This window comes from Staphylococcus simulans (genome assembly GCF_025561465.1).
In the GTDB taxonomy this organism is placed as follows: Bacteria; Bacillota; Bacilli; order Staphylococcales; family Staphylococcaceae; genus Staphylococcus; species Staphylococcus simulans.
The window spans coordinates 2,018,501-2,249,186 of the sequence record NZ_CP095100.1 but is presented as its reverse complement, the minus strand read 5'-3'; the positions used below and the strand labels follow the sequence as shown (position 1 = coordinate 2,249,186).

Annotated in this window: 217 protein-coding genes, 1 tRNA gene, 1 other RNA gene, 1 pseudogene and 1 riboswitch (2 of these 221 cut by a window edge); of the genes and pseudogenes, 165 read left to right on the top strand and 55 right to left on the bottom strand. The window is 35.5% G+C overall.

Features of this window, described 5'->3' with window-relative positions:
• The 4 genes from MUA87_RS10570 to MUA87_RS10555 all read left to right on the top strand — a co-directional run.
• Positions 1–692 carry the 3' portion of an ABC-F family ATP-binding cassette domain-containing protein gene (locus tag MUA87_RS10570; protein ID WP_394372013.1) on the top strand. Its footprint begins 1,117 nt before the window's first position, so only the last 692 of its 1,809 coding nucleotides appear in the window; its start codon lies off the left edge, out of view; the stop codon is at positions 690–692.
• A gap of 74 nt (positions 693–766) precedes the next feature.
• Positions 767–2,545: a DNA helicase RecQ gene (gene recQ / locus MUA87_RS10565; RefSeq protein ID WP_262550759.1), complete on the top strand. Its 1,779-nt coding sequence runs from the start codon at positions 767–769 to the stop codon at positions 2,543–2,545.
• A 97-nt stretch (positions 2,546–2,642) separates the two neighbouring features.
• Entirely contained in the window at positions 2,643–3,599 is a 957-nt protein-coding gene (locus MUA87_RS10560) for an ABC transporter ATP-binding protein (RefSeq protein WP_002481514.1), read from the top strand.
• Positions 3,596–5,110, top strand: coding sequence for an ABC transporter permease/substrate-binding protein (locus MUA87_RS10555; protein ID WP_057510199.1), 1,515 nt, complete (start codon positions 3,596–3,598; stop codon positions 5,108–5,110). Before MUA87_RS10560 ends, MUA87_RS10555 begins: the two co-directional genes overlap by 4 nt.
• Positions 5,111–5,232: 122 nt before the next feature.
• Here MUA87_RS10555 and bioA read toward each other — a convergent pair whose 3' ends face one another.
• The 3 genes from bioA to MUA87_RS10540 are packed head-to-tail and all read right to left on the bottom strand — an operon-like array spanning position 5,233 to position 7,788.
• Complete coding sequence (bioA, locus tag MUA87_RS10550) at positions 5,233–6,576, bottom strand: adenosylmethionine--8-amino-7-oxononanoate transaminase (RefSeq protein WP_023015393.1); 1,344 nt, start codon at positions 6,574–6,576, stop codon at positions 5,233–5,235.
• Positions 6,573–7,244 (bottom strand): dethiobiotin synthase, encoded by a 672-nt coding sequence (bioD, locus tag MUA87_RS10545; protein WP_023015392.1) that lies wholly within the window; start codon positions 7,242–7,244, stop codon positions 6,573–6,575. Before bioD ends, bioA begins: the two co-directional genes overlap by 4 nt.
• Complete coding sequence (locus MUA87_RS10540; RefSeq protein ID WP_023015391.1) at positions 7,225–7,788, bottom strand: biotin transporter BioY; 564 nt, start codon at positions 7,786–7,788, stop codon at positions 7,225–7,227. The genes bioD and MUA87_RS10540 overlap by 20 nt, the downstream gene beginning before the upstream one ends.
• A gap of 274 nt (positions 7,789–8,062) precedes the next feature.
• Between MUA87_RS10540 and hisC the strand changes: the two genes are divergently transcribed.
• Positions 8,063–9,127, top strand: a complete 1,065-nt coding sequence (hisC, locus tag MUA87_RS10535; protein ID WP_262550752.1) for a histidinol-phosphate transaminase — start codon at positions 8,063–8,065, stop codon at positions 9,125–9,127.
• A 141-nt stretch (positions 9,128–9,268) separates the two neighbouring features.
• Positions 9,269–9,805: a 5' nucleotidase, NT5C type gene (locus MUA87_RS10530; RefSeq protein WP_002481517.1), complete on the top strand. Its 537-nt coding sequence runs from the start codon at positions 9,269–9,271 to the stop codon at positions 9,803–9,805.
• 126 nt (positions 9,806–9,931) lie between these two features.
• On the opposite strand, the gene MUA87_RS10525 is transcribed toward MUA87_RS10530, so the two are convergent.
• The 4 genes from MUA87_RS10525 to MUA87_RS10510 all read right to left on the bottom strand — a co-directional run bounded on the left by MUA87_RS10525 (position 9,932) and on the right by MUA87_RS10510 (position 14,828).
• A complete protein-coding gene (locus MUA87_RS10525) occupies positions 9,932–11,434 on the bottom strand; it encodes a peptide MFS transporter (RefSeq protein ID WP_002481518.1) in 1,503 nt (500 codons plus the stop codon).
• Positions 11,435–11,728: 294 nt separating this feature from the next.
• Complete coding sequence (locus MUA87_RS10520; RefSeq protein ID WP_002481519.1) at positions 11,729–13,252, bottom strand: peptide MFS transporter; 1,524 nt, start codon at positions 13,250–13,252, stop codon at positions 11,729–11,731.
• Positions 13,253–13,434: 182 nt separating this feature from the next.
• Complete coding sequence (gene queF, locus MUA87_RS10515) at positions 13,435–13,938, bottom strand: preQ(1) synthase (protein WP_002481520.1); 504 nt, start codon at positions 13,936–13,938, stop codon at positions 13,435–13,437.
• A gap of 2 nt (positions 13,939–13,940) precedes the next feature.
• Complete coding sequence (locus MUA87_RS10510) at positions 13,941–14,828, bottom strand: DMT family transporter (RefSeq protein WP_002481521.1); 888 nt, start codon at positions 14,826–14,828, stop codon at positions 13,941–13,943.
• Between the two features lie 884 nt (positions 14,829–15,712).
• On the opposite strand from MUA87_RS10510, the gene nrdI reads away from it, so the two are divergent.
• From nrdI to MUA87_RS10475, 7 genes are all read left to right on the top strand, one after another.
• Positions 15,713–16,114, top strand: coding sequence for a class Ib ribonucleoside-diphosphate reductase assembly flavoprotein NrdI (nrdI, locus tag MUA87_RS10505; RefSeq protein ID WP_023015387.1), 402 nt, complete (start codon positions 15,713–15,715; stop codon positions 16,112–16,114).
• Positions 16,077–18,182, top strand: a complete 2,106-nt coding sequence (nrdE, locus tag MUA87_RS10500) for a class 1b ribonucleoside-diphosphate reductase subunit alpha (RefSeq protein ID WP_023015386.1) — start codon at positions 16,077–16,079, stop codon at positions 18,180–18,182. The genes nrdI and nrdE overlap by 38 nt, the downstream gene beginning before the upstream one ends.
• Before the next feature lie 112 nt (positions 18,183–18,294).
• Positions 18,295–19,269: a class 1b ribonucleoside-diphosphate reductase subunit beta gene (gene nrdF / locus MUA87_RS10495; RefSeq protein WP_002481524.1), complete on the top strand. Its 975-nt coding sequence runs from the start codon at positions 18,295–18,297 to the stop codon at positions 19,267–19,269.
• 317 nt (positions 19,270–19,586) lie between these two features.
• Complete coding sequence (locus tag MUA87_RS10490; RefSeq protein WP_262551400.1) at positions 19,587–20,543, top strand: ABC transporter permease; 957 nt, start codon at positions 19,587–19,589, stop codon at positions 20,541–20,543.
• The gene (locus MUA87_RS10485) at positions 20,533–21,492 is read left to right on the top strand and encodes an iron chelate uptake ABC transporter family permease subunit (protein ID WP_002481526.1); all 960 of its coding nucleotides are present in this window, start codon (positions 20,533–20,535) and stop codon (positions 21,490–21,492) included. The genes MUA87_RS10490 and MUA87_RS10485 overlap by 11 nt, the downstream gene beginning before the upstream one ends.
• Positions 21,492–22,250: an iron ABC transporter ATP-binding protein gene (locus MUA87_RS10480; protein WP_002481527.1), complete on the top strand. Its 759-nt coding sequence runs from the start codon at positions 21,492–21,494 to the stop codon at positions 22,248–22,250. Before MUA87_RS10485 ends, MUA87_RS10480 begins: the two co-directional genes overlap by 1 nt.
• A gap of 85 nt (positions 22,251–22,335) precedes the next feature.
• Entirely contained in the window at positions 22,336–23,364 is a 1,029-nt protein-coding gene (locus tag MUA87_RS10475) for a ferrated catecholamine ABC transporter substrate-binding lipoprotein SstD (RefSeq protein ID WP_002481528.1), read from the top strand.
• Between the two features lie 114 nt (positions 23,365–23,478).
• Here MUA87_RS10475 and MUA87_RS10470 read toward each other — a convergent pair whose 3' ends face one another.
• From MUA87_RS10470 to MUA87_RS10460, 3 genes are all read right to left on the bottom strand, one after another.
• Entirely contained in the window at positions 23,479–23,805 is a 327-nt protein-coding gene (locus tag MUA87_RS10470) for a CHY zinc finger protein (protein ID WP_107587317.1), read from the bottom strand.
• Complete coding sequence (gene murB, locus MUA87_RS10465) at positions 23,798–24,721, bottom strand: UDP-N-acetylmuramate dehydrogenase (RefSeq protein WP_023015383.1); 924 nt, start codon at positions 24,719–24,721, stop codon at positions 23,798–23,800. The genes MUA87_RS10470 and murB overlap by 8 nt, the downstream gene beginning before the upstream one ends.
• Before the next feature lie 76 nt (positions 24,722–24,797).
• Positions 24,798–25,325, bottom strand: coding sequence for a GrpB family protein (locus MUA87_RS10460; RefSeq protein ID WP_057510206.1), 528 nt, complete (start codon positions 25,323–25,325; stop codon positions 24,798–24,800).
• Positions 25,326–25,432: 107 nt separating this feature from the next.
• On the opposite strand from MUA87_RS10460, the gene MUA87_RS10455 reads away from it, so the two are divergent.
• The 3 genes from MUA87_RS10455 (at position 25,433) to MUA87_RS10445 (ending at position 28,161) form a co-directional block, all read left to right on the top strand.
• A complete protein-coding gene (locus MUA87_RS10455; RefSeq protein WP_002481531.1) occupies positions 25,433–26,335 on the top strand; it encodes an EMYY motif lipoprotein in 903 nt (300 codons plus the stop codon).
• A gap of 133 nt (positions 26,336–26,468) precedes the next feature.
• Entirely contained in the window at positions 26,469–26,789 is a 321-nt protein-coding gene (gene ytxJ / locus MUA87_RS10450; RefSeq protein WP_002481532.1) for a bacillithiol system redox-active protein YtxJ, read from the top strand.
• A gap of 232 nt (positions 26,790–27,021) precedes the next feature.
• On the top strand, positions 27,022–28,161 hold the full coding sequence (locus tag MUA87_RS10445) for a glycerate kinase (protein WP_002481533.1): 1,140 nt from the start codon (positions 27,022–27,024) through the stop codon (positions 28,159–28,161).
• A gap of 117 nt (positions 28,162–28,278) precedes the next feature.
• Here the strand turns inward: MUA87_RS10445 and pepT are convergent, their stop codons facing one another.
• The 4 genes from pepT to gdpS form a co-directional block, all read right to left on the bottom strand.
• On the bottom strand, positions 28,279–29,508 hold the full coding sequence (pepT, locus tag MUA87_RS10440; protein ID WP_262550749.1) for a peptidase T: 1,230 nt from the start codon (positions 29,506–29,508) through the stop codon (positions 28,279–28,281).
• Between the two features lie 14 nt (positions 29,509–29,522).
• Positions 29,523–30,017 carry a threonine/serine exporter family protein gene (locus MUA87_RS10435; RefSeq protein WP_031262607.1) on the bottom strand — a complete coding sequence of 165 codons (495 nt, stop codon included), beginning with the start codon at positions 30,015–30,017 and terminating at the stop codon, positions 29,523–29,525.
• Positions 30,018–30,038: 21 nt separating this feature from the next.
• Positions 30,039–30,803: a threonine/serine exporter family protein gene (locus MUA87_RS10430; protein ID WP_002481536.1), complete on the bottom strand. Its 765-nt coding sequence runs from the start codon at positions 30,801–30,803 to the stop codon at positions 30,039–30,041.
• A 163-nt stretch (positions 30,804–30,966) separates the two neighbouring features.
• A complete protein-coding gene (gene gdpS / locus MUA87_RS10425; protein WP_023015380.1) occupies positions 30,967–32,031 on the bottom strand; it encodes a GGDEF domain-containing protein GdpS in 1,065 nt (354 codons plus the stop codon).
• Between the two features lie 243 nt (positions 32,032–32,274).
• On the opposite strand from gdpS, the gene MUA87_RS10420 reads away from it, so the two are divergent.
• Positions 32,275–33,336: a glycosyltransferase family 4 protein gene (locus MUA87_RS10420; protein WP_002481538.1), complete on the top strand. Its 1,062-nt coding sequence runs from the start codon at positions 32,275–32,277 to the stop codon at positions 33,334–33,336.
• A 66-nt stretch (positions 33,337–33,402) separates the two neighbouring features.
• Here the strand turns inward: MUA87_RS10420 and MUA87_RS10415 are convergent, their stop codons facing one another.
• Positions 33,403–34,044: a YigZ family protein gene (locus tag MUA87_RS10415; protein ID WP_002481539.1), complete on the bottom strand. Its 642-nt coding sequence runs from the start codon at positions 34,042–34,044 to the stop codon at positions 33,403–33,405.
• A gap of 157 nt (positions 34,045–34,201) precedes the next feature.
• On the opposite strand from MUA87_RS10415, the gene fakB1 reads away from it, so the two are divergent.
• The 19 genes from fakB1 (at position 34,202) to whiA (ending at position 57,600) form a co-directional block, all read left to right on the top strand.
• Positions 34,202–35,098: a fatty acid kinase binding subunit FakB1 gene (fakB1, locus tag MUA87_RS10410; RefSeq protein ID WP_002481540.1), complete on the top strand. Its 897-nt coding sequence runs from the start codon at positions 34,202–34,204 to the stop codon at positions 35,096–35,098.
• A gap of 88 nt (positions 35,099–35,186) precedes the next feature.
• Complete coding sequence (locus MUA87_RS10405) at positions 35,187–36,494, top strand: DEAD/DEAH box helicase family protein (RefSeq protein WP_262551399.1); 1,308 nt, start codon at positions 35,187–35,189, stop codon at positions 36,492–36,494.
• Positions 36,481–37,161 (top strand): ComF family protein, encoded by a 681-nt coding sequence (locus tag MUA87_RS10400; RefSeq protein WP_262550747.1) that lies wholly within the window; start codon positions 36,481–36,483, stop codon positions 37,159–37,161. Before MUA87_RS10405 ends, MUA87_RS10400 begins: the two co-directional genes overlap by 14 nt.
• Positions 37,162–37,232: 71 nt before the next feature.
• Complete coding sequence (gene hpf / locus MUA87_RS10395) at positions 37,233–37,796, top strand: ribosome hibernation-promoting factor, HPF/YfiA family (protein ID WP_002481543.1); 564 nt, start codon at positions 37,233–37,235, stop codon at positions 37,794–37,796.
• A gap of 337 nt (positions 37,797–38,133) precedes the next feature.
• Positions 38,134–40,662 carry a preprotein translocase subunit SecA gene (gene secA / locus MUA87_RS10390; RefSeq protein WP_023015375.1) on the top strand — a complete coding sequence of 843 codons (2,529 nt, stop codon included), beginning with the start codon at positions 38,134–38,136 and terminating at the stop codon, positions 40,660–40,662.
• 157 nt (positions 40,663–40,819) lie between these two features.
• Positions 40,820–41,936, top strand: a protein-coding gene (prfB, locus tag MUA87_RS10385; protein ID WP_096754524.1) for a peptide chain release factor 2 whose coding sequence is annotated in 2 segments (ribosomal slippage) — positions 40,820–40,891 and positions 40,893–41,936 — 1,116 coding nt in all. Because the reading frame shifts where the segments join, the coding sequence is not laid out codon by codon here.
• Between the two features lie 328 nt (positions 41,937–42,264).
• Positions 42,265–43,200, top strand: coding sequence for a COG3942 and LysM peptidoglycan-binding domain-containing protein (locus MUA87_RS10380; RefSeq protein ID WP_002481546.1), 936 nt, complete (start codon positions 42,265–42,267; stop codon positions 43,198–43,200).
• Between the two features lie 328 nt (positions 43,201–43,528).
• Positions 43,529–44,170 (top strand): YfbR-like 5'-deoxynucleotidase, encoded by a 642-nt coding sequence (locus tag MUA87_RS10375; protein WP_002481547.1) that lies wholly within the window; start codon positions 43,529–43,531, stop codon positions 44,168–44,170.
• Positions 44,171–44,176: 6 nt separating this feature from the next.
• Positions 44,177–44,419, top strand: coding sequence for a CsbA family protein (locus tag MUA87_RS10370; RefSeq protein WP_023015372.1), 243 nt, complete (start codon positions 44,177–44,179; stop codon positions 44,417–44,419).
• A gap of 329 nt (positions 44,420–44,748) precedes the next feature.
• A complete protein-coding gene (gene uvrB, locus MUA87_RS10365) occupies positions 44,749–46,731 on the top strand; it encodes an excinuclease ABC subunit UvrB (RefSeq protein ID WP_002481549.1) in 1,983 nt (660 codons plus the stop codon).
• A gap of 10 nt (positions 46,732–46,741) precedes the next feature.
• Positions 46,742–49,591: an excinuclease ABC subunit UvrA gene (gene uvrA / locus MUA87_RS10360; protein ID WP_002481550.1), complete on the top strand. Its 2,850-nt coding sequence runs from the start codon at positions 46,742–46,744 to the stop codon at positions 49,589–49,591.
• Between the two features lie 188 nt (positions 49,592–49,779).
• Positions 49,780–50,712: an HPr(Ser) kinase/phosphatase gene (gene hprK, locus MUA87_RS10355; protein ID WP_002481551.1), complete on the top strand. Its 933-nt coding sequence runs from the start codon at positions 49,780–49,782 to the stop codon at positions 50,710–50,712.
• A gap of 5 nt (positions 50,713–50,717) precedes the next feature.
• Positions 50,718–51,545, top strand: a complete 828-nt coding sequence (lgt, locus tag MUA87_RS10350; protein ID WP_023015369.1) for a prolipoprotein diacylglyceryl transferase — start codon at positions 50,718–50,720, stop codon at positions 51,543–51,545.
• An 11-nt stretch (positions 51,546–51,556) separates the two neighbouring features.
• On the top strand, positions 51,557–52,039 hold the full coding sequence (locus MUA87_RS10345) for an acyltransferase (RefSeq protein WP_057510215.1): 483 nt from the start codon (positions 51,557–51,559) through the stop codon (positions 52,037–52,039).
• Between the two features lie 20 nt (positions 52,040–52,059).
• Positions 52,060–53,499, top strand: coding sequence for a tetratricopeptide repeat protein (locus MUA87_RS10340; RefSeq protein WP_002481554.1), 1,440 nt, complete (start codon positions 52,060–52,062; stop codon positions 53,497–53,499).
• Between the two features lie 106 nt (positions 53,500–53,605).
• A complete protein-coding gene (gene trxB, locus MUA87_RS10335) occupies positions 53,606–54,562 on the top strand; it encodes a thioredoxin-disulfide reductase (RefSeq protein ID WP_023015366.1) in 957 nt (318 codons plus the stop codon).
• 166 nt (positions 54,563–54,728) lie between these two features.
• Positions 54,729–55,652, top strand: coding sequence for an RNase adapter RapZ (gene rapZ, locus MUA87_RS10330; protein WP_002481556.1), 924 nt, complete (start codon positions 54,729–54,731; stop codon positions 55,650–55,652).
• A complete protein-coding gene (locus tag MUA87_RS10325; protein ID WP_002481557.1) occupies positions 55,639–56,637 on the top strand; it encodes a gluconeogenesis factor YvcK family protein in 999 nt (332 codons plus the stop codon). The genes rapZ and MUA87_RS10325 overlap by 14 nt, the downstream gene beginning before the upstream one ends.
• An 18-nt stretch (positions 56,638–56,655) precedes the next feature.
• Positions 56,656–57,600 (top strand): DNA-binding protein WhiA, encoded by a 945-nt coding sequence (gene whiA, locus MUA87_RS10320; protein ID WP_002481558.1) that lies wholly within the window; start codon positions 56,656–56,658, stop codon positions 57,598–57,600.
• 54 nt (positions 57,601–57,654) lie between these two features.
• Here the strand turns inward: whiA and MUA87_RS10315 are convergent, their stop codons facing one another.
• The 4 genes from MUA87_RS10315 to MUA87_RS10300 form a co-directional block, all read right to left on the bottom strand.
• On the bottom strand, positions 57,655–58,839 hold the full coding sequence (locus MUA87_RS10315; RefSeq protein WP_057510217.1) for an MFS transporter: 1,185 nt from the start codon (positions 58,837–58,839) through the stop codon (positions 57,655–57,657).
• A 255-nt stretch (positions 58,840–59,094) separates the two neighbouring features.
• Positions 59,095–60,408 carry a branched-chain amino acid transport system II carrier protein gene (gene brnQ / locus MUA87_RS10310; RefSeq protein ID WP_002481560.1) on the bottom strand — a complete coding sequence of 438 codons (1,314 nt, stop codon included), beginning with the start codon at positions 60,406–60,408 and terminating at the stop codon, positions 59,095–59,097.
• A 936-nt stretch (positions 60,409–61,344) separates the two neighbouring features.
• Positions 61,345–62,403 (bottom strand): site-specific integrase, encoded by a 1,059-nt coding sequence (locus tag MUA87_RS10305; RefSeq protein WP_262550745.1) that lies wholly within the window; start codon positions 62,401–62,403, stop codon positions 61,345–61,347.
• A gap of 8 nt (positions 62,404–62,411) precedes the next feature.
• The gene (locus MUA87_RS10300; protein ID WP_107548233.1) at positions 62,412–62,939 is read right to left on the bottom strand and encodes a helix-turn-helix domain-containing protein; all 528 of its coding nucleotides are present in this window, start codon (positions 62,937–62,939) and stop codon (positions 62,412–62,414) included.
• A gap of 198 nt (positions 62,940–63,137) precedes the next feature.
• On the opposite strand from MUA87_RS10300, the gene MUA87_RS10295 reads away from it, so the two are divergent.
• The 12 genes from MUA87_RS10295 to MUA87_RS10240 all read left to right on the top strand — a co-directional run bounded on the left by MUA87_RS10295 (position 63,138) and on the right by MUA87_RS10240 (position 72,429).
• Complete coding sequence (locus MUA87_RS10295) at positions 63,138–63,356, top strand: helix-turn-helix transcriptional regulator (RefSeq protein WP_105966446.1); 219 nt, start codon at positions 63,138–63,140, stop codon at positions 63,354–63,356.
• Between the two features lie 3 nt (positions 63,357–63,359).
• Positions 63,360–63,983, top strand: coding sequence for a BRO-N domain-containing protein (locus MUA87_RS10290; protein WP_105966447.1), 624 nt, complete (start codon positions 63,360–63,362; stop codon positions 63,981–63,983).
• A gap of 13 nt (positions 63,984–63,996) precedes the next feature.
• Positions 63,997–64,242 (top strand): DUF771 domain-containing protein, encoded by a 246-nt coding sequence (locus MUA87_RS10285; RefSeq protein WP_070626020.1) that lies wholly within the window; start codon positions 63,997–63,999, stop codon positions 64,240–64,242.
• Positions 64,243–64,258: 16 nt separating this feature from the next.
• Positions 64,259–64,462, top strand: coding sequence for a pathogenicity island protein (locus tag MUA87_RS10280; RefSeq protein WP_262550740.1), 204 nt, complete (start codon positions 64,259–64,261; stop codon positions 64,460–64,462).
• Positions 64,463–64,464: 2 nt separating this feature from the next.
• On the top strand, positions 64,465–64,674 hold the full coding sequence (tscA, locus tag MUA87_RS10275; protein WP_060804143.1) for a type II toxin-antitoxin system antitoxin TscA: 210 nt from the start codon (positions 64,465–64,467) through the stop codon (positions 64,672–64,674).
• A 1-nt stretch (position 64,675) separates the two neighbouring features.
• On the top strand, positions 64,676–64,948 hold the full coding sequence (locus MUA87_RS10270; RefSeq protein WP_262550738.1) for a hypothetical protein: 273 nt from the start codon (positions 64,676–64,678) through the stop codon (positions 64,946–64,948).
• Complete coding sequence (tscT, locus tag MUA87_RS10265; RefSeq protein ID WP_262550736.1) at positions 64,948–65,223, top strand: type II toxin-antitoxin system toxin TscT; 276 nt, start codon at positions 64,948–64,950, stop codon at positions 65,221–65,223. Before MUA87_RS10270 ends, tscT begins: the two co-directional genes overlap by 1 nt.
• Before the next feature lie 82 nt (positions 65,224–65,305).
• Positions 65,306–66,163 carry a primase alpha helix C-terminal domain-containing protein gene (locus tag MUA87_RS10260; RefSeq protein ID WP_262550734.1) on the top strand — a complete coding sequence of 286 codons (858 nt, stop codon included), beginning with the start codon at positions 65,306–65,308 and terminating at the stop codon, positions 66,161–66,163.
• 4 nt (positions 66,164–66,167) lie between these two features.
• Positions 66,168–67,823 carry a DUF927 domain-containing protein gene (locus MUA87_RS10255; RefSeq protein WP_262550732.1) on the top strand — a complete coding sequence of 552 codons (1,656 nt, stop codon included), beginning with the start codon at positions 66,168–66,170 and terminating at the stop codon, positions 67,821–67,823.
• A gap of 912 nt (positions 67,824–68,735) precedes the next feature.
• On the top strand, positions 68,736–68,942 hold the full coding sequence (locus tag MUA87_RS10250) for a hypothetical protein (protein WP_262550730.1): 207 nt from the start codon (positions 68,736–68,738) through the stop codon (positions 68,940–68,942).
• Positions 68,929–69,987: a phage capsid protein gene (locus tag MUA87_RS10245; protein WP_262550729.1), complete on the top strand. Its 1,059-nt coding sequence runs from the start codon at positions 68,929–68,931 to the stop codon at positions 69,985–69,987. Before MUA87_RS10250 ends, MUA87_RS10245 begins: the two co-directional genes overlap by 14 nt.
• A 549-nt stretch (positions 69,988–70,536) precedes the next feature.
• The gene (locus MUA87_RS10240) at positions 70,537–72,429 is read left to right on the top strand and encodes an SNIPE associated domain-containing protein (RefSeq protein ID WP_262550727.1); all 1,893 of its coding nucleotides are present in this window, start codon (positions 70,537–70,539) and stop codon (positions 72,427–72,429) included.
• 1,099 nt (positions 72,430–73,528) lie between these two features.
• Here MUA87_RS10240 and MUA87_RS10235 read toward each other — a convergent pair.
• The gene (locus MUA87_RS10235; RefSeq protein WP_262550725.1) at positions 73,529–74,239 is read right to left on the bottom strand and encodes a DUF3800 domain-containing protein; all 711 of its coding nucleotides are present in this window, start codon (positions 74,237–74,239) and stop codon (positions 73,529–73,531) included.
• Between the two features lie 549 nt (positions 74,240–74,788).
• Between MUA87_RS10235 and MUA87_RS10230 the strand changes: the two genes are divergently transcribed.
• Positions 74,789–74,962 (top strand): VraH family peptide resistance protein, encoded by a 174-nt coding sequence (locus MUA87_RS10230; protein WP_142397730.1) that lies wholly within the window; start codon positions 74,789–74,791, stop codon positions 74,960–74,962.
• Between the two features lie 749 nt (positions 74,963–75,711).
• Here MUA87_RS10230 and MUA87_RS10225 read toward each other — a convergent pair.
• Positions 75,712–75,783: transfer RNA gene (locus MUA87_RS10225), tRNA-Arg, on the bottom strand.
• A gap of 148 nt (positions 75,784–75,931) precedes the next feature.
• On the opposite strand from MUA87_RS10225, the gene clpP reads away from it, so the two are divergent.
• Positions 75,932–76,516 (top strand): ATP-dependent Clp endopeptidase proteolytic subunit ClpP, encoded by a 585-nt coding sequence (gene clpP, locus MUA87_RS10220; RefSeq protein ID WP_002481561.1) that lies wholly within the window; start codon positions 75,932–75,934, stop codon positions 76,514–76,516.
• Between the two features lie 350 nt (positions 76,517–76,866).
• Here clpP and MUA87_RS10215 read toward each other — a convergent pair whose 3' ends face one another.
• Positions 76,867–77,769 carry a TIGR01777 family oxidoreductase gene (locus tag MUA87_RS10215; protein WP_002481562.1) on the bottom strand — a complete coding sequence of 301 codons (903 nt, stop codon included), beginning with the start codon at positions 77,767–77,769 and terminating at the stop codon, positions 76,867–76,869.
• A gap of 583 nt (positions 77,770–78,352) precedes the next feature.
• Between MUA87_RS10215 and MUA87_RS10210 the strand changes: the two genes are divergently transcribed.
• Positions 78,353–79,147 (top strand): hypothetical protein, encoded by a 795-nt coding sequence (locus MUA87_RS10210; protein ID WP_262550720.1) that lies wholly within the window; start codon positions 78,353–78,355, stop codon positions 79,145–79,147.
• Positions 79,148–79,191: 44 nt separating this feature from the next.
• Here MUA87_RS10210 and MUA87_RS10205 read toward each other — a convergent pair whose 3' ends face one another.
• Positions 79,192–79,416, bottom strand: coding sequence for a hypothetical protein (locus MUA87_RS10205; RefSeq protein ID WP_002481564.1), 225 nt, complete (start codon positions 79,414–79,416; stop codon positions 79,192–79,194).
• Between the two features lie 303 nt (positions 79,417–79,719).
• Here MUA87_RS10205 and MUA87_RS10200 point away from each other — a divergent pair, with 303 nt between their 5' ends.
• The 12 genes from MUA87_RS10200 (at position 79,720) to ssrA (ending at position 92,247) form a co-directional block, all read left to right on the top strand.
• Positions 79,720–80,745: a sugar-binding transcriptional regulator gene (locus tag MUA87_RS10200; protein WP_002481565.1), complete on the top strand. Its 1,026-nt coding sequence runs from the start codon at positions 79,720–79,722 to the stop codon at positions 80,743–80,745.
• A 53-nt stretch (positions 80,746–80,798) separates the two neighbouring features.
• Positions 80,799–81,806 (top strand): type I glyceraldehyde-3-phosphate dehydrogenase, encoded by a 1,008-nt coding sequence (gene gap / locus MUA87_RS10195; RefSeq protein WP_002481566.1) that lies wholly within the window; start codon positions 80,799–80,801, stop codon positions 81,804–81,806.
• A gap of 266 nt (positions 81,807–82,072) precedes the next feature.
• Positions 82,073–83,263: a phosphoglycerate kinase gene (locus MUA87_RS10190; protein WP_002481567.1), complete on the top strand. Its 1,191-nt coding sequence runs from the start codon at positions 82,073–82,075 to the stop codon at positions 83,261–83,263.
• Positions 83,264–83,302: 39 nt separating this feature from the next.
• Positions 83,303–84,064 (top strand): triose-phosphate isomerase, encoded by a 762-nt coding sequence (gene tpiA / locus MUA87_RS10185; RefSeq protein WP_262550718.1) that lies wholly within the window; start codon positions 83,303–83,305, stop codon positions 84,062–84,064.
• A gap of 1 nt (position 84,065) precedes the next feature.
• Positions 84,066–85,583 (top strand): 2,3-bisphosphoglycerate-independent phosphoglycerate mutase, encoded by a 1,518-nt coding sequence (gpmI, locus tag MUA87_RS10180; protein WP_002481569.1) that lies wholly within the window; start codon positions 84,066–84,068, stop codon positions 85,581–85,583.
• Positions 85,584–85,676: 93 nt separating this feature from the next.
• On the top strand, positions 85,677–86,981 hold the full coding sequence (gene eno, locus MUA87_RS10175) for a surface-displayed alpha-enolase (protein WP_002481570.1): 1,305 nt from the start codon (positions 85,677–85,679) through the stop codon (positions 86,979–86,981).
• A gap of 192 nt (positions 86,982–87,173) precedes the next feature.
• Positions 87,174–87,641 (top strand): hypothetical protein, encoded by a 468-nt coding sequence (locus MUA87_RS10170; protein ID WP_002481571.1) that lies wholly within the window; start codon positions 87,174–87,176, stop codon positions 87,639–87,641.
• A gap of 88 nt (positions 87,642–87,729) precedes the next feature.
• Positions 87,730–87,966 (top strand): preprotein translocase subunit SecG, encoded by a 237-nt coding sequence (gene secG / locus MUA87_RS10165; RefSeq protein ID WP_002481572.1) that lies wholly within the window; start codon positions 87,730–87,732, stop codon positions 87,964–87,966.
• Between the two features lie 93 nt (positions 87,967–88,059).
• Positions 88,060–88,800: an alpha/beta hydrolase gene (locus MUA87_RS10160; RefSeq protein ID WP_023015362.1), complete on the top strand. Its 741-nt coding sequence runs from the start codon at positions 88,060–88,062 to the stop codon at positions 88,798–88,800.
• Positions 88,801–88,843: 43 nt separating this feature from the next.
• Positions 88,844–91,207, top strand: coding sequence for a ribonuclease R (gene rnr / locus MUA87_RS10155; protein ID WP_262550716.1), 2,364 nt, complete (start codon positions 88,844–88,846; stop codon positions 91,205–91,207).
• 63 nt (positions 91,208–91,270) lie between these two features.
• On the top strand, positions 91,271–91,741 hold the full coding sequence (gene smpB, locus MUA87_RS10150; protein WP_002481575.1) for an SsrA-binding protein SmpB: 471 nt from the start codon (positions 91,271–91,273) through the stop codon (positions 91,739–91,741).
• A 145-nt stretch (positions 91,742–91,886) separates the two neighbouring features.
• Positions 91,887–92,247: a transfer-messenger RNA gene (gene ssrA, locus MUA87_RS10145) on the top strand.
• Positions 92,248–92,352: 105 nt separating this feature from the next.
• Here the strand turns inward: ssrA and MUA87_RS10140 are convergent.
• Positions 92,353–93,042, bottom strand: coding sequence for a DUF4352 domain-containing protein (locus MUA87_RS10140; RefSeq protein ID WP_262550712.1), 690 nt, complete (start codon positions 93,040–93,042; stop codon positions 92,353–92,355).
• A 443-nt stretch (positions 93,043–93,485) separates the two neighbouring features.
• Here MUA87_RS10140 and MUA87_RS10135 point away from each other — a divergent pair, with 443 nt between their 5' ends.
• On the top strand, positions 93,486–94,094 hold the full coding sequence (locus MUA87_RS10135; protein ID WP_262550711.1) for a flavin reductase family protein: 609 nt from the start codon (positions 93,486–93,488) through the stop codon (positions 94,092–94,094).
• Positions 94,095–94,162: 68 nt separating this feature from the next.
• On the opposite strand, the gene MUA87_RS10130 is transcribed toward MUA87_RS10135, so the two are convergent.
• Positions 94,163–94,975: an oxidoreductase gene (locus MUA87_RS10130; RefSeq protein ID WP_023015359.1), complete on the bottom strand. Its 813-nt coding sequence runs from the start codon at positions 94,973–94,975 to the stop codon at positions 94,163–94,165.
• Positions 94,976–95,337: 362 nt separating this feature from the next.
• Here MUA87_RS10130 and MUA87_RS10125 point away from each other — a divergent pair, with 362 nt between their 5' ends.
• A complete protein-coding gene (locus tag MUA87_RS10125) occupies positions 95,338–95,541 on the top strand; it encodes a cold-shock protein (protein ID WP_002481579.1) in 204 nt (67 codons plus the stop codon).
• A gap of 74 nt (positions 95,542–95,615) precedes the next feature.
• On the opposite strand, the gene MUA87_RS10120 is transcribed toward MUA87_RS10125, so the two are convergent.
• The gene (locus tag MUA87_RS10120) at positions 95,616–96,371 is read right to left on the bottom strand and encodes a hypothetical protein (RefSeq protein WP_262550709.1); all 756 of its coding nucleotides are present in this window, start codon (positions 96,369–96,371) and stop codon (positions 95,616–95,618) included.
• A gap of 117 nt (positions 96,372–96,488) precedes the next feature.
• A complete protein-coding gene (locus MUA87_RS10115) occupies positions 96,489–97,793 on the bottom strand; it encodes a TrkH family potassium uptake protein (protein WP_262550707.1) in 1,305 nt (434 codons plus the stop codon).
• A 217-nt stretch (positions 97,794–98,010) separates the two neighbouring features.
• Here MUA87_RS10115 and MUA87_RS10110 point away from each other — a divergent pair, with 217 nt between their 5' ends.
• The 3 genes from MUA87_RS10110 to MUA87_RS10100 all read left to right on the top strand — a co-directional run bounded on the left by MUA87_RS10110 (position 98,011) and on the right by MUA87_RS10100 (position 100,118).
• Positions 98,011–98,592 carry a LemA family protein gene (locus MUA87_RS10110; protein WP_002481583.1) on the top strand — a complete coding sequence of 194 codons (582 nt, stop codon included), beginning with the start codon at positions 98,011–98,013 and terminating at the stop codon, positions 98,590–98,592.
• Complete coding sequence (locus tag MUA87_RS10105; RefSeq protein WP_107547989.1) at positions 98,589–99,446, top strand: TPM domain-containing protein; 858 nt, start codon at positions 98,589–98,591, stop codon at positions 99,444–99,446. Before MUA87_RS10110 ends, MUA87_RS10105 begins: the two co-directional genes overlap by 4 nt.
• Before the next feature lie 468 nt (positions 99,447–99,914).
• Positions 99,915–100,118, top strand: coding sequence for a sterile alpha motif-like domain-containing protein (locus tag MUA87_RS10100; RefSeq protein ID WP_023015356.1), 204 nt, complete (start codon positions 99,915–99,917; stop codon positions 100,116–100,118).
• Between the two features lie 225 nt (positions 100,119–100,343).
• On the opposite strand, the gene MUA87_RS10095 is transcribed toward MUA87_RS10100, so the two are convergent.
• Positions 100,344–100,859, bottom strand: a complete 516-nt coding sequence (locus tag MUA87_RS10095; protein ID WP_262550705.1) for a GNAT family N-acetyltransferase — start codon at positions 100,857–100,859, stop codon at positions 100,344–100,346.
• A 407-nt stretch (positions 100,860–101,266) separates the two neighbouring features.
• Between MUA87_RS10095 and aroD the strand changes: the two genes are divergently transcribed.
• Positions 101,267–101,992, top strand: a complete 726-nt coding sequence (gene aroD, locus MUA87_RS10090) for a type I 3-dehydroquinate dehydratase (protein WP_023015354.1) — start codon at positions 101,267–101,269, stop codon at positions 101,990–101,992.
• Between the two features lie 73 nt (positions 101,993–102,065).
• A complete protein-coding gene (locus MUA87_RS10085) occupies positions 102,066–102,608 on the top strand; it encodes a nitroreductase family protein (protein ID WP_002481587.1) in 543 nt (180 codons plus the stop codon).
• Positions 102,609–102,676: 68 nt separating this feature from the next.
• On the opposite strand, the gene MUA87_RS10080 is transcribed toward MUA87_RS10085, so the two are convergent.
• Entirely contained in the window at positions 102,677–102,997 is a 321-nt protein-coding gene (locus tag MUA87_RS10080) for a thioredoxin family protein (protein WP_262550703.1), read from the bottom strand.
• A gap of 142 nt (positions 102,998–103,139) precedes the next feature.
• Between MUA87_RS10080 and MUA87_RS10075 the strand changes: the two genes are divergently transcribed.
• The 12 genes from MUA87_RS10075 (at position 103,140) to sufB (ending at position 113,793) form a co-directional block, all read left to right on the top strand.
• Entirely contained in the window at positions 103,140–103,496 is a 357-nt protein-coding gene (locus tag MUA87_RS10075; protein ID WP_002481589.1) for an arsenate reductase family protein, read from the top strand.
• Positions 103,497–103,650: 154 nt separating this feature from the next.
• Positions 103,651–104,031: a glycine cleavage system protein GcvH gene (gene gcvH, locus MUA87_RS10070; RefSeq protein ID WP_002481590.1), complete on the top strand. Its 381-nt coding sequence runs from the start codon at positions 103,651–103,653 to the stop codon at positions 104,029–104,031.
• A gap of 291 nt (positions 104,032–104,322) precedes the next feature.
• The gene (locus tag MUA87_RS10065) at positions 104,323–104,685 is read left to right on the top strand and encodes a toprim domain-containing protein (RefSeq protein ID WP_002481591.1); all 363 of its coding nucleotides are present in this window, start codon (positions 104,323–104,325) and stop codon (positions 104,683–104,685) included.
• Positions 104,682–104,978 carry a thioredoxin family protein gene (locus MUA87_RS10060; RefSeq protein ID WP_002481592.1) on the top strand — a complete coding sequence of 99 codons (297 nt, stop codon included), beginning with the start codon at positions 104,682–104,684 and terminating at the stop codon, positions 104,976–104,978. The genes MUA87_RS10065 and MUA87_RS10060 overlap by 4 nt, the downstream gene beginning before the upstream one ends.
• A gap of 53 nt (positions 104,979–105,031) precedes the next feature.
• Positions 105,032–105,140, top strand: a riboswitch (SAM riboswitch).
• Positions 105,141–105,240: 100 nt separating this feature from the next.
• Positions 105,241–106,266 (top strand): methionine ABC transporter ATP-binding protein, encoded by a 1,026-nt coding sequence (locus MUA87_RS10055; protein WP_262550701.1) that lies wholly within the window; start codon positions 105,241–105,243, stop codon positions 106,264–106,266.
• Positions 106,259–106,954: a methionine ABC transporter permease gene (locus tag MUA87_RS10050; RefSeq protein ID WP_262550700.1), complete on the top strand. Its 696-nt coding sequence runs from the start codon at positions 106,259–106,261 to the stop codon at positions 106,952–106,954. The genes MUA87_RS10055 and MUA87_RS10050 overlap by 8 nt, the downstream gene beginning before the upstream one ends.
• A gap of 24 nt (positions 106,955–106,978) precedes the next feature.
• On the top strand, positions 106,979–107,806 hold the full coding sequence (locus tag MUA87_RS10045; RefSeq protein WP_002481595.1) for a MetQ/NlpA family ABC transporter substrate-binding protein: 828 nt from the start codon (positions 106,979–106,981) through the stop codon (positions 107,804–107,806).
• Between the two features lie 359 nt (positions 107,807–108,165).
• Complete coding sequence (gene sufC, locus MUA87_RS10040; protein ID WP_002481612.1) at positions 108,166–108,924, top strand: Fe-S cluster assembly ATPase SufC; 759 nt, start codon at positions 108,166–108,168, stop codon at positions 108,922–108,924.
• Between the two features lie 65 nt (positions 108,925–108,989).
• A complete protein-coding gene (gene sufD, locus MUA87_RS10035; RefSeq protein ID WP_107540062.1) occupies positions 108,990–110,297 on the top strand; it encodes a Fe-S cluster assembly protein SufD in 1,308 nt (435 codons plus the stop codon).
• Between the two features lie 189 nt (positions 110,298–110,486).
• Positions 110,487–111,737, top strand: coding sequence for a cysteine desulfurase (locus MUA87_RS10030; RefSeq protein WP_176745483.1), 1,251 nt, complete (start codon positions 110,487–110,489; stop codon positions 111,735–111,737).
• On the top strand, positions 111,727–112,197 hold the full coding sequence (sufU, locus tag MUA87_RS10025) for a Fe-S cluster assembly sulfur transfer protein SufU (RefSeq protein WP_023015332.1): 471 nt from the start codon (positions 111,727–111,729) through the stop codon (positions 112,195–112,197). The genes MUA87_RS10030 and sufU overlap by 11 nt, the downstream gene beginning before the upstream one ends.
• Positions 112,198–112,395: 198 nt before the next feature.
• Positions 112,396–113,793: a Fe-S cluster assembly protein SufB gene (gene sufB, locus MUA87_RS10020; RefSeq protein WP_002481616.1), complete on the top strand. Its 1,398-nt coding sequence runs from the start codon at positions 112,396–112,398 to the stop codon at positions 113,791–113,793.
• A 67-nt stretch (positions 113,794–113,860) separates the two neighbouring features.
• Here sufB and MUA87_RS10015 read toward each other — a convergent pair whose 3' ends face one another.
• The 3 genes from MUA87_RS10015 to MUA87_RS10005 form a co-directional block, all read right to left on the bottom strand.
• Positions 113,861–114,910 carry a site-specific integrase gene (locus MUA87_RS10015; RefSeq protein ID WP_096754537.1) on the bottom strand — a complete coding sequence of 350 codons (1,050 nt, stop codon included), beginning with the start codon at positions 114,908–114,910 and terminating at the stop codon, positions 113,861–113,863.
• An 87-nt stretch (positions 114,911–114,997) separates the two neighbouring features.
• Complete coding sequence (locus MUA87_RS10010) at positions 114,998–115,231, bottom strand: hypothetical protein (protein WP_096754538.1); 234 nt, start codon at positions 115,229–115,231, stop codon at positions 114,998–115,000.
• A gap of 13 nt (positions 115,232–115,244) precedes the next feature.
• On the bottom strand, positions 115,245–115,397 hold the full coding sequence (locus MUA87_RS10005) for a hypothetical protein (RefSeq protein ID WP_156423344.1): 153 nt from the start codon (positions 115,395–115,397) through the stop codon (positions 115,245–115,247).
• A 109-nt stretch (positions 115,398–115,506) separates the two neighbouring features.
• On the opposite strand from MUA87_RS10005, the gene MUA87_RS10000 reads away from it, so the two are divergent.
• The gene (locus MUA87_RS10000; RefSeq protein WP_060804170.1) at positions 115,507–116,085 is read left to right on the top strand and encodes a hypothetical protein; all 579 of its coding nucleotides are present in this window, start codon (positions 115,507–115,509) and stop codon (positions 116,083–116,085) included.
• Here MUA87_RS10000 and MUA87_RS09995 read toward each other — a convergent pair.
• The 5 genes from MUA87_RS09995 to MUA87_RS09975 all read right to left on the bottom strand — a co-directional run bounded on the left by MUA87_RS09995 (position 116,082) and on the right by MUA87_RS09975 (position 118,345).
• Positions 116,082–116,276, bottom strand: a complete 195-nt coding sequence (locus MUA87_RS09995; protein ID WP_096754540.1) for a hypothetical protein — start codon at positions 116,274–116,276, stop codon at positions 116,082–116,084. The genes MUA87_RS10000 and MUA87_RS09995 overlap by 4 nt on opposite strands.
• 328 nt (positions 116,277–116,604) lie before the next feature.
• Positions 116,605–116,757: a hypothetical protein gene (locus MUA87_RS09990; protein WP_023015327.1), complete on the bottom strand. Its 153-nt coding sequence runs from the start codon at positions 116,755–116,757 to the stop codon at positions 116,605–116,607.
• Positions 116,758–116,896: 139 nt separating this feature from the next.
• Positions 116,897–117,520 (bottom strand): DUF4352 domain-containing protein, encoded by a 624-nt coding sequence (locus MUA87_RS09985; RefSeq protein ID WP_233666562.1) that lies wholly within the window; start codon positions 117,518–117,520, stop codon positions 116,897–116,899.
• A 4-nt stretch (positions 117,521–117,524) separates the two neighbouring features.
• On the bottom strand, positions 117,525–117,998 hold the full coding sequence (locus tag MUA87_RS09980) for an ImmA/IrrE family metallo-endopeptidase (protein WP_105978170.1): 474 nt from the start codon (positions 117,996–117,998) through the stop codon (positions 117,525–117,527).
• 14 nt (positions 117,999–118,012) lie between these two features.
• Entirely contained in the window at positions 118,013–118,345 is a 333-nt protein-coding gene (locus MUA87_RS09975; protein ID WP_105976067.1) for a helix-turn-helix domain-containing protein, read from the bottom strand.
• Positions 118,346–118,520: 175 nt separating this feature from the next.
• On the opposite strand from MUA87_RS09975, the gene MUA87_RS09970 reads away from it, so the two are divergent.
• From MUA87_RS09970 to MUA87_RS09960, 3 genes are read left to right on the top strand one after another with little or no spacing between them, the layout of a single operon-like run.
• Positions 118,521–118,766: a helix-turn-helix domain-containing protein gene (locus tag MUA87_RS09970; RefSeq protein WP_105978171.1), complete on the top strand. Its 246-nt coding sequence runs from the start codon at positions 118,521–118,523 to the stop codon at positions 118,764–118,766.
• A 14-nt stretch (positions 118,767–118,780) separates the two neighbouring features.
• Positions 118,781–119,545: a phage antirepressor KilAC domain-containing protein gene (locus MUA87_RS09965; protein ID WP_262550687.1), complete on the top strand. Its 765-nt coding sequence runs from the start codon at positions 118,781–118,783 to the stop codon at positions 119,543–119,545.
• A 15-nt stretch (positions 119,546–119,560) separates the two neighbouring features.
• Positions 119,561–119,794, top strand: a complete 234-nt coding sequence (locus MUA87_RS09960; RefSeq protein ID WP_030058915.1) for a Thoeris anti-defense Tad2 family protein — start codon at positions 119,561–119,563, stop codon at positions 119,792–119,794.
• Here the strand turns inward: MUA87_RS09960 and MUA87_RS09955 are convergent.
• Together MUA87_RS09955 and MUA87_RS09950 are read right to left on the bottom strand one after the other, a co-directional pair.
• Complete coding sequence (locus MUA87_RS09955) at positions 119,780–120,118, bottom strand: hypothetical protein (protein ID WP_058714326.1); 339 nt, start codon at positions 120,116–120,118, stop codon at positions 119,780–119,782. The two genes, MUA87_RS09960 and MUA87_RS09955, sit on opposite strands and share 15 nt — an antisense overlap.
• Before the next feature lie 139 nt (positions 120,119–120,257).
• Positions 120,258–120,482, bottom strand: a complete 225-nt coding sequence (locus MUA87_RS09950; protein WP_105978173.1) for a hypothetical protein — start codon at positions 120,480–120,482, stop codon at positions 120,258–120,260.
• Positions 120,483–120,539: 57 nt separating this feature from the next.
• Between MUA87_RS09950 and MUA87_RS09945 the strand changes: the two genes are divergently transcribed.
• Positions 120,540–120,677: a hypothetical protein gene (locus MUA87_RS09945; RefSeq protein ID WP_158257837.1), complete on the top strand. Its 138-nt coding sequence runs from the start codon at positions 120,540–120,542 to the stop codon at positions 120,675–120,677.
• Between the two features lie 21 nt (positions 120,678–120,698).
• Here MUA87_RS09945 and MUA87_RS09940 read toward each other — a convergent pair whose 3' ends face one another.
• Entirely contained in the window at positions 120,699–120,926 is a 228-nt protein-coding gene (locus tag MUA87_RS09940; RefSeq protein WP_023015315.1) for a hypothetical protein, read from the bottom strand.
• Between the two features lie 54 nt (positions 120,927–120,980).
• Here MUA87_RS09940 and MUA87_RS09935 point away from each other — a divergent pair, with 54 nt between their 5' ends.
• The 41 genes and pseudogenes from MUA87_RS09935 to MUA87_RS09735 all read left to right on the top strand — a co-directional run bounded on the left by MUA87_RS09935 (position 120,981) and on the right by MUA87_RS09735 (position 153,239).
• Positions 120,981–121,199: a hypothetical protein gene (locus MUA87_RS09935; protein ID WP_105978174.1), complete on the top strand. Its 219-nt coding sequence runs from the start codon at positions 120,981–120,983 to the stop codon at positions 121,197–121,199.
• Positions 121,200–121,214: 15 nt separating this feature from the next.
• Positions 121,215–121,430, top strand: coding sequence for a hypothetical protein (locus MUA87_RS09930; RefSeq protein WP_105978175.1), 216 nt, complete (start codon positions 121,215–121,217; stop codon positions 121,428–121,430).
• A gap of 98 nt (positions 121,431–121,528) precedes the next feature.
• Positions 121,529–121,795 carry a DUF1108 family protein gene (locus MUA87_RS09925; protein ID WP_105978176.1) on the top strand — a complete coding sequence of 89 codons (267 nt, stop codon included), beginning with the start codon at positions 121,529–121,531 and terminating at the stop codon, positions 121,793–121,795.
• Between the two features lie 2 nt (positions 121,796–121,797).
• On the top strand, positions 121,798–123,750 hold the full coding sequence (locus tag MUA87_RS09920) for an ATP-binding protein (protein ID WP_105978177.1): 1,953 nt from the start codon (positions 121,798–121,800) through the stop codon (positions 123,748–123,750).
• Complete coding sequence (locus MUA87_RS09915; RefSeq protein ID WP_158257413.1) at positions 123,747–123,917, top strand: hypothetical protein; 171 nt, start codon at positions 123,747–123,749, stop codon at positions 123,915–123,917. The genes MUA87_RS09920 and MUA87_RS09915 overlap by 4 nt, the downstream gene beginning before the upstream one ends.
• Positions 123,918–124,071: 154 nt before the next feature.
• Positions 124,072–124,974 carry a RecT family recombinase gene (locus tag MUA87_RS09910; protein WP_105978178.1) on the top strand — a complete coding sequence of 301 codons (903 nt, stop codon included), beginning with the start codon at positions 124,072–124,074 and terminating at the stop codon, positions 124,972–124,974.
• A gap of 68 nt (positions 124,975–125,042) precedes the next feature.
• Positions 125,043–125,672 (top strand): MBL fold metallo-hydrolase, encoded by a 630-nt coding sequence (locus MUA87_RS09905; RefSeq protein ID WP_105978179.1) that lies wholly within the window; start codon positions 125,043–125,045, stop codon positions 125,670–125,672.
• Positions 125,673–126,158: a single-stranded DNA-binding protein gene (locus tag MUA87_RS09900; RefSeq protein ID WP_105978180.1), complete on the top strand. Its 486-nt coding sequence runs from the start codon at positions 125,673–125,675 to the stop codon at positions 126,156–126,158.
• Between the two features lie 13 nt (positions 126,159–126,171).
• Positions 126,172–127,089: a DnaD domain-containing protein gene (locus tag MUA87_RS09895; protein ID WP_105988763.1), complete on the top strand. Its 918-nt coding sequence runs from the start codon at positions 126,172–126,174 to the stop codon at positions 127,087–127,089.
• A 15-nt stretch (positions 127,090–127,104) separates the two neighbouring features.
• Positions 127,105–127,341 (top strand): hypothetical protein, encoded by a 237-nt coding sequence (locus tag MUA87_RS09890; protein WP_105978182.1) that lies wholly within the window; start codon positions 127,105–127,107, stop codon positions 127,339–127,341.
• Complete coding sequence (locus MUA87_RS09885) at positions 127,322–127,522, top strand: hypothetical protein (RefSeq protein WP_105978183.1); 201 nt, start codon at positions 127,322–127,324, stop codon at positions 127,520–127,522. The genes MUA87_RS09890 and MUA87_RS09885 overlap by 20 nt, the downstream gene beginning before the upstream one ends.
• A gap of 158 nt (positions 127,523–127,680) precedes the next feature.
• Positions 127,681–127,923 (top strand): hypothetical protein, encoded by a 243-nt coding sequence (locus MUA87_RS09880; protein ID WP_262550680.1) that lies wholly within the window; start codon positions 127,681–127,683, stop codon positions 127,921–127,923.
• Positions 127,916–128,092, top strand: coding sequence for a transcriptional activator RinB (rinB, locus tag MUA87_RS09875; RefSeq protein WP_105978185.1), 177 nt, complete (start codon positions 127,916–127,918; stop codon positions 128,090–128,092). The genes MUA87_RS09880 and rinB overlap by 8 nt, the downstream gene beginning before the upstream one ends.
• Entirely contained in the window at positions 128,093–128,254 is a 162-nt protein-coding gene (locus tag MUA87_RS09870; RefSeq protein ID WP_158257376.1) for a hypothetical protein, read from the top strand.
• Positions 128,251–128,850 carry a hypothetical protein gene (locus MUA87_RS09865; RefSeq protein WP_182477681.1) on the top strand — a complete coding sequence of 200 codons (600 nt, stop codon included), beginning with the start codon at positions 128,251–128,253 and terminating at the stop codon, positions 128,848–128,850. The genes MUA87_RS09870 and MUA87_RS09865 overlap by 4 nt, the downstream gene beginning before the upstream one ends.
• Positions 128,851–128,994: 144 nt before the next feature.
• Positions 128,995–129,180 (top strand): hypothetical protein, encoded by a 186-nt coding sequence (locus MUA87_RS09860; RefSeq protein WP_105978186.1) that lies wholly within the window; start codon positions 128,995–128,997, stop codon positions 129,178–129,180.
• An 80-nt stretch (positions 129,181–129,260) separates the two neighbouring features.
• Entirely contained in the window at positions 129,261–129,659 is a 399-nt protein-coding gene (locus tag MUA87_RS09855; protein WP_105978187.1) for a hypothetical protein, read from the top strand.
• A 169-nt stretch (positions 129,660–129,828) separates the two neighbouring features.
• Positions 129,829–130,212: a hypothetical protein gene (locus MUA87_RS09850; protein ID WP_070684441.1), complete on the top strand. Its 384-nt coding sequence runs from the start codon at positions 129,829–129,831 to the stop codon at positions 130,210–130,212.
• A gap of 5 nt (positions 130,213–130,217) precedes the next feature.
• Positions 130,218–130,583, top strand: coding sequence for an HNH endonuclease (locus MUA87_RS12815; RefSeq protein WP_031262787.1), 366 nt, complete (start codon positions 130,218–130,220; stop codon positions 130,581–130,583).
• Positions 130,584–130,675: 92 nt separating this feature from the next.
• Positions 130,676–131,149, top strand: coding sequence for a phage terminase small subunit P27 family (locus tag MUA87_RS09840; protein WP_070463402.1), 474 nt, complete (start codon positions 130,676–130,678; stop codon positions 131,147–131,149).
• Positions 131,146–132,849 (top strand): terminase large subunit, encoded by a 1,704-nt coding sequence (locus MUA87_RS09835; protein WP_107540070.1) that lies wholly within the window; start codon positions 131,146–131,148, stop codon positions 132,847–132,849. Before MUA87_RS09840 ends, MUA87_RS09835 begins: the two co-directional genes overlap by 4 nt.
• Positions 132,850–132,887: 38 nt before the next feature.
• A complete protein-coding gene (locus MUA87_RS09830) occupies positions 132,888–133,058 on the top strand; it encodes a hypothetical protein (protein WP_226956288.1) in 171 nt (56 codons plus the stop codon).
• 4 nt (positions 133,059–133,062) lie between these two features.
• A complete protein-coding gene (locus MUA87_RS09825) occupies positions 133,063–134,319 on the top strand; it encodes a phage portal protein (RefSeq protein WP_070864596.1) in 1,257 nt (418 codons plus the stop codon).
• The gene (locus tag MUA87_RS09820) at positions 134,312–134,887 is read left to right on the top strand and encodes an HK97 family phage prohead protease (RefSeq protein ID WP_107540071.1); all 576 of its coding nucleotides are present in this window, start codon (positions 134,312–134,314) and stop codon (positions 134,885–134,887) included. The genes MUA87_RS09825 and MUA87_RS09820 overlap by 8 nt, the downstream gene beginning before the upstream one ends.
• Positions 134,888–134,980: 93 nt before the next feature.
• Positions 134,981–136,219, top strand: coding sequence for a phage major capsid protein (locus tag MUA87_RS09815; RefSeq protein WP_107543492.1), 1,239 nt, complete (start codon positions 134,981–134,983; stop codon positions 136,217–136,219).
• Between the two features lie 13 nt (positions 136,220–136,232).
• The gene (locus MUA87_RS09810) at positions 136,233–136,388 is read left to right on the top strand and encodes a hypothetical protein (RefSeq protein ID WP_023016041.1); all 156 of its coding nucleotides are present in this window, start codon (positions 136,233–136,235) and stop codon (positions 136,386–136,388) included.
• A gap of 9 nt (positions 136,389–136,397) precedes the next feature.
• Positions 136,398–136,688, top strand: a complete 291-nt coding sequence (locus MUA87_RS09805; RefSeq protein ID WP_107543493.1) for a head-tail connector protein — start codon at positions 136,398–136,400, stop codon at positions 136,686–136,688.
• Positions 136,669–137,001 carry a head-tail adaptor protein gene (locus tag MUA87_RS09800; protein ID WP_107540074.1) on the top strand — a complete coding sequence of 111 codons (333 nt, stop codon included), beginning with the start codon at positions 136,669–136,671 and terminating at the stop codon, positions 136,999–137,001. The genes MUA87_RS09805 and MUA87_RS09800 overlap by 20 nt, the downstream gene beginning before the upstream one ends.
• Positions 137,001–137,378: an HK97-gp10 family putative phage morphogenesis protein gene (locus MUA87_RS09795; RefSeq protein WP_060804534.1), complete on the top strand. Its 378-nt coding sequence runs from the start codon at positions 137,001–137,003 to the stop codon at positions 137,376–137,378. Before MUA87_RS09800 ends, MUA87_RS09795 begins: the two co-directional genes overlap by 1 nt.
• A complete protein-coding gene (locus MUA87_RS09790; RefSeq protein WP_107540076.1) occupies positions 137,375–137,737 on the top strand; it encodes a DUF806 family protein in 363 nt (120 codons plus the stop codon). Before MUA87_RS09795 ends, MUA87_RS09790 begins: the two co-directional genes overlap by 4 nt.
• Before the next feature lie 11 nt (positions 137,738–137,748).
• A pseudogene (locus tag MUA87_RS09785) lies at positions 137,749–138,435 on the top strand (major tail protein); the annotation flags it as partial.
• Between the two features lie 95 nt (positions 138,436–138,530).
• On the top strand, positions 138,531–138,977 hold the full coding sequence (gpG, locus tag MUA87_RS09780; protein WP_107540078.1) for a phage tail assembly chaperone G: 447 nt from the start codon (positions 138,531–138,533) through the stop codon (positions 138,975–138,977).
• A 59-nt stretch (positions 138,978–139,036) separates the two neighbouring features.
• Positions 139,037–139,159 (top strand): phage tail assembly chaperone GT, encoded by a 123-nt coding sequence (gene gpGT, locus MUA87_RS09775; protein ID WP_105978203.1) that lies wholly within the window; start codon positions 139,037–139,039, stop codon positions 139,157–139,159.
• 17 nt (positions 139,160–139,176) lie between these two features.
• Positions 139,177–144,183 (top strand): phage tail tape measure protein, encoded by a 5,007-nt coding sequence (locus MUA87_RS09770; RefSeq protein ID WP_262550668.1) that lies wholly within the window; start codon positions 139,177–139,179, stop codon positions 144,181–144,183.
• Between the two features lies 1 nt (position 144,184).
• Positions 144,185–145,678 carry a phage distal tail protein gene (locus MUA87_RS09765; RefSeq protein ID WP_107540080.1) on the top strand — a complete coding sequence of 498 codons (1,494 nt, stop codon included), beginning with the start codon at positions 144,185–144,187 and terminating at the stop codon, positions 145,676–145,678.
• Positions 145,679–145,693: 15 nt separating this feature from the next.
• On the top strand, positions 145,694–150,565 hold the full coding sequence (locus tag MUA87_RS12880; RefSeq protein ID WP_107543496.1) for a phage tail spike protein: 4,872 nt from the start codon (positions 145,694–145,696) through the stop codon (positions 150,563–150,565).
• Positions 150,552–150,719, top strand: coding sequence for a hypothetical protein (locus MUA87_RS09755; protein WP_023016030.1), 168 nt, complete (start codon positions 150,552–150,554; stop codon positions 150,717–150,719). Before MUA87_RS12880 ends, MUA87_RS09755 begins: the two co-directional genes overlap by 14 nt.
• Positions 150,720–150,761: 42 nt before the next feature.
• Entirely contained in the window at positions 150,762–151,064 is a 303-nt protein-coding gene (locus MUA87_RS09750; protein ID WP_023016029.1) for a hypothetical protein, read from the top strand.
• Positions 151,065–151,079: 15 nt separating this feature from the next.
• Positions 151,080–151,379: a DUF2951 family protein gene (locus MUA87_RS09745; protein WP_023016028.1), complete on the top strand. Its 300-nt coding sequence runs from the start codon at positions 151,080–151,082 to the stop codon at positions 151,377–151,379.
• A 138-nt stretch (positions 151,380–151,517) separates the two neighbouring features.
• Entirely contained in the window at positions 151,518–151,766 is a 249-nt protein-coding gene (locus tag MUA87_RS09740; protein ID WP_057510988.1) for a phage holin, read from the top strand.
• Positions 151,767–153,239 carry a peptidoglycan DD-metalloendopeptidase family protein gene (locus MUA87_RS09735; RefSeq protein WP_105978190.1) on the top strand — a complete coding sequence of 491 codons (1,473 nt, stop codon included), beginning with the start codon at positions 151,767–151,769 and terminating at the stop codon, positions 153,237–153,239.
• Positions 153,240–156,514: 3,275 nt separating this feature from the next.
• Here MUA87_RS09735 and MUA87_RS12875 read toward each other — a convergent pair.
• The gene (locus MUA87_RS12875; protein WP_371099752.1) at positions 156,515–156,889 is read right to left on the bottom strand and encodes a DUF1828 domain-containing protein; all 375 of its coding nucleotides are present in this window, start codon (positions 156,887–156,889) and stop codon (positions 156,515–156,517) included.
• 279 nt (positions 156,890–157,168) lie between these two features.
• Here MUA87_RS12875 and MUA87_RS09725 point away from each other — a divergent pair, with 279 nt between their 5' ends.
• The 7 genes from MUA87_RS09725 to MUA87_RS09695 all read left to right on the top strand — a co-directional run bounded on the left by MUA87_RS09725 (position 157,169) and on the right by MUA87_RS09695 (position 164,008).
• Entirely contained in the window at positions 157,169–158,209 is a 1,041-nt protein-coding gene (locus MUA87_RS09725) for a hemolysin family protein (RefSeq protein ID WP_002481618.1), read from the top strand.
• A gap of 13 nt (positions 158,210–158,222) precedes the next feature.
• Positions 158,223–159,293: an NAD(P)H-dependent flavin oxidoreductase gene (locus MUA87_RS09720; RefSeq protein WP_023016024.1), complete on the top strand. Its 1,071-nt coding sequence runs from the start codon at positions 158,223–158,225 to the stop codon at positions 159,291–159,293.
• A gap of 120 nt (positions 159,294–159,413) precedes the next feature.
• Positions 159,414–160,262 carry a DUF72 domain-containing protein gene (locus MUA87_RS09715; protein WP_057510735.1) on the top strand — a complete coding sequence of 283 codons (849 nt, stop codon included), beginning with the start codon at positions 159,414–159,416 and terminating at the stop codon, positions 160,260–160,262.
• An 11-nt stretch (positions 160,263–160,273) separates the two neighbouring features.
• Complete coding sequence (locus tag MUA87_RS09710) at positions 160,274–161,098, top strand: sulfite exporter TauE/SafE family protein (RefSeq protein ID WP_002481621.1); 825 nt, start codon at positions 160,274–160,276, stop codon at positions 161,096–161,098.
• A 14-nt stretch (positions 161,099–161,112) separates the two neighbouring features.
• Positions 161,113–162,432, top strand: coding sequence for a bifunctional metallophosphatase/5'-nucleotidase (locus MUA87_RS09705; protein WP_105978192.1), 1,320 nt, complete (start codon positions 161,113–161,115; stop codon positions 162,430–162,432).
• Between the two features lie 82 nt (positions 162,433–162,514).
• Positions 162,515–163,444, top strand: coding sequence for a lipoyl synthase (gene lipA, locus MUA87_RS09700; RefSeq protein ID WP_002481623.1), 930 nt, complete (start codon positions 162,515–162,517; stop codon positions 163,442–163,444).
• Between the two features lie 174 nt (positions 163,445–163,618).
• A complete protein-coding gene (locus tag MUA87_RS09695; RefSeq protein WP_060804870.1) occupies positions 163,619–164,008 on the top strand; it encodes a YutD family protein in 390 nt (129 codons plus the stop codon).
• Positions 164,009–164,063: 55 nt separating this feature from the next.
• Here the strand turns inward: MUA87_RS09695 and MUA87_RS09690 are convergent, their stop codons facing one another.
• The gene (locus tag MUA87_RS09690; RefSeq protein ID WP_262550656.1) at positions 164,064–164,357 is read right to left on the bottom strand and encodes a DUF3055 domain-containing protein; all 294 of its coding nucleotides are present in this window, start codon (positions 164,355–164,357) and stop codon (positions 164,064–164,066) included.
• 103 nt (positions 164,358–164,460) lie between these two features.
• Between MUA87_RS09690 and hepT the strand changes: the two genes are divergently transcribed.
• The 9 genes from hepT to MUA87_RS09645 all read left to right on the top strand — a co-directional run bounded on the left by hepT (position 164,461) and on the right by MUA87_RS09645 (position 172,226).
• Positions 164,461–164,895 carry a type VII toxin-antitoxin system HepT family RNase toxin gene (gene hepT, locus MUA87_RS09685; RefSeq protein ID WP_023016020.1) on the top strand — a complete coding sequence of 145 codons (435 nt, stop codon included), beginning with the start codon at positions 164,461–164,463 and terminating at the stop codon, positions 164,893–164,895.
• Positions 164,896–165,675 carry a TIGR01457 family HAD-type hydrolase gene (locus MUA87_RS09680; RefSeq protein ID WP_023016019.1) on the top strand — a complete coding sequence of 260 codons (780 nt, stop codon included), beginning with the start codon at positions 164,896–164,898 and terminating at the stop codon, positions 165,673–165,675. It begins immediately after the preceding gene.
• 8 nt (positions 165,676–165,683) lie between these two features.
• Positions 165,684–166,649, top strand: coding sequence for a 2-hydroxyacid dehydrogenase (locus MUA87_RS09675; RefSeq protein ID WP_023016018.1), 966 nt, complete (start codon positions 165,684–165,686; stop codon positions 166,647–166,649).
• A 425-nt stretch (positions 166,650–167,074) separates the two neighbouring features.
• Positions 167,075–167,227, top strand: coding sequence for a teichoic acid D-Ala incorporation-associated protein DltX (locus MUA87_RS09670; RefSeq protein ID WP_002481629.1), 153 nt, complete (start codon positions 167,075–167,077; stop codon positions 167,225–167,227).
• 16 nt (positions 167,228–167,243) lie between these two features.
• The gene (gene dltA, locus MUA87_RS09665; protein ID WP_070848745.1) at positions 167,244–168,698 is read left to right on the top strand and encodes a D-alanine--poly(phosphoribitol) ligase subunit DltA; all 1,455 of its coding nucleotides are present in this window, start codon (positions 167,244–167,246) and stop codon (positions 168,696–168,698) included.
• Positions 168,695–169,909, top strand: coding sequence for a D-alanyl-lipoteichoic acid biosynthesis protein DltB (gene dltB / locus MUA87_RS09660; RefSeq protein WP_023016016.1), 1,215 nt, complete (start codon positions 168,695–168,697; stop codon positions 169,907–169,909). Before dltA ends, dltB begins: the two co-directional genes overlap by 4 nt.
• Before the next feature lie 21 nt (positions 169,910–169,930).
• Positions 169,931–170,167: a D-alanine--poly(phosphoribitol) ligase subunit 2 gene (gene dltC / locus MUA87_RS09655; RefSeq protein ID WP_002481632.1), complete on the top strand. Its 237-nt coding sequence runs from the start codon at positions 169,931–169,933 to the stop codon at positions 170,165–170,167.
• Positions 170,164–171,318, top strand: a complete 1,155-nt coding sequence (gene dltD, locus MUA87_RS09650) for a D-alanyl-lipoteichoic acid biosynthesis protein DltD (protein WP_023016015.1) — start codon at positions 170,164–170,166, stop codon at positions 171,316–171,318. Before dltC ends, dltD begins: the two co-directional genes overlap by 4 nt.
• A 152-nt stretch (positions 171,319–171,470) precedes the next feature.
• The gene (locus tag MUA87_RS09645; protein ID WP_262550653.1) at positions 171,471–172,226 is read left to right on the top strand and encodes a MerR family transcriptional regulator; all 756 of its coding nucleotides are present in this window, start codon (positions 171,471–171,473) and stop codon (positions 172,224–172,226) included.
• Positions 172,227–172,287: 61 nt separating this feature from the next.
• Here MUA87_RS09645 and MUA87_RS09640 read toward each other — a convergent pair whose 3' ends face one another.
• The gene (locus tag MUA87_RS09640; protein ID WP_002481635.1) at positions 172,288–172,530 is read right to left on the bottom strand and encodes a NifU family protein; all 243 of its coding nucleotides are present in this window, start codon (positions 172,528–172,530) and stop codon (positions 172,288–172,290) included.
• 92 nt (positions 172,531–172,622) lie between these two features.
• Between MUA87_RS09640 and MUA87_RS09635 the strand changes: the two genes are divergently transcribed.
• Positions 172,623–172,946, top strand: a complete 324-nt coding sequence (locus tag MUA87_RS09635; RefSeq protein ID WP_002481636.1) for a YuzD family protein — start codon at positions 172,623–172,625, stop codon at positions 172,944–172,946.
• Between the two features lie 98 nt (positions 172,947–173,044).
• On the opposite strand, the gene MUA87_RS09630 is transcribed toward MUA87_RS09635, so the two are convergent.
• On the bottom strand, positions 173,045–174,109 hold the full coding sequence (locus MUA87_RS09630) for an NAD(P)/FAD-dependent oxidoreductase (protein ID WP_002481842.1): 1,065 nt from the start codon (positions 174,107–174,109) through the stop codon (positions 173,045–173,047).
• Positions 174,110–174,353: 244 nt separating this feature from the next.
• Between MUA87_RS09630 and MUA87_RS09625 the strand changes: the two genes are divergently transcribed.
• From MUA87_RS09625 to MUA87_RS09600, 6 genes are all read left to right on the top strand, one after another.
• The gene (locus tag MUA87_RS09625; protein ID WP_002481843.1) at positions 174,354–174,590 is read left to right on the top strand and encodes a YuzB family protein; all 237 of its coding nucleotides are present in this window, start codon (positions 174,354–174,356) and stop codon (positions 174,588–174,590) included.
• Between the two features lie 42 nt (positions 174,591–174,632).
• Positions 174,633–174,992 (top strand): HesB/IscA family protein, encoded by a 360-nt coding sequence (locus tag MUA87_RS09620; protein WP_002481844.1) that lies wholly within the window; start codon positions 174,633–174,635, stop codon positions 174,990–174,992.
• A 294-nt stretch (positions 174,993–175,286) separates the two neighbouring features.
• Entirely contained in the window at positions 175,287–176,492 is a 1,206-nt protein-coding gene (locus MUA87_RS09615; protein ID WP_002481845.1) for an NAD(P)/FAD-dependent oxidoreductase, read from the top strand.
• A 125-nt stretch (positions 176,493–176,617) separates the two neighbouring features.
• On the top strand, positions 176,618–178,102 hold the full coding sequence (locus tag MUA87_RS09610) for a leucyl aminopeptidase family protein (protein WP_262550651.1): 1,485 nt from the start codon (positions 176,618–176,620) through the stop codon (positions 178,100–178,102).
• Between the two features lie 159 nt (positions 178,103–178,261).
• The gene (locus tag MUA87_RS09605) at positions 178,262–179,575 is read left to right on the top strand and encodes a Na+/H+ antiporter family protein (RefSeq protein ID WP_057510771.1); all 1,314 of its coding nucleotides are present in this window, start codon (positions 178,262–178,264) and stop codon (positions 179,573–179,575) included.
• 29 nt (positions 179,576–179,604) lie between these two features.
• The gene (locus MUA87_RS09600; RefSeq protein WP_057510773.1) at positions 179,605–179,979 is read left to right on the top strand and encodes a PaaI family thioesterase; all 375 of its coding nucleotides are present in this window, start codon (positions 179,605–179,607) and stop codon (positions 179,977–179,979) included.
• Between the two features lie 155 nt (positions 179,980–180,134).
• Here MUA87_RS09600 and MUA87_RS09595 read toward each other — a convergent pair whose 3' ends face one another.
• The 9 genes from MUA87_RS09595 to kapB all read right to left on the bottom strand — a co-directional run bounded on the left by MUA87_RS09595 (position 180,135) and on the right by kapB (position 187,713).
• Positions 180,135–181,283 carry an NAD(P)-binding domain-containing protein gene (locus MUA87_RS09595; protein ID WP_023016012.1) on the bottom strand — a complete coding sequence of 383 codons (1,149 nt, stop codon included), beginning with the start codon at positions 181,281–181,283 and terminating at the stop codon, positions 180,135–180,137.
• A 134-nt stretch (positions 181,284–181,417) separates the two neighbouring features.
• Entirely contained in the window at positions 181,418–181,789 is a 372-nt protein-coding gene (locus MUA87_RS09590) for a Na+/H+ antiporter subunit G1 (RefSeq protein ID WP_002481850.1), read from the bottom strand.
• Positions 181,767–182,063: a Na(+)/H(+) antiporter subunit F1 gene (locus MUA87_RS09585; protein WP_002481851.1), complete on the bottom strand. Its 297-nt coding sequence runs from the start codon at positions 182,061–182,063 to the stop codon at positions 181,767–181,769. The genes MUA87_RS09590 and MUA87_RS09585 overlap by 23 nt, the downstream gene beginning before the upstream one ends.
• Positions 182,063–182,542 (bottom strand): Na+/H+ antiporter subunit E, encoded by a 480-nt coding sequence (locus MUA87_RS09580; RefSeq protein WP_002481852.1) that lies wholly within the window; start codon positions 182,540–182,542, stop codon positions 182,063–182,065. Before MUA87_RS09580 ends, MUA87_RS09585 begins: the two co-directional genes overlap by 1 nt.
• Position 182,543: 1 nt before the next feature.
• Positions 182,544–184,040, bottom strand: a complete 1,497-nt coding sequence (locus MUA87_RS09575; RefSeq protein WP_031262781.1) for a Na+/H+ antiporter subunit D — start codon at positions 184,038–184,040, stop codon at positions 182,544–182,546.
• Positions 184,027–184,377 (bottom strand): Na+/H+ antiporter Mnh1 subunit C, encoded by a 351-nt coding sequence (gene mnhC1 / locus MUA87_RS09570; protein WP_002481854.1) that lies wholly within the window; start codon positions 184,375–184,377, stop codon positions 184,027–184,029. The genes MUA87_RS09575 and mnhC1 overlap by 14 nt, the downstream gene beginning before the upstream one ends.
• The gene (locus tag MUA87_RS09565; protein ID WP_002481855.1) at positions 184,377–184,805 is read right to left on the bottom strand and encodes a Na(+)/H(+) antiporter subunit B; all 429 of its coding nucleotides are present in this window, start codon (positions 184,803–184,805) and stop codon (positions 184,377–184,379) included. Before MUA87_RS09565 ends, mnhC1 begins: the two co-directional genes overlap by 1 nt.
• Entirely contained in the window at positions 184,786–187,203 is a 2,418-nt protein-coding gene (locus MUA87_RS09560; RefSeq protein WP_262550647.1) for a Na+/H+ antiporter subunit A, read from the bottom strand. The genes MUA87_RS09565 and MUA87_RS09560 overlap by 20 nt, the downstream gene beginning before the upstream one ends.
• A gap of 126 nt (positions 187,204–187,329) precedes the next feature.
• Positions 187,330–187,713, bottom strand: coding sequence for a sporulation phosphorelay system protein KapB (gene kapB / locus MUA87_RS09555; protein ID WP_002481857.1), 384 nt, complete (start codon positions 187,711–187,713; stop codon positions 187,330–187,332).
• 72 nt (positions 187,714–187,785) lie between these two features.
• On the opposite strand from kapB, the gene MUA87_RS09550 reads away from it, so the two are divergent.
• The 9 genes from MUA87_RS09550 (at position 187,786) to MUA87_RS09510 (ending at position 222,687) form a co-directional block, all read left to right on the top strand.
• Positions 187,786–188,382, top strand: coding sequence for a peptidylprolyl isomerase (locus tag MUA87_RS09550; protein ID WP_002481858.1), 597 nt, complete (start codon positions 187,786–187,788; stop codon positions 188,380–188,382).
• A gap of 92 nt (positions 188,383–188,474) precedes the next feature.
• On the top strand, positions 188,475–188,732 hold the full coding sequence (locus tag MUA87_RS09545) for a DUF1871 family protein (RefSeq protein ID WP_002481859.1): 258 nt from the start codon (positions 188,475–188,477) through the stop codon (positions 188,730–188,732).
• Between the two features lie 387 nt (positions 188,733–189,119).
• Positions 189,120–205,223, top strand: coding sequence for a lectin-like domain-containing protein (locus tag MUA87_RS09540; RefSeq protein ID WP_262550646.1), 16,104 nt, complete (start codon positions 189,120–189,122; stop codon positions 205,221–205,223).
• Positions 205,224–205,694: 471 nt separating this feature from the next.
• Positions 205,695–216,233 carry a lectin-like domain-containing protein gene (locus tag MUA87_RS09535; RefSeq protein WP_262550644.1) on the top strand — a complete coding sequence of 3,513 codons (10,539 nt, stop codon included), beginning with the start codon at positions 205,695–205,697 and terminating at the stop codon, positions 216,231–216,233.
• Positions 216,234–216,477: 244 nt separating this feature from the next.
• Positions 216,478–216,864 carry a S1 domain-containing post-transcriptional regulator Ygs gene (gene ygs, locus MUA87_RS09530; RefSeq protein ID WP_002481862.1) on the top strand — a complete coding sequence of 129 codons (387 nt, stop codon included), beginning with the start codon at positions 216,478–216,480 and terminating at the stop codon, positions 216,862–216,864.
• Between the two features lie 153 nt (positions 216,865–217,017).
• On the top strand, positions 217,018–218,145 hold the full coding sequence (locus MUA87_RS09525) for an NADH-dependent flavin oxidoreductase (RefSeq protein ID WP_262550643.1): 1,128 nt from the start codon (positions 217,018–217,020) through the stop codon (positions 218,143–218,145).
• A 262-nt stretch (positions 218,146–218,407) separates the two neighbouring features.
• Positions 218,408–219,952, top strand: coding sequence for an L-glutamate gamma-semialdehyde dehydrogenase (gene pruA, locus MUA87_RS09520; protein WP_002481864.1), 1,545 nt, complete (start codon positions 218,408–218,410; stop codon positions 219,950–219,952).
• A gap of 190 nt (positions 219,953–220,142) precedes the next feature.
• Positions 220,143–221,333 (top strand): ornithine--oxo-acid transaminase, encoded by a 1,191-nt coding sequence (locus tag MUA87_RS09515; RefSeq protein WP_262550641.1) that lies wholly within the window; start codon positions 220,143–220,145, stop codon positions 221,331–221,333.
• Between the two features lie 109 nt (positions 221,334–221,442).
• Positions 221,443–222,687 (top strand): Glu/Leu/Phe/Val family dehydrogenase, encoded by a 1,245-nt coding sequence (locus tag MUA87_RS09510; RefSeq protein WP_002481866.1) that lies wholly within the window; start codon positions 221,443–221,445, stop codon positions 222,685–222,687.
• A gap of 131 nt (positions 222,688–222,818) precedes the next feature.
• Here MUA87_RS09510 and argH read toward each other — a convergent pair whose 3' ends face one another.
• Together argH and MUA87_RS09500 are read right to left on the bottom strand one after the other, a co-directional pair.
• Positions 222,819–224,192: an argininosuccinate lyase gene (gene argH / locus MUA87_RS09505; protein ID WP_023015792.1), complete on the bottom strand. Its 1,374-nt coding sequence runs from the start codon at positions 224,190–224,192 to the stop codon at positions 222,819–222,821.
• Positions 224,185–225,387: an argininosuccinate synthase gene (locus MUA87_RS09500; RefSeq protein WP_002481868.1), complete on the bottom strand. Its 1,203-nt coding sequence runs from the start codon at positions 225,385–225,387 to the stop codon at positions 224,185–224,187. The genes argH and MUA87_RS09500 overlap by 8 nt, the downstream gene beginning before the upstream one ends.
• 333 nt (positions 225,388–225,720) lie before the next feature.
• Here MUA87_RS09500 and MUA87_RS09495 point away from each other — a divergent pair, with 333 nt between their 5' ends.
• From MUA87_RS09495 to addB, 5 genes are all read left to right on the top strand, one after another.
• Complete coding sequence (locus MUA87_RS09495) at positions 225,721–227,052, top strand: glucose-6-phosphate isomerase (RefSeq protein WP_002481869.1); 1,332 nt, start codon at positions 225,721–225,723, stop codon at positions 227,050–227,052.
• Between the two features lie 127 nt (positions 227,053–227,179).
• Positions 227,180–227,743 (top strand): TVP38/TMEM64 family protein, encoded by a 564-nt coding sequence (locus tag MUA87_RS09490; protein ID WP_262550640.1) that lies wholly within the window; start codon positions 227,180–227,182, stop codon positions 227,741–227,743.
• Positions 227,744–227,758: 15 nt separating this feature from the next.
• Positions 227,759–228,283: a signal peptidase I gene (gene lepB, locus MUA87_RS09485; protein WP_023015794.1), complete on the top strand. Its 525-nt coding sequence runs from the start codon at positions 227,759–227,761 to the stop codon at positions 228,281–228,283.
• Between the two features lie 16 nt (positions 228,284–228,299).
• The gene (lepB, locus tag MUA87_RS09480) at positions 228,300–228,866 is read left to right on the top strand and encodes a signal peptidase I (RefSeq protein WP_002481872.1); all 567 of its coding nucleotides are present in this window, start codon (positions 228,300–228,302) and stop codon (positions 228,864–228,866) included.
• 138 nt (positions 228,867–229,004) lie between these two features.
• Positions 229,005–230,686, top strand: partial view of a helicase-exonuclease AddAB subunit AddB gene (addB, locus tag MUA87_RS09475; RefSeq protein WP_262550637.1) — the 5' portion only. Its footprint extends 1,789 nt past the window's final position; the window shows 1,682 of its 3,471 coding nt (coding positions 1–1,682); it begins with the start codon at positions 229,005–229,007; the stop codon falls past the right edge of the window.

Genomic DNA, 230,686 nt, shown 5'->3' with positions numbered 1-230,686 from the left:
GAGAACTGAAAATCGGCCAAACAGTCAAAACAGCTTACTTTAAACAAACGGATGAACGTTTAGATAGAGATATCCGTGTGATAGATTTCTTAAGAGAAGAAAGTGAAGTTGCGAAAGAAAAAGATGGTACGACGGTGTCAGTAACACAATTGTTAGAGCGTTTCTTATTCCCAAGTGCTACACACGGTAAAAAAGTATATAAACTTTCCGGTGGCGAACAAAAACGCTTGTATTTACTAAGATTATTGGTTCATCAACCGAATGTATTGTTGCTTGATGAGCCGACAAATGACTTAGATACTGAAACGCTAACTATTCTTGAGGACTATATCGCAACTTTCGGCGGCACAGTTATTACTGTCAGCCATGATCGCTATTTCTTAAATAAAGTTGCACAGGAATATTGGTATGTGCATGACGGTCAAATTGAGCGTGTTATTGGAAGCTTTGAAGACTATGAAGCTTATAAGCAAGAACAAGAGAAACAACAAGCAGTTGCTAAAGCTCAACCAAAAGTTCAAAAAGAAAGACAACGTAAGGGATTGTCTTATAAAGAAAAACGTGAATACGATACGATTATGGAACGTATTGAAGAGACTGAAGCGCGTCTAGAAGTGATTGAACAAGAGATGGTAGACGCAAGTGATGATTATGCGAAAATTCAAGAACTGAATACTGAAAAGAAGCATTAGAATCACAATATGAAGAAGACATGACACGATGGAGCGAATTAGAAGAATTAAAAGAACAATAAGGGGTCAATTTTATGGAAACGACATTATCGCATTATTTTGGATATAAAGATTTCCGTCCAGGACAAAGGGAGATTATTTCCAAAATACTAGACAAAAAGAATGTGGTAGGGGTATTACCTACTGGCGGCGGTAAATCATTATGTTATCAAGTGCCTGGACTGATAATGGGCGGCGTGACAATTGTGATCAGCCCATTAATTTCATTAATGAAAGACCAAGTCGATCAATTAAAAGCGATGGGCATTAACGCTGCATTTTTAAACAGCAGCTTATCGCAAAAAGAACAACGAGCGATTGAAGAAGATTTACGTCAAGGTAAGATTCAATTCTTATACGCGGCGCCTGAACGTTTTGAGAATCGTCAATTTATGCAGTTGCTATTCGGATTAGATATTCACTTAGTTGCTTTTGATGAAGCACACTGTATTTCTAAGTGGGGACATGATTTCAGACCAAGTTACCAACAAGTCATTGATAAAGTCCTTTGCTTGCCGCAGGACTTTGCGATTGCTGCTTTAACCGCAACAGCTACTGTTGAAGTACAAAAAGATATTATGGAACGCCTGCATATCTCAGGTGCGAACCGAGTAAAAACAAGTATCAAACGTCCTAATTTAGTCTTTAAAGTCAATCCGACATATCAGAGGCAAAAATTTGTGATGGATTATGTAAAGGCACACAAACAACAAGCAGGGATTATTTATTGTTCAACAAGAAAACAAGTTGAAGAACTTCAACAAGTATTTGAAGATCAAAATATCAGCAGTGCCATTTATCATGCAGGTTTAACGAATAAAGAGCGTGATGAAGCACAAAATGATTTTGTCTTTGATCGCATTAAAGTTGTAATTGCGACGAATGCGTTTGGTATGGGGATTGATAAATCTAACGTGAGATATGTCATTCATTACAATATGCCAGGAGATTTAGAATCTTATTATCAAGAAGCTGGACGTGCAGGACGTGATGGCTTAACAAGTGAATGTATCTTACTGTTTAGTGAACGTGATATTAATCTGCATCAATTCTTTATTTCATCTTCTAAGGGTGATGATGACTATAAAGAAAAAATGGGCGAGAAGCTCAATAAGATGATTCAATATACCAAAACAAAAAAGTGTCTAGAAGCTACATTGGTTCATTATTTCGAGCCAAATGAAAAATTAGAAGAATGTGGCCGCTGCAGTAATTGTCGTAATGAAAATAAAACGTATGATATGACGAATGAAGCGAAGAAAATCATCAGTTGTGTGGTGCGTATGGGTCAACAAGAGACTTATGGTGTGATTATTCAAGTGCTGAGAGGCGAGTTGTCTGATTACATCAAGTATAACCAATATGACAAATTATCAACTTTCGGTATTATGAAAGAGTATACGACATCAGAATGTAGTCATTTAATTGATGAATTGCGCTTCAAAGGCTTCTTAAACGAAAATGATGAGGTTTTAACTTGTGATAAAAAGGTTAAGCAAATACTAAGTGAGGATTTAAAAATTTATACTGTACCATTCAAGAAAAAATCTCGTGAAAAAGTCAATATCAATACTATTGAAGGTGTCGATAGAGCATTGTTTGACGCATTAGTACAAGTCAGACAAGAACTCAGCGAGAAATTAAATGTAGCACCGATTAGCATTTTTACTGATTTTACACTTGAAGAATTCGCCAAACGTAAACCTGAATCTAAACAGGAAATGATTGCGATTGACGGTGTCGGTAGTTATAAATTGAAACATTACTGTCCTCAATTTATTGAAACGATTCATAATTATAAAGCGCAAGTTTAATAGATTTAAATACAGAACAGCAAGTTTCACTGTGCTAACGATAGTGTGAGCTTGCTGTTCTTTTTTAAAATAGAAATAGAATGTGGGTGACCTATGCATGATTGAGTTAAAAAACGTTTCGAAGCAATACGGTAATAAAATGGCTGTCGAAGATGTCAGTTTTAACATTGAAGAAGGTGAGTTCTTCGTTTTAATTGGTCCTTCCGGCAGTGGTAAAACAACAACATTAAAGATGATTAACAGATTGATCCCCTTAACGAAAGGCTATATTTATTTCAAAGGTAAACCAATCAGTGATTTTCCTGTTTATGAAATGCGTTGGGATATGGGGTATGTCCTTCAACAAATCGCGTTATTTCCGCATATGACGGTTAAGGAAAACATTGCGCAAGTACCGCAAATGAAAGGTTGGGACAAAGCTAAGATAGACAAGCGTATTGATGAGTTGCTTGAGATGGTGAATCTAGATCCTGATACATATCGCGATCGCAAACCAGATGAATTATCAGGCGGACAACGTCAACGTGTCGGTGTTGTACGTGCATTAGCTGCAGATCCGCCAGTGATTTTAATGGACGAACCATTTAGTGCCTTAGATCCAATCAGTCGTACGAATTTACAAGAAGATTTGATTGAGCTGCAAGCTAAAATCAGAAAAACCATTGTCTTTGTGACACATGATATTAATGAAGCGATGAAATTAGCAGATCGCATTTGTTTATTTAATGATGGACGTGTAGAACAAATCGATACACCTGATGGCTTTATGCAACATCCTAAGAATGATTTTGTGAGACAGTTTATTAATCAATATGACCATGCGGATACGTCTCACTTAACGCTTGAAAAACTTCTGCAAGGCAAACAACTTAAAACAGTTGATACACCAAATGATTTACCGGTGTTGTTGCCAGATACACCTTTAAACAAGGTATATGAAGATTTAACACACTATCCTAGTGTCGTAATTAAACAACATGATCAACACCATCTCTTAACACGAGAAGATGTCTTTAAGTTTTTAGCTCAAAGTAAGAGAGGTGACGTATCATGAATGCATTCTTTCAAACATTCTCAGAGCGAAAAGGGGAATTGCTGAGCACGCTGTTAGAACATATGCAAATTTCCTTTATCGCATTGTTAATTGCTTGTTTAATCGGAGTACCGCTTGGTATCTTACTGACGAAAACAAAGCATTTTTCTGAAGCGGTCATCAACGTTGCCGCTGTGATGCAGACGATTCCTTCACTAGCTTTATTAGGACTAATGATTCCATTGTTTGGTATTGGAACAGTGCCAGCGATTATTGCATTAGTTGTATATGCGTTACTGCCAATTCTACGCAATACATATACTGGTATTAAGGAAGTTGATCCGTCTCTTGTTGAAGCAGCGAAAGGTATCGGAATGAAACCTGGACGTCGTTTGACGAAAGTTGAGTTGCCGATTGCGATGCCGATTATTATGGCAGGTATTCGTACTGCAATGGTGTTAATCATTGGTACTGCAACACTTGCAGCATTAATCGGTGCAGGCGGCCTGGGTGATTTAATCCTATTAGGTATCGACCGTAACAACAGTTCGTTAATTTTATTAGGTGCGATTCCAGCTGCTATTTTGGCGATTGTCTTTGACTTAGCCTTACGTTTCTTGCAGAAACTATCATATAAGAAATTGTTGATTACTTTAGGCACTATCGTGTTAGTTGTAGCACTTGTCATTGTTATCCCAATGTTAGGCGGCAAAGGCGATAAAATCACGATTGCCGGCAAGCTTGGTTCAGAACCATCAATCATTACGAATATGTATAAGATTTTAATCGAAGAAGAAACAGACAACACAGTGGATGTTAAAGATGGCATGGGTAAAACATCATTCTTATTCAATGCTTTAAAATCTGGCGATATTGATGGCTATTTAGAATTTACAGGAACAGTTTTAGGTGAATTAACTAAAGAACCACTGAAATCCAAAGAAGAAGCTAAAGTGTACGAACAGGCAAAACAAAGTCTAGAGAAAAAAGAAAACATGACGATGTTGAAACCGATGAAATACAACAACACTTACACATTAGCTGTGAAGCGTGACTTTGCGAAGAAACACGGATTGAAAACAATTGGTGATTTACAAAAAGTTGAAGATGATATCAAACCTGGTTTCACTTTAGAATTTAACGACCGTCCTGACGGTTATAAAGCCATTTCTAAAGCATATGATTTAAACTTTAATAAAGTTCGTACAATGGAACCGAAATTACGTTATCAAGCTGTTGAAAAAGGTGACATCAATTTAATTGATGCTTATTCAACAGATGCAGAGTTGAAACAATACGATATGGTCATTTTAGAAGATGACAAACACGTCTTCCCGCCATATCAAGGTGCACCGATGTTTAAAGAGAAATATCTCAAAGAACATCCTGAAATCATTAAACCGCTCAATAAATTAGCAGGTAAAATCACTGATGAAGAAATGCAAGAAATGAACTACAAAGTCACAGTGAAAGATGAAGATCCGTATCATGTGGCGAAAGAGTATTTAGAGAAACACAATTTAGTTAAGTAATATGAATAAGAAAGTCTGGGTATTTTAACTCAGGCTTTCTTTTTTTAGTGGGAATAAAATACTCCCACTATCTAATGGTGAGAGTATAAATTGATAAAACTGTATTTAATTGCTGCATATACCTACATTACTTGATTGAGTGCATTTTTGAATATGTCTATCATCTTTTTAATCTCATGTTCGCTCATATTTAATACAGGGACAAAAGTAATAACATTTTCTAAATTGCGAATCATCAACCCGTTATCTTTACAAGTTTGAATAATACGTTCTACAGTCGGAATGGCTAATGGTTCAACTGGTTGATCAGGGTTCACGAGTTCCACACCATACATTAAGCCGTATCCTCGTACATTTCCGACATAAGAGAGAACATTTAGAGCTTCTAACTCTTGGTTCAACAAGGCAGAAGTAACTTTTATATGGTCAATGAGTTTAGTTTCTTCAAATAATTTCAAATTAGCAATAGCTGCAGCACACGTCACTTGATTTCCAGTATATGTGTGTCCGTGAAAGAATGTTTTTTTGCCATGACTATTACTTAGAAATGCATCGTAAATAGCTTGTGAAGTCAATGTTGCGGCAAGTGGAAGATAACCGCCAGTTATCCCTTTTGCTAGACACATAATATCTGGATTGACGTCTGCACGTTCACAAGCAAACATAGTTCCTGTACGTCCAAAGCCGGTTGCAACTTCATCTACAATTAATAAAATATTGTACTCGCGACATAATTTTTCAACTTCTTTTAAAAATTGAACAGGTTGTGCATATAAACCAGTTGCTCCTTGAATTAAAGGTTCTACGATAAAACCACAAATTTCGTCTTGTTGCTGTTCTAAAATATGACGAATTTCTTTAGTGATACTTTCTACCAGTTCAGACTCAGTATCATAGTCTGATTTAAATAAAGATGGACAGCCGACTTGTATATTTTCAAAAATTAAATCTTTGAATATTGCATGAAAGGTATCAATACCACCTACGCTGACTGCACCAATAGTATCTCCATGATAACTATTTTTTAGTGTTAAGAACTTCTTCTTTGAAGCATACTTTTCAGCATCGATGTTTTTCCAATACTGATAAGCCATCTTTATCGCAATTTCCACTGAAGCACTGCCTGTATCTGAATAGAATACTTTACGTAAATTACTTGGTGTTATTTCAACTAGACGTTTTGCTAGTTCGATAGATGGTACATTAGAGGAACCAAGTAATGTTGAGTGCGCAATTTTCCCAAGCTGTTCCGTAATAGCGCGGTTTAACTTTTCGTTGTTATGTCCATGTACGTTGACCCATAAAGAAGCGTAACCATCTAGATAGGGTTTACCATCTATATCGTATAAATAACTGCCGTTTCCACGTTCAATAATAATTTGTTCTGATTCTGAATATACGCCCATTTGTGTAAAGGGATGCCAAACATAATCATGGTCTTCTTGGAAAAGTGTTTTTTTATTCATGTGTCTACTCCTTCTATCAATGATTGTATTAACGTTTTGGGTATATCTGTTGCTGTTGCGTTCTCTTTTAAAGTGTAAATGTCACGATTTAAATAATGTTCTAAGGTTGTGTGGTTATCTTGTGAAATCATATCTTCTGCAAAACGATTCATGACTAAAATGTTATCTGATAATTGATGTTGTTCTAAATAGTATTGATGCATAATGATGTCGCTTATTGCACCAAGTTTAGATGGAACAATACTCAAGACTTGATCAGCAGTATCTTTGATTAAATCTTCTGTCATATAAAAATAATGTTCATCTTCATAAATTGGAACACCTAAGCCTCCAGCCCCTTCAATTAAAAGCACATCGTATTTTTGGTTCAAATCATTGGCTTTATTGATGACTGCTTCTCGCTTCAATTTTTGCTTTATTTCCAATTTAAATCCAAGATGTGGTGATACAGCTTCATGAAAGGTATACATTGACGTCTCATCATAAGATAAGCCACTTATATTCAGATAAGCCTCTAAATCAGGGTAAACGCCGTTAGCTTGTTCCTCCGTTTGAAACGGTTTGAAAATACCGACATTATATCCAGCTTTTGTTAAAGCTTGATAAAGCAATAATGTCACATAAGTTTTTCCCACATCAGTACCTGTACTAGTGATGAAGAGTTTCAAATCGTCCGCTTCCTTTCATAACTTTTTCTAATCTAAGAATTAAAATTGCTGAAACACCGCTCAAAATAATATCGCCAGGGCCGCTAAGCAGGACGATACCGGTAAAAATATGATTGATTGTGATAGGAGTATGCGCCACAAAGTTCATAATCAAATAAAAATATATACATCCAAATATGTAGATGACGACTGTTCCTACAATATTAATGATAAAGATATTAGAAATACTTGTTTTTTCTGAGCGTTCTTTAAACCATGCCATGATCCATGCTGCAATGACAAAGCCGATTAAAAATCCAAATGTAGGTTTCAACACATAAAAGAGTCCTCCGCCACTAGCGAAAACCGGTAAACCTAAAAGTCCCATAATGACATAAAGTGCTTGGCTCCAAAAAGCGACTTTAACACTGAATAGATGTGCCACTATAAAGACGGTCACTATTTGCAACGAAAAGGGAATAGGACCTAGTGTAAAATGCAGCATACTCGAAATAATGGTTAAAGCAGTAAAAAGACTGATAAGAACGAGTTCTCTTGTGTTCATGATGTTCACCTCCAAAATTATAATAGTACTTAACACTTTAAATGTAAACTATAAATATATTTAAGTTAACATTTAAAACCTGGTGCTATTTTTAAGGAGTAAAAGAATAATATCAACACTGGGAGACGTCTAGAAATATTCAAGATATTAATATACTATGAACCCTTGATATAATGAGGTTTACAAGGACAAAGAAATCCACTATAATTGATAAATATAATTATCAGTAAATTCAAAATTATTAGAAGGCAAAATATGGGAGGCAGATGTATCTATGAAAGAACAAATTAAACAGCTCTCAGCGTATCAACCAGGCTTATCACCAAGAGCGTTAAAAGAAGAATTCGGTTTAGACATTGAATTACATAAACTAGCATCAAATGAAAACTTATATGGTCCTTCACCTAAAGCGAAAGAAGCGATTAAAGCGCATGTAGATGAAGTGTTGTATTATCCTGAAACAGGTGTACCGACATTACGCAAGGAAATTGCGAAAGGGTTAGGTATTGATGAGAATCGTATTTTATTTGGAGCTGGCTTAGATGAGGTTATCTTAATGATTTCTCGTGCGGTATTAACGCCTGGAGATAAGATTGTGACGAGCCAAGCGACATTTGGTCAGTATTATCATAATGCGATTGTGGAAGCGGCAGAGGTCGTGCAAGTACCTTTAAAATCTAATGGTCAATTCGATTTAGATGGTATTTTAGAAGCGATTGATGAAGACACTGCATTAGTATGGATTTGTAATCCAAATAACCCGACAGGCACATATGTGACACATGATGATTTAGAAGCGTTCTTAGAAAAAGTGCCAAGTCATATTCCAGTTTTAGTTGATGAAGCATACTTTGAATTTGTGACTGCGGAAGATTTCCCAGATACATTAAAGTTACAAGAACGTTTTCCAAATGCGTTCTTAATGCGTACGTTCTCTAAAGCATATGGTCTAGCAGGTCTAAGAGTCGGTTATATCATTGCGACTGAAGAAGCAATTCATAACTATAATATTATTCGTCCACCGTTTAACGTAGGGCGCTTATCAGAATATGCGGCAGTCGCAGCATATCAAGATCAAGATTACTTAAAAGACATTCAACAAAAAAATGCTGAGGAACGTGCAAAATTCTTTGAAATTCCAGAAAGCAAATATTTCTTTGACAGCCAAACGAACTTTGTCTTTGTGAATACGAAACGTCCGCATGACTTATATAAAGCGTTATTAAAAGTCGGATGTATTACGCGTGAGTTCCCAATTGGTGTACGTATTACCATTGGCTTCCCAGAACAAAATGATAAAATGATCGAAGTGCTTAAAGACTTTGATTTTGAAGCATAATCGATAACAAAACAAGTATCAACATAATTCCGTGTTGATACTTGTTTTTACTTTACATATTTTCAAATCAGACTTCACAACTCTATAAAATAAATATGCTATACTCGAAGAGAAGAAAAGGAAAGGAAGTTGCTATCAGTAATGAAGAGAGAATCAATAGCGATTGATATGGATGAAGTTTTAGCGGATACAATCAAAGCATTGATTGAAGAAGTGAATAAACGCACAGATTTAGGTATTAAAGAGGCGTTATTAGATGGAAATAAACTACGTCACTTTATGCCTGAACATGAAGGGGTACTTGATGAAGTATTAAAACAACCAGGATTCTTTAAGAATTTAGAAGTTATTAAAGATTCACAAGAAGTGGTGAAGAAGTTAGCTGAACACTATGATATTTATATTGCAACAGCCGCAATGGATGTGCCGACTTCATTCCATGAAAAATATGAATGGTTAAGAGTACACTTCCCATTCTTAGATCCGCAACAATTTGTCTTCTGCGGTAGAAAGAATATTGTCAAAGCAGATTATTTAATCGATGACAATCCAAGACAACTTGCACGCTTTACAGGGAAACCAGTGATGTATACAGCACAACATAACATCCACAATAAAGACTTCGATCGTGTCAATAACTGGAAAGAAGTTGAACAATATTTCTTAGGAAATAAATAAGCAAATTTTACAGACGGGGTCGCCCGTCTTTTTCTTATTCTACATTTATAGTTGAATTAAGTAATGACATAAAAAAAGAAACATCAAACCACTATTTTGAATAGCATTTGATGATTCTTTTATGTGTTAACGTATGCCGCGCATACCTTTAATAATCTTTGGTACAAACATAAATGCGATTAAGCCGATAACTACTGCTAGAACTCCTAGGAATAAGAAGTAGTTTTGATAGCCTAACGGTTCGATTAATTTAACAAGTGTTCCGTTAATGGCTTGTGCAGTAGCGTTTGTTAATAACCATAAGCTCATCATTTGAGAGTTGAAAGCTTTTGGTGCTAATTTTACTGCGGCACTGCTGCCTGTTGGTGATAAGCAAAGCTCACCGACTACGCAAATGATGTATGACAGAATGACCCAGTTTACGGATACTGTGCTGCCGCCAGAAGTCATCATGACTACCGCCACTAAGATGTATGAAATACCTGCTAACCAAGCACCCCAAATAAATTTAGTCGCAAGGCTTGGTTGACGATCTCCCATTTTCTTCCAAACATAAGACAATACTGGCGCAAATAATACAATGAATAATGGGTTGATTGATTGGAAGTATGTTTTACCAAAATCAGTTGTCCAACCGAATAAATTCAATTTCATATCTGTGCCTGTAAATGCGTAGATATTTAAAACGTTAGAACCTTGTTCCTGGATAGACCAGAAAATTACCCCGATAATGAATAACGGAATAAATGAAATAACACGTGAGCGTTCATCATCTGTAACTTCTTTACTTCTGATCATAGTTGTAAAGTAAGAGACTGGTAAGGCAATACCTAAGATTAAGACAGTTGTGCTGACTAAGTTGAATGATAATGTACCTGTTAAACCAGTGATGATTAATACAAGTGCGATGACTACGACTACAATACCTGTAATCATTGAATAACGTTTTTTTTCAACTGCGTTCAATGGGTTTGTCGGCGCTGAACCAACGTTACCTAAGTTACGTCTGTTGAATAAAAGATAAATAACCAATGCGAGTGTCATACCGATTGCTGCGATTAAGAAACCTTGGTGGAACATATGACCTTTAGAGAATTGGTCTAAAATTAATGGTGCAGCAAGGGCACCCATGTTTACGGACATGTAGAAAATAACAAACCCTGAATCGATACGTTTATCGTTTTCAGGATACAAGCGACCTACAATATTAGAGATATTCGGTTTCATAAGTCCTGAACCTACGATGATAAAGAACATTGAAATGAATAGTCCTGTTTGTGCTAACGGCAAGCTTAAGAAAACATGACCGATAATAATTAAAATAGCACCATACATTGTCGCTCTGCGTGTACCTGTGATTCTATCTGCGACCCAGCCGCCAAGTACACTGGTCATAAAGATCAGTGACCCATATACTGACATGACTGACTGTGCAGTCGTTTTATCCATGCCTAATCCGCCATCTTTAATAGCGAAGAACATGTAAAAGATTAAGAGTGCACGCATTCCGTAATAGCTGAATCTCTCCCAAAATTCTACGAAGAAGAGGACTCCTAATCCTTTTGGATGTCCAAAGAACCCTTTCTGTGGTATTTCTTGGACATGCTTTTGATGTAAATTGTTCTGCAAACTAACCCCGACCTTTCTATCCTATAACGGAGTGGATTATATTCGATTCTACTATGTAAAAAAGAGAGTTTCAATAATTTTCTAAAAATAAAAATATTAACAATTTTCTGAAAAGAATAAGATATAAAACATGATTAATCAAGCTTAATTAGAAGAAAAGGCGTAATTTGAGAAGATTTTAACTAAAGAAGGTATGCAGATTGAAATATGGCAAAAAAGTGAAAGTGAAAAATTGACCATAGAAAAAGTCTGAAACCTCTGAGAGATTTCAGACTAAATTTGTTCGATTTTGTATTAGTGAATACCTTTCATTGCACGACGTACAAATGGTGAAATAATCACAAGCAATACCCCGATAGCTAGTGTCAGTAAACCAGAGTATAAGAAGTATTGACCTGAATCCATTTTAGCGTATACAACAACTAGCTGTGCATTCAGACCTTGTGCAGTCGCATTACTTAACATCCATAAGCTCATCATTTGTGCTGTAAAGGCATATGGCGCAAGTTTTGTCGTAGTAGCTAGACCGACAGGTGAGATACATAACTCACCGATTGTGATTAATAAGAAGCTTAAGACTAACCAGATAGGGTGAATCAGTTCTCCAGGTGCTAATCCGCCAGCTAAAGGAACGACCATGATTAAATATGAAACCCCACCGATGATGGCACCTAATGCGAATTTAATGACAGTAGGTGGGTTGTGTTTGCCGAGTTTGACCCATAACATCGCAAAGAGTGGTGCTAACGCTACGATAAAGATAGGGTTCAATGATTGGAACCAAGCAGCTGGAATATCGAAATGAATCGCGCCGCCTGTTAATTTAGCTAAGCTTAATTCTGTTTTCTTATCTGCAAAGTTTGCCAAGATTGTAGAACCTTGCTCTTGGATCATCCAGAAAGCTACAGAAGTGATGTATAACGGTACATAACTGCCGACACGAGATTTTTCTTCTGGTGTCACTTTCTTGCTGACAAGCATGTAAACTACAATGTAAATTGGTAAAGCAATTCCGATAAATGTAACTAATAAACTGAAGTTTTCAATTGTTAATGCATTGAATGACTTTAAAACGATTAAATAAATGGCAAACGCTGCGACGATTGCTAAAGCAATTAAAGAGAATTTCTTAGTATCTTCTTTAGTTAATGGATTATGTACAGATAACCCTGCTAAATTTAAATACTTTTTACGTTTAGACCAGTAAACAACTAAACCGATAAACATCCCGACAGCTGCTGTTGCAAAACCAGCATGGAAACCAACACGTGTTTGTAAGTAACCAGTTAAAATAGGTGAAATTAAAGCACCTAAGTTAATCCCCATGTAGAAAATAGTGAAGGCTGCATCAACGCGGTTGTCATTTTTATCGTATAATTCGCCGACTGTTGTAGAAATGTTTGGTTTTAACAAACCTGTCCCGATAATCAAGAGTAATAAAGCAATCATAACGGCGGTTAGGCTGCCCGGTAAACTTAAAATAATATGACCGAACATAATGAGAATACCGCCGAAGAACACAGCGTGTTGTGTTCCTGTGATACGGTCAGCAATCCAGCCCCCGATAACCCCAGACATATAGATTAACGTTCCGTATAAAGCAACAATCTGCATGGCTACAGACTCATCTAATCCGAATCCGCCTTTAGCCACAGAATAATACAGGTAGTAAACTAAAATAGCTTTCATACCATAGTAACTGAATCTCTCCCAAAACTCAGTAAAGAATAAGGTGCTTAATCCCTTCGGATGACCAAAGAAACCAGTTCGTGGTGTGCTTTGAATAACTTCTTCGCGTGTATATTGTTTCTTGTTCATAAATTTCCCCCTAAGAATGACTTAAAATAATTTTAAGCTATTAAAAGTGTATATACAAGAAAATTCTGAAAATTAATGAAGCTACCTTTTACATTTTTTGTAATAAAAAGTTATGTATCCGCTTCCCACAAAATAAAAAACAACCCGAATTTAATCAGGTTGTTCTTCAAATAAATCTGCAATTATCTATTATCTATCGTTTCTGGATATAAATCGTGATTCATCATGCGATATTCAGCCATTTTTTCATACTTAGAATCAGGACGGCCATAGTTTGTATAAGGGTCGATAGAAATACCGCCGCGTGGCGTGAATTTACCCCAAACTTCAATATAATGCGGATCCATTAATTCAATTAAGTCATTCATAATAATATTCATACAATCTTCGTGGAAATCACCATGATTTCTAAAACTGAATAAATAAAGTTTCAATGATTTAGATTCTACCATTTTGATATTCGGAATATATGAAATGTAGATAGTAGCGAAATCTGGTTGGCCTGTAATCGGACATAATGATGTAAATTCAGGGCAATTGAATTTTACAAAGTAGTCGCGTCCTTGATGTTTATTATCGAAAGACTCTAACACATCTGGACGATAATTAAAGTCATATTGGTTATTTTGATTACCAAGCAATGTAAGATCTTCTAAATCTTCTTTGCTTCTGCCTTGTTGTGACATATTTATTTTCCTCCTCTATGAGACGATTGTACTGGTTTTCTGCTTTGTCTGCGTGCTTTTTCGAACATATAGTAGCTGGCACTGATAATAATGACATAACCTAGTGTAGCATATAAATCCGGTGATTCTCCGAAAATGATGATACCCATTAATGCTGTAAAGATAATGGAAGCATACGTAAAGATTGAAATGTCTTTTGCAGGTGCAAAACTATATGCGAGTGTAATTCCGATTTGACCGACAGCAGCTGATAAGCCGGCACCTACTAAATAAATCATTTGTAGGCCTGACATCGGTACATACGTAAAGATAACGAATGGAATTAAAGCAATAATTGAGAAGAAAGAGAAGTAAAAGACAATCGTATAAGGTGCTTCTCTTGTACTTAATGCACGTACACAAGTATAAGCTGATGCGGCGAAGATACCTGAGAATAATCCGACGATAGCTGGAATCATTTCTGAAGAGAATTGCGGTTGTACAACAAATAACATACCGACAATTGCGACTAACATCGCTGTAATTTGATATTTACGGATTTTCTCATGCAAGAAAATCATACTGAGTAAAATCGTCCAGAAAGGATTAAGCTTCATCAATGTATCTGCGTCACTTAACAGCATATGGTCTATAGCGTAAATGTTGAATAAGACACCGATTAAACCAAGGGTTGAACGTGCAATTAATAAGGGCTGACTGCTTAATTTACCAAACATGGGTTGTTTGTATTTATATAAGAAATACAGTGGGATGAGCATTGCGACTAAGTTTCTAGCGAGTGACTTCTGGAAGACGGGTAAATCACCAGCAAGTCTGAAAAATAGGGACATAAAGCTGAATCCTATAGCTGAAACAAGTATCGCAATGATTCCTTTTATTTTTGGATCCATATACTTTCCTCAACTTTCCTCAAAACTTAACGTATATCATCTTAGCATATATAGAAATAAGTGCCTATATAGACTTGCTAAAGAAAATGAACATGGTATACTATAAACCGAACGTACGTTCTATCTATTGGATTAAATGACACGTCACTAACTGAAAGGAATGATTATTTTGTGTTTATGAATAAATTGTGTTAAGCCTTTCATGACGCAAATCAGCGAAATCTTGTGATAACAAGCGGTACACAAATTCTCAAAAAATCAAGAGCAAAATTACAATTATTTATTTTAAAATGATTTTTGGAAAAATTTAAGAACGCCAAGCATAGAGATGACGCTACTTTCATCAATTTTGACAAATTTAAAGAAAATTTTAGCGGGTGAATCTCTTTGAAATTATAATAGGTGTTCGGTATAATGAATCACATAATATAGTATTGAAGAACGGAACCTAACACTATATATTGTGGTCGAGTCCAAAAATAAGAAAATTATATTTCACTATTTTAAGGCAATTTCACACAGAATTTGCAAGATGAACAGATTGGTTAGGGGTTTAACCAATATGTTCTGTATAGTTGAGAAATCGTGTTCAAAGTTGTGATGACAAGTCATGTCTAAGCAAATAGAAATATGAGTAATTGTACTTATTTGGACAAGAGTATTGTGAAGGAATACTCGGTTAACTGATTACCAACACAATATGTAGTGGCAGGGAGCAATGCATTTAACATATCGAAATAAACTAAAACATGCAGCAGTCACAACTTCTTTTTAGAAACAGCAATACCAGTACGGCAGCCTGGCATGTTTTTTAATTATGAATAATATGTGCATGACGCTATGTGACGATTAAGCGCGTTCTTTGTAAGAAAGCGGGTGATTCAATGAAGGTAGTATATTTTTCATTTACTGGTAACGTGAGACGATTTGTTGCAAGAACTGAATTTGAGGACACTTTAGAGATTACAAATGATAACTGCGCGGATGTGCGCTTGGATGAGCCTTATGTATTGGTCACTAGTACAATCGGCTTTGGAGAAGTGCCAGATGTTGTCAAAACATTTTTAAGTCATAACGGAAACATGATCAGAGCAGTGGTTGGCAGTGGTAACCGTAACTGGGGTCAAAACTTTGCGAAAGCCAGCGAGACCATTTCTCGAGAATATCTCGTTCCGCTATTAATGAAATTTGAAGTACAAGGTACAAAGAAAGACGTAGAAGAGTTTAAAGATAAGGTGGGGCATTTATATGAAGACTATGAACGAAAAGCAATACAATCATATTGAGTTAAATAATGAGGTTACAAAGCGTAAAGAAAATGGTTTCTTCAGCTTAGAAAAAGACCAAGAAGCGCTAGAAGTTTATTTAGAAGAAATCAAAGATCATACGATTTATTTCGATTCAGAAATCGAACGTTTGCACTATCTTGTAGATAATGATTTCTATGTAGATGTATTCCAAACATATAGTGAAGAAGACTTAAAAGAAATTACTGAATATGCACGCAGTATTCCATTTACATTTGCGAGCTATATGTCAGCAAGTAAATTCTTTAAAGATTATGCATTAAAAACAAACGATAAAAAACAATATTTAGAAGACTATACACAACACGTGACTATTGTCGCACTTTATTTAGCAGATGGTGACAAAGCGCAAGCAAAACAATTTATTTCATCTATGATTGAACAACGTTACCAACCTGCAACACCAACATTCTTAAACGCAGGCCGTGCCCGTAGAGGTGAGCTTGTATCATGTTTCTTATTAGAAGTAGATGACAGCTTAAATTCTATCAACTTTATTGATTCAACAGCGAAACAATTAAGTAAAATCGGCGGCGGTGTCGCAATCAACTTATCTAAACTTCGTGCACGTGGTGAAGCAATCAAAGGAATCAAAGGTGTCGCAAAAGGTGTCTTACCTGTAGCAAAATCACTTGAAGGCGGCTTCAGTTACGCAGACCAATTAGGTCAAAGACCAGGTGCTGGTGCTGTTTACCTAAACATCTTCCACTATGATGTTGAAGAATTCTTAGATACGAAAAAAGTAAACGCAGATGAAGACCTTCGTCTAGCAACAATTTCTACAGGTTTAATCGTACCTGCTAAATTCTTTGAACTTGCAAAAGAAGGTAAAGACTTCTACATGTTCGCACCACACACAGTTTACAATGAATACGGTGTAACATTAGATGATATCGATCTTGATAAATACTATGATGAAATGGTCGAAAATCCGAATGTCTTAAAACGTAAAAAAGATGCACGTGAAATGTTAAATACAATTGCTCAAACACAATTACAATCAGGTTATCCTTATTTAATGTTTAAAGATAACGCAAACAAAGTACATGCCAACTCAAACATTGGACAAATCAAAATGAGTAACTTATGTACTGAAATCTTCCAATTACAAGAAACATCTATTATCAATGACTATGGTGTGGAAGATGAAATCAAACGTGACATTTCATGTAACTTAGGTTCATTAAACATTGTCAATGTGATGGAATCAGGTAAATTCAGAGATTCTGTACACACAGGTATGGATGCTTTAACAGTTGTAAGTGACGAAGCAAACATCCAAAACGCACCAGGTGTACGTAAAGCAAACAGTGAATTGCACTCTGTTGGTTTAGGTGTTATGAACTTGCATGGTTACCTTGCGAAGAACCAAATCGGTTATGAATCTGAAGAAGCAAAAGACTTCGCAAATGTGTTCTTCATGATGATGAACTATTACTCAATCGAGCGTTCAATGCAAATTGCGAAAGAACGCGGCGAAGCTTATAAAGAATTCGAGAAATCAGATTATGCGAGCGGTAAATACTTTGAAAAGTATACAGAAGCGGATATCGTGCCTGAATACGAAAAAGTTAAACCTTTATTTGAAGGTTTAGAAATCCCTACTGCAGAAGATTGGAAAGCTTTAGCAGAAGATGTTAAGCAATATGGTTTATATCATGCTTATCGTCTTGCGATTGCGCCAACACAAAGTATTTCTTACGTGCAAAACGCAACAAGTTCAGTAATGCCGATTGTTGACCAAATCGAACGTCGTACGTATGGCAACGCAGAAACATTCTATCCAATGCCATTCTTATCACCACAAACAATGTGGTACTACAAATCAGCATTCAATACAGATCAAATGCGTTTAATTGATTTAGTAGCAACAATTCAACAACACGTTGACCAAGGTATCTCAACAATCCTTTACGTTAACTCAGAAATCTCTACACGTGAATTAGCACGTTTATATGTCTATGCACATCATAAAGGTCTAAAATCACTTTATTATACACGTAACAAATTATTAAGCGTAGAAGAATGTACAAGCTGCGCAATCTAATGAAGCCTATCAAGGAACAATCCTAATGAGGTTGTTCCTCTAAACATATAAATTTTTTAAACGGAATTTGAACGAGTAAAATTAAAAATCAAGAATGGGGAAATGCACTTTGATGATTGCTGTCAATTGGAACACGCAAGAAGATATGACAAACATGTTTTGGCGACAAAACATCTCCCAAATGTGGGTAGAAACTGAATTTAAAGTTTCTAAAGATATTGCGAGTTGGAAAACATTAACACCAGAAGAACAAGATACATTTAAGAAGGCACTTGCAGGTTTAACAGGTTTAGATACACATCAAGCTGATGACGGCATGCCTTTAGTCATGATGCATACAAAAGATTTACGTAAAAAAGCTGTCTACTCATTTATGGGTATGATGGAACAAATCCATGCGAAAAGTTATTCTCACATTTTCACAACATTATTACCATCTAGTGAGACAAACTATCTTTTAGATACATGGGTACTTGAAGAACCACATTTAAAATTCAAATCAGATAAAATTGTGGGTAACTATCATAAATTATGGAGAAAAGATGCATCAGTATATGACCAATATATGGCACGTGTATCTAGTGTGTTCTTAGAAACATTCTTATTCTATTCTGGATTCTACTATCCACTTTATCTTGCTGGACAAGGTCGTATGACAACATCTGGTGAAATCATCCGTAAGATTTTATTAGACGAGTCTATCCACGGTGTGTTCACTGGTTTAGATGCGCAACACATGCGTAATGAACTTTCAGAAAATGAAAAACAACGTGCAGATCAAGAAATGTATAAACTATTAGATGAGTTATACAAAAACGAAGTTTCTTATACACATTCACTATATGACCAAATTGGTTTAACAGATGATGTATTGAACTATGTACGTTATAACGGAAACAAAGCATTATCGAACTTAGGTTTTGAACCTTATTTCGAAGAACGCGAATTCAACCCAATTATCGAAAACGCATTAGATACGTCAACGAAAAACCATGACTTCTTCTCAGTTAAAGGTGACGGTTATACGTTAGCGTTAAACGTAGAAGCATTACGTGATGAAGACTTTATTTTTGATGATGAAAAATAAATAATATCATTTTGAAGAGCATTGATTCTGACTGTGAAAACAGTTTGAAGTCATTGCTCTTTTTTTGATTTAAAAAAATATAATTGAAAATAAAATATGTTGAAGCAAAAGAGTTAATCGAAATAAAGAGAGAAAAAATACATTCTATCTCAGGGAATAGCCTATATTTGTAAAAGAATTTTCCTGAAAATGTTTGAAAAGCATTGATAAAACGGGAGAAACTGATACGATAGAAAGTAAGTGAAAATGATTATCAGTTACAGTTAATCATTAATTGTTTTTAGAGGGGATAGGAGTTTCAAATGATTAAACAACTCATGCGCTTTCCAGTTTTATTAATTCTTTTTATATTTTTGACTATCCTTTCATTGTTTGTGGGCGTTAGTCAGCTTTCTATTACACAAATTTTTCATTTAACCGCAAATCAGCAAAATATACTTGTTTCGAGCCGTATTCCAAGAACAGTCAGTATTATCATTTCAGGCAGTTCTTTAGCACTGGCTGGACTGATTATGCAACAGATGATGCAAAACAAGTTCGTCAGTCCGACAACTGCAGGGACGATGGAGTGGGCGAAACTAGGGATCCTCATCTCATTAATCTTCTTTCCGCAAGCGCATATTTTAATTAAGCTGTTATTCGCTATGGTACTTAGTATCGGCGGAACATTCTTCTTTATGAAATTGATTCAAATTATACGTTTTAAAGATGTTATATTCGTGCCGTTACTCGGTATTATGATTGGCGGTATTATATCTAGTTTAACAACGTTTGTGGCATTAAGGACGAATGCACTGCAAAGTATTGGGAACTGGTTGAACGGTAACTTTGCGATTATCACAAGCGGTCGATATGAAGTCTTATATTTAAGCATCCCATTGCTTATTGTTACGTATATTTTTGCCAACTATTTCACTATTGCTGGTATGGGTAAAGACTTCAGCCATAACTTAGGAGTCAACTACGATCGAATTATGATGTTCGGCTTAACGATTACTGCAACAATGACCGCATTAGTCGTTGTGACAGTTGGTACTTTACCGTTCTTAGGCTTAATTGTGCCGAATATTGTGTCTATCTATAGAGGAGACCATTTAAAAAATGCCTTGCCGCACACTGCAGTCTTAGGTGCGATTTTTGTATTGGTGTCCGACATCTTAGGACGTGTGATTGTTTATCCATATGAAATCAATATCGGATTGACTATCGGTGTCTTCGGGACATTAATTTTCTTAGTAATGTTATTTAAAGGGAGTCGCAACTATGAGTCATAAACAAAGTAATATCAGATTATTTATATTATTGGGTGTAGTTGTGGTAACAGGTATTTTATATCTCTTGTTAGGCATTGACTTTGATATCTTTGCGTATCAGATACAAAGTCGAATCAGGAAACTGATTTTAATGATTTTAGTCGGTGCAGCGATTGGTACCTCTGTCATTATATTCCAAGCGATTACAGTCAACCGATTATTAACACCGTCTATGATGGGATTAGATGCGGTCTATATGTTTGTCAAAGTTGTCTTAGTCTTTATCTTTGGTATTCAATCAATGGCAGTGACAAATATTTATCTCAACTTTGCGTTAACATTAGTCGCAATGATTATATTCGCACTCATTCTATTCCAGGGTGTTTTTAAATACGGTAACTTCTCAGTGTACTTTATCTTATTAATCGGTGTGATTTTAGGTACATTCTTTAGAAGTATCACTGGCTTTATCGAACTCGTAATCAACCCTGAAGATTTCTTAGCTGTACAAAGTTCAATGTTTGCGAACTTTAATGCATCGAACTCAAAATTAGTTGCCATCAGCAGCATTGTCTTAGTTATTCTAATTTTAATTACAATTAAAATCTTGCCTTATTTAGACGTATTACTATTAGGGAAAGCACAGGCATTGAACTTAGGTGTCAACTATACACGAATGACACGTTTATTAATGATTATGGTCGCGTTATTAACTTCAATCGCTACAGCGCTTGTTGGTCCGATTACATTCTTAGGGTTATTAACTGTGAACATTGCGCATGAAGTCATGAAAACATATGAACATAAATACTTATTACCTGCGACAATATTTTTAAGCTGGATCAGCTTATTTACTGCAGAATGGATTGTAGAACATTTATTTGAAGCCACGACAGAAGTAAGTATCCTCATCAACTTAATCGGAGGAAGTTACTTCGTATACTTATTGATTAAAAGGAGAAATTCATGATGATACAAGTTCAAGATTTAAATAAAACGATTCATGATAAACCGATTCTTAAAGATATTAACGTAGAAATTCGTAAAGGACGTTTGACGTCATTAATAGGTCCAAACGGGGCAGGTAAAAGTACCTTATTATCTGCGGTCAGCCGTTTAATGGATATAGATACAGGTTCTATAGAACTTGAACACGAAGGTATTGGCGCATTTACAAGTAATGAAATTGCGAAGAAGCTTTCAGTTTTAAAACAAACGAATCATACGGAACTAAATATTACAGTCGAACAATTAGTCGCATTCGGTCGCTTCCCATACTCTAAAGGCCGATTAGACGATACAGATAAAGAAAAAATCAATGAAGCTTTAGATTTACTCCAACTACAAGAAATCAGAGATCGTAATCTTAAAACACTTTCAGGTGGTCAACGTCAACGTGCTTATATTGCGATGACAATCGCACAAGATACAGAATGCATCTTATTAGACGAACCGCTGAATAATCTAGACATGAAATATTCAGTAGAAATTATGAAAACATTGAGAAAGCTAACACGAGAACATGGCAAAACAATTGTAATTGTATTACACGATATCAACTTTGCGTCTAGTTATTCAGATGATGTAATTGCGATGAAAGATGGCGAAATCGTCAAAGCGAGTGAACGAGACGAAGTTATTCAACCAAGCATCTTAAGACATCTTTATGACATGGATGTCGATATCGAATGCATCAGAGGCCAAAGAATTTGCCTATATTATAGTTAAGCACTGACCATTTGAAAGGGGTGATGCCGATTTTTTACGGCATATCAAGACGGGGGTCTAACACATTTCAGGAGGATAAAGAAAAATGAAGAAATTAGGCTTATTTATTTTAGTTAGTATTATGTTTTTACTTGCTGCGTGTGGTAATGGCAGTGATTCAAAAGAAAGTTCAGAAAAAGGTTCATCAGATAAAAAGACAGTTAAAATTGAAAATAATTACCAATTAAGAAGTGAAGATCCTAAAGGCGGCGATGAAAAAGGGGTTAAAAATGAAGTTGAAGTACCAGTGAACCCTAAAAATGCTGTCGTTTTAGACTATGGTGCATTAGATACACTTAAAGCTATGGGTGTCGCAGATAAAGTTAAAGCAGTACCTAAAGGTGAAGGCAACAGCACATTACCAGACTTCTTAAAAGAATTTAAAGATGACAAATACATCAACACAGGTTCATTAAAAGAAGTGAACTTCGATAAAATTGCGCAAGCTAAACCAGAAGTTATCTTCATTTCATCACGTACAGCTAACCAAAAGAATTTAGATGAATTCAAAAAAGCAGCACCAGACGCTAAAGTTGTTTATGTAGGTGCTGATGATAAAGACTATGTCAATTCAGTGAAGAAAAATGCTGAAAACTTAGGTAAAATTTATGACAAAGAAGATAAAGCGAAGTCATTAAATAAAGAATTAGACAAAAAAATCGCTGACATGAAAGATAAAACAAAAGATTTTGATAAAAAAGTAATGTACTTATTAGTAAACGAAGGTGAATTATCTACTTTCGGTCCTAAAGAACGTTTCGGCAGCTTAGTTTATAACACATTAGGCTTTAAACCAGCTGACAGCAAAATCAAAGGCAGCTCACATGGTCAAAACGTAACAAACGAATACATCAATGAGAAAAATCCAGATGTGATTTTAGCAATGGACCGTGGTCAAGCTATTGGTAGTAAATCAACTGCGAAACAAGTCTTAGGAAACGATGTAATTAAGAATGTTAAAGCAGTTAAAGACGATGAAATTTATGAACTTGATCCGAAATTATGGTACTTTGCTTCAGGTTCAACAACTACAACAATGAAACAAATTGACGAATTAAAAGAGGTTGTTAAATAATAATTACCATTTTTAATAGGGGGAAGATGGTAATTAAAAAACCGAGTCGGAATGCAATATATTTCCGGCTCGGTTTTATTTAGTTTAAATCGTCATTAATTTGTATACTTTATTTTAAACGTCAAAGTATAAAGGATAATGTGCAGCGCATCTTGGATTGAATTGCGCATCACAGTGCGGACAATGGTCTGTTTCCATATATTCCTTGATTGACAATGTGGTGTCACATACACCACATAAAATCGCATGTTCATCGAATTCTGATTTTGACCATGGCACAGGTGCATGATCTTCTGATTCATTATGGCAATGGATACATGCATAGAATTTATTACAGCATTTGAATTTAATGGCGATAACATCAACAGGTGTATGGTAATGCGTACAACGCGTCTCATTGTCTAGACCGATACCATGAACAGTATGATGTTTATTATTCATCTTCTGGATGATCACCAATAACACGTACTTCTGGATGCAATTCGACATCAAATTTTTCTTTAACAACTTGTTGTACATGGTGAATCAAGTCTTCATAATCTGTCGCAGTACCGTTATCAACATTGACCATAAATCCAGCATGTTTCGTTGAAACTTCAACACCGCCGATACGGTGGCCTTGTAAGTCAGAGTCTTGAATTAATTTACCCGCAAAGTGGCCTGGTGGTCTTTGGAAAACACTGCCGCATGAAGGATATTCAAGTGGTTGTTTAGACTCACGACGTTCTGTTAGGTCGTCCATAACGGCTTGGATTTCATCTTGTTTGCCAGGTGTTAAGTTAAATGCAGCTTCTAGCACAACCAAGTGTTGTTTTTGAACAATACTGCTTCGGTAGCCAAGTTCTAATTCATCACGTGTAAGTTGTACAAGTTCACCGCGTTCATTGACACATACCGCGTAATCAATACAATCACGGACTTCGCCGCCATAAGCACCGGCATTCATAAAGACAGCACCGCCAATTGATCCTGGGATACCGCAAGCAAACTCTAAGCCAGTTAAAGATTCATCACGTGCAGTACGGGAGACATCAATAATCGCTGCACCGCTTCCTGCAATTATGACATTATCTTCAACTTTAATATAATCCATAGACAATAGGCTCAATACAATCCCGCGAATACCGCCTTCACGAATAATAATATTAGAGCCGTTGCCTAAATAAGTGACAGGAATGTTGTTGATTCTAGCAATGTGATTGATGGCTTGAACTTCTTCAAAAGTTGTCGGACTGAGATAGAAGTCAGCATTTCCTCCTGTTTGCGTATAAGTATAGCGTTTTAATGGTTCATCAACTTTAATAATTTCTTCTGGCAGAACTTTTTTCAGTTCTGTAAGAATGTCATCTTTGTGCAACGATAGAACTCCCTTTCAATTATTTTCACTTTCTTATTATAGCAATGAAACAGGCTTTTTGTGAAATACAATCCGCTTAATTCAACCCGTATCTTCGTGACAACTTTTCAAACAAAGCTGATTTACCTGTTTCATAGTCACGAATAGTCTCTGATTTAGCATGTAAAGCTTGTTTTGCTTCTGCAAATTCTGCTTGTAACTCAGAATTATGGGTTAAAGCCTCTTGCATCGTTAAATAGTGGTCATATTGATCAGATTCAATTTGTAATATGTGCAGACGAACGATTTGTTTAAGTTCTTTCATATTATTGAATTGCGCCATTACTACTTTTTTCTTATAACGGTGGTGCAAGCGATAGAAACCAGCATAATTTAATCGTTTTTCATCTAAAGCTGTAATATCATGTAAATTAGTAACGCCGACTAATAAATCTAAAATCGGTTCTGTTGGATAATTAAAATGTGCAGTACCGCCGATATGGTGGACTGTCTTAACAGGTGTATTAAGTAGACCGAGTAATAAGTCACTTAACTCTTGAAATTGATTTTGATAATTTTGAAGCGCTTGCCTATCTTTGATTAAGGGCTGCGTTTTAGAATACATATTCAACCGTCCTTTGTAAAAGTTCTAAAAGTATTATATTATGAATTCTGACATACTCAAACATTAATCATGCAAACTATACAGATAAAAAGACAGGAGTGGACAATGTGAAAAAATGGCTTCTCGCAATAACGATTGTTTGTCTAACGCTGTCTCTTGCGGCATGCAATAGTAAAACACAGTCAGATTTAAATCACTTTGAAAAAGCGAAGCATGAAGTGGATAAAGAAGAGAAACATGTTAAACAAGTCATGGATGATATTCATTTAAATCGTTTAAGTGAATTAAGCAAATCAGATTTAACAGATAGAAACAAAACAGACTTTCAACAAATGGAGAAAGATATCGATAAGAAATTAATGCCGGCCTTTAAATCTTATAAAAAAGCCGCAAAACAGCTTCCTGCAGAAACTAAAAAGGTGAAACAATTACGTCACACGTATTTGCATGAGGTAGACCAACAAGAAAAAGCATTAAAAGATATTCGCAGCTTCGTACATTTATGTAATCAATCCATCAAAGCGAATGAAGATATTTTAAATTACACGAGATTATTTGAGAAGAATCGTGCACTTTTAGAGAAGCAAGTAACAGAAGCACGTCAAAATGGTGAAACTGAGAGTATAGATAAATTTACAAGTAAATTAAAACATCATAATAAGGAGTTGCAGAAGATTGCGAAGAAATATTTAGATGCTGACAATCCTCAAAACACTAAAACAGTCATCAAAGAAAAAATTCAACCTTTAATCAGCAAACAAATTGAAGAGTTGAATCAAGCAAGTGTATCAGAAGAAAAGACTGCAAAAGCGCATCAGACCGCAATCGAAATGTATTATAGTCTGCAAAATTATTACGAGACACGACAAAGAACCATTGACATCAGCCGTAAATTGGAGCAATATGATATGAATAAAACTCCTTTAACAGGGAATGAATTAGATAAGTACCACCATCAATTCCGTAATGATTTCAAGGGCTTAAAGAACGATGTACATCAGAATGATTGAAAAAAGCAAGAAAAATATTAGTATTTTGGTTAACATTGAAATATAAAGTGTGTATAATTAGACACATTGAAATAGGAAATGGAATGAATGGGACTATCACTTTAGGTGATAAATATTTTTAGAGGTGAATAGAATGGCTACAAAGCTGACTTCAATTGACCAGTTTAAACAAGTAATTAACGACAACAAATATGTATTTATTATGAAACACAGTAACACTTGCCCAATTTCAGCAAATGCTTACGATCAGTTCAATAAATTCTTATATGAACGTGATATCGATGGGTATTATTTAATTGTGCAAGAACAAAGAGATGTATCTGATTACATTGCAGAACAAACTGGCGTGAAGCATGAATCGCCACAAGCTTTTTATTTTGTTGATGGTGAAGTTAAATGGCATGCAAGTCATGATGACATTAATGTGACTTCACTTGCACAAGCTGAAGAGTAAACTTGCTTGTCAGGGGACACAAGCACTAATAACATAAAGTAAAAAGCGGACTCCATGCTTTTAGACGTTGGACATGATGGGTATATGTTTCCAACACAATCTGAAAGCTTGGAGTTTTTTTAATTTAAAGCAAAACAAGCATTAGGCGTTACAGTAGGTTTTTTGAAATAAGCCCTGTATAATATTTAAGTGAATTGAACAAACATTGGGAAACTTTATTTGAGGTGACAAAATGAGAGTATTAGTCGCAATGGATGAATTTAATGGAATCGTTTCAAGTTATGAGGCGAATCGATATGTAGAAGAAGCGGTCGCTAGTCAAATTGAAGAAGCGGATATTGTCCAAGTGCCGCTGTTCAATGGGCGTCATGAATTGATGGACTCTGTCTTCTTATGGCAGTCTGGCACGAAATATCGTGTGAATGTCCATGATGCAGATATGAAACAAGTTGAAGGTGTTTATGGTAAGACTGAGAGCGGCATGACGATTATTGAAGCGGATTTATTCTTACAAGGGAATCGACCGCTGACAGAGCGTACCAGCTATGGTTTAGGTGAATTGATTGCGGCAGCATTAGATAATGATGCCAAGCATTTAGTGATTTCACTCGGTAATATCGCAAGTTTTGACGGCGGTGCTGGTATGCTGCAAGCGTTAGGTGCCAAATATTACAACGATGAAGGTGAACCTGTCGATGCGAAAGAAGGCGTAGGCGTATTAAAATACATTCGTCGTGTAGATTTCTCAGGCCTTGATCAACGATTAAAAGAAACGCGTATCCAACTCGTCTCTGACTTTGCCAGCAAGATGTATGGTAAAGAAAGTGAAATCATGCAAGTTTATAAATTGTTAGAGATTTCTAGAGAAGAAGCTGCGACGATTGATAATTTAGTTTGGTATTTCAGCGAAATCTTAAAAAATGAAACACGTACGGTGACAAGTACAGTAGAACGCGGTGGTGCAGGTGGCGGTATTGCGGCTGTCTTAGCTGCACTTTATAACGCAGAAGTTCTAACAAGTCATAGCTTAGTGGATCAAATTACGCACTTAGAAAACTTGATTGAACAAGCAGATTTAATTATGTTCGGTGAAGGTATCAATGAACAAGATCATTTATTAGAAACAACATCATTAAGAATTGCAGAGCTTGCGACAAAATATCATAAGCCTTGCATTGCGATTAATGCGACAGCAGATAAATTCGATCGTTATGAAGCGTTAGGTGTTACAGGTATGTTCAACTTATTTATGACAATGCCGAAGCGCTATACAAGTTTTGAAGCCGGTTTACAAATCCGCTTCTACGCTGTCCAAGCTTTAAAGCTCCTAACAACAACATTCAATACGCAAAAATCACAAACAAAAGCATAATCAACTAATAATCTTAAATGAATAATCAAAAATGGCTGAACCCTTTGTAATTTAGGTTCAGCCATTTTTATATTTATACGTACATAGTGACGTCTCTTTAGTAACGTTAAAGTTGTATTATGCTTCGGTATTGCCTACTTCTTCTGCGATACCTACAATCACTTGTACTGCTTTTTCCATGACATCGATAGAAGCATATTCAAATGGGCCATGGAAGTTATCGCAACCTGTGAAGATGTTTGGTGTCGGTAGACCCATAAATGATAGTTGTGAGCCGTCTGTACCACCGCGAATCGGTTCGGTATTAGGTTCAATACCTAATTGTTTGAAGACACGTTTTGGAACCTCGATGACTTCAGGTACTTCATTGATTTTTTCAGCCATATTGAAGTATTGGTCATGGACTTCTACTTCAACTGGATTATTTGAATAATCTGCGTTAATTTCATTTTTAATATCTTCAAGTAATGCTTTACGTGCTTCAAAGCGATTGCGGTCGTGATCACGTACGATATATTTCAATTGAGCTTTTTCAGTTGTACCATTGAAGTTCATCAAGTGGAAGAAACCTTCATAGCCTTCTGTTTCTTCTGGCACTTCATCTTGTGGTAATTGACTATCGAAGCGTTCGCCTAATTTAATCGCATTAACCATGACATCTTTCGCAGAACCTGGATGTACATTGACACCATGACAAGTAATCGTTGCTTCAGCTGCGTTAAAGCTTTCAAATTGTAATTCGCCATATTGACTGCCGTCCATTGTATAGGCAAAGTCAGCCCCGAAACGAGCTACATCGAATTTATGAGGCCCGCGTCCGATTTCTTCATCTGGCGTAAATGCGACACGGATACGTCCGTGTTTCACTTCTGGATGTTCAACTAAATAGTTTAAAGCAGTCATAATTTCAGCAACACCCGCTTTATCGTCTGCGCCAAGTAATGATGTACCGTCTGTAATCATTAAAGTGTGGCCTTCTACTGATTTTAAAGCAGGGAAGACAGTTTGGTTTAATTCGCGGTCCGTATCGCCGAGTTGAATTGGCTTGCCGTCGTAGTTTTCAATGATTTGCGGCTTAACATTTGTCGCATTAAAGTCTGGTGAAGTATCAACATGAGCTAAAAAGCCTACAGTCGGTACTTCTTTTGCGATATTGCTCTCTAATGTCGCAAATAAATAGCCATTATCATCCAAGTCTGTATCTAAACCAAGATTTTCTAATTCTTGTTTTAACACATTTAACAAATCCCATTGTTTCTCAGTTGATGGTGTTGCTTCTGAGTCTGGATTAGATTGTGTATCAATCTCCGCATAACGTTTCAGTCTGTCGATTAATTGTTCTTTCACTTGATATGCACCCCTTAACCTCTATTATTCATGTTAAATTGTTTCCTATAGGATTTACCTTTCATTTTACCATAGTTGATTCTAATACGATTATAAATATGGTAACTGATTTCTGCACATAATATACCAAAAGCAATGGCACCTGAAATCAAGGTAACCTCTAAAAAAGTGTTGACTGCATGGGTATATTGATTTGTGACTAGGAAACGTGTGGCTTCATACGCAGCGCCCCCAGGTACAAGGGGAATGATACCTGGCACAATAAAGATAATGACAGGTTGGAAATAACGTTTTGCCATCGCATGACTCATAATTGCTAAGATAAAGCTGCCTAGGAAAGAAGCAGCTACTTTACCTGAGTTCAAATCCATCGAAATGATGTAGATGGTCCATCCCATTGCGCCTACATAACCGCATGCCGGCAATTGTTTACGCGGCGCGTTGAATAGGATTGAAAATAGCAATGTAGAACAAAAGCTGATAACAAAGTGAAATAAATAATGTAAGATCAATTCTGTAACACGCCTTTCTTAAAAGAAGAGTAAAATAATCGCAACACCGGCACCGATCGCAAAGGCAGTCAATGCAGCTTCCATACCGCGTGACATCCCAGCAAGCAATTCACCGGCCATTAAATCTCTGATTGCATTAGTGATTAAAATACCTGGTACTAAGACCATGACCCCTGAAATGGTAATAATATCTTGGTTGATGGACAGTCCGAGTTTATGACTGATGGCGGCGACACTAATGACAACAATGGCACTGATAAACTCAGAAAAGAATTTGATTTGAATAAAACGTTGAACGAAATCGAATGTTAAGAAAGCACCTGCACCCGCCAAAATGGCAAAAATGGAATCTTGTGCAACGCCTCCAAACATAAATAAGAAAAATCCACAGGCAATAGAAGCAGCTAAAAATTTAGTTAAATATGAATATTGCAGTGAAGCATGTTCTAAATGAATCAATTCTGATTTTGCTTCATCAATCGTTAGTTCATTTTTAGCGATTTTACGTGAAATATTATTGGCTAGAGCAATTTTTTCTAAGTCCGTTGTTCTATCACGCACACGAATCAATCGTGTGTTCGTTCGGTCGTTTAATGAGAATATAATCGCAGTATTCGACACGAAACTGTTGGTATTATCTAAACCAAAACTATAAGCGATGCGAGACATCGTATCTTCAACACGATATGTTTCTGCACCGCTTTCAAGTAATATCTTTCCTGCAGTGAGTACAACGTCTATCACTTTGTTCTCATCTATTATGGTAATTGCTTCTTCAGGCACCTTTTTGCGCTCCTTCTCGTTTGATTTTGTTGACACTTGAAAGTTTACAGGGAACAGTAAAAAGTTGCAATAGAACATCGATGATTGCAATAGAAATGAAAAAAAAGAGACAAGAACCGTAATAGATTCTTGTCTCAATATGTCATTTTTTGAAACAAATGGTTTATTTAACAATTGGGTTAAACATCACTTGGTTACGCCCTTCATTTTTAGCCATATGCAACATATCATCTGCATCTTTAAAGACTTTACGTTGTGATTTGTAATCGTCTGCGGTTAAATAACCGATACCGATAGATACAGAGAGTTTGATGACTTCTTTATTCGGCAAGTGGAATGTTGATTGTTCCACGCCTGCACGAATACTTTCAGCCAGTTTTACACTTTGGTCGAGTGAATAACCAAGTAGTACTACTGAGAATTCTTCGCCGCCGTTTCTGAATATTTTCATGTTCGGTGGCACATAGTTGATTAATAGTTGTGAGATTTGTTTTAAGACTGCATCTCCTGAACGGTGCGTAAAGGCATCGTTTACATCTTTGAAGCCGTCGATATCAATTAAAAGTAAACCTAAACTTGTATTTTTATCATCTGCTTTGTCTGTCATTTTATTTAAATGACGATCAAATTCTTTTACATTGCCAAGTCCAGTTAAATAATCATAACGTTCTTCGTTTTCATAACGTTGGACAAGTGTAAAGAAACGCCAAATATCTACAAAGATAATGGAAGATGCGATGGTAACTATAAATGATATCGGGATTAAGTATATAATTTCTTGTAATGTATAGAAGTGCGTAATCATTGAAACGACACTTAAGATAACTAAACTTACGACGTTCAAGATTTGAAGAGACACAATATCATTTTGTTTGATAAAGGGTCCGATGATGCTTACAGCTAAGGCGATAATTAATAAAGCAATATTATATGCCAAAGGATCGCCGTAAACGAAAACATCTACGACAAAAATAATAGCTGCAGCCACCATAGTAAAGAAGACGTTTGTATAACGTCCTAAAAATAAGAGCGGCACAAATGTTAAATAAAGTAAATAATTATGAACTGGTATCGGATAGGCCGCAAGTAAAAGTGCGACGACAGTCATAAGAATCGTGACATAAGTTTGTGAAAACTTCATTTGTTTCGTTTCTGAATATTGCAGTCTATGAAAGAGATAGATACCTGCAACAGTCACCGAAGTATTGTAAATGATAGCTTCAATCATAATTGATCTGCTCCTTTGTATAACCACTTAGTTATTGTAAGTGAAAATATACATTTTGTCATCTGAAACATTGATAACTGTTATTATAATCTACTACAATAATCAATAATTCGTGTTAAAATAGATTATTGATATTGTATACATATGAGTATTGAAGGGAGGTTCCCTTGTCAAAAGGCAGATAACAGCGTGTTCTCTTTAAGTATGACATAGATTGAACAGTATTTTGGCAATGGATATAAAATGATAACACTTTTACTGATATTAGTTACCATGGCGGTAAGTGTGATTTTGACGCCGATTGTGATTAAAATATCCAAAAAGCTGGATATTATGGATAAGCCGAATTATCGAAAAGTGCACACGAAACCTGTTTCTGTACTAGGGGGAACGGTGATACTCTTTGCGTTTATTTTAGGAATTTGGATTGGTCATCCTATTGAACGTGAGATTATTCCTTTAATTCTTGGAACGATGATTATGTATTTTGTCGGTTTGATTGATGATGTGCATGACTTAAAGCCGTTGTACAAACTTGCAGGTCAGATTTTAGCTGCGTTAGTCGTAGTGTATCACGGTGTCACAATTGACTTCATTCAATTGCCGTTCGTTCCAGGCACGATTCAGTTCGGTATTTTAAGTATTCCGATTACTGTTTTTTGGATTATTGCGATTACCAATGCGATTAACTTAATCGATGGGCTAGATGGTTTAGCCGCAGGGGTTTCAACTATCGCATTTATGACGATTGGCTTTATTGCGATATTACAAGCGGATATTTTTATCATGATGATTTGTTCAGTCATGATTGGTTCGTTGCTCGGCTTTTTATTTTATAATTCACATCCCGCAAAGATTTTCTTAGGAGACAGCGGCTCACTACAACTCGGCTTTATTATCAGCTTTGTTTCTTTACTCGGGTTCAAGAATATTACTTTCTTCTCGTTACTGTTCCCGATGGTGATTTTAGCCGTACCGTTTATCGATACATTATTTGCGATGATCAGAAGAGCGAAAAAGGGACAACGTATTATGCAGCCGGATAAATCGCATTTACATCACAAGTTATTAAAACTTGGTTATACACACCGTCAAACCGTGTTTTTAATTTATTCGATTGCGATTATGTTCAGTATCTCAAGTGTTATTTTATACTTATCACAACCATGGGGCGTTGTGATGATGTTGATTCTAATTCTAGTCACGATTGAATTGATTGTAGAATTTACAGGATTAATTGATGACAATTATCGTCCGTTATTGAGTATGCTTGAGAAACGTGGCAGCAGACACGACAAAGAATAATATGTAAAATCACATAAAAATAACCGCTTGAGTTTCGTCTTGTGAAATTCAAGCGGTTTTTTATATCTAATTTGTTTCAATATCGAAAGGCAGGCGCGTTACTTGTTCTTCATCTAATTCGAATGTACCTGCAGTAATTCGATTTAAAAAGTTGATAAAGTCTTCGTAATCATCTTCTAATACATCGATACGGTAACTCACTTTATCTGTATACATCGTATCTCTTAAAATGAAGTTTGTTGATTGCAGTTCGTATTCGAATTTACCTGTCTGTTCATAACTGATTGTAACTGTAGTGGGTATCGCATTACGTAATTCAACACGTCCGCCTTCTTTGATCGCATCACGAACGGCGCCACTGTACGCTCTGATTAAGCCGCCTGTACCAAGTTTGATGCCGCCGAAGTAACGTGTCACTACAGCTGCAGTATTATGTGTCTCAAGTTTTTTTAGAATTTCTAACATTGGTACGCCAGCTGTACCACTTGGTTCTCCATCGTCATTTGCTTTTTGAATCAACATACTATCGCCGATGGTATACGCTGAACAGTTATGTGTGGCATCGCGATGTTCTTTTTTAACTTCATCAATAAAAGCTTTTGCCTCATCTTCACTTTCTACTGGCTTAATATGAGCGATAAAACGTGACTTGTTAATCACGTTTTCAATCACGTATTCTTGTTTAATCGTAATAATATGATTCTCCATTTTATGACATCCTTTAACTAGTTCCTATGACAATAGAATTGCTTGTCTTTGCTTCTATTATACATGCTCCGGATATTTTTTCTAAATGGAAGAATCAATTTTCTTTTTTAATAAAATAGGGTATGATTGACAATGAGTATATTTGAGGAGGAAAATCATGAAGATTGCTGTAATGACGGATTCTACAACATCATTAACACAAGCTTTATTAGATGAATATGATATTTCGGTTGTGCCATTAAGTGTGATATTTGAAAATGGAGATTCCTTTATTGAAAGAGAGGATATTCAACCAAGTGAATTATATCAGCGTATGCGTTCAGAAACGCAAATTCCGACAACAAGTCAGCCCGCTATTGGTAAAGTCGTAGAAGAATATGAGAAACTCAAAGATGAAGGATATACAGATGTTATCGGTTTATTCTTATCAGCAGGTATCAGTGGTACATACCAATCAGCAACACAAGCTGGCGAAATGGTCGAAGGCATTAACGTGCACACATTCGATTCAAAATTATCAGGTATGATTTTAGGCGGATATGTGGTTTATGCTGCTGAACGCGTAAGAGAAGGTGCATCTCCAGAAACAATCATCGATGAATTATTAGAGATGCGTGAACATACAGGGGCAGAAGTTGTTGTAGATGACTTAAAGAACTTACAAAAGAGCGGCCGTATTACAGGTGCACAAGCGTTTATCGGTACATTGTTAAAAATGAAACCTGTCTTAAAATTCGAAGATGGCGTGATTGTACCATTAGATAAAGTGCGTACGAAAAAACGTGCTGTCAAACGCATTGAAGACGGTGTGTTAGAAAAAGTTAAAGATTATGATGAGGTTACACTCTATGTCGTTAATGGTGATTCAAGAGAAGATGGCTTGAAACTTTATGAGAATTTGAAAAAACGTTGCCCTGATCATTATGTGATCAACTATTCGGATTTCAGTCCGGTTATTGCATCGCATTTAGGTGTCGGCAGTGTCGCATTAGGTTTCACTAATAAACGTATTCCATCTTTAGAAAATCGTCCAGAGGACTATGTAGAACAATAATAAATTTAAATACAATTTTTCGGGCAAATGAAGTCCACTGTCTCAGACAGTGACTTGATTTGTCTTTTTTTATTTAGGAGGGATTATACTGACAACAATTAAGCATTATGGAAAGTTAGTCAGAAGTACGAAACATCTGACTGATGAAACGATTATCTATCAAGGACCAGGTGTGATACAAAATGGCAAAGGAAAATGGTATTGTCAGCAATGTGGAACACCTCATCAAGACGAGTATTATACGTATCATTCAAAAATTCACAATCAACCGATAACTTATTGTCGAAGTTGTTTATCACTCGGTCGTATGGATAGCTTTAAGCCAATATATATTACCAAAACTGCACATCAAATTAGTTCAGGAGAATATCATTTGGACTTTGAACTGTCTGAACAACAAGCCTATGCTTCCTCACATATTATTCGAGCGATTCAACAGCAGGAAAATTTATTACTATATGCGGTAACAGGTGCAGGAAAAACAGAAATGATGTTTGCGGGAATTCAACATGCCAGACAACAAGGTATGAATGTGGCGATTGTATCACCGCGTGTCGATGTGGTCATTGAAATCAGCAAGCGTATTATCGAATCGTTTAAAGGTGAACATATAGACGTCTTGTACCAAGGACAAAGCCAGACGTATCAAGGTCATTTTGTCATTGCGACGGTGCATCAATTATATCGCTTTAAACAACACTTTGATGTGATATATATTGATGAGGTTGATGCATTTCCGCTTGCGATGGATCCTTTATTGATGCAGACACTCATTCAAGCTTCAGCTTCTGCTTATAGTCATATTTATATGACAGCTACGCCTTCCTCACGTTTATTAAAACAATTCAAAAAAGAGAATATCATTACTTTACCAGCGCGTTATCATCGTAAACCGCTTCCCGTCCCCAAATTCCACTACTCCAAATTCAAACCGAAACGCATGCAGCGCTATTTACTCGAACTTCTTCGAAAACAACTTGAAAACCAACGCGTCACTTTAGTCTTCTTTAATCAAATTGAAGCGATGGAACAAGCCTTGGTACACTATCAAAAATATTTCAAAGACTTGGTGGCAGTTCATAGTGAAGATGCTTTACGTTTTGAGAAAGTAGAAGCTTTAAGAGCAGGTAAACATCCGATTATCTTCACGACCACGATTTTAGAACGGGGTTTCACGATGGCACATTTAGATGTCATTGTCATCGACAGCCAAAGTTTCCAAACTGCAGCTTTAGTTCAAATTGCAGGACGTACAGGACGTAAAATACAAGATACCAGCGGCTTAGTGTTGTTTTTGCATAATGGGGTCACCTTATCTATGGTGCAAGCCAAACGCCAAATTAAACAAATGAATCAATTAGGTTTACAAAAGGGGTGGTTGGATGCCGAAATGTAAACTATGCTTAACTCCATTTTCGGAACCTTTAACTGCCGCAAATTTTTATAAATCACCTCAAATTCTGTGTGAACATTGTCGACAGGCATTTGAAGCATGTCGTCTAGAAAAAGTGAAACGCTGTCCGCGTTGTTTAAAACCGTTAGACGAAAGTGAAGAAGCTTGTTTAGATTGTCAGTTTTTAGCTCGCAAATTCAACTTAATGCATCAACTTTATTGTGATTACCGTTATACAGGGAAAGTACGCGAGACGATTCATCAATATAAAATTGCTGGAGATACGGCATTATGTAAAGTCATCGCAAACCTTATTCGATTGCCGAAGCAACAGTATGACTATATCATTCCAATTCCTTCACCAATCGCAAGGGATCAGCAAAGAACATTTAATCCAGTAGAAATGGTTTTAGCTGCAAAAGGGGTTAAGTATCATCTGATACTGCAAACAGACGTTAGACCGAAACAATCCACTTTGAATAAAGCAATGCGTGCCAAAGCTCCCAATCCATTTTATATTAATCCTGCATTTCAAGATGTAGATTTACAAAATAAGCGCATTTTACTCGTAGATGATATTTATACAACAGGGCTAACGGCCCATCATGCGATTGAAGCTTTATTTATCAGAAAAGTTGGAAAAATAGATGTATTTGCTTTTGCTAGATAGTTGAAACATGTTATTATAAAGGTGAGCATTACCAATCAAAACATATATAGAGGTTAAAGGAGTCGATCACTATGATTAGATTTGAAATTCATGGAGACAACCTCACTATTACAGACGCAATTCGTAATTACATTGAGGACAAAGTTGGTAAACTAGAACGTTACTTTACAAATGTGCCGAACGTTGATGCACATGTTAAAGTAAAAACTTACGCCAATTCAAGCACTAAAATTGAAGTGACAATTCCGCTTAAAGACGTGACACTTCGTGCAGAAGAAAGAAACGACGATTTATATGCGGGCATTGATTTAATCACTAACAAATTAGAACGTCAAGTGCGTAAGTACAAAACACGCGTTAATCGTAAAAAACGTAAAGAGAATGAGAAAGAACCATTCCCATCAATCCCAGCAGCTACACCAGAAACTGCTGATCAAGATAACAATGATGAAATCGAAATCATTCGTTCTAAACAATTCAGCTTAAAACCGATGGATTCTGAAGAAGCCGTATTACAAATGGACTTATTAGGTCATGACTTCTTCATCTTTACAGACCGTGATACAGATGGTACAAGCATCGTTTATCGCAGAAAAGATGGAAAATACGGTTTAATTGAAACAGTTGAAAATTAATAATTAATGTCTCATGAGAGGCTCGCAGCTGTGAGGTTGCGAGTCTCTTTTTTAATGACTACTAATTTCAAAGATTAAGTTTGTATTAATAAGATTGTATTTGATTGATTTCAGTAAGTTGAACGTGTCAAAATATAGAGGATATGTTTGAAACGTGTAATGCACCAACAACACAACTAGAAACTTTGGATTAAGTGAAGAAAATCATAAACACTGATACTTATAAATAAAGAGTTATCAACTATTAGATTGAGTATATAAGTGTAACTTTTACGATATAAATGGTAAGATGAATTGTTGTAAGCCAAACAGTTTTTATACCAAAGGAGCGAACAGAATGGGTTTTTTATCAAAAATTGTTGACGGCAATAAGAGAGAAATTAAACGCCTAGGTAAGCAAGCGGACAAAGTACTCGCGTTAGAAGAGGAAATGTCGATTCTTACTGATGAAGAAATTAGAAATAAAACACAAGAACTTAAAGAACGAGTTCAAGCTGAAGAAGATGTAGTTAAACAAGATAAAATATTAGACGAAATCCTTCCTGAAGCCTTTGCTTTAGTAAGAGAAGGGGCTAAACGTGTGTTCAATATGTCACCTTACCGTGTCCAAGTCATGGGTGGTATCGCGATTCATAACGGTGATATTTCAGAAATGAGAACCGGTGAAGGTAAAACGTTGACAGCGACAATGCCGACGTATTTGAACGCTTTAGCAGGTCGCGGTGTACACGTTATTACAGTCAACGAATATTTAGCAAGTGTACAAAGTGAAGAAATGGCTGAGTTATATAACTTCTTAGGTTTATCTGTAGGATTAAACTTAAACAGTTTATCAACAGAGGAGAAACGCCAAGCCTATAATGAAGATATCACGTACAGTACTAACAACGAACTTGGTTTCGATTACTTACGTGACAACATGGTGAATTATGCAGAAGAACGTGTTATGCGGCCGCTTCACTTCGCCATCATTGATGAGGTCGACTCTATCTTAATCGACGAAGCACGTACACCTTTAATTATTTCTGGTGAAGCAGAAAAATCAACATCACTTTACACACAAGCGAACGTATTCGCGAAAATGTTGAAAGCTGAAGATGATTATAACTATGATGAGAAAACAAAATCTGTTCAATTAACAGATCAAGGTGCAGATAAAGCTGAACGTATGTTTAAATTGGATAACTTATATGATTTAAACAACGTAGATATTATTACACATATCAATACAGCATTACGTGCCAACTATACACTACAACGTGATGTCGACTACATGGTGACAGATGGTGAAGTATTAATCGTTGACCAATTTACAGGTCGTACAATGCCAGGTCGTCGTTTCTCAGAAGGGTTGCACCAAGCGATTGAAGCAAAAGAAGGCGTGCAAATCCAAAATGAATCTAAGACAATGGCATCGATTACGTTCCAAAACTTCTTCCGTATGTACAACAAATTATCTGGTATGACAGGTACAGCGAAAACTGAGGAAGAAGAGTTCCGTAATATCTATAACATGACAGTTACGCAAATTCCGACGAACCGTCCTGTACAACGTATCGATAAACCTGATTTAATTTATATCAGTCAAAAAGGTAAATTCGACGCGGTGGTTGAAGATGTTGTAGAAAAACATAAAAAAGGTCAACCGATTCTTTTAGGTACAGTAGCGGTTGAAACCAGTGAATATATTTCTAAGTTATTGAAAAAACGCGGCGTACGTCATGACGTCTTAAACGCGAAAAACCATGAGCGTGAAGCAGAAATCGTTTCTACTGCAGGTCAAAAAGGTGCTGTAACGATTGCGACAAACATGGCCGGTCGTGGTACAGATATCAAACTTGGCGAAGGTGTCGAAGAACTGGGCGGTTTAGCAGTTATCGGTACAGAACGTCATGAATCACGTCGTATCGATGACCAATTACGTGGTCGTTCTGGTCGTCAAGGTGACAGAGGTGAAAGTCGTTTCTACTTATCACTTCAAGACGAATTAATGGTACGTTTCGGTTCAGAACGTCTTCAAAATATGATGGGCCGTTTAGGTATGGATGATTCTACACCGATTGAATCTAAAATGGTTTCTCGTGCTGTAGAGTCTGCACAAAAACGTGTAGAAGGTAATAACTTCGATGCGCGTAAACGTATCCTTGAATATGACGAAGTATTACGTAAGCAACGTGAAATTATTTACGGTGAACGTAACAGCATTATCGATAATGAAGAAAGTTCTGATCTTGTAAAAACAATGATGCGTTCAACACTAGATCGCGCCATCGGTTATTATGTAAATGATGACTTAGATGAAGTAGATTACGATCCGTTCATTAATTATGTAGAAGATGTCTTCTTACATGAAGGTGAATTAGATATCTCTGAAATCAAAGGTAAAGATAGAGAAGATATCTTTGATACAGTATGGGAAAAAGTTGAAGCTGCTTATGAAAAACAAAAAGCTAATATTCCTGAGCAATTTAATGAATTCGAACGTATGATTTTATTACGTTCTATCGATAGTCGTTGGACAGACCATATCGATACGATGGACCAATTACGTCAAGGTATTCATTTACGCTCATACGGACAACAAAACCCACTTCGTGATTATCAAAATGAAGGACATCAACTTTTCGATAATATGATGATGAATATCGAAGAAGATGTCAGCAAATATATCCTTAAGTCTGTCATCACAGTAGAAGATGATGTGGAACGTGATAAAGCAAAGGAGTATAAAGGGCAGCATGTCTCAGCTGAAGACGGTAAAGAGAAAGTCAAAGCGAAACCGATTGTGAAAGGCGACCAAGTCGGCCGTAACGATCCCTGCCCATGCGGAAGCGGCAAGAAATACAAAAACTGCTGCGGCAAATAGTATGCATTTCTAAGAACCATTGCGTATTGTAAGGAAGAAAATTTGTTCTTCCTTACAGGCAGTCGGTTCTTTTTTCATACAAGCATATCTCTAAGTTATGCTAAAATAGGAAAAGTATAGAACAAACTAATCAATCAATGTACAGGAGAGAAAAAAGATGGAACTATCTGAAATTAAGCGTAATATCGCGAACTATAGTGAAAAATTAGAACAACTTAGGGGGTCTCTTTGACTTAGAAGAAAAAGAGACAAACATCCAAGAATATGAAGAAATGATGACAGAACCGACATTCTGGGATGATCAAAATAAAGCGCAAGAAATTATCGATAAAAATAATGCGTTAAAGTCAGTAGTGCAAGGCTATCGTGATTTAGAAGCAGAAATCGAAGATATGAACGCGACGCACGAATTACTGCAAGAAGAATATGATGAAGATTTAAAAGCAGACTTAGAAGAAGAAACTGTAAACTTTAAAAGTAAATTAGACGAATTTGAATTACAGTTATTATTAAATGGACCTTATGATGATAACAATGCAATCTTAGAATTGCATCCAGGTGCCGGCGGTACAGAATCACAAGACTGGGCGAGCATGTTGCTTCGTATGTATCAACGCTATGCTGAAGATAAAAACTTTAAAGTAGAAGTAGCAGATTATTTACCTGGTGATGAAGCGGGCGTTAAAAGTGTGACATTGTTAATCAAAGGTCATAATGCGTATGGCTATTTAAAAGCTGAAAAAGGTGTGCATCGTTTAGTACGTATTTCACCGTTCGACTCATCAGGCAGACGTCATACGTCATTCGTTTCTTGTGATGTCATCCCTGAATTCAATAATAATGAAATCGAAATCGATATTAACCCGGATGATATTACAGTCGATACGTTCAGAGCATCAGGTGCCGGTGGTCAGCACATCAACAAAACAGAGTCTGCCATCCGTATTACCCACCATCCAACAGGTATTGTAGTAAATAACCAAAACGAACGTTCACAAATTAAGAACCGTGAAGCGGCTATGAAAATGTTGAAATCTAAATTGTATCAATTGAAATTAGAAGAACAAGAAAAAGAAATGGCTGAAATCCGAGGCGAACAAAAAGACATCGGCTGGGGCAGTCAGATTCGTTCTTATGTTTTCCATCCATATTCAATGGTGAAAGATCACCGTACGAATGAAGAAACAGGTAACGTTAACGCAGTAATGGATGGAGAAATAGGACCATTCATTGAAGCGTACTTACGTACACAAATGGATAACCGTGACGCGTAATGTCACAAATCAAGACCAGAGTATAATATACTTTGGTCTTTTATTTTTTATCAAACAAAAAACATTATTGATAAAAGTAAATTTAGATGTTAAATGCATGAGTTAATATTACTGTTATATTACAAAGAATCCTATTAAAAAGGTTAATAAGCGTACTAGTGCCAATGATTTAGTTTAATTGACAGAAAGTTTCTTTGATTTAGAGATTAAACGATAGTATAACGTTTATATTACAACTCTATAACATTCCACCTAGAGCGGAAGGGTTGTGCTATATTGGATTTATCAATTAATGATTAAAAAATGACAGCAAAGGATGAAATAATAAATGAAGAAAGCTTTATTACTATCAGCATCATCATTAACTCTATTAACAGCATTGAATGGTGTTGCATCTGCAGAACAAACGCATGTAGTTAAAGAAGATGCTAAGTTAAGCGAAGTTGCAGCTTTGTTTGCCACTACTACTGATGAAATTAAATCACTTAATAAATTAAGCCAAGACGAAGTTAAAAAAGACACTGCTTTAGTATTACCTGACACAGACGTTGTAGAAGTTAAAGCAGGAGACACTTTAAAATCAATCGCAGCAGCACATAAAATCTCTTTAGATCAATTATACAAATTAAACCCAGGCGTGACACACATCATTTTACCTGGCGATATTTTAGCAGTTTCTGACAAAGGTGCAGCGCATTTAGAAGCGTTACATACTGGTAAAGCTGTACCACAAACAGAACAAAAATCTGGTCAAGCAACAGCAAACTATGATGCACCAGCACACACAACATCAGCTCCTGTAAACTACACTGCTGATGCAGCTTATAACACAAGCTACACTAGTTATGAAGCACCATCTTATAACTATTCACAATCATATAGTGCACCAACAACGTCTTATAGTGCACCTTCATATCAAACAAGTGCACCATCTTACTATTCAGGTGCAAACCTTTACACAGCAGGTCAATGTACTTCATACGCATTCGATCGTGCAGGCGGTAAAGTAGGTTCAACTTGGGGTAACGCAAATAACTGGGCAAACGCAGCGGCAGCAGCGGGACACACAGTAAACAATATTCCAGCAGCAGGTTCAATCATGCAATCTTCTGCAGGTGCTTACGGTCACGTAGCATATGTTGAAGGTGTTAACAGCGACGGTTCAGTTCGTGTATCTGAAATGAACTACGGCTATGGTCCAGGTGTCGTAACTTCACGTACGATTTCAGCTGGTCAAGCAAGCGGTTATAACTTCATTCACTAATTTAAAAACGATTCGCACTGTTCTCTATTGAGAGGATGGTGCTTTTTTTATTGGTTCAAGTGAAATGTAAAGGTTAAGTAAATCGGAAATAAATGCTTTAAATTACAGAAAGAAAAATGGTAAAGTTAAAGCAACTTCAGACATTGTGTGAAGGAAAACCACATACATTATTATAAAGTTCATAAATATAAACTCTTTATTCGTTATATTTCCGCTAGTAAAAGAAAAATGTTTTAATAAAATTGAAAGTAATCGTGATAAAGTGCTTGATATATATTCGTGTATGCGGGTATAATATTTGATTAAATAGATAAGGGGTGAGCTCAACGTGGGTGTACATCAATATTTTAAAAGATTATCTGATTTAGAAAAGCTGATACGCTTGCCTGGTAAATTCAAGTATTTTGAGCATAATGTAGCAGCACATTCATTTAAAGTAACGAAAATAGCGCAATACTTAGCCACAGTAGAAGAACATCATGGCAATGAAATTGATTGGAAAAGTTTATATGAAAAAGCTTTGAATCATGACTTTGCGGAAGTATTTACAGGGGATATTAAAACGCCTGTGAAATATGCCAGCCGTGATTTGAAGAAATTGTTCTCGCAAGTGGAAGAAGAGATGGTAGATAATTTTATTAGAGAAGAATTTCCGGAAGAATATCAAGATGTTTACAGAGAACGTCTGCAAGAAGGCAAAGATGATTCTTTAGAAGGTCAAATTTTGGCAGTAGCTGATAAAATCGACTTGTTATATGAAACATTTGGTGAAATTCAAAAGCGTAATCCAGACTCACTTTTCTTTGAAATTTATGAAATGTCTTTAGAAACCATTATGCAGTTTGATCACTTAGTGTCCGTTCAAGATTTTATCGAGAACGTCATCCCTGAAATGTTAACGGAAAACTTCATTCCACGTTCAGAGTTACGAGAATTAACAATGTCGATTTTAAATAAAAGAGACGGGTGACCGCTTATGCTTCTCATTTGGTATCTTTGTGCCTCATTTTTCCCATGCATACTTGTTGTACTATTTAGTGTAGTAACGAAAAATAAATGGGTCGGCGCAATTGTGACATTAATGCTGATCGGCGGTTCTATATATAAAGGATTCTTTCATAGTGAATGGATTATTTTTATAGATGTTGTATCTCTGCTGGCTGGTTTTGTGATTGTAGATCAATTGCGTCTTCATAAACAGCATGAAGATGATCGTTGAATAGAAATGAAACAGGTGCTTGTCTAAAAAAGACAAGTGCTTTTTGTTTGGGGAAAAAGAGTAGTTTTACGAACAGATGTTTGTATCTTTTTGACAGAATCTGTTACAATATATAGTGATGTAAAAAGTTTGAAATAGAGTAATTGAGAGTATAGAAAGACTAAATAGAACGATGAAATGAGATTTTGAGAAGTTGCGAATTAACCAGCTTAATTGCAATCTCAACATGAAGTATATGGTTGGGACAGACGATAAGTGTCTCAACCTATTTATATTTTAAAACTCATATTTTTCTATAGAAGTGTCAATAAAGGAGGATACCGAATTTTATGGAACATCATCCATTTAAAATTGTTTCTGAGTTTACCCCGCAAGGTGACCAACCAGCCGCTATCGAAAAAATTTCAAAGGGTATTAAAGAAGGTAAACGTCACCAAACGTTACTCGGAGCAACAGGTACAGGTAAGACCTTTACGATGAGTAATGTCATTCAACAAGCGGGCAAACCGACATTAGTATTAGCCCATAACAAGACCTTAGCTGGTCAATTATATAATGAGTTCAAAGAATTTTTCCCGGAAAATAGAGTAGAGTACTTTGTCAGCTTCTATGATTATTATCAACCAGAAGCTTATGTGCCATCTACTGACACATTTATCGAAAAAGATGCGACAATCAATGATGAAATTGACCAATTACGTCACTCAGCAACAAGTTCACTCTTTGAGCGTGACGATGTCATTGTTGTTGCCAGTGTCAGCAGTATCTTCGGTTTAGGGGATCCTTCTGAATATAGCAGTTTAGTAGTTAACGTCCGTCAAGGAATGGAAATGGATCGCAGTCAATTTCTACGTGCATTAGTAGATATTCAATATTCAAGAAACGACATCGACTTTAAACGCGGGACATTCAGAGTTCGCGGTGATGTAGTAGAAGTCTTCCCGGCGTCTCGAGATGAAATGTGTATCCGTGTAGAATTCTTCGGTGATGAAATTGATCGTATCAGCGAAGTAAACTATTTAACAGGTGAAGTATTACGTGAAAGAGAACACTTCTCTATCTTCCCGGCATCCCACTTCGTAACTAGAGATGAAAAATTGGAATTAGCGATTCAACGTATCGAAAAAGAATTAGCAGATCGCTTAAAGTATTTAAGAGAGAATAATAAATTATTAGAAGCGCAACGCTTAGAACAACGTACGAACTATGACCTTGAAATGATGAGAGAGATGGGCTTTTGTTCAGGAATTGAGAACTATTCAGTCCACTTGAGTTTAAGAGATTATGGTTCAACACCGTATACGTTATTAGATTATTTCGGTGATGACTGGTTAATTATGATTGATGAATCTCACGTTACATTACCACAAGTCAGAGGGATGTATAACGGAGATAAAGCACGTAAACAAGTTTTAGTTGACCATGGTTTCAGACTTCCGAGTGCTTTGGATAACCGTCCATTAACATTCGAAGAGTTTGAGAAGAAAGCACATCAATTAGTTTATGTGACTGCGACACCTGGGCCTTATGAACTAGAACATTCAGATGAAGTTGTTGAGCAAATTATTCGACCAACGGGCTTATTAGACCCTAAAATAGATGTCCGTCCGACGAAGAATCAAATTGATGATTTATTAAGTGAAATTCAAGATAGAATTGATAAAAATGAACGTGTACTCATTACAACGTTAACGAAAAAGATGAGTGAAGATTTAACGACTTATATGAAAGAAGCGGGAATTAAAGTCAATTACCTGCATTCAGAAATAAAAACATTAGAACGAATTGAAATCATTCGTGACTTACGTATGGGTACGTATGATGCGGTTGTCGGTATTAACTTACTAAGAGAAGGTATCGATATCCCAGAAGTTTCTTTAGTTGTAATTTTAGATGCGGATAAAGAAGGTTTCTTACGTTCTAACCGTTCATTAATTCAAACCATCGGCCGTGCTGCGCGTAATGAGCATGGTGAAGTAATCATGTATGCGGATAAGATTACAGATTCTATGCAGTATGCGATTGATGAAACAGAGCGTCGTCGTAAAATTCAACAAGCATACAACGAAGAACATGGTATTACACCGAAAACAATTCGTAAGAAAATCCATGACGTTATTAGTGCGACAGTGGAAACAGATGAAGAAAATGAAAAAGAACAAAAAGTCGTACCTAAGAAATTAACGAAAAAAGAACGTGAAAAAACAATTGAAAATATAGAAAAAGAAATGAAACAAGCAGCGAAAGACTTAGACTTTGAGCGAGCAACAGAGCTAAGAGACATGTTGTTTGAACTGAAAGCAGAAGGGTGAGGTGACATGTGTGAGTAAGAAAGATCCATCTATTGTGGTCAAAGGTGCACGTGAAAATAATTTAAAAAGTGTCAATGTGGAATTGCCTAAAAATAAATTGATTGTGATGACTGGACTATCAGGTTCAGGTAAGTCATCTTTGGCTTTCGACACGATTTATGCAGAAGGTCAACGTCGTTATGTAGAATCATTAAGTGCTTACGCACGTCAATTCTTAGGACAAATGGATAAGCCGGATGTTGATACGATTGAAGGGTTATCTCCGGCAATTTCGATTGACCAAAAAACGACAAGTAAAAACCCGAGATCTACGGTTGCGACGGTAACAGAAATTTATGATTATATTCGTTTATTATATGCACGTGTCGGAAAAGCATTTTGTCCACATCATGGTATTGAAATTGAATCACAAACAGTACAACAAATGGCTGACCGTATTTTAGAGTTAGAAGAACGTACTAAAATTCAGTTGATGGCACCAATTGTGAATCACCGCAAAGGTTCACATGAAAAACTGCTTCAAGATATCAGTAAAAAAGGTTATGTACGTGTCAGAGTAGATGGTGACATTCATGATATCAATGATGTGCCAGAACTAGATAAGAATAAAAATCATACGATTGAAGTTGTTGTTGACCGTCTTGTGGTGAAAGAAGGTATTGAATCACGTCTGGCTGACTCTATTGAAACAGCGTTAGAACTGGCAGAAGGGAACTTAACAGTCGATGTGATTGGCGGAGAACCTTTAAAATTCTCTGAAAATCATGCTTGTCCGATTTGCGGATTCAGCATTGGTGAGTTAGAACCGCGTATGTTCAGTTTCAACAGCCCATTCGGTGCATGTCCAACATGTGATGGTTTAGGACAAAAATTAAAAGTAGACGTAGATTTGGTTATTCCAGATCCGAATGTATCGTTACGTGAAGGTGCGATTGTACCTTGGGAACCAAAAAGTTCTGACTTCTATCCGACATTATTAAAACGTGTCGCAGAAGTGTATAAAATTGATATGGACAGACCGTTTAAAAAATTAACCGACCGTCAAAAAGATATCATTTTATACGGTTCAAAAGGTAAAGAGATTACTTTTACTTTCGAACAACGTAATGGTGCATCACGCACAAGAACGATGGAGTTTGAAGGCGTTGTGCCGAACATTGAACGTCGTTATCATGAATCTCCATCAGAATATGTTCGTGAAATGATGCAGAAATATATGACGGAATTACCTTGTGAAACATGTCATGGTAAACGTTTAAGCCAAGAAGCATTATCTGTGTATGTTTCAGGTTTGAATATCGGAGAAGTTGTAGAGTATTCCATTAAAGAAGCGTTGCATTTCTTCGAAAATATCGATTTATCTGAACAAGACCGAAAGATTGCAGATTTAATCTTGAAAGAAATTATCTCAAGATTGTATTTCTTAAATAACGTTGGTTTAGATTATTTAACGTTAAATCGTTCATCAGGTACATTATCTGGTGGTGAAGCGCAACGTATTCGTTTAGCCACACAAATCGGTTCACGTTTAACGGGCGTATTATATGTGTTAGATGAGCCTTCTATTGGTTTACATCAAAGAGATAATGACCGTTTAATCAACACATTGAAAGAAATGCGTGATTTAGGTAATACGCTGATTGTGGTTGAACATGATGATGATACGATGAGAGAAGCGGATTATCTTGTAGACGTAGGTCCTGGTGCCGGCGATTACGGGGGTGAAATTGTCGCAGCAGGTACACCAAAACAAGTTATGCGTAATTCTAAATCATTAACAGGTCAGTATCTGAGCGGTAAGAAACGTATTGAAGTCCCAGAACATCGCAGACCTGTGACAGACCGTAAACTAAAAGTACGCGGTGCCAGCAGTAACAATTTAAAAGACGTAGATGTAGACTTCCCGCTTTCTACAATGACTGTTGTTACAGGTGTTTCTGGGTCAGGTAAAAGTTCATTAGTGAACGAAGTGCTGTATAAAACATTGGCACAAAAATTAAACCGTTCGAAAATCAGACCAGGTAAAGTGGATAAAATTGAAGGTATCGATCAACTTGATAAAGTGATTGATATTGACCAATCTCCGATTGGACGTACACCACGTTCAAACCCAGCAACTTACACAGGCGTTTTTGATGATATCCGTGATGTTTTCGCATCAACAAACGAAGCGAAAATCAGAGGGTATCAAAAAGGACGTTTCAGCTTTAACGTTAAAGGTGGACGTTGTGAAGCATGTAAAGGTGACGGGATTATCAAAATTGAAATGCATTTCTTACCAGATGTGTATGTACCTTGTGAAGTATGTGGTGGTAAACGCTATAACCGTGAAACGTTAGAAGTGACTTATAAAGGTAAAAATATCTCTGAAGTATTAGAAATGACCGCTGAAGATGCGACACATTTCTTTGAAAATATCCCTAAAATCAAACGTAAGCTACAAACATTAGTCGATGTTGGTTTAGGTTACGTGAAGCTCGGCCAACCTGCGACGACATTGTCAGGCGGGGAAGCTCAGCGTGTGAAACTCGCATCAGAACTGCATAAACGTTCAACAGGCCGTTCTATCTATATCTTAGATGAACCAACAACAGGTCTGCATGTGGATGACATTCGTCGTTTATTAAAAGTATTGAACCGTATTGTAGATAACGGAGATACTGTTGTGATTATTGAACATAACTTGGATGTCATAAAAACAGCAGATTACTTGATTGATTTAGGTCCTGAAGGCGGCGATGGCGGAGGAACAATCGTTGCGACAGGTACACCTGAAGAAATCGCCGCATCTCCAGATTCTTATACAGGCAAATATTTGAAAACAGTATTAGAACGTGATGCAGCACAAACAAGTCAATAACCAGATTAAGACATTTCACTTAAAGCAGTGGAGTGTCTTTTTTTATGACTTCAAAGAAAAAAGTTTGATTTTTGAACACATATAAGAAATGATAAGATGAATAGAGATAAAACCAATAACGTTTCTGCATTCTTTTTTGATATGATAGAGATGAGCATATAACGAAGAATGTTGATTGAGGTGAAAATATGTTAAGTGCTAGAGCTATAGTAAACAGATTCAAGTTAAATTTAGTAGCCGGAGAAGAAGGATTGGATCGTCCGATTCATAATACAGATATTTCACGCCCAGGTTTGGAAATGGCGGGGTACTTTTCGCATTATGCGTCTGACCGTATTCAATTATTAGGGACAACTGAATTATCATTTTATAATTTATTACCAGATAAAGAACGACAAGGCAGATTACGTAAGTTATGCCGTCCTGATACACCGGCAATTATCGTTACACGTGATATTGAGCCGCCAGAAGAATTAGTCAATGCGGCACAAGAGCTCAGTGTACCATTACTCACATCTAAAGATGCGACAACAAGTTTAATGAGCCGATTAACTACATATCTTGAACATGAACTTGCGAAAACAACATCTTTACATGGTGTATTAGTAGACGTATATGGTGTAGGTGTTTTAATTACTGGTGATTCTGGTATCGGTAAAAGTGAAACAGCGTTAGAGTTAGTAAAACGTGGACACCGTCTTGTTGCGGATGATAATGTGGAGATTCGTGAAATCACGAAAGATGAATTGATTGGTAAACCGCCGAAATTAATCGAACATTTATTAGAAATCAGAGGACTTGGGATTATTAACGTAATGACGTTATTTGGTGCAGGTTCGATTTTGACAGAGAAGAAAATCGGTTTGAATATCAATTTGGAAAACTGGGATAAAGATAAGCTATACGACCGTGTAGGTTTGAATGAAGAAACCTTACGTATTTTAGATACTGAAATCACAAAGAAAACAATTCCGGTAAGACCGGGTAGAAATGTGGCAGTTATTATTGAAGTTGCGGCGATGAATTATCGCTTGAACATTATGGGCATCAATACAGCTGAAGAATTTAACGAACGTTTAAATGCCGAAATACTTAGAAAAAATGAACACAAAGAGGAGTAAGCTAGATGTTGTTTAACTTAGGTTATATTGATCCGGTGGCCTTCAGCTTAGGCCCGATTGATGTGCGATGGTATGGGATTATTATTGCCTTCGGCATCTTATTAGGTTATTTTATTGCGCAGGCGACCGCAAAGAAAGTAGGCTATCATCAAGATGCATTGATTGATATTATCTTTTGGAGTGCTATTTTCGGCTTTGTGGCAGCACGGATTTATTTCGTGATTTTCCAATGGCCATACTACGCCGCAAATCCTTCAGAGATACCGATGATATGGCATGGCGGCATCGCCATTCATGGTGGTTTGATTGGTGGATTTATCACAGGCATTATTGTGTGTAAAATGAACAATCATAACCCTTGGCAAATTGGAGATATTGTTGCACCAAGTATTATCTTAGCGCAAGGTATTGGACGTTGGGGGAACTTTATGAACCATGAAGCACATGGGGGACCTGTGTCTCAAAGTTTCCTAGAGAACCTTCATATTCCAAGATTTATTATTGATAATATGTATATTGATGGCCAGTACTATCAACCGACTTTCTTATATGAATCAGTTTGGGATGTGCTCGGCTTTGCGTTATTACTATTTTTACGTAAGCACTTAAGAATTGGTGAAACATTCTTCTTATACTTGATTTGGTATTCAATCGGCAGATTCTTTGTCGAAGGTATGCGTACAGATAGTTTAATGTTGACAAGCAATATCAGAGTGGCACAGGTGATGTCTGTTATCTTGATTATTATCAGTGTCGTTATGATTATCTATCGTCGAATGAAGAAACAACCACCTAAATTTAAAGATGCCAGAAACTTGGCATGGCCGAAATAAGAGGAGATTAAATGAGACGTTATAAAAAAGTAGCGGGCAGTCAATCGCAGATTAATCCGCTTTGGAGAATGTATCATTTTATCACAGTGAAAAAAGCGTTTAGACAAACGATTATGATTGAAATTGCACGGTATATTCCATCGTTGAAATTAAAACGATGGATTTACCGTGCTTGTTTAGGTATGCAAGTTGGAAAGCACACAGCTTTTGCCTATAAAGTGATGCCGGATATCTTATATCCGCATCTAATTCAAGTTGGAGATAATTGTGTGATAGGGTATAATACAACAATATTGACCCATGAATTTTTAGTTTCAGAGTTGAGAGTGGGAAAAGTTGAAATCGGTCATCATACATTAATCGGTGCCAATGTGACAATTTTACCTGGGGTTAAAATTGGTAGTCATGTCAAAATCGGTGCAGGTACGGTAGTTAATAAAGATGTACCAGATGGCGCTTTAGCTTTCGGCAATCCCATGCAGATCAGATTATAAGTGAGAGGAGGGGCAATACAATGACATCAGAACCATCTAAAAAAGTGATTCCAATGACGCAAGATGCATCACTTTTTAAACGACTGGCAGCGTCAAAACTAAAACATAGAGATTATCAAAAAGCCGCAGAGTACTATCATAAAGTCCTTGAATTGTCGCCTTCTGACTTTGAAGCGCTTCAAGATTATACAACCGCACTGACTGAAGTGGGTCAAGCTAAGCAAGTTGTTGGACGTTATTATGATTTCATTGCGAAAGGTGAACATGTAGAATCATCCTATTATCAACTCAGTCAAATATATACGAATTTACAAGATCCGAATAAAGCATTTTGTTTCGGGATGAATTATGTGCTGCTGTCAGAGGATGAAGACTATAGAAAAGAACTAGAAGAAACCTTTGAAGTTGTCTATAAGGATGTAGATGTACTTGAAAAAGAGAGCCAAGTATTCGCAGTTCAGATTATTTTTCAATATCTTTTCTCTCAAGGAAAGTTAGAAGAAGCGAAAAAGTTTATTCAACGCCAAGAAATGACAGTACGTACGCATGAAAGTGTACGCAATTTATTAGCAATGATACATCTGTATTTAGGAAACTATGATATCGCACGTAATATGTTGAAACAGCTTTTAAAAGAAAATCAGACGGATGTTTATGCATTATGTCATTATACGTTATTACTTTATAACACAAATGACAAAGCTTATCCGAACTATCTGCAATCATTGTCTAAAGTTGTACCAATGAATGATGAAGAAAGTTTCAAACTTGGTATTGTCCTCAGCTATCTACAAAAGTTCAGTGCTTCGCAAAAATTATTGTATCCTTTGTTTAAAAAAGGTAAATTCATTTCCATGCAAATGTTTCATGCGTTAAGCGTCAACTTTTATCACCTGGGAAATAAAGAGCAAAGTAAGGTGTTTTGGGAAAAGCTTGAAGCAATGACAGATACACCTCCAGGACCGCCACCTTGGTTGATTTCTGAGAAAAATCTCTATTTCCATTCGCATATTGCGCCGCTATTAATTAGTGAAGACAGCCATGAACGTATTTATGGGATTTTCTTATTAGAACAGATGAATGGCAGAGAACTATTAATTACAGAAGAAATTTGGAATGTATTAGAAACGATGAATGAATACGAAAAACTATATCTGACATATTTGATAAAAGGATTGAAATTAGTCAAATTAGATTTCATTCATCGAGGCATGTTAACCTTGTATGAGAAAGAGGCTTTAAGAGAATATCAATCTTTATTTGTACATTGGATTGATCGTGCTGAAGGAATCATTGCGCAAGAATATGATTTGGAAAAAGTAGAAGGGTATGTGGCAGCGTGTGTATATCTCTTCTTTAAAACACGACCCGATGCTTATACGAAAAAAGCTATTACAGAATGGTTCGGTATATCTATGTACCGTTTGAATAAATCAATTGAAATTCTACTAGAAGTTTAAAAGTTGTGTATGTAAAATAGTACAATTCACAATTTGAGCATAAAAGTATATTTCAAGAAAGCTCTATCTTATAATGAGTGTGATTAAATACTAGGAGGCAAGAAGAATGACTAAACAACAACCTGATTATGATGTTGTAATTATCGGCGCAGGCCCAGCAGGTATGACTGCAGCCGTATATGCTTCTCGCGCGGACTTAAAAACTGTAATGATCGAACGTGGTGTGCCAGGCGGACAAATGGCAAACACTGAAGATGTTGAAAACTTCCCAGGATTCGAATCAATTTCTGGTCCTGACTTATCAACAAAAATGTTTGATCATGCGCAAAAATTCGGCGCTGTTTATCAGTACGGCGATATTAAAGCGATTGAAGATAAAGGCGATATTAAAGAAGTCTTTTATGGAGATAAATCTGTTACTGCATATGCGGTGATTATCGCAACAGGTGCAGAATACAAAAAAATCGGTGTGCCAGGTGAAGAAGAACTTGGCGGCCGCGGTGTAAGTTACTGTGCAGTATGTGACGGTGCATTCTTCAAAGGCAAAAACTTATACGTTATCGGCGGTGGAGACTCTGCAGTAGAAGAAGGTAACTTCTTAACTAAATTTGCGGACAGTGTTACTGTCGTTCACCGTAGAGATAAATTACGTGCACAAAAAATCTTACAAGATCGTGCATTCAAAAACGAAAAAATGCACTTTATCTGGAATCACACATTAGCATCTATTAATGAAAAAGACGGTAAAGTCGGCTCAGTTACTTTACAATCTACAGTAGATGGTAAAGAAGAAACATTAGACGCTGATGGTGTATTCGTTTATATCGGTATGAAACCTTTAACTGCACCGATTGTTGATTTAGGTATCACAAACGAAGCAGGTTACATCGTAACAAACGAAGAAATGGAAACAAAAGTTCCTGGTATCTTCGCAGCAGGCGATGTGCGTGAAAAAGGTTTACGACAAATCGTTACAGCTACTGGAGACGGTAGTATCGCAGCTCAAAATGCGCAAGGCTATATCGAAGAATTGAAAGATAAACTAGAAGCAGAAGAAGCATAATAAAAAAACGAAGAAGGTTTGAGTAGTGCATGAAGCGGTTTAAACCATGCATCTATTCAAACCTTTTTACATATTCCATAGTAATCATGTTCAAGTTAGAATGTAATATGATACTATGATAAAGATAAGGATATTATGAGCGAATTAATTACAGGATGGTGTCGTTATGCAACATGAAGAAAATGAAGTCGTAAATAAGAGTGAATTATTAGTGGTTACTGGTATGTCGGGGGCTGGGAAGTCTGTAGTTTTACAGAGTTTAGAAGATTTAGGGTACTTTTGTGTAGACAATTTACCACCGATTTTACTGCCGAAATTTGTGGAGTTGATGGAGCAAGGCACACCATCTTTACAAAAAGTAGCAATTGCGATTGATTTACGCGGTCGCGAATTTTTCAAATCCTTAGTAAAAGAAGTAGATTTTTTACGCAGCAAGAATCGCATTATAGTAGACGTGATGTTTGTCGAGGCAAGTGAAGCAAAATTAATTTCAAGATATAAAGAAACACGCCGTGCACACCCATTAAGTGATAACGGTCAAAATTCATTGATTAATTCTATTAGAGAAGAACGTCAATCATTATCTGAAATCCGTAGTTTTGCGAACTTTGTCATAGATACAACAGACTTAAATCCAAAAGAATTACGTGCAAAAATAAACAAATTGTTTAATAGAGATGATATCGAAACATTTAGTATTAGTGTAACGAGCTTTGGCTTCAAACATGGCATCCAACAAGATGCAGATTTAGTCTTTGATGTGAGATTCTTACCGAATCCATTTTATGTAAAAGAGTTACGTCCTTTAACCGGTAATGATGACGCTGTATATCAATATGTCATGAAATGGCAAGAAACAGCCATCTTTTATGATAAGTTATTAGACTTATTGAAATTTATGATTCCGGGCTATAAAAAAGAAGGCAAGACACAATTAGTGATTGCGATCGGATGTACAGGCGGACAGCATCGTTCTGTTGCCTTAGCGAAACGATTAGCCGAAGACTTGAATGATAGTTACGACTATAATGTTTACGTTCATCATAGAGATGCACATATCGAAAGTGGCGAGAGAAATGAAAAAGCTTAAAATCGTATTAATCGGGGGCGGTACAGGTTTATCTGTATTGGCTCGTGGTTTAAAAGATTATCCTATCGATATTACCGCAATTGTGACGGTAGCAGACGATGGGGGAAGTACAGGTAAAATCAGAAGTGAAATGGACATTCCCGCTCCTGGGGATATCCGTAACGTTATTGCGGCCTTAAGTGATACAGAACCGACTTTAAAGGAGCTGTTTCAGTACCGCTTCAAAGAGAATCAAGTGGAAGGTCATTCAGTAGGAAACCTATTGATTGCGGCACTGACAAATATTATGGATGACTTTGGTCATGCGGTTAAAGAATTAAGTAAAATTTTAAATATCAAAGGACGCGTGATTCCTTCAACAAATTCTAGTATTCGTTTAAATGCGGAGATGGAAGATGGTGAAATCGTGTATGGTGAGTCTAATATACCGAAGCGTCAAAAAACAATTAAGCGTGTCTTTATAGAGCCTGCAGATGTGCAGCCGATGGAAGAAGCGGTAGAGGCATTAGAAGATGCAGACTTAATCGTATTAGGCCCTGGTTCATTGTATACGAGCGTAATTTCCAATTTATGTGTGCCAGGTATCGGTGAAGCGATTGTGGATAGTGCGGCACCTAAAGTTTATGTTTCAAACGTGATGACGCAACATGGCGAAACAGATCATTTTGATGTGATGGATCATATTCAAGCAATGCATAATCACATGAAAACAAATTTTATTGATTATGTGATTTGTTGTGAGAATCATCAGTACAGTAAAGACATTTTAGAAAATTACCATAAAGAACAGGCAGAACCTGTGACTTATCATAAAGAATCGATTGAAGCGGCAGGTATTGAACCGATTACTGCACAAGATTTAGTCCATGTTTCTTCGAAAAATCGTGTGCGCCATAATACAACACGCTTAGCACGCATGATTTATGAATTGGCACTTGATTTAACAAGCACAATCCAATTTAATCCGAAAAATAGAAAATTTTAAAGAAGGGAATGGCGCGGCATGAGCTTTGCATCAGACATGAAAAATGAATTGACAAGAATCGATGTCGATGATAAAAATGCGCGAGCGGAACTTAGCGCATTGATACGGATGAATGGTGCACTCAGTTTGTCGAATCAGCAATTTGTCATCAATGTACAAACTGAAAATGCGACAACAGCCAGACGTATATACTCTCTGATTAAGAAAGTATTTAATATTGAAGTTGAAATTCTTGTTCGAAAGAAAATGAAGCTGAAGAAGAACAACATTTATATCTGCAGAACGAAAATGAAGTCTCGTGAAATCTTACATGAACTTGGTATCTTAAAAGACGGTGTGTTTACACACGCTATTGATTTAGATTTGATTCGTGACGATGAAATGAGACGAAGTTATTTACGCGGTGCATTCTTAGCTGGCGGTTCTGTGAATAATCCAGAAACATCTTCTTATCATTTAGAAATATTTTCTTTATACGAAAGCCATTCAGAAGGCTTAACTGCTTTAATGAATGAATATGAATTGAATGCGAAACATTTAGAACGTAAAAAAGGAAATATCGTTTATTTGAAAGAAGCGGAGAAAATCTCTGATTTCTTGAGTTTAATCGGAGGTTATCAAGCGATGTTGAAATTTGAAGATGTGCGTATTGTCAGAGATATGCGTAATTCAGTAAATCGCTTAGTAAACTGTGAAACAGCTAATTTAAACAAAACAGTTAGTGCAGCGATGAAGCAAGTTGAAAGTATTCAGTTGATTGATCAAGAAATCGGCATTGAAAACTTACCAGACCGTTTAAGAGAAATTGCGAAATTGCGTGTGGAAAATCAAGATGTCTCTCTAAAAGAATTAGGAGAAATGGTTTCTACAGGCACAATTTCGAAATCAGGTGTTAATCATCGTTTACGTAAGTTGAATGAGTTAGCAGATAAGATTAGAAGCGGTGAACATATTGAAATGTGATAAAGAAAAGCAGTCACTCATTTGAAAATTGAAATGAGTGACTGCTTTTTATCGTTATTGATCTACGACTGATTTTTTCGGAATTCCTAAAGCTATAATAAAGCCGATGAAATTCACGATTGATAATACAATGAACATCATTTTAAATGACTGCATATTGTTTAACAACTGCATAGACAATACAGGTGCAATCGCTGTACCGATAAATAACATAAAGGTATTGATAGATAAGAAGAAGCCTTTATCTTTAGTAGTCAGTAGACCGATTTGTGATATCACAGAAGGAATCACAAAAGAGATACCTGCGATAAAGATAACACTGAATAATGTGATGATAATGAGATTGTGCGTCACGCCCATCAGTATCAATGAGATACCTGCAGTGATTAATGAGATTAGAATAATACGTTTTACACCGATGAAATCACTTAAGCGACCTGCAGATAACGCTAATAACATACCAATTAAACCAAATAGCTTCACTGATGATATTGTCGTTAAATCAGCGTTGATTGGGTCAGATGTCAAATATTCATTTAGCAGAGCATACATAGAAACAAATGACGTTAAGATAGTTAATGAAACAAAGAAACATAATACAATGCCTTTATTATCAAAAATATGTCTCATGTTTTTAAAGAACACTGAGAATTTTGTATCAGGCATATGATAAGGACTTTTCGGAATAGCTCGGTAAATCCAAACAATCAGCAATAAGTAAACAACAGTCAATACGAAGTAAACGATACGCCAACTCATATGTGCGGCGATAATATCACTTAAGTTTTGACCGATAACACCAGATAACATGAAACTGGTACTAATAAAACTGATTGCGGTAACACGTTTATGAATAGGGAACACTTCTGTCACATATGTTAATGACACAGGTGAGAAGCTTGCGGTAGCTATTCCTTGTAAAACACGTACAATCAGTAATAGCGCAAAGTTATGAATAAAGCCGATCGCAAAAGTTGTAAGTGTGAGCATAGCCAAGCCGATTAATATGACCTTCTTCTTACCAAACTTGTCGGCAATGATTCCATAAAACATACAGCTGACTGAATAAGAAACTGAGAATACCACACCGATTAATGTTGTGGCACCTTCGCTTAAATGTAATTCTTTCCCCATAATCGGCATTAAAGGAATGGCAGAGTAAAGACTGCACATAACCGCAATACCTGAAATAAAGAATACAGTCGTAATTAAATTATAATTGAGCGACGGTTGTTTCAAATATATCCTCCCTTTCTATGATGAATTGTTTAATAAAGATTATATTGATGAACCTTAATATAAGTGTATCGCATATATGTTGTGGAAGTGTGAAGATTGAAACAATGCTTGTTTCAAATTAAAAATGCATGATTCATTTTAACACAAACAAATTATAATGAAATAGATAGAAATATTATTGAAATATTGTGACAATAAGCTTTGGTCAAATAAAAATACCTTTCTCGTAAAATGAGAAAGGCATTTCAATCAATATTAAGATGTTGCGGGTTGTTGTGTATGTTTCTTATTGCGCATAAAGTCTATCGCAATACCAATTGCAGTTAAGATAATAAATGGTAGTAACCAAGCCAATCCTAAATCAGATAATGGCAAGAATTGATAGACTGCATTTAGTGGTTTGATCAGTTTAAATGTGTTGAAGATTTCAAGTACTGAAATAATTAATGTTGAAATCGTCGGTAAAATATAAGCGATTTTTAATTTTGTCGGAATCGCAATTGCGACAAATGAAATCAGTACCAACACAATAGAAATCGGATAAATAAATGTCAGTAATGGAACTGCGATTTGTAAAATCATGTTGAGCCCTAAGATTGAAATTAAGAATCCGACTACTGAGAATGACAGTACATAAGTCTTGTATGAAATTTGTGGGAACTTCTTCAATCCGAATGCAGAACTTGCGTTCACCAAGCCGATACAAGTTGTTAAACAAGCTAAAATTACAATCATACCGAATAAAATATTACCGAATGATCCGAATAATCGTACTGAATTATATGTTAGAATGCTTGCGCCATTATCAAAGCCTGGTTTGCTTGTCGTGATACCTAAGTATGCTAATGAGAAGTAAATCACTGTTAATAATAACGCTGAAATCAGACCTGATAAGATAACGTTTCTCACTATCTTTTTGCTGTCTGAAATACCCGCGAGTTTAAAGCTTTGTACGATAACGACTGAGAAGGCTAAAGCTGCTACTAAGTCCATTGTGTAGTAACCTTCTAAGATTCCTGAAATGAAAGGTGTTTCCGCATATTTATCATGTGGTTGTCCGACTTTTCCTTCAGGATTAATAATCGCTGCGATACATAAAGCACCAATAATCAATAATAGGGCAGGTGTTAAGATTTTCCCTAAGTTATCGACAATTTTTGTTGGGTATAAAGCGATTAACCCTACAACAATAAAGAATACAAGGGAGAAACCTACCAATGTCCATGTGTTGTGAATAGGCAGAATCGATTTTGCACCGATTTCATAAGCTACGTTCGCAGCACGTGGAATCCCGTATAGTGCCCCGATAGATAAATAAATACAAACTGCAAAAATAAACCCGAATTTAGGATGGACGCGGTCCCCGATAAACTCCACGCCACCATCATAATAGGCAATGACAATAACTGTGATGTAAGGTAATAAAATACCTGTAATCGCAAAACCTGTCATACCTGTCCACATATTGCTTTGCGCGGTATATCCGAGCATAGGTGGAAAAATCAAGTTGCCTGCTCCGAAGAATAACGAGAAGAGCATTAAACCTGATATTAGAATTACTTTTTTCATAATAACCTCCTGGTGTTGAAAACTTCTCTCTATTTACAAAAATTTCTGACAATTTATGTAGATGAATTTCTTTCAAACAAATAAACTTTAACACATTTCTAAATATTAAAAAAGCATATATTCAGATATTTTAGATGAAATGAAAGAAATTAATTGGAAATATCGTGTTAAAGGGAAAAGAGTAACTAAAAAATTGTAGAATTGATAATTTATTGCATGATTAATAAATTGGAGTTGGAGTGTAAAACCTATATATTGAAGAAGTGAGCCTAGTTTATTATTAGTGTAATGGATTACTACTTTGCTTTTAAGAGACTTCATTTCTTTTGAGGTTCATATTAGGAAGTTGAATTTAATTTCAAAAATGATGTAGTTCTTGCAAAATAAATGTGCTTGTACAAGCAACCAATGGTATTGTTGAAAAGTTAATGTTGAATCTAAAAAACTAATCATAAGAACAGGCTTTTGTATTTCATGGATTTGATTAAACTTTATTATGAAAGAAGTGAGTTATATGGCTACTAAAAGTTTTACAACTGAATATAAATTTACAGCTAAGTCAGTAGCCAATTTACTAAAAGCTATTGAACAACTTAAGTAATACTATTTGTTAATTGTTTCAAATTATATGCATAAAAATAATTATTTGAATATTTTAACTTACGCCGCTATTAGCGGTGTTTTTTATTAAAAGCTATTTTGATTTTTTAACAACTGCCCGATGACTTAAATAGCAAAATAAAAGAAACGCTGATACATCAACGTTTCAAAGGTTTCAAGTTAATTAATATTAACTACATAACCCCCTCGGAGGGAGAAAGTAGGTTGTTTTTCAATTTCTTTCATTATCAAAATGCCTTTATAAAAGGGGTTTTGGTTATACCATTATCATTCGTTTATACCGAACATCAATTTGTTTTCCCTAATTTTTCCTTATTATAAGTTGTCCATGAACTTAATAAACTGTTTATCTTCACGCTCATAAGTTTCTTCTAATAAGTGCAGGTAAACGGATTGTGTGACTAATGTTGAAGAATGTCCCAGTCGTTTTGAAATATATTGAACACTGTAACCATTATGAATTAACACAGAGGCGTGAGTATGTCTTAACGCATGTGTGGTGATACTTTTGATACCTAATTTCTTACAAGCATTGTTTAATGCTTTGTTAACCGATGCATTGGTTATTATAGAACCATTTTTTCCTGTAAATACATAACCGTTAATGTCTGATGGTCTTTTATTAATAAATTTTCTGACCTTGTTTAAGGTTTTTGTATCAATGCTTATAGTACGATCTGATGTCGTTGTTTTTGTACCGGGTAAATGTACTTTATTTTCGCCTATATAAAAATCATTACGTTTCATATTAGCAATTTCAGAGAATCGCCCACCTGTAACAAGTCCCATAAGCAGAACTAATGATGAAACACTGTCTTTTCCTTCAAGGTAGTGTTTCAACTTTTTATATTCAGTATGACTTATAAATTTTAATTCTTCGCTTTTACTGGGATTTCCACCGCTTAATTGTGCTTTGAATGTGGGATTGCGTAAAACTAATCCTTCGTGAATCGCTTGATGGAAACAATTACGAACGGAGCTATTTAATTTTCTCACGCCATCTATATTATGATTGCTACCATAATGATTTATGAATCGCTGGTAGTCTGATGGTTTTATGTCTTTTAGAAATGTATTTTTAAAATGCTTTTCAATATGATTATGCATTGAAACATAGCGTGTTAAAGTTTTTGCCGACACGTGGGGCTTCTTGTTAACCTCATACCACTGTTTGAAGTAGTCTGCAAAGATCACATCATTATTGATATTGTATCCGCGCTTTAAGTTATATTCCATATCATTCGCATGTACCTTTGCTTCTTGTTTCGTACGGAATCCGCCTTTTTGATACTTCTTATATTTACCGTCATCATCTTTGTATGAAATGATGTAGCGCCATGTTTTACCATTCTTTTGTTTTTCGAATGAAGCCATAAAATCACCTACTTAATATTCAAGTACTGTTTTAGGAAGTCGTCAAATTTATTAATAATATCTTCGTATGCTTCTTTGCTACCACTCATTTTATGTTTGCGTAACATTTGTAAGAGAATAGAAACAAACAATAAATTATTGTCTTCTGTTTTTTCTAATTCATAAAAATTATATATATTGTTGAAATAGTGAGTTTCAAAAAAAGATAAATCGTTGTTTATCAAATTAAATAAACTTTCTTTGATTTTTTCTTCTCTTCTACTTTTTGATTGAGATATTTTTTTTGACATTTTGAACATTTCTTCTTCTATTTCCTCATCTGTTAAATCTCCCATCATTTTGTTGCCACTAGTTAAATAAGCAACTGAAACCCCAAGCTTATTAGCAATTTTTTCCACAGTAGCTATTCCTAAATTTTTTCTTCCATTTTCAATATCGCTTAAATAAGACTGTGAAATTCCCATTTTTGTTGCTAGCTCACTTTGGGTGATGTTTCTTTCTTTTCGTATCTTTTTTATGTTATCGCCTATATTCATAATTATCACCTCAAATATTATAATAACAAATTGCTCATTGAAATTGAAAAAACTTTTTTGTAAAAAACTGTTGCAATTTTTACAACTGTATATTAACATATGTGTATATCGCCGATATCGATAAAATGTTCTGTTAACTACTTTTATTTTTACCTTTTTATATCGCCGATAATGATAAAAATAAGGAGGGTGAAAAGCATGACTATATTAATCAACTCAAATATTTTTAAGAAAGCGATGTTTTTAAAGGGATTGAACTTATCAGAATTATCAATTAAGACAGAAGTAAGTACAACGTATCTAAGTCAAATCGTTAATGGTAAGAAAGTACCTAGTCCAAAACTAGCAAAAAAGATTGCCAATGCTTTAGATGTTGAAATTGAAGATATTTTTGAGTTTGAACTAAAGGAGGTTTAACCAATGATTAAACAACTATTCAATAACAAAGAAATCCGATTTATTGAAAAAGACGGTGAATATTGGTCAGTAGCTGGAGATGTAGCGAAGGTATTAGGTTTTAGAGATAGTTACACAGCAATTAGAGTACTGCCTAATCATGTAAAGGATACACACAAAGTGCGTACCCTTGGTGGAGAACAATGTATGTCGGTTATTAACGAAAAAGGTATTTATCGTCTTGTAATGAGATCTAACAAAACTGAAGCTGAAGATTTCCAAGACTGGATTTGTGATGTGCTGGTTGAATTACGACAATCTACAGGACTTAAAGAATATGAAGTATTTCGCATGTTGGACAAAGAAAAGCAAAAAGAAGCGATGGATAATTTAAAGAATGGTATTGAAGTCATTTCTAGAAAAGATTATTGCAAAGCTCAAACAATTAGTAACAAAGCAGTTTCAAATGTGTTCGGCTTTCCTAAGATGGTTCAAAAGGAAGGAATGACAAAAGACATGCTGGAGTTAAGACAACAAGTATTAAATGACACAGTAGAATTCATGGTATTTGTTGATAAATATAATCTTCCTTTATCAGTTAGCAAACACATTTACGACAAATACAATGATAAACAACAAATGGCATAAGGAGATGACAAATATGCTGCAAGAAACAGATTACACAATCACACTACTCGAACATAAGACACTGTGGACGATGTACGATCTAATGGCGCATACGAACAAAAGCAGAAATACATTATTAAAAAAGTTGTTGTTGAACCCAAAACACCAATCGAAAATCGCAGAATTCACGCATGCACCAGCACATAAAAATGACCATTGGTCTTTTGTCGCTAAGTATATGAAGCAATACATCGAAGAAAATCACAATCGAATATTTTAGAAAGTAGGTAACTGACATGAAACAACAAGTGATTATTACGAAGTCGGCTATTGGTTGGTTCAACATCAAAGACACTAATCACAATCTATTACTCAACATTGCACCAGACGTTTTTAAAGAGCACTTCCCAGACGTCAGCGAAGATATTTACATCGCGTGCATGGAGTTGGATGTTAGCAGAATTTTAGAACTTAAAAATAAGAAAAAGGTAGGTAATTAGGAATGAACGAACAACAAATACAAGTGCTTGATGACATTTACAATACATTGATTGCAGTAAGTGACGATGTAGCAACCGAGTACAAACATAAGATTAAAGATGGCGTGAATGAATGGTATGAAACTGTGAGCCGTGAGAAACATTTAGAATCAATTATTCAGTGGGCGGTACAGCAGATTGAAAATAACTTTGAAATTGTGGAGGAAAATTAAAATGGATATTTCAGAAAATATAAAGAAAATGAAACAAATAACGCTTAAATATGGTGAAAGCAAATATGCACTAGGTCGTGCTATTGCACATCAGGAAATGTTAGACGCATTAGCATTATATATGGTGACACAATTATCAGATGAAAACGATGTGGAAGCGTTCGAGAAATTCCAAATGATGATTAGGGACGAGCTGGAAATTGAAGAGAAAAACACAAAAACATACTTGGACGAACTCGATGTACTACTAAATGACAAAGGGGAGAACGAATAATGAATTTTAAAATAGCTAACTTACTAAATGAAATTGAAATCATTAAAGGAAAGTTTGAGGACTTACTTATAACATTTATGTGGTTTGAACAGGAATATTTTACACATGATTCTGATCATAAATTAAACAAAGAAGAACTTAAAATTCATGGTTATAAATATCACGAACATCGTATTCAGATTACTCAAGCGATTGATTTAATGCAGATGTACACAAAAGAATTAGAAAAAGCGCTATCTGACGAAAGTTTGACGACCGAATCAGATAACGCGTAAAAATAACAATATACCAGAGCGAACAAAACTCTATAACTATATTATAGCAGTTTTTGCTCTGGTATTCATCAGAGGTGACAAAATGAATAAAATTAATTTGGAATATGATACTCAAGTGAGTATGGTGTGGTATGACAGTTTAGACGCTGGTTCTTTTAAACAATTCTCACAACCTAAGTGGAGTGAGCTTATTAATAGATTAGCTATACCACAAATAAATACCAATAAATATAGTCGCGGAGTTGCCGTTTATGGTGACCTTGCGGATAGTGATAAAGGTAAAAAATACCGTGCAGATAATAATGTGATCTATCGAGATGTATTGGTATTAGATTATGATGAAATTTCTGATTTAAAGGCATTAAATGAGGCATTTAAAGCACATTTAGGAGCATTTGCTTACTTTTGGCATACAAGTTATAGCCACCACACAGAAGCCCCTAGATTACGCTTATTTATTCCCTTAAATAAACGTATTAACGGCGAAGAGTATCGAAAGTATACAAAGGTGCTAGCTTCTAAGATAGGTCATAAAGTAGATGAGGGTTCATACCAACCTAGCAGAGCAATGGCATTACCCGTTATAAAAGATAAAAACCGTGCGTTTGTATATAGATTCAATGACGCTCCAATATTGGATTCTCCTACTATAGAAGGTTGGGCCAACGAGTTTAAACAAGAGGGTAAGCCTATTACCGTTTCATATCATAAAAAGCATAGTGCTGAACATTGGCAGAGTGTCTGTATGGGGGTAGGTGCTGGTGAACGAAACACAGTATTAACACAAATTATCGGATATTTATTGCGTAGATATGTAGATCCTAGCCTTGTATATGGTTTGGCTTATGGTTGGGCAAAGCAATGTACGCCGCCTATTGAAGATAAAGAAATTATCAAGACATTTAAAAGTATTTATTTGAGACACACGCGAAAGGAGTGATTAAATGGCCGAACTACCCACAGAAATTACAGAAATCGTCAATGATAGTAATGCCGCCGAGAGTATACCAACTAATTACCAAGTACGTGATAATGGCTGGTTATATAAAATGGTGGAAAAAGGTAGAGGTGACGATAAGCAAGTTGTTCCAATTTTAATCACTTCAACACCGCCATTTATTACTAAAAAGTATAAAGATATTGAAACAAACGAGTTTACTTATGAAATGACCTTTAATAATGGCGGAAGAACTTACCAGTTTCCCGTGTTCGCTCGTGATTTAGCAGACGCTACACACTTAATCGGACTAGCTAGCAGAGGTTTAGATGTAAACACTACAAATCGTACTGATCTTGTTAATTATATAAGCATGTATATGCGACTGAACCCGTTGCCTATAACAAATATAGTCACTCGATTAGGTCATGTAGGTAAATACTTTGTACATCCGTTGGATAGCGAAATTGAGTTGACGATTCATGAACAGGGTTATAAAAAAATTGCGAACCAATTCAAGACTAAAGGAACATTGCAAGGATACGCTGATAATGTTTTTAACCTTATATCCAATTCTTATCCCGCAATGATGTTATTGTATGCGTCTTGTGGCTCGATATTGCTGCATGACTTTGATGTAGAACCGTTTATCGTAGATTTAAGCGGGGCTAGTTCACGAGGCAAAACAACCGCTTTAAAGGTGGCTGGCAGTGTGTGGGGAACTTCAAACCTTATTAGTGAATGGAATACAACCAGAGTCAATATTGAACGTAAATCAGCATTCTTAAACAGCTATCCGCTTCTTTTAGACGACTCAAGAAAAGCGAACCCTTATATGATACCAGATGTTATATATCAATTCAGCGGTGGCCGTGAAAAAGGTCGTGGTAACAAGTCGAGTATTGAAGTGGAGAGAACATGGCAAAACATTATGCTTTCCACAGGTGAAACCTCTTTAGCGGATAGCGGCAATAAAAAAGCTGGTATCGGCGCTAGGGTTATTACATTGCAAGATGACCCGTTTAATAGTGAAGTATCTTTTATTGACTTATACGAGGGCATTAACAAGCATTACGGGACGTTAGGCATGGCTTTCATAGAACAATACCGTAAAAACAAAGAAAGCTACTACAACTCATTTAAAAGCCATGAGAAACGACTTATTGAAAAAGCTGGAACAAATGAAATTGTTGCAAGAATAGGAAGGGCTTTCGCTTTGTTACAGGTTGCTGGTGAAATCATCAATGATATTGAAGGGTTTCAACATGATCCCTACACCACGTTAGACCGAACCTATAATAAAATGCTGGAAACCAATAAGAACATTGATAAGCCTAAGCAGTTACTAGAAGAATTACTAGAAAAGTTGGATAGTGATAGAAACCATATCACTGGTGCAAATTATGGTGAAGTGTTAAACGGAACGGTCAAAGCAGTATTTAATAAAGGTTACTTATGTGTACTTACAAATACTGTTAGAGAACATCTTGGGCATGAATTACATTCTATCACTAAGCAGTGGCAAGAAAGAGGATATCTTGTAACTGGAAACGAAAGAATTGTAAAGCAAGTAAAAAACAAAGGCAGTTTATATCGTGGTTATGCAATAAAGACAAGTGTAATTGAAGATTTAGGTTTTGATTTTAAAAAAACAAGTTATTAACGGTAACACAAGTAACACATTGGTAACACATGATATTGCATAATGTGTTACCGCTCAAATGCTTGTGCTACAAGGGATATAACTAATCGGTAACACAAGTAACACATATTTTATAAACATATCCAAATATAGAGAGTTACGCATTTACTATATACCTTTTATATACGTATATATGGGTTAGAAAAAGCGTGTTACTTGTGTTACCAAATAATGAAACGACTTGATATGACTAGCTTCAAGCAGTAACACAGCACTTTGAAAAACGTGTTACTCGAGTGTTACTCAAGTGTTACCCTTATCAATTTCATTTAGAATATAGCGGCAGATAGTACCACAAGTACCACGTTTTTTATTAATAGTATAAATAGTTTTTGTACACGTACATTTTTGTTTAAACATTATCAATAGATATAAATATATATACTTCAAAAAATGAGTGGTACTGATGTGTGCCCATTCTATTTAACTAGGAGGGATAGTATGAAGTTCAAGTATCTTGATAGTAGTTGATTAATGTAGCATTCATTAAAGACTATGAAAGGGAGAGAGGTTGGATAGTGGTTGATGTTGTTCCTAAGATTTTCATAGAAAAGAGTTAATCCAGTTTTTAGAAAGAGATACAAAGAACAGTGTGATCAACACATACTTAAATAAAAATTTAGGATTTTTTAGAATTCTCTTTTATATCAATGCGGATGTAAGCTATAAAACATTTTCATTATCAAAATGAAGAAGGTGATTAAGTGAACCATAAACGTATTGCATATTTAATAGTTAAACGTTCACCGATACCAATACATTTAATGAATACAAAATATATTAATAAAGCAGTTCAACGATACGCAAGAAAGCGTGATGATTTTGAACTTATTAAAATGTATATTTATCAGATTAAAAGAAGAGAGGTACAACATGTTAGATCCTGCAAATGAATCTGTTAAACGTATATTTAAGTGTAACAATAGGAATGAATTATTAAATAAGTACTTTAAATTATTAGATGAATACTTTCTTTATAATTTTATTTTTTATGAAGAAGATAAAGACAACGAACGTATATATGGTTTTGTTGTTTATACTAAAATCAAATTAGGAGATGAAGTAAATGACAGGTTTTAAAGAACAATTCGGATATCAACTATCTAGCTTTGATGATATGGATATTAAAGGTTATGCCAGACTGTATCAAAAGGATATTGGTAAAGAGGTGGAATTGATTGAGCAAGGATTAAAGACATTAAGTATTACAGAATCAGAAGTATTATCACCAGAACAAATTAACAATAAACTATTAGGAGTGTTAAATATGAATGGAGTAAATCAATCAAGCAATACATGGGTAGGTACATTAACAAAACAATTAGTAAGTAGTGGAAATAACTTTAACATTAAAGAGTTACCGACTGCGCGTAAAGAAGTATTCAATGAATTATTAGTCAATGCCGAGTTACCTCAAACATTACGTGATGTGATTACTATTACGAATGATGAACATGTAGAGACATTACCTACACTAACGTACATTAAAGATAAGTTAGCTACGAATGGTATAGAACTATCACTTAATGGAAGTAGTAAATATTTTGATAGACGTGAAGGACATATCTATACAGAGGTATCAGATAGTGTAGTGCATGGCTCGGATAGAACATTAGATGAGTTACTTAAAGAAATATTTATTAATGAATGTGTTGCATATGAAACAACACTACTCTTAGACAAGAACAATGCTAGTGGTTTGATTGATAAAGATAACCAAGACCTATCACTTTACAATCAAGGAATCAAAGAAGTAAGTAACACATCAATGTATGATGGTATCAAACAGGCGATGAAAGATATACCACAAACATTCAGACGTAATGTATCAATTGTAATGAATACAGATCATCATGATAAGTTAATCAAAGAGTTAGCACAGATGGGATTAGGTGCGCTTGCAGGTGATTTAAACAAGCTGTTTAATGTATCTCACGTAGTAATTACAGATGATGCACAAGATATTTTTGTAGGAGACTTTGCGCATGCTGTGTATGCTAAATATGAACCTATTATGTACAATAAAAAGAAACAAGCATTTAAAGGTATTTACCAATTTTCGTTGAACTATGTATTTGATATCAAAGTTGTTGCGGAGTTATTACGTATCGTTAAAATCAATTAATTTTTATATAATCCCCCCTACCCTCGAAGAAAAAATAAAAATCGTCGGGGACCGACGGGGGCCCATCGCTCGCAATCAATCGAAAATTTTCATGAAAGGGGGGTAACTAGACTTATTTTTTCAGTTGTTAAAAGGGATAAATCTATTCAAAAAAGTATAGCTATATGGCCTCTACCTTCTAAAAGTAATGACAAAATATCAGAAATATGACTTTAAGCGTTTTGCAGTCCAAAATTAATTTAAAAATAAGCTTAAAAAGATGAACCACTGCCTTATTAAAAGGTGGTGGTTTTTAATAATCTAACATGCAATATATGAATGAACGTGTTTTAATTTTAAAAAGCACTTTTAGAGAGCTAGCTCCTAAAGTTGTATTAATACACGGTATTTTTCTGTTTAGACATCTATTTTAAATAAAGATAATCATAAGCTATTGTGATAGTTAGTGCTTTTACTATACTTATTTGGAATATTTAACTACTTTATTTACATACTAATTTTAAATTCATATACTATTTTTAAATAGAGCAAAAGCAAAGGGTGGATAAATTGAACTATAATGAACAGGATTACCAAGCATATTCTCAAAAATTTAGCGAGAGTATTTTGATGAGTTTTAAAGTATCTTTTACATATCAGAATAAAGATTATAACGGTTCGCTATTTGTGAATGATGACTATATAGTATTTATTAAAGCTAAAGAGGAGTTTATCTATCGTATTCCTATTACCGATATTATAGAATATGAAAAGGTAAACAAGATTAGAAGTGCGGTTCTCACGCTTATATATGGCAATGGTTATTATGCAGAAATTAGTTTTAAAGATAAAAATGAACCTGACTTATTGATTACTTACTTCCAAATTACTTATGAACATAGAATTAAAAAAGAGAAATTTGAAGTTTGGCAACAAGCTGAAACAGAGTATATCAACAAAGAAAAAAGAAAGTTGTTAGATCAGGACAAAAGTGAATTTAATGAGTGGAAAGAACAAGAGTTGATTTCTTTTAAAGAAATGAAAGCTAAATACAAACAAGAAATACAACAACTAGAAATTGAAATTGAATATTATCTGAAAGAGAAGCAAAAAATCAGAACTAATTTAAAGAACATGGAACGTGAAAGACTGGCGAATATAGAAAGTAAATATAATGAGGTGAAAGAAAAAGTAGACCAACAAAGAACACGTTACAATGACCTCGTTAAAGAATATGATAATAAACAAAATGAATTGGAAAAGGACTTGCTGCGCTTTAAAGAAAGACAAATCAACAGTATTTCAGAACAAAAAGAAAAAGTTGAGAAAGAGCTTAGTATAAGACAAGATGAATTAGAACAAGCACAAAGCGAATTATCAGCAAAAAGAAAAGAGAAAAGGGCTATTCAAAGAGAGTTAACACAATTAAGAAAAGACCAAGATATAATGCAAGTCTTTGTAAGTGCTTTTGAGGAAGATGTAACTTCCCATGACTTGAAAAATAAATTAGGTATGCTCACATTAGAGGAAAAGGAAATGTTTAAAGACGGTGACGCAGCAATTTATTATGGGTACGAGGATGAAAAGAAAATAGTCAATGCTCAATTGAAGCAAATATTGCGTTCATTCAATACGGAATGTGATTATATGTTAAGCAATGTGACAGCTAAAAACTATGAAAGTTACCATAGCAGAATAATAAGAGCATATGAAACACTCAATAAGATATATAGTGTCGATAGTGTAGAGATTACTAAACCATACTTAGAAAAGAAACTAGAGAAATTAAATTTAATTTATCAGTATCAAATTAAAGTCCAACAAGAAAAAGAACTTCAACATGAAATCAAAGAACAGATTAAAGAAGAAGAACGTGTAAAACGTGAAATAGAACAAGAGAAGAAGAAAATCGAAAAAGAGGAAACGCAATTCAGTAATGAAGTTAGATCATTGTTCAAACGTCTTGAAAAATCACAAAGCGACATTGAGAAAGAGTTATACGCTGATAAAATCAAAGAGTTAGAAAACAAAATCAAAGAATTAGAAGAAGATAAAAAGAATGTGCTTGAACGTGAAGCCAATACTAGAGCTGGATATGTTTATATCATATCTAATATTGGTTCATTTGGTGAGGATATTTATAAGATAGGCGTTACTAGACGATTAGAACCATATGACAGAGTTAAAGAGTTAGGGGATGCTTCTGTTCCATTTGAATTTGATGTTCATGCTATGATATTTAGTGATGATGCACCTAATTTAGAGAATGTACTTCATAAACACTTTAGAGATAGAGAAGTCAATAAGGTAAACCATAGAAAAGAATTCTTTAAAGTCAATATTGATGAAATAGAGCAAGTTGTTAAAGAAAACCATAATAATACAGTTGAATTTATTAAAGTACCTGTAGCAGAACAATACTGGCAAAGTCAAAATATAGATGAATTGAATATTGATTATTAAACAATCATTATTTATATGAATACGGTAAGTGAAAAGGTGAGTGAACAATATAGAGATGAAGTAATACTATTAATTTAATAGATTAGCACAATATTGAATGAGGTAATACAAACACTGCTGCAAACATAGGTTTTAACAATTTTAACAAGCTGAGAGAGCCTTTATATTGTATTGGAAAAGGAATAGTAGGTAAGTTAGAATAACTCATTGCAATTAAACGACTAATAAACGAAGGTCATATTATTAGTAAACCATCAAAATAACAAATATCAGAGTACATCTATCAATATGTTGAAAATTTGATGAACCACCGCCCTGTAATAAGGAGGTGGTTTTTAATAATCTGACATGCAATATTTGAACAAACTTGTTTTCGTTTGAAAAAGTAATTTTAGAGAGCTAGCTCCTAAAGCTTCAATAGTTGGTGTTGAATTGAGACATGCTTTCAAAGAATGTTTATATACAAAAAGCCACCACACTGTAGTGTAGTGGCTTATTCAAAACGTCAAAAAAGAAGATTGTATGACCAATGTAACTTGAAGGTACACATATATAATAACATGAAAGTTCTGACTTACATAAGAGGTTTCTAAAAGTTGTGGTACATAAATGGTAGGGGAGTCAAAACTCAATATTGAGTTCTGGTAGCACATTATTGGTAGCACAAAAAAGTTTAAACAAAATGTAAATGTACACGTTCAAAAATGACTTTGTACTTAATCAAAGTTGATTAGGTTCAAACAGACAAAAAAGTCTGATTGTGATCTAAAAGCTATTAGTCAAAAAAGACTAACAGTATTAAGTGTCGTGAAATGCGACGTTAGGAAGAATAAAAATCGACTTCTGAGTTGTTTCTGAGTTTTTAGTAGCAATGAGAGGGGGGGAGTGTACATGAAAAGATATTAATAAAAAAGGATAACTGTCAATGCAGTTATCCTTAAAAATATGTATGAATGGTATCCTCAACTCTAATGTGGCTATCTTACAGATAGCTTATGAAGGCCACTTTTATGGCTAAACCACACATTTTAGAGAATTACGAGCAATACCCTATTAATATAATATCATGATATTACACATGTGACAATAAAAACATTTATTAGTGAGGCTTGATATATTCTGACTTATAACTAGGGAAATTAGTAATACATATAATCCTTTCATTCAAAGCACTGAATAAATCAAGGTATTTTGCTTTAATAGTTAATGGATAAGGCTTTTTAGCATTCATGTATCTAGTTGCATAACTATAAATAAGATTGTTAAAAACATCTGCAACTTGAACTAAGTCATTGTTTTCGGAGTTGACATATTGAACTTCAATATTGTCTATACATGTTTCTGCGTATAGTTCGGTTTCTAAATAGTTTTGTAAATCTTTTAGTTTTTTCACTGATTTATTTCTCTCATCTAACATTAAACATATAGAATTTAAATTACGTTTGAAATTATCTTTGAAAAATATACCTACCAAATAATTGTACGTTACATGGGGATTGCTTCTAAGTCTATCATCTAAATAATGGTTATCAACAATCGTATAATAGAATTCTATGTCAGTTTTTTTAATTAGTTGTTCAAAAATGTGTGTTTTCATTTCAATAGGCATTTCAGAGCCTTTGATTTCGCTTTTAACATCTAACTTTAAGTTGTGGTGCTTCAAATAATCAATTTTAGATTTTCTAAACACCCTTTTTACTTTTTTCTTTTCTGATGTCGAAATCATGCCAATGATAAAATATTTACATTCAAAATGGTTAGATTGAGATATTGATCCTGATTCATCGCCATAAAAAGTTCTATGCATCATAAATTATACCTACTTATATTTTTGTTTATTGTCTATTATAGCAACTTTTATTTACTAATTCATCATTATTAATGTATATATTTATGTTTATAATTATTAGGTGAGGCAAAATGTTGGCGATGTTGAAAATAATAATATCTGTTTGTGTTTCCTTTAGTTGAATTATGTTGAGACATAGGAAATATTATGTAGGATAGTGAGCTGCATTAACCATTTCAAAAAAGGGCAAAAAAAGGCGAGATATAGATAGTAAAGGCGAGTTCGTGAATGCATGTTGAGTTGATAAATTGATAAAGCGCGTGAGTTTATATTTTTATGATAGGTGTCCGAAAATTAATATCTTTCATTTAAAAGTACATATACAAAAAATTAATATAATTTCTTTGCACATTACTTATACGAAATACGATGTGTAGCTCTGAAAATTGGTGTATATATAAAAAGTAGTAATTAAATCTACAATGAAGTACCTATTTTATTTATATTGATAATATGATATATATATAGTTGAGTTTATTATTTATCAAACGAAAAAAGGTGGGTTATTCTATGAGTTTAAAAGAAATATGGCATTATTTACTTAATAAGAAATGGGAGTCAGATGAAGTGTGGATGTTAATTTTGTATGTTTTTATAGCAAGTATATTTACTACGCCCCTTTTAGGCATTCCTCTTGGTTTGATCGCTTTCTTATTTTTTAACGAAGAAGTACATAAGAAGTAATATAGCATTAGCTTATTTAATACTACCGGCACTTTAATGTTTAAAATTATTAGATAGAGAATAAATAATAACTAGATAGGTATTAGCTACTAGCCTAGAATTGAGTATTTCCGAAAAATCCAAAATTCTAAAAAGCCCTCTTGTTTATAAAAAGGGGGTTATTATTACATATCTTCACTATATTCTATACGATTATGTTAGGTAAATAAAAAGTAGTTGTATATTACACCGCCTTAATTGGCGGTTTTTTGTGGTGAGAGAGTGTATTGCATTGAGAAGTGGCTTAATAGATGACTAATGAAGTCAGCGCTGTCTCGTATTCTTCCTGTGTTGTAGTGTGCATAAATAGTGAATTGGGAAAAATAAAACACTGGTTGAAAAGCTCAGTGTCAAGAATTAATCAATGAATTTAATAGCTTTTAAAAGGTTGTAAAATTTTGTATATAACATTGAAAAGTTGATGTACCTTTTTAGGTACATCTTTATTATAACAAATAATTATTGTTAGTGATAAGTTTAGAATGAAGGATAAAAAAACCACCTATATAGGTGGTTAAATCAAAAGACAAAAGAGCGCTGGTTAAATTAACATAGAAACTGTTAATCGTACCTTTTAGGTACGTATGTATACTAACATATTTAATTAGGATAGTGTAGAGAAAATCATAGAATACATTTTATCGTTTCCTTAATTTTTCCCTATTAAATTTTAAAATACCATTAAATAAAGGTTATTATAGTGTAAGTAACCCCCTCGGAGGGAATCGAACCCCCATTTCAAGAACCGGAATCTTACGTGTTATCCATTACACTACGAGGGGTAAATATTAACATGCAATTATTAGTGTACCTGTCTCGTGTAGAGTGGTCAATATGATGATATTATAAAGGTGTGAGTTTTATTTTTGACCATTTTTGACTTTTAGGTTAAAATAAGGATAATTCATAAAAGTACAAGGAGGAAATAGAATGAATTTAATTCCTACAGTAATTGAAACAACAAATCGCGGCGAACGTGCTTATGACATTTACTCAAGATTATTGAAAGACCGTATTATTATGTTAGGTTCAGCAATTGATGATAACGTAGCAAACTCAATCGTATCACAATTGTTATTCTTACAAGCACAAGATGCTGAGAAAGATATTTATCTATATATCAACTCTCCAGGTGGTAGTGTAACAGCTGGATTCGCAATTTATGATACTATCCAACACATTAAACCAGATGTACAAACAATCTGCATCGGTATGGCTGCTTCAATGGGTTCATTCTTGCTTGCAGCAGGTGCTAAAGGTAAACGTTTCGCATTACCTAACGCTGAAGTAATGATTCACCAACCACTAGGCGGTGCACAAGGTCAAGCGACTGAAATCGAAATCGCAGCAACACACATCTTAAAAACACGTGCTAAATTAAACAAAATCTTATCAGAACGTACAGGTCAATCAATTGAACAAATTGAAAAAGACACTGATCGTGATAACTTCTTAACTGCAGATGAAGCTAAAGAATACGGCTTGATCGACGAAGTTATGCAACCTGAAAAATAAGTTGTTATTAAATATAGAAATGAAAAGAGTTCCGGGGGTTTTCCGGAACTCTTATTTTTGTCTTTTATAATGTTTTATTAAGTTAATGACGGTCCACCCTAATATAATAATTCCAACTATTAGGTAAAACAGTGCAATATATAAAGAAGGGATAGCTCGCGTCATTGAAAAACTGCCGATACATATTAAAAGTAATCCAGCAATGATTACTAAAATACGTGTTACAAGACTGCTTTTATCCATTCATACACCTTCATTCACTATACTTGCTATATCTGTATAAACGCTCGAATTTTTTATGATTTCATTTAGTAATAAGCGCTCACAATACAAATATATTATATAGCTTTTTACTCATGAACTAAACTATCAAGTGCTGATTTTAAGTCAGGATATGCAAATTTGAAACCATAAGCATCTAGGCGGTTCGGAATTGCTTTTTGCGTATCTAAGATAATCGTTGCTCTTTGTCCTAAGACTAAGCGTAACAGTGCACTTGGTACCCATAATTCATGAGGTTTGTGCATTGCACGTGCTAAAGCATAACCGAATAAGTTTTGACGCTCAGCAATAGGTGTTGTCATATTGAAGACGCCTGAAGCATCATCTTGATTGATTAAGAAAAGAATCGCACGTGTTAAATCTGTAATGTGAATCCATGAATACCATTGGAAACCAGTGCCTAATTTACCACCGAGATAGAATCGGTAAGGCAATTCCATAGTTGGTAAGGCACCACCTTCATCTGAAAGCACCATACCAAAACGACCGATAATGACACGCGTATCATGTTGTTCGAATTTACGCGCAAAACGTTCCCATTGATATGTGATATCAGATAGGAAATCATGCGGATCGCATTTTGATAATTCTGTGTAAGTACGGTGCACATCTGGTGTATAATAACCTACTGCACTTGCGTTGAATAAAATTCCAGGGAACTTACCTTTATGTTCAAACAATTCATAAAGTGATTGTGTGGCTTGAATACGACTTAACATCAAAGTTTGTTTATATTCATCTGTCCATCTTTTATTCAATGATGCACCTGCTAAGTTAATCACAATATCAATATGATCTGGGACTTTATCTTCCCAACCTTCTTTACTCCAGTTAACATAGGTGATCTTATCATCTAAGTTTTGACGATCTTGACGAGTTAAAATAGTAATATGTGAATCTGTACTGTGTATTGCATCTACTAAATGACTGCCAACTAAACCTGTACCGCCTGTAATAAGAAATTCTTTCATTTTTATATTCACCTCATTAATATTAAACAACGTTTTGGATACCGAAACCCAATAGATTATAGACATTCTAAACATTCATTATTTATTCAATGTTTAGTCATTAATATGTCAATTTAAACTATGTAATCTTGTTTAAATCACTTATAGCTAAGTTATAATAGAAGTACCTTCGAAATTAATTAAACATCTCTTAATTAAAAATAGTATACCCCATAATATACATGCGAAGGTGAAATTTTGACTCCCTTTAGTATTGGACCTATGCGAGCAACGTATAGGTCCTTTATCATGTCTTTTTACGGTTGTTGATGTAGTATATTATAACAATCTTATATCAATTAATCATCTTACTTGGTTTTTGACCAATTGCCTTCTGTTAACCCATTCAAATAAATATTGAAATTATAAAATGTTTCCTAAGCAAAATAATGTATACCCTAGTGGAAAATGTTATGATATATAAATGAATACAGCTCAGATATAATAGTGAAGATGTTGTAAAAAAGGGTATGAGTTAATATATCAAAATAAGTAACTCAAGTAACTTATAGAAAAAGAAAAGGGATTGGAAAGAGGAGAGCACATGTCTAACAATAAAATGAGCAAACCCGCTAAGATACTAAGTGCTGTAATCGTATTTTTCTTATTATTCGGTTTAGCATTTGCGACTTTTGCTTTTGTAGATAATAACAAGAAGAGCAGCGAACGATACAGTCAACAACAGAAAAAAGAAGAGCAAGAGAAAAAAGATCGTGCTGAAAAGAAAAAACGAGAGGCAGAAAAACGCAAAAAAGAAAAAGAAGAAGAGGAACAACGTCAACAAGAAATTGCTGATCAACAAGCAGCAGAGCAAGCAAGACAAAATGAATTAGCTGCACAACGTGAACAACAAAGACAACAAGCTGAACAAGCCCGTCAAAATGCAGCAACACAAAAAGCGCAACAAAAAGAACAAAAACCACAAAAAGATAGTTCTGATGATAAAGAAGCACAACAAAAAGCTCAAGAACAAGCAGAGAAACAACGTGAGCAAGCTAGAGAAGCGGCTCAAGAAAGACAAAAAGCACAACAAGAAGCTCAGCAAAAACGTCAAGAACAAGCACAACAGCAAGCTAAAGAGCAAGCACAGCAACAACGAGAACAACAAGCTGCTCAGCAAAAACAACAGCAACAACAAAAACAGCAACAGCAACAGCAAGAAAAACAACAACAAAGCAGTCAGCCCAGGCCAGGGCAAGAACAGCAGTCAAGGTCAGTAAATGAATCACAAAGCACTCAGCAAAGACAAGCACCACAACAAAATACACAATCAAGTCAGTCTTCAAGCTCGAACCAATCAAGTTCAAGCCAATCGAGCCAACAGAAGTCAGACGATTAATTCATAAAAAGGACCGCAATGCCAAAAGCACTGTGGTCCTTTCATTATGAGATAAAACTGATTAGCCAAGTGATAACGAGTGCGATAATCGCAACAACAGGTAAACAACCGCATCCGAATGGCGTGCAGCCGAAGGAATAATATTTTATTTTTCTATCCTGTTCGAAGCGGGAACGCTGGTGTTCACTTGGACTATGTTTAAAGTAATCATCATCTTTATAGCGAGGGTCATTGGGATCAATGACTTCAGGTTGGTCATTATTTGTCATGCAACTACCTCCTTCGTACATATCCATTATAAAGTAGGGAATACTGAAAATATAATGATAAGAAAAAGTGGTTTTCAGATGATTTCTCAAGTGGAAAAAGGGTATAATATATTTGTAAAGGTAGTGTTGTTCACAATAATATTACTTAAATGAAGTTGAAGTGAGTGTTTAAGCTTGCTTTTTATTCCAGATGATAGTATTATGACAATTGTAAGAGATGTTATTTTTTTGTCCCACCTGGGACTAAAAACGTCAAAGCATGGTTGCATGTTGACCCTTAAATAAAAAGAGGAGGAAATAGTAGTGGAAGACTTGCTTAAAGTCCAACAGAAATTGATTCCTGAGCTTGTCGAAAAAATGTATCGGAGATTTACAATACTCACTACTATCAAAATGCACCAGCCAGTCGGAAGAAGAAGTTTAAGTGAATATATGAATTTGACTGAACGTGTGTTGAGATCAGAAACGAATACGTTGAAAAAGCAAGAATTAATCAAGGTAAAACCGACAGGAATGGAATTAACTCCTGAAGGCGATGAATTGATTGAATCCTTAGAATCATACTTTGACATGTATTCAGACGGTTATCATCTAGCACAACTGTTAAAAGAACGCTATCAAATTAAAAACGTTTATGTTGTTCCTGGTGATACCGATATGGATAGTGCTGTAAAAAAAGAGATGGGCAGCCAGGCAGGTCAGTTATTAGAACGAACTTTTTACGAAGATGCTATCGTTTCTATCACAGGCGGTTCCACAATGGCCTCTGTGAGTGAATCAATGCATGTACTACCATTCAAAACATTCTATGTCCCCGCAAGAGGTGGCTTAGGTGAAAATGTGGTATATCAGGCGAATACGATTGCAGCAAGTATGGCACAGCAAACTGGCGGAGAATATACAACATTATATGTTCCTGACAATGTCAGTGAATCAACATATGAGTTGTTGCTTCAAGAGCCCTCAGTTCGTAATACATTAGAAATAATTAAACAATCAAATATAACCGTCCACGGCATTGGTGATGCGCTGAAAATGGCAAATAGACGTCATTCGTCTAAACAAGTGATTGAAAAGCTTCAACATCACAATGCAGTCGGAGAAGCATTTGGATATTATTTCGACAGCGAAGGTCATATCGTTCATAAAGTTAAAACGATAGGACTTCAAATGGAAGATTTAGTATCGAAGCAATATATCTTTGCTGTAGCTGGAGGTGCTTCAAAAGGAGATGCGATCAGAGCGTATCTATCCATTGCTCCTAAGAACACAATTCTAATTACAGATGAAGGCGCAGCAAGAAATATAGTTCAATCACAATCAATTTAGTTTAAAAAAGTGACTTCACTTTTTAACAATATCTTTTAAAGGAGGCCATAATAATGGCAGTTAAAGTAGCAATTAATGGTTTTGGTAGAATCGGTCGTTTAGCATTCAGAAGAATTCAAGATGTTGAAGGTATCGATGTAGTAGCAGTAAACGACTTAACAGATGATGAAATGTTAGCACACTTATTAAAATACGATACAATGCAAGGACGTTTCACTGAAGAAGTTGAAGTTGTAGATGGCGGATTCCGCGTGAATGGTAAAGAAGTTAAATCATTCGAAGAACCAGATGCAAGCAAATTACCTTGGAAAGATTTAGACATTGATGTCGTATTAGAATGTACTGGTTTCTACACTAGCGACGAAAAAGCACAAGCTCACATTGACGCAGGTGCTAAAAAAGTATTAATCTCTGCACCAGCAACTGGTGACGTTAAAACAATCGTTTATAACGTAAACCAAGATACTTTAGACAGCTCTGACGTAATCGTTTCAGGTGCTTCTTGTACTACAAACTCACTTGCTCCAGTAGCAAAAGTATTAAATGACAGCTTCGGTTTAGTAGAAGGTTTCATGACTACTATCCACGCTTACACTGGTGACCAAAATACTCAAGACGGTCCACACAGAAAAGGCGACAAACGTCGTGCACGTGCAGCAGCTGAAAACATCGTTCCTAACTCAACTGGTGCTGCTAAAGCAATCGGTAAAGTAATTCCTGAAATCGACGGAAAATTAGACGGTGGCGCTCAACGTGTTCCTGTAGCAACTGGTTCATTAACTGAATTAACAGTTGTATTAGACAAAGACGTAACAATCGAAGAAGTAAACGAAGCTATGAAAGCAGCTTCTAACGAATCATTCGGTTACAACGAAGACGAAATCGTATCTTCAGACGTAGTTGGTATGACATTCGGTTCATTATTCGATGCAACTCAAACTCGTGTTATGACTGTATCTGGTCGTCAATTAGTTAAAGTTGCAGCTTGGTATGACAACGAAATGTCTTACACTGCACAATTAGTACGTACTTTAGAATACCTTATCAAAGACGTAAAATAATCTATAAACAATAATATTAAGGTCTGAATTTAACAAGCGGTAATGTGTTGTTGAAATTCGATGACCAGCTTATGAGTAAGCGGGGAGGCACATACGCTTCTCCGCTTATTTTCATTAAGTACATGGTTATTAGAGTAGATATTTTCAGAAACATGAAAAATTTCATTTGATTCTGTATTTATATCTGCATTATTTCTGCCCATATGCTAACCTCAAATTACAGACATTTTATAAATTCGCGCTTTTATTCAAAGGAGGAAGTTTTGATGGCAAAAAAACATGTATCTGATTTAGATTTAAAAGGGAAAGTCGTATTAGAACGTGCAGACTTCAACGTACCATTAAAAGATGGAGAAATTACAAACGATAACCGTATCGTTCAAGCTTTACCAACAATTGAGTATATCCTTGATCAAGGTGGTAAATTAGTTTTATTCTCTCACTTAGGTAAAGTTAAAGAAGAAAGTGATAAAGAAAAATTAACATTAAAACCTGTAGCAGTTCGCTTAAGCGAAAAATTAGGCAAAGATGTTAAATTCGTACCGCAAACACGTGGTAAAGAACTAGAAGATGCAGTTGCTGCATTAAAAGAAGGCGAAGTACTTTTAGTTGAAAATACACGTTTCGAAGACTTAGACGGTAAAAAAGAATCTAAAAATGATCCAGAATTAGGTAAATACTGGGCATCTTTAGGAGATGTATTCGTTAACGATGCATTCGGTACAGCACACCGTTCACACGCTTCAAACGTAGGTATTGCATCTCACTTAGAAAGTGCAGCTGGCGACTTGATGGAAAAAGAAATCAAATTTATCGGTGGCGTTGTAAACAACCCTGATAAACCAGTTGTAGCAATCTTAGGTGGAGCGAAAGTTTCAGATAAAATCGGTGTAATCGAAAACTTATTAAATGTTGCTGATAAAGTCTTAATCGGTGGCGGTATGGCATATACTTTCCTTAAAGCACAAGGCTATGAAATCGGTAAATCTTTATTAGAAGCTGACAAAGTAGACTTTGCTAAAGATTTATTAGAACGTGCTGGAAACAAAATCGTTTTACCAGTTGATGGTAAAGTAGCTAAAGAATTCTCAAACGATGCACAAATCACAGTTGTAGATATCGATCAAATTCCTGAAGATCAAGAAGCATTAGATATCGGACCAAAAACTGTTGAATTATTCAAAAAAGAATTAGAAGGTGCGCATACAGTAGTATGGAACGGACCTATGGGTGTATTCGAATTCGAAAACTTCGCACAAGGTACTATCGGTGTTTGTGAAGCTATTGCTGAATTAAAAGATGCAACTACAATCATCGGTGGCGGTGACTCAGCTGCAGCAGCAATGATGCTTGGATTCGAAGATGACTTCACACACATTTCAACTGGCGGCGGTGCATCATTAGAATATCTAGAGGGTAAAGAATTACCTGGTATTGCATCAATTAGCGACAAATAAGTTGTAACTTATTAATAAACTTTCAAGGAGCGTTTTATAATGAGAAAACCAATTATTGCAGGTAACTGGAAAATGAACAAAACAGTACAAGAGGCAAAAGACTTTGTTAAAGCTTTACCTCAATTACCTGATACAAATGAAGTTGAAGCTGTTATCTGTGCACCAACAATTCAATTAGATGCATTAACTACAGCAGTTAAAAACGGTGAAGCTGAAGGATTAGCAATCGGTGCAGAAAACACTTATTTCGAAGATAACGGTGCTTTCACTGGTGAAACTTCTCCAGTTGCGTTAGCTGACTTAGGTGTGAAATACGTTATCATCGGTCACTCAGAACGTCGTGAATTATTCTTCGAAACTGATGAAGATGTTAACAAAAAAGCACATGCAGTATTCAACCACGGTATGACACCAATTATCTGCGTAGGTGAAACACTTGAACAACGTGAAGGCGGAAAAGCTGAAGAAGTTGTCGGCGAACAAGTTAAAAAAGCATTAGAAGGCTTATCAGACAATCAATTGAAACAAGTTGTCATTGCTTATGAACCAATCTGGGCAATCGGTACTGGTAAATCTTCAACTGCTAAAGATGCAAACGAAATGAGTGCATTTGTTCGTAAAACAGTTGCAGATCTTGCTAGCCAAGAAGTTGCAGATGCAGTACGTATTCAATATGGCGGTAGCGTAAAACCTAACAACATTGCTGAATATATGGCTGAATCTGATATCGACGGCGCATTAGTCGGCGGAGCTTCATTAAAAGTTGAAGACTATGTAAAATTATTAGAAGGTGCTAAATAATATGGCGAAACAACCTACAGCATTAATCATCCTTGATGGTTTTGCAAATAGAGAAGATGTACACGGAAACGCAGTTAAACAAGCGCATAAACCTAACTTTGACCGTTATTATGCAAAATATCCTACAACTCAAATCGAGGCAAGTGGTCTTGAAGTAGGTCTTCCTGCAGGTCAAATGGGTAACTCAGAAGTAGGTCACATGAACATTGGTGCTGGCCGAATTGTTTACCAAAGTTTAACTCGCATTAATAAATCAATTGAAGACGGCGACTTCTTTGAAAACGAAGTATTAAACGAAGCAATTGAACACGTTAAAGCAAACAATTCTGCATTGCATGTATTTGGTTTACTATCTGACGGTGGTGTACACAGTCACTACACACATCTATTTGCAATCTTAAAATTAGCTAAACAACAAGGGCTTGATAAAGTCTATGTACATGGTTTCTTAGACGGCCGTGACGTAGATCAAAAATCAGCATTAAAATATGTGAAAGAAACTGAAGAACAATTCAAAGAAATCGGTATTGGTCAATTTGCATCAATTTCTGGTCGTTATTATGCAATGGACCGTGACAAACGTTGGGAACGTGAAGAAAAAGCGTATAACGCAATTCGTGACATTAATACACCTGAGTATGCAACAGCAGAAGAAGGTATCGAAGCAAACTATGCAAATGATTTAACTGACGAATTCGTTGTACCATTCTCAATCAAAGAACAAAATGAAGGCGTTCAAGATGGAGACTCAGTAGTATTCTTCAACTTCCGTCCTGACAGAGCGGGCCAACTTTCTGAAATCTTCACAAACAAAGATTTCAAAGGCTTTGAAGTGAACCAACCTAAAGATTTATTCTTTGCGACTTTCACAAAATACAACGATCAAGTTGATGGTCGTGTTGTATTTGAAAAAGTAGATTTAAAACAAACAATCGGTGAAGTTGCTGAAGCAAACAACTTAACACAATTAAGAATTGCCGAAACTGAAAAATATCCTCATGTTACTTACTTCATGAGTGGTGGACGCAATGAAGAATTTGAAGGAGAACGTCGTATTTTAATCGACTCTCCAAAAGTTGCAACGTATGACTTAAAACCTGAAATGAGCGCGTATGAAGTAAAAGATGCTTTATTAGGCGAGTTAGATAAAGGTGACTTAGACTTAATCATCTTAAACTTTGCGAACCCAGATATGGTTGGACACAGTGGTATGTTAGAGCCTACTGTAAAAGCAATTGAAGCAGTAGATGAATGTCTTGGTGAAGTCGTAGACAAAATCTTAGAAATGGGTGGCCATGCAATTATTACAGCTGACCATGGTAACTCAGACCAAGTATTAACAGACGATGATCAACCAATGACAACACACACAACTAACCCAGTTCCAGTTATCGTTACTAAAGAAGGCGTGACATTACGTGAAACTGGTAAATTAGGAGATTTAGCTCCAACGTTACTTGATTTACTTGATGTTAAACAACCTGAAGAAATGACTGGTGAGTCATTAATTAAACATTAATTGTTCACAATCAATATCGTTTAATTAATTCATTTTTTAAGCAAGACAAGTTATAATATATATGAAAGCAATTATGAAAAGGAGATTATCAACATGCCAATTATTACAGATGTTTATGCTCGCGAAGTCCTAGATTCTCGCGGTAATCCAACAGTTGAAGTAGAAGTATTAACTGAAAGCGGTGCATTCGGTCGTGCATTAGTACCATCAGGTGCATCTACAGGTGAATACGAAGCCGTAGAATTACGTGACGGTGACAAAAAACGTTACGGTGGTAAAGGTGTTACTAAAGCAGTTGAAAACGTAAACGAAATTATTGCTCCTGAAATCGTTGAAGGAGAATTCTCAGCATTAGATCAAGTTTCAATTGATAAAATGATGATTCAATTAGACGGAACAGAAAACAAAGGTAAATTAGGTGCTAACGCTATCCTTGGTGTTTCTATTGCTGTTGCACGTGCTGCAGCTGACTTCTTAGGTCAACCACTTTATAAATATTTAGGTGGATTCAATGGTAAACAATTACCAGTTCCAATGATGAACATCGTTAACGGTGGTTCTCACTCAGATGCGCCAATCGCATTCCAAGAATTCATGATTTTACCTGTTGGAGCTGACACATTCAAAGAAGCATTACGCTGGGGTGCTGAAATCTTCCACAACTTAGCTAAACTTCTTAAAGGTCGTGACTTAGAAACTGCAGTAGGTGATGAAGGTGGTTTCGCACCTAAATTCCACGGTACTGAAGATGCTGTAGACACAATCTTAGAAGCAATCAAAACTTCTGGTCTTGAACCAGGTAAAGATGTATTCTTAGGATTTGACTGTGCTGCTTCTGAATTCTATGAAGACGGCGTATACGACTACACTAAATTCGAAGGTGAAGGCGGCGCTAAACGTACTTCAGCTGAACAAGTTGACTACTTAGAAGAATTAGTTAACAAATACCCAATCATCACTATCGAAGATGGTATGGACGAAAACGACTGGGATGGTTGGAAACAACTTACAGATCGTTTAGGTAAAAAAGTTCAATTAGTAGGTGACGACTTATTCGTTACTAACACTAAAAAATTATCTGAAGGTATCGAAAAAGGTATTGGTAACTCAATCTTAATCAAAGTTAACCAAATCGGTACTTTAACTGAAACATTTGACGCTATCCAAATGGCTCAAAAAGCTAACTACACAGCAGTTATCTCTCACCGTTCAGGTGAAACTGAAGATACTACAATTGCTGATATCGCAGTTGCTACAAACGCTGGTCAAATCAAAACAGGTTCATTATCAAGAACTGACCGTATCGCTAAATACAACCAATTATTACGTATTGAAGACGAATTATACGAAACAGCTGAATTTGACGGCATCCATTCTTTCTACAACTTAGACAAATAAGATAGACTTTACTGATATTGAGTTCACGCAAAATTTAATTCAGTAACTTTACTACAGAAACTGTTAAGGTCTCATCAACCTTAGCAGTTTCTTTTTTGCTTTCTAATGCAGACACTCCCGCTCATGTTCAAGAACTGATATAATGAAAAACAATGGAAGTATTCTAAAGGCATGAAGGAGTTTGAAAAAATCATGGATACTGAAAACAATAAAGTAATGCGTGCAAAAAAATCGGGTAGATTTATAGCATATGCTTCACTCTTTTTAGCAATGATGTACGGCACATACATTTTTGTAGTGTTGGATAAAAGTGTTATTACAGACTTATTGACTTCTCATCAGATTGATGCAACGAAAAACGCAGTCGGAAATTTCTTAAATAGTTATCGCTTAACAGGAATTATGTATTTATTGGCTTATTTATGTGGATTGATCGCAATTTGGAATCAACACCCTTATTTATGGTGGTTCTTATTTGCGGTTTATATTTCACAAACATTCTTTACAGCAGTAAACGCAGGCCCAATCTTACAAAGTATCGTCCATGTGAAATCATTCTATATGACATTACCATTATGGATTACACTAGCAGGATCGTTGATTTTGGCGCTGTATATGTTGATTATTTCTATCAAACGAAAAAGTACTTTTAATCGATAGAACCCTCAGTGTGTTATGAATTGAATTTGATAAATAGACACCTAACGTGTTATAATTGCTAGGTATATTATGAATGGAGGAGTAAAGCATGCACATTTTGTTGACAGTTTTATTAGTTATAGACTGTATCGCATTAATCACAGTTGTGTTACTCCAAGAAAGCAAAAGCAATGGACTTTCAGGAGCCATCAGCGGGGGCGCTGAACAGCTCTTTGGTGGAAAACAGAAACAACGCGGCGTGGATTTATTCTTAAACCGTGTCACAATTGTCTTATCTATTGTGTTTTTCGTTTTAATGCTCGCAATTACTTATCTCAATATGTAAATGTAAGGTCCGACAATGTTAAAGTCGGGCTTTTTTCATTATAATGGTAATTGTGTATTGTATATTTAGAAAGAGATGAAGGGATTGAACGACATGCAGATTAAATTGCCTAAACCGTTCTTCTTTGAAGAAGGTAATAGAGCAGTGTTATTATTACATGGATTTACAGGGAATTCATCAGACGTGCGCCAATTAGGCCGTTTCTTACAAAAGAAAGGTTATACTTCTTATGCGCCGCAATATGAGGGACATGCAGCACCGCCGGAAGAGATTTTACAATCTAGTCCGCATGTTTGGTTTAAAGATGCGTTAGATGGCTATGATTTCTTAAAATCTAAAGGCTATGATGAAATTGCGGTAGCCGGCTTATCCTTAGGTGGAGATTTTGCTTTGAAATTAAGCTTAAATAGAGATGTAGAGGGTATTGTAACCATGTGTGCGCCTATGTTTATTAAGACAGAAGGCTCAATGTACGAAGGTGTCTTAGAGTATGCACGCAACTTTAAGAAATACCAAGGAAAAGATCAAGAGACGATTGATCGAGAAATGGAAGCTTTCCAACCTACAGGTACATTAAAAGAATTACAACAAACAATTCAAAATGTCAGAGATCATGTAGATGAAGTCATGGATCCATTATTAGTCATTCAAGCTGAAAAAGATGACATGATTAATCCTGATTCAGCAAATGTGATTTATGAAGAAGCGTCTTCTGACGAAAAAGATATTAAATGGTATGCCGATTCAGGGCATGTAATTACCATTGATAAAGAAAAAGAACAAGTCTTTGAAGATATTTATGAGTTTTTAGAAGGACTTGATTGGTCTGAATAAGACGAATAAAAAATTATAAATAAGAAAGAAAGGAGGGGGCATCATGGATTTAAAACAATCTGTCACAGAAATTATAAAACAACCTGATTATGAACCCATGTCAGTTTCAGATTTCCAAGACCGTTTAGGTTTAGATAATGCCGACTCATTTAGAGATTTAATAAAGGTGTTAGTTGAACTGGAACAATCAGGTTTAGTTGAACGAACAAAAACAGACCGCTACAAAAGAAAGGGTAATCAAAAAAATATGAAAGATAACTTAGTAAAAGGAACGTTAAGCCAAAACAAAAAAGGGTTTGCCTTCCTTAGACCTGAAGACGAAGATATGGAAGATATCTTTATTCCACCGACAAAAATCAACCGTGCGATGGATGGCGATACTGTTATTGTAGAAGTACAGCCCTCACGCGGAGATTTCAAAGGTAAAGTCGAAGGTGAAGTCAAATCTATTGAAAAACACTCAATCACACAAGTGGTAGGAACTTATACAGAAGGCCGTCACTTTGGATTTGTGATTCCTGATGACAAACGTATTATGCAGGATATCTTTATCCCTAAAGGTCAAAGTTTAGGTGCTGTCGAAGGCCATAAAGTGTTAGTTCAAATTTCTAAATATGCTGAAGGAAATGATAATCCTGAAGGTCATGTGTCTGCGATTTTAGGACATAAAAATGATCCAGGTGTAGATATTCTATCTATCATTTATCAACACGGTATTGAAATCGAATTACCTGATGAAGTCTTAAAAGAAGCGGAAGCTGCACCAGAGTATATTGAACCGTCAGAATTAGAAGGACGTAAAGATTTACGTGATGAATTGACGATTACGATTGATGGTGCAGATGCGAAGGACTTAGATGATGCGATTGCGCTTAAGAAATTGAAGAATGGTAATACGCAATTGACAGTCAGCATTGCGGATGTCAGCCACTATGTAAAAGAAGATTCAGCATTAGATAAAGAAGCGTATGATCGTGGAACAAGTGTTTACTTAGTAGACCGCGTTATTCCAATGATTCCACACCGTTTGAGTAATGGTATTTGTTCATTGAATCCTAATGTTGACCGTTTAACATTAAGCTGTCGTATGGAAATTAATTCAGATGGTAAAGTTGTTAAACATGAAATCTTTGATAGTGTCATTCAATCTGATCATCGTATGACGTATGATGAAGTCAACCAAATCATCACTGATCATGATGAAAATGTGCGTGCACAATACCCAGATGTGACACCGATGTTAGACTTAGCAAAAGAATTAAGTGAAACATTAATTCAAATGCGTAAACGTCGTGGTGAAATCGACTTCGATATTGATGAAGCGCAAGTGATTGTTAATGAAGAAGGAATTCCAGTAGATGTGAAGATGCGTGAACGTGGTGAAGGTGAACGTTTAATTGAATCATTCATGTTAGCAGCGAACGAAACAGTCGCTGAACATTTCAATAAAATGGAAGTACCCTTTATCTATCGTGTCCACGAACAACCTAAATCAGATCGCTTAACGCAATTCTTCGAGTTTATTACGAACTTCGGTATTCTAGTAAGAGGCACAGGAGAAGATGTATCTCCAAGTACGCTTCAAGAAATTCATGAGAAAGTAAAAGGTCTGCCAGAACAAACGGTTGTATCTACAATGATGTTACGCTCAATGCAACAGGCACGTTATGAAGATGTGAACTTAGGTCACTTCGGCTTATCTGCAGATTATTATACGCACTTCACATCGCCAATTCGTCGTTATCCTGACTTAGTAGTACATCGTTTAATCCGCAAGTACTTGATTGAAGATTCAATGAGCGGCAAAGAACTTCGCAAATGGGAAGACAAATTGCCGGAAATTGCGGAACATACGTCTAATCGTGAACGTCGTGCTATCGAAGCAGAACGCGATACAGATGAACTTAAGAAAGCAGAGTTCATGCTTCAACATATTGGTGAAGAATTTGAAGGTATTGTCAGCTCAGTCGCGAACTTTGGTATGTTCGTAGAATTACCGAATACTGTTGAAGGTATGGTTCATGTATCAAGTATGACAGACGATTATTACCAATTCGCTGAAGGTCAAATGGCAATGATTGGTGAACGTACAGGTAATGTTTTCCGTATCGGTGATACAGTGAAGATTAAAGTCGTCAACGTAGATGTTGACCAACGTATGATTGATTTCCAAATCGTAGGTATGCCTGAACCAAGACGTAGAAAATCAAATGAACGTCCTGCACGTGGCACAACGATTCAAACGAAAACACGTGGTAAAAGCTTAGGCGGCGACAAGAAAAAAGGGAAGAAGAAACAGCGTAAAGGTAAAAACCAACGTAATCGTGATAAACAAAAGGACACGAACCACAAACCGTTTTACAAAAGTAAAAAGGTAAAACAAAAAGCGCGTAAAAAGAAAAAATAAGAGAAATTGAGTGGGATGGCCGCTCCTCTCTTTTTATAAAATTTTCAACAAGAGGTGAACACGATGTCGAAGAAGAAGAAAAAGTCTCCTGGTACTTTAGCGGAGAATCGTAAAGCCAGACATGACTATAATGTAGAAGATACGATTGAAGCGGGCATTGTGTTAAAAGGTACAGAGATTAAATCGATTCGTCGTGGCAGCGCAAACTTAAAAGATAGTTTCGCTCAAGTAAAAAATGGTGAAATTTACGTTCATAATATGCATATTGCGCCATACGAAGAAGCCAATCGATTTAATCATGATCCAGTGCGACCAAGAAAATTACTTTTACACAAAAGAGAAATTGAAAAATTAGGCACACGTACAAGAGAAATCGGTTATTCGATTATCCCATTAAAACTGTACCTGAAACATGGTGTATGTAAAATGTTGATTGGCGTCGCAAGAGGTAAGAAGAAATATGACAAACGTCAAGATCTTAAAGATAAAGCAATTAAACGCGACATGCAGCGTGCGATGAAAGATCGTTATTAAGGGAAAGCAGGTTAAACCTGCTTCCCGCATTCTTAGTTTATTTGATAATCATTTATAAACAATTATATTGATTACTAAATGCATATTTGATATGATAAAGAGTGCTATTGGATTCTAGTGAATAGAATCTATTTAATATTATTTCGGGGGCGTTTTGGATTCGACAGGGGTCCCCAGAGCTTATTAAGCGTGTCGGAGGGTTGTCTCCGTCATCAACACACACAGTTTATAATAACTGGCAAAACAAACAATAATTTAGCAGTAGCTGCCTAATCGCACTCTGCATCACCTAACAGCATCGCCTATGTGCTGTTAACGTGATTCAACTTTAGTAGGATACGCTAGGCACTGCTGTTCGAAGTCTGTCTAGAAGAGATTAATCGAACTAGCATGATGTTGGCTGTCTATTTCCTACCATCATGTGAAATTTGAATAATAGACTACACACGTAGAAAGATTTGTATCAGGATCCTTGGACGCGGGTTCAAATCCCGCCGCCTCCATACATAGAGCCTTTAACCATTGCGGTTAGAGGCTTTTATTTTTTGTTGCTACAGAAAAAGGAACGGTGAGAAATTCACCGTTCCTAAATTGTTTTAGAACATAGACATTTATTTTAATTCGATTTTTGCTGTTTCTGTTCCCCAAAAACCAAACTGTACTTGCAATACTAAATTATCTTTTTCGGCAATATTAGGTGCTACATCAAATACAAGTTTTGCATTTTTTGTACTTTCGGGATTGATTTTGTCACCAATAAAACCTAAATCATCAGGCGATACAGCTTGGTTTGCAGTGATTGTTGCAGAACCATCAGCTTCAAATGTTTTTTTATCGCTTAAAAGTTTAAAGAACGAATCGGTAATGTCTACAGCTTTATCTCCGTTATTTTTAACTGTAATATCTAATACTATGAATTTGCCTTTTGCATTATTTGTCATTACATCTCCAACTTGATCTACAATGGCTTTATTAGTTACATTGAACTCCATTTTTCCGACTTTAACAACTTCGTTCATTTTATTCGATGATTTTGTTTCTGGTTTTTTATCATCTTTTTTTGCCTCTTGTTTATCTGATTTTTGTTCTGTTTTAGTCTTGCTTGTGTTATTGTCAGTCGGTGTCTTATTAGTCATCATATTAACCACACTTATTGCAACTAACACAGTAATCAAGATTTTTACCCATAACTTCCAGTTTTTCTTAAACTTCCACATTAGGAATAATCCTACTGGGAATACAAATAATAGCATTAAAATTGTGAACCAAGTTGACTGATACCACTTTTCTTTTTCTTTCATGTTGATTCCTCCTGATGTTGTTTGTTTTTATAATTAAGCGTAAGAAAACTCAGTTATCAATCTTAGATTTTATGAATCAAGTAAAGTTAAATACAATTTCCGCTTATTTATCAATGTAAATAAGTAGTTAGTATCTAAATTGCTGTCTTCATATAGAATCGAAGAGATAATAGATAACTAAATAGTGCAATATAGTTACCTTGATTATTTTATAACGTTTAAATTATATCGCTTTAATCTTTGTTTTTAACAAAACGGGCTAAATAATTTAAAAAAATTGAGGTGACTGTCAAAAAAGTGTCATGAAAATATCACTAAAATATTTTAATATTAATCTTTGTGAACTGAATTAAATGACTTGTTCATGTATAAGGCTTTAAGATTTATGATGGTGCAGAAATATTATAGAATGTATGGATATGAAATAGAAAGGTGATATGAGTATGTATATAAATCCAAAAGACTTAGAAACAGGAAATATGTATAAAATGTTGATAGGTACAGTGACACCTAGACCAATTGCTTTTGTCACTTCACAAGATGAAGAAGGTAATGTAAATGCAGCGCCCTTTGCATTCTTTAATGTAGTGTGTCCTGAACCACCAATGTTAATGATATCTGTAGGTAAAGATAATGGAGCGCTAAAAGATACAAGTGCAAACATTCTAAGTACTAAAGAATTTGTGGTGCATATTGTAGATGAAGATATCGTTAAAGATGTTGTGAAAACAGGCGATAATTATGGGGCTGATGTGAACGAACTAGACATGACTGATCTTACAACAACTGATTCTAAAGTTGTGAATGTACCTAGTGTGAAAGAAGCCAAAGTTCGATATGAATGTGAATTAGTTCATCATTTAGAATTAGGAGATGAACAAAAAGGAACAGACATGCTTGTAGGACAAGTAAAATCAATTTACATTGATGATGAAATTTATGATGTAGATAAAGCTTATGTGGATGTTGAAAAATTAAATCCAATTACACGTGTGGTAGGTAATCATTATGTAAGAATTGGTGAGCCTGTAGAAGATTTATTAGATAAATAAAAGCCGCTATTTGTATAAAAAGGTCTAACATTGATGGATGAATTTTATCAATGTTAGACCTTTCTTTTTTAACTTAAGCGTCTAGCAATGTGATCAAAGAGTCTTGCTGGTAAAATGGCATGTAAGAAAACAAGAGGTTTTGCTCCCATACCGATTAAATAACGTGCTTTAGGTTTCTTTTTTGAAGCGGCCTTTAAAATAGTATCGGCAATAATTTTAGGGTTTGAAAGTAAATTAGAATTATATTGTTTGTGCATACCTTCTGCTGCTTTAAAAGCCGCTTTTTCATATGCACCGCCTTTAGCTGATGCTGCTAATTGATCTGCTGCGATATGACCCCAATCAGTTTTGATGCCACCAGGTTCAATAATAGAAACTTCAATGCCAAATGGCTCAACTTCCATTCTTAAAGCATCACTGAAAGCTTCTAAAGCGTATTTAGTGGCATGATACCATGCGCCAAAGTATGAAGTGAAACGGCCACCCATCGAGGATATATTAATGATTTTCCCAGAATGTTGTTTACGCATATAGGGCAACACTAATTGAGTGAGTCGCGCTAAACCAAAAAGATTTACTTCAAATTGTTTTCTTGCTTCTGAAATTTCTACATCTTCTATGGCTCCGTATGAACCATAACCCGCATTATTAATGAGAATATCGATACGATTTTGTTCTGAAATCACTTGTTCAACAGTTTTTTGTATGGATGATTCATCTGTAATATCCATTTTTATTGCATGTATATTTTTTAAAGCGTTCAGTTTTTCTATTCTTCTACCAACTCCATAAACAGTGTATCCTTTATCAGCTAAAAGTTGTGCTGTTTGAAAACCAATTCCACTTGTTGCACCTGTAATTAATACGACTTGTTTGGTCATATCATCACTCCTTTTCTATTTAGTGAATTAATCATACCTGATTAATGAGAATTATGGAATTAAATTGCATTCTAATCAATTTTACTTGATTTATTATAGTTTTATAGGTTTCGTTTTCCATCATCTTAATGACAAATATTTGTGATTTTAATGATTATATTGTCTGAATAATTGTGGTATCTAAATTATTTTGAAGAAATGAGGCAAAAGGGTATACAAACCTAAATAATGGGTGTAGTATAGTACTTAAGTAATTGTTCGTGAAATTGATTTGCAGTTTTAATTCGTATGAATTTACTCCCATTGATTTTTATAAACAAGTTACAAATATTCGTGCAAAAGCACATACGGAGGATTTTTATATGAATAGTGGTACAGTTAAATGGTTTAACGCAGAAAAAGGTTTTGGATTTATCGAAAGAGAAGATGGTAACGACGTATTCGTACATTTCTCAGCTATCCAAGGCGAAGGTTACAAATCATTAGAAGAAGGCCAAAAAGTTGACTTCGACATCGTTGAAGGCGACCGTGGCGAACAAGCTGCAAACGTTGTAAAAATGTCATAATTTTTACCTAAGCTGATTAAAACAGCACAACAATCTGAAATGGTTGTTGTGCTGTTTTTTATTTACCTTCTTATTTATTGTTTGTAGTGATCGAATTTACCAGCTTCGATGTCTGCTTCTCTTCGTTCTATTTCATCATAAACTGCTTGTTGTTCAGCTTCATCACCATCATAGTATCCTTGTTCAATCGCATGTTTGGTTTGAATTTCAGCTGAAGATAATCCACCGTTATATTTTTTTCGTAAAGCATCGATATATTCTTCTTCTGTTTGCGCTGCATTGATTTCCGCATTTACATCTTCTGTTGGCTCCTCAGCTTGTGACTGTGCATTTTGATCGTAGACAGATTGTTCAGCACCACTTTCTACACGCAGTGAGCTTTCATATGCGGCACTTGCAGGACCTTCTGTCACGTTGCCTTGTGGAATTACGCCATTCGCAACGGCACTATTATAAGCTTTGATCTTATCAATTTCTTCATAATTACCATAAATTACATTTTCTAAAGTTGCTCTGTCGGTGATATTGCTTAAATCAACTTGTTGGCTTTGTTGGTTTTGTTGATTCTGTTGATTCTGTTTTTCTGCAGATGATTCATCTTTATTTTGCTGTTCAGTGTTTGCTTGTTGTTCGTTTTGCGTATTATTTTCTTTTTGTTGATTTTTGTCTGTTTGTTTTTTCTTTTCATTTTCTTCATTTTTAGATTGTGATTTGTCTTTCTTTTCAGTAGCTGCTTTGTCTTCGGTATCTTCTTTTGGTTTTTCATCATTTTGCCCGCATGCTGAAACGATTAATATACTCATGGCTAAGAGTGCGAATAACTTTTTCATTGAATCAACAACCTTTCTCTCTTTATGTGTATTACTTAACTATAGCCATCTTCCAGATGGTATGAAACCCTTTTCAAAATAAAAAGACCTGTAAAAACAGGTCTAGTGAAGATTAGGTTATAAATAGATATTACCTTTTGCATATTGATAAAATCGTTTTTTACTTGGGATGAAGAGTGCTAATACTGTGACAACACCTAATTTACCGCAAATCATCACAATAATAATGATGATTTTAGTTAATGTACCATATTCGGAAGTGAAGTTCATACTTAAGCCGACTGTACCAAAAGCAGATACGACTTCGAAGATGACTTTCATGAAAGGTGTTGTTTCATTTAATAGACTAACAATAAATGTGACAGTTAATACAAAGATAAAGCTGACTGTTGTGACCGCAATGGCTTTCGCAATTGTTTTAGGTTTGATTGTTCTGCTGAAGATAGTGGTATGGTCTTCATTACGTAAAGTACTATAAACAAACATAATCATAACAATGAAAGTTGTGACTTTAATCCCACCAGCAGCACTAAACGGTGCACCACCGATAAACATAAGTACCATCATCATTAATGCGGTAGGGGTATGAATTAATTCTAAGTCAACAGATTGGAAACCTGCTGTTCTTGTTGTGACGGATTGAAAGAATGAAGTCCCAAGCTTACCCCACATACTGAAAGGTTTTAAAGTATTGTTGAACTCTAATAAAAAGTAAAGCGCCATGCCGCCAAAAATTAAGACTAATGTTGTTGAAAGCACAACTTTGGTATGTAGCTTTAGTTTATTTAATCTTCTAGTTTTTACTAAATCTGACATGACTACTGGTCCCAGTCCACCCATAATAATTAAAATGGGAATGACAAGCGTAACAACTGGATCATCATTAAATCCAATCATATTCTTAGAAAATAATGCAAATCCTGCATTATTAAAGGCTGAAACAGAAGTAAAGATGCTGATAAATAATCCTTTGCCAAAGCCATATCTAGGTACGAAAGATAAGGCAAGTAATAACATGCCTATAAATTCTGTAGACAAGCTATAGAGTGTTAGTTGTCGAATTAAACGAACCATTCCGCCTGGCTCATCAACATTCCAAGTGACCATGATTAATTTGCGTTCATGCATAGAAATTCTGCGATTCGCTATGATTAAAGTGAGTGTCGTAATGGTCACAATCCCTAAACCACCGATTTGAATTAAAAACATAATCATAAGGTCACCAAGCCAGTTGAATTGCGAAGTAATATCCACAGTTGATAGGCCAGTGACTGTAAATGCGCTTGATGCGACAAAGAATGCATCGATAAAAGATGTATATTGTTTACCAGTCCATGGCAAATATAATAACAGTGCACCTAGTAATGTCGTGCTCAGAAATAGTAATAAATAAACAGTTAAGGGTTTCTTTAGGAAAGCCACATAAACACCTTCTTTAATAGGGTAGATTTTGGTGTATATTTTAAATACAACTGTTATTATACATCCATTTTCTGTAATTGCATCTGTCAATTATCGAAAAATAAAAATTAATTTTTTGTAAAGATTTTAAAGGTTGATTGCAATCTTCAACTTTAGCCAGATAGGGTATCAATATTGTATAATTAAAATGAATAATTTTAAGCAAAAGGAGAAATATATGAAGAAAATACTTACACCGCTTATTATTATCGGCATTGTTATTGTCATCATTGGAGTTACAATGATTGGCCCATATAATAAACTTGTCGGTATGGACGAAGATACGAATACAGCACTTTCAAACATCGATAACCAATTACAACGTCGTGTAGACTTAATTCCTAACCTTGTGAACACTGTTAAAGGTTACGCTAAGCATGAAGAAGATGTATTTAAACAAGTTTCTGATGCACGTAGTAAACTTGCAGGTGCATCAACACCAAAAGAGAAAGCGGAAGCTAATGGCGAAGTCAATTCTGCATTAAGCAGATTATTAGCTATCAGTGAAAATTATCCTGATTTAAAAGCAGATAAACAATTTACAGGATTACGTGACGAGCTTGCAGGTACAGAAAATAGAATTGCAGTAGCACGAAATGATTATAATACATCTGTTAACAAATATAACCAAGCGATTCGCCATTTCCCAACAACCATTGTAGCTAAGCTATTCGGATTTGATAAGAAAGAATACTTTAAAGCCGAAAGTGGTGCAGACAAAGCACCTAAAGTTGATTTCGGCACTGACTCATCTCAATGATCAGAAAAAGTGCCAGCGTCTTAGCTGTCATATGGGTTGGGATGTTACTCGTCGCACAAAGTATGTTTGCGGCATCAGATAAATTTCCGGAATTAGAACAACCTGTTTTTGTACAAGACCACGCAGATTTGATTACGAGCCAAGACAAAGATGAGATGGCTAAAAAAGGCCAAAAACTTCAAGACGGTACAGATTCAGACATTTTGGTGATGACCATGAAATCAATCGGACAAACACCAAAAGAAGATTATGCTTATCAAGCAGGCCGACATTATAAAGTCGGTGATCAAAAGCATAGTCGAGGCGTTGTAATTTTAGTCAATTTAGATAACGGCAATGAATATCAAAATCGTGGTATTCAAGTTGCGGTTGGCCGAGGGTTAGAAGGTGTCTTAAATGATGCTAAAGTCGGCGCATTGATTGATGATAACTTCATGCCTTATGCTGAAAAAGCAGGACAGACTGATAATAAAGAAAAACAAAAAGCATATTACAGTCAAGGCATCACACAACTTTATAATGCAATTTGGAAAGAAATAGCCAAAGCTTATGGCTATGATGGTGAAAAATTTACTGAAGATACACCTAAAGCGCAAAACCATTCAGAAGGTGATGGGCCATTCAGCTTATTTGGTATTATTTTTATCATTATCATTATCATCATTATTATCTCCATTAAAAATGGTGGCGGCGGACCTCCAAGAGGAGGCGGTCGCAGAAGAGATAATACAGGTACTTGGTGGGTCGGCACTGGAGGTTTTGGTGGCGGTTCATCAAGTGGCGGTGGTTTCAGCGGCGGCAGCTTCGGCGGAGGCGGCGGCTTCGGCGGCGGAGGTGCTGGACGCGGATTCTAACAACCGAATTGTATTTATCAGAAGCAGAGCATTTCGTGCTCTGCTTTTTTATGAGGTTTAATTGTTTAAAATGTAATGTTCATTCTGAACTCATAACTATTTAAAGATTCGCACGAAATTATGAATTTTATGTAAAAGATGTGTATAAAATATATCAATTTAAATAAGAATATCTTGTATTTCTTGTGTGTTTAGGCTAACTTTATAATTAAGATGTATAAATGATTGCATATAGAGAACAAAGTCATCTTAAAGTTTTCGAACATTGCGTTACAAAAGAGAAAAGGTTTGGATATAAATACAGTTGTTTGTTAAATAAGATTTTTTTATTAACTGTATTTTATTCCGATGCTTATGTTATACTGTTGAAAAAGCCTATTTAACTGATAAGAATGATTTCCTCTTTGGTGGAAATTTATCGTTGTTAATGTTTTTTCATTCAGAAATATCTTTAAGTGGGGTTGTTACATGAGTTTTTATAAGTTTATTATTACTTTTATGGAAGATGATACGCCATTCGGACAATTAGCCGATTGCATTGTAAGAGATCATAATTTTCCTAAAGAAGAAACAGATATAGATAATATATATGATTATGTACATGAGAATTATTTTGAACATCATCTTTTAGAATCAGCTAACAGAGCCATCAGTGTATATAAAAGTAACTAAAAGAAAAGCAAGTGCATCTCAAAATTGTGCACTTGCTTTTCTTATAGATAAAAATAAATCGTAAAAATTACGATTTATGGTTTACAAATGACGAAACGTCATGTAATATAAAACGTAACCGTTACGATTTACGGTCACTTAATTACAACTTACTTTACTTAATCAATTCGGTACACGGGAATGTACCGAATTTTTTTTGCGTTCATTAGTGTTTTTCACAACGTATTAATTAACGTCTGCAGCCTTTTTAATAGGATAGATCAACCAATGCTCATCAATATATTCATCGCCATATTTACGAGAATTCGTTTCAAAACCTATTTTTGAGAAACCGTACTCACTATAGAAAGTCAGTGCACTGATATTATTTGAAGCAACAGGGGCCATAATTTTCTCAATTTGAAGTTCAGTACAAAAGTTTGCGACAGTATTTAATAACTTCTCATCCAAATGGTCAATATCCTTCACATACATATTTTCAATTATAGCTTTATGCTGTGTTCCAACTATAATTGGATGGAATAATGTCAAAGCTCCCACTAATTCATTATTAAAAAATACACCGAACAGATATTGTGCATTGTTATTGGCGTCTATCAACTTTTTGAAATATTCCCTGCACACTTTGTCCTCATCATAAATCGCCCAAGTATAAATATTTTTTGGATTACTTGTAGCTTCTTTAAATAGCTGATAGACCTCTTCTAAATCATCAGGATTTAGTAATCTAATTTCTTTCATGGATTTAACACCTCTCTTATGACTTTCTTAACTTTTGCTTAAATTTAATAATGTGGTCATTATTGATAAGTTTAATTTAATATTATTATATACTTTTAATCAAAGCAACACTTAATAGGTGTCCCTAAGAAAAAAGTAAAGTTTGAAAAGCGATTGTTCACAATATTGGACGATTTTAACCAAAATATATGGTATATCAAAAAGCTAATCTTATTTTAAAGTAGTTTTTAATCACACCATGAATATGTCGCCAATAAAATATCTGTAAACTTTTAATATGAAACTGTCTAATGATTGGTAGTTTAAAAGTATAAAATAACGCGCATTACACTCTAATACGCTGACTAATGTTAAACTATTATTAAAGAAACAAACTGGCCATATTATATAAGCAAGGGGTAGATAGGATGACGCAAGTAGAAATTGCTGTAACGATAGCACCAGAAGCTGACATAACACAGAAGTTGCAAACGGAGTTGATTGATGCGCAAGCAGCCATCGATATAATTGAACTAAGAATTGACCAACGTCAAACGATTGAAATTGCTGAGATTGAAACACTTATTGCCGCGTTACGAAAAAGTCTTCCTAAAGTTAAGCTGTTAATCACATATCGCACAGCTTCACAAGGTGGAAATGGCAATAAAGCGCAAGAATCTTATTATGCGCTATTACAAGAATTAATGCAAGTTCAAGGTTATGACATGATTGATATTGAATGGGAAGAAGCGTATAAGGAAAAAATCACTGAATTAGTGGCTGAAGCGCAAGCAGCAGGTTTAGAAGTGGTACTGTCTCAACATGATTTTGAAGAAACACCAGCAATTGAACAATTGAAATTCACTTATTTTAAAATGAGTAAAACAGAAGCTGATTATCTAAAACTAGCAGTAATGCCAAAAGATCCTGAAGATGTGACCTATCTGTTAGATGCACTCTATGTATCTTCTCAAAGTGTCAAAATGAAAGTAGTAGGTATATCTATGTCTCATCTTGGTTTAGTATCAAGAACGGCTCAAGGTGTATTTGGTGGAAGTATTTCTTATGGTTGCTTGGGAGAGCCGCAAGCGCCAGGACAAATACATGTTACTAAATTAAAAGAAATTTTGACATTATACGAATCAAACAAATAATTTGATATAATATGTATTTCAATCTATACTGTAATTGATAATGGTTATCATTAATATAAAGGAGAGTTAGATTGTGGAATTAAGAGATGCAATTTCATCAAGAAGAAGTGTGAAGATATTCGACCATGATATGCATATAGATGATACAGCGCTATATGAAGCACTAAAACTCTCTACAGATGCACCAAATCATGGGATGAGAGAACCATGGAGAATCATTCATGTCTCAAAGGACAGACTAGGGGATTTAAGTCGAACTGTTTCTCGTTATGCATTTAGAAATGAACCAGAGAAACAACAAAGTCACTATGATGCAGTGACAAAATTGGGTGGATTGCTCGTATTAATTGTAAAACGAGATCCTAGACAAAAAGAAAATCTTGAAAATCATCTGGCATTCGGTGCTTATGCACAAAACTTGATGCTGCTGTTGCATGAAGCGGGTATCGGTACGTGCTGGAAGACACCGCCATATATTTTCATGCCTAAAGTGAGAAAAGTAATAGGTGTTGAAGATGATGAAGATTTAGTTGGATTTTTATATCTTACTGATATGGACACGAAGATTCCTCCAAAGAAACCACGTCACACTGAGAACTTTATTTCAGAGTATTAATTATATGAGTAAAGCCAAGCTGAAATCAGCTTGGCTTTATTTAGTCTATATTACGTTATTTAAATGACTTATTTAAATGTTTCGCTTAAGAAGTCTTCAACTTGCTCTGGTGATTTAGCATTTGCTGAGTGCAAGTGTGCTGTTTTTTCACCGTTTTTGAAAACAAGTAAACTTGGAATACCCATTACTTCGTAATCTTGAGCAACATCTTCTAATTCGTCACGATTTACGTTGTACCATTTATGGTCGTTGTATTTTTCAACAATTGGATCAATCCACATATCCATTGCGCGACAATCAGGGCACCATCCTGCTTCGAATTTAATAATCACAGGTTCGTTACTTTCGATAATTTTATCGAAATCTTCACGTGTTTTAATTGCTTCCATTTTCATTTCGCTCCTTTTTCTAATCCTATTATATATATTATAGCGAATTTGAACGTAAATTTAAAAATATTAAACCGACAATTTAAAGCGTTATTTTTAGAAATTTGGTATATTAGACATAATAGTTAAAGGAGGTCAAAAGATGATTAGATTTTATCAGTACCAAAACTGTACGACATGCAAGAAAGCAGCAAAATTTTTAGATGAATATGGTGTAAGTTATGAACCTATCGACATCGTAGAACTAAACCCTAATAAAAGAGAACTACAAGATATTATTGATAAAACCGGCGTTGAAATTGATAAGCTATTCAATAAACGCGGAGGTAAGTATCGTGAACTAGGTCTGAAAGATAGACTTGACAGTTTGTCTGATGATGAAAAACTAGATTTATTGGCTTCTGACGGAATGCTTGTTAAAAGACCACTTGCGGTTTCAGGCAATAAAATCACACTTGGTTTCAACGAAAAAGAGTACAAAGATACTTGGGTAAACTAATTTATAGTCATTATAGGTAGTAAATATCTTATTGCTATGCGCTTTATTTACACAAAAAATTAAAAAACTACAAGATGTCTATAAATAGTTGAATGAAAAGGTTTCATATGGCATCATAAAAGAGTATTCATTTATTAATTAGGAGGGGATTCGTGTGGCAGTGCCAGAGGAATTAAAATATTCAAAAGAACATGAATGGGTTAAAGTTGAGGACGATACAGTAACTATCGGTATCACTGAATACGCACAAGGAGAACTTGGTGACATCGTATTCGTTGAATTACCAGAAACTGACGATGATATCGAAGAGGGCGAATCTTTCGGAAGTGTAGAATCAGTTAAAACTGTTTCTGAATTATACGCACCAGTTTCAGGAACTGTAGTTGAAGTCAACGAAGAATTAGAAGACAGTCCAGAATTCGTAAATGAATCACCATACGAAAAAGCATGGATGGTTAAAGTAAAATTAAATGACACAAGCCAATTAGATGATTTATTATCAGCTGATCAATACAAAGAAATGATCGGTGAATAATCGGCTTTAAAAACCAAACTCCAAGATACTTTGTATTTTGGGGTTATTTTTTATTTGAAATAGGCTATAACAAACTAGAGCGCTAAAGTGCTGAACCTTTACAGCTGAATAATACATAATTTATCGTGTTTATTTAGTTGTTAAACAAGTTGCGTGTCTTTAAAACAACACCTGCGTTACAATGAAAGTATCAACTTACGCAACAATTTTATATAAGTTGGCAGAACCTAAGCATTTACGTTTGCGAGTAATGAAGCAATGATATCACGAGAGTATTGGAGTGTAGTGAATATGGCATTGTTAGAAAAAGTAATCGTTGTTGAAGGTAAAACAGATAAAAAGCGTGTACAAGAAGTGATTGATGAGCCTGTACAAATTATTTGTACGCACGGCACAATGGGCATTGATAAACTTGACGATATGATAGAACACTTATATGAACGTCCTGTCTATATATTAGTGGATGCAGATAAAGAAGGCCGTCGCATCCGTCAATGGTTTAAACATTATCTATCAGAAAGTGAACATATCTTTGTCGATAGAACTTATTCTGAAGTCGCACGTTGTCCGCGCCCTTATCTTGCCAAAGTGCTTAGAAACCATGGCTTTATGGTAAAAGGTGAAGCACCCGTGAAAGGATTAGTTTATAAATGAACGTTAAGCAAGAAATTACAGATATCAAACAAAACTTTGATCAAGACAAGCACTTGATTTTCGGTTACACACCGATGTGTGGAACATGTAAAGTTTCAGAGAGAATGTTAGATATAGCTAATGAAATTTTACAGCTTCCGTTGGTCAAAGCAGATTTGAATTTCCATCCTGACTTCAGTGAAGCTTATCAAATTCAATCTGTTCCTGTTTTGTTAGTGATGTCGAAAGATAAGGAGATAGACCGTATTTACGCATTTCAGTCTGTTCCTTATTTGTTAGAAAATTTAAAATAGTTGTTGACTACTTCTGAGTGAAGTGGTAGGATAAATATCAATTAAATAGTTATCTCTTATCAAGAGAGGTGGAGGGATGTGCCCGACGAAACCCGGCAACCGTCTTATTTATAAGAAATGGTGCCAATTCACAAAAAGTTGAACTGCTTTTGAAGATGAGAGAAAGAAATTTCAAATTGCTTTCTCTTTAATGCTCATAGCAGCGATAAGGGAAAGCTTTTTTAATTTGTAGGTAGGTATTGCAAGGAAAGGGGAGAATGTAGTGATTCAACTGAAGCAAATCGTCAAAAGATATAAGACGAAACACCAAGAAGTACTGGCAGTTGATCATGTCGATTTAGATGTGTCGGAAGGTACCATTTACGGTGTCATCGGTTTTTCAGGTGCCGGTAAAAGTACACTTGTCAGAATTTTAAATTATTTAGAAGAACCAACATCAGGTCAAGTCATAATAGATGGAGATGAATTAGGACAACTCAGCAAAGCGCAACTAAGGAAAAAGCGTCAAAAGGTAAGTATGATATTCCAACACTTCAACTTATTATGGTCTAGAACAGTGTTAGATAATATTAAGTTTCCGTTGGAAATTGCTGGCGTGGATAAAGCGACAGCTGAAAAAAGAGCGGAAGAATTAGTTGAGCTTGTAGGACTCAAAGGACGAGAAAAAGCATATCCGTCAGAGTTATCTGGTGGTCAAAAACAAAGGGTTGGTATCGCACGTGCCTTAGCCAACGATCCAAAAGTATTACTTTGTGATGAAGCTACAAGTGCTTTAGATCCTCAAACAACAGATGAAATTTTAGAACTCTTATTAAAAATCAGAAAAGAAGAAGATTTAACAATCGTGATTATCACACATGAAATGAATGTGATTCGCCAAATCTGCGACGAAGTTGCAGTAATGGAAAATGGTAAGGTCATCGAACGCGGTGAAGTTAAAGAAGTGTTTGAAAACCCTAAACATCAAGTGACGAAACGTTTCGTTAAAGAAGGCTTGAATGACCAATTTGATGAATCAATTCAGGAACTGATTCCAGAGTCGAAAAACGGTTATATTGTACGTTTGAACTTCGTAGGTGAAGAGACGACAGAACCGATTGTGTCATATATCACTCAAAAATATAATCTGAATGTGAACATACTAGAAGCGAATATCCGCCATTCGAAAAGCGGACCAATCGGTTTTCTAATTGTACATATTGCAGACTTGAAAACGGAATTTTTTGATGATTTTAAAAACGAATTAGAGAATCGTAATGTAGGTGTGGAGGTGGTTCGTAATGGATAAATCGTTCAGTGATATATTACGTGAAATGGTCACAATGCCGAATGTTCAATGCGACCAAGTTTGGCTGGCTACATACGAAACACTCTATATGACAGCCATTTCTACAATTTTTGCGTTCGTGATCGGTTTAATTCTAGGCGTACTATTATTCCTAACAGCTAAGAGTAAATCACCGACAGCAAAAGTGTTTTATCAAATCGTGTCATTTATTGTGAACTTATTCAGAGCAATTCCCTTCATCATTTTAATCTTGCTGTTGATTCCGTTCACAAGTTTATTACTTGGCACAATCAGTGGTCCGACAGGAGCACTTCCAGCATTAGTTATTGGTGCGGCTCCATTCTATGCACGTTTAGTGGAAATCGCATTTAAAGAAATTGATAAAGGCGTTATTGAAGCAGCGCGTTCTATGGGAGCAAACACATGGACGATTATTCGTAAAGTGTTAATTCCAGAATCACGTCCTGCCTTGATTTCAGGTATTACAGTTACTGCAATCGCATTAGTAGGTTCTACTGCAGTTGCCGGTGTTATCGGTGCAGGCGGTTTAGGTAACTTAGCATATTTAACTGGTTTTACTCGAAACCAAAATGATGTCATTTTAGTTTCAACAATCTTTATTTTAGTGTTTGTGTTCATCATTCAATTTGTGGGTGACTGGGCTACAAATAAAATTGATAAACGTTAATTCTATTTTGAAAGGATCAATCCAATGAAAAAAATTATTAGTATTTTAGCGGTTTTAGTATTAACTGTAGTTTTAGCAGCATGTGGCAGTAAGGATAAATCAGCAGGAGGCGAAGATTCTAAAACAATCACAGTTGGTGCTTCACCAGCGCCTCACGCTGAACTTTTAGAACAAGCTAAACCTATCTTGAAAAAAGAAGGTTATGACTTGAAAATCAAAACAATCAACGACTATACAACACCTAACAAGTTAGTAAACAGCGGTGAATTGGATGCGAACTTCTTCCAACACACACCTTATTTAAACACTGAGAAAAAAGATAAAGGGTACAAATTAGTATCTGTTGGTAACGTTCACTTAGAACCAATGGCTGTATACTCTAAAAAATATAAAAGCTTAAAAGAATTGCCAAAAGGTGCAACAGTTTATGTTTCTAACAACCCAGCTGAAGAAGGACGTTTCTTGAAATTCTTCGTTGACGAAGGTTTAATCAAATTGAAAAAAGGCGTTAAAATCCAAGATGCACACTTCAGTGATATCGTAGAAAACAAAAAAGATATCAAATTCAACAACAAACAATCAGCTGAATATTTACCAAAAATCTATCAAAACGAAGATGTTGATGCAGCAATTATCAACTCTAACTTCGCTATTGAACAAAAATTAAGCCCTAAAAAAGACTCAATCGCTCTTGAAAAACCTGAAAATAACCCATACGCAAACTTAGTAGCGGTTAAAGAAGGTCACGAAAAAGATAAAAAAATCAAAGCTTTAATCAAAGCATTACAATCTCAAGATATTAAAGATTACATCAACAAAAAATATGATGGTGCTGTGATCCCAGCTGAATAAGAAATTATTAATCACTCTCAAGTATAGATGCTTGGGAGTGATTTTTTGCGTCTATTAATAGTATAGGAAGCAAGGATACCCTATCATAATATGTGACAAAGATATGGGTAATGATAATAGAAGGACAGAAAATGAGAATCAGTAGCTTTGAAATTCGTGCAACATTTCACATTGAAACGCTTTAACGAAACTCATTACAATTTAAGAATTCTTTTTATTTAGGTACTTAAAAGGTTTATTCTGGGGTTTAATTGCGTTATAATTTATAAATGTACCAATGTAGTGCAGTTTTGACTACAGATTAAAATTATTATAAACTAGTAATTGAAATACTATTTATGTTTACGGAGGGACTTTTAATGCCATCAACATTGGAGATTAAAGACTTACACGTGTCTATTGAGGATAAAGAAATTTTAAAAGGTGTTAACTTAACAATTAACACGGGAGAAATTCATGCAGTTATGGGACCTAACGGTACTGGTAAATCTACTTTATCAGCAGCAATCATGGGTCACCCAGCTTTCACAGTAACTAAAGGTGAAGTATTACTTGACGGTGTTAACGTTTTAGAATTAGACGTTGACGAACGTGCAAAAGCAGGTTTATTCCTAGCTATGCAATATCCATCAGAAATTACTGGTGTTACAAACGCAGACTTCATGCGTTCAGCAATTAATGCGAAACGTGAAGAAGGTAAAGAAATCAACTTAATGCAATTCATTAAGAAATTAGATAAAGAAATGGAATTCCTAGATATGGATCCAGACATGGCGCAACGTTACCTTAACGAAGGTTTCTCAGGCGGCGAGAAAAAACGTAACGAAATTTTACAATTAATGATGTTACAACCTAAATTCGCTATCCTAGACGAAATTGACTCAGGTTTAGATATCGATGCGTTAAAAGTTGTGTCTAAAGGTATCAACGAAATGCGTGGAGATGACTTCGGTTCATTAATCATTACGCACTATCAACGTTTATTAAACTACATTACACCTGATTTCGTACACGTTATGTACAACGGTAAAATCGTTAAAACTGGTGGTCCAGAATTAGCACATCGTTTAGAAAATGAAGGTTATGAATGGGTTAAAGAAGAATTCAGCGAAGCGTAAATCATTTACGTAAAGAAGAAACAACCGATTAAATGTTATAAGTATCGTTAGGAGGATATTAAGTTATGACGACTGAAACTTTGAACATTTCTGAAGCAGAACTTGTTGAGTATTCACAAGCCCAAAATGAACCTTCTTGGATGACAGAATTACGTAAAGAAGCGTTGAAACTAACTGAAACTTTAGAAATGCCAAAACCAGATAAAACTAAAATCACAAAATGGGATTTCGACTCATTTAAACAATTCGAAACAAAAGCTGAAACTTATCAAGATATCAGTGAAATTCCAGATTCAATTGAAAAAATCATTGATGTTGAAAAAACTGAAAACTTAGTGATTCAACACAATAATACACTTGCTTATACACACGTTTCAGAAGAAGCGAAAAAAGACGGTGTAATTATTGAAGGCTTAGCAGATGCTTTAGTGAATCATGGAGATTTAGTTCAAAAATATTTGATGAAAGATGCGGTTAACGTAGATGAACACCGTTTAACAGCGTTGCATACTGCATTAATCAATGGCGGCTTATTCGTATATGTACCGAAAAATGTAGTCGTTGAACATCCAATTCAATATGTAGTTTTACATGATGATGAAAATGCAAGCTTTTTCAATCACGTTATTATTGTGACTGAACAAAGTGCAGAAGTGACTTATGTTGAAAACTACTTGTCAGATGCAAGTGGCGAAGGCAATCAAGTGAACATTGTTTCTGAAGTGATTGCTGGTGCGAACTCTAAAATCACTTATGGTGCAGTAGACTATTTAGATAAAGGTTTCACTAGCCATATTATTCGTCGTGGTATTACTGAAGCGGATGCATCAATTAACTGGGCACTTGGATTAATGAACAAAGGTAACCAAATTATTGATAACACAACTAATTTAATTGGGGACCGTTCTACAAGTGTATTAAAATCAGTAGCAGTAGGTACTGGAGATCAAAAATCAAACGTAACATCTAAAATCGTTCAATACGGTAAAGAAACAGATGGTTACATTCTTAAACACGGTGTAGTTGAAGAAGCAGCGACTATTATCTTTAATGGTATCGGTTATATCAAACACGGTGGTTCAAAATCAGTTGCGAACCAAGAATCACGTGTGTTAATGCTTTCTGAAAAAGCACGCGGAGATGCGAACCCAATTCTATTAATCGATGAAGATGACGTAGAAGCAGGTCACGCAGCTTCAGTTGGTCGTGTTGATGACGAACAGCTTTACTATTTAATGAGTCGTGGTATTTCTCAACAAGAAGCTGAACGTTTAATTATTCATGGTTTCTTAGATCCAGTAGTAAGAGAACTGCCAATAGAAGATGTAAAACGTCAATTACGTGACGTTATTGAATTAAGAGTATCAAAATAAAAAGTATAAGCTAGGCAGGAGAGATTAAAAACAGGAGGAAGTCAGCTGATGATATGTGCATCACTGCGTCGTATTCCTCCTTCTCTTTACGCTTTTGAATAACCTGTTCGCAGTCAATTATTATTCATTAAATCCTGTCAGCTTGTAAGTTATTTTGTACGACAAGTGATTATTAATGAAGAAAGGTCTGTGGATATAGTGGCCGAAACAACACTAAATGTTAATGAAGTTATTGAAGATTTTCCAATCTTGAAACAACAAGTCAATGGCAAACGCTTAGCTTATTTAGATACAACAGCGACAAGTCAAACACCACTTCAAGTAATCGAAGCGATTGACGATTATTATAAACGTTACAATTCTAATGTGCATCGTGGTGTACACACACTCGGCTCATTAGCAACAGATGGTTATGAAGGTGCACGCGAAACAGTAAGACGTTTCATTAATGCACGTTACTTTGAAGAAATTATTTTCACAAGAGGTACAACAGCTTCTATTAACTTAGTTGCACGTAGTTATGGTGATGCGAATGTTTCAGAAGGCGATGAAATTGTCGTAACTGAAATGGAACATCATGCTAACATCGTACCTTGGCAAGAATTAGCACGCCGTAAAGGTGCAACTTTAAAATTCATCCCGATGACAGAAACAGGTGAATTAAACATCGAAGATGTGAAAGCCACAATTAATGACAACACTAAAATTGTAGCGATTGCACATGTATCTAACGTTTTAGGTACAATCAACGATGTGAAAGAAATTGCGAAAGTTGCGCATGAACATGGTGCAATTATCAGTGTGGACGGTGCACAAGCAGCACCACACATGAAAATTGATGTGCAAGATTTAGATGTAGACTTTTACAGTTTCAGTGGACACAAAATGCTTGGTCCTACAGGTATTGGTGTCTTATATGGTAAACGCAGTCTGCTTAAAGATATGGAACCTATCGAATATGGCGGTGACATGATTGACTTCGTAGGTAAATATGAAGCAACTTGGACAGACTTGCCAACAAAATTCGAAGCAGGTACACCTTTAATTGCACAAGCTATTGGCTTAGCTGAAGCAATTAAATACCTTGAAAACATTGGTTTTGATGCGATTCATCAACATGAAAAAGAGTTGACTGAATATGCATACGAACAAATGGATGCGATTGAAGACTTAGAAATCTATGGTCCGCCAAAAGACAGACGTGCTGGTGTGATTACTTTCAACTTGAAAGACATTCATCCACATGACGTTGCGACGGCATTAGACACAGAAGGTGTTGCTGTACGTGCAGGACATCACTGTGCACAACCATTAATGAAATGGTTGAATCAATCTTCAACAGCAAGAGCAAGTTTCTATATCTATAATACAAAAGAAGACATTGATCAATTAATTTACGCTTTAAACCAAACGAAGGAGTTTTTCTCATATGAATTTTAATAATTTAGATCAACTATATAGATCTGTAATTATGGACCATTATAAAAATCCGAGAAACAAAGGTAAATTAGATAACGGCTCTTTAACTGTTGATATGAATAACCCAACATGCGGAGACCGAATTCACCTTACTTTCGATATTGTTGATGGCATTATTGAGGATGCTAAATTTGATGGTGAAGGTTGTTCAATTTCAATGTCTAGTGCATCTATGATGACTGAAGCAGTTAAAGGTCATTCGTTAAAAGAAGCATTAGAAATGAGTCAAGAATTTTCTAAAATGATGCTTGGCGAAGATTATGAATTAACTGAAGATATGGGAGATATTGAAGCATTACAAGGTGTTTCTCAATTCCCTGCACGTATTAAATGTGCAACACTTGCTTGGAAAGCTTTAGAAAAAGGTACTGTAGAACGTGAAGGTCAAGCAGATACTGATTCTGAAGAAAATGCAAAGTAAGCACCCATAACGGGTAAAGAATAAGTAACTGGCAAGGTGGTTTCTAACTTGTCAGTTCCATGATAGACTGGTTTATACAAGTAGCAATATTCAATAGAATGTTGTGAAAGCTATAAATCATCATGAAGTTCTATCAATTGATTGAAATATTGCCACGTGTCTATGTATCGTGTTGATTATATAAAAGGAGTGATTGAAATGGCTAAAAAAGCACCTGATGTTGGGGATTACAAATATGGTTTCCACGACGATGATGTGTCCATTTTCAGATCAGAACGCGGATTAACAGAAAATATCGTAACTGAGATTTCAAAAATGAAAGAAGAACCTCAATGGATGTTAGACTTCCGTCTAAAATCTTTAGAGTTATTCTATAAAATGCCAATGCCACAATGGGGCGGCGACTTGTCAGAGTTAAACTTTGACGATATCACTTACTATGTAAAACCTTCTGAACAAGCAGAACGTTCATGGGACGAAGTACCTGAAGAAATCAAACGTACTTTCGACCGTTTAGGTATTCCTGAAGCAGAGCAAAAATATCTTGCTGGGGTTTCTGCACAATATGAATCAGAAGTTGTTTACCAAAACATGGAAGCTGAATTAGAAGAGAAAGGTGTTGTCTTCAAAGACACTGACTCTGCATTACGTGAAAACGAAGAATTATTCAAAGAATACTTCGCTTCAGTAGTTCCAGCTGCAGATAACAAATTCGCAGCATTGAACTCAGCAGTATGGTCAGGGGGTTCATTCATTTATATTCCTAAGAATATTAAATTAGATACACCACTACAAGCATACTTCCGTATTAACTCAGAAAACATGGGTCAATTCGAACGTACTTTAATCATCGCTGATGAAGGTGCTTCAGTGCACTACGTTGAAGGTTGTACAGCACCTGTGTACACTACAAACTCACTACACTCAGCTGTAGTTGAAATCATTGTACACAAAGATGCACACGTTCGTTATACTACAATTCAAAACTGGGCTAACAACGTTTATAACTTAGTTACAAAACGTACTTTAGTTCATGAGAATGGTAACATGGAATGGGTTGACGGTAACTTAGGTTCTAAGTTGACTATGAAATACCCTAACTGTGTATTAGCTGGTGAAGGTGCGAAAGGAAGTACACTTTCAATCGCATTAGCTGGTAAAGGACAAGTTCAAGATGCGGGTGCGAAAATGATTCACTTAGCACCAAACACATCTTCAACTATCGTCTCAAAATCTATCTCAAAAGATGGCGGTAAAGTTGTTTACCGTGGTATCGTTAAATTTGGACGTAAAGCTAAACGTGCACGTTCAAACATCGAATGCGATACTTTAATCTTAGATAACAAATCAACTTCAGATACGATTCCTTATAATGAAATTATGAACGATGACATTTCATTAGAACACGAAGCGAAAGTATCTAAAGTATCAGAAGAGCAACTCTTCTACTTGATGAGCCGTGGTATTTCAGAAGAAGAAGCAACTGAAATGATCGTAATGGGCTTCATCGAACCATTCACAAAAGAACTACCAATGGAATATGCCGTTGAAATGAACCGTCTAATCAAATTCGAAATGGAAGGTAGTATTGGATAGCTATAAACCGCGTGGTTGTGCGATTCTTATAGTCGGAAAATGGCTAATGATACCATTTTGATACCATTTACTCATCAAAAATGGCTATCGCATCATGCTTTTTCTGGGTGTATAAATGGCTGTAAGTGCCCATCGTTTCAGTGATTTGAGCGTGTCTCATGAGTGACTGTAAAACGAAAATATCTACACCATTATTCGCAAGGTATGATGCATAAGAATGTCTCAGCGTGTGTATGTTATAATGTGGGAAAGCCTTTTGAAATTTTTTATGAACATGACTATAATGTTTAGGTGCAATTCCACCAAAAATAAAATAGCTACGTTCATCAAAATATTTGTTAGCCGCTTTTTCACGTTGGTAGCGATCAGCTAACATTTGGTTAATAAATTTAGGTAAGGGGACAATATCTTCAGAGCTTTCAGTTTTAGCTCTGGGATATATAGTCCGATTAGAGATGTCCATAGTTTTGTCTATGGATATCTCTTTTTTATATTTATTAAAGTCTGTCCATACTAACGCCATTGCTTCTCCAATGCGCAACCCGGTATAAAACATCAACTTAAATAATTCTTGATAATCTTGTTCCTCCACTTCTTTTACACGCTCATCAAATTCTTCTCTTAACATATATTTTGGTTTAGGTTTAACACGTGGAATCGGTTTGATTGAGATAGTAGGATCTATACGCAAACCGAAATATTTTTTAGCGTAGTTGATAACTACTTTGAACCCAGACCATATTGTGCGTGCGGTGTTAGTAGAAGGAATATTATCCATTAGATACTTTCGGAACTCTTGGCATTGATTCTGAGTAATCTTATTCATATTAATGTGACCGAACTTATTTTTAAAGTGTCTGTTATATTCATTGATTTTACGTTTTTTAGTTTTAGGTCTTAAGTCGCTATGTTCTAAATAATGCTTAAACACATAGTCAAAGGTATTCGAATCGCTATAACTCTCATTAATATCATTTAAAAACGCAGCTTCTGCATATTTAGCTTCTCTTTTAGTGTTATATCCTCTTTTCATTTTACGTTTGTTATTACCGTAAACATCTTTATATCTGATAGAAAAATACCATTTGTTTGTACTAACGTCTTTGTATACTGGTATTTTTACTCATTCCTCCTAAAAAAAGTAAAAAATAATAAGGGTACGGTGGTGTACCCCGAATTATTGATTTGTTAAGTTGTCACAATTTTACAATTCATCATAAATAGGATTGTGAATTTCAAGCTTCAAAACTTTATTGTCGGCGTCGATATAAAAGTCACTGTTATAATTTATTTTATTTACTTTTAACATGCCGTCATTATCTCTCACATACAATGCAACATCGTCGTCTTGGTCGATAATCACTAGAGTATTCTCATTGGTTAGAATCTCATGATCTCCTGCGTATTTTACTTTTATAAGCCAATCGTTAAATTTCATTTTATGTTCCTCCTTAATTTTTAAAATAGGTTTTCTTATCTTTTTTAATGAGTTTTTTTAATTCCCTTTCACACAATATTTTCTCTAAATCCTTATTAATTTCTCTAATATCTTTTTGGTTATTTATGTTCATCGCTCTTTTTCTTTTATTCAAATACTTACACATAAATGTTCCCTCTTACGTCCTAAATCCAAAAGTAATATAGCTTAAATCTATCCTTACTATTCAACATATAGAAATATGTTATAATCAAATAAAAAAAGTAGGTGCTATTTTGGAACTAATTTTATTAATATGTAGTTCTGGTGTCGCAGGATTATTCACATATATTTACTTAGATTACTTGTCAATTTTTGATACAGAAAAAATTGAAATAAAGAAAATGTTTTCGGTGCTATTCTCTTTAATTAGTATTGGTATATTCATGATAGTTCTTTATTTTATAAACTACATTCATATATACAATTTTCTCGGGATAATAATAGCGTTAATAATTTCCTTTATTGTGATAAATGTCTTAAATAAATCAGCTTATCCTTATATGATAAAAAAATTTAGAAATAAAATGAATAAGGAAAGAGAATCTAATAATCTAAATCCATTAAATGACAAACATGCTATAGATACAATTTTACAAACTTCAAATATGTTTTATATAGAAAAATATAAAGATAATGAACACCCTATTTATCAAGGAATATTACTTAAACATGAAATGACAAATGATTTAGATTCAATATTTTCAATTAGGCCTACACCAATAATAAAAAATCATGAAAAAGTTATTAAAGAGTATTATTATCAACCTAAAAACACAGATGAATATTATAAATTTTATGGTTTAAAAAACTAATGATGCTTTTTAAATTCTTTACCAAACAATGACTCCATTGTAGATTCTGTAGGTTCTTTAAACTCTGTTGTGCGATTATTATAACCTTTTCTTATAGGTTCATTATTTCTTTTCTCATGACTTGACCCTCCGCCACCACGATGATCTGGGTCATTAGGATTATATTGTTGTTTTTTCTTTTCATTACTCATAATATCACCACCTTACAGCGTCTACTTATGTAGACGTCTTTTTTATATTCTTTTTGCTATTTCTTATTTTGAATTAGATCAGTGGTTATAAACAGCGTTAATATGATTGTGAAAATCAATATACTGATAACTGCTATAACTCTAGCAACAGGACTTTCGTTATAAATAACAACATAGAATCCTTGGTAGAAGAAATAAAGATATAGAGGCATTAATGCGATGAGAGTTTTACTATGCTTTGTCATTTCGTATTCCTCCTTCGCCCCGGAGTGGAGGGGGTATTTTGTTTACATTTACAGTGTGCCAAATCTATCATTAAAAAGGTCGACTAATGTTTGAAATTACTTTTCTTTTCCTCTTTTAAATCTCGCCTTATTTTCTTTTTATATGAAATTTCTTCCAAGTCTTCTTTAATCTCTCTTACTTCTTTCTTGTTGTTTATGTTCATCGCTTTTCTTAATTTCTTCAAATATCTATACATAATGTATCTCCACTCCCTTTGTTTATTCGAATTTTAAGAGAAATAATATAGTTTGAAGTTGCTAGCAGGGTATATATACAGTTATCATTTTATAGCTTCCTTTGATAAGGGATAAAAAACAGGGCAAGTGAATGCCCTGTTATTCTGGTTTAATTTCATAAACATAGCGCTTGTTAGAGAATGATGTTAGGGGCTGGAACTCTAGCTCTATTTTTTCTGGATTACCATTGATTGCGAAACCTTCAGACCCGCTAATTTCTCTATTAGGCGATAACGAATCCATTAATTGATTATTGATAGGGTATGATTTAGCTTGTTTTCCATCTACATAAACTTTTACATCTCCACCCACTGGAATTTCCTTTTTAGAATTGTTCTTAACCGTCATATCAACTTTTAAGACTTTATCGGCTTGAACATCTGCAAATTCATTTCTTTCTTCTGTATAAGCAGCATTATCTAACGTGAATGAAACGCCATCTATTTCAGTAGTTTCTCCTACAGTTTTAATTTTTGTGTTTTTATCTTTGTTGAGTGTACCTTCTTCGTTTATTCCTTTGTCAACTTCATTTACAAAAGCTCCGGTACAAGCTGTTACACCAACAACAATTAATAATAATAAACCTAAACAACCACCACAACCCCATAACCATTTCTTTTTTGATTTAGCAGATTGTTCTTTTTTATACTTCTCAAATTGCTGTTGTTGTCTTTCTAAAAGTTCTTCGTTTGTTAATTCCTTTTCGTCTGATAAATTCTTCACATTACTAATCTCCTTCATTTAATTTTTTATATTTAAAAACCTGCAATGGCTCAAAACGAATGAGATAACCATTATGGCAGGTTGATAAACCGAGTTTATTTTTGTAATGTTGTAACACTGTATGTACGTATTCTTCACTTAATTGAACATATTCAGCAAATTCATGTAAGTTACTTACTCCGTATTTATATGCGTCTATAATCTTGTTTAAAGATATAGAATTTTCATAACCATGTCTTCGTGCGTAATTTTCGAATTTACGGTTATTGAAAGTTGATTGATCAAGTATGTTTCCATGCGTAAATCTATGATGACCTAATTCTTCAAAAAGGTTTTCTAATTTCTCAGCATCACTAAGTTTTTTATCTATAAGAATTAAATTATCTGAATAAAAACCTTTATAGCCATCAGGTAGATGAACATGGTCTTTAATTTCTACATAATCAATTTCCATTAATAAATCTTCATAACGTGACAATAAAACCAATCCCTTTATTTATCTTCGTTTTTAAATCTTTCTACTAAACTCATGATGTAATCTATATCTTCTTGTTTTAACTCACCTTCAAGGTGTGCGGCCATCGTTTGAGGATGGCTTCTTTTCATTTCTTCTAGTCCACTTAATTCATCAAGCGAAACATTAAAGTAGTGAGCTAGTGCACTTGCGTGGTCCATTGAGGGACTAGTTATCCCTTTTTCCCATCTGTCTATTGATGCTTTTGAAAATTTAACTTCATAATTCGCATTAAGTCTATCGCTTAATTCTTTCAAAGATAAGTTGCGTGATTTTCTTAATTTACTTAGGTTGTCTGAGAAATTTGTCATTTTTGTACTCCTTGTTTGTTATTTACAAACTTATTATATAAGTTTTTTCTCATTTTTGCAACACATTTAACGAATTTATTTCTCAAAAATGAAATTTATTTGTTGACATAGAATTAATTGGTCTGTATAGTAATTAGTGTAATCTCATAAATGAGACGAAAGAGGTGAGAACAACATGAATAAAAAGAGATATCAAGATTTGAGGAATTTCATAGATGCTAGTCAGTATTCTCATAAAGATGTTGCCAATATGATTGGTATGCATCCAGCACGCTTTAGCCAGAAGATTAATAAGAATAAAAGTAACTTTACAATCGACGAAGCTAGTGCAATATGCGAAGTGTTGAACATTAGTATGGATGAATATTTTTTTAATCAAAACGTCTCAAAAATGAGATGTAAAACTATACAAACAACTTAATAGGAGGAAATCACATGCAAGCATTACAAGTAATACAAATTGAAAACAACTCGGAATTAGGAGCAGTCGTTTCTAGTCGAGTAGTAGCTCATGAATTGAAAAGAAGACATGACAATGTAAAACGTGATCTAGAACAAATTTTAATGTCCTCAAATGTGAGTGCATTAATTGTTCCTAGTAACTATAAAGATTCACGTGGACGAAAACAGAAGGAATATCTCTTAACTAAAGACGGTTTCATTTTATATATGTTCAATATTCAAGGTCACAACGATTTTAAAATGGCGTACATTAATAAATTTAATGAAATGGAACGACAAATCGCACAACCTATCGCAAGTTATATGATAGATGATCCAGTTAAGCGTGCTGAATTGTGGATTGAGGAGCAGAAAGAGAAACAACAGTTACAACTTGAAAATAATATGCAGAAGCAAAAGATTGCTGAATATGAACCTAAAGCATCTTACTTAGACACAATTTTAAACAACAAAAGTTTAGTGACAGTAGGTCAGATTGCAAAGGACTATGGTATGTCGGCTCAAGCACTCAACAAGTTGCTGCATGAATTGAAAGTACAGTACAAACAATCAGGACAATGGTTACTTTATTCAAACTTACACGACAAAGGCTATACGCATTCATCAACTACAGAAATTGAACATAAAGACGGTAGCACATCAGTACGTATGAATACTAAATGGACGCAAAAGGGCAGACTGTTTATTTACGACTTACTTAAAGACAACAACATCCTACCCACAATCGAGCGGAATTAAAGGAGGTGGAGCAAAGTGAATATTCAAGAAGCAACAAAGTTAGCTATGGAAAGAGGTAAACCAATTTATCGCTCATCTGAATTTGAAACATTTAGAAAACCAGGAGACAACTTAGAACTTTTACCTACAAATAGTTATGGATACGTAGTTGTGAAGCCAAGGCAAAAAGCCTTCTACCCATTGTGGCAACCAATGGCAGAAGACTTATTAGCTGATGATTGGGAAGTGGTGGGTCTAAAAAAGAATTAACTTTTTCAATTCGTTAATCCGTTTTAGAACTTTATTTAGGTTCTTTGTATAACGATTTTGCATTTCAGCTATAGCTAATGGTTCAAGAATAAATTCCGGATAACCATCCATTGTAGGTTTCGGTGTATTTAAATAACCGTGGTTTGAAAGTTCCATTAAAGCTAAATGAAAATCTTCTGAATTTATACCAATAAAGTAATTATCACGAACACTATGTTCATCTTCAAAATATCTTGCTTCTCTTTTTGTTTTACCATCTTGAATATCGTCTTCGTAACAACGATAAAGTTGAAGTAAAACAAACTCGGCTTCATTAGTAAGCACAATATCACCTCCTTCTATGAGGAGTATATCAGAAAGGAGCATACACAAATGCCTGAACCAAACAAAAAACCTCAAACTACTCATGGCAGTGAGCAGAATGAGGCGTTCACTAAAGATGGAATTAAAGCTAATGTAATCATTACTCATTAATAACTTTGACTTTTTTGCCATCTTCTAAAATTTCAATGTCACGATTAATTACATTGACTAAAGATTTACCCTCACTGTCGAATTGCTGAGTGACTACAGTATTGTCAGCATAAATGTAAGTAGTAAGTTTTCGTCCGTCTTTAAAAACGTATTCATCTACTAAATATTCTTTAGTTGGATGCATTAATTCGTAATCGCCATAGATCGTAGACATCATAACACCTCCTTCCACTAGGAGATAACAACATTATACACGAAAGGAGGAAGAAAAATGTTCGAACTCAAAGCAATCAAAATAGCACTCCCCTTATATATCGTTGCAATGATATTAGAGAAAGTGCTGAAAAGAAAAGACCATGGAATTAAATTATCCGTGAATAAAAAATGTGTTTCTATAAAAAACTTTTGAATTAAAGAACGTAATTATAGATTACTCATCAACAACGAGTTCTTGAATTAGATCCACTAAAGCAACATGTTCAACATGACGAGTTACTAGTTGTTTTAATACAAATGATTTTGCTTGTTTATCAAGATTAGGCAATTCGTTATCAATTAAATAAATATAGGATTGTTTAGTTTCGAAATCATTTTCATGTTGGTTAATAGCAGACTCTAACTTAGATTTATAAATTTCAAAAAATTCATCTTTAGTCATAGTTATCACCTCCTTAGGTTGATAACAACATTATACATGAAAGGAGACGCTATTATGATCATCAATTATTTAAGTATAAAAGATATACAGATACTAGCAGGTGTTAGTAAAAGTAAAGCATCCACCATTGTTAGAGAGTTAAATAGCCAACTTGAAGAAGAAGGCTTTATTGCAATTAGAGGAAAACTTCCTATCCAATTAGTGAGAGAAAGATTCCCTTACTGCGATTTATCGGATGAAGTAATTAAAGAGTTAAAAGAAGCTAACATTTAAATAGGAGACATATAAATGAAATCATTCTGGATCGCATACGCATTCTGCTTTGTAAGCACATTCACACTGACACTTATCACACAAGATTTCATCATATCAGCAGCGTGGTCATTGCTTTTATCGTTAGCAGTTTATCTGTTCTTCGATGTCTGGTACTTCAAAGAAGATGAAACAGAAGGAGCGGTCGATGACGGCGAAGAGTATATTACTTTATTTACGATTAAGTATTAAAAAGACTGCTAGCAACCACGAATTGCTAACAGTCGAGGGTGTAATGTTTACCTAAACTTTGCACCCTCTAAATTACCAAATTCAGGAGGGAAAATCAAATGTTTTTTGAAAAAGGCGAGGTCAGAAGTCAATATTTTAATATTGATGGTTTTGAATTTATTAAAGAACTGACAAGAAAAGAAAATCATATCAATTTACTGATTTCGACGCGTGACCATCAATATGTCACTGATATTGCAGTGGCTTCATTATCAGACTTAGAAACAGTCGAAGAAATTATCAAACATGATATTTATGTATTTATTGAACAACAAGCAGATGAACTTGATAAAGTCATGGCTTATTTTACAAAAGGGTGGTTATAGAGATGAAGATAAGAATAAAAAAACTAAGTATTGAAAACTTTGCAGGAATTAAGGAACAAACTTTTGAATTTGGAGATAACAACACAAATATTTATGGTGGAAATGCCAGTGGTAAGACAACAACCGCAGTTGCATTACAATGGCTGTTGTTTGATAAAGGCTTAGACGGTACGACTAAATCATTCAACTTGGTACCGCTTGATAAAAACAACCAAGAACAGTACGAATTGACACCGACAGTCACTGCAGAAATGGTATTGGATGATAAACCGTTAACACTACGTAAAGAGTCACACGCAAAATATACAACTAACGCTAAGACGAACAGAAAAGAGTACAGTCGCAGCAGAACTAAAAAGCAATATGTAAATGAAGAAAGTTTGAAAGTTACTGAGTACAAAAACTACATTCAATCAATTGTAGATGAAGATGTATTTAAACTGGTTACTAATCCAGAAGCGTTTAATACATTGGATTGGAAAAAGCGTAGAGAAATCTTGTTCCAAATTGCAGATCCAATTAGTGATGAAGAGATTATCGAAACAGATGATGAATTAATCGGTATCAATGATATCTTATCTGACCATGATATCGAAACGAAAAAGAAAATATTAGGCGATAAAATCAAACAAATCAATAAGGATATCAAGGATATTCCAACACGTATCAATGAAGCACAAAAAGGATTGCAGGAAGTAGAACCATACAACGAAGATGATTACAAAGCAGCAATCGAACAGATTGAAGAGATTAACAACAAAATTTTAGAAGTTAAAAATGGTAAAGCTGACATTGATTTACGTAACCAATTAACTGACAAACAATCTGAATTAAAACGTTTAGAACAGAATTTCAGTAATGATACTGAAGATAAAATTCATTCACTTACAAATAAATTCAATACTGAAAACAGTACGGTTATCAACGCTGAATCAACTATAAAGAGATTACAAAATGAGTATGAACATGAAGCTAAACGCAGAGAAACATTATTAAAAGATTATAAAGATATTCAAACACAAATCAAAGAAGTGTCCGCTAAACAGTTTGAACACACTGATGACACGATTTGTCAGTGTTGCGGACAAGAGTTGCCGAAAGACCAAATCGAACAAGCTAAAGAAAAAGCGTTCAACATTTTCAACAAGCGTAAATCAGAAGAATTAGAAAACCTTAAAGCTAAACAAGAATACACGTTAGAGCAAGGTAAATCTATTAAACCGACATTAGAGAACATTCAAAGAGAAATCGAGAAACAAAAGCAATTATCTAATGAAGCGGTAGAGAAATCTAATTCTATTGATAAGAAAATCAAAGCATTAAAAGCAGAAGCAGTTAATGTGACACAAACAGATGAATACCGACAAATCATGCAAGACATTGCAGATATCAGCAACAAGCGTAAAGATATTGCTTCGGAAATAAATCAACTTGTTTCAGAACTTGAAGAAGAATTGAAAACTGCTGAAAGCAAGAAATCAGAAATCGAATCAATCAAATATGTAGAACAGGCAAACGAACGTACACAAAACAGAGTGTTAGATCTGCGAACAGAAGAAGATAACTTGCTTGATGAAAAAGAAGAGTTATCTGGGCAATTGTACAAATTGAACAAATTCACTAACACGAAAATTGAAATGCTGACAGACAATATCAACAACAAATTCAAATACGCTGAATTCAAGCTATTCAATCAATTAGTTAACGGAGATACGGAAGAAACATGTATCACTACTGTTAATGGCGTTGAATATGACTCAGGTTTAAACAATGCAGCACGTATCAACGTTGGTTTAGATATCGTCAATACTTTAGGTCATTTCTATGAGATTGAAGCACCTATCTTTATCGATAATGCAGAATCAGTAACAAAACTGATTGAAACAGATGCACAGCAAATCAGATTGATTGTCAGTGGTGATGATCAACAACTTAGAGCGGAGGATATTCAATGAAATACGAATTAGGTGATTTTGTACAAATAAAAGCCAAATGGCAAAAAACAAGAAAGAGTATTGGTCCAGATGATTTCAGAAAAGAGAACCAACGAAAAGAATTAGCGATAAGAAGTAAAACAAGTTGTGAAGAAAAAGGTTTATCTGTGGTCACCGCTACGGTGTAGTACAATCAAAAACTTTTATGAAAGTCAGTGAAAACGAAATAAAAGAAACAGGATTCAGAAACATCAAAATTTATTTAGTCGCAACAAGAATGAACTGTATTTATGAAGTGAGTGTAGAAGATATTCAACTAATCAAAGACATGGAGGAATTAAGATGAGTAACAATAAATTACAAAAAGTAGAAGAGCAATTATTAGCAGAAAAGAACGTATCTGATAGCGTTCTGAACAAAGTTAAGGTTTTAGAAGCGAAAGGCAACTTAGAACTTCCGAAAAACTATTCACCAAGCAATGCTATGAAGCAAGCATGGTTGAAAATCAGTCAAGATTTCAAATTAGCTAAGTGTACAGAAGCAAGTACAGCGAATGCACTGCTGGACATGGTAACACAAGGGTTGAACCCTGCAAAAGACCAATGCTACTTCATTCCATACGGAGATAAGCTAGTGCTTCAACGCAGTTATCACGGTAACGTAATGATGCTTAAAAGAGATGCTGGTGCTAAAGATGTTGTTGCACAGGTCATTTATGAAGATGACAACTTTAAACAAGAATTGGATTCTGTCGGTCGTATCAAAGCAATCAAACACGAACAAGATTTCTTTAATATCGATAAAAACAAAATTAAAGGTGTTTACTGCACAATCGTGTTTGATGATGATCGTGAGAATTATATTGAAATCATGACTATGGACCAAATTGAACAAGCATGGTTACAGTCATCAATGATTAAAGATGAAGCAGCACTTAAAAAGTCAAAAACGCATAACAACTTCAAAGAAGAAATGGCCAAGAAAACGGTTATCAATCGTGCTGCTAAACGTTACATCAATACATCATCAGATGAAGGTTTATTACGATTCGCACAAGAATCAGAAGAACGTCAACGCAAAGAAGTCTTTGATGCAGAAGTGGAACAGAATGCAAACAAAGAAGAAATTGATTTTGAAGAAGCGGTATACACGGAATATCAAGAACCATCAAATGAATCTAAACATGAAGAACCTCAAAAAGAAGAGCCTGCAGAGGAAGTCGGAGAGGATGTTGAGCCATTTTAATACAAGTATTTTCAACTGGCTCACAGGGGAATAGCTATCGCATCAGTGATGGCTATACCTCACTCTTATTGGAAGCTGGTATAAACTTTCGCAATGTTCAGATACCACTAGCATTCAAGACCAGAAAAATTGCAGCATGTCTTATCACACACGAACACGGTGATCATGCTGAATATGTAAAACAATATTTAAACCACGGCATCATAACTTATATGACACAAGGCACGAAAGATGCATTGAACATCAACAGTCACAGATTATGTACTTTAAAAGCCAAACAAGAGTTAAGAATCGGAACATGGTCCATTCTACCTTTCGAAGTAGAACATGATGCAGCAGAGCCTGTAGGTTACCTATTTAAAAGCGATTATGGCTATAAGGTCCTTTACCTCACAGATACAAAGTACGTTAAGTACAAATTCAAAGGTATCACTCACATGATGTTAGAAGTCAATTACGTATATGAAAAGATGTTGCAGAACGTCAAAGACGGTGTACTTCATCAAGCTTTGTCTAATCGAGTTATGGAAAGTCATTTCAGTTTAGAGAATGCAGTTGAATTCTTAAAAGCGAATGATCTAAGCAAACTACAACAAATCAATCTTATTCATCTAAGCAGCACAAATGCAGATGCTGAACGAATTAAAAATGAGATACAACAGGTGTCTGGCGTGCCTGTGTACATTGGAGGAAATTAAATGAATTTATGTGTGTTTACAGGAAGAATTACTAAAGATTTATCAATTGTTGAGTCAAGAAGCGGAACAAAGGTATTACCGTTTGATATCGCAGTACAAAGAAAGTACAAGAACCAAAACGGAGAATATGATACTGACTTTATCAGTTGTATCGCATTCAAAGCTACTGCTGAATTCATTGAACAGTACGCTAAAAAAGGCTGCTTAGTAACAGTTAAAGGCGAAATGCGAAACAACAACTTCACACGTGATGATGGAACTACTAATTACGGTATGCAGCTTGTAGTAGATGAAATTGATACTGCAACATTATTCATCAATAAAAAACAGTCAGATAAACAACAAGACAGCTACTACAATGCAAACAACACAAAGCAGCAATATGGACAGAGCAAAACAAATCAAAAGCAATCAGTACGTGAAGATAATCCATTCACTAATGCGAATGGTCCAGTCGATATCGAGGATGATGATCTTCCATTCTAAAGGAGTGAATTAAATGGCTAGACCAGGATATCTAAAACTTTGGCGCGGTATTGTCGAAAAGCCTATCTGGAAACAATCTACGCCTGAACATAAAGCAATCCTGATCCAAATCTTAATCATGGCAGATTTCAGTGGCAACGAATGGGAATACAAAGGCGAACAGTACACTACAAAGCCTGGTCAATTTGTCACATCACTAAAAAGTATAGCCGAAGAATGCGGAAAAGGGATTTCAGTGCAGAATGTTCGCAGTGCGTTAGCGAGGTTTGAGCGACTAGGTTTTATAACAAACGAATCAACAAAGGTTAATAGGCTCATAACCATTGTTAACTGGGGCGTTTACCAGTCTAACGAAGAAAAGACCAACAAAGATACCAACATTGTTACTAACAGTGAGGTAACAAAGAACCAACAAAGAGGTAACAAAGAGGTAACAACTAAAGAAGAAGTAAAGAAGAAAAGAAATAAAGAAGTAAAGAAAGAGTATAAGAAGAAGATAAATGCCTTCGACTTCTTCCAAGAAAATGGATTCGGAGTATTAAATCAATATACTGCTGAAGATATGAATCATTACATTGAATCATTCGATAACGATTCAGATGAAATTGTACAAGCAGCATTAAAGATTGCATTAGACAGAAACAAAACGAGCTGGGGCTATGCAAAGAGTATTTTAAACAATTGGTTAAAGGCTAATTTGAAATCTATGGAAGAAATCAAAGCATATGAACAACAACAAATAGCACAACGGACAAATAACAGAAATTACTACATTTCAAATGCTAAATCAAAAGAGATCACACCTGAATGGTTATTAAACCGTGAATATGAAAACAAAAACAAAACATCTGATAAACAACAAGATAAGGATTTCGAAAAAGACAGAGCAGCGTTTTTAAAACATATACAGGAATCATGGGGTGGAGATTAGTTAGGAGGAATCACAATGAAGATTCATGAACTCAACAATTACGACCGAATCATTATCTGGCAAGAAGATGATCAAGAAGAAGGTCGATGCGGAACAGTCATTCAGTTATTTAGACAAAACTTCGATACACATGCTGCATACGTATTGTTAGATGGAACTACTGAACAAACAATCATCACTAATGATGATTACTTCGATAAATTACCTATCTCTTTTAAAAAGGGTGATAGAAATGGAATTCAATCTATTTGATGAATATGGCAACAAAGTCTTTGTTATCGAAACCGATAAAGACAGATACAAATTGAAAGGTGTTAATGAATGGAAAGGCAGACGTTGGAACTTTGATTTGAACGAACTGCACACATTCATGGAAAACAATCAATTTACAAAAGACTATCAAACAGACATCTACGAAATGTTAGGAGTGTAAACAATGTTTTGAATCAGACTCACGAGGACGCGTTTTAAGTATGTTAGAAGAAGGATTAAGGAGTAAGAGTATAAAACTACTTTGAAGTTACTATAAGTCTCTCACACATCGCTGTGTTAGCTTGCAGAGTAGATTGTGAATGTAATAGGAGGAAATGAATGAAATACAAATACATGATACTAGATATTGAAGGGGCTAAAGAATTAGCTGAAAAATTTAAAGATATAAAAACGTGTCAAGAAATTTATGAAGAAAGAGTTGAAGTGTTGGAAAAGGCACAGGCATTTGATCGCATTAAAGAAATGATTGATGACCAACAATTAGAAAACGAACCAGATAGCGAAATATTGAGTGAAATCAGATATGAAATTTCAAAAGTGGAGGATGAAAACAATGATTAAAACTATATTCAAAATAATCTTAACTCTTGCATTTTATGAAGCGGTCAAATACATCACTGAACAATTTATCATTCGAGTAACACAGAATGATGATGTAGAAGCTCCTGCAGACTTCGACATACACGATCATATACATCTTGATAATTTAAAAGCAGAGGTGAGTGAATAGATGAAATTTATTTATGATTTTATTGCGTTGGGTGTTGCTCTAATAATCACATTGTTTATTTCTGGAGGACATTTAATTATAATAAATACATTAGCGGTATTCGGTGTTTATAAATTAGTAGATTCTTTTGTGGATAATATTATTAGAGGTGAAAGAGGATGAATAACGATTTTTTAACTGGCTTGTATACTCTTGCTGGAGGTGTTGTATTATACACTGTAAAAGAAGTGATAAGGTTTTTAGTAGATACTAATTTAAATCGAAAACAAGCTAACCTGAATAATATTTATCCTATATATTCAGAAGTATATAAAGCAGCGAAAATTTTTATTGGCTCATATGCTACACCTATACTACAACCTGAAACATTGAGATATGAAGATATAGAAGTTATGAATAAGCACTCAAGACAAAAGAGATTTATTGACGCTTACAAATTAAACTCAGATTATAGATACCTAATTAATTTAACTCATCATTTAGAAAAAATGAGAGATTTCAAAAAGGAATTTAATAATTCATTTAGTGTAAACCAGTTCTGTTTTGACGATGACTTTATCAAAAAAACAAAGAAAATAGATGCAGTGATGAACAGTGATTTAAGTTACCTAGAACAACAAATACAATATCATCTTGCAGAAGTATCATCAGACATTGAAGGTAAAATAATAAATAAAGATTACAAAGATAATCTCATTGTATACGAACGTTATTTAGATGACTTTAATAAAGTGTTCAAAAAGAAATTTAAAATATAGAGGTGATTGCCAACATGTGGATAGCGCTAACTATTCTCTTCGCTCTTCTCTCTTTTGGGCTTTATATGGCAAATAGAGAGTTAGGGGAAGAGTTGAAAGTGAGGAATAATATTATAGAGGATTTGATTGAAAGGAATGAAAAAAATGAATAAGAGAGATTATTATTTGAATTTAATAAAAAAAGTCGAGAGACGTATACAGTTCTGTGAAGAAGAATTACATGCTACTGAGGAAAGTATTAAAAGAAAGCGTCAGCGTTTGAATGAGTTAGATGAAGAACTAATTACACTTGAAGCAGTTAAAGAAGATATATTCAATAAGTTGTTATAAGAATATATTATGTTATATAGATGTCGTTATAAGAAAATGTTATAATGAGCGTATATACTATTTATCAATGGAGGTTATACATGTATACGCCAACTGAAGTAAAACAATTGATTACAGACTATCATTGGATGCGAAGATTGATTGACCATCAAGTATATGAGTATGATAGTACATCTATCAGTCAATATGGTATCGAGTCATCAATGGCTAAAGCTCAAGGAACTACAGGTAACAAAGTATTGGTAAGAGTCATACAGAATGATAAAGATAGACGTAAGACACAAGATCTTATAGATAAAGTGACGTTTATCGATAAGTATGAACATCTGATTACTAATGATAAAAACTATCATATCTTACAGTTGCTCAAACAAGGAGAAAGTATAACCGCTATTGAAGTATTTATGAAGTCCAGCAGAAAGAATATATATAGTAGAATCAATCAAATAGTAGATGTATTTATGAACGCACAGGGGTAACAGATTACACACTTTACACAGATTACACACTGTTTTGTTTAGCTGAATTAATTTTATATAATTGAGTTACAACAATATTATTAATTTGCAAAGATACGCGCGATCAATACTATATTATAACTGAGGCACATCACTAACGTGGTGTGTCTCTTTTATTATGAGGTGAACAATGGAATTTAATAAGTATCAGTCTCTAAAGAAACCTAAAGAGAAACAGCATCATATACTGCATCTGATGACAACAGTAGGTAACATTGCTGATGTATATAACAATAATATTGAAAATATAGGTAATGAAGAACTTACAGTTATGTTAGGAGAAGTGTTAGAAGATTTAACAGCGTTAGCTACATTGAATAACATAACGCTAGATACAGTCGCTGGTATCAATATAAATAGTTATCAACCTAACATGCATAACCTAATTGATGTAGGAGATACTGTTACGTATGAGAAAGAAAGATATATTGTACATGATGTTATTGGTAATCAATTGTTGATTGCTAACAGAGATAAAGACTTAGTAATTGATATTAATTCATTAAGAAGGTGAAAGCAATTGGGATAATGCGTAGATGTAGTCACCCAACATGTAATACGTTGATAAGCTACAATGAAACATATTGCAACAAGCATAAGACTTATATTAACGGTAAATACAATGATTTGAGACAAAGAAATGATCCAGAATACTTAAGGTTTTATAAATCAAAACAATGGCAGAACATGAGGGAACTTGTGATGATAGATAATCATTACTTGTGTAGACAATGTGGAAGGCAAGCAAATGTTGTTGACCATATCATACCAACAAAAATAGATTGGTCGAAAAGATTGGAAAAAGAAAACCTTCAACCATTATGCAATGAATGCCACAACAGAAAAACGAAAAGAGAACAAAGTGAAGTCCCCCACAGGAAATAACGGGGTGTAATATTAAACTACTCGAGAACGAGGCAGAGTTTTCTTCTCAAAAAATTCCCTTTATCTAGAAATTTTATTAGGAGGTGCTAAATTTGGCTGGTAGACCTAAAAAATTATTGATGAATTCCAATAAAAATTATACAAAAGAAGAAATTATCGAAAAAGAACGACAAGAAACACAGTTGAGTAAATTCTCCAAAATAGATTCTACACCACCAAGCTTTTTAGATGAAATTGCAAGAGAGGAATACTTACGGATTATCCCTCATATGCAAGAATTACCAATTTCTAACTTAGATAAAGGTCAAATTGCACAATATTGTAGTTTCTATAGTGATTTTGTAAAAGCAAGTTTAATTTTAGAAAAAGAAGAACTAATGATTGAAGACACACGAGGTAATATGAAGGTCAATCCCGCTTTCAATGTAAAAGAGAAGGCGGGTATTCGTATGCAACAAACAGCCAACACATTAGGATTAACTATTGATAGTAGATTGCGAATAGTTGTTCCTGAAGAGGAAGAAGAGGACGACCCATTTGCACAATTTGCGAGTGATGCTCAATGATAGATTTTGTAACACTATACGCTAAGAAAGTTGTTAGTGGAGAAATCTTAGCAAGTAAGAAGAATATAGCAGTGGCTCAAAGACACTTAGATGATTTGAAAAATGCTCCATTAGATTGTTATTTCGATATTGACCAAGCAAATAAAGCTATTAAATTTATAGAAATGCTTCCTGATCCTAAAACAAATCAACCTATGCCTTTAATGCTATTTCAAAAGTTCATTGTAGGTAGTATATATGGATGGCGTAGACGCGGTGGTTTCAGACGTTTTACGAAAGCTTATATTAGTATGGCAAGAAAACAAGGTAAGTCATTAATTGTCTCAGGTATGTCACTGAATGAATTGTTATTTGGTCAATATCCTAAATATAATCGTCAAATATATGTATCATCTTCGACGTATAAACAAGCACAGACGATTTTTAAAATGGCAAGTCAACAAATTAAATTACTACGTTCTAAAAGTGATTTAATCCGTAAATCTACAGAAGCGCGTAAAACAGACCTTGCGCATATAACATCAGAGAGTGTGTTTGAACCGCTTTCTAATAATCCAGATGCGGTTGATGGTAAAGACCCTACCGTTGCGATTTTAGATGAATTGGCCAGTATGCCGGATGATGAGATGTATTCAAGGTTTAAAACAGGTATGACGCTTCAAAAGAATCCCCTTACTCTCTTAATATCTACAGCAGGTGATAATTTAAATAGTCAAATGTATCAAGAGTATAAATACATCAATAATATTTTATCTGGAGAGGTGAAAGCGGATAATTACTTCGTATATTGTGCAGAAATGGATTCAGAAGATGAGGTAAATGATGAATCTTTATGGATTAAAGCAATGCCTTTGTTGGAATCAGATGAACATAGGGATACAATTCTTCGTAACATTAAAGCGGATATTCAAGATGAGTTAGAAAAAGGGACATCATTCCATAAAATACTAATTAAAAACTTCAATCTTTGGCAAGCTAATAAAGAAGATAGCTTAATAAACATCCGAGAGTGGGAAAATGCGGAAATTGAGAAAGACGTATCAAAAATATATGGAAGCGATGTTTATATTGGGGTTGACCTTTCAAGGTTAGATGATTTAACCAGTGTAGGTTTCTTATTTCCACAAGAAGATAAAACAATGTTGATTGATAGTCACTCATTTGTAGGCTTACGAACTACATTAGAGCAAAAATCAAAAAGAGATAAGATTGACTATCAAAAAGTTATTCATAATGGAGAGGCAGAAACAACCCGTTCACCTTCTGGAATGATTGATTATCGACAAGTTATTGAATTTATTGCAGATGTCATAGACAAATACAATCTCAATGTTAAAGCTGTTTGTTATGATCCTTGGAATGCACAATCTTTTATCACTACCCTAGAAACAATGATGATTGATTGGGATTTAATTGAAGTAGGCCAAAACTTTAAACAACTTTCACAGCCCATAAAAGAATTCAGAATGTGGATCGCTGAAGGGCGATTAAAACATTTTGGTAATGACTTGCTAACAATAGCAGTGAATAACGCAGTATTAACTTTTGATTACGAAGATAATGTGAAAATTGATAAACGTATCAACAGACAAAAAATTGACCCTATTATTTCAATAATCACAGCATTTAGTGAAGCACGTATGCATGAATTTGAAATTGATTGGTCATCTATTTATGAAAGTGCTGAATTTGGTTTCTAGGTGGTGAGTAAATGAATTTTAATAAGATATATATTTTTTTGAAATTGCTAATTGTTAATATCGTCAGTATCTTATTTTTAATAGGTTTAACTGTGGTCAATATTGCAATGTATATCGGCTTTGGCTTAGTTTTCGGTTTAATTGCTACAGGTTTAACTTTGATTCTGATTGCGTTAATTATCGACCATGAGTCTAAAGAAAGGGGGTAAATAAGTGGGTATTTTCTATAAAACAGAAAAACGAGATTTACAGTACAACGAAGAAGACTTGCAAATGATGGTTAGTACATTGCCAGGATTTCAAGGGAGTAACATTCGTGAATATGCGTCTGTTGATGCTATTAAACACAGCGATGTATTTACTGCTGTCACAATGATTGCATCTGATTTGGCTCGTATGCCCATCAGGCTAATGGAAAACAGAGAAATAGATTATAATAATCGTATTACTCACTTGTTGAATACAAGACCAAATGCAGTCTATAACGGCTATATCTTTAAATTAGTTGTGTTTATTAATGCACTATTAACATCTCATGGTTATGTAGAAATTATCAGAGATAAATTGGGGTTACCAGAAGCGTTAGTTTTTAGAAAAACATCAGAAGTTCAATTGAAAGTATCAGATGGTGGTTATTATTATTATAAATTTAGAACAATCACTGAAAATGGAAAGATGATTGAACGAAAAATTAATTTTGATGATATGTTAGATATAAAATTTTACTCATTAGATGGTATTAATGGTTTATCTTTATTAGATACACTCAACAAAACCATTGATGCAGATAATAATGGTAAAGATTTTCTTAATAATTTCCTGAGAAATGGTACACATGCAGGCGGTATTCTTAAAATGAAAGGTGTATTAAATGATAAGAAAGCAAGAAACCGAGCAAGGGAAGAATTCCATAGAGCTTTCAGTGGTACTAAACAGGCAGGTAAGGTTGTTGTTCTAGATGAATCAATGACATTCGATCAACTTGAGGTAGATACAGAGGTTTTGAAACTTATTAGAGAAAATAAATCGTCTACTCGAGAGATTGCCGGAGTATTTGGGATACCCCTTCATAAATTTGGTGTAGAAACAACTAATATGAGTATCACAGATGCTAATTTAGACTATTTATCTACATTAAAACCTTATACAACATGTGTATGTGCAGAATTAAACTTCAAGTTTAATGATGAAATCACAGATGATTTTAAAGAGTTTATCTTTGACACTACTGAAATTCGTGTAGTAGATGAAAAAACACAAGCAGAAATAGATAAAATCAACTTGGATAGTGGAAAAACAAATATTGACGAAATTAGAAAGCGTGATGGCTTACCACCTATTCCTGGTGGACACGGCAGTATTCATCGTGTTGACTTAAACCATGTGAATATCAGTCTGGTAGATGAGTACCAAATGAATAAATCGAAAGGTACAGACAACAAACTGAAAGGTGGTGAACAAAATGGATAAAGAAATCAGAGTAGGCGTTGTTGATGAGGTAAGGACTAGTGATGACCAAGAAATGATTATTGAAGGTTATGCGTTAAAGTTTGATACATGGTCAGAAGATTTAGGTGGTTTCAAAGAAACAATCTCTAAAGAAGCATTAAGAAACACAGACTTATCTGATGTACGTTGTTTAGTTGACCATCAACCATCGCAAATCATTGGAAGAACAAGCGCTGGTACCTTAGCACTTCGAGTAGATGATGTTGGATTGAAATATCGTTGTGAGTTACCTAATACAACATTCGCACGTGATTTATACGAAAATATGCGGCTTGGTAACATAAATCAATGTTCATTTGGTTTTATGTTAGATAAGAAAGGCGATGAACTGCGTTATGATGAACAAGAAGGTATTTATAAACGTACTTTAAAAAGCATCAGTCAATTAACTGATGTATCGGTGGTTACTTATCCAGCCTATAAAGATACTGATGTTAAACCAGCAATTAGAAGTATAGAGAATTTTGAACGAGAAAAACGCAAGTTCAAACTTAGAAACAAAATTAATGAATATGCTAATCAAAAATAATATTCGGTGAAGTTGAACACCATAAAAAATACAACCTAGGACATGTCTATAAGATGATGTCTTTTTTTAATATTAAAAATTGGAGGTTCTATAATGAATACGAAACAAAAACTACAAGCATCGATTAAAGATGCACAACGTCAAATTGACCTAAAAGTAAAAATCGCTACGCGTGCGTTAGATAATGATGAGTTGGAGAAAGCAGAACAACTTGAACAGGAAATTGCAGAATTACGCAAAAAAATTCAAGAAAAAGAAGAAGAATTATCTAAAATTAAAGAAGATGATGATAATAAAAGTAACGAAGGAAATACAGAACCAAGTCAAACTGAAGGTAATGCGAATGTACGTTCAATGGGTAAATATGGTAATGTTTTCGATTTAGCTATTCCTGGGCAACAAACACAAGTAACTTCACAAGAAGTTAGAGATTTCCAAAATTATCTTGAAACTCGAGATGATATTCAAGGTGGATCATTAAAAACAGATTCTGGTTTCGTTGTCATTCCAGAAGAAATTGTGACTGATATTTTAAAACTTAAAGAAGTTGAATTTAACTTAGATAAATATGTAACAGTTAAGAAAGTTAATAATGGTTCTGGAAAATATCCAGTTGTACGACAATCAGAAGTTGCAGCGTTACCAGAAGTTGAAGAACTTGCTGAAAATCCTGAGTTAGCAGTTAAGCCATTCTTCCAACTGGCATATGACATCAAAACACGCCGTGGTTATTTCCGAATTTCACGTGAAGCAATTGAAGATGCGAAAGTCAATGTGCTACAAGAATTAAAATTATGGATGGCTCGTACGATTGCGGCAACACGAAACCAAGCTATTATTGATGTAATCCAGAATGGAGGACCAGGAGAAAATGGAGATAGTACAAAATTACGTTCTGTTGAGGCTGCAGGTATCGATGGCTTAAAAGATGCAATTAATTTAAATGTGAAACCTAATTATGAACATAATGTGGCGATTGTATCACAAACATTGTTTGCTAAGTTAGACAAGTTAAAAGACAAAAATGGTAATTACTTAATTCAACCGGATGTTAAAGAGAAAACACAACAACGTTTGTTAGGTGCTAAAGTAGAGATTTTACCTGATGAAATGTTAGGAGATTCTGGAGCGGAAACGTTAATTATTGGTAACTTAAAAGATGCTATTGTGTTATTTGACCGTTCACAGTATCAAGCTCAATGGACAGACTATATGCACTTCGGGGAGTGCTTAATGGTTGCTGTACGTCAAGATTGCCGTATTTTAGATTATAAAGCAGCAGTGGTTGTTAACTTTAAAGATGAAGCAACTGAAGAAGTACAAACTTTATAAGGAGGAATAGAACATGGCTAAATATAAAGTGAATCAAGCATATATTGATAAAGAATTAAAACGTACCTTGCAAAAGGGTGAAGAAGTAGAAATGACTGTGAAACGTGCAAATGAAGTTAACAAAAATGGCAAACCTAAAAATGGTATGTTAACTAGAATTGATGACTAGAGGTGAAGTGTGGTGGACTTAACACTTTTAAAAAAGCATTGTAAAATCGACCACAATTCTGAAGATGACTTGCTCGAAGAATACTACAATTGGGCGAAATACGATATAGCTAATGCAGTTACAGATGATATAGAGTGGTTGGAGGAACATCCGTTATATAGAGCGGCTGTTTATCCTTTGACTGCTTATTATTTTGAAAATCGTATTGCTTTTGAAGAACGAGATTTGAATTATGCGCCACATATGGTTCTAAGTGTAGTTCATAAGTTGAGGGATGCATATGAAATTCAATTCAAATAGATTAAACGAGCGGGTTACTTTTTGTGAAGACATAAGTAAATCTATTAACGGCTTACCACAAAAACCTGTTCCACAAGAATTATATAGTTGTTATGCAGCCATTCAAGACGCGAGAGAATCAGACATACAAACAAGTATCAATACAGGATCTAAATTTATTAAAACTATTATCATTAGAGACCCTCGTGGTGAATATAAGCCAAATAACAAGCACTATGTGTTACATGAAGATGAAAGGTATGACATTATTTATGTAAAGAAGGATTATCAAGATAAAGCTTTCATTCGAGTATATTGTGAGGTTATTTTATAATGCCTGCTAAAATTGAAAAAAATGACATTGAGCAAGGTCTTGTTAGAAAGCAGCTTGAATTTAATGCTAAGCAAAATCAAGTGTTAAGAGAAGCAGCTCAAGCGTTAGTACCTGAATTAGCTAGAACCACTCCTGTCAGTGATAGAAAAAAACATGCAAAGAGTCACGTAACTATTTCTAATGTAAGGACTGATAAAAACAGTTATGAAAAGTACATTGTTGTAGGTTACGAAAAAGGTTATTCACATCGTATACACGCAACAGAGTTTGGAACCATGTATCAACGTCCGCAATTATGGATTACTAAGACAGAGAAAAACAATAGACAACTCGTTTATCGAAAGATGTTAAGTGCCATGAAGAAGGTGATTAAATGAGTATAACCGAATTAATCTATAATGAAATCATTAAAGATGAGCGGATTACTATAAAAGATAATGTTTTTAGGTATGTAGTACCTCAAAACTTTCATACACAGACTAGTAAACCGATTGTTAGGATATTTCCTTTGCCTTTTAATCCTGAAGAATATGCTGACAATGAAGAAATGACTAGAGAATACGATATTCAAGTAGATATTTGGTGGTCTGAAAATGAGCCAAGCGAGCAAGCTGAACGAATTGCAAAAAGATTAAAGGAATTAGATTTTAAATCATATTATAGAGAACCCTTGTACGAAGTAGAAACAATGACGTTTCGTGAAATAATTCGTGCAAATGGTTCTCTTTTTATTTAGGAGGAAATTTTATGGAAAAATTAAAGTTAAATTTACAGCATTTTGCAGAAAAGGATACAGGAGTTTCCGGTATTGCAATTGGTGTTACAAATTTCTATTGGGCGCCTATTGTTAAAGATACAAGTGAAAACTGGGAAGTAAAACCAGGTTCTCGTACACGTTTCTTGAAAGAAATCGAAGTTGACCGACCACAAGAAGTGGAAGAAGAATATGGAGATAATATGGTTGCAGCAACTGCTGTTTCTAACGGTAAATTATCAGTTAAAACAACTTTCGTTTCCATCCCTGCAGATCAAAAAGCTTTCTTATCCGGTGCTAAAAAAGGTGACGGAGGATATAAATACGGAGCGAATGATATTCCACCAGATGTAGCGGTAGTATTCGAGCGTACAAACCATGATGGCTCATCTGAATGGGTGGGACTATTTAAAGGTAAATTTACGCGTCCATCATTATCAGGGCATTCAAAACAAGATAAGGTTGAATTCCAAAATGATGAAGTTGAAGGTTCATTTGTAGACCGTTTATATGATGAATCATCGCATGTGACTGGTTATGATGATAAAGGTTCTACAAAAGGTCGCGACTATGTTTTCTTAGAAACATTCGGAAAAACTTATGAAGATTTTATCAACTCATTAGCACCAAGTGAAAGTGAAACAGTTGTTAAGTCAATGAAAGATAGCACATCACCAGAGGACTCAGAAGAATTACAATCACTATAAAACTTTAAGAGGGGAATTCCCCTCTTTTTTTAATGAAAAATTTAAAATCAGAAAGAAGGAATATAATTATGACAAGAGCATCAATTGAACTTATTACAGGATATACAAAAACAGGTAAACCACAGACTAAAAAATACTTAGCAAAGCCGATGATGTCACTTTTTGACACAATTCAAGGTTCAAAGTTATCTACAAAACTAACAAAAACATTTAAACAACCGGATTTTGAAGATTTAACACAAGAGGAATTTGAAAAGTTGAGTGAAACAGAACAAAAAGAATATCAAGCTAAAGTTGAAGAGTATCAAGAATTGGTTTCAGAACAATTTGAAGTTTTAGATGAAGTTACAGCATTTGTAGCAGAAGGATTTGATAACCAATTCACATCAGAGGAGTTGCAAAAAGGTATTCCAGCAGGCGCTGAAGGTCTTAGTACTTTAGTTACTGTTTTAGAAACACTTATTTCAGGAGATTTAGACGATACAAAAAAGTTCGTGACAGAGAAGAAGAAATAAACCCTGAAGATTTAACTCCTGAAGGCAGATATAACAACTATATGAAGCTTGCAAAAAAGTTGATTGAAGATGGTATGGATGCTGAAAAAGTAGCAAATATGCCTATTCATTTCTTTTTAGAAATTGTAAGCAGCAAAGTGGAAAGCAAGAAAAAAGCAAAAAGCTTTGCAGATATTTTTTAAAGAAAGGAGGTTAGTGTATGGGGAACCCAATAGGTAATATGGTCATAAGAGTTGATTTAGATGGCTCAGGTTTTAATAAAGGAATGGCCGGATTAAATCGACAAATGCGCATGGTATCTCGTGAAATGAGTGCTAATTTATCAAAATTTGGTCGTTATGATCAATCTCTTGAAAAATCTAAAGTTAAAGTAGAGGGGTTAACTAAAAAACAGCGTGTACAAGCTCAAAAAGTAAAAGAGTTAAAACAAGAATATGACAAATTATCTAAAGAAACTGGGGAAAATAGCGCGAAAACTCAAGCAGCAGCTGCAAAGTATAATGAAGCATACGCCGAATTAAATAAGTATGAAAGAGAACTGAAAGAAGCAACTGAAAAATTGAGAGCTCTTGAACGACAACAACAAGCTATGAATACTACTATGGGAAAGATAGGTAGTAAGTTCTCTGAAATAGGACCTAAATTCCAAGAAATAGGTCAAAAAATGCAATCTGTAGGACGTAGCATGTCTATGTATGTTACTGCTCCTATTGTTGCAGGTTTTGGTGCTGCTGCTAAAAAGAGTATTGATTTTGATGATTCAATGCGAAAAGTGAAGGCTACATCTGGTGCTACTGGTTCAGAATTCCAACAATTAAGAGATAAAGCCCTTGAAATGGGAGCTAAAACTAAATTTAGTGCATCTGAATCAGCAGAAGCTCTTAACTATATGGCCTTAGCCGGCTGGGATACCAAAGATATGTTAGGCGGTATCGATGGTGTTATGCAATTAGCTGCTGCCTCTGGGGAAGATTTAGGACAAGTGAGTGATATCGTTACTGACTCGTTAACAGCATTTGGTATGAAAGCTAAAGATAGTGGACGATTTGCAGATGTATTAGCACAGACAAGTTCTAAAGCTAATACCGATGTACGTGGTTTAGGTGAAGCGTTCAAATATGCTGCTCCAGTTGCAGGCGCATTGGGATATACTGTGGAAGATACATCTATAGCTATCGGTTTAATGTCCAATGCTGGGATTAAAGGTGAAAAAGCCGGTACAGCATTACGTACCATGTTTACAAACTTAGCTAAACCAACAAAAGCTATGCAAAACAAGATGGAAGAGTTAGGTATATCTATTACTGATAGTAACGGTAAGATGCTTCCTATGCGTGATGTAATGGATCAGTTGCGTGATAGGTTCAAAAACTTATCAAAAGACCAACAAGCAAGCGCAGCTGCAACTATCTTTGGTAAAGAAGCAATGAGTGGTGCATTGGCTGTTATTAATGCTTCAGATGAGGACTACAAAAAGTTGACTAAGTCTATTGATAATTCAACAGGTGCAGCTAAACGAATGTCGGATGAAATGGAAGGCGGAATTGGTGGTTCAATCCGTCAAATGAAATCCGCTTTAGAATCTTTAGCTATAAGTATCGGAGATGTGTTAGCACCTCACATTAAAAGAGCGGCAGAAACTTTAGGTAATTTAGCGCAAAAGTTGTCAGATTCTCCTGGTTGGGTTAAGACTGCAATAGTAAGTGTTGGTTTATTTGCTGCAGCATTAGGACCAGCTATTCTTGTTACAGGGATGTTTACATCTGCAATAGGTAGCATTATGACTACTTTAGGTCCTGTGATGACAGGCATAGCTAAAGCTGGTGGAGTAATGAATTTCTTAGGAAACAAAGCGCCGTTTGCTGCTAAAGGCTTGACTTTAGTAGGTGGAGCTTTTAAATTCATGCTTGGTCCAGTAGGTTTAGCAATTGCAGCAATAGTAGCAATCGGTACAGCATTTGTAATTGCTTATAAAAAATCTGAAACATTCAGAAATATAGTTCACTCTGTAATAGATCCAGTGATGAATGGCCTAAAAAAGATGTGGGATGTTGCTAACCAAATATTTAATGCTTTAGGAAGTTTATTATCTGGTAAAACATTACCAACAGTGGATTTATTATCCAAGATTATGCCTAAAGAAACTGCTAGAAAAGTGACCGTTACTTTAATGCAAATTAGACAAGTATTTATAGACGCTTTTAAAGGTATTTGGTCATATATACAAGAAATAGGTAAGAAGTTATCTGATTTTTGGAAGGAAAATGGAGATACTATCATCCAAGCATTAGCCAATATTTGGAGTGTCACATCGACTGTCTTTATAGAGATTAAGAACTTTTTATGGCCTATTTTACAAGAGTTAGGCGGTCTTGTTCAAACTTTATTTATGAATGTTATAGTTCCAATTATCAAAATAGCAATGGGAATTATATGGAATGTAATGAAGTTTTTATGGCCACTAATCAAGATATTAATCGTTGATACTTGGAATAATATCAAAAATATTATCAATGGATCTTTGGATATCATTTTAGGTATTGTTAAGATATTCAGCGGACTATTTACTGGCCAATGGAAGCAAGTTTGGAATGGTGTTAAACAAGTATTCAGTGGTGCATTAACGCTTATATGGAACCTTATTCAACTTTGGTTCATCGGTAAAATACTTAAAGTAGTTAAGATATTCAGCGGACTATTCAAAGGTGTTATAAGTTCTGCTTTTAAACATATCAGAAGTGTAATAAGTACAGTACTGAAGTTTATTTGGTCTATTATCAGCACGATTTTCAAACGGATATTAAGTATCACTAAAACGATATTTGGTGCCGTGGCAAAATTCATTAAGCATATATGGAATGGTATAAAAAATGCCATCGTTGGAGCAGTTAAATTTATTTATAACGGAGTTAAACGTTACTTTACCGCAGTTGAAAATACAGTGAACAAAATATTTACTGCTGTAAAAAGTTTTGTCGTCAAAACATGGTTGAATATCAAAAACACCGTTGTAAAATATGCTAAAAGCTTATGGACTGGCGTACGTAATACATTTAACTCTTTATCCAAAGGTGTTCGTAATATTTTTAGTCGCTTACGCAGATGGTTAGCAGATACTTGGAGAAATATTAAAAACACAGTAACTAGATACGCCTCTCAGTTATGGGCATCAGTCAAGAAGACTTTTAATAATTTATACAACGGTACTCGTGATATAACTAATAATGTTAAGAGAAAAGTAACAGGTATCTGGCAAGGAATAAAGAAATCTGTAACTGGTATTGCTAGTGCGTTATGGAGTTCTGTTAAGAAGACCTTTACAAACATGCGTGATGGATTAGCTAATATCATTGGTAAAATTAAAGATCATATCGGCGGCATGGTAAGTGCTATCAAAAAAGGTTTGAATGGTCTTATCAAGGGCTTAAACTGGGTAGGTTCTAAGTTGAGCTTGCCTAAAATACCTAAATTATCAACTGGTACACAAAGAATTAATCGCCACGTTAGAACAACATCTGATGGTCGATTAAAAGATGGCACTATGGCTATTGTGGGTGATAGAGGACCGGGTAACGGAAAAGGTAAAGACGGTCGTCGTGAATTAATACAGTATCCTAATGGACGAATGGCTATGACGCCAGCAAAAGATACAATGACATGGTTGCCAAAAAATTCAAGAGTAATAAGTGGTAGCATGAGACAACGTTATGAAGAGGCAGAAGGTGCAGGTATGGCGCCTAGATTTAATTTAGGTACGATTCCTAGACTTAGTACAGGTACTTGGTTTGGCAACGCTAAAGATTGGGTTGGAGATAAACTGAAAGGTGCCGGTAAAGTTGTTGGCAATAGTGCAAAATGGCTCTCTGAAAAAATCGGAGATGTTATGGACTACATGGACGAACCAGGAAAATTACTTAACAAAGTGCTTTCCATGATGGGTATTGACTTTAGTTCTCTTACAAAAGGTATGGGTATCGTTGGAGATATTACACGTGCTGCATGGAAAAAAATAAAAAAAGGAGCACTAGATTGGATTAAAGGTGGGTTTGAGGCTCAAGCAGGAGATGGATCTGTGTTTGAAGGATATGGAATTCTACAAAAATATTCTGCTCCGCCATATCCGCCGAATCCTAATTATCCTTTCAATGGCGGAGTCCATCACGGTGTCGATTATGACATGCCTGTTGGTACGCCTGTGCGTACACCGATGGCTGGTCGAGTTAGAAGTTGGTACGATAACTACGGCGGCGGTAATGCTATCACTGTTTCAAAAGGTAAAACATTCTTATGGTTCATGCATCTTAGTAAGCAACTTAAGAAGACAGGAGAACAAGTTAAAGCAGGACAACTTATTGGTAAATCAGGTAACACGGGTTCAATGACTAATTATCGACATCTTCACTTCCAAGTCAATCAGGGCGGAGAATCTAACAGCAACTCTGTAGAACCGCTTAGCTGGTTAAAGAAAAATGGTAAAGGTATCGGCGGTAAATCAGGAAAATGGAATGGTAATATTCGACAAGCATTAAAATTAGCCGGTTTGCCTACATCTCAAGCATACGTAAATGCGTGGGCGAGACAGATTCAAACGGAATCAGGTGGAAATGCTAAGTCTATCGGTGGTACTGATGGTTTAGCGGACGGTCGTGCAATGGGACTTGTGCAAGTTAAACCTGGTACATTTAATGCTTTTAAATTACCAGGACATGGTAATATCATGAATGGTCTAGATAACTTAATTGCTGGTATGCGTTATGCAAAAGCTAGATATGGAGGTAGTATATTATCAGTAATAGGTCGTGGACATGGGTATGCGACAGGTGGACTCGTCCACAATGGCTTATATCATTTAGGCGAAGAAGGATACCCTGAATGGATAATACCTACTGACCCAAAACGAGCAGATGATGCAGCTAAATTACTTGCATTGGCTAGTAAGGATATTAGTAAAAACAAACGTCCTAGCCAATTGAAAAGTGTCAATAACCTTTCTGATGATGGTCATACAGTGAGTGTCTTAGAGCAGAAAATGGATAAAGTAATTGGTTTGCTTGCTAGATTGGTTAGTGCTGGTGACACAATTGCAGATAAGGATTATGAACCAGTAATTGATAAATACGCACATAAACAACAAGTTTTTGACGCAATAGATGATTATAATAGACAAAAACAAAGACATAGAAGGTTTAATCCTGGAGGAGCTTAAAATGCTAGATACAATAAAAGTTAATAATAAAACAATTCCATGGTTAGTAGTAGAAAGAGGGTTTAAAATACCCTCTTTTAATTTTGAAATAGAAACTGAAGATGTACCGGGAAGAAAAGGTTCAGTTTTTAAAAAGAGAGAGGTGAAAGGTTATGAATTTGACTTACCTTTAATAGTAAGTAATGAACATCTCTCACACGGTGGAATGAAAAAACACGATGATATTTTAAATGAGATAGTACGTTTCTTTGATTATGATTATGAAGTTCCATTACAATTCATGACACAAGATTGGTACTGGAATGCTTTTTTTGAAGGTCCTGTAGAAATTGATAAGACACCTAGAGGGGTATTGTCATTTGTTATAAAGGTTGTTTTGGTAGACCCATACAAGTATGCAGCAACCGGCAACTACAACACTGCTATATCAGACCAAGTGTCTATCGTGAATAGCGGTACAGCTGATACACCCGTCACAATAGAAGCGAGGGCATTAAAAAATGCTAACTTCTTCCAAATTGCCAAAGGCGATGAGGACTATTTTATGATTGGTGACGATGATGTAGATAAACTACTCAATGACTATTCACCACTCATTTTAGGTGATGAATTGCGCGTGTTTAAAGGCTGGAATAAACAAGATATCAAAGAATTCACTGATAACCATACAGGCGGTGACGTTGGTGGTGCTTTCAGTCAATCTTCAAGCAAGGAGTCATTCTACCTAAACACAGAAAGCGTAACGGGTAGTGGTTGGCAGGGCGCTATGTATAAACGTAGCTTTGTCAATTATGCGAGCGCTCAAGACTTTTCAACGACTGTTAAGTTTGGCCTAAACCAACGTCGTAAAGGCGCAGTACACTTCGCACAGTACCTCTACGATACAGACGGACGAGTGATCGCTTCAATTGGTTACAGTAATCCTAACGCCAACTCAAACACAGGACGTATCATTGTTACACTGTTTAACCAAAATGGCGACCAAGTTAAGATATACGACTATAAAAACAATCCTAGCTTATACAACATGGATGAGTTTGTGGTCTATATTAAGTTGGAACGTCGTAGCAATCAATTTAAAATAAAAACCTGGAAATATAGAGAGATTCCTTATCCGTTAAGAAAAATCGCGTTTGATCAGCATGAAAAAATTTATATTGATAGCGGTAAATTCTACACACGACCTATTGCTTCGCTATCTTTATATTCTGCTAAGAATGGTAATAATCCAGTCATGCCGCTATATATTTTCGGTACTTATACGAGAGAGCTATTGCCTAAACCTAAAGGGGCAAGAGATATGATTATCAAAAAAGGCGATGAAATCTTGATTGATATGCGTAATCATAATGTATTAGTAAATGAAGAGCCTTTTTTATCTGAAAAAACTTTTGGTTCTAACTATTTCAAAGTAGAAAAAGGGCATACAGAATTAATTATCTCACCGTTAAATACATTTGATACAACGGTTCGTTGGCAAGATAGATATTTATAGAAAGGAGGTTGCAATTTGCTGCATATTTTAGACTATGAAGATAAAATTATAGACTTTATTTCCGAAGATGACGCATCAATTATTAACGCAAAACATAACCGTGATATTAATAATCGCTCAGAAACGTTTGACTTTACAATACTGTCAGAACGAGCTATAAATTTGCAAAAGAATTATAGAGTCATTATTCAAGATAGCACTGGTCAGTATAGAGAATTTATTATCGAACATATTTCACAAGACATGGATGGGTATACTGAAATAGAAACAACAGCTTCATATTTAGAAGATATAACCGGTGCGCCTCCTTATGCACCAGGGAGCTTTGAGAAAAAGACAACCACAGAAGCCTTATATGGTGTATTGAAAGATACGGGATGGCAAGTGTCAGAAGCTACTGAATATGGGGGTATACGTACGACATCATGGACTGGTTTTCATACACGTTACGATATACTGGTGCAATTGTGTACGACTTACGATATGATAGTTGATTTTTATATCGAGTTAGGTAGTAATACAGTTGATGGTCGCTACGTTGTACTGCGTAAGCGAAATCCTATATTTCAAGGTAAAGAAATAGTTAAAGGTAAAGACTTAACTGGTTTAAAGCGGATTGTTGATATGAGCGAAGTTAATACCGCGCTGTTATGTGTGGGTCCTGAAAAAGAAGATGGTTCACGTATTACTTTAACCGTCAAAGATGATGAAGCCCAAGCGCAATTTGGATTGCCAGGAAGATATATTTGGGGCATCTATGAACCTGAAACTGAAGATGAGAATATGACTGAAGCACGATTACGTTCATTAGGTACAACTGAATTGAACAAACGTAAAAAAGAAAAAATCAGTTATGAAGTAACATCCCTAGATATTAAAACATATCAACCGCATGAAATTGTTCATATTGGCGATATGGTACGTATAAAAGATAGAGATTTTACGCCTCCGTTGTATTTAGAAGCTGAAGTAATCGCTGAAGATTATGACATGATTACTAAAGAATCGACATATTCCTTTGGCGAGTATAAAGAATATCGTGAAGATGATTTACGCCAAGAGTTTTATAAGCACCTTAACAATATTAGACAACGAATGAATGATAACTTCAGCAATGTGAATACTATTGTTAGGGAGACTAACAGTCAATTACAGTATTTCGAAAAGAAAATTATTAAGTCGCAAGATGCGCCGGAAAATCCAGTCAATGATATGTTGTGGTTAGACACAAGTAATCCTAAAGTAGCAGTGTTACGTAGATACTGGCATGGACAGTGGATAAATGCGACTGCCGAAAAAGCTGATGATATTGGCGCAGTTACACGTGAGAAAGCTTTGTACGATGATTTAAACAACACATTTATAAATTTGAACATTCAACATAGCAAATTATTAAGTGAAGTGTATGAAGTTATAGACAGTGAATACCTAGTCGATACTACATTAAAACAACAAGTTCAACAAAATTTAGATAATACAATCAACGTCTATAATGCAATTAAGACAAATCTTGAAAGTATGACACCGGAAACAGCGACAATCGGCAAACTTGTTGATATACAAGCACTGTTTTTAAAATATCGCGAATTGCTGAAAACACTATACAATTCATTAGAAAACGCTAAGATTGCAATAGATGATCGTTTCAAATTACTGCAATCTCAATACACAGATGAGAAATTCAATGATGCAATGTCTAAAGTAGCTGAAGGCATCGGCGGCACATGGAACGCTGAAACAGGTCAATTACTTGCAGATATTCCAAGTCAACAAGAATTAGAAGACGCGTTGAAAACCTATATTAACGGCCAAGACGCCGCATTAAAGCAGCTTATTGACGATGAAGTCAACAGCAAGATAACACAAACTAAGAATGAATTAAGCAGCAACATCAGCGCAGTGAGTGCTAAGGTAGACGGCATTCAAGTAGGCGGACGCAACTTGTTACCTACTTCTTATGATTATTACAATGTCACCGGTTTGTATGGCTATATCAAGGTGAGTAACGATAATACGCAGAAAGTTATTAAAATCACGGATAATGACACGTCAGTTGATATGACAGATGTATTCTTCGGTTTTACTAAAAATGGTCAAGATGCAAGTGGTGGTTATCGCTGGGAACATTCAGCCGGTAATTTAATCCGCAATTTTGATAATGATGTGTCATTGAAACAATTCAATTATTTTTCATTTTTCCCAAAAGACAAAGCAACATTAGATAAAATCTTCAAACGTTATAAAATTAAACTTGAAAAAGGTACGATTGCGACTGATTACACAGTAGCACCAGAAGATGTTCAAACTAATATTACAAAGGCGCAATCAGAGGCGACTATTGCCGCAAAAGCTTATGCGGATGCCCAGGACACATTGAGAAAAACAGAATTACAAGCATACGCAGACGGTGTTGTAACTAAAGAAGAACAAAGAGCTATCGCAGATGCTCAAGCAAAATTAGAAGAAGCTAAGGCATATGCAGAGGAAACTCAAAAGGCAGCACAAGCTTATACCGATGAAAATCTTGAACCAATTACAACAACGCAGACACAGCAATCATCGGATATTAAGCAGCTTAAAGACGTTATAACATTGAAAGCTGACAAAACAGAATTGACAACGATGTATGATACAAACATCAAGCCGCTGCAAACGCAAATCAATGAACAGAAAGCGCAATTAGATGTGTTACCGGAACAAATCAGTAGTAAAGTATCGCAAACAAGTTATGACGCAGACCAAAATAATATAGTCACGCGTTTAAACAGCGCAGACACGCAACGCCAACAATTAAGTAATGCGATTAATGACCGTGTGACCATCAAAGAATATACAGATAACAAGACAGCGACTACTAATGAAATCAATACAGCAATTAATAATGTACAGGTCGGCGGCAGAAATTTATTAGAAAACAGCGTAAATATCAAAAAGGCTATCAATGATACTTCGAACAATTATAATCAGTATTGGGCTACTTTAATCACAAGTGCACATAGTAAATTACAGTTGGGCGAAACCATAACGATAAGTTTTGATGTGCAAATGGAACGCGGTGAAATACTAAGAGTATATGATACTTTAACCAACTTTGATTTCATGTTTGGAGAAAAGGTATTTAAAAATATCGGCAATAAAAAACAAAGGCTGTCATTCACTTTACCATTAGTATCAACAACTAAAACGGGTACATTATGGAATTTGAGTTTTTACAACAATAACAACGGAGACCGTTTTACAATTGAAAACATCAAAATAGAAAAAGGCAACAAAGCAACAGACTGGACGCGTGCACCGGAAGATGTCAAATCAGATATTGATAAAGCAAAAGCAGAAACTGATAAAACGTTTAGTGTTATGCAAACACAGATTAATCAGAATGGTACTGACATCAATGCACGTGCAACAAAAGAAGAGTTTAACGCCAGTAAGAAAACACTATCGAATGTAATAAGTGATTTATCTATTAATACGACAACAGGTCTGACACTTTCATACGATGAAAATGGTAATCTTCAATCACATACTGTTGGCCCCGATGGCATTATGTTGAAGGGTGACCGTGTCAATATCAATGTGAACAAAGATTTTCAAGTGTTAGCTGGTAATGTAAATAATAAGGTCGGTAAAGATGAAATCGTTAATCGTTTAAACTTATCACCAGAAGGTTTAGACATCAATGTAAATAACTTAGGTATACGCGGCGGGGACACTACAAATTATTTATCAATCAAGAATCAAGAAATATTATCCCGTGGTACATTCACAAGGACATGGGGCGGCGTAACTGATACTCCAACAGCAACAGTCGGCATTAAAGACGGTTATATTTTATCAAGAAACCAGAAGACGGGTTACAGCCTTTATATGACTGAAAAAGGATTATCCACAATGATGTCCGGCGGTGTCGGTTCAGAACAAGCCGGTGCATTAGAATTTCACTATGATCTAATGAATGATAATTCACGCGGTGTGCGTTTATCATCTACCTATGGTGTCGTATTCCTGCATGCTGAAAACAGTCGTATCTATACACGTTCACGCCTTACAACCAATATTGAAACATGGGAAGCTTCAGTTTATATTCGTCCTCAAGTTTATTCGCGTCCCGGTGTGAATGAATTCAGCTTCTATCTTAAGGATAATGATAATGCTAAAGATACAGACGGCACACTTTTATTCGGTGAAATCTATAATGAAGCTGGTCAAGCCGGTTCAGGTATACGTTTCAGAAAAGCAGGGATGCCGGGTCAAACCGAAGGTGAATATGAGCCGCTTGTTTATGCTACCAACAAATTCGGCGATATTGGAACAGGCAGTTTCCATGCAAGAAACTTTTATGGTGATTTCCAATCCAGAAGTGGTTATTTGTATCTCAAAGCTGATGATAGGGTTCGTATCACAGACTACAAAGGTTATAACAATGGGAATCCAACTTACGGTGATTTACAATGCAGATGGATACAATCTGAAAGTATCCGTACAACAAGTACCAACTTTTATATCGGTACTTCAACAGGTGAAGTAAGAATTACTAACAACTTACTTTATAACGGCGGGGACATTGGCTATAAAGATATACGTTTCAAAAACTATGTAGCAATGTCATCAGAGAGATATAAATATGATATTAAAGAGTGGAATTATAGTGTGCTTGATGCATACCGCAATAATCTAAAATTATATTCTTATAAAAACAAATCTGAAAAAGAGGAAGAATATGTTCGTGACCATCACGGTATTATTATTGAAAGAGAAATACCGATTGAATGGAGACATCGTGATGGTTTTGATGGCAATGAAGTGTTGTTTTGGAATACTAAAGCTATACAAGAATTGATTGAAAAAGTAGATGGATTGGAGGAACAAATAAATGAATCAAAATAACCAATTACAAGCAGATCCAAACAAGGTAATTAATAACTTATTGAACAAAATCACTGAGCTGGAAAAAGATAATGCAATTTTGTTCGCACTGTATCAAGAGGAATTAGAAAACAAACAAAATACTGGTGAAAATGACCGTGGTGTAAGTGAGTAACTTATACCACTATTTTTATACAATTTTTAGGAGGAATTTATTATGGAAAAAATTAAGGAATTTTACTTAGTGGAAGTCAATAAATACGGAGAAGAAAGTCCATTAATGCAGAATTATTCAAATGGCTTTGTGAGAGGTGCTTCACCTGCTAACGCTTATAGGTTTACTGATGAAGAGCAAGTCAAACAGGTATGCGCAATGCAGAATATGTTGGCTGGTATCTTTAAAAATGGAGCAAAGACATATTATGTGAGACAAGATATTACACGTAGTTCTTTTGATGAAAAAGGAGAACCTTATGTGGAAGAAAGAGAAGATGAATCTGATTCATTAGGGGTTTTGTAAAAAGTAGGTGGCACAATGTTTGGCTTTTTAAAGTGGCGTGAGCACGAATGGAAAATTATGCGCCTAGAAGAAAACGATAAAGATATGTTTGAAAAATTAGAGAACATCGAAACTAGCTTGAGGAATCAAGAAAAAGTTTATGATAAACTCGATAGAACTTTTGAAGAGCTAAAACGAGATAGATTAAAGGAAGAAGAAAACAAAAAAGAAAATGCCAAAAATATAAAAGATCTAAAAATGTGGATGCTTGGTGTCATAGGTACTATTTTAAGCACAAGTATATTAGCTTTATTACGTATGTTGTTTGGCATATAAAGGAGGTGATACTATGTTCGGATTCTTAACATTTGGAGCATCGTTTTGGGAATGTTTTTGGTTCGGTAAATGTAAATAAAATATGAAAAGAGTCGGCACTTCGGTGTCGGCTTTTTACATTTCAAAGGAGTGAATTAAATGGAAGATAAAATTAAACAATATATTGCTTTAATCGGCGGTTTTCTCGGGGCTTTATACCTTGCTCTGCAAGCAAGTGGAATCAGCGCGGAATGGATTAACCCAAGAACAGTAGATGCATGGATTAATGTAATCAATACTGGATTACCGCTTGCATTGGTCGCATATGGTGTATGGAAGAATACGTTTATTGTGAAGAAATCAGCACGTGATCAAGAGGATTATTTAAAAGAGAAAGGGTTGAAATAGATGTTAACTGCTATCGATTATCTAACTAAACAAGGTTGGAAGATTTCATCCGACCCACGTAAATATAATGGTTATCCAAACAACTATGGCTATCGTAACTACCAAGAAAACGGAGTGAACTACGATTCATTTTGTAATGGTTACCACAGAGCGTTTGATTTATATTCTAATGCAACTAACGACATTCCTGCAGTAACTAGCGGAACAGTGGTCACAAGCGAAACACATGGTAATTTCGGCGGTACAGTAGAAATCAGAGATGCCAACGGTAATGATTGGATCTATGGCCACTTGCAACGCGATTCATTACGATTCACAAAAGGCGATAAAGTCAATCAAGGCGACATTGTAGGATTGCAAGGTTCATCCAACTATTATGACAATCCTATGAATGCACATCTTCATTTGCAACTACGTCCTAAAGGAACGGATTTGAATGATGAAACAGCGGAAGTATGCAGTGGATTGCCAATGGAAAAGTACGATATTAGTAAGCTGAATGCAAAGCAAGATAAATCTAAGAATGGAAGTGAGAAACAATTGAAACATATTTATTCTAACCATATCAAAGGTAGTAAAATTACAGCTCCAAAGCCAAGTGTTCAAGGCGTGGTTATCCATAATGATTACGGAAGTATGACACCTGCTCAATATTTACCTTGGTTATACGCACGCGAAAATAATGGTACACATGTTAATGGTTGGGCAAGTGTGTATGCTAATAGAAATGAGGTGCTTTGGTATCATCCAACAGACTACGTTGAGTGGCATTGTGGTCATCAATGGGCAAACGGTAACTTGATCGGATTCGAAATTTGTGAGTCATACCCAGGTCGTTTATCAGACAAGCTATTCTTAGAGAACGAAGAAGCAACTTTAAAAGTTGTTGCTGATGTCATGAAGTCTTACGACTTACCAGTTAACCGTTCAACTGTACGCTTGCATAACGAGTTCTTTGGTACATCATGCCCACATCGTTCATGGGAATTGCATGTCGGCAAAGGCGCACCGTATACAACTGCTAACCAAAATAAAATGAAGGATTACTTTATTAGTCGTATTAAATATTATTATAACGGTGGTAAATTACAAACAGGCAATGCCAAAGTTATCAAACAAAATGATGTTAAAAAAGAAGTTAAAAAGAATGAACAACAACAAGTGGTTAAGACAACAGATTGGAAAAAGAACAAACATGGTACTTGGTGGAAAAATGAACAAGCTACATTCAAAAATGGTAATGAACCTATCCAAGTATGGCACGTTGGTCCATTCCGTATTGATGGTAATGAAGCAGGTAAGTTGCCAGCAGGCGCAAGTATTAATTATGATGAAGTAATGTTGCAAGACGGTCATGTTTGGGTGGGTTACGACAGCTTTGAAAGTGAACGACTCTATCTGCCAGTAAGAACATGGAACGGTGTCGCACCGCCTAATCATGGAGTAGGCGACATTTGGGGTAGCATTCACTAAAAGAGTATGATAATATAATAGATACCTATTATTTTTTCTCTTTGTTACACCAAATATGTGATAAGTGAGTAAATAGACACTAAGGTTCAGATTCAGGGTTGCCTACGGGTAACCCTCTTTTTTGTTGATTATGTAAAAGATGCATGCTATGATTTGTTTTGCAGTATGCATGTCGTGCATATTGCGCCCTTACTTCATGGATGCTTTATCATAGGCATCAATATGTATTTTCGTTACTTTCTCTCTAATCTATCCAACGAGAATACAGCCACCTTTCGAGGTGGTATACATATTTTTACCTAACTATTTGGTTGGTTTTTGACAGTATCAATATACTGTATTAAAATAATATACGCAATACCGATAAGGTATTGTGCGTGTGTTATTGTGTCTCTATTTACCGCTACTTTTTCATGTTGAGTGTTGAAATTTTAAGTTGAAAAAGTCTTGATGAATATAAGTATGGATAATAGGGCTTAGGGGTTACCTACGGGTAGCCCTTTTTATTGATTATGTAAAAGAAGCGTGCTATGATTTGTTTTGGAGTATGCATGTCGTGCATATTGTGCCCTTACTTCTTGGATGCTTTATCATAGGCATCAATATGTATTTTCGTTACTTTCTTCCTAACTATCCCAACGAGAATACAACCACCTTTCGAGGTGGTATACATATTAAGATTCACTTAACTAGCAGGTAGATTTTTGACAAAGTGGAAGCTCTATATTAACATGATAGTCGCAGTATTGAAAAAGATACTGTAATGTTTATAGTTTCTCTATCTAACTCAATTTTTAGAGGTTGTAACAGTCTTGACGATAATAAGTGTGAACAATAGTGCTTAGAGGTTGCTTTGCCAACCTCTTTTTTACGTTGAAATACAGATGTAGAAATAACTATAGGTTGTAAGCCTTGTGTAAATACATAAGACTAAGAAGGTTATCTTTGGGAAGGTGCGCACTTGTATTTTGTTAATTGTGTAGTATGATTCGAAAAATTATGATATGATGTAATTACCCAATTAACCCATTACTTTCCACCCTTTGGGGTGGTTTTTTTATGTATAATGATCTTTAAAATTATTTGCATACTAAAGAACCCATTGCTACACGAGAAAGCAATGGGCTTGATAAACAAAAATATAGATAGGGAGTTTTTTGTTAAAACATTGTTTTTAATTTTGTAAGCTTGGGTTATACTTACATTATATACATAACCATTGTCACCATCATTTAAACCTTAAATTTTTTAGTATTTACTTATTTGTTGTTTGATTTTCTATTTAAAATATCATACTAAAGTGAGTGATCAAAGCGCTTCAATAAATAGGAAGTTATACAAATATTGAAATTTAATATCTATGTTTCATTTGTTTTCTTATCCTTATTAAACAAGTATTGCCATACCTCTTTTTGAACTTTTATAATTTTAAAGTTGTGGCACCCTTGAAAAATACTCATATAATGTTAAAATGTATATAGTTATTTTTATCCCAATCATAGCTAACTTTAAATAAAATTTTTATCTCAAGCGTTATCAGTACTATTGTAAAAAGTTGCTGATAGCGCTTTTTATACAATGAGACTAGTGTAATTATTTTTATCATAACTATTTATTTTCAAACGAGCACGTAAATATTACAAAAAGTAGTTGTGGATTTATATCCAGATATGTTACAATTTTTTTACATATCCCTGTAAAACCTTAAAAATATTGAATGCGTTTTTGTTAAAAGGTGTCTTTTAAATAAGGCATCTTTTTTTCATAACATTCTATTACAGAAATGGTATTGAATTTATATTGACCTTCGATATAAAATATTGTACTGTATATGAAGCAATACCTTTTAGGTATTGGTCTCCTTATTAAGAATTGAAAATTTCTCCATCAAAAAGATTATTCGTAATTATATGAGTTGATGACATTTTTACGTGGCGATATGTAACTTGAACAAAGCTTAATTATAAAATTAAAGTTAATAAGGAGAGAGGTTGCTTTGGCAACCTCTTTATATATGATTTAAACGTTCTTTATATATTTTTTTGATAGAAATAGAAAACGTGATGTGTTATTGTAATATCAGTTAATTATTTATAGTCCTTTTTGCCACCTTTTGGTGGCATTTATTTTAACTTCATTTTGCTTTTGACAGCAACTAAAAAGTAGGGTATTATATCTATGCAATATCAGTAAGATATTGCACGTGTGTAATTGTTTCACTATTTTCCACTACTTTCAAATGTCAGAATTTTAAGTTGAAAAAGTCTTAATCAATATAAGTATGGATAATAGGGCTTAGAGGTTGCTTCGGCAGCCTCTTTTTTATGATATAATAGCAGTATGAAATAGTTGTTCATGAAACGACTCGGTCAACGACACAGACCACTTAAAGTGTCTACATCACATCAACTGAGAATTCATATGACGTTGCTGACGAGCGACATAGCTCTGTGTCCCCGAATGGGGGTAGGTTGATGTGGTGTACATACATAACAAGGCCCACCTATTAAGTCAGGTGGGTTTTTGATACCATTTTTGATACCGTTTTGTTGAAAAACAGTAAAATTCAGAAAAATAGAGTGCTTAAAAACCGCGTCAAATCAACGTTTTTAATTTCTTAAATTTTAGAAAAACCTCATTTCCAATCGAAATGGAAGGTTCTATCGGTTAATTCAATAGTGTTCATTGAAGATAAGTATTAAAATACGCAGCATGCATACTTAACCGTATGTGTGCTGCTTTTTTAATGTCTGAAGTTAAGTGAAAAGATAAGTGTAATGAAACAATATAGAGATTTACCGAGATTTAAAGAGAATTATGTCAGGCATGTCAAACAAGTTCAGGATTAATACGATTTTTGGTATTTTATTAAGCAAATTAGGACATGTTAAAGTCTACTAATGCAATTTATATTGAAATTTAACGTGACGTAAAATTCTGAAATGTGGTATAAGTAAGTGATAAAATAAAGAAAACGTTTAGAGGGGAAACCTATGAAGAATAATCCAACTTTGTTAAAGATTCTAGCAGCAGTATTTATATTGTTAACAATTATCAGTCCGTTATTTGCGATTGGAAGTATAATTTGTAGTGTGAAAATCAAAAAATATAATGATGTCGTTGGAGATCGTTTTCTCACGATTTCTATAATTTGTGCAGTAATATTTATGGCGTTTCATTTTATCTACTATCTCACTTACTTATTTTAAAAGTATATTTTAAAAGCCAGAAAGTAAACAGTTACACTGTATCTTACTTTCTGGCTTTATTTTAGTTCATAAAAGTAAATGATTAAATGATAAAAAGTCGTTAGTTGTATCTTTTAGAGACAAATTCTGTATCGATGTCTTATTGTTGAATAAGTTATTTATACAAATGATTGACTGAGTAAAACTTTGAAGTGATTCATTTAAATTCTGTATAACACATTCAATATAGATTTCTTCAGTGCTTTCATCTATATTTACATTAAATGTTTGAATGTATTTGTATAGTAATTTAAGAGTTGGTTTCTGCTCAAACAACTCAGGTTTTTGAGATTTTAAATTAAATAGTGTATAGCCATCGTCACAAAGTGTGATAGTCTGCTTATCATCGCTAAAGATAGCATAAAGAATGATGTTATCCATCGTGCAATCTTTATAAGGAATTTCTACGCGTAGTGTATGTGAATTTATTTTCTTGAAATCTACTTGGTTAGATATCTAACGTTAAAGTGCAGTATTACTCCTAGAGGGATTGTTTTATTAAAAGTATTTTTTAAAGGTACTACAATTCATCTGAAAATTCGGTACAATGGTAATTAATCATTGTACTTCGTGAAAAGCGTGGAACTTGTTCGGTTTACATAAATAGAGAGATGGGAAATTAATAAGAAATATACGCTTTTTGACAGAGTCAATAAGAGTTTTAAGGGAGCGTCGGCCATCATGATTATAGCTATCATTATTTTAATTTTTGTTTCTTTCTTCTTTTCTGGCAGTGAAACGGCATTAACTGCTGCGAATAAAGTGAAATTACAGACTGAAAGCAGGAAAGGAGATCCAAAGGCAAAAAGGTTATTAGCACTTTTAAATAAACCTAGAGATTTTATCACAACGATTTTAATCGCAAATAACAGTGCGAATATCGTGTTGCCTACGCTAGTTACTATTCTTGCTGTACAACATGGTTGGAACGTGGGGATTGCATCTTTAGTGATTACAGTTGTGGTAATTATTGTTTCAGAAGTGATACCAAAATCTATCGCAGCAACTTATCCTGATGCGATTTCTAAATTAGTCTATCCGGTAATTCATTTATTTGTGGTAATCTTAACGCCGATTACTAAAATTTTAAATGGTTTAACTGGTTTGATTAACCGAATGCTTGCGAATGATAAATTCCAAAGTCAAACCATGTCTAAAGAAGAAGTGCGTACAATGGTAACCATTGCAGGGGCACAAGGGGCATTTAATGAGAATGAACGAGATCGTCTTCAAAGTGTTTTAACTTTCCAACAATTGCGTGTTAAAGATGTAGATACAACACCACGTGTCAATGTGACTGCATTCTCAAAAGATACACCATATGACGAAGTGTATGAAATTATTATGTCACACCCATATACACGTTATCCGGTCTACGATGAAGACATTGATAATATTGTGGGAGTCTTTCATTCAAAATACTTATTAATATGGAGTCGTCACTATGATAAAACATTAGAAGATTATATTTCTAAACCACTTTTTGTGAATGAGCACAATAAAGCTGAGTGGGTCATGCGTAAAATGATTGCGACACGTAAACACATCGCCATTGTATTAGATGAATATGGCGGTACGGATGCGATTATTACGATGGAAGACTTAATTGAGCAATTGCTTGGTTTAGATATTGAAGATGAAATGGATCAACATGAACAAAATAAAGTCGATGAACGTTTGAAAAATAGACAAAAGCCAAAAGCGAATCAATCATCTTTATAGGGAGTGTTCACATATGTGGTCAGATACAAAAATCACTGCACAACTTGGAATCAAGTATCCAATTATTCAAGCCGGAATGGCAGGCAATACAACGCCTGAATTAGTCGCTAGTGTGAGTAATAGCGGAGGCTTAGGAACGATAGGCGCAGGGTATTTCAGTTCAGAAAAACTTGCGGAGGAAATAGATAAAGTTAAATTATTAACCACTCAACCTTTTGCGGTTAATTTATTTGTGCCGAGTAAAAAACATATCAAGCGTGCGCAAGTTGATTTAATGAATGCATGGTTAAATCCTTATCGTCGTGCATTGGATTTAGAACAACCCGTAGTGAATTTATCTGAAACACAACAACTTGAACAACAAATTGATATCTTGATTGAAAAACGCGTACCCATTGTTAGCTTTACATTCGGTATTCCAGATGTCCATTTAATTCGTAAAATGCATGAACATCATATGATTGTGATGGGTACCGCGACTTCTGTTGAAGAAGCAATTGTGAATGAAGAAGCAGGCATTGATATTATTGTGACACAAGGTAGTGAGGCAGGCGGACACCGCGGATCATTTTTAAAACAAGAAGACGGAGAATATCCGATGATTGGCAGTATTTCACTTGTACCGCAAGTAGCTGATGCAGTGTCTATACCTGTAGTCGCAGCAGGCGGTATTATGGACGGCAGGGGTGTACTTGCTAGTCTGATTTTAGGTGCGTCAGGTGTACAGATGGGAACAGCCTTCTTAACATCACAAGAAAGCGGTGCAGATATTGCGTATAAGCAAGCAATTTTAAATAGCACAGAAACATCAACCGTATTAACAAATGCTTTCAGTGGCAAAATGGCACGAGGTATCCGTAATGATTTTGTAGATTACCTGTCTACATTTCGTGGAGAAGTGCCAGAATATCCAATTCAAAACCAATTGACTTCAGCAATCCGTAAAGCATCGACTGCCAATCATGATCATTCATTAATGTCATTATGGAGTGGTCAGACACCAAGACTTGCGACAAGCCGTAAAGCGAATGAAGTCGTTGAATCTATAGTGCAGCAAATTGAAGATATGCGTTTTCAATCATAGAGATGAAGAGTAATAAGTACTGCGTTGGTCATTGCGCAGTACTTATTTTTACTTCAATTCTAAGATGAAGTGAACAGGTTCTAGACATAAAATATGATAGAATGAGATTGGTGATTATGTATGATAGATATTGGACTGACAGGGTGGGGAGATCACGATTCTCTTTATACTGATCTAAGTCGTAAAACAGACAAATTAAAGACTTATGCGAGTCATTTTCCAGTGGTAGAATTAGATGCGTCGTATTATGCGATTCAACCCGAACGCAACATTAGAAAGTGGATAAAAGAAACACCCGATCGTTTTAAGTTTGTGGTGAAAATTCATCAAGCATTGACTTTGCATGCGGATTTTAAAGACTTTGCTGAGACACGAAATGAACTATTTGAAGAGTTCAAGTTAATGATTCAACCATTAATTGAAGCGGATAAACTTGCGATGGTACTTGTTCAGTTTCCGCCATGGTTTGACTGCAAGACTCAAAATATTAATTACATACGTTATGTACGTGAACATTTAAAACATGTACCGGTTTGTATAGAATTCAGAAATCAAACTTGGTTTGAAGGAGAGATGAAAGAACATACTTTAACCTTTTTAACAGAACAAGGCTTGATTCATGCGATTGTTGATGAACCGCAAGTCGGGGAAGGTTCAGCACCTTTCGTCAACCGCATTACAACGGATACAGCCTTTGTACGCTATCATGGACGTAACCGTCATGGTTGGACTAAGCAAGATATGACAGACGAAGCGTGGCGAGATGTCCGCTATTTATATGACTATACAACAGAAGAGTTAGAAGAACTTGCACAACATGTGCGTATTATTCAGCAAAAAGCTAAAAAGATTTATGTAGTTTTCAATAACAACTCAGGCGGTCACGCAGCAAACAATGCGAAAGAACTTCAACGAATTCTTGGTATTGACTACGAAGGCTTAGCACCGCAGCAGCTTAAATTATTTTAGGAAGTGATGATATGGTGAGTATTCTCTTACTCATTTTAATAGGAGCCTTATCAGCGATTTTAGGCTCGCTTGTCGGAATTGGAGGCGGATTAATTATAGTTCCGACATTAGTCTATTTAGGTGTGGAACATGATTTACTCCATGGGATTACGCCTCAAATAGCGATTGGAACTTCCTCAATTATTTTAATTGTGACAGGTTTAGTGTCTACATTAGGGTATTTAAAATCTAAGCAAGTAGATACTAAAAATGGTTATATATTCTTATTCGGATTATTACCAGGCTCCTTATTCGGTTCATTTATCAGTCGTTATTTAACGTTAGATTCATTTAATTTGTACTTCGGTATGTTTTTGATTCTGGTTTCGATTTTATTATTAGTACGTAATTCAATTAAGCCGATCAAACTCTTTGAAAAGAAAAAGTATGAAAAAACATATGTAGATAAAGATGGGACGATTTATCATTATCACGTGCCGCCTGTATTTGCGTTCGTGGTAACATTTTTCATTGGAATTACAACAGGACTCTTCGGTATCGGCGGAGGCGCTTTAATGACACCATTAATGTTGATTGTGTTCAGATTCCCGCCGCACGTTGCGGTAGGTACAAGTATGATGATGATTTTCTTCTCTAGTGTGATGAGTTCTATCGGACATACTTTCCAAGGTCACGTTGCTTGGCATTATGCGCTTGTTTTAGTTATTTCAAGTTATGTCGGAGCTAAAATCGGTGTTAGAATCAACCAATCTATCAAATCTAATACAGTGGTTGCTTTACTGAGAACGGTGATGCTGTTATTAGGGGTTTATCTTATTATTAAATCATTGCTTTAAAGGAGGCGTCGAGTTTGAAATTAACGATTTATCATACGAATGATATTCACAGCCATCTGCATGCTTACGAGCGTATTGCTGCGTATATGGCAGAGCATAGACCATTACTAGACCATCCTTCACTTTATATAGATATCGGCGACCATGTTGATTTATCAGCACCTGTAACAGAAGCAACACATGGCCTTAAAAATATAGAATTATTAAATGACGCACATTGTGATATTGCGACAATCGGTAATAATGAAGGGATGACCATTTCACATGAAGATTTAAACGCATTATATGAAGATGCTGATTTTGCGGTTACTTGCAGTAATGTGTTTGATGAAGATGGCCATTTGCCACACCATATTACATCGAGTTATATTAAAGAAATTGAAGGTGTACGTATCTTATTTGTTGCCGCAACTGCACCTTTCACACCGTTCTATCGTGCTTTAGATTGGGTTGTTACTGATCCGATGGCTGCGATAAAAGATGAGGTAGAGAAACAAGCAGGTAATTATGATGTATTGATGATCATGAGTCATTGCGGTATCTTCTTCGACCGTAAATTATGTGAAGAGATTCCTGAAATTGATGTTATTTTTGGTAGTCATACCCATCATTATTTTGAAGAAGGCGAAATGAAAAATGGTGTTTTAATGGCAGCAGCAGGAAAATACGGTCATTTCTTAGGTGAAGTTAATTTAACGATTGAAAATAAGAAAGTCGTACATAAAACAGCAATCCTGCATCCTGAAGACACCTTGCCAGAAGTTGAAACGAACTTTAAAGAAGAAGGTAGAGCATTGATGAGTACGCCTTTAGTTGATCATCCTGTAAACTTAAAAAGAAAAACAGATATGATTACCAAAACAGCGTATTTACTTGCAGAAAGTGTATGTGAGTTCACACATGCAGATTGTGCAATTATTAACGCTGGGTTAGTAGTCAAAGGCATCGAAGGGCCGAACGTCACTGAATATGATGTGCATCAAATGTTGCCGCATCCGATTAATTTAGTACGTATCAAAATTACAGGCCGTGATTTAAAACAAGTTATCTTAACAGCTGAAGAACAAGCGTATATGCACGAACATGCGCAAGGTTTAGGATTTAGAGGCGATATTTTCGGCGGTTATATTTTATATCAAATGGGTTATATTGAATCAGAATCTCGTTTCTTTGTTCAAGGAGAAGAGATTGTTGATGATTACATCTATACATTAGGAACTGTTGATATGTATACGTTTGGACGTTATTTCCCTCTATTTAAAAACTTGCCGACAGAATATTTGATGCCAGAATTTTTAAGAGATATTTTCAAACAGAAATTATTAGAATTATGAATTATGACTTATAGCGTTTTCATTTTGTTATAAATTCGTTATAATAAGATGAAGATGAGTACACAGGAGGGTATGTGTTGTAATGGCTACAAAAAATAATGAGATTTTACGTAAACCGGACTGGTTGAAGATAAAGCTGAACACGAACGAGAACTATACTGGTCTTAAGAAGATGATGCGTGAGAAGAATTTAAACACTGTTTGCGAAGAAGCAAAGTGTCCGAATATACATGAGTGTTGGGGTGAGCGTCGAACAGCTACATTTATGATTTTAGGTGCAGTATGTACACGTGCTTGCCGCTTCTGTGCAGTTAAAACTGGCTTACCTAACGAATTAGACTTAGACGAGCCGGAACGTGTAGCAGAGTCAGTAGAAATTATGAACTTAAAACACGTGGTAATCACAGCAGTTGCGCGTGATGATTTACGTGATGCAGGTTCAAACGTTTATGCTGAAACAGTAAGAAAAGTAAGAGAACGTAATCCATATACGACAATTGAAATTTTACCATCAGATATGGGTGGCGACTATGATGCGCTTGAAACATTAATGGCATCTAAACCAGATATTTTAAACCACAATATCGAAACAGTACGTCGTTTAACTCCGAGAGTTCGTGCGCGTGCAACATATGACCGTACTTTAGAATTCTTAAGACGTTCTAAAGAATTACAACCAGATATTCCAACGAAATCAAGTATCATGGTTGGATTAGGCGAAACAATTGAAGAACTTCACGAAACTATGGATGATTTACGTGCAGCAGATGTAGATATTTTAACAATTGGACAATACTTACAACCTTCACGTAAACATTTGAAAGTTGAAAAATACTATTCACCATTAGAATTCGGTAAATTACGAAAAGTAGCAATGGAAAAAGGATTCAAACATTGCCAAGCTGGGCCATTAGTACGTAGTTCTTACCACGCAGATGAGCAAGTTAACGAAGCTGCGAAAGAAAAACAACGTATTGGTGAAGAAAAATTAAACGAATCAACTGAAGCATAATTGATAAGTATAAATTTGAATGGGGAAGAAGCGGGCTGAATCAGTCCGCTTCTTTCGTCATTCAACTACTGTTATAATGTATAATATAAGTAAATCTTCAAGATTGAAGTCAATAACACACGAGACATTGAAACAAGCAAAAATGCTCAAGAATAGAATTGATAGGTGACATACATGATAAAAGTAGGAGATAAATACTTCGAAATGATCGAACAATATCGTGATTGTTTCGATGAAGAACAATTTGCGAACCGTTATTCAGAAATACTAGATAAATATGATTTTGTAGTCGGTGACTTCGGCTATGAACAATTAAGACTCAAAGGTTTTTACAAAGACTCTAATAAAAAAGTAGAAATCAGTAAACGCTTTGCGACGATACAAGATTACTTACTAGAATACTGCAACTTCGGTTGTGCTTATTTTATTTTACGTCGCATTCCTGAACGTGAACTGAAAAAACTGCGTGCACAAGAAGAAATAGAAGCCGATGCATCAGATAAATTACATGATGTTAAAATTGCGCCAAGTTTACCTTCTGACCAAAAACAAAAGGACAGCTGATCGATAGCTGTCCTTTTTGTTATATCAATTTTAAAGTTGTTATTAGTGTTTAATATTAGTACTCTCCACTATCAAATGTGCCACTAGGGATAACATCTTTTAAATATGCTGTCAGTTCTTCTCCATCTGCTTCACTGACACCTAATGTATAAGCAATATAACCATCTTCTGCTAAGTCGTCTGGTCCAATAATTCCAAATTTGTTTGTCTGCATGTTAAGTACAAGTACTTTTCCGTAATGACGATTGGTTTGGAACATCATTAAATCATAGCGACTTTCTTCTCCGACCATTCCAACATATTGTACATCAGCTTCTTCGTTATCATCGTATAAAAACATCTCTATCATGATTTCATTGACTCCTTTGTACATTCTCTTTTCTCAAGTATAAACAGAAATGATTTGTACTGCAAAGATGTGATATGATTGAGGGGATGAGGAGTTGAATAACATGTATTTTGTTGATAAAGATAAATTGACGTATAAGCTGAATTACTTACAAAAGTTAACAGAAGATTATTCAGAAAATAAAGAGAACCATTATGCATTTGAAAGAATTGCACAAATGCTGATTGAGTCTTCCGTAGATATCGGAAATATGGTCATTGATGGTTTTGTTTTAAGAGATCCAGGTAATTATAAAGATGTCATTGATATTTTAGAATTAGAAGGTGTGATTTCTAAAGAAACACAACAAGGTATCAATCAAACCGTAGATGTACGTAAACGATTTGTACATCAATATGATCAATTAGATACAAAAGATTTAATCCCTTTATTTGATGCTTCACTTAAAGACTATGAACGTTTTATTGATGAAGTCATCAATTTCTTAAACAATGAAAATGTACCCGTTACAGCATTTGGAAAAGGAGACCAGAAATAAATGAAACAATACAAAGGTTATCTGATTGACTTAGATGGCACAATGTATAAAGGCGCTGATGAAATTGACGGCGCTAAGCAATTCATTGATTATTTAAACCAACACGACATTCCACATTTGTATGTGACAAACAATTCTACTAAAGTGCCAGAAGATGTTGTGAAGAAATTAGCTGGATTCGGCATTGAAGCGAAACCAGAAGAAGTAGTTACATCTGCTTTAGCAACAGCACATTATATTAAACAAGAAAATGCGCAAGCTTCCATTTATGTCATCGGTGAAGGCGGACTTCGTCAAGCATTATTAAATCAAGGTTTAACATTGATTGATGACACACATGTGGATTATGTCGTAGTCGGTTTAGATACTAAAGTCGATTATGATAAATTCTCACAAGGTACACTCGGTGTGCGTAATGGTGCGAAGTTTATTTCGACAAACCAAGATATATCTATTCCGAATGAACGTGGTTTCTTACCAGGTAATGGCGCAATCACAAGTGTGATTACAACATCTACTAAAGTACAACCGACGTTTATCGGTAAACCACAGCCGATTATTATGGATATGGCAATGGATGTTATTAATTTGCCGAAAGAAGAAGTCGCAATGGTCGGCGATTTATATGAAACTGACATTATGTCAGGTATCAACGCAGGCATTGATACGATTCATGTACAAACAGGTGTAACAAGTAAGGAAGAATTAGCAGAAAAAGATCAACAACCAACTTACACATTCAAAGATTTGAATGAGGTAATCAAAGACTTAGAAGGGTAGGTGTTACGATGACCAAAGTGTTAGTGACACGTAAAGTACCAGATAAATTTATTCAACAATTAGAAGAATTTGCGGATGTGAAGATGTGGGATGAAGAATTCGTTCCGATGCCGCGCGAAAAATTCTTAGAAGAAATCAAAGATGCAGAAGCAGCATTTATCACATTAAGCGAAAGAATTGATGAAGAAACATTAGAAGCGGCACCTAATTTAAAAATCGTTGCGAACATGGCTGTCGGCTATGACAACATCAATATTGCTTTAGCAGAAGAACATGGTGTAACCGTAACGAACACACCAGGTGTCTTAACTGAAACAACAGCAGAGCTCGGCTTCACATTAATGCTTGCGACAGCACGCAGAATCGTAGAAGCAGCAAAGTATATTAAAGATGATGAATGGAAAAGCTGGGGACCTTACTTGCTTGCAGGTAAAGATGTCCATGGTTCCAATGTAGGTATCTTCGGTATGGGTGATATCGGTAAAGCCTTTGCACGTCGCTTAAAAGGTTTTGAAGCGAACGTCATGTATCATAACCGCAGTCGTCACCGTAGAGCTGAAAAAGAATTGGGTGTACTCTATGTCTCATTTGATGAACTGTTAGAAAACAGTGATTTTGTCGTATGTACAGCACCTTTAACAGAGGAAACAAAAGATAAATTTAATGCGGCAGCCTTTAAGAAAATGCGTAATGATGCAATATTTATCAATATCGGCCGTGGTGCAACGGTTGTTGAAGATGACTTGCTGCAAGCATTAAAAGAGGGTGAAATCGGCGGTGCAGGTTTAGATGTATTCAGAGAAGAACCAATCCGTGCAGATCATCCGTTATTACAATTACCAAACGTTACTGCTTTACCGCACATTGGTAGTGCGTCAGTTGTAACGCGTGATAGAATGATTCAACTTTCTATTAATAATGTGAAATCAGTACTGCAAGGCCAACCGGCTATTACACCAGTTACTGATAAATAATAAACAGAAAAAGAATGCAGTGTACATACGAACAGTGTGTATCACTGCATTTTTCTTATTTTACATTTTAATTTTGTGATAGGGCTGAGGGCGGATGTGACAAGCAAATAAAAAGCATTACAATTCTGTTAGGGTGGAAAGGATTGTATTTCCAACCGAAGAGAAGTAAACTGTAAATGCTAAAATATTAGTGCATTTAATAGATATAAAACCGGCTGATAGCGCATTGGTACAGAACACCAAACTTGGTCTGTATTAATTATGAACAAATGAAAAAGATTGTATGGTTTTTCCAATATACAATTGAAAATACATGAGAAAAAGATTATAATGAATTATAATTTTGTTGAATTGGAGAAGACATTCAGCAGGAAGCATTGAGTCGCAAAAAAGAGAAAAAGATGACCGAGATAGAGGGGTGTAAGATGAAATCCAAAGAACAAAATACTACTTCAGAAACATTTAACAAATTAAAACCATATTTATTGACTGCTCTTTATTTAGCGATATTTATTACATTGTATTTGATATATGGCTCAGGAGACACACACAATAACTTTATATACAATGAATTCTAATTAAAGGAGTATAGTTATGACAGATATTATTAGTGTATTACGACATTTCGCAGATAAACAACCGGATACAGTGGCGGTAAGACACATCGATGATACTTTAACGTATCAACAATTAGATGAGAAATCTGACCAATTGGCTTCTCTTATCGAAGAGAGTCAAAAACCAGTTGTGTTATATGGCCATATGTCACCTTATATGATCGTAGGGATGATGGCTGGTATTAAAGCAGGATGCGGTTATGTACCGATTGATACTTCAGTACCTGAAGATCGTACGGCAATGATTATTGAAAAAACACAACCTGAATTTATTTTTGATGTATCAGAACAAGCATTAACTTTTGAACATGGCAAAGTCTTAACTATCGAAGCTTTAGAAACAGCTTCAAATGCTTCATTTGAACCACGTATGCAAGCTGAAGATGTGGTCTATACAATCTTCACTTCAGGTTCAACAGGCGAACCTAAAGGTGTTCAAATTGAATATGCAAGCTTAACTGAATTTGCGACATGGATGAAAGATTTGAATCAATTCGGTGAAAATCTGGAATGGTTGAACCAAGCACCATTTTCATTCGACTTATCAGTGATGGCAATTTATCCATGTTTAGTTACTGGTGGTACATTGAATTTAGTAGATAAAGACATGATTAAAAAGCCTAAATTGCTGAATGATATGTTACAAGCGACTCCAATCAATGTTTGGGTTTCAACACCTTCATTTATTGAAATGTGCTTATTATTGCCAACATTAGATGAAAAACAATATCCAAGCTTGAAAGAGTTCTTCTTCTGTGGAGAAATTCTGCCGCATCGTACTGCACAAGCGTTGCTTACACGCTTCCCATCTGCAGTAGTCTATAATACGTATGGTCCGACAGAAGCTACTGTAGCGGTTACTAGTGTACAGATTACACAAGAAATTTTGGAACGTTTCAATCCGCTTCCAGTCGGCCAAGCACGCCCTGGCACAACACTTTCTACAACAGAGGAAGGTGAATTGCTGATTGCAGGCAACAGTGTCAGCGCAGGTTATTTAAAAAACGAAGAAAAATCTAAAGAAGTCTTCAGTAACGTCGATGGCGTACGTGTCTATCGTTCAGGAGACAAAGCAAAATTTGAAGATGATCAATGGTTCATCCAAGGACGTATTGATTTCCAAATCAAAATGAATGGTTATCGTATGGAACTTGAAGAAATCGAAGCATTGTTGAGACAGTCAGATTTAGTGAGAGAAGCGGTAGTCGTACCGATTTATAAAAACGGCAAAGTCGTTCAATTAATCGGCGCAGTCGTACCGACACAAACAGTGGAAGACAATGCGCAGTATTCGCATGATCTTAAACAACAATTGAAATCCAGCTTACCCGAATACATGATTCCAAGAAAATTTGTATGGATGGATCAATTACCATTAACAAACAACGGTAAATTAGACCGTAAACAAATCGCTGAGGAATTGAATTCATGATTCCTTATGGTACGTTTAGTTTCTTCCTGATTGCATTTATTATTCTTATACCTGTTATTATCTTAGGTTTCTTAGGTAAGCGAAGCTATATTTATAATGGTATCAGTACAGCAATCATGGTTGTGATTATCTTTTCTTCCGATAAGTTGAACTTGTTCGGGCAGAAATATTTAAGTATCCAACTGATTAGCTTTATAATATATGTGGTTTGGCAAGCACTTTTAATTATGTGGTATTACCATTCGCGACCTAAGAAGAATACTTTCTTAAAATTCTTTATCGTGATGGCATTATCAATTTTGCCGTTAGCCATTGTTAAAGTATTGACAAGTACATGGCTCGGTGGTCAGCAAATTCAATTCCACGAACACAAATTAATCCAATTTGTCGGCTTTTTAGGTATTTCTTATGTTACCTTTAAAAGTGTACAGTTGATTATGGAAATTCGTGACGGTTCTATTAAAGAAATTAAGTGGGGGAAAGTTTTCCAATTCATTTCATTCTTCCCGACGATTTCATCTGGACCGATTGACCGCTATAAACGATTTGTAAAAGATGATAAAAAAGTACCGACTAAAGATGAATACCGTGGTTTAATCTTAAAAGCAGTGCATATGATTATGCTAGGGTTCTTATATAAATATATTATCGCGTATTTTGTGAATCAATACGGTGTGATGCCGTTGCAATTGCACTTACATGGTTTCACAAACTATTGGTTATATATGTATGCTTACAGCATGTATTTATTCTTTGATTTCGCAGGTTACAGTTTGTTCGCAATTGCGTTTAGTTACATTTACGGTATCAAAACACCTCCAAACTTTAACCAGCCGTTTAAAGCGAAGAATATTAAAGACTTCTGGAACAGATGGCATATGACGTTATCATTCTGGTTCCGTGATTGTATTTATATGAGATCGCTCTTCTACATGTCTAAAAAGAAATTATTAAAGAGTCAATTCGCAATGTCGAATGTCGCGTTCTTTATCAACTTCTTTATCATGGGTATCTGGCATGGCATCGAAATTTATTACATTGTTTATGGTTTATACCATGCGGCAGGCTTTATTGGTTATGGTTATTATGAACGTTGGCGTAAGACACATCCGCCTCGCTTTAATAACAAGTTCACAACAGCACTCAGTGTTATTATCACATTCCACTTTGTCACTTTCGGATTCTTAATCTTTTCAGGTAAATTGATTTAATAAAGGAGATTTAATAATATTATGGAATTTAGAGAACAAGTTTTAGACTTATTAGCAGAAGTAGCAGAGAACGATATCGTTAAAGAAAATCCAGATGTTGAAATTTTTGAAGAAGGTATTATCGATTCATTCCAAACAGTAGGCTTACTATTAGAAATTCAAAATAAATTAGGTATCGAAGTTTCAATTATGGACTTTGATCGTGATGAGTGGGCGACTCCTAATAAAATTGTTGAAGCTTTAGAAGAACTTAAATGAGTTCAAAAATAAAGCCATTTTTGCCGATATTAATCAGCGGTGCCATTTTTATTATCTTTGTATTGCTGCCAGCGAGCTGGTTTACTGGACTCGTTAATCAAAAAACACTTGCTGAAAATCGTGTGTCATTGACTGACCAAGTATTAAAAGGAACTTTAATACAGCAGCGTTTATTTAAACACAACGATGAATTTTACCCGATTTATGGTTCAAGTGAATTAGAGAAAGATGATCCATTCAACCCGGCGATTGCATTAAATTCGCATAATGCATCACGTAAACCTTTCTTAATCGGTACCGGTGGGAATACAGATTTAGTCAATGGTATTGAACTTGCATCAAATTATGATGAATTAAAAGGAAAGAAAATTGCTTTCATTATTTCACCGCAATGGTTCACAAATCATGGTTTGACGAATCAAAACTTTGATGCACGTGTTTCCCAAAACCAAATCAATCAATTGTTCCACCAAAAAAATATGAGTGATGAACTGAAACAACGCTATGCGAAACGATTGCTGCAATTCAAACACGTCCACAATAAAGACTTTTTAAAAGCAACAGTAAAGCATAATGGCAAAACGGATGGCAATTATATTTCTAATTTTAAAGAGAATCAATTAGTTAAAATTGAAGCAATCAAAAGTTTAGCTAATTTTAAAGACGTTCCTTTAGAACATGTAAAACCTGTAACAAGTGAAAAAGCATCATGGTCAGAAATGAGAGATGTTGCGACACAATATGGCGAAGCGCATTCGAAATCGAATGAATACCATATCCGAGATAAGTATTGGAAATTAATTCAAGCGAATAAACGTCGTGTTAAACGTGACTATGAATTCAATATCAACTCACCAGAGTTTAATGACTTGAAATTACTTGTAGATACAATGAGAGAAGCAGGGGCAGATGTTGAATATATTAGTATTCCCGCAAATGGAAAATGGTATGATCACATCGGTGTTGATTTAGAGAAACGTAAACCTGTTTATGAAAAAATCAACCGTGTCGTTACTGAAAACGGTGGCCAAATTTATGACCTGACAGATAAGGACTATGAACCTTATGTCATCACAGATGCAGTCCACATCGGCTGGAAAGGCTGGGTCTACATCGACGAGCGTATCGCACAACACATGAAGGAAAAATAATGAATCAAAACGCAAATGGTATGTGAATATCATTTGCGTTTTTTAGTTTGTTAAAAATGTTGAAATTGATTGTTAAATGTGAAAAATATTGGAAAATGAGTTGACCTTCACGTTACGTCAACCCTTAATGTAAGTATCAGGAGGTGAAAAACATGCAGTATACAGTAAGTGAGCTGTCTGAATTAACAGGACTAAGCAAACGGACGTTACGGTATTATGACGATATTGGTTTGTTTAAAGCACGTAGAATAAAAGAGAATGACTACCGTGTGTATCAATCAGAGGATTTAGATACATTGTCTATAATCATGTTGCTACGTCTACTAGACTTTCCGTTATCGAAGATTCAACAAGTATTAGCACAAAATACAAATACACAACAGCTTTTAGCAGAACAAAAGAGACAGTTATTGGAGAAACAACAGGAAATTCAATCTTTAATTCAGTGGATTAATAAAATAGAACAGGAGGAAGTTATGATGCCAGATAAAGAAAAGTTTGAAGTGTTTAAACAAAAGGAAATAACCGACAATCGTGAACAATATGGTGAAGAAGTGATCGAACGTTATGGTGAGGAAGCGTTAGATAAGGCAGAACATCACTTGAGTCATCTTTCAGAATTAGAATATGAACAAGCACAACAGCAAGAACAAATTATCAAAGAAAAACTAAATCAATTATTAGAACATAATCAAATTGATGTACAAGGTTCAGATGCTGAAGCGGTATTTAACGCGCATCGTCAATGGTTGAAATTGATGAGTGGTCAATATAGTGAAGGTTATCATCAAGCTATGGCTGAGCTTTATATAACAGATGATAGATTCAAAAAATATTATGATGATTTAGTAGGTAAACAAGACGCAGCAGAATGCCTAAGTCAGATTATTAAAGCTTATACAAAATAAAAAGAAGCACAGCTGTTAAAACAGACTGTGCTTACCTCGTCATGCGATTTATTTAAGTTGACTAGAAGACTTGTTCTACTTCAACTACACCAGGTACTTCTTCAAGCAATGCACGCTCGATACCTGCTTTTAATGTGATTGTAGAACTTGGGCATGTGTTGCATGCACCGTGTAATTGTAATTTAACAATACCGTCTTCCACATCGATTAATGTACAATCTCCGCCATCTCTTAATAAGAATGGACGTAAACGCTCGATTACTACTGCGACTTGATCAAACATTGTTGTATTTTCAGTTGGCATGGATATATCTCCTTCCAAGTATATAATTTCATATTTTGCTTGTTTATTTATTATAATAGACTTAGAGAAAAAAATCTATGGAGGGGAACCAAATGACTAAAGTTAGCGTAGTAGTTTATGGGGCAGATGTAGTATGTGCAAGTTGTGTGAATGCGCCGACATCTCAAGACACGTATGATTGGCTGAAAGCCTTGTTAGAACGTAAATATCCTGATATCAACTTTGAATACACATATATTGATTTTGAAAAAGATACTGAAAATTTAACAGATCACGATCAACAATTTATCGAGCAAATTGAAAATGATGAATTATTTTATCCATTAGTTACAATGAACGATATGTATGTGGCAGATGGCTATGTGCAGCTTAAACCAATTACAAGATTCATTGATGAACATTTTGTAGCACAATAAAATCAACAGCTAAAACAAAAGAGGGCTTATTTTTAGTTTGAAAACGCTCAAGTACATGTATTTCAGTACTTGAGCGTTTGTTTATAATCATCTTTTTATTAACCGTTATGATATTTATACAACCATAAGACACCTGATTTCAAAATAGAGGCGATGCGTCCTGTGAGTGGACGGTCCATCACATAAGCGAAACCTTGTTTGTCTCCAAGTGACCCTAGGAAGCCTTGTACTTTAAGTTCAGGCATTTTATCAGGTAATGCTTCACCTTGCCATTGTTTCTTCAACACATCAGCAATTTGGTCTCCTTGAACCTCAGCAAGTTGTGCACTTGGTGCATGCGGTAAGTTTGCGCAATCACCAACCACATAGACATTGCGATAAGTCGGTACTTGGTGATATTGGTTAATAATCACTGCACCGTTTTTATTTACATCAACAGGTAAATTTCGCACCACTGAAACAGGTTGAATCCCTGCAGTCCATACGACTAAATCAACTTCTTCAGGTTCATCATGATTATAAATCAGACCTGGTTCTACTTTATTGATATTTGAATTCGGTACGACTGTCACGTTATGCTTACGGAACCACTTTTCAATAAAGCGACTTAATTTTTCTGGGAAACGTGCTAAAATACGTTCTCCGCGATCGTAAAGTTTGATGTCTAAATCTGAACGACTTTCACGCAACTCACTTGCAAGCTCAATACCGCTAAGTCCAGCACCCACAATTGCGACTTTTGCCCCCGCTTGCAATTCGTTAATCGTGTGGTAAGTTTTACGAGATTTAGATAGTGTTTGAATACTGTAAGTGAATTCATCAGCACCTGGTACATTATGATACTTATCCTCGCACCCAAGTCCGATAATAAGTTCATCATAATCTACTTTGGTATCACCGACAGAAACAATTTGGTCATCTAAATCAATAGCTGAGATTTCCCCGTAAACAACATTAAGTTTCTCAGATTCCGGAAACTGTAATCGTACATCTTTATCTGATTTGGTCCCCGCTGCCAGAGCATAATATTCTGGTTTCAAACCGTGATAAGGCATACGATCAATCAAAGTGATAGTGTAGTCCTTTGGTAATGCATCTGGTAAAATATGCGATAAAACACGCATGTTACCATAACCGCCACCTAACATTACTAAATTCTTCATTCCGATAACCCCTCTTATCAAGATTTATATAACGCTGCATCACTGCTTGATGACTGAAAGCTATGTTGAATTGTAACCAACGTCATTTTAGAAGCTTTCTCTAAAAATACGCTTTCATTTATTATAATCTTTTTTCACATTTCAGACAAACAATGTTCTAAAAGGAAAAATTCTGTTCAAACCCAAGAGAAAGTCAGTGAAATATGTTATAATTGTATGACTCAAAAATATGAAGAGGTGCATTATGAATCCAATTGTAGAATTTTGCATTTCAAACATGGCAAAAGGTGGAGACTATGTATACAATCAGTTGGACCAAGACCCAGGTGTAGATGTCTTAGAATATGGTTGTCTGCAAAACTGTGGTGTATGTTCGAGTGGCTTGTATGCATTAGTGAATGGTGATATTGTTGAAGGAGATTCACCAGACGATTTATTGCAAAATATTTATAAGCATATAGAGGAAACTTGGATTTTCTAAGTTTTATTCAATAGAAAGACGTGTTACAAGGAGGAATATAATATGTCTACAGTGATTTTGACAGAAGCTGCAGCTTATGAAGTCAAAAGTATGTTAGAAAGCAACGATATGCCAGACGGATACTTGAAAATTAAAGTGAACGGCGGCGGTTGCACAGGTTTAACTTATGGCATGTCAGCAGAACAAGAACCAGGGGAGAACGATGAAGTTATCGAATTCTACGGTCTTAAAGTATTAGTGGACAAATATGATAAACCAGTACTTGAAGGTACAACAATTGATTTTAAACAATCATTAATGGGCGGCGGATTCCAAATTGATAATCCAAATGCGATTGCATCATGCGGTTGCGGCAGCTCATTTAGAACAGCGAAAGTAGCTGGACAACCTGAAGATTGTTAATCAATTTTCATTTATACAATTCAGAGTTGGGGATATTCCTCAACTCTTTTTTAGTTGGAAAATGTTTTTACTTTAAAATTCCAACTAACTATGACCATAATAAAGGTACTTGAGAATCAGTAAATTCTGAAATTATCAGTTGTTTTCTTAGTATTACCTTGAAAAAGTGTTTGGTTAATTATAGAATTAAGAGGAATGGCATTTGTCTTTATTTTGACATTTTTTCAATCAAATGGGGTATATATTAAGATAGCGTATACTAACAAAAATTTTAAGAAAGCATAGGTGAATAAAATGGCTGAAACAAAAAAAGTTATTGTTTTAGGGGCAGGTTATGCAGGTTTGCAAACTGTAACAAAATTACAAAAGATTTTACCAGCTGGCGAAGCTGACATCACTTTAATCAATAGAGATGATTATCACTATGAATCAGTACTTTTACATGAAGCATCAGCAGGTACTGTAAACTATGAAGATATTATCTTCCCAATCGAAAGTGTAATCAAGCAAGATAAAGTGAAATTCCTTAAAGCAGAAGTAACAAAAATCGATCCACAAGCTAAAGTAGTAGAAACAAACAATGGTCGTTTCAACTATGACATCTTAGTGGTTGGTTTAGGATTCATCAGTGAAACATTCGGTATCAAAGGTATGTTAGAACATGCTTACCAAATCGAAAACATCCACACTGCACGTGAATTATCTCGTCACATCGAAGATAAATTTGCGAACTATGCATCTTCAAAAGAAAAAGATCCTAAAGATCTTGCATTCTTAGTAGGTGGCGCAGGCTTCACTGGTATCGAATTCTTAGGTGAATTAACTGAACGCGTTGATGAATTATCAAACAAATACGGTGTAGACCGTGACAAAGTTAAAATCACTTGTGTTGAAGCAGCACCTAAAATGCTTCCAATGTTCGACGACGAATTAGTTAACCACGCTGTTAACTACTTAGAAGAACGCGGCGTTGAATTCAAAATCGGTACACCGATTGTTGGCGCAAATGAAAAAGGTTTCGTAGTTAAAGTCGGCGACAAAGAAGAACAACTAGAAGCGAACACTTCAGTATGGGCTGCTGGTGTACGCGGAAGCAAATTAATGGAAGAATCATTCGATGGCGTTAAACGTGGTCGTTTAGTTGTAAACCAAGACTTAACTGCACCAGGTTATAGCGAAACATTCGTAATCGGTGACGTATCAGCTTACATTCCTGAAGGTGAAGAACGCCCATTACCAACAACTGCACAAATCGCAATGCAACAAGGTGAAAACGTTGCTCAAAACATCAAAAATATCTTACATGGTCAACCTAAAGAGCCATTCAACTACGTAAACCGTGGTACAGTATGCTCATTAGGCGCTAATGACGGTATTGGTGTTGTTTACGGTAAAAATATCGTAGGTAAAAAAGCAGCATTCATGAAAAAAGTTATCGATACTCGTTCAATCTTCAAACTTGGCGGTATCGGCTTAGCATTCAAAAAAGGTAAATTCTAATATTAACCTAATATGATAATACGGCTATATGCATAAAAGCCGGCTAATATAGACTTTAAGAGGTTGGCAAAACTGTTGATAAACAGCTTTTACCAACCTCTTTTGTATCTTATGGAGGAGACATTATGCCAATACAAATAACATTTGACGAACAAAATGAATTAATCAGCAACACGTTAGTACTCGGCTTGCCAGATCACTTGAATCAATTAGGAACAGTCACAGTTCAAGATCATGATTTATCGGATGCTTTAGATACATATAAGCACCATCATATGATTCATAGTGAAGTGGGTAAAGTCAGTTCGACGTTCTTTGAAACAGGAGACATTAAAGTTCGTTTGATTACGGTAGGACTTGGCAATTTGAAGCAGTTAGATCGTATTCAAACAATGAAAGTATACGGAAACTTACTGCAGTATTTAAAAGCAGAACATGTAACAGAAGCGGATGTATTATTCTCAACATTCGCATCAAAAGCGATTTCTAAAAATGAAATGGCTGAATTATTCGGCCTGCAAGGTAAAAAAGCATTATATGTTTTTGATAATTATAAATCAGATAAGAAAGTACCGTATCACTTAAATCTAAAATTACATCAAGCAGAACCAGACGAAATTACTGCCATTAAAGATGGTGAAGTAGTTGGAGAAGGCATTAAAATTGCGAGAGATTTAAGTAATATTCCGCCTAACATTTTAACTCCTGCTTATTTTGCAGAACTTATTTCAGGTCATTTCGCAGAAACGGCAGTAGAAGTTGATGTGAAAGACGCAGAAACGTTACAAGCGGAAGGGTTCGGTTTAATCCATGCGGTCGGTAAAGGTTCCGCAAATGGTCCTAGATTAATCACAATGACTTATCAAGGTGCAGATAATCCTGACGCGGCACCAATCGCGTTAGTCGGTAAAGGTATCACTTATGATTCAGGCGGTTACTCTATTAAATCTAAACCTGGTATGCAAGAGATGAAATTTGATATGTGTGGCGCGGCAAATGTAGTAGGGATGATTGAAGCGGCACATCGATTAGCTTTACCTGTGAATATCGTAGGTATTATTGCATCTGCTGAAAATATGATTAATGAAGCGGCTATGAAACCAGATGATGTCTTTACAGCTATGAGCGGAGAAACTGTAGAGGTATTAAATACTGATGCTGAAGGGCGTCTCGTATTAGGTGATGCTGTTTTCCAAGCAGTACAACATGAACCTAAAGTCATATTAGACTTTGCGACACTTACTGGAGCTGCTGTTGCGGCACTCGGCTTTGATAAAGCAGCTGTCTTTAAAAATAATAACAACGCACCATTAGATGCTATTACAGCACTGACACAACGTAATGGGGAATGGACTTATGAATTGCCTGTTACGGCTACTGAGCGCAGTTTAATCAAACGCAGTGAAGTCGCTGACTTAGTCAATCATACAAATGGCATGGGCAAAGCGCTCTTTGCGGCAGCCTTTATTATGCACTTCAGTGCTGGTACACCGCACTTGCATTTTGACATTGCAGGTCCAGCAACGATATCTAAATCAGACTACAATGGTCCTAAAGGGCCAACGGGTTATTTAATCCATAGTATAGTAGATTGGTTAAGACAATCTTAAAATTTAAACTACCATAAAATGCCTGTCTCAATTTTGATTGAGATGGGTATTTTATATTGTGTAAGAAATACATAATGTTGTATTGACATCTCTAAAGTGGACTGTTATTATACTAACATAACACTTTAGTTCGATAATGTAGTAAAGGGGTAACGCAAAATGGTTAACGCAGTAGTAGTCGCAGTTTTATTAATGATTGTTTTATGTTTATTCAGACTGAACGTTGTTTTAAGTCTGTTCGTCAGCGGATTAGTTGGCGGTCTAGTCGCAGGGATGTCAGTAGAAAAAGTCATCCATGTCTTTACGGATAACATCGTAGATGGGGCAGAAGTAGCCTTAAGCTATGCTTTATTAGGAGGCTTCGCGGCATTAATTTCTTATAGTGGTATTACAGATTACTTAGTAGGTAAAATCATCAACTTAATCAAAGCAGAGAATACGAAAGTTTCTCGCTCTACGATTAAAGTTATTTTAATTGTTGCTTTATTATTATTAAGTATGAGTAGTCAGAACTTGATTCCTGTACATATTGCGTTCATCCCAATTGTAATTCCACCGTTATTAAGTTTATTTAATGAATTAAATATTGATAGACGTCAAATTGCCTTAGTTATCAGTTTCGGTTTGTGTTTTCCATATTTATTACTTCCTTATGGATTTGGTCAAATCTATCACCAAATTATTCAAACTGGATTTACTAAAGCACACCACCAAATTGAATTTGACATGATCTGGAAATCATTATTGATTCCATCATTAGGATATATCGTCGGTTTAGCTTTAGGTATGTTCTATTACAGAAAACCACGTGAATATAAAAAAGATAAAGCAATTGAAAATGCGCCTAAGGAATTAAAACCATATGTTTTAGGTGTAACAATTGTAGCGATTTTAGCAACATTCTTAGTTCAAACATTCACTGAGTCAATGATTTTCGGTGCGTTAGCCGGTGTGATGGTCTTCTTCCTTTCTCGTTCATTCAAATGGTTTGAATTGGACAAACAATTTACAGAAGGTATTAAAATCATGGCTTACATTGGTGTCGTTATTTTAACTGCGAATGGTTTCGCAGGGATTATGAATGCGACAGGCGATGTTAAAGGTTTAGTAGAAAGTATCGCCAACATGACTGGAGATAATAAATTAATCGCGATTATTTTAATGTATGTAATTGGTTTAATCGTCACATTAGGTATCGGTTCATCATTCGCGACGATTCCAATTATTGCAGCACTGTTTATTCCACTAGGTGAACAACTTGGTATGAGTACAATGGCATTAATCGCACTCATCGGTACAGCAGGTGCCTTAGGTGACTCAGGTTCACCAGCCAGTGATTCAACTTTAGGACCGACTGCAGGGCTTGATGTAGATAACCAACACGATCACATTAGAGATACATGTATTCCGACTTTCGTATTCTATAACATACCGTTAATGGTCTTCGGTACGATTGCGGCTATGATATTATAGAAGTAATCTAGTCGATAGGAGAGAATGGGATGACGAATTTATTAGAAACATTAGAAATGGAAGTGCTTAAAGTCGAATCAGGTTACGTTAAAATGAAAATGCCTGTCAGTGATAAAGTAAAACAACCTTTCGGCTACCTTCATGGTGGCGCAACCATGGCACTCGGTGAAACAGCTTGTTCTATTGGTGCTGCACACATGGTAGATACGGATAAGGTCATTCCAGTAGGGCTTGAAATGAATACGAATCATATCCGTTCAGCTACAGACGGCTATGTATATGCGATTGCGGAATTGATTCATGGAGGTCGCTCGACACAAGTTTGGAATATCAATCTTGTAGATGATCAAGACAAATTAATTAGTGTCATGCGTGGAACGATGATGTTGAAACCACATAAATAGATGACTATATTTAAGCAGTAAAGTTACTTTAAGAAGCGTAACTTTACTGCTTTTTAGTGTGTAAGGAACTATAAAAACGCGATGTGTGATTATAAAGATAAATAGATAGAAAAAGGTTCCCTTTGGTCAAATGACGAGGGAACCTTTTCTTTATATTAAGAAACTTTCTCTTCTTGATTGATAAATGCTTTTGAAATACGGCTTGCAGCTTCTCTGCCTCCCGCAAAACTTCTCGCAAATGGACCTAATTCAATATCAGCGAGTGCGCCTGAAACAAATACACCTGGCAACCATTCTAAACTTTCATTTAAGACTGGATGTTTTGTTTCTGTTAAAGGTGCTTGTGTATTTTCCACAAAGCTTTGAATGACAGGCATTTGCATAATGTTATTTTTAAAGCCTGTCGCAAGCAGTATATGATCATATTCATAACTTTCATTTTCAGTAATAATTCTATGATTTTTTACTGCTTGAATTTCATTCACATGGATTTGAAGTTGTCCATCTTGTACGTGTTTTTTTAGACGTAAATATAACTCTTTAGGCATAGAACCCTTATGACGTTCTTGCGCAATAATACTTAATCGTTCTTTAGATGAATCGATTTCACGATAGCGTGTCATGTTTTTAGGGCCTAACCAACCTGGATCTGCATCGAAGTCATAGACTTCAATGGGCTTATTCATCCATAAGTGAACCGTTTCAGCTTTTGATTCTTCAATCAATTTTAATGTTAAATGGGCAGCTGAAATACCGCTGCCTATGACATGTGAGGCATCTTGATAAGGAATTGTTTCATCATCAAAGATATGTTTCACATCAGGCTGATTGATATACATATCTGGAATATGCGGAATATTGTTACTGCCGATAGCGAGAAGGAGATAATCGCTTGTGACAGGGTCGTGTGCTTTCATATCGACTTGCCATTGACCGTCAACACGGTCTATATTAGTAGCCACATCTTTAATATGACGACTGTTTAAATCAAATTCATGCAGCATTTTATGCACATGATCCATAAACATATCGCGTTGTGGACGTTGATATTTACCATAAGTAGCACCTGTATATTGATTTGTTTTCGCAAAATGTTTCAAATGGAAAGGGTCAGGATGAACATGGTGTACATGTGGTGAGCGTAAAAACGGCATACCGATACGGCAAGAGAAATCATCAAATTGTTCGCATAGTGAATCATGAGGATCTATAATTGTTAAGTCTTCAGCTGTTAAACCTGAAGCACGGAGTTTAATCGCAATAGTAACGGCGTGAATACCACCGCCGATAATTGTCCAAGACATAGCGTCACCTTCTTAAATCGTAATAGTTTCGATTTAATTAATATAGCACATTTCTTTTTGCATCACAAGCTGAAGTCAAAAGAAAAGACGCCGTAATATACTGTTGTCACAGTACTTTACGGCGTCTGAATCCATTAAGATTTGTCAGCTGCTTTTGGCTTATCTTTTTGTAATTCACTCATTTCGTCTAACTTAGTCGAACGTGAGTAAGGTGTTTTAATTTTATAAGATGCTTTGATAATTAAGTGACTGGATAAAGGTCCAGTAATCAAGATGAATAAAATCCCAATAATCAATTGTGGATTCACATAATGATCATGGCCAATAAAGAATAAGAAGACACCTAATAATAAACTCATTGAACCTAAGGTTGCTGCTTTACCAGCAGCATGTGCACGGCCATAAACATCTTTCAAACGTAAAAGACCAATGGCAGAAAGGGCACTGATAATTGCACCGACAATTACAAAGAATAATGACAAACTAATCATTATCGCGTCGATCATGTTCAATCACCTTACCTTCCTGCATGTATTTCGCGAAGACAGCTGTACCTAAGAATGCGATGATACCGATTAACAGGATCGTTACAATCATGTATTTAGTATCTAGGAAGATACTGAACAGAGCAACAATCGCCATAAATTGAATACCGATCGCATCTAAAGCTACGACTCTGTCGGCAAGAGAAGGGCCGAGAATCACACGTACCAGCATACCGAGTATCGAAAGTGCAACGACAATCAATGCGATTATAATAACGACATTATAGGCAAACATTATGCTTCTCCCACCTCTCTGACAGCTTTTTCTAAGGAAGATTTAATACCTTCAACTTCCTCTTCTTTCGTGCTGAAATCTAAACAATGAATGTAGATTTTCTTGTTATCATCACTGACGCCAAGAACGATAGTTCCTGGTGTAAGGGTGATGAGTGTACTTAATACGACAACTTCCCATGGCTCTTTTAAATCTGTATCGTAGACAAAGAATGCAGGTTCGTTATCCATTTTCGGTTTAATGACAATGCGGATTACATCAATATTCGCTTTGATGAGTTCAACTAAGAAGATAATCATCAATTTGATTACGTAATAAAGTGTAACCACATAGAAACGTCCAGGTAGTAACTTACGCATTAAGAATACGAGTAATAAACCGAAGACGTATCCTAATACAAAGTTATTAAGAGTGTAGCTGTCATTAACGAACAGCCAAAATATAGCAAGTAATAGATTCACGAGTACTTGAATTGCCATATTATTTCACCCCCAGTACGCTGTCGATATATGCTTTAGGGTCATAGAATGTGACAGCTGCTTCTTTAACGAATGGATACAACCATTCTGCTGCGAAACTAAAGACCACACATAGCGCAACAGCTAGAATTGCGACACTTAATAGGCCGCGGTAGTGTAAATGCGGATTAAATGTATAACCTTTTGACTCTCCGAAGAATCCTCTGATAAAAATCTTCATCACAGAATATAAAATTAAGAGACTAGATAATAAGACGACAATACCGCTGATATAAAATCCTTGTTCAAATGCGGCACGAACGATATACATTTTACCGTAGAAACCGCTGAAAGGTGGAATACCTGCAAGGTTTAAACATGCGATAAAGAATGTCCATCCTAAAACAGGATAATGTTTTATCAATCCACCGAACTTTCTGATATCTGTGGTACCAGTGATTTTAAGCATGACACCGATTAAGAAGAATAATGCTGCTTTAATCAACATGTCATTGACTGTGTAATATAACGCGCCGATGATACCAGCTTCATTCATCATTGCCACACCAACTAGGATGATACCAACCGCAATCATGATGTTATATAAAATGATTTTCTTCGTATCATTAAAGCTGATTGCCCCGATAGAACCGAAGATAATCGTTAATAACGCTAAGATCAGTACTGTGTAGTGCGAGAATGTCAGTGTGTGTGCAAAGAATAAACTTAATGTTCTCGCAATCGCATAAACGCCGACTTTCGTAAGCAAGGCACCAAAGAATGCGATAATCGCAAACGGTGGTGCATAGTAAGCCCCAGGTAACCATACGTACATAGGGAAGGCACCGGCTTTTGTTGCGAATACAAAGAGGAACATCACGAATACAATGCTGACAAGTCCGCTTTGTGTATCAGATAAATGTCCCAATTTCTGACTGATATCTGCCATGTTCAATGTTCCGACTACTGCGTACAAGATACCGACAGCCACTACGAAGAAGGCTGAAGATGCCACGTTCACAAGTAAGTATTTGATTGTTTCTTGTAATTGTATCTTCGTACCGCCAATAACGAGTAGGGAGTATGAAGAAATCAAGAATACTTCGAAGAATACGAACATGTTGAAGATATCACCTGTGATAAATGCACCGATAATACCTGTTTCCATGAACATGACTGCGAAATAGTAATAATATGTTTCACGGTGTAAACCGATTGATTGATATGAGAACAAAATAATCAATATAGTTACAATTAAACTAGTAATTACTAATGTTGCACTGAATAAATCAAGTACAAATACGATACTGTATGGTGCTTTCCAAGAACCTAATTCTAATTTCAAAGGTCCATGGTGCCATACGTTGATAAAGTTCCAAATGGCAAGACCTAATGCGATTAAAGATCCGCCTAAAGCGACATAACGTTTAATGAAAGGACGCTTGCCGATAAATACAAGAATCACTGCAGTAATCATAGGTGTAATCAACATCGCAGCGATTAAGTTATCTAGCATCATCATCTTCTGGCACTCCCTTCATTTGTTCTACGTTGTCAGTTCCAAGTTCCTTATAGCTTCTGAAAGCAAGTACTAAGAAGAACGCTGTAACCGCGAATGAAATAACAATCGCAGTTAAGATTAACGCTTGCGGGATAGGGTCGACATAACTTTTTGTTCCGTATTTAAAGATTGGAACAGAACCTTCACCTAAGCCGCCCATTGTGATTAAAAACAAGTTTGCAGCATGTGTTTGAACTGCGGTACCAATAATGATTCGAATCAAGCTCTTAGACAAAATGAGATAGATACTGATTGATGTTAAGATACCGCAAACAATAATCATAATTATTTCCATTACTCATTCTCTCCAATCGCTAAAATAATTGTCATTACTGTACCGACAACGGCTAATAATACGCCTAGGTCAAAGAATAATGCTGTATGGATTTCCATAGGTTTTAAGAGTGGAAGCGGTACTTCGAATACTTTATGTGTAAAGAAGTTTTTGTGATAGAACCAGCTTGCAACAGGTGTCATAACACAAAATGTAAGACCAATCGCAATCAGCTTCTTAAAATCCCACGGGAAAATTTTACGCATTGTTTTCACATCGAAGGCCACCGCAACGAGTACTAATGAACTTGAAACAAGCAAACCTCCAATGAATCCGCCACCGGGTTGGTAGTGTCCATTTAGGAATAGTGAAAAGGCGAACATGACAATTAAGAAGAAAATGACTACTGTTGAGTATTGAAAGATAATATCATTTTTCTGTTTGTTCATTTTCATCCACCCTTTCATAACCATTTTTATGTTTAGAACGTAATTTAATTAACGTGTAAACTGCTAGACCAGCGATACCTAATACAGATGATTCGAATAAAGTATCGGTACCACGGAAATCAACAAGGATAACGTTAACCATGTTGTTACCATGTGCTAAACTATGGACATTTTCTTTGTAGTATGCCGCAATAGAATCGAAATGTTTATTACCATATGCGATTAAACCAAGGATTGTTACTGCGATACCGACACCAGCCGCGATTACGGCGTTTGTTACTTTAAATGAAGTCGTTTCGTTATAACGGTTTAAGTTTGGTAAATGGTAGAAACATAATAAGAACAATGCGGTTGAAATTGTTTCAACTACGAATTGTGTTAATGCTAAGTCTGGTGCGTTAAAGAAGATATAGAATATCGCCATAGAATAACCCACAGCACTCAGCATGATAATACTGAACAGTCTTGAACGTGCAAAGACTAACATAATTGCAGCTGCTAAAATCATCACAACAATGATAACTTCATATGAACGTACACGACTGACATGACTGAAATCAAATGCAAATGGCAATGCAAGTACAGTAACAGCAGTTAATACGATTAAACTGCCCATAATGACTACAAGTTTATTACGGATAAATCCGCTCATGTAAGTATGTGTCACTTGTTTAGAGAATACCGGTAAGTTGTCTGCTGAACGATCATAGAAATGATTTAGTTCGAGACGCTCTGGGATATTCTCTAGAACTTTAACCCACTTATGATAAGTGAAGATTAATAGAATACCGATTGCGTAAATAACTAAAGTTGAGAAGAATGCAGGTGTGAATCCATGGAATAAATGGAATTCTGCAACTGGCAACTTCGCATTACGTATTGCTTGGCTTGCCGGATCAATAATCGGTTTTGCTAATAATGTTGGGAATAAACCGAATACCACTACTAATACTGCTAAGAAAGCAGGAGCAATCCACATTAACACTGATGGTTCGTGTGGTTTATGTGGTAAAGATTCAGGTTTGTATGAACCCCAGAAAATTTGACCGATAAATCTGACTGAATATACAAATGTAAAGATACTACCTAAAATCGCAACAATCGGAATCAAGACACCTAACGTGTTCAAACTGAAAAGAGGTGCTTGTGTAACATTAATCATTGCTTCAAGGAAGCTCTCTTTTGATAAGAAACCGTTAAATGGCGGTACACCAGCCATACTTAACGCTGAAATGACTGTAATCGTAAATGAAATCGGCATAATTGTCATTAAACCACCGAGTTTACGTACGTCACGTGTTCCGGTTTCGTGATCGATAATACCTGCAACCATGAAGAGTGCACATTTGAATGTGGCATGGTTAATTAAATGAAAGACTGCTGCGATAAACGCGGCTGCATAAAATTGGCTTTGTGAACCTTGGAAGTGGAAGCTGACAGCTCCGATACCAAGCATTGACATGACCATACCGAGTTGTGAAACAGTTGAGAAAGCTAAGATACCTTTCAAATCTGACTGTTTTGTCGCATTTAAAGATGCCCAGAATAATGTGACTAATCCAATTGCAGTGACTGTCCAAATCCAACCTTGTGATAATGCAAAGATTGGTGTAAGTCGTGCAACTAAGTAAATGCCCGCTTTGACCATTGTTGCAGAGTGCAGATAAGCACTGACTGGCGTAGGTGCTTCCATTGCATCTGGTAACCAGATATAAAATGGAAATTGCGCTGATTTTGTCATTGCACCAAAGAGTATTAAAATCATAGCCAAGATAAAAAACGGGCTTGATTGAATCTCAGAGGCATGTGCAATAAGATGGCGAATACTTGTTGAATGTCCTGAAAGTGTCATTAAGATAAAGCCGCCGAGTAAAGATAAGCCACCAAATACTGTAATTAATAATGACTTTTGAGCACCGTAGAGTGAAGCCTCTCTAGTGCGCCAAAATGAAATTAATAAGAAACTAGAAAATGATGTCATTTCCCAGAATAAATACAGCATAAAGACGTTATCTGATAACACGACGCCTAGCATTGCACTCATAAAGAGTAATAAATAACAATAGAAATTACCCAATTGTTCCTTTTTGCTTAAATAGCTAATTGAATAGAAGGTAACTAAAGCACCAATACCTGTAATCAATAAACTGAACAATAAGCTTAATCCATCAACATATAAATTGTAGTTCATACCAATTTGCGGCATCCATGGTAATTCCGCAAAACGTGTTTTACCTGACATCGTTGTCGAAATATAAGTTAAGAAATAAATAAATAAAACGACGGGGACAGGTAATGTGAACCATCCTATATGTATACGCTTAATGAAACGATAAACAATAGGGATAATGAGTGCAAAAATGAACGGCAACAATACCGCTGCATGTAACCAACTCATTATTTGTCCTCCTTTGAATATAAGATAACCTCATTATACATCAATGTGAAGTGTGTAAAAACCTTGTTTTCCGGTAACACGCTTACATTTCGGGGGTCTTTTAAATAAGAAGAAACCCATAATAAATTATTTAAAATTTTGTTTGTACTGAATGCCATAATCATTCTTTAGCGTATTTAAATTGTGTAAAGACATTTTCGCATGTTCAGTATTTTCTTGTTTTAATTGTTCTTCATAATTTGTAATCGCTTGTTGTAAAGAATCTACATAATCTAAAGGTTCAACATTGAATTCACGTAATTTTGATTTAGGTGTGAATCTTTTTTCATAATGACTGAGTGCGCGACGTTCATGGAAGAAGACGCCTTCTGTTGCTGTTGGATCATGTAAATCACCTTGTTTAGGATGTTTGATGACTTGTTCAACTTGAACTAAGACTTCACCGTTGTCTTTCTCTTCTACAATTGAAACACCATAGCTTCCTGTTTTATGTGAAAAACGATATAACATTTTAATACTTCCTTTCTGTGGTATATGTTAATATTGAGATACATCAATCTTAACATGAATGGAGTATTAATTATGGCAAACTATCCTCAATTAAATAAAGAAATCCAAGATAATGAAATTAAAGTCGTAATGCACACAAATAAAGGTGACATGACTTTTAAACTATTTCCTGATTTAGCACCAAAAACTGTTGAAAACTTTGTGACACATGCTAAAAATGGTTATTATAACGGCATTACTTTCCACCGTGTTATCAACGATTTTATGGTACAAGGCGGCGACCCAACAGCAACTGGTATGGGCGGTGAAAGTATTTACGGTGGTGCGTTTGAAGATGAATTCTCTATGGAAGCATTCAACTTATATGGCGCATTATCAATGGCGAACGCTGGACCTAACACAAACGGTTCACAATTCTTCATCGTACAAATGAAAGAAGTACCTGAAAACATGTTGAATCAATTAGCTGATGGCGGTTGGCCAAAACCAATCGTAGAAGCATACGGTGAAAAAGGCGGAACACCTTGGTTAGACCAAAAACACACAGTATTTGGTCAACTTGTTGAAGGTGAAAATACTTTAGAAGATATCGCAAATACTAAAGTAGGTCCTCAAGACAAACCAGTTCATGATGTAGTTATTGAATCAATTGACGTTGAAGAAAAATAAGTAGACAAGCATTTCAAATAGATGATGCAGCTCGATTTGTGGTGACGCAAATCGGGCTTATTTTAAGAAAAGATAAAGGAGGTTAATTCTCAGTGGAAAAGAACGAGGTCAATATTGCGTTATATCAACAACTCGCAGATTGGAATCCGATGAACTTTCAGGATCAAACGATGGGGGATGCTGAAGTGTATGAAATGATGGATGCAGTTCATCAAATTGACGATACACAGGCATTAGCACAAAAGTTCCAGGATATCTTTATGTATTCATTTGAAGAAAAACTTCCTATAGAAGAATGTCAGAAACAAGCTGAAGCGGCATTGTCATTAGAAGGTACATGCGGGTTATAAATAGACAGTAAGCTTAAACTAAAAAACATTATATTTATTAAAAATAAGCGAGATTATAGAGTGCTATAAGGTTTAACCCTTAAAGTATACTATAATCTCGCTTTGTTTTATTACGTTTATGTTACGTTTTTGTAAATTTTACATGTAGAAATTATGTTGATGTTTATAAACTATAATGTTGAAAGTCTTATTGTGCACATTAAAATATGCCGGTAATAGTAGATGCAACCGTAGTTTATATGTATTATGCACCATTATTTTTAAAATACATAACTGAATACTATAAAATACCATTAAAACTTCATGGAACCTATTTTATATACAATTGTGTCACTCCGTTTTATAATTATAAAGTAGTTCAAAATTTAATATATCGGAGGACATCAAATGAAGAAGTTGGATTTTTTGCCTAACTTAAGAAATCGCTATTCAATTAGAAGATTTACTGTAGGTACAGCATCTATTCTTATTGGATCACTTTTATTCTTAGGTCACAATGGCGAAGCCAAAGCAGCGGAGAGCACAAACGATAACACAGTTGTAGAGGCATCTAAAGATACAAGTACATCCCAACAAGAACCGGTAGAGAACACAGTGCCACAAGATAAAACAACAGACACTACTCAACAAGCTGGAAACACTCAAACTACATCCAATGTATTGGAGACAGTTAAGACAGACGCATTGTCTAAACTTTCTACATTTACACATTTAACTGAAGAATCAGTTAAACAATATACTGCTGAAGTTAAACAAGCTCAAACTGAAGCTGACGTTCAAGCAGTTGTTGACAAAGCACAAAAAGCAGAAGCTGAAGCAGTGAAACAAGCTGAAGCCGAACAAACGAAAACAGTTGATTCTACAAAAGAACAATCAGCAGCTACTACTGAAGTTCCTAAATCAACAACTGAGTCAGTTAAAGAAGAAACTAAAGCTGATACAACATCAGCAACAACTTCTGAAACAAACAATACTTCAGAAGCTAAAACAGTGACTTCAACAGACCAAGCAACACCAACAATAGAATCAACACCACTATCTACCGAACAAAAGGTAGATAAAGTAAAAACTGAACTTGCCTCAGATTATGACAGTTCAAAAGTAGATGCAGCATTAGCTGTTATCGATACTACAGATTTAACAGAGGACCAAATTAAAGCAGAAGTGTTAAAACTTTTACTTGAGCAAGGTTCAGCACAAAAAGACTTATACAGCCCACAAGCGACAAAATTAAGATCAGCAGTAGAAGAACCAACGACAGCAGTACGTACATTTTCAGTTGATACCTCTTTAAAAGATGATGTCGTGGTGACGCCTGAAAACTTTAATCAATACTTCATTACTCACGGGATTGCATACTATGATCAAACAAAAGGTATTGCTACATTAACTCCTGATTTTCCAAGTTTAAGAGGTTCAATTACTTTAGATACAAAAATGAACGTTAATAAAGATTTCCATTTTACCGGAGCAGTTAACTTGGGAGACAAATATGAAGGCCATTCTAGAGATGGGGATCCAGGTGGCGATGGACTTGCCTTTGTTTTCAACCCAGGTGATCCTAACGTCATTGGTGAGTACGGTTCAGGACTAGGAATGGGCGGATTGCCTTATGCATTTGGATTTAAATTAGACACGTATGTTAATAAAAGCTTTGACCCTAAAGGTAAAACTAAACCAGACCCGATTGATTTCTATAATAAAGGAGCATTTGGAGCATTTATATTCGCGGACAAAGCGGGAACAGTAACTACTCAACCAGGTTTACCTGGATGGAAAGCAGCATTGTTAGATGTTCAGCCATCAAATAACCAGTTCCAACCATTTACGATTGATTATGATGGTGATACGAAAGAAATGACTATCACATATGCAGGTCAAACCTGGACACAAAGTATGAAAAAATACTTTAGTTATACACATAAAAATGAGTATTCTTTATCAATTTCTGCTTCAACTGGTGGTGCATATAACCTACAACAAGTAAAACTTGAACAATTCACATATACTGCAGGTGCATTACTAGAAGAAGATTTTGTAGATACAGATTTACAAGAATTAATCGATAGACCACTCCGTACCTCAGGTGATGTTGATAAGATTATTACTGTACAAGACCACAATGCATATTTAGCAGAAAAAGGTTATAAGTTTGTAAGTGAAGATACATCATATGCGCCGACTTATGATGCAGCTAAAAAGACAATTAAATTAACTAATGCGAGTCAATTTCTTGTTTACTATGTTAAAGATATTGAAGCACCGAAAATTGGTGATATAGTAGCGCCAACAGTTGATGTTAATACAGCAATGACACCGTTAGTTTTAGATATTACTGATAATAGTAAGCATCTTAAAACGAAAACAGTGACAGGTTTACCTGCAGGTGTAACATTTGATGAAGCTACAAATACAATCTCTGGTACACCGACTGCAGTGGGTACGTCAACAATAACTGTAACTGCAACTGACCATGCTGGTTTAAGCACTACTAAAACATTTACGTATACAGTAGTGGATACAAAAGCGCCAGATGTTACTATGGTTGTAGAACAAACAACTGAAGCATATACACCGATGACACCAATTAATGTAAATGCTGAAGATAATTCTAAAGTTGCACCGACATTAGCAGTAACAGGTTTACCAACTGGATTATCATTTGACCCAACAACAAAACAAATTACAGGTACACCGACAACTGTTGGTACATCTACAGTAACAGTTAGCGCAACTGATGGTTCAACAAATGTTGGTACTTCAACATTTAATATTGTAGTAACGCCTAATAAAGCGCTTGAAGCATTAAAAGCAGCAGTCGCAGATGCGAAAACTGTAAATAAAAATGACTACACACCAAATAGTGTTGCAGCATTAGATGCGAAGTTAACTGAGGCAGAAGCATTAATTGCTCATCCTGAAAATGGTTCAACAGATCAATTTAATGCGAAAACTCAAGAGGTTAAACAAGCTAAAGATCAATTAGTGCGTAAAGCAGATAAAACAGACTTAGAAAAAGCTATTGCAGAAGCAAGTAAATATACAAACTTAGATCCAACTAAACCAATGGATCAACAATTAATTACAGCTTTAGCTAATGCGAAAAATACAGATGCAGATCAAAATGCGACTCAAAAAGCAGTAGATGACAGTAAAAATAGTTTAAATAACGCTATCCAAGAAAAATTAAGAGCGGATGCATATGAAAAACTACAACAAGCTGTAATGAGAGGTGTACAAGTCGCAAAAACAGATGGTTATACACCAAACAGCTTACAAGCCGTTAAAGATACGATTCAAAAAGTAAATCCATTAGTAACAGCATCTATGTCTGATGATCCAACAGTACGTAAACAATATACTGTTGAACAAATCGAACAAGCGACAAAAGACATCAATGATAGTATTTCTGGTTTAGTACGCCAAGCAGATAAAACAGAATTACAAAAAGCAATCGATAAAGCAGGTACTTTAGGTACATTAAATCCGGCAGATACTGAAGATAAAGCTGTTCAAGATAAATTAGCAGCAGCAAACACAGTTAAAGCAGATGGCAATGCCACAAAAGCACAAGTTGATCAAGCGACAGCTGATTTAAATAAAGCGATTGATCAAAAACTTTATCAAGATGCTTTAGATCGTTTGAATGCGGCAATTAAGGATGCGAAAGGTGTAAACCAAGCAGATTACACACCAGCTTCAGTGACACCATTTGATGCAGCAATTAAAGCAGGTGAAGCGAAAGCAGCAGATAAAACAGCTACACCTGAACAATTAGATGCAGCAGCAAAAGCAATCACTGATGCAAAAGCACAATTACAACATAATGCAGATAAATCAGCATTAGAAGCGGCAATTAATAAAGCCAAAGCATTAGGTGCGTTAAATGAAGCAGATGCTGAAGATAAAGCAGTCAAAGATGCCCTAACAGCAGGTGAAGGTGTTAAAGACAATGCGAACGCAACAACACAACAGGTAGCTGATGCGACAAAAGCTATTAATGATGCAATTGCAGCTAAAGAACATGCAGATGCATTAGATGCTTTAAAAGCAAAATTAGCTGAAGTCAAAGCGTTAGATAAAGCACCATTCACGCCTGATAGTGTGAATGCTTTAAATGCACAAGTGACAGCTGGAGATGCAGTAGTTGCAGCTGAAAAATCTAAAACAACAGAAGAAATCAAAGCAGCAACAAAAGCATTAACAGATGCACAAAATGCACTTGTGAAACAAGCAGATAAAACAGAATTAGAAAAAGCTATTGCAAAAGCGGGTACTTTAGGTCAACTTAATGCAGCTGATACTGAAGACAAAGCAGTTCAAGATGCTTTAGCAAAAGCAAACCAAGTCAAAGCAGATGGTAATGCAACTCCACAACAAGTGGCAGAAGCAACAGATACTTTAAATAAAGCAATCGACAAAAAACTTTACCAAGATGCCTTGGATGAATTAAATGCAGCAATTAGAGATGCAGAAGCTGTTACAAAAGCTAATTACACACCTGAAACTGTGACACCATTTGAAAAAGCAGTTACAGATGGTAAAGCAAAAGCAGCAGATTCAAATGCAACACCAGAACAACTTAAAGCAGCGGCACAAGCAATTAAAACTGCGAAAGATGCGTTAAAACAAAAAGCAAATAAAGCAGAGCTTGAAAAATCAATCGCAACGGCTGAAGCATTACAACCGTTAAAAGCAGGAGATCCTGAAGATGACGCAGTTAAAGCAGCTTTAGACAAAGCAAAACAAGTTGATGCGAACCAAAACGCTGACCAAGCAGCTGTAGATGCAGCGAAAGTCGAATTAGACAATGCAATTAAAGCAAAACAAACACAAGATGCAGCAGATGCATTAAAACAAGCAGCACTTGATGAGTTAAAAGCAGAACTTGCAAAAGTCGCTAAAATTGATAAAAACAACTTTACACCTGATAGCGTTGCACCATTAACTGAAAAAGAAACAGCAGGCAATGCGATTGTTGCTAACCCTGAAAATAAAACAGTTGATGAAATTAAAACAGCAACACAAGCGTTGAAAGATGCTGAAAAAGGATTACAAGCTAAATCTGATAAAGCAGCATTACAAGCAGCAATTGATAAAGCAGAAGCATTAACAGGTTTAAATCCCGCAGATGCAGAAGATAAAGCAGTCCAAGATGCTTTAGCAGCAGCTAAAAAAGTGAATGATAATCCAAATGCGTCACAAGCTGAAGTTCAAGCAGCTACAAAAACATTAAATGATGCCGTAGCAGCTAAGGAACATTCAGATGCATTAGATGCTTTAAAAGCAGAACTTGCAAAAGTGGCTGGTCTTAATAAAGATCAATACACACCAAACAGTGTAGCGCCTTTAAATACAAAAGAAGCAGATGGTAAAGCCATTGTTGCAGCACCAGAAGCTAAAACAACTGAAGAAATTAAAGCGGCAACGCAAGCGCTTAAAGAAGCAGAAGCCGGTTTAGTAGATAGAGCGGATAAAACTGCATTACAAACTGCGATTGAAAAAGCAGAAGCCTTACCAAACTTAGATGCAGCGGATAAAGAAGATAAAGCAGTTCAAGACGCCTTAGCAGCAGCTAAAACTGTTAAAGAAGATGCTAATGCTACACCTCAAGCGGTTCAAGCAGCTACAAAAGCATTAAACGATGCTGTAGCAGCGAAAGAACGTCAAGACGCATTAGATGAATTGAATAAAGCAATTAAAGCAGCAGAAGCTGTTAACAAAGATAGCTTTACTCCAGATTCAGTTGCACCATTCACAACAGCCTTAAATGATGGTAAAGCGAAAGCAGCAGATACAAATGCAACACCTGCAGAATTAAAAGCGGCAGCTAAAGCAATTACTGATGCACAAAATCAATTACAACCTGTAGCAGATAAAGCAGCATTACAAGCAGCCATTGCCAAAGCAGAAGCATTAAAAGATTTAAATCCAGCAGATAAAGAAGACAAAGCAGTTCAAGATGCTTTAGCAGCAGCTAAAACTGTAAATGATAATGCCAATGCAACACCTGATCAAGTCGCTCAAGCAACTAAAACATTAACTGATGCCATCGCAGCAAAAGAACGTCAAGATGCATTAGATGAATTACAAAAAGCATTAGATGCAGCTAACGCAGTTAAGAAAGATAACTACAAACCAAGCACTGTAGCACCGTTCGAAACAGCCGTTCAAGCTGGTGAAGCAGCCAAAGCTGATACTTCTAAAACTCCAGAACAGTTGAAAGAAGCAGCACAAGCAATCAAAGACGCGCAAAATGCATTACAAGCGAAAGCAAATAAAGCTGAACTTGAAAAATCAATCGCGACAGCTGAAGGTTTAGGTCAATTAAACGCAAATGATCCGGAAGACAAAGCAGTTCAAGATGCATTAAATAAAGCTAAAGCAGTTCAAGCAGATCAAAATGCGGATCAAGCAGCAGTTGATGCAGCTAAAAAAGCGTTAGATGACGCGATTAATGCTAAAAAAGCACAAGATGCTAAAGAAGCAAAAGAAGCAGCGGATGCAAAACAAGCAGCGCTTGATGAATTGAAAGCTGAACTTGCGAAAGTCGCTAAAATTGATAAAAACAACTTTACACCTGATAGCGTTGCACCATTAACTGAAAAAGAAGATGCAGGTAAAGCTATCGTTGCAGCACCAGATACGAAAACAACTGAAGATATTAAAGCAGCAATGCAAGCATTGAAAGATGCGCAAAATAACTTAGTTCAAAAAGCTGATAAAGCAGAGTTACAAAAAGCAATCGATAAAGCAAAAACTTTAGGTCAACTTGATCCTGCAGATAAAGAAGATAAAGCACTTCAAGATGCAGTAACTGCTGGTGAAGCGGTTAAAGCTGATGGTAATGCAACACCACAACAAGTGGCAGAAGCAACAAAAGCAATTAACGATGCCATCGCAGCAAAAGAACGTCAAGATGCATTAGATGAATTACAAAAAGCATTAGATGCAGCTAACACAGTTAAGAAAGATGACTACAAACCAAGCACTGTAACACCATTCGAAGCAGCAGTTCAAGCTGGTGAAGCAGCCAAAGCTGATACTTCTAAGACTCCACAAGAGTTGAAAGAAGCAGCCAAAGCAATCAAAGACGCGCAAAACGCATTACAAGCTAAAGCAAATAAAGATGAACTTGAAAAATCAATCGCGACAGCTGAAGGTTTAGGTCAATTGGATGCAAATGACCCAGAAGATAAAGCTGTTCAAGATGCTTTAACAGCAGCGAAAGCAGTTGAAGCAGATCAAAATGCTGATCAAGCAGCAGTCGATGCAGCGAAAAAAGCATTAGATGACGCAATTAATGCTAAAAAAGCACAAGATGCAAAAGAAGCTAAAGAAGCAGCGGATGCAAAACAAGCAGCTTTAGAAGCATTGAAAGCAGAGCTTGAAAAAGCGAAAGCTGTTCAAAAAGATAATTTCACACCAGACAGCGTAAAACCGTTAACTGATGCAGAAACTTCTGGACAGGCGATTGTCGATGCACCAGATGGCAAAACAACTAAAGAAATTGAAGCGGCTACTCAAGTATTAAAAGATGCTCAAAAAGATTTAGTTCAAAAAGCTGATAAAGCTGAGTTACAAAAAGCAATCGATAAAGCAACTGGTTTAGGACAACTTAACCCTGCAGATAAAGAAGACAAAGCAGTCCAAGATGCTTTAGCAACAGCTAATACAGTGAATGATAATCAAAATGCGACACCTCAAGAAGTTCAACAAGCAACAGAAGCATTAAACAATGCAATTGCGGCTAAAGAACGTCAAGATGCATTAGATGAATTGCAAAAAGCATTAGACGATGCAAAAGCTGTTAAAAAAGATGACTACAAACCAAGTACTGTAACACCGTTCGAAGTAGCAGTTCAAGCTGGTGAAGCAGCGAAAGTTGATACTTCTAAGACTCCACAAGAGTTGAAAGAAGCCGCACAAGCAATCAAAGATGCACAAAAAGCTTTAGAAACTAAAGCGAATAAAGCTGAACTTGAAAAATCAATCGCAACAGCTGAAGGTTTAGGTCAATTAGACCCAACTGATACTGAAGATAAAGCAGTCCAAGATGCTTTAAACAAAGCGAAAGAAGTTCAAGCTGATCCTAATGCTTCACAAGATGCTGTAGATGCAGCTCAAAAAGCATTAGATGACGCAATTAATGCTAAGAAAGCACAAGATGCGAAAGAAGCTAAAGCAGCAGCTGACGCAAAACAAGCAGCATTAGACGCATTGAAAGAAGAACTTGCTAAAGTTGCTAAAATCGATAAAGATAACTTTACGCCTCATACAGTTGCACCTTTAACTGAAAAAGAGGATGCAGGTAAAGCTATCGTTGCAGCACCTGAAAATAAAACAACTGAAGAAATTGAAGATGCTACACAAGCATTAAAAGATGCAGAAGCAGCGTTACAAGCTAAATCTGATAAAGCGGCATTACAAGCAGCCATCGATAAAGCAAATGCTTTAGGTCAACTTGATCCTACTGATAAAGAAGATAAAGCTCTTCAAGACGCAGTTACTGCAGGTGAAGCTGTCAAAGCGGACGGAAATGCAACACCACAACAAGTTCAAGAAGCAACAAAAGCAATCACTGATGCCATCGCAGCAAAAGAACGTCAAGATGCATTAGATGCATTACAAAAAGCATTAGACGATGCGAAAACTGTTAAGAAAGATGACTACAAACCAAATACTGTAGCTCCATTTGAAGCAGCTATTACTGCAGGCGAAGCAGCAAAAGCAGATGCGACTAAGACTCCTGAAGAGTTGAAAGCAGCAGCTAAAGCAATCACTGATGCTAAAAATAATCTTGAAGCGAAAGCTAACAAAGATGAATTGAACAAAGCAATTACTACTGCAGAAGGCTTAACTTTAGATCCAAACGATAAAGAGGATAAAGTAGTCCAAGATGCATTAGCAAAAGCTAAAGAAGTTCAAGCAGATCAAAATGCTACGCAAGCAGCAGTCGATGCAGCAAAAGCAGCATTAGAAGATGCAATTAATGCTAAAAAAGCTCAAGATGCAAAAGAAGCTAAAGAAGCGGCTGACGCAAAACAAGCAGCGTTAGATGCATTGAAACAAGAGTTGGCTAAAGCAGCACAAGTTGATAAAAACAACTACACACCAGACAGTGTGAAACCATTGACTGATTCACAAACAGCAGGACAAGCGATTGTTGACGCACCTGAAAATAAAACAACTGAAGAAATTGAAAAAGCAACACAAGCATTGAAAGATGCACAAGCAGGTTTAGTTGCAAAAGCGGATAAAGCAGAACTTGATAAAGCAATCACTGCAGCAGAAGGCTTAACTTTAGATCCAAATGATAAAGAAGATAAAGCCGTTCAAGATGCATTAAATAAAGCAAAAGAAGTTCAAGCAAACCCTAACGCAACTCAAGAAGAAGTTAATGCAGCGAAAGATGCTTTAAATAAAGCAATCGAAGCAAAAACTGCTCAAGATCAAGCAGATGCAGTCAAAGCAGCACTTGATGCATTAAAAGCAGAGCTTGAAAAAGCGAAAGCTGTTCAAACTGATAAATTCACTCCAGATAGTGTGAAACCATTAACTGATGCTGAAACAGCAGGACAAGCAATTGTTGATGATCCAACAGGTAAAACTGTTGAAGAAATAAATAAAGCAACACAAGACTTAAAAGATGCACAAGCAGGTTTAGTCGCAAAAGCGGACAAAACTGAACTAGAAAAATCAATTGCAACTGCAGAAGGTTTAGGTCAATTAGACCCAGCTGATAAAGAAGATAAAGCCGTTCAAGATGCCTTAGCAGCAGCTAAAGCAGTAGAACAAAATCCTAATGCGACACAAACTGAAGTTGATAATGCGAAAGCAGCGTTAGACGAAGCAATTAATGCTAAAAAAGCACAAGATGCAAAAGAAGCTAAAGAAGCAGCGGATGCAAAACAAGCAGCATTAGATGCGTTGAAAGTAGAGCTTGAAAAAGCGAAAGCAATCAACAAAGATGAGTACACACCAGACAGTGTGAAACCATTAACTGATGCACAAACAGCAGGACAAGCGATTGTTGATGCACCGGATAATAAAACAACAGCAGAAATTGAAGCAGCAACCCAAGCATTGAAAGATGCTCAAAAAGACTTAGTTCAAAAAGCTGATAAAGCTGAGTTACAAAAAGCAATCGATAAAGCTAATACTTTAGGTAACCTTGACGCGAATGATCCAGAAGACAAAGCGGTTCAAGATAAATTAGCAGATGCTGAAAGAGTTAAAGCTGATGATAATGCAACGCCACAACAAGTAGCAGAAGCAACAAAAGCATTAAACGATGCTATCGCAGCGAAAGAACATCAAGATGCTTTAGATGAATTAAATAAAGCAATCGACGCAGCAAACGCAGTCAATAAAGATGACTTCAAACCAAATACAGTGAAACCTTTAGAAGATGCGGTTAAAGCGGGTGAAGCTGCAAAAGCGGATGCGACTAAGACTCCACAAGAGTTGAAAGACGCAGCCAAAGCAATCACTGATGCTCAAAAAGCTTTAGAAGAAAAAGCTAATAAAGATGAGTTAAACAAAGCTATTACAAATGCTGACGGTCTAACTTTAGATCCAACAGACGCAGAAGATAAAGCAGTCCAAGATGCTTTAAATAAAGCGAAAGAAGTTCAAGCAGATCCTAATGCTTCTCAAGCAGATGTTGATGCGGCAAAAGAAGATTTAGAAAATGCAGTGAACGCTAAGAATGCACAAGATGCAAAAGAAGCTCAAGCAGCAGCGAAAGCTAAACAAGACGCTTTAGATGCATTAAAAGCAGAGTTAGAAAAAGTCGCTAAAATTAACAAAGACAACTTCACTCCAAACACAGTTGCACCATTAACTGAAAAAGAGGAAGCTGGTAAAGCGATTGTTGCAAATCCAGATGCGAAAACAACTGAAGAAATCAAAGAAGCAACTCAAGCATTAATTGATGCAGAAAATGCATTACAAGCTAAGTCAGACAAAGCCGCTTTACAAGCAGCGATTGATAAAGTGAACGCTTTAGGTGAATTGAATCCTGCTGATGCTGAAGATAAAGCCGTTCAAGATGCTGTAGCGGCGGGTGAAAAAGTTAAAGCTGATGGCAATGCAACACCACAAGAAGTGGCAGATGCTACAAAAGCTATTAACGATGCCATCGCAGCGAAAGAACGTCAAGATGCTTTAGATGAATTAAATAAAGCAATTGAAGATGCAAAAGCTGTTAATAAAGATGACTTCAAACCAAATACAGTGAAACCTTTTGAGGATGCGGTTAAAGCAGGTGAAACTGCAAAAGCAGATGCGACTAAGACTCCACAAGAGTTGAAAGACGCAGCCAAAGCAATTACTGATGCGCAAAAAGCTTTAGAAGCAAAAGCTAATAAAGATGAATTGAACAAAGTAATCACTACTGCAGAAGGTTTAACTTTAGACCCAGCTGACAAAGAAGATAAAGCAGTTCAAGACGCATTAGCTAAAGCAAAAGAAGTTCAAGCAGACCCTAATGCTTCTCAAGACGCAGTAGATGCAGCGAAAGCAGCTCTAGAAGATGCAATTAATGCTAAAGCTGCTCAAGATGCAAAAGAAGCGAAAGAAGCAGCAGACGCAAAACAAGCAGCATTAGATGCGTTGAAAGCAGAACTTGATAAAGCTATCACAACTGCTGATGGATTGAATTTAGATCCAACTGATAAAGAAGATAAAGCTGTACAAGATGCTTTAGAAAAAGCAAAAGAAGTTCAAGCAAATCCAAATGCGACTCAAGATGAAGTTAATGCGGCGAAAGATGCATTAAACAAAGCAATTGAAGATAAAACTGCTCAAGATAAAGCAGACGCAAAACAAGCAGCGCTTGATGAGTTGAAAGCAGAACTTGCGAAAGTCGCAAAAATCGACCTTAATCAATACACACCTGATAGTGTGAAACCTTTAACAGATAAAGAAATCGAAGGTAATGCAATTGTAGCTATTCCAGATGCAAAAACTACAGAAGAAATCAAAGCTGTAACACAGGCGTTGAAAGATGCTCAAGCTGGTCTAGTTCAAAAAGCTGATAAAGCTGAATTACAAAAAGCAATCGATGCGGCAAATGCTTTAGGTAACCTTGATGCTGCTGATAAAGAAGATAAAGCACTTCAAGATGCAGTAGCAGTTGGTGAAAAAGTGAAAGCTGACGGCAACGCAACACCACAACAAGTGGCAGATGCTACAAAAGCAATTAATGATGCGATTGCAGCAAAAGAACATCAAGATGCTTTAGATGAATTACAAAAAGCAATCGATGCAGCAAAAGCAATCAATAAAGATGACTTCAAACCAAATACAGTGAAACCATTAGAAGATGCAGTTGCAGCGGGTGAAGCAGCGAAAGCAGACGCGACTAAGACTCCAGAAGAGTTGAAAAAAGCGGCTAAAGCTATCACTGATGCGCAAAAAGCTTTAGAAGCAAAAGCTAATAAAGATGAGTTGAATAAAGTAATCAATAATGCAGAAGGTTTAACATTAGATCCGACTGACAAAGAAGATAAAGCAGTTCAAGACGCGTTAGCTAAAGCACAAGAAGTTCAAGCAGACCCTAATGCTTCTCAAGACGCAGTAGATGCAGCAAAAGCAGCTTTAGAAGATGCAATTAATGCTAAAAATGCCCAGGATGCAAAAGAAGCTAAAGAGGCAGCAGATGCTAAACAAGCAGCATTAGACGCATTAAAAGCAGAACTTGAAAAAGCGAAAGCAATCAATAAAGACGATTACACACCAAACAGTGTAAAACCGTTAACTGATGCAGAAACAACAGGCCAAGCAATTGTTGATGCTCCAGATGGTAAAACAACTGAAGAAATAGAAGCAGCTACACAAGCATTGAAAGATGCCCAAGCTGGATTAGTAGCGAAAGCAGATAAAGCGGAACTTGATAAAGCAATCAATAATGCGGAAGGTTTAACATTAGATCCGACTGACAAAGAAGATAAAGCCGTACAAGATGCATTAGACAAAGCAAAAGCTGTTCAAGCAAATCCAAATGCAACTCAAGATGAAGTTAATGCAGCGAAAGATGCGTTGAACAAAACAATTGAAGCGAAAACTGTTCAAGACAAAGCAGACAAAGTTAATGCAGCACTTGACGCATTGAAAGCAGAGCTTGAAAAAGCGAAAGCAATCAATAAAGACGATTACACACCAAACAGTGTAAAACCGTTAACTGATGCAGAAGCAGCGGGTCAAGCAATTGTCGATGCACCAACTGGCAAAACAGTAGAAGAAATCGAAGCAGCAACACAAGCATTAAAAGATGCGCAAGCTGGTTTAGTTCAAAAAGCAGATAAATCAGAGTTACAAAATGCTATCGATAAAGCTAACGCAATTGATAATCTTGAAGCGACTGATAAAGAAGATAAAGCAATCTTAGATGCAGTTGCAGCAGGTGAAAAAGTAAAAGCAGACGGTAATGCAACACCGCAAGAAGTGACAGATGCTACGAAAGCAATTAATGATGCGATTGCGGCTAAAGAACATCAAGATGCTTTAGATGAATTGAATAAAGCAATCGAAGATGCAAAAGCTGTTAATAAAGATGACTTCAAACCTAACACAGTGAAACCTTTAGAAGATGCAATTAAAGCGGGTGAAACTGCAAAAGCAGATGTGACTAAAACTCCAGAAGAGTTAAAAGAAGCGGCTAAAGCAATTAACGATGCTAAAAATAATCTTGAAGCGAAAGCGAATAAAGATGAATTGAACAAAGCTATTATTGAAGCTGAAGGTTTAACATTAGACCCAAAAGATAAAGAAGACAAAGCAGTTCAAGACGCATTGGATAAAGCAAAAGCTGTTTTAGAAGATCCAAATGCGACACAAGAAGCAGTGGACGCAGCGAAAGATGCGTTGAACAAAGCAGTTGAAGCTAAAGCAACTCAAGATAAAGCTGATGCAGTCAATGCAGCTCTTGAAGCGTTGAAAGCAGAACTTGAAAAAGCCAAAGCAATTAAAAAAGACGATTACACACCAAACAGTGTAAAACCGTTAGTTGATGCAATGGCAGTTGCACAAGGTATTGTGAACAATCCGGAATCTGTAACTGTTGATCAAATCAAAGCAGCAACACAAGCGTTGAAAGATGCACAAGCAGGCTTAGTTGCGAAAGCAGATAAGTCAGAACTTGATAAAGCAATCAATAATGCAGAAGGCTTAACTTTAGATCCAGCTGACAAAGAAGATAAAGCCGTACAAGATGCATTAGACAAAGCAAAAGCTGTTCAAGCAAATCCAAATGCGACACAAGCAGAAGTAGACGCAGCGAAATCAGCTTTAGAAGATGCAATTAACGCTAAAACTGCTCAAGACAAAGCAGACGCAGTCAATGCAGCTCTTGAAGCGTTGAAAGCAGAACTTGAAAAAGCCAAAGCAATTAAAAAAGACGATTACACACCAAACAGTGTAAAACTGTTAGTTGATGCAATGGCAGTTGCACAAGGTATTGTGAACAATCCGGAATCTGTAACTGTTGATCAAATCAAAGCAGCAACACAAGCGTTGAAAGATGCGCAAGCAGGTTTAGTTGCGAAAGCAGATAAAACAGAACTTGATAAATCAATTAATGATGCGGAACGTTTAACATTAGATCCGACTGATAAAGAAGATAAAGCCGTACAAGATGCGTTAGACAAAGCAAAAGCAGTACAAGCAGATGCTAATGCGACACAAACAGAAGTAGACGCTGCTAAAGATGCATTGAATAAAGCAGTTGAAGCTAAAGCAACCCAAGATAAAGCTGATGCAGTCAATGCGGCACTTGAAGCGTTGAAAGCAGAACTTGAAAAAGCGAAAGCTATCAATCAGGCTGACTTTACTCCTAACAGCGTTGAACCATTGGTAGATGCAATAGCTGTGGCACAAGGTATTGTGAATAATCCGGAATCTGTAACTGTTGATCAAATCAAAGCAGCTACACAAGCGTTGAAAGATGCGCAAGCAGGCTTAGTTGCGAAAGCAGATAAAGCGGAACTTGATAAAGCAATCAATAACGCAGAAAGCTTAACTTTAGATCCGACTGATAAAGAAGATAAAGCAGTCCAAGATGCATTAGAAAATGCAAAAGCAGTACAAGCAGATCCTAATGCTTCACAAGCAGAAGTAGATGCAGCGAAATCAGCTTTAGAAGATGCAATTAACGCTAAAATTGCTCAAGATAAAGCAGATGCAGTCAATGCAGCACTTGAAGCGTTGAAAGCAGAACTTGAAAAAGCGAAAGCTATCAATCAGGCTGACTTTACTCCTAACAGCGTTGAACCATTAGTTGACGCAATGGCAGTTGCACAAGGTATTATGAATAATCCGGAATCTGTAACTGTTGATCAAATCAAAGCAGCTACACAAGCGTTGAAAGATGCGCAAGCAGGTTTAGTTGCGAAAGCAGATAAAACAGAACTTGATAAATCAATTAATGATGCGGAACGTTTAACATTAGATCCGACTGATAAAGAAGATAAAGACGTACAAGATGCGTTAGACAAAGCAAAAGCAGTACAAGCAGATGCTAATGCGACACAAACAGAAGTAGACGCAGCGAAAGATGAATTGAACAAAGCAATCGAAGCGAAAACTACTCAAGACAAAGCAGACGCAGTCAATGCGGCACTTGAAGCGTTGAAAGCAGAGCTTGAAAAAGCCAAAGCAATTAATAAAGACGATTACACACCAAACAGTGTAAAACCGTTAGTTGATGCAATGGCAGTTGCACAAGGTATTGTGAACAATCCGGAATCTGTAACTGTTGATCAAATCAAAGAAGCAACACAAGCATTGAAAGATGCACAAGCAGGTTTAGTTGCGAAAGCAGATAAAACAGAACTTGAAAAAGCAATCCATAACGCAGAAGGTTTAACGTTAGATCCAACAGATAAAGAAGATAAAGCCGTTCAAGAAGCATTAGAAAAAGCGAAAGCAGTACAAGCAGATGCTAATGCGACACAAGCAGAAGTAGACGCAGCGAAAGATGCGTTGAACGAAGCAATCGAAGCTAAAGCAACTCAAGATAAAGCTGATGCATTAGCTGAATTACAAAATGCTTTAGATAAAGCACAATCAACAGATAAAACTAAATACACACCTGAATCAGTAGAAAAATTAGATGTATCAGTGAATACTGGTAAAGCGATTGTTGAAAATTCTAAAGAGGTATCAATCAAAGATATTCAAGAAACAACAAAAGCTATCGAAGATGCATTAAAAGCTTTAGAAGTTATTAAAGCTCCTAAAATTGAAAAAGAAACTGATAAAGTTAAATCAACATCAGGTAAATCAGTTGAAAGAACATCTGATAAAGCAGTTAAGAAATCAGAAGGTTCAAAAGCACAAACTAAAGCAAATAAAGCCAAAGTATTACCAAACACAGGTCAAGAAACTCCAGCAGATTCTAAATATGCTACATTAATGTTAGCAATTGGTGGTTTAATGGCATTGTTCGGCAGACGTAAAAAAGAAGATAAAGATAATACAGAAAAATAATCAAATCAACTTTTGAGCACTAAACAGTAAAAGATTTGAGAAAGTATTCACCCCTAGTTGGAATAATCTCCAGCTAGGGGTGTTTGCTTTTTATTAAGTTTTGAAGAATGCATCAATATGAATTATTTATATGACAAGGCTACATTGATTTTATGTACTTTTAACAGATTTATGTTTCTGTCTATTAAGTTCTCATTACATAATTGTAAAAATGAAATTAAAAAACTGAGTTAAAATATATGGTTTAGAACCTTAAATGTGAGAGGAATGGTCGGTTTTGATAACAGAGGTATGTATTCACGCCTGTGTTTTCAACAATCTATATGAATTTTGCATTGTTTTCCCAAATAAAAAAGAATGAATTTAACGATATTTTACTACTAAAACATAAAATTTATATCATATACAATTGGGCAATACAATATTATAATAAAGATGTAGTAGAAATATACTAGTATCGGAGGACATCATATGAAAAAATTGGACTTTTTGCCTAACTTAAGAAATAGATACTCTATTAGAAGATTTACTGTAGGCACAGCATCTATTCTAATCGGATCTCTATTATTCTTAGGTCATAGCGGCGAAGCCAAAGCAGCAGAGAATATAAACGATAACAATACAGTTGTAGAGGCTTCTAATGATAGTAGTACGACACAACAAGCACCTGAGGAAAATAACAAAACGTCACTTGAAAAAACAGTTGATGCTACACAACAGCAAACTGATAATAAAGCACAAACGCAAAATGCATTAGAAGAAGTAAAAAAACAAGCTACTACAGAGATTACTTCACTTAAAAATTTAAACAAAGAAGAAGTTGACAGTTATACTCTAGAAGTACAACAAGCAGATTCAGAATCAACTGTCCACGCTATAGTTGAAAAAGCTAAAGCAGCAGCACAAGCAGTTGCACAAAAAGAAGAGTCAATTCAAACGCAAAAAACTGAAAATTCAAAAGAATCAACAGAAACAACTGTTGAAAAAACAAAAGAAACACCTTCTACTGAAGCTGAACCAGTGAAAGCAGAAGCAACTGTTGAGAAAGCATCAGAACCTGTTGTTGAAAACAAGGAAGAAGCTCCTGAATCAGTAGTTACTCCTGCAACTGAGCCAGCAGTAGAAAAAGCGGTTGAAACAGTAACTGAAACATCTGTATTGTCTCCAGAACAAAAAGTAGAAAAAGTAAAAGCAGACTTGAGTAATGACTATGACAGTGCCAAAGTGGATGCAGTTCTAGCAGTTATTGATACTACTGACTTAACACCAGAACAATTAAAATCAGAAGTACTAAGACTCTTGCTTGAAGAAGCATCAGCTCAAAAAGACTTATTTAGCCCTCAAGCAACTTTACCAAGAACAGGTGAAGAAGCTTCAGGTTATTCAACAAGAGCATTTGATCTTGAAGAAGTTGCAAGCCAAGAAATTGTTGTAACTAAAGAAAATTTTGGCGAATATTTTAAAACGTTAAATGATGCAACTTATGATTCTCAAAGCGGTATTGTAACATTAACGACTAATGAAGCGAACAAAAGTGGAGCTATGTCTTTAGATGTTAAACTAAATTTAACTAAAGATTTCAGTTTTTCTGGTGAGGTTAATCTTGGTGATAAATATGAAGGTCATCCAAAAGATGGGGTAACTGGTGGAGAAGGTCTAGCGATTACATTCAACCCGGGTAAGACTAGTACCCTTGGATTAACAGGACAAGGTTTTGGTATTGGTGGTGTACCATCTAGCTTTGGATTTAAATTAGATACTTTTGTAAACTCGACTAATGATAATTTAAACGGAGCATCAGTCGATCTTGAACGATTTAAAGGTAAAGGAGCATTTGGTGCTTTTATTTACTCTGCAGACAAAGGTCTAGTTAATACTGTATTATTAACTCCAAATAATTCAGGAGATGCGGCTTTATTAAAAGAACAACCAAATAATCAATTAGTACCTTTTAAATTTAATTATAATGGTACAACTAAAGTGATGACAATTACGTATGGTACGCAAACATGGTCTCAAAACATGCAAGACTATATTAACTATTCACATAAAGATTCATTTGCTTTTTCAATTGTAGCTTCAACTACAGATCATTATAATTTACAACAAATCAAATTAGATGAGTTCAGATTTACAGCATCAGCTATATTAGATGAATACTTTATAGACGATGATACTGAAGAAGCGATTGATAAACCTCTTCGTACTGCGGGAGATGTTAAAGAAAAAATTACATTAAAAGATCATACTGAATATTTGGCTGACAAGGGTTATGAATTTGGTGATACAAAAGTTAGAGATGAGGGTCATGCAATTGGTTACGACGAAGGTGCTGGAACTGTCACTTTAGAAAATGATGCACAACAACTTGTGTATACAGTCGTTGATATTCAAAATCCTACAATCGCAGAGGTTACAGATGTTACTACAAATGTTTCAGAAGCTATTACACCAATCACTTTGGATATTACGGATAATAGTGGACACTTTGACACAATAGCAGTTACAGGTTTACCAACTGGTTTATCATTTAATGAAACAACAAAACAAATTACAGGTACTCCAACAACACCTGGAGATGCAACTGTTGAAGTAACAGCAACAGATATGGCTGGAAATACAACTACTAAAACATTTAAAATTTCTGTAGCAGGAGCTCAAGCACCTACAATCACACCAATCAATGCACAAACAGGCGAAGCTTATACACCAATTACTCCAATCGCTGTAAATGTTGAAGGGGATTTAAATCCAGCCCCAACTGTAGCAGTAACGGGTCTACCAGCAGGTTTATCGTTTGATGCGGCAACAAAACAAATTACAGGTACGCCAACAGCTGAAGGAACATTTAATGTTACAGTTACAGCAACACAAGAAGCGAGTGAACCAGCTACTTCAACATTTAATATTACTGTTCAGCCTAATGCTGCACTTAAAGATTTGAAAGCAGCAGTAGCAGATGCAGCCACTGTAAATAAAGATAGCTATACACCAAACAGTGTTGAAGCTTATGAAGCAAAAGTAACAGCGGGCGACACATTAGCTGGTCAACCTGAAAATGGTTCAAATGCACAATTTGCCGATGCATCAAAAGCTATTAAAGATGCTAAAAATGCATTAGTTCCAAGAGCAGATAAAGCAGCATTGAATCAATCTATTACAACAGCAGAAGCTCTTCAACCATTAGAGGCTGGAGATCCTGAAGATGATGCGCTTAAAACAGCATTAGAAACTGCTAAAACTGTTCAAGGTGATTTAAATATCGATCAACCTGCAGTTAATAAAGCGAAAACTGATTTAGATAATGCGATAGCAGCTAAAAATTTACAAGATGAATTGGATAAAGAAGATGCTTTAGATGAATTAAGAAAAACATTAGAGTATGTTGAAACTATTGACCCAGATCAATTTACAACAAGTAGTAAAAAAGCGTTTACTGAAGCTTTGACAAATGCTAAAACTATTTTAGGTTCACCAGGTTCTAAAACAATTGCTGAGATTAAAGCAGCTACAAATGCATTAGAGGATGCACAAAATGTATTAGTTCCTCAAGCAGATAAAACAGCACTTAAAACAGCAATTAACACAGCTAATGGTTATAACAATCTAAATCCAAATAATCCTGTAGATAAAGCATTACAAGATAAATTAGCAGCAGCAAATGCGGTTAATACAAATGGTGATGCAACAGCTGATCAAGTTAAAACAGCTACAGATGATTTGAATACTGCGATTACAGCTAAAAAAGCTCAAGATGATCAAATCGCTAAAGATGCAGCTGCAAAAAAAGCAGCTCTTGATGCATTAAATGATGAATTGAATAAAGTTAAAGCTTTAGACAAAGCAACATATACACCAAATACAGTGACACCATTAACTGAAAAACAAACAGCAGCCCAAACCATTGCTGATGCACCGGACACTAAAACAACTGAAGAAATCAATGCCGCAACAAAAGCATTGAAAGACGCTCAAAATGCTTTAGTTCCAAAAGCTAATAAAGACGATTTAAATAATTCAGTTAAAACAGCTGAAGCATTACCATTAAATCCAGCTGATACTGAAGATAAAGCAGTTCAAGATGCATTAGATAAAGCGAAAACAGTTCAAGCTGATGACAACGCAACACAAGATGCGGTTAATACAGCTCAAACTGATTTAGATAACACTGTTGCAGCTAAAAAAGATCAAGATGCTAAAGATGCAGCCGCAAAACAAGCAGCTCTTGATGCATTAAATGATGAATTGAATAAAGTTAAAGCTTTAGACAAAGCAACATATACACCAAATACAGTGACACCATTAACTGAAAAACAAACAGCAGCCCAAACCATTGCTGATGCACCGGACACTAAAACAACTGAAGAAATCAATGCCGCAACAAAAGCATTAAAAGATGCCAAAGATGCTTTAGTTCCAAAAGCAGACAAAACTGATTTACAAAAAGCACTTGATACTGCAAAAGCTATTACTGGTTTAGAACCAACTGATAAAGAAGATAAAGCAGTTCAAGATGCTATTGATGCTGCACAAACAGTCAACAAAGATGACAATGCAACACCACAACAAGTGGCAGATGCAACAAAAGCCATCAATAATGCTGTTGCTACAAAAGCGCATCAAGATGCTTTAGATCAATTGAATAAAGCATTAGAAGATGCTGCCAAAGTAGATAAAACAGATTATACTGCTGATTCTGTTAAACCATTTGATACAGCAGTAGAAGCGGGTAAAACAGCAGCTGGCGATAACACATCAACAGTTGAAGCATTGAACAATGCGACTAAAGCAGTTCAAGATGCTACTGCACAACTTGTACCAGATAAATCAAAATTAGATACAGCAATTACTGAAGCGAAAGCTTTAGAACCTTTAACTGATTCTAATACAGATCAATTATTGAAAAATGTTTTAAATGCAGCTGAAACTGTTAAAAATAATCCAAATGCGACACCTGAAGAAATCAAAACAGCAACTTGGAATCTTGAAGATGAAATCAATAACAAAAAAGCAGCAGACGCGATTGAAGCTTTAAAATCAGCTGTAAATAAAGCTGAGCAACTTAATGAAGCGAAATATACACCAAATACGTATGAACCGTTAAAAACTGCAATTACTGAAGGACAAAAAATCATCAACAACCCACCATCTGCTGATACACCAGCAACACTTGCGAAAGCAAAACAAATTGAAGAATTAGTGAATGCTTTGAAAGAAAGAGCAGATAAAACTGAACTTGGCAATGCTTTAGATAAAGCAATTGCATATGGTGATTTAAATCCTAATGATGCAGAAGACAAAGCATTACAAGATGCAGTTACTGCAGGTCAAAAAGTAAATGGTGACGGTAATGCGACTACTGAAGAAGTTGCTAACGCAGTTAAAACAATCAATGAAGCGATTGCCGCAAAAGAACGTCAAGATGCTGTAGACGAGTTAACTAAAGCTATCAATGACGCAAAAGCAGTCAATAAAGATGACTACAAACCAAATACAGTAACACCATTCGAAACAGCAGTCACAGCTGGTGAAACTGCAAAAGATGACGCAACTAAAACAGTTGAAGAAATCAAAGCAGCTACAAAAGCCATTACTGATGCTAAAAATGCACTAGATAAAAAAGCGGATAAAACAGAATTGAACACATCTGTTACAACAGCTGAAAACTTAGGTGCACTTGATACTAAAGATGCTGAAGATAAAGCAGTCCAAGACGCTTTAGAGAAAGCAAAAACAGTTCAAGATGATCAAAATGCAACACAAGAAGCAGTGAATACAGCTAAAACTGAATTGGATAATGCAGTCAATGCTAAGAAAGATCAAGACGCGAAAGATGCACAAGCTAAACAAGAAGCTTTAGATGCATTAAAAGCAGAACTTGATAAAGTGAAAGCAGTAGATAAAACTGTATATACTCCAAACACAGTCACAACATTAAATGAAAAAGAAACTGCTGGTAATGATATTGTTGCAGCACCTGAAGCTAAAACAACTGAAGAAATTAATCGAGCAACTCAAGCATTGAAAGATGCCCAAAATGCTCTTGTGAAAAAAGCAGATAAAACAGAATTACAAAAAGCACTTGATAAAGCGAATACTTTCACTGATTTAGCAGCAACAGATAAAGAAGATAAAGCGGTTCAAGATGCTGTAGAAGCAGGTAATACTGTTAAAGCTGATGACAATGCAACAGTTGAACAAGTTGAAAAAGCTACAAAAGCAATCAATGATGCAGTTGCCGCAAAAGAACGTCAAGATGCTTTAGATGAATTGAATAAAGCCATCACAGACGCAAAAACAGTCAACAAAGATGACTATAAACCAAATACAGTAACACCATTTGAAACAGCAGTCACAGCTGGTGAAACTGCGAAAGATGACGCAACTAAAACAGTTGAAGAATTAAAAGCAGCTACAAAAGCCATCACTGATGCTAAAAATGCATTAGATAAAAAAGCAGACAAAACAGAGTTGAACACATCTGTGACAACAGCTGAAAATTTAGGTGCGCTTGATACAAATGATAAAGAAGATAAAGCAGTCCAAGATGCTTTAGATAAAGCAAAAACAGTTCAAGCTGACGACAATGCGAGTCAAGAAGCTGTAAATACAGCTAAAACTGAACTTGATCAAGCCGTTGCAGCTAAGAAAACTCAAGACGAACTTGACGCACTTAAAAAAGCAGCGCTTGATGAATCGAAAGCAGAACTTTCAAAAGTCGGTAAATTAGACTATAAAGACTACACACCAGACAGTGTGAAACCTTTAGCCGACAAAGAAGTTTTAGGCAACGCAATTGTTATAATTCCTGAACTTAAAACTACTGAAGAAATCAAAGCTGTCACACAAGAATTGAAAGATTTACAAAAAGCTTTAGTTCAAAAAGCAGATAAAACAGAACTTGTGAAAGCTCTTGAAAAAGCTAAAACTTTAGGTGCACTTGACGCAACTGACAAAGAAGACAAAGCCGTTCAAGATGCAGTCACAGCTGGTAATACAGTCAATGAAGATGGCAATGCGACTACTGAACAAGTAGCAAATGCCACAAAAGCTATCAACGATGCAATTGCTGTGAAAGAACGTCAAGACGCTTTAGATGAATTACAAAAAGCAATTGACGATGCTAACACAGTTAAGAAAGATGACTATAAACCAAATACAGTGACACCGTTTGAAGCAGCAGTCACAACAGGTGAAACTACTAAAGATGACGCAACTAAAACAGTTGAAGAAATCAAAGCGGCTACAAAAGCAATTACTGATGCTAAAAATGCATTAGATAAAAAAGCAGACAAAACAGAGTTGAACACATCTGTGACAATAGCTGAAAATTTAGGTGCGCTTGATACAAATGATAAAGAAGATAAAGCTGTTCAAGACGCTTTAGACAAAGCGAAAACAGTACAAGCTGATCAAAATGCAACGCAAGAAGCAGTGAATACAGCTAAAACTGAATTAGATAATGCGTTAAATGCTAAAAAAGCACAAGATACTAAAGAAGCTGTTGAAAAACAAAATGCTTTAGATGCATTGAAAGCAGAGCTTGAAAAAGCAAAAACAGTTAATAAAGAACTTTACACTACAAACAGCGTAAAAGTTTTAACTGACTCTGAAACTGCAGGACAAAATGTAGTTGATAATGCAGCTAATAAAACAACTCAAGAAATTGAGGAAGCAACAAAAGCATTGAAAGATGCTCAAGCAAACTTAGTTTCAAAAGCAGATAAAACAGAACTTGTGAAAGCACTTGAAAAAGCAAAAACTTTAGGTGACTTAGTCGCAACTGACAAAGAAGACAAAGTCGTTCAAGATGCAGTAACAGCAGGTGAAGCTGTTAACGAAGATCACAATGTAACAGAAGAACAAGTTGCTAACGCAACAAAAGCAATTAACGATGCGATTGCTGCAAAAGAACGTCAAGATGCTTTAGATGTTTTAACAAAAGCTATTAAAGAAGCAAACTCAGTATTTAAAGATGAATACAAACCAAACACAGTCACTCCATTAGAAGAAGCTGTTAAAGCTGGTGAAACAGCTCGTGCTGATGCTACTAAGACTGTTGAAGAGTTGAAACAAGCAGCACAAACAATTACTGATGCTCAAAATAAACTTGAACTTAAAGCAAATAAAGAAGAATTGAATAAAGTTGTTAAAACTACAGAAACTTTAGAGCTTAATCCAGCTGATAAAGAAGATAAAGCGGTTCAAGATGCATTAAATACTGCTAAAGAAGTTCAAGCAGATCAAAACGCATCACAAGAAACAGTTGATAAAGCTAAAACTGATCTTGAAAATGCAGTAAAAGCTAAAACAACTCAAGATAAAGTAGACGCATTCAACAAAGCGCTTGATGCATTGAAAGCAGAACTTGAAAAAGTAAAAACTATCGACAAAGACTTCTACACTCCTAATAGTGTTAAACCAGTTACAGATGCTGAAATTGCAGGTCAAACTATTGTAAATAATTCTGCTGATAAAACAGTTGAAGAAATCAATAAAGCAACACAAGACTTGAAAGAAGCGCAAAAACACTTAGTAGAAAAAGCAGACAAAGTTGAACTTGATAAAGTCATCGACACAGCAGAAAATACTGAATTGAACGTAAATGATAAAGAAGATAAAGCAGTCAAAGATGCTTTAGACAAAGCTATCAAAGTTCAAGAAGACTTGAATGCAACACAAGAAGAAGTCGACAAAGCTCAATCTGATTTAGCAAAAGCACTTGAAACTAAAGCAGCTCAAGATAAAGCTGATCAAGTGAATGCTGCATTAGAAGTATTGAAAAAAGAACTTGAAAAAGTAGCTTCAATCGATAAATATGCATATACTCCAAACAGTGTAGAACCATTAACTAAAGCTGAAACAACAGGTCAAGCTATCGTGAAAAATTCTGCTGGTAAAACAGTTGAAGAAATCAATAAAGCAACACAAGACTTGAAAGAAGCGCAAAAACATTTAGTAGAAAAAGCTGACAAAGTTGAACTTGATAAAGTGATCGACACAGCAGAAAATACTGAATTGAACGTTAATGACAAAGAAGACAAAGCGGTTCAAGATGCTTTAGATAAAGCAATCAAAGTACAAGAAGACTTCAACGCAACACAAGAAGAAGTCGACAAAGCTCAATCTGATTTAGCAAAAGCGCTTGAAACTAAAGCAGCTCAAGACAAAGCTGATCAAGAAAAAGTACAAGCCTTCAACAAAGCTTTAGAAGCGTTGAAAGCACAACTTGCAAGCTCAAGAACAGTGGTTAAAGATAACTTCACACCAAACAGCGTTGCTCCATTCGAAGATGCACAAGCGGTGGCACAAGGTATCGTAAACAATCCAGAATCTGTAACAGTAGAACAAGTTGTCAAAGCAACAGAAGTCTTGAAATCAACACAATCAAGCTTAGTAACCAAAGCAGATAAATCAGAACTTGAAAAAGTGATTAAAACTGCTGAAGGATTAGACTTGAATGTGACTGATAAAGAAGACAAAGCTGTAAAAGATGCATTAGATACAGCAGTAACTGTTCAAAAAGATCAAAACGCGACTCAAGAGTCTGTAAATAAAGCAACTTCTGAGTTAGAAAAAGCAATCGAAAATAAAGTAGCTCAAGACAAAGTCGATGCCTTCAACAAAGCACTTGAAGCGTTGAAAGCACAACTTGCAAGCTCAAGAACAGTGGTTAAAGATAACTTCACACCAAACAGTGTTGCTCCATTCGAAGATGCACAAGCAGTGGCACAAGGTATCGTAAACAATCCAGAATCTGTAACAGTAGAACAAGTTGTCAAAGCAACAGAAGTCTTGAAATCAACACAATCAAGCTTTGTAACCAAAGCAGATAAATCGGAACTTGAAAAAGTGATTAAAACTGCTGAAGGATTAGACTTGAATGTAACTGATAAAGAAGACAAAGCTGTAAAAGACGCATTAGATACAGCAGTGACTGTTCAAAAAGACCAAAATGCAACTCAAGAGTCTGTGAACAAAGCAACTTCTGAATTAGAAAAAGCAATCGAAAATAAAGTGACTCAAGATAAAGTCGATGCCTTCAACAAAGCACTTGAAGCGTTGAAAGCACAACTTGCAAGCTCAAGAACAGTGGTTAAAGATAACTTCACACCAAACAGTGTTGCTCCATTCGAAGATGCACAAGCGGTGGCACAAGGCATCGTGAACAATCCAGAATCTGTAACAGTGGAACAAGTTGTCAAAGCAACAGAAGTCTTGAAATCAACACAATCAAGCTTAGTAACTAAAGCAGATAAATCAGAACTTGAAAAAGTAATTGAAACTGCTGAAGGTTTAGATTTGAACGTGACTGATAAAGAAGACAAAGCAGTAAAAGACGCATTAGATACAGCAGTGACTGTTGAAGCAGATCAAAATGCGACTCAAGAATCTGTGGACAAAGCACAATCTGATTTAGCAAAAGCACTTGAAACTAAAGTGGCTCAAGATAAAGCAGATGCAGTTGCGAAAGCCAAAGCAGACGCTTTAGCTGAACTTGAAAAAGCATTAGATAAAACTGAAACAATTGATAAATCTAAATACACTCCAGAATCTGTTGAAAAATTAGATCAAGCAGTTGTAGATGGAAAAGTCATTGTTGAAAAAGCAGATAATGTTTCTGTTCAAGATATTAAAGAAGCAACTAAAGCTGTTGAAACTGCATTGAATGGTCTAGAAAAAGTTAAAGCTCCTGCGAAAGAAACAGGAAAAACAACTGAATCTACACCAAATACAGCTAAATCTGATACAAAATCTGATGTGAAAGCACAAGATAAACAAACATCTAAAGCTACAAAAGCTACAAAAGGTACAAAAGCTGAAAAAGCTGGAGCAACTAAAGCTAAAGCTGAAAATGCAGGCAAAAATAAAGCGAAAGCATTACCAGAAACAGGTCAAGATGTTTCATCTATCGACCCACAATATGCTTCATTAATGTTTGCGATTGGTGGTTTAATGATGTTCTTCAGAAAACGTAAAAATGAAGACAAAGATAACACTGAAAAATAATCCGTTCTTTCAAAAGAATGATTAAGTAAGTGTGCACCTCTGCGATCGATTTGATATCGAAAGCAGGGGTGCTTTTGTGTTTTTATTGGAATTTTAAGGTAGAGATTTATCTTATTTATTTCAGTGAAATTTGCGCTATAAATCAAAAAATTCGAAAATATCATACCGTTACGGTTAGTGAGCCTCTTTAATTTATGCTATGATGTTATTGTTAGAAATAATACGAAATTAAGGGGTTATTAAGTTGAATAATCACTATAAATCAGGACAACACGTAAAAGTTAAAGTGACTGGTATTCAACCTTATGGCGCATTTGTAGAAACCCCTGACAACACGGAAGGACTCATTCATATATCAGAAATCATGAATGATTATGTCCATAATTTAAATCGGTTCTTATCTGAAGGACAAATTGTCAAAGCCAAGATACTGTCTATAGATGAAGAAGGTAAACTCAATTTGTCATTAAAAGATAATGACTACTTTAAAAATTATGAACGTAAGAAAGAGAAAAAATCTGTTTTGGATGAGATCAAAGAAAACGAAAAATACGGGTTTCAAACATTAGAAGAACGTTTACCGGTTTGGATTGCACAGTCTAAGAGAATGATTAGAGAAAATAAACTCTAATCTCATATGAAGGTCAATATACGACATGATAAGCATGTGGTATATTGGCCTTTTATTTATTTTGTCTTCAAAATGATTTGAGCGATTCTTTTTTAATTTATTTATCGGTGCTTTAAAATGAATGCACAAAGATAAATTAGGAGGCACGTATAAATGGATAAGAAATATGAACCATTGTTTGAATCATATACTCTGCCAAATGGAGTAGAGATTAGAAATCGTTTTGTGCTTGCACCATTGACACACGTATCATCTAATGAAGATGGTACCATCTCAGAAGATGAGCTGAAACATATGGAGTTACGTTCTAAAGATGTAGGAATCAGTGTCAGTGCTGCGAGTAATGTGACAGACATTGGTAAAGGTTTCCCAGGTCAGCCTTCAGTGGCGCATGACTCAGATATTGAAGGATTAAAACAATTAGCTGAAGTCATGAAGAAAAATGGCGCAAAAGCACTTGTACAAATTCATCATGCTGGTGCGCAATCTCTACCTAACTTAACACCAGAAGGAGATGTCGTAGCGCCAAGTCCGATTTCATTGAAGAGTTTCGGCCAACAAGAAGAACATCATGCGCGTGAAATTACACCTGATGAAATAGAAGAAACAATCAAAGCTTTCGGTGAAGCGACACGCCGTGTTATTGAAGCAGGCTTTGATGGTGTAGAAATTCATGGTGCGAACCATTATTTAATTCACCAATTCGTTTCACGCCACTACAATCGTCGTCAAGATGAGTGGAGCAAGCCTTATAAATATCCGCTTGCTGTGGTAGATGAAGTGCTGAACACAGTTCGTAAATTCGCAGATAAAGACTTTATTGTCGGCTACCGCTTCTCACCAGAAGATCCAGAAGAAGACGGCATTAAAATGGAACAAACTAAAGAATTATTAGGTTGCTTATCTAGCAAACCACTAGATTATCTTCATGCTTCACTGATGGACATCCACTCTAAAACTAGAGAGGGCAAATATGAAGGTAAAACGCGTATTGAGCTCATTCGTGAGTGGATTGACGATAAAATCCCATTAGTAGGTATCGGTTCAATCTTTAACGCTGATGAGGCCCTAGACGCTTTAAATACAGGTGTACAATTCATTGCGCTAGGTCGAGAAATCTTGTTAGATGCTGAATTCATTGAGAAGATTAAAGAAGGACGTACAGAAGATATTATTTCTTACTTTGATCCGACTCGTGAAGATAATCATAATTTACCGCCAAACTTATGGAAACAATTTGATAATGGTTTCTATCCATTACCAGAAAAAGGTGAACATTAATTCATTGGTAAGGGAAATGAAATCATATTATATGAAAGTTTAAGATTTATATATAAGACTGCACGTATTAATCGTGTGGTCTTTTTTAATTTTTGTGTAGAATCTTCTTTTTCCTGTCGTGACAGTCTTGCGCAATCACACTATTTTAAATTTTCGTAATTTTAAGCATTTTTCCTTTTACATCATAGGAGTTTTATGTAATTATTAGAAATGTAAGGGCTTTCTTATACCATTTTTAATATTAAACAAAGGGGGATTAAAAATGATTCCGTACAAACATGAACCATTTACAGATTTCCAAAAAGCAGAGAACAGAGAGGCTTATGAAAAAGCGCTCAAAAAAGTCGAAGAAGACTTAGGTAAAGAGTATCCGCTCATTATTAATGGTGAACGTATCTATACAGACGATAAAGTAAGATCATTTAACCCGTCGAATAGAGAAGAGACAATCGGTTATGTCTCTAAGGCGAATAAAGAATTAGCGGAAAAAGCATTAGAAGCGGCGAAAGAAGCATTTAAAACATGGCGTACTGTAGCTCCTGAAGTTAGGGCAGATATTTTATTCAGAGCTGCTGCGATTACACGTCGTCGTAAACACGAATTTTCAGCATTGCTTACAAAAGAAGGCGGTAAGCCATGGAAAGAAGCAGATGCTGATACTGCAGAAGCGATTGACTTCATGGAATACTATGGACGTCAAATGTTAGAACTGAAAGACGGTAAACCTGTCAACTCTCGTCCAGGAGAATACAACCAATTTGATTATTTACCAATCGGGGTTTCTGTCGTTATCTCTCCTTGGAACTTTGCGTATGCGATTATGGCAGGTACAACAGTAGCACCTGTAGTAACAGGTAATACGGTATTATTAAAACCATCATCAAACACACCGGTTATTTCATACAAATTTATGGAAGTATTAGAAGAAGCAGGACTTCCAAAAGGGGTAGTAAACTGGATTCCTGGCGATTCTAGTGATATCGGTGACTTCTTAGTAGAAAATAAAGATGTCGGTTTAATTTCATTCACAGGTTCTAAAAATGTCGGTACAAGCATTATGCAGAAAGCATCTAAAATCCAAGAAGGTCAAAACCACTTGAAACGTGTCATTGCAGAAATGGGCGGTAAAGACACAATTGTGGTTGATAGTGAAGCGGATTTAGATGTTGCGACTGATGCGATTGTTTACTCAGCATTCGGTTTCTCTGGACAAAAATGTTCAGCTTGTTCACGTGTTATCGCAGTAGAAGATATTTACGATGACTTATTAGAACGCGTTCAAAAAGCAACTGAAGCTTTAACAGTCGGTGATGCTTCAGACTACAATAACTTTATGGGACCTGTTATTGATGAGAAAGCATTGAAGAAAATTAAAAGTTACTTGAAAGTCGGCGAAGATGAAGGTCGTTTAGTAACTGGCGGTAAAGTAGACGATGAAGTCGGAAACTTTGTATATCCGACAGTATTTGCGGACTTAGCTTATGACAGCCGTGTGATGCAAGAAGAAATCTTCGGACCTGTTGTTGGTTTCAGTAAAGCGAAAGACTTCGATCAAGCGATTGAATATGCGAACGCAACTGAATACGGTTTAACAGGTGCAGTTATTTCTAATAACCGCTTCAAACTCGAACAAGCACGTCGCGACTTCATGGTCGGCAACCTTTACTTCAACCGTGGTTGTACAGGTGCAGTTGTCGGTTACCAACCATTCGGCGGCTTCAAAATGTCAGGTACAGACTCTAAAGCAGGTGGCCCAGACTATCTAGTGCTTCACCTACAAGGTCGTACAGTATCTGAACACCTATAAAATATAACAATATAAACAACTTGAAAGAAGATTGAAATAAGCAACACAAATCACATTATAGCTCTAGTCGCATTATGCGGTATCTATAATGTGATTTTTTTCAAAAATATTTTAAAGTGTGGAAACTATACAATGGAGTGACATTCTATAAGAAAAATAAAAACAAAGGGATATAGAGGAGGAATCATTTATGACAAGAACAGAAGATATTATCAAAAAAACAGAACACTATGGGGCGCGCAACTATACGCCACTTCCAATTGTCATTTCTGAGGCAGACGGTATTTGGGTAACAGATCCTGAAGGCAATAAATACATGGACATGTTAGCGGCTTATTCAGCAGTTAACCAAGGCCACCGTCATCCTAAAATTATTCAAGCACTAAAAGATCAAGCGGATAAAGTGACACTCGTTTCTCGTGCGTTCAACAGTGATAATTTAGGGGACTGGTACGAGAAAGTCAGTGAATTAACAGGCAAAGAAAAAATCTTACCAATGAATACAGGTGCAGAAGCAGTTGAAACAGCGGTTAAAGCTGCACGTCGTTGGTCTTATGAAGTTAAAGGTATTGATCCAGATAAAGCTGAGATTATCGCGTTTAACGGCAACTTCCATGGACGTACGATGGCGCCGGTATCATTGTCTTCTGAAGCGGAATATCAACGCGGTTATGGTCCTTTACTAGAGGGATTCAAAAAAGTAGATTTCGGAGATGTCGATGCATTAAAAGCAGCTATTAACGAAAATACAGCTGCGATTTTAGTAGAGCCGATTCAGGGTGAAGCGGGTATTAATGTACCACCTGAAGGTTATATGAAAGCGATTCGTGAACTTGCGGATGAGCACAATGTCTTATTTATCGCAGATGAAATCCAATCTGGCTTAGGTCGTTCAGGTAAAATGTTTGCGACAGACTGGGACGATGTAAAACCAGATGTGTACATTTTAGGTAAAGCACTTGGCGGCGGGGTACTGCCAATTTCAGCTGTAGCAGCTGATCATGAAGTGTTAGATGTCTTCACACCAGGTTCACATGGTTCTACATTCGGTGGTAATCCATTAGCTGCAGCAGTTTCTATTGCGGCATTAGATGTGTTAGTAGATGAAAAGCTCGCAGAACGTTCAAGAGAACTCGGTGATTATTTCCAAGAAGAATTAAGAAAGATTAATCACCCAGCTATTAAAGAGGTACGTGGTCGTGGTTTATTCATCGGTTTAGAACTGAAAGAGAATGCGAGACCATATGCTGAAGCATTAAAAGAACAAGGATTATTGTGCAAAGAAACACACGAAACGGTGATTCGATTTGCGCCGCCATTGATTATTTCTAAGGAAGAAATTGATGACGCATTAGAGAGAATTAAGAAGGTTTTCAGCTGAGTTCAAAAAGTTGTAACAAAAGGAATGAAAACCCTTTAAAAAGGTAGCGCTTATGTTACAATACAAATGAAAGCGAAATCATTGTTAGGAAAAAGAGGCGAGAAGGATTATGACTGAGAACAATAATTTAGTGGCATCGACACAACAAATTATCAAAGAAGCTTTGCATAAATTAGGTTTTGATGACGGTATGTATGATTTAGTGAAAGAACCTTTAAGATTTTTAGAAGTTCGTATTCCAGTAAGAATGGATGACGGTACTGTTAAAACTTTCACTGGCTATCGTGCACAACATAATGATGCAGTCGGACCTACTAAAGGTGGCGTTCGTTTCCATCCGAACGTTAACGTGGATGAAGTAAAAGCATTATCAATGTGGATGACAATGAAGTGCGGTATTGTCGACTTACCATACGGCGGCGGTAAAGGCGGTATCATCTGTGACCCACGTGAAATGAGTATTCATGAAGTAGAACGATTATCTCGTGGTTATGTACGTGCAATTTCACAAATTGTTGGACCTTCTAAAGATATTCCAGCACCAGACGTAATGACAAACTCACAAATCATGGCTTGGATGATGGATGAGTATAGTGCATTAGATAAATTCAACTCACCTGGATTTATCACTGGTAAACCGATTGTGCTTGGCGGTTCTGAAGGACGCGACCGTTCAACAGCATTAGGGGTAGTTATTGCGATTGAACAAGCGGCTAAAATTAAAAACCTTGATTTAAATGGAGCAAGAATTGTAATTCAAGGTTTCGGTAACGCAGGCAGCTTCTTAGCGAAATTCTTATTTGATAAAGGCGCTAAGATTGTCGGTATCTCAGATGCATACGGTGCATTATCTGATCCAGAAGGTTTAGATATCGATTACCTATTAGACCGTAGAGACAGCTTTGGTACAGTAACAAACTTATTTGAAGAAACAATTTCTAACAAAGAACTCTTTGAATTAGATTGCGACATCTTAATTCCAGCTGCAATTGAAAACCAAATTACAAAAGATAACGCACCAAACATCAAAGCGGATATCTTAGTAGAAGCAGCAAACGGACCTACAACTTTAGAAGCAACACGTATCTTACACGAACGCGGTATCTTATTAGTACCAGACGTACTTGCGAGTGCCGGCGGTGTAACTGTGTCTTACTTCGAGTGGGTTCAAAATAACCAAGGTTACTACTGGACAGAAGATGAAGTAAACGAAAAAATGCGTGATAAATTAATCACAGCATTCAATGATATTTATGAATTAGCACAAAACCGTAAAATTGACATGCGTTTAGCAGCATACATTATCGGTATTAAACGTACTGCAGAAGCAGCACGCTATCGTGGTTGGGCTTAAATTTATAGCTCATAACGAAATTAAGACCTTATCAGTGAAAACTGGTAGGGTCTTTTTTTACTTTTAATTTTATAAATCATAACGAATGAAAAAACCATTACCTGATAACGCTCGGGTAATGGTTTTTCGTATTATAATAAAGCTTTTGCGACTTCAATTTGATGACGTACGGATTCTTGTCCTGTTGAACCGTAACTTTTTCTACGTTTCAAACAATTTTCAGGTTTTAAATAACTATAGATCGTTTCATCAATAGTAGGTGAGAATTCTTGATATTTTTCAAGTGGCACATCGAGTAAATAGCAATCGTGTTGAATACACCAATAAACAATTTGTCCTACAATCGCATGTGCTTCTCGGAATGGAATATCTTTTTCCACTAAATAATCTGCAAGTTCTGTTGCGTTTGAGAAGTCTTTGTGTACGGTTTCGTTTAAACGGTCTGTATTCACAGTCAATGTAGCGAGCATCCCTTCAAAGATACGTAATGAGCCTGTGACTGTATGCACCGCATCGAATAAACCTTCTTTATCTTCTTGCATATCTTTATTGTAAGCTAATGGTAAACCTTTTAATGTCATCAGCATGCTGACTAAATGGCCAGTAGTACGGCCAGTTTTACCACGAATCAATTCTGCCATATCTGGATTCTTTTTCTGCGGCATGATAGATGAACCTGTTGAAAATGCATCAGATAAAGTGATGAATTTTGCTTCATCTGTTGACCAGAAAATAATTTCTTCAGAGAAACGTGATAAATGAATCATGACAAGCGAAATCGCATTGAGTGTTTCGACAATATAATCACGGTCACTTACAGCGTCTAAACTATTTTCATAAAGTGATGCGAAATCTAAAAGTTCTTGTGTTTTCTGACGATCAATCGGATGCGTTGTACCGCTTAAAGCAGCAGCACCTAATGGATTGATATCGATACGTTTTAAAGCATCGTTAAAGCGGGCTTTATCACGTTCAAGCATCCAGAAATAAGTCATGACATGATGTGCAAAAGAAATTGGCTGTGCACGTTGTAAGTGCGTATAACCTGGCATAATCGTATCGACGTGTTTATCTGCAAGTGAAACAATCGTCTCTTGTAAAGAATGAATCAATTCAATGATTTCTTTGACTGCTTTCTTTGTATAGAGATGCATGTCTGTTGCGACTTGATCATTACGGCTGCGGCCAGTGTGCAACTTACCGCCGACAGGGCCGATACGTTCGATTAATTCATGTTCGATGTTTAAGTGAATATCTTCTAAAGCTTCTGTAAATTCAACTTTACCATCGTGGTAATCTTGTTGGATGTCCTGGAGTCCCTTAATAATGGTGTCGCTTTCTTCAGAAGTAAGGATGCCTTGTTGTGCAAGCATCGTCGCATGTGCAATACTTCCTTGAATATCTTCATCTATTAATAGGTGGTCAAAGTGAATAGAAGCATTAAAAGCATCTACCCACGCTTCAGGTTCTGCTTGGAAGCGACCGCCCCAGGCTTTTTTACTCATGTGAATAACCCCCATGCAACATAGAATTGACTTCAGTCGGCAAGCCGTAAATTTCAATGAATCCTACTGCTGCTTCTTGGTTGAAGGCATCTTCTTTTGTATATGTCGCAAGTTCTTTGTTGTATAGAGAATATGGAGATTTTCTGCCATTTACAACCGCATTACCTTTAAATAATTTCACACGTACTTCACCGCTGACATGTTCTTGAGTTGAATCAATAAATGCTTTTAATGAATCAGTTAAAGGTGAGAACCATAAACCATTGTAGGTTTGTTCTGCGAATTGTTTTTCAATCACAGGTTTGAAGTGTGCCACATCTTTTGTCAATGTGATAGTTTCTAAAGCTTTATGTGCTTTCAGAATGACTTCAGCGCCTGGAGTTTCATAGACTTCACGTGATTTAATACCGACTAATCTGTTTTCAACATGGTCAATACGTCCGATACCATGTTTGCCTGCTAAGTCGTTTAAATAAAGAATTAAATCATCTAATGGATATGCTTTTCCATCGACTTCTACTGGAATTCCTTTTTCAAACTTCAAAACGATTTCATCAGGTGTATCTGGTGTATCTTCGATTTCTCGAGTTAAATCAAATGCATCTGCAGGCGGTGCTGCGTAAGGATCTTCTAAAATACCACATTCGTTGGCACGGCCCCATAAGTTTTGGTCGATAGAGTAAGGAGAGTCATGGTTGATTGGTACTGGAATGTTATTTTTGATTGCGTAATCAATTTCTTCCTCACGACTCCAACCCCATGAACGTACCGGTGCAAATACTTTCAATTTAGGGTTCAACGCTTTGATGGCTACTTCAAAACGTACTTGGTCGTTACCTTTACCAGTACAGCCATGTGCAATACCTACTGCATCTGTTTTTTCAGCAATTTCAACTAATTTTTTAGAGATTAATGGGCGAGATAATGCTGAAACAACTGGGTATGTGTTTTCATACATTAAATTACCTTTAATTGCATAAGCAACATAGTCATCGCTGAATTCTTTAGTCGCATCAATGATATAGCATTCTACTGCGCCCATATCTAATGCTTTTTGATAAACTTGATCTAAATCTTTTCCTTCGCCGACGTCTAAACAACAAGCAACTACATCGTAACCTTTATCGATCAGCCACTTTACTGCCACACTAGTATCTAATCCGCCTGAATAGGCTAATACGATTTTATCCTTCATAATCTTTACACCTCGTTAGAATAGTTTGAATTTTTTAACATGTTATTATCATAGCAGATTGAAGATGAGAAATAAACCATTATTTTACATAAATATACAAAAAGATGAAATCTCACTCATTTATACCCTATGACAGCAAGGCTTGTTCTAAATGTATGCAAAATTCATAAAAACTATAGAATGTACAACACTTTATTTCCTAGAAAAATAGTAAAAAATGACGATTTTTTCACAATTAAGACGAGTCCTTCAATTTCATAGACAGTTTTATTGATTGTATTATCAGAAATTTAGTAAAATATGAGTGAAATCAAAAAGCAGGAGGCAGTTCAAATGACACATATTGAGCTAGACTATAGTAAAGCTTTAAAATTCGTTGACGAACACGAATTAACACAACAACAAGAAATCGTAAAAACAATTCATCGTGTTATTCACGAAGGTACAGGCGCAGGCAACGACTTTTTAGGCTGGTTAGATTTACCAGTAGATTATGACAAAGAAGAATTCTCTCGTATCTTAGAAGCAGCTAAACGCATCAAAGAACATTCTGATGTATTAGTTGTGATCGGTATCGGTGGTTCTTATTTAGGTGCGCGTGCTGCGATTGAAATGTTAAGTTCAGCATTCAGAACAAGTGATGAATATCCTGAAATCGTATTTGCGGGTAACCACTTATCATCAACTTACTTACATGATTTAATTGAATACCTTGACGGTAAAGATTATTCAGTCAACGTTATTTCTAAATCAGGTACAACAACTGAACCGGCTGTTGCTTTCAGACTCTTTAAACAGTTATTAGAAGATAAATACGGTAAAGAAGAAGCAAAATCTCGTATCTTTGCGACTACAGATAAAGAAAAAGGTGCTTTAAAACAATTAGCAACAAACGAAGGTTACGAAACATTCGTAGTACCTGATGATGTAGGCGGCCGTTATTCAGTATTAACAGCAGTAGGTTTATTACCAATTGCAGCTGCAGGCATTGATATCCAAGCGATGATGGATGGTGCTGCTAAAGCGCGTGAAGAATTGAAATCAGATGACTTATCTGAAAACATCGCATATCAATATGCGACATTACGTAATATTTTATACGCTAAAGGTTATACAACTGAAATGTTGATCAACTATGAACCATCATTACAATACTTCAATGAATGGTGGAAACAATTATACGGCGAATCTGAAGGTAAAGACTTCAAAGGTATCTATCCTTCAAGTGCTAACTACACAACTGACTTGCATTCATTAGGACAATACGTACAAGAAGGCCGTCGTTTCTTATTCGAAACAGTGGTTAAAGTTGAAAATCCTAAATTCGATATTACAATCGAAGAAGATGCAGATGATTTAGATGGCTTGAACTACCTTGCTGGTAAAACAATTGATGAAGTAAATACAAAAGCGTTTGAAGGTACATTACTTGCGCACACAGACGGCGAAGTACCAAACTTAGTGGTTAAAGTGCCAAGCATTGATCCAGAAACATTCGGTTATTTAGTATACTTCTTCGAATTAGCTTGTGCGATGAGCGGTTACCAATTAGGTGTTAACCCATTCAACCAACCAGGTGTAGAAGCATATAAACAAAATATGTTCGCATTACTTGGTAAACCAGGTTACGAAGATAAAAAACAAGAATTAGAAGAACGTTTATAATTCTGAAATAAATATAAGACTCTCATATTGCTGACTAGTAATATGGGAGTTCTTTTTTTAGTTTCAAAATACACCTGTTCCCTATATAATAGTAGTAATCGAAGATGAATGAGAGACAGGTGGAGTTATGTCAGCACATCAAATTGAACAGTGGATGCGAGCAATGGGTGACTATGGGGATATACTTGGGTTTTTATTACCGTTTTTAGAATCATTTATTCCTATTTTACCGATGTTCGTATTTGTGTTTGTTAATGTAGATACATTCGGATTATTTTTAGGAATTATAATCTCATGGCTGGGCACATTTTTAGGGAGTTTCGTTGTTTTTTTAATCATACGTTATTTTGCGAACACTAAATTCATGGATAAAGTCAAAGAACGAAAAGAAGTTCAAAAGTTTTTGGGGTTTGTGAATCATCAAGGTGTGGCACCTATTTTCATTTTATTGTGCTTTCCATTTACCCCAAGTTCTTTAATGAATGTGGTGGCTGGCTTGTCTCAAATGAAACGTCAGACTTTCTTCATTATATTAGCTGTCTCAAACTTGATTGCGATGGCTTTAACAGGTATTTTAGGCAGAGAAATGCATAGCATTTTAGAAAGCCCGATTCGTGTCATGTCAGTGATTGTGATTTTAGCTGGACTTTGGGTAATCAGCAGAAAGTTGGAGCGTCGTTTTATAAAATAACGAAGGAGATAAATAGTGAGAAAAATTGTAAAATATTTGCTTTCCTTGATAATTGCGATTATTATTGTAATGTTGATTCAAGCTTTTATCTTAATCGGTGCAGTGGTACATTCTAATCAGATGTCACCTGCATTGCATCAGGATGATCGTATTTTGGTCAGTAAAGTACAAACCACTTTCAACCAAATACATAATAGTGATATCATCATGTATCGTCATCAAGGACGTATCTACTTTGGACGAGTCATTGGGACACCTGGTGAGTCTGTCGAAATAAAAGCGGGTCAATTGTATCGAGATGACCAACAAGTACATGAAAGTTATCAGGTACAACATCCTATTCAAACCCTAGCATTACGCAATATTAAACATTCAGAAGGAGATATCTTAGCACCTAAACACTATTTAATATTGAATGATGATCGCTCTGATTTAAACGATTCGAGAAAATTCGGAACGATACATCAGCAAGATATTGTGGGGACTGTGTTTTTAAGATATTATCCATGGCGTGATTTTAAAATTTCATTTAATGAATAATTGAGGTGTTTTTACAGTGAAAAAAGAATTGAAAGAATGGATTATAGCCATAGCTATAGCATTGGTTTTAATCTTATTGATTTATAATTTTGTTGCTAAATCTTATACTGTACGCGGAGATTCTATGTTCCCGACGTTAAAAGACGGTGAAAAAGTTATCGTCAATGTGATCGGCTTTAAAATGGGCGGTCTTGATAAAGGTAACGTAATTGTCTTCCATGCAGATAAAAACAGCGACTATGTCAAACGTGTCATCGGAACACCTGGTGACAGTGTAGAATACAAACATGATGTATTGTATGTAAATGGTAAAAAAGTGAAAGAACCGTACTTAGATTATAATGAAAAACATAAAAGTTACGATGAAATCACAGGTACACTTCAAGTTAAAAACTTGCCTAACTCAGACGGCACAAATAAAATTCCAAAAGGAAAATTATTAGTACTTGGGGATAACCGTGAAGTGAGTAAAGATAGCCGTTCATTCGGTTTAATTAAAGAAGATCAAGTTGTCGGTAAAGTCAGCTTGCGTTACTGGCCTTTAACGAAATTCAAAGTGAACTTCAATCCAGCAGAAAATTAAATGTTAAGATAGATTAGACGAAAAAGAGTTGATACTTTCATTCAAAAATAAGTATCAACTCTTTTTACATTCATAAGGGAAGAAGCACGAAACTATGAGAACATATGTGCTACAATAAATGACAAAGAGGTGAGAAAGGTGACTGAATTTAACGCATATATCGGTCGTGCGGGAACTGGAAAATCCCATGCGATGTTAGACGAAATCAAACAAAAAATGAAACAAGATCCTTTAGGTGATCCGATTATTATCATTGCGCCGACACAAAGTACATTCCAAATTGAACAAGACTTTGTGAAAGATCCAGAGTTAAACGGGAGTTTACGTGCAGAAGTCCTTCACTTTGAACGACTCAGTCATAGAATCTTTCAAGAAATCGGTGGTCTGACAGAAGATTACGTTTCAAAAGGTGCTATGGAAATGATGGTCTTTGATATCTTGCAAGACCAACGTAAATCATTAAATTTATACCAATCGCAAGTTAAGTATTATGGTTTCAGTTCTAAATTGACAGAACAAATCCAAGACTTTAAAAAGTATGCGGTCACACCTGACCAATTAGATTTATTTATCGCTGAAAATCAGCTTCAACCGAGAACACAAGATAAGCTGCATGATATTGCGTTAGTTTATCATCATTTAGAAGAACGATTAAAAGGCAACTTTGTTTCTTCAGAAGATACACTTTATAAGTTTGTAGAATGTATGGAAAACTCTGAGTGGTTAAAACGTGCTGAGATATACATAGATGGTTTCCATAACTTCTCAACACTTGAGTATTTAATGATTGAAACATTAGTTAAACATGCCAAATCTGTAAATGTTTTACTGACAACTGATGGCAATAAAGACCCATTCAGTTTATTTAGAAAGACATCATCTGTATTAACGCATTTAGAAGAGATTGCGAATCGATTAAATATTAACTTGAACCAACGTCTGTTTACAACACAATATCGTTTCGACAATTCAGATTTAAACCAATTAGAAACACAATTTGACGCACTTCAAGTTAATCCGCAACCAAACAACGGACACGTTAATATTTTAGAAGCTTCTAATGTACGTGAAGAAGTGAATGCGATTGCGCGAGATATTATTCGTAAAGCACGTGAAGAAAATATCCGCTTCCAAGACGTCGCTATTCTCTACCGTGATGAAGCCTACGCACATTTAATGGAAAGTGTCATGCCTGAATACGATATTCCATTTAATATTGATACAAAAAAATCTATGACGCATCATCCAGTGATGGAGATGCTACGTTCACTCATTGAAGTTATCGAAACAAAATGGAGTTTTGAACCATTGATGCGCTTATTTAAAACACAAGTGCTGACACGTAAATACGAAGATAGCCGTTACCTTACAGATATCTTAGAAAACTTTGTTTTAGAAAGAGGTATTTATGGAAAGCGTTGGATAGATGACAGCTACTTCAAAATCGAACAATTTAATCAAATGGGCTTAAAGCGCCAACCGATGACAGAAGAAACAGAAGAAGTGTATCGTCGTGTCATTGATTTAAAAGATTTTGTGATGCATCATATTTTAAAATTTGAACAAGCTTTAAGTGAAGTACATACCGCAGTAGAATTTGCGGCTGCTTTCTATAAAGTATGCGAAGCCTTTAATTTACCGAGTCAATTAATGACTGAACGTGATGAGTTAGATTTAGCAGGCAAACATCAACAAGCTGAAGAACTTGATCAAGTTTGGAATGGTTTGATTCAAACATTAGATGATCTTGCGACAGTCTTTGGAGATACTGAAATGTCACAAAAACGCTTCTTAGAATTATTCGATGTCGGCTTAGAACA

Bases quoted from the DNA above. Each gene is read 5' to 3' on its own strand.
- recQ (WP_262550759.1), top strand. From the start codon at position 767: ATGGAAACGACATTATCGCATTATTTTGGATATAAAGATTTCCGTCCA.
- MUA87_RS10560 (WP_002481514.1), top strand. From the start codon at position 2,643: ATGATTGAGTTAAAAAACGTTTCGAAGCAATACGGTAATAAAATGGCT.
- MUA87_RS10555 (WP_057510199.1), top strand. From the start codon at position 3,596: ATGAATGCATTCTTTCAAACATTCTCAGAGCGAAAAGGGGAATTGCTG.
- bioA (WP_023015393.1), bottom strand. From the start codon at position 6,576: ATGAATAAAAAAACACTTTTCCAAGAAGACCATGATTATGTTTGGCAT.
- MUA87_RS10540 (WP_023015391.1), bottom strand. From the start codon at position 7,788: ATGAACACAAGAGAACTCGTTCTTATCAGTCTTTTTACTGCTTTAACC.
- hisC (WP_262550752.1), top strand. From the start codon at position 8,063: ATGAAAGAACAAATTAAACAGCTCTCAGCGTATCAACCAGGCTTATCA.
- MUA87_RS10530 (WP_002481517.1), top strand. From the start codon at position 9,269: ATGAAGAGAGAATCAATAGCGATTGATATGGATGAAGTTTTAGCGGAT.
- MUA87_RS10520 (WP_002481519.1), bottom strand. From the start codon at position 13,252: ATGAACAAGAAACAATATACACGCGAAGAAGTTATTCAAAGCACACCA.
- queF (WP_002481520.1), bottom strand. From the start codon at position 13,938: ATGTCACAACAAGGCAGAAGCAAAGAAGATTTAGAAGATCTTACATTG.
- MUA87_RS10510 (WP_002481521.1), bottom strand. From the start codon at position 14,828: ATGGATCCAAAAATAAAAGGAATCATTGCGATACTTGTTTCAGCTATA.
- nrdI (WP_023015387.1), top strand. From the start codon at position 15,713: ATGAAGGTAGTATATTTTTCATTTACTGGTAACGTGAGACGATTTGTT.
- nrdE (WP_023015386.1), top strand. From the start codon at position 16,077: ATGAAGACTATGAACGAAAAGCAATACAATCATATTGAGTTAAATAAT.
- nrdF (WP_002481524.1), top strand. From the start codon at position 18,295: ATGATTGCTGTCAATTGGAACACGCAAGAAGATATGACAAACATGTTT.
- MUA87_RS10490 (WP_262551400.1), top strand. From the start codon at position 19,587: ATGCGCTTTCCAGTTTTATTAATTCTTTTTATATTTTTGACTATCCTT.
- MUA87_RS10485 (WP_002481526.1), top strand. From the start codon at position 20,533: ATGAGTCATAAACAAAGTAATATCAGATTATTTATATTATTGGGTGTA.
- MUA87_RS10480 (WP_002481527.1), top strand. From the start codon at position 21,492: ATGATACAAGTTCAAGATTTAAATAAAACGATTCATGATAAACCGATT.
- MUA87_RS10475 (WP_002481528.1), top strand. From the start codon at position 22,336: ATGAAGAAATTAGGCTTATTTATTTTAGTTAGTATTATGTTTTTACTT.
- MUA87_RS10470 (WP_107587317.1), bottom strand. From the start codon at position 23,805: ATGAATAATAAACATCATACTGTTCATGGTATCGGTCTAGACAATGAG.
- MUA87_RS10460 (WP_057510206.1), bottom strand. From the start codon at position 25,325: ATGTATTCTAAAACGCAGCCCTTAATCAAAGATAGGCAAGCGCTTCAA.
- ytxJ (WP_002481532.1), top strand. From the start codon at position 26,469: ATGGCTACAAAGCTGACTTCAATTGACCAGTTTAAACAAGTAATTAAC.
- MUA87_RS10445 (WP_002481533.1), top strand. From the start codon at position 27,022: ATGAGAGTATTAGTCGCAATGGATGAATTTAATGGAATCGTTTCAAGT.
- gdpS (WP_023015380.1), bottom strand. From the start codon at position 32,031: ATGATTGAAGCTATCATTTACAATACTTCGGTGACTGTTGCAGGTATC.
- MUA87_RS10420 (WP_002481538.1), top strand. From the start codon at position 32,275: ATGATAACACTTTTACTGATATTAGTTACCATGGCGGTAAGTGTGATT.
- MUA87_RS10415 (WP_002481539.1), bottom strand. From the start codon at position 34,044: ATGGAGAATCATATTATTACGATTAAACAAGAATACGTGATTGAAAAC.
- fakB1 (WP_002481540.1), top strand. From the start codon at position 34,202: ATGAAGATTGCTGTAATGACGGATTCTACAACATCATTAACACAAGCT.
- MUA87_RS10400 (WP_262550747.1), top strand. From the start codon at position 36,481: ATGCCGAAATGTAAACTATGCTTAACTCCATTTTCGGAACCTTTAACT.
- hpf (WP_002481543.1), top strand. From the start codon at position 37,233: ATGATTAGATTTGAAATTCATGGAGACAACCTCACTATTACAGACGCA.
- secA (WP_023015375.1), top strand. From the start codon at position 38,134: ATGGGTTTTTTATCAAAAATTGTTGACGGCAATAAGAGAGAAATTAAA.
- MUA87_RS10380 (WP_002481546.1), top strand. From the start codon at position 42,265: ATGAAGAAAGCTTTATTACTATCAGCATCATCATTAACTCTATTAACA.
- MUA87_RS10370 (WP_023015372.1), top strand. From the start codon at position 44,177: ATGCTTCTCATTTGGTATCTTTGTGCCTCATTTTTCCCATGCATACTT.
- uvrB (WP_002481549.1), top strand. From the start codon at position 44,749: ATGGAACATCATCCATTTAAAATTGTTTCTGAGTTTACCCCGCAAGGT.
- hprK (WP_002481551.1), top strand. From the start codon at position 49,780: ATGTTAAGTGCTAGAGCTATAGTAAACAGATTCAAGTTAAATTTAGTA.
- lgt (WP_023015369.1), top strand. From the start codon at position 50,718: ATGTTGTTTAACTTAGGTTATATTGATCCGGTGGCCTTCAGCTTAGGC.
- MUA87_RS10345 (WP_057510215.1), top strand. From the start codon at position 51,557: ATGAGACGTTATAAAAAAGTAGCGGGCAGTCAATCGCAGATTAATCCG.
- MUA87_RS10340 (WP_002481554.1), top strand. From the start codon at position 52,060: ATGACATCAGAACCATCTAAAAAAGTGATTCCAATGACGCAAGATGCA.
- trxB (WP_023015366.1), top strand. From the start codon at position 53,606: ATGACTAAACAACAACCTGATTATGATGTTGTAATTATCGGCGCAGGC.
- rapZ (WP_002481556.1), top strand. From the start codon at position 54,729: ATGCAACATGAAGAAAATGAAGTCGTAAATAAGAGTGAATTATTAGTG.
- MUA87_RS10325 (WP_002481557.1), top strand. From the start codon at position 55,639: ATGAAAAAGCTTAAAATCGTATTAATCGGGGGCGGTACAGGTTTATCT.
- whiA (WP_002481558.1), top strand. From the start codon at position 56,656: ATGAGCTTTGCATCAGACATGAAAAATGAATTGACAAGAATCGATGTC.
- brnQ (WP_002481560.1), bottom strand. From the start codon at position 60,408: ATGAAAAAAGTAATTCTAATATCAGGTTTAATGCTCTTCTCGTTATTC.
- MUA87_RS10305 (WP_262550745.1), bottom strand. From the start codon at position 62,403: ATGGCTTCATTCGAAAAACAAAAGAATGGTAAAACATGGCGCTACATC.
- MUA87_RS10300 (WP_107548233.1), bottom strand. From the start codon at position 62,939: ATGAATATAGGCGATAACATAAAAAAGATACGAAAAGAAAGAAACATC.
- MUA87_RS10295 (WP_105966446.1), top strand. From the start codon at position 63,138: ATGACTATATTAATCAACTCAAATATTTTTAAGAAAGCGATGTTTTTA.
- MUA87_RS10290 (WP_105966447.1), top strand. From the start codon at position 63,360: ATGATTAAACAACTATTCAATAACAAAGAAATCCGATTTATTGAAAAA.
- MUA87_RS10285 (WP_070626020.1), top strand. From the start codon at position 63,997: ATGCTGCAAGAAACAGATTACACAATCACACTACTCGAACATAAGACA.
- MUA87_RS10280 (WP_262550740.1), top strand. From the start codon at position 64,259: ATGAAACAACAAGTGATTATTACGAAGTCGGCTATTGGTTGGTTCAAC.
- tscA (WP_060804143.1), top strand. From the start codon at position 64,465: ATGAACGAACAACAAATACAAGTGCTTGATGACATTTACAATACATTG.
- MUA87_RS10270 (WP_262550738.1), top strand. From the start codon at position 64,676: ATGGATATTTCAGAAAATATAAAGAAAATGAAACAAATAACGCTTAAA.
- tscT (WP_262550736.1), top strand. From the start codon at position 64,948: ATGAATTTTAAAATAGCTAACTTACTAAATGAAATTGAAATCATTAAA.
- MUA87_RS10260 (WP_262550734.1), top strand. From the start codon at position 65,306: ATGAATAAAATTAATTTGGAATATGATACTCAAGTGAGTATGGTGTGG.
- MUA87_RS10255 (WP_262550732.1), top strand. From the start codon at position 66,168: ATGGCCGAACTACCCACAGAAATTACAGAAATCGTCAATGATAGTAAT.
- MUA87_RS10250 (WP_262550730.1), top strand. From the start codon at position 68,736: ATGTTAGATCCTGCAAATGAATCTGTTAAACGTATATTTAAGTGTAAC.
- MUA87_RS10245 (WP_262550729.1), top strand. From the start codon at position 68,929: ATGACAGGTTTTAAAGAACAATTCGGATATCAACTATCTAGCTTTGAT.
- MUA87_RS10235 (WP_262550725.1), bottom strand. From the start codon at position 74,239: ATGATGCATAGAACTTTTTATGGCGATGAATCAGGATCAATATCTCAA.
- MUA87_RS10230 (WP_142397730.1), top strand. From the start codon at position 74,789: ATGAGTTTAAAAGAAATATGGCATTATTTACTTAATAAGAAATGGGAG.
- clpP (WP_002481561.1), top strand. From the start codon at position 75,932: ATGAATTTAATTCCTACAGTAATTGAAACAACAAATCGCGGCGAACGT.
- MUA87_RS10215 (WP_002481562.1), bottom strand. From the start codon at position 77,769: ATGAAAGAATTTCTTATTACAGGCGGTACAGGTTTAGTTGGCAGTCAT.
- MUA87_RS10210 (WP_262550720.1), top strand. From the start codon at position 78,353: ATGTCTAACAATAAAATGAGCAAACCCGCTAAGATACTAAGTGCTGTA.
- MUA87_RS10205 (WP_002481564.1), bottom strand. From the start codon at position 79,416: ATGACAAATAATGACCAACCTGAAGTCATTGATCCCAATGACCCTCGC.
- gap (WP_002481566.1), top strand. From the start codon at position 80,799: ATGGCAGTTAAAGTAGCAATTAATGGTTTTGGTAGAATCGGTCGTTTA.
- MUA87_RS10190 (WP_002481567.1), top strand. From the start codon at position 82,073: ATGGCAAAAAAACATGTATCTGATTTAGATTTAAAAGGGAAAGTCGTA.
- tpiA (WP_262550718.1), top strand. From the start codon at position 83,303: ATGAGAAAACCAATTATTGCAGGTAACTGGAAAATGAACAAAACAGTA.
- gpmI (WP_002481569.1), top strand. From the start codon at position 84,066: ATGGCGAAACAACCTACAGCATTAATCATCCTTGATGGTTTTGCAAAT.
- eno (WP_002481570.1), top strand. From the start codon at position 85,677: ATGCCAATTATTACAGATGTTTATGCTCGCGAAGTCCTAGATTCTCGC.
- MUA87_RS10170 (WP_002481571.1), top strand. From the start codon at position 87,174: ATGGATACTGAAAACAATAAAGTAATGCGTGCAAAAAAATCGGGTAGA.
- secG (WP_002481572.1), top strand. From the start codon at position 87,730: ATGCACATTTTGTTGACAGTTTTATTAGTTATAGACTGTATCGCATTA.
- MUA87_RS10160 (WP_023015362.1), top strand. From the start codon at position 88,060: ATGCAGATTAAATTGCCTAAACCGTTCTTCTTTGAAGAAGGTAATAGA.
- rnr (WP_262550716.1), top strand. From the start codon at position 88,844: ATGGATTTAAAACAATCTGTCACAGAAATTATAAAACAACCTGATTAT.
- smpB (WP_002481575.1), top strand. From the start codon at position 91,271: ATGTCGAAGAAGAAGAAAAAGTCTCCTGGTACTTTAGCGGAGAATCGT.
- MUA87_RS10140 (WP_262550712.1), bottom strand. From the start codon at position 93,042: ATGAAAGAAAAAGAAAAGTGGTATCAGTCAACTTGGTTCACAATTTTA.
- MUA87_RS10135 (WP_262550711.1), top strand. From the start codon at position 93,486: ATGTATATAAATCCAAAAGACTTAGAAACAGGAAATATGTATAAAATG.
- MUA87_RS10130 (WP_023015359.1), bottom strand. From the start codon at position 94,975: ATGACCAAACAAGTCGTATTAATTACAGGTGCAACAAGTGGAATTGGT.
- MUA87_RS10125 (WP_002481579.1), top strand. From the start codon at position 95,338: ATGAATAGTGGTACAGTTAAATGGTTTAACGCAGAAAAAGGTTTTGGA.
- MUA87_RS10120 (WP_262550709.1), bottom strand. From the start codon at position 96,371: ATGAAAAAGTTATTCGCACTCTTAGCCATGAGTATATTAATCGTTTCA.
- MUA87_RS10110 (WP_002481583.1), top strand. From the start codon at position 98,011: ATGAAGAAAATACTTACACCGCTTATTATTATCGGCATTGTTATTGTC.
- MUA87_RS10105 (WP_107547989.1), top strand. From the start codon at position 98,589: ATGATCAGAAAAAGTGCCAGCGTCTTAGCTGTCATATGGGTTGGGATG.
- MUA87_RS10100 (WP_023015356.1), top strand. From the start codon at position 99,915: ATGAGTTTTTATAAGTTTATTATTACTTTTATGGAAGATGATACGCCA.
- MUA87_RS10095 (WP_262550705.1), bottom strand. From the start codon at position 100,859: ATGAAAGAAATTAGATTACTAAATCCTGATGATTTAGAAGAGGTCTAT.
- aroD (WP_023015354.1), top strand. From the start codon at position 101,267: ATGACGCAAGTAGAAATTGCTGTAACGATAGCACCAGAAGCTGACATA.
- MUA87_RS10080 (WP_262550703.1), bottom strand. From the start codon at position 102,997: ATGGAAGCAATTAAAACACGTGAAGATTTCGATAAAATTATCGAAAGT.
- MUA87_RS10075 (WP_002481589.1), top strand. From the start codon at position 103,140: ATGATTAGATTTTATCAGTACCAAAACTGTACGACATGCAAGAAAGCA.
- MUA87_RS10065 (WP_002481591.1), top strand. From the start codon at position 104,323: ATGGCATTGTTAGAAAAAGTAATCGTTGTTGAAGGTAAAACAGATAAA.
- MUA87_RS10060 (WP_002481592.1), top strand. From the start codon at position 104,682: ATGAACGTTAAGCAAGAAATTACAGATATCAAACAAAACTTTGATCAA.
- MUA87_RS10050 (WP_262550700.1), top strand. From the start codon at position 106,259: ATGGATAAATCGTTCAGTGATATATTACGTGAAATGGTCACAATGCCG.
- MUA87_RS10045 (WP_002481595.1), top strand. From the start codon at position 106,979: ATGAAAAAAATTATTAGTATTTTAGCGGTTTTAGTATTAACTGTAGTT.
- sufC (WP_002481612.1), top strand. From the start codon at position 108,166: ATGCCATCAACATTGGAGATTAAAGACTTACACGTGTCTATTGAGGAT.
- sufD (WP_107540062.1), top strand. From the start codon at position 108,990: ATGACGACTGAAACTTTGAACATTTCTGAAGCAGAACTTGTTGAGTAT.
- sufU (WP_023015332.1), top strand. From the start codon at position 111,727: ATGAATTTTAATAATTTAGATCAACTATATAGATCTGTAATTATGGAC.
- sufB (WP_002481616.1), top strand. From the start codon at position 112,396: ATGGCTAAAAAAGCACCTGATGTTGGGGATTACAAATATGGTTTCCAC.
- MUA87_RS10010 (WP_096754538.1), bottom strand. From the start codon at position 115,231: ATGAAATTTAACGATTGGCTTATAAAAGTAAAATACGCAGGAGATCAT.
- MUA87_RS10005 (WP_156423344.1), bottom strand. From the start codon at position 115,397: ATGTGTAAGTATTTGAATAAAAGAAAAAGAGCGATGAACATAAATAAC.
- MUA87_RS09995 (WP_096754540.1), bottom strand. From the start codon at position 116,276: ATGAGTAATGAAAAGAAAAAACAACAATATAATCCTAATGACCCAGAT.
- MUA87_RS09990 (WP_023015327.1), bottom strand. From the start codon at position 116,757: ATGTATAGATATTTGAAGAAATTAAGAAAAGCGATGAACATAAACAAC.
- MUA87_RS09975 (WP_105976067.1), bottom strand. From the start codon at position 118,345: ATGACAAATTTCTCAGACAACCTAAGTAAATTAAGAAAATCACGCAAC.
- MUA87_RS09970 (WP_105978171.1), top strand. From the start codon at position 118,521: ATGAATAAAAAGAGATATCAAGATTTGAGGAATTTCATAGATGCTAGT.
- MUA87_RS09965 (WP_262550687.1), top strand. From the start codon at position 118,781: ATGCAAGCATTACAAGTAATACAAATTGAAAACAACTCGGAATTAGGA.
- MUA87_RS09950 (WP_105978173.1), bottom strand. From the start codon at position 120,482: ATGTCTACGATCTATGGCGATTACGAATTAATGCATCCAACTAAAGAA.
- MUA87_RS09945 (WP_158257837.1), top strand. From the start codon at position 120,540: ATGTTCGAACTCAAAGCAATCAAAATAGCACTCCCCTTATATATCGTT.
- MUA87_RS09940 (WP_023015315.1), bottom strand. From the start codon at position 120,926: ATGACTAAAGATGAATTTTTTGAAATTTATAAATCTAAGTTAGAGTCT.
- MUA87_RS09935 (WP_105978174.1), top strand. From the start codon at position 120,981: ATGATCATCAATTATTTAAGTATAAAAGATATACAGATACTAGCAGGT.
- MUA87_RS09930 (WP_105978175.1), top strand. From the start codon at position 121,215: ATGAAATCATTCTGGATCGCATACGCATTCTGCTTTGTAAGCACATTC.
- MUA87_RS09925 (WP_105978176.1), top strand. From the start codon at position 121,529: ATGTTTTTTGAAAAAGGCGAGGTCAGAAGTCAATATTTTAATATTGAT.
- MUA87_RS09920 (WP_105978177.1), top strand. From the start codon at position 121,798: ATGAAGATAAGAATAAAAAAACTAAGTATTGAAAACTTTGCAGGAATT.
- MUA87_RS09915 (WP_158257413.1), top strand. From the start codon at position 123,747: ATGAAATACGAATTAGGTGATTTTGTACAAATAAAAGCCAAATGGCAA.
- MUA87_RS09910 (WP_105978178.1), top strand. From the start codon at position 124,072: ATGAGTAACAATAAATTACAAAAAGTAGAAGAGCAATTATTAGCAGAA.
- MUA87_RS09900 (WP_105978180.1), top strand. From the start codon at position 125,673: ATGAATTTATGTGTGTTTACAGGAAGAATTACTAAAGATTTATCAATT.
- MUA87_RS09895 (WP_105988763.1), top strand. From the start codon at position 126,172: ATGGCTAGACCAGGATATCTAAAACTTTGGCGCGGTATTGTCGAAAAG.
- MUA87_RS09890 (WP_105978182.1), top strand. From the start codon at position 127,105: ATGAAGATTCATGAACTCAACAATTACGACCGAATCATTATCTGGCAA.
- MUA87_RS09885 (WP_105978183.1), top strand. From the start codon at position 127,322: ATGGAATTCAATCTATTTGATGAATATGGCAACAAAGTCTTTGTTATC.
- MUA87_RS09880 (WP_262550680.1), top strand. From the start codon at position 127,681: ATGAAATACAAATACATGATACTAGATATTGAAGGGGCTAAAGAATTA.
- rinB (WP_105978185.1), top strand. From the start codon at position 127,916: ATGATTAAAACTATATTCAAAATAATCTTAACTCTTGCATTTTATGAA.
- MUA87_RS09870 (WP_158257376.1), top strand. From the start codon at position 128,093: ATGAAATTTATTTATGATTTTATTGCGTTGGGTGTTGCTCTAATAATC.
- MUA87_RS09865 (WP_182477681.1), top strand. From the start codon at position 128,251: ATGAATAACGATTTTTTAACTGGCTTGTATACTCTTGCTGGAGGTGTT.
- MUA87_RS09860 (WP_105978186.1), top strand. From the start codon at position 128,995: ATGAATAAGAGAGATTATTATTTGAATTTAATAAAAAAAGTCGAGAGA.
- MUA87_RS09855 (WP_105978187.1), top strand. From the start codon at position 129,261: ATGTATACGCCAACTGAAGTAAAACAATTGATTACAGACTATCATTGG.
- MUA87_RS09850 (WP_070684441.1), top strand. From the start codon at position 129,829: ATGGAATTTAATAAGTATCAGTCTCTAAAGAAACCTAAAGAGAAACAG.
- MUA87_RS09835 (WP_107540070.1), top strand. From the start codon at position 131,146: ATGATAGATTTTGTAACACTATACGCTAAGAAAGTTGTTAGTGGAGAA.
- MUA87_RS09820 (WP_107540071.1), top strand. From the start codon at position 134,312: ATGGATAAAGAAATCAGAGTAGGCGTTGTTGATGAGGTAAGGACTAGT.
- MUA87_RS09815 (WP_107543492.1), top strand. From the start codon at position 134,981: ATGAATACGAAACAAAAACTACAAGCATCGATTAAAGATGCACAACGT.
- MUA87_RS09810 (WP_023016041.1), top strand. From the start codon at position 136,233: ATGGCTAAATATAAAGTGAATCAAGCATATATTGATAAAGAATTAAAA.
- MUA87_RS09800 (WP_107540074.1), top strand. From the start codon at position 136,669: ATGAAATTCAATTCAAATAGATTAAACGAGCGGGTTACTTTTTGTGAA.
- MUA87_RS09795 (WP_060804534.1), top strand. From the start codon at position 137,001: ATGCCTGCTAAAATTGAAAAAAATGACATTGAGCAAGGTCTTGTTAGA.
- MUA87_RS09790 (WP_107540076.1), top strand. From the start codon at position 137,375: ATGAGTATAACCGAATTAATCTATAATGAAATCATTAAAGATGAGCGG.
- gpG (WP_107540078.1), top strand. From the start codon at position 138,531: ATGACAAGAGCATCAATTGAACTTATTACAGGATATACAAAAACAGGT.
- MUA87_RS09770 (WP_262550668.1), top strand. From the start codon at position 139,177: ATGGGGAACCCAATAGGTAATATGGTCATAAGAGTTGATTTAGATGGC.
- MUA87_RS09765 (WP_107540080.1), top strand. From the start codon at position 144,185: ATGCTAGATACAATAAAAGTTAATAATAAAACAATTCCATGGTTAGTA.
- MUA87_RS09755 (WP_023016030.1), top strand. From the start codon at position 150,552: ATGAATCAAAATAACCAATTACAAGCAGATCCAAACAAGGTAATTAAT.
- MUA87_RS09750 (WP_023016029.1), top strand. From the start codon at position 150,762: ATGGAAAAAATTAAGGAATTTTACTTAGTGGAAGTCAATAAATACGGA.
- MUA87_RS09745 (WP_023016028.1), top strand. From the start codon at position 151,080: ATGTTTGGCTTTTTAAAGTGGCGTGAGCACGAATGGAAAATTATGCGC.
- MUA87_RS09740 (WP_057510988.1), top strand. From the start codon at position 151,518: ATGGAAGATAAAATTAAACAATATATTGCTTTAATCGGCGGTTTTCTC.
- MUA87_RS09735 (WP_105978190.1), top strand. From the start codon at position 151,767: ATGTTAACTGCTATCGATTATCTAACTAAACAAGGTTGGAAGATTTCA.
- MUA87_RS09725 (WP_002481618.1), top strand. From the start codon at position 157,169: ATGATTATAGCTATCATTATTTTAATTTTTGTTTCTTTCTTCTTTTCT.
- MUA87_RS09720 (WP_023016024.1), top strand. From the start codon at position 158,223: ATGTGGTCAGATACAAAAATCACTGCACAACTTGGAATCAAGTATCCA.
- MUA87_RS09715 (WP_057510735.1), top strand. From the start codon at position 159,414: ATGATAGATATTGGACTGACAGGGTGGGGAGATCACGATTCTCTTTAT.
- MUA87_RS09710 (WP_002481621.1), top strand. From the start codon at position 160,274: ATGGTGAGTATTCTCTTACTCATTTTAATAGGAGCCTTATCAGCGATT.
- lipA (WP_002481623.1), top strand. From the start codon at position 162,515: ATGGCTACAAAAAATAATGAGATTTTACGTAAACCGGACTGGTTGAAG.
- MUA87_RS09695 (WP_060804870.1), top strand. From the start codon at position 163,619: ATGATAAAAGTAGGAGATAAATACTTCGAAATGATCGAACAATATCGT.
- MUA87_RS09690 (WP_262550656.1), bottom strand. From the start codon at position 164,357: ATGATAGAGATGTTTTTATACGATGATAACGAAGAAGCTGATGTACAA.
- hepT (WP_023016020.1), top strand. From the start codon at position 164,461: ATGTATTTTGTTGATAAAGATAAATTGACGTATAAGCTGAATTACTTA.
- MUA87_RS09680 (WP_023016019.1), top strand. From the start codon at position 164,896: ATGAAACAATACAAAGGTTATCTGATTGACTTAGATGGCACAATGTAT.
- MUA87_RS09675 (WP_023016018.1), top strand. From the start codon at position 165,684: ATGACCAAAGTGTTAGTGACACGTAAAGTACCAGATAAATTTATTCAA.
- MUA87_RS09670 (WP_002481629.1), top strand. From the start codon at position 167,075: ATGAAATCCAAAGAACAAAATACTACTTCAGAAACATTTAACAAATTA.
- dltA (WP_070848745.1), top strand. From the start codon at position 167,244: ATGACAGATATTATTAGTGTATTACGACATTTCGCAGATAAACAACCG.
- dltB (WP_023016016.1), top strand. From the start codon at position 168,695: ATGATTCCTTATGGTACGTTTAGTTTCTTCCTGATTGCATTTATTATT.
- dltC (WP_002481632.1), top strand. From the start codon at position 169,931: ATGGAATTTAGAGAACAAGTTTTAGACTTATTAGCAGAAGTAGCAGAG.
- dltD (WP_023016015.1), top strand. From the start codon at position 170,164: ATGAGTTCAAAAATAAAGCCATTTTTGCCGATATTAATCAGCGGTGCC.
- MUA87_RS09645 (WP_262550653.1), top strand. From the start codon at position 171,471: ATGCAGTATACAGTAAGTGAGCTGTCTGAATTAACAGGACTAAGCAAA.
- MUA87_RS09640 (WP_002481635.1), bottom strand. From the start codon at position 172,530: ATGCCAACTGAAAATACAACAATGTTTGATCAAGTCGCAGTAGTAATC.
- MUA87_RS09635 (WP_002481636.1), top strand. From the start codon at position 172,623: ATGACTAAAGTTAGCGTAGTAGTTTATGGGGCAGATGTAGTATGTGCA.
- MUA87_RS09630 (WP_002481842.1), bottom strand. From the start codon at position 174,109: ATGAAGAATTTAGTAATGTTAGGTGGCGGTTATGGTAACATGCGTGTT.
- MUA87_RS09625 (WP_002481843.1), top strand. From the start codon at position 174,354: ATGAATCCAATTGTAGAATTTTGCATTTCAAACATGGCAAAAGGTGGA.
- MUA87_RS09620 (WP_002481844.1), top strand. From the start codon at position 174,633: ATGTCTACAGTGATTTTGACAGAAGCTGCAGCTTATGAAGTCAAAAGT.
- MUA87_RS09615 (WP_002481845.1), top strand. From the start codon at position 175,287: ATGGCTGAAACAAAAAAAGTTATTGTTTTAGGGGCAGGTTATGCAGGT.
- MUA87_RS09610 (WP_262550651.1), top strand. From the start codon at position 176,618: ATGCCAATACAAATAACATTTGACGAACAAAATGAATTAATCAGCAAC.
- MUA87_RS09605 (WP_057510771.1), top strand. From the start codon at position 178,262: ATGGTTAACGCAGTAGTAGTCGCAGTTTTATTAATGATTGTTTTATGT.
- MUA87_RS09600 (WP_057510773.1), top strand. From the start codon at position 179,605: ATGACGAATTTATTAGAAACATTAGAAATGGAAGTGCTTAAAGTCGAA.
- MUA87_RS09595 (WP_023016012.1), bottom strand. From the start codon at position 181,283: ATGTCTTGGACAATTATCGGCGGTGGTATTCACGCCGTTACTATTGCG.
- MUA87_RS09590 (WP_002481850.1), bottom strand. From the start codon at position 181,789: ATGATCGACGCGATAATGATTAGTTTGTCATTATTCTTTGTAATTGTC.
- MUA87_RS09585 (WP_002481851.1), bottom strand. From the start codon at position 182,063: ATGTTTGCCTATAATGTCGTTATTATAATCGCATTGATTGTCGTTGCA.
- MUA87_RS09580 (WP_002481852.1), bottom strand. From the start codon at position 182,542: ATGGCAATTCAAGTACTCGTGAATCTATTACTTGCTATATTTTGGCTG.
- MUA87_RS09575 (WP_031262781.1), bottom strand. From the start codon at position 184,040: ATGATGCTAGATAACTTAATCGCTGCGATGTTGATTACACCTATGATT.
- mnhC1 (WP_002481854.1), bottom strand. From the start codon at position 184,377: ATGGAAATAATTATGATTATTGTTTGCGGTATCTTAACATCAATCAGT.
- MUA87_RS09565 (WP_002481855.1), bottom strand. From the start codon at position 184,805: ATGAACAAACAGAAAAATGATATTATCTTTCAATACTCAACAGTAGTC.
- MUA87_RS09560 (WP_262550647.1), bottom strand. From the start codon at position 187,203: ATGAGTTGGTTACATGCAGCGGTATTGTTGCCGTTCATTTTTGCACTC.
- kapB (WP_002481857.1), bottom strand. From the start codon at position 187,713: ATGTTATATCGTTTTTCACATAAAACAGGAAGCTATGGTGTTTCAATT.
- MUA87_RS09550 (WP_002481858.1), top strand. From the start codon at position 187,786: ATGGCAAACTATCCTCAATTAAATAAAGAAATCCAAGATAATGAAATT.
- MUA87_RS09540 (WP_262550646.1), top strand. From the start codon at position 189,120: ATGAAGAAGTTGGATTTTTTGCCTAACTTAAGAAATCGCTATTCAATT.
- MUA87_RS09535 (WP_262550644.1), top strand. From the start codon at position 205,695: ATGAAAAAATTGGACTTTTTGCCTAACTTAAGAAATAGATACTCTATT.
- MUA87_RS09525 (WP_262550643.1), top strand. From the start codon at position 217,018: ATGGATAAGAAATATGAACCATTGTTTGAATCATATACTCTGCCAAAT.
- pruA (WP_002481864.1), top strand. From the start codon at position 218,408: ATGATTCCGTACAAACATGAACCATTTACAGATTTCCAAAAAGCAGAG.
- MUA87_RS09515 (WP_262550641.1), top strand. From the start codon at position 220,143: ATGACAAGAACAGAAGATATTATCAAAAAAACAGAACACTATGGGGCG.
- MUA87_RS09510 (WP_002481866.1), top strand. From the start codon at position 221,443: ATGACTGAGAACAATAATTTAGTGGCATCGACACAACAAATTATCAAA.
- argH (WP_023015792.1), bottom strand. From the start codon at position 224,192: ATGAGTAAAAAAGCCTGGGGCGGTCGCTTCCAAGCAGAACCTGAAGCG.
- MUA87_RS09500 (WP_002481868.1), bottom strand. From the start codon at position 225,387: ATGAAGGATAAAATCGTATTAGCCTATTCAGGCGGATTAGATACTAGT.
- MUA87_RS09495 (WP_002481869.1), top strand. From the start codon at position 225,721: ATGACACATATTGAGCTAGACTATAGTAAAGCTTTAAAATTCGTTGAC.
- MUA87_RS09490 (WP_262550640.1), top strand. From the start codon at position 227,180: ATGTCAGCACATCAAATTGAACAGTGGATGCGAGCAATGGGTGACTAT.